This is a genomic window from Streptomyces sp. NBC_01669, assembly GCF_026339735.1.
Classification (GTDB): domain Bacteria; phylum Actinomycetota; class Actinomycetes; order Streptomycetales; family Streptomycetaceae; genus Streptomyces; species Streptomyces yanii.
This window is the reverse complement of record NZ_JAPEQG010000003.1, coordinates 1-229,689: the sequence shown is the minus strand read 5'-3', so window position 1 is coordinate 229,689 and position 229,689 is coordinate 1. Positions and strand designations below refer to the sequence as shown.

At 68.4% G+C, this 229,689-nt stretch carries 195 protein-coding genes, 40 pseudogenes and 1 CRISPR repeat array; of the genes and pseudogenes, 96 read left to right on the top strand and 139 right to left on the bottom strand.

From position 1 onward, the window contains the following. Window positions 1–152: 152 nt before the first annotated feature. Together OG972_RS48010 and OG972_RS48005 are read right to left on the bottom strand one after the other, a co-directional pair. Window positions 153–926: pseudogene (locus OG972_RS48010) on the bottom strand (IS5 family transposase); the annotation flags it as partial. A gap of 20 nt (window positions 927–946) precedes the next feature. Then, a pseudogene (locus OG972_RS48005) lies at window positions 947–1,618 on the bottom strand (IS110 family transposase); the annotation flags it as partial. A gap of 505 nt (window positions 1,619–2,123) precedes the next feature. On the opposite strand from OG972_RS48005, the gene OG972_RS48000 reads away from it, so the two are divergent. Both OG972_RS48000 and OG972_RS49490 read left to right on the top strand, forming a co-directional pair. Beyond that, entirely contained in the window at window positions 2,124–2,336 is a 213-nt protein-coding gene (locus tag OG972_RS48000; RefSeq protein ID WP_266993391.1) for a hypothetical protein, read from the top strand. 213 nt (window positions 2,337–2,549) lie between these two features. Then, complete coding sequence (locus tag OG972_RS49490) at window positions 2,550–2,684, top strand: helix-turn-helix domain-containing protein (protein ID WP_323136012.1); 135 nt, start codon at window positions 2,550–2,552, stop codon at window positions 2,682–2,684. A gap of 70 nt (window positions 2,685–2,754) precedes the next feature. Here the strand turns inward: OG972_RS49490 and OG972_RS47990 are convergent, their stop codons facing one another. The 7 genes from OG972_RS47990 to OG972_RS47960 all read right to left on the bottom strand — a co-directional run bounded on the left by OG972_RS47990 (window position 2,755) and on the right by OG972_RS47960 (window position 8,915). Beyond that, window positions 2,755–3,165, bottom strand: coding sequence for an HIT family protein (locus OG972_RS47990; protein ID WP_266993388.1), 411 nt, complete (start codon window positions 3,163–3,165; stop codon window positions 2,755–2,757). A 51-nt stretch (window positions 3,166–3,216) separates the two neighbouring features. Beyond that, complete coding sequence (locus OG972_RS47985; protein ID WP_323136004.1) at window positions 3,217–3,612, bottom strand: ATP-binding protein; 396 nt, start codon at window positions 3,610–3,612, stop codon at window positions 3,217–3,219. After that, window positions 3,612–4,265 carry a phosphonatase-like hydrolase gene (locus OG972_RS47980; protein ID WP_266993386.1) on the bottom strand — a complete coding sequence of 218 codons (654 nt, stop codon included), beginning with the start codon at window positions 4,263–4,265 and terminating at the stop codon, window positions 3,612–3,614. Before OG972_RS47980 ends, OG972_RS47985 begins: the two co-directional genes overlap by 1 nt. An 11-nt stretch (window positions 4,266–4,276) precedes the next feature. Then, complete coding sequence (phnE, locus tag OG972_RS47975; protein ID WP_266993384.1) at window positions 4,277–5,095, bottom strand: phosphonate ABC transporter, permease protein PhnE; 819 nt, start codon at window positions 5,093–5,095, stop codon at window positions 4,277–4,279. Beyond that, window positions 5,092–5,805 carry a phosphonate ABC transporter ATP-binding protein gene (locus OG972_RS47970; RefSeq protein ID WP_266993382.1) on the bottom strand — a complete coding sequence of 238 codons (714 nt, stop codon included), beginning with the start codon at window positions 5,803–5,805 and terminating at the stop codon, window positions 5,092–5,094. Before OG972_RS47970 ends, phnE begins: the two co-directional genes overlap by 4 nt. Next, the gene (locus tag OG972_RS47965; protein ID WP_266993380.1) at window positions 5,805–6,704 is read right to left on the bottom strand and encodes a phosphate/phosphite/phosphonate ABC transporter substrate-binding protein; all 900 of its coding nucleotides are present in this window, start codon (window positions 6,702–6,704) and stop codon (window positions 5,805–5,807) included. Before OG972_RS47965 ends, OG972_RS47970 begins: the two co-directional genes overlap by 1 nt. A 150-nt stretch (window positions 6,705–6,854) precedes the next feature. Further along, window positions 6,855–8,915, bottom strand: coding sequence for an alkaline phosphatase (locus OG972_RS47960; RefSeq protein ID WP_266993378.1), 2,061 nt, complete (start codon window positions 8,913–8,915; stop codon window positions 6,855–6,857). 149 nt (window positions 8,916–9,064) lie between these two features. On the opposite strand from OG972_RS47960, the gene OG972_RS47955 reads away from it, so the two are divergent. Then, on the top strand, window positions 9,065–9,793 hold the full coding sequence (locus OG972_RS47955) for a GntR family transcriptional regulator (RefSeq protein WP_266993375.1): 729 nt from the start codon (window positions 9,065–9,067) through the stop codon (window positions 9,791–9,793). Window positions 9,794–10,077: 284 nt separating this feature from the next. Here OG972_RS47955 and OG972_RS47950 read toward each other — a convergent pair whose 3' ends face one another. The 10 genes and pseudogenes from OG972_RS47950 to OG972_RS47905 all read right to left on the bottom strand — a co-directional run bounded on the left by OG972_RS47950 (window position 10,078) and on the right by OG972_RS47905 (window position 22,221). Further along, window positions 10,078–11,160, bottom strand: a complete 1,083-nt coding sequence (locus OG972_RS47950; RefSeq protein WP_266993373.1) for a zinc-binding dehydrogenase — start codon at window positions 11,158–11,160, stop codon at window positions 10,078–10,080. 291 nt (window positions 11,161–11,451) lie between these two features. After that, window positions 11,452–12,547, bottom strand: a pseudogene (locus OG972_RS47945) (integrase core domain-containing protein). A 109-nt stretch (window positions 12,548–12,656) separates the two neighbouring features. Continuing rightward, window positions 12,657–13,589 (bottom strand): ROK family protein, encoded by a 933-nt coding sequence (locus OG972_RS47940; RefSeq protein ID WP_266993371.1) that lies wholly within the window; start codon window positions 13,587–13,589, stop codon window positions 12,657–12,659. A gap of 126 nt (window positions 13,590–13,715) precedes the next feature. Further along, window positions 13,716–14,555 (bottom strand): heparin lyase I family protein, encoded by an 840-nt coding sequence (locus OG972_RS47935; RefSeq protein ID WP_266993369.1) that lies wholly within the window; start codon window positions 14,553–14,555, stop codon window positions 13,716–13,718. 14 nt (window positions 14,556–14,569) lie between these two features. Continuing rightward, on the bottom strand, window positions 14,570–16,585 hold the full coding sequence (locus tag OG972_RS47930; protein WP_266993367.1) for a PQQ-binding-like beta-propeller repeat protein: 2,016 nt from the start codon (window positions 16,583–16,585) through the stop codon (window positions 14,570–14,572). 118 nt (window positions 16,586–16,703) lie between these two features. Beyond that, window positions 16,704–17,717: a hydroxyacid dehydrogenase gene (locus OG972_RS47925; RefSeq protein ID WP_266993365.1), complete on the bottom strand. Its 1,014-nt coding sequence runs from the start codon at window positions 17,715–17,717 to the stop codon at window positions 16,704–16,706. Window positions 17,718–17,741: 24 nt separating this feature from the next. Beyond that, window positions 17,742–18,638, bottom strand: coding sequence for a carbohydrate ABC transporter permease (locus tag OG972_RS47920; protein ID WP_266993363.1), 897 nt, complete (start codon window positions 18,636–18,638; stop codon window positions 17,742–17,744). Window positions 18,639–18,688: 50 nt separating this feature from the next. Beyond that, on the bottom strand, window positions 18,689–19,585 hold the full coding sequence (locus OG972_RS47915; protein ID WP_266993361.1) for a carbohydrate ABC transporter permease: 897 nt from the start codon (window positions 19,583–19,585) through the stop codon (window positions 18,689–18,691). Window positions 19,586–19,688: 103 nt separating this feature from the next. Beyond that, complete coding sequence (locus OG972_RS47910; protein WP_266993359.1) at window positions 19,689–20,996, bottom strand: ABC transporter substrate-binding protein; 1,308 nt, start codon at window positions 20,994–20,996, stop codon at window positions 19,689–19,691. Window positions 20,997–21,129: 133 nt separating this feature from the next. Then, entirely contained in the window at window positions 21,130–22,221 is a 1,092-nt protein-coding gene (locus tag OG972_RS47905; RefSeq protein WP_266993357.1) for a substrate-binding domain-containing protein, read from the bottom strand. A 315-nt stretch (window positions 22,222–22,536) separates the two neighbouring features. Here OG972_RS47905 and OG972_RS47900 point away from each other — a divergent pair, with 315 nt between their 5' ends. Continuing rightward, a complete protein-coding gene (locus OG972_RS47900) occupies window positions 22,537–23,037 on the top strand; it encodes a ThuA domain-containing protein (RefSeq protein ID WP_266993355.1) in 501 nt (166 codons plus the stop codon). Between the two features lie 14 nt (window positions 23,038–23,051). Here OG972_RS47900 and OG972_RS47895 read toward each other — a convergent pair. Beyond that, window positions 23,052–23,624, bottom strand: a pseudogene (locus OG972_RS47895) (SDR family NAD(P)-dependent oxidoreductase); the annotation flags it as partial. 180 nt (window positions 23,625–23,804) lie between these two features. Here OG972_RS47895 and OG972_RS47890 point away from each other — a divergent pair. Then, window positions 23,805–25,769, top strand: a complete 1,965-nt coding sequence (locus OG972_RS47890; RefSeq protein WP_266993353.1) for a hypothetical protein — start codon at window positions 23,805–23,807, stop codon at window positions 25,767–25,769. A gap of 235 nt (window positions 25,770–26,004) precedes the next feature. Then, a complete protein-coding gene (locus OG972_RS47885; protein WP_266993351.1) occupies window positions 26,005–27,975 on the top strand; it encodes a right-handed parallel beta-helix repeat-containing protein in 1,971 nt (656 codons plus the stop codon). Between the two features lie 84 nt (window positions 27,976–28,059). On the opposite strand, the pseudogene OG972_RS47880 reads toward OG972_RS47885, so the two are convergent. The 4 genes and pseudogenes from OG972_RS47880 to OG972_RS47865 form a co-directional block, all read right to left on the bottom strand. Beyond that, window positions 28,060–28,418, bottom strand: a pseudogene (locus tag OG972_RS47880) (IS30 family transposase); the annotation flags it as partial. Between the two features lie 47 nt (window positions 28,419–28,465). Beyond that, the gene (locus tag OG972_RS47875) at window positions 28,466–28,642 is read right to left on the bottom strand and encodes a type IV toxin-antitoxin system AbiEi family antitoxin domain-containing protein (protein WP_266993349.1); all 177 of its coding nucleotides are present in this window, start codon (window positions 28,640–28,642) and stop codon (window positions 28,466–28,468) included. A 6-nt stretch (window positions 28,643–28,648) separates the two neighbouring features. Continuing rightward, window positions 28,649–28,864: a hypothetical protein gene (locus tag OG972_RS47870; protein ID WP_266993347.1), complete on the bottom strand. Its 216-nt coding sequence runs from the start codon at window positions 28,862–28,864 to the stop codon at window positions 28,649–28,651. Beyond that, window positions 28,861–29,447, bottom strand: a pseudogene (locus tag OG972_RS47865) (transposase). Before OG972_RS47865 ends, OG972_RS47870 begins: the two are co-directional and overlap by 4 nt. 9 nt (window positions 29,448–29,456) lie before the next feature. On the opposite strand from OG972_RS47865, the gene OG972_RS47860 reads away from it, so the two are divergent. Continuing rightward, entirely contained in the window at window positions 29,457–29,612 is a 156-nt protein-coding gene (locus OG972_RS47860; RefSeq protein WP_266993345.1) for a hypothetical protein, read from the top strand. Between the two features lie 32 nt (window positions 29,613–29,644). On the opposite strand, the gene OG972_RS47855 is transcribed toward OG972_RS47860, so the two are convergent. The 4 genes from OG972_RS47855 to OG972_RS47840 form a co-directional block, all read right to left on the bottom strand. After that, the gene (locus tag OG972_RS47855; RefSeq protein WP_266993343.1) at window positions 29,645–30,616 is read right to left on the bottom strand and encodes an SMP-30/gluconolactonase/LRE family protein; all 972 of its coding nucleotides are present in this window, start codon (window positions 30,614–30,616) and stop codon (window positions 29,645–29,647) included. A 16-nt stretch (window positions 30,617–30,632) separates the two neighbouring features. Continuing rightward, a complete protein-coding gene (locus tag OG972_RS47850; RefSeq protein ID WP_266993341.1) occupies window positions 30,633–31,598 on the bottom strand; it encodes a sugar kinase in 966 nt (321 codons plus the stop codon). Beyond that, window positions 31,595–32,215, bottom strand: coding sequence for a bifunctional 4-hydroxy-2-oxoglutarate aldolase/2-dehydro-3-deoxy-phosphogluconate aldolase (locus tag OG972_RS47845; protein ID WP_266993339.1), 621 nt, complete (start codon window positions 32,213–32,215; stop codon window positions 31,595–31,597). Before OG972_RS47845 ends, OG972_RS47850 begins: the two co-directional genes overlap by 4 nt. Before the next feature lie 132 nt (window positions 32,216–32,347). Then, window positions 32,348–33,079, bottom strand: coding sequence for a FadR/GntR family transcriptional regulator (locus tag OG972_RS47840; protein ID WP_266993337.1), 732 nt, complete (start codon window positions 33,077–33,079; stop codon window positions 32,348–32,350). Between the two features lie 332 nt (window positions 33,080–33,411). On the opposite strand from OG972_RS47840, the gene OG972_RS47835 reads away from it, so the two are divergent. The 4 genes from OG972_RS47835 to OG972_RS47820 all read left to right on the top strand — a co-directional run bounded on the left by OG972_RS47835 (window position 33,412) and on the right by OG972_RS47820 (window position 41,064). Next, a complete protein-coding gene (locus tag OG972_RS47835; protein WP_266993335.1) occupies window positions 33,412–34,452 on the top strand; it encodes a substrate-binding domain-containing protein in 1,041 nt (346 codons plus the stop codon). 133 nt (window positions 34,453–34,585) lie between these two features. Continuing rightward, window positions 34,586–36,175 carry a sugar ABC transporter ATP-binding protein gene (locus OG972_RS47830; protein ID WP_266993333.1) on the top strand — a complete coding sequence of 530 codons (1,590 nt, stop codon included), beginning with the start codon at window positions 34,586–34,588 and terminating at the stop codon, window positions 36,173–36,175. Then, on the top strand, window positions 36,172–37,203 hold the full coding sequence (locus OG972_RS47825; protein ID WP_266993331.1) for an ABC transporter permease: 1,032 nt from the start codon (window positions 36,172–36,174) through the stop codon (window positions 37,201–37,203). Before OG972_RS47830 ends, OG972_RS47825 begins: the two co-directional genes overlap by 4 nt. 132 nt (window positions 37,204–37,335) lie before the next feature. After that, the gene (locus OG972_RS47820) at window positions 37,336–41,064 is read left to right on the top strand and encodes a glycoside hydrolase family 2 TIM barrel-domain containing protein (RefSeq protein WP_266993329.1); all 3,729 of its coding nucleotides are present in this window, start codon (window positions 37,336–37,338) and stop codon (window positions 41,062–41,064) included. Between the two features lie 14 nt (window positions 41,065–41,078). Here OG972_RS47820 and OG972_RS47815 read toward each other — a convergent pair whose 3' ends face one another. Next, complete coding sequence (locus OG972_RS47815) at window positions 41,079–41,774, bottom strand: FadR/GntR family transcriptional regulator (RefSeq protein ID WP_266993327.1); 696 nt, start codon at window positions 41,772–41,774, stop codon at window positions 41,079–41,081. Between the two features lie 141 nt (window positions 41,775–41,915). Here OG972_RS47815 and OG972_RS47810 point away from each other — a divergent pair, with 141 nt between their 5' ends. The 4 genes from OG972_RS47810 to OG972_RS47795 all read left to right on the top strand — a co-directional run bounded on the left by OG972_RS47810 (window position 41,916) and on the right by OG972_RS47795 (window position 45,857). After that, window positions 41,916–43,631 (top strand): IlvD/Edd family dehydratase, encoded by a 1,716-nt coding sequence (locus OG972_RS47810; RefSeq protein WP_266993325.1) that lies wholly within the window; start codon window positions 41,916–41,918, stop codon window positions 43,629–43,631. Continuing rightward, window positions 43,631–44,584 carry a dihydrodipicolinate synthase family protein gene (locus OG972_RS47805; RefSeq protein WP_266993323.1) on the top strand — a complete coding sequence of 318 codons (954 nt, stop codon included), beginning with the start codon at window positions 43,631–43,633 and terminating at the stop codon, window positions 44,582–44,584. The genes OG972_RS47810 and OG972_RS47805 overlap by 1 nt, the downstream gene beginning before the upstream one ends. Continuing rightward, entirely contained in the window at window positions 44,581–45,336 is a 756-nt protein-coding gene (locus OG972_RS47800) for a glucose 1-dehydrogenase (RefSeq protein WP_266993321.1), read from the top strand. The genes OG972_RS47805 and OG972_RS47800 overlap by 4 nt, the downstream gene beginning before the upstream one ends. A gap of 170 nt (window positions 45,337–45,506) precedes the next feature. Continuing rightward, window positions 45,507–45,857 carry a tyrosine-type recombinase/integrase gene (locus OG972_RS47795; protein WP_266993319.1) on the top strand — a complete coding sequence of 117 codons (351 nt, stop codon included), beginning with the start codon at window positions 45,507–45,509 and terminating at the stop codon, window positions 45,855–45,857. A 367-nt stretch (window positions 45,858–46,224) separates the two neighbouring features. Here the strand turns inward: OG972_RS47795 and OG972_RS47790 are convergent. Then, window positions 46,225–46,524: pseudogene (locus tag OG972_RS47790) on the bottom strand (transposase); the annotation flags it as partial. A gap of 82 nt (window positions 46,525–46,606) precedes the next feature. Between OG972_RS47790 and OG972_RS47785 the strand changes: the two are divergent. Beyond that, complete coding sequence (locus OG972_RS47785; protein WP_266993317.1) at window positions 46,607–47,326, top strand: IS6 family transposase; 720 nt, start codon at window positions 46,607–46,609, stop codon at window positions 47,324–47,326. Between the two features lie 170 nt (window positions 47,327–47,496). Next, window positions 47,497–47,721, top strand: coding sequence for a hypothetical protein (locus OG972_RS47780; RefSeq protein ID WP_266993315.1), 225 nt, complete (start codon window positions 47,497–47,499; stop codon window positions 47,719–47,721). A gap of 98 nt (window positions 47,722–47,819) precedes the next feature. Here OG972_RS47780 and OG972_RS47775 read toward each other — a convergent pair whose 3' ends face one another. Then, window positions 47,820–48,146: a hypothetical protein gene (locus OG972_RS47775; protein ID WP_266993313.1), complete on the bottom strand. Its 327-nt coding sequence runs from the start codon at window positions 48,144–48,146 to the stop codon at window positions 47,820–47,822. 84 nt (window positions 48,147–48,230) lie between these two features. On the opposite strand from OG972_RS47775, the gene OG972_RS47770 reads away from it, so the two are divergent. Next, window positions 48,231–49,397: an IS630 family transposase gene (locus OG972_RS47770; protein WP_266993311.1), complete on the top strand. Its 1,167-nt coding sequence runs from the start codon at window positions 48,231–48,233 to the stop codon at window positions 49,395–49,397. Window positions 49,398–49,461: 64 nt separating this feature from the next. Here OG972_RS47770 and OG972_RS47765 read toward each other — a convergent pair whose 3' ends face one another. The 3 genes and pseudogenes from OG972_RS47765 to OG972_RS47755 form a co-directional block, all read right to left on the bottom strand. Beyond that, the gene (locus OG972_RS47765) at window positions 49,462–50,094 is read right to left on the bottom strand and encodes a LysE family translocator (RefSeq protein ID WP_266993694.1); all 633 of its coding nucleotides are present in this window, start codon (window positions 50,092–50,094) and stop codon (window positions 49,462–49,464) included. Window positions 50,095–50,154: 60 nt separating this feature from the next. Beyond that, complete coding sequence (locus tag OG972_RS47760; protein ID WP_266991537.1) at window positions 50,155–51,810, bottom strand: IS1182 family transposase; 1,656 nt, start codon at window positions 51,808–51,810, stop codon at window positions 50,155–50,157. A 107-nt stretch (window positions 51,811–51,917) separates the two neighbouring features. Then, window positions 51,918–53,116, bottom strand: a pseudogene (locus OG972_RS47755) (RNA-guided endonuclease InsQ/TnpB family protein). A gap of 51 nt (window positions 53,117–53,167) precedes the next feature. Here OG972_RS47755 and tnpA point away from each other — a divergent pair. Continuing rightward, the gene (gene tnpA / locus OG972_RS47750; protein ID WP_266988239.1) at window positions 53,168–53,596 is read left to right on the top strand and encodes an IS200/IS605 family transposase; all 429 of its coding nucleotides are present in this window, start codon (window positions 53,168–53,170) and stop codon (window positions 53,594–53,596) included. Between the two features lie 325 nt (window positions 53,597–53,921). Here the strand turns inward: tnpA and OG972_RS47745 are convergent. Together OG972_RS47745 and OG972_RS47740 are read right to left on the bottom strand one after the other, a co-directional pair. Beyond that, window positions 53,922–54,374: pseudogene (locus OG972_RS47745) on the bottom strand (transposase family protein); the annotation flags it as partial. A gap of 109 nt (window positions 54,375–54,483) precedes the next feature. After that, window positions 54,484–55,017, bottom strand: a complete 534-nt coding sequence (locus tag OG972_RS47740) for a GrpB family protein (RefSeq protein ID WP_266993309.1) — start codon at window positions 55,015–55,017, stop codon at window positions 54,484–54,486. A gap of 102 nt (window positions 55,018–55,119) precedes the next feature. Between OG972_RS47740 and OG972_RS47735 the strand changes: the two genes are divergently transcribed. Further along, window positions 55,120–55,311 (top strand): hypothetical protein, encoded by a 192-nt coding sequence (locus OG972_RS47735; protein WP_266993307.1) that lies wholly within the window; start codon window positions 55,120–55,122, stop codon window positions 55,309–55,311. A 462-nt stretch (window positions 55,312–55,773) separates the two neighbouring features. Further along, window positions 55,774–56,202: an organic hydroperoxide resistance protein gene (locus OG972_RS47730; protein ID WP_266993305.1), complete on the top strand. Its 429-nt coding sequence runs from the start codon at window positions 55,774–55,776 to the stop codon at window positions 56,200–56,202. Window positions 56,203–56,672: 470 nt separating this feature from the next. Here OG972_RS47730 and OG972_RS49485 read toward each other — a convergent pair whose 3' ends face one another. Together OG972_RS49485 and OG972_RS47725 are read right to left on the bottom strand one after the other, a co-directional pair. Then, window positions 56,673–56,849 carry a hypothetical protein gene (locus OG972_RS49485; protein ID WP_323136003.1) on the bottom strand — a complete coding sequence of 59 codons (177 nt, stop codon included), beginning with the start codon at window positions 56,847–56,849 and terminating at the stop codon, window positions 56,673–56,675. Next, window positions 56,797–57,585 (bottom strand): SGNH/GDSL hydrolase family protein, encoded by a 789-nt coding sequence (locus OG972_RS47725; protein ID WP_323136002.1) that lies wholly within the window; start codon window positions 57,583–57,585, stop codon window positions 56,797–56,799. Before OG972_RS47725 ends, OG972_RS49485 begins: the two co-directional genes overlap by 53 nt. 158 nt (window positions 57,586–57,743) lie before the next feature. Between OG972_RS47725 and OG972_RS47720 the strand changes: the two genes are divergently transcribed. The 3 genes from OG972_RS47720 (at window position 57,744) to OG972_RS47710 (ending at window position 61,348) form a co-directional block, all read left to right on the top strand. Beyond that, window positions 57,744–59,183: an NAD(P)/FAD-dependent oxidoreductase gene (locus OG972_RS47720; protein WP_266993303.1), complete on the top strand. Its 1,440-nt coding sequence runs from the start codon at window positions 57,744–57,746 to the stop codon at window positions 59,181–59,183. 118 nt (window positions 59,184–59,301) lie between these two features. After that, window positions 59,302–60,708 (top strand): IS4 family transposase, encoded by a 1,407-nt coding sequence (locus OG972_RS47715; protein WP_266993301.1) that lies wholly within the window; start codon window positions 59,302–59,304, stop codon window positions 60,706–60,708. A 16-nt stretch (window positions 60,709–60,724) separates the two neighbouring features. Next, a complete protein-coding gene (locus OG972_RS47710) occupies window positions 60,725–61,348 on the top strand; it encodes a GPP34 family phosphoprotein (protein ID WP_266993299.1) in 624 nt (207 codons plus the stop codon). A 28-nt stretch (window positions 61,349–61,376) separates the two neighbouring features. Here the strand turns inward: OG972_RS47710 and OG972_RS47705 are convergent, their stop codons facing one another. From OG972_RS47705 to OG972_RS47695, 3 genes are all read right to left on the bottom strand, one after another. After that, on the bottom strand, window positions 61,377–61,919 hold the full coding sequence (locus tag OG972_RS47705) for a hypothetical protein (protein ID WP_266993297.1): 543 nt from the start codon (window positions 61,917–61,919) through the stop codon (window positions 61,377–61,379). 348 nt (window positions 61,920–62,267) lie between these two features. Continuing rightward, window positions 62,268–62,426, bottom strand: coding sequence for a hypothetical protein (locus tag OG972_RS47700; RefSeq protein WP_266993295.1), 159 nt, complete (start codon window positions 62,424–62,426; stop codon window positions 62,268–62,270). A 368-nt stretch (window positions 62,427–62,794) separates the two neighbouring features. Continuing rightward, window positions 62,795–63,730: a LysR family transcriptional regulator gene (locus tag OG972_RS47695; RefSeq protein WP_266993293.1), complete on the bottom strand. Its 936-nt coding sequence runs from the start codon at window positions 63,728–63,730 to the stop codon at window positions 62,795–62,797. A 139-nt stretch (window positions 63,731–63,869) separates the two neighbouring features. On the opposite strand from OG972_RS47695, the gene OG972_RS47690 reads away from it, so the two are divergent. Continuing rightward, window positions 63,870–65,114 (top strand): MFS transporter, encoded by a 1,245-nt coding sequence (locus OG972_RS47690; RefSeq protein WP_266993291.1) that lies wholly within the window; start codon window positions 63,870–63,872, stop codon window positions 65,112–65,114. Window positions 65,115–65,213: 99 nt separating this feature from the next. Then, window positions 65,214–65,813: a cysteine hydrolase gene (locus OG972_RS47685; protein WP_266993289.1), complete on the top strand. Its 600-nt coding sequence runs from the start codon at window positions 65,214–65,216 to the stop codon at window positions 65,811–65,813. Between the two features lie 225 nt (window positions 65,814–66,038). On the opposite strand, the gene OG972_RS47680 is transcribed toward OG972_RS47685, so the two are convergent. The 3 genes from OG972_RS47680 to abc-f form a co-directional block, all read right to left on the bottom strand. Next, on the bottom strand, window positions 66,039–66,602 hold the full coding sequence (locus OG972_RS47680) for a CGNR zinc finger domain-containing protein (RefSeq protein ID WP_266993287.1): 564 nt from the start codon (window positions 66,600–66,602) through the stop codon (window positions 66,039–66,041). Between the two features lie 100 nt (window positions 66,603–66,702). Beyond that, window positions 66,703–68,367, bottom strand: a complete 1,665-nt coding sequence (locus tag OG972_RS47675; RefSeq protein WP_266993285.1) for an ABC-F family ATP-binding cassette domain-containing protein — start codon at window positions 68,365–68,367, stop codon at window positions 66,703–66,705. A gap of 79 nt (window positions 68,368–68,446) precedes the next feature. After that, window positions 68,447–70,081, bottom strand: coding sequence for a ribosomal protection-like ABC-F family protein (gene abc-f / locus OG972_RS47670; RefSeq protein ID WP_266993283.1), 1,635 nt, complete (start codon window positions 70,079–70,081; stop codon window positions 68,447–68,449). A gap of 449 nt (window positions 70,082–70,530) precedes the next feature. Here abc-f and OG972_RS47665 point away from each other — a divergent pair, with 449 nt between their 5' ends. From OG972_RS47665 to OG972_RS47650, 4 genes and pseudogenes are all read left to right on the top strand, one after another. Next, window positions 70,531–71,253 carry a molybdopterin-dependent oxidoreductase gene (locus OG972_RS47665; protein ID WP_266993281.1) on the top strand — a complete coding sequence of 241 codons (723 nt, stop codon included), beginning with the start codon at window positions 70,531–70,533 and terminating at the stop codon, window positions 71,251–71,253. Beyond that, entirely contained in the window at window positions 71,201–71,893 is a 693-nt protein-coding gene (locus OG972_RS47660; RefSeq protein WP_266993279.1) for a cytochrome b/b6 domain-containing protein, read from the top strand. The genes OG972_RS47665 and OG972_RS47660 overlap by 53 nt, the downstream gene beginning before the upstream one ends. A 442-nt stretch (window positions 71,894–72,335) precedes the next feature. Then, a pseudogene (locus tag OG972_RS47655) lies at window positions 72,336–72,458 on the top strand (ISAs1 family transposase); the annotation flags it as partial. 187 nt (window positions 72,459–72,645) lie between these two features. Beyond that, window positions 72,646–73,566, top strand: a pseudogene (locus OG972_RS47650) (ISAzo13 family transposase); the annotation flags it as partial. 96 nt (window positions 73,567–73,662) lie between these two features. Here the strand turns inward: OG972_RS47650 and ltrA are convergent. Then, complete coding sequence (ltrA, locus tag OG972_RS47645) at window positions 73,663–74,979, bottom strand: group II intron reverse transcriptase/maturase (protein ID WP_266990225.1); 1,317 nt, start codon at window positions 74,977–74,979, stop codon at window positions 73,663–73,665. A gap of 641 nt (window positions 74,980–75,620) precedes the next feature. On the opposite strand from ltrA, the pseudogene OG972_RS47640 reads away from it, so the two are divergent. Further along, a pseudogene (locus OG972_RS47640) lies at window positions 75,621–76,322 on the top strand (ISAzo13 family transposase); the annotation flags it as partial. Window positions 76,323–76,829: 507 nt separating this feature from the next. Here the strand turns inward: OG972_RS47640 and OG972_RS47635 are convergent. Both OG972_RS47635 and OG972_RS47630 read right to left on the bottom strand, forming a co-directional pair. Beyond that, window positions 76,830–78,530, bottom strand: coding sequence for a family 20 glycosylhydrolase (locus OG972_RS47635; RefSeq protein WP_266993278.1), 1,701 nt, complete (start codon window positions 78,528–78,530; stop codon window positions 76,830–76,832). Window positions 78,531–78,690: 160 nt separating this feature from the next. Further along, window positions 78,691–81,063 (bottom strand): discoidin domain-containing protein, encoded by a 2,373-nt coding sequence (locus OG972_RS47630; protein ID WP_266993277.1) that lies wholly within the window; start codon window positions 81,061–81,063, stop codon window positions 78,691–78,693. A 267-nt stretch (window positions 81,064–81,330) separates the two neighbouring features. Here OG972_RS47630 and OG972_RS47625 point away from each other — a divergent pair, with 267 nt between their 5' ends. Both OG972_RS47625 and OG972_RS47620 read left to right on the top strand, forming a co-directional pair. Beyond that, window positions 81,331–82,491, top strand: a complete 1,161-nt coding sequence (locus OG972_RS47625; RefSeq protein ID WP_323136001.1) for a universal stress protein — start codon at window positions 81,331–81,333, stop codon at window positions 82,489–82,491. A 47-nt stretch (window positions 82,492–82,538) separates the two neighbouring features. Beyond that, window positions 82,539–82,931 carry a hypothetical protein gene (locus OG972_RS47620; RefSeq protein WP_266993276.1) on the top strand — a complete coding sequence of 131 codons (393 nt, stop codon included), beginning with the start codon at window positions 82,539–82,541 and terminating at the stop codon, window positions 82,929–82,931. Here OG972_RS47620 and OG972_RS47615 read toward each other — a convergent pair. Further along, window positions 82,924–83,685, bottom strand: coding sequence for a MerR family transcriptional regulator (locus OG972_RS47615; RefSeq protein WP_266993275.1), 762 nt, complete (start codon window positions 83,683–83,685; stop codon window positions 82,924–82,926). The two genes, OG972_RS47620 and OG972_RS47615, sit on opposite strands and share 8 nt — an antisense overlap. Window positions 83,686–83,860: 175 nt before the next feature. Here OG972_RS47615 and OG972_RS47610 point away from each other — a divergent pair. After that, window positions 83,861–84,333 (top strand): annotated as a pseudogene (locus OG972_RS47610) (IS5 family transposase); the annotation flags it as partial. Between the two features lie 17 nt (window positions 84,334–84,350). On the opposite strand, the pseudogene OG972_RS47605 reads toward OG972_RS47610, so the two are convergent. From OG972_RS47605 to OG972_RS47575, 7 genes and pseudogenes are all read right to left on the bottom strand, one after another. After that, window positions 84,351–85,169: pseudogene (locus tag OG972_RS47605) on the bottom strand (APH(3'') family aminoglycoside O-phosphotransferase); the annotation flags it as partial. Window positions 85,170–85,328: 159 nt separating this feature from the next. Continuing rightward, a complete protein-coding gene (locus tag OG972_RS47600; protein ID WP_266993274.1) occupies window positions 85,329–85,493 on the bottom strand; it encodes a hypothetical protein in 165 nt (54 codons plus the stop codon). Between the two features lie 593 nt (window positions 85,494–86,086). After that, a complete protein-coding gene (locus OG972_RS47595; protein WP_323136000.1) occupies window positions 86,087–86,233 on the bottom strand; it encodes a DUF397 domain-containing protein in 147 nt (48 codons plus the stop codon). 213 nt (window positions 86,234–86,446) lie between these two features. Next, window positions 86,447–87,643, bottom strand: a complete 1,197-nt coding sequence (locus OG972_RS47590) for an IS110 family transposase (RefSeq protein WP_266993690.1) — start codon at window positions 87,641–87,643, stop codon at window positions 86,447–86,449. A gap of 318 nt (window positions 87,644–87,961) precedes the next feature. After that, window positions 87,962–89,401 (bottom strand): NF041680 family putative transposase, encoded by a 1,440-nt coding sequence (locus OG972_RS47585; protein ID WP_266993273.1) that lies wholly within the window; start codon window positions 89,399–89,401, stop codon window positions 87,962–87,964. A gap of 125 nt (window positions 89,402–89,526) precedes the next feature. Beyond that, complete coding sequence (locus OG972_RS47580) at window positions 89,527–91,785, bottom strand: M4 family metallopeptidase (RefSeq protein WP_266993272.1); 2,259 nt, start codon at window positions 91,783–91,785, stop codon at window positions 89,527–89,529. 277 nt (window positions 91,786–92,062) lie between these two features. Next, window positions 92,063–92,202, bottom strand: a pseudogene (locus OG972_RS47575) (IS5/IS1182 family transposase); the annotation flags it as partial. A 32-nt stretch (window positions 92,203–92,234) separates the two neighbouring features. Here OG972_RS47575 and OG972_RS47565 point away from each other — a divergent pair. Further along, window positions 92,235–92,882, top strand: coding sequence for a transposase (locus tag OG972_RS47565; RefSeq protein ID WP_323136011.1), 648 nt, complete (start codon window positions 92,235–92,237; stop codon window positions 92,880–92,882). Between the two features lie 4 nt (window positions 92,883–92,886). Here the strand turns inward: OG972_RS47565 and OG972_RS47560 are convergent, their stop codons facing one another. The 3 genes and pseudogenes from OG972_RS47560 to OG972_RS47550 all read right to left on the bottom strand — a co-directional run bounded on the left by OG972_RS47560 (window position 92,887) and on the right by OG972_RS47550 (window position 95,570). Next, window positions 92,887–93,348, bottom strand: coding sequence for a hypothetical protein (locus tag OG972_RS47560; RefSeq protein ID WP_266993271.1), 462 nt, complete (start codon window positions 93,346–93,348; stop codon window positions 92,887–92,889). Between the two features lie 390 nt (window positions 93,349–93,738). After that, entirely contained in the window at window positions 93,739–94,302 is a 564-nt protein-coding gene (locus tag OG972_RS47555; RefSeq protein WP_266993270.1) for a GNAT family N-acetyltransferase, read from the bottom strand. Window positions 94,303–94,356: 54 nt separating this feature from the next. Next, window positions 94,357–95,570: pseudogene (locus OG972_RS47550) on the bottom strand (RNA-guided endonuclease InsQ/TnpB family protein). Window positions 95,571–96,204: 634 nt separating this feature from the next. Between OG972_RS47550 and OG972_RS47545 the strand changes: the two are divergent. The 3 genes from OG972_RS47545 (at window position 96,205) to ggt (ending at window position 99,815) form a co-directional block, all read left to right on the top strand. Then, window positions 96,205–96,927 carry a VOC family protein gene (locus OG972_RS47545; protein WP_266993269.1) on the top strand — a complete coding sequence of 241 codons (723 nt, stop codon included), beginning with the start codon at window positions 96,205–96,207 and terminating at the stop codon, window positions 96,925–96,927. A 189-nt stretch (window positions 96,928–97,116) separates the two neighbouring features. After that, window positions 97,117–97,401: a hypothetical protein gene (locus OG972_RS47540; RefSeq protein ID WP_266993268.1), complete on the top strand. Its 285-nt coding sequence runs from the start codon at window positions 97,117–97,119 to the stop codon at window positions 97,399–97,401. A gap of 554 nt (window positions 97,402–97,955) precedes the next feature. Further along, on the top strand, window positions 97,956–99,815 hold the full coding sequence (gene ggt / locus OG972_RS47535; protein WP_266993267.1) for a gamma-glutamyltransferase: 1,860 nt from the start codon (window positions 97,956–97,958) through the stop codon (window positions 99,813–99,815). Between the two features lie 222 nt (window positions 99,816–100,037). Here the strand turns inward: ggt and OG972_RS47530 are convergent. Continuing rightward, a pseudogene (locus OG972_RS47530) lies at window positions 100,038–100,606 on the bottom strand (IS5 family transposase); the annotation flags it as partial. Here OG972_RS47530 and OG972_RS47525 point away from each other — a divergent pair. Beyond that, window positions 100,607–100,735 (top strand): annotated as a pseudogene (locus tag OG972_RS47525) (aromatic ring-hydroxylating dioxygenase subunit alpha); the annotation flags it as partial. Window positions 100,736–101,173: 438 nt separating this feature from the next. Then, complete coding sequence (locus OG972_RS47520; RefSeq protein ID WP_266993266.1) at window positions 101,174–101,950, top strand: trans-aconitate 2-methyltransferase; 777 nt, start codon at window positions 101,174–101,176, stop codon at window positions 101,948–101,950. A 725-nt stretch (window positions 101,951–102,675) separates the two neighbouring features. Here OG972_RS47520 and OG972_RS47515 read toward each other — a convergent pair. The 6 genes from OG972_RS47515 to OG972_RS47490 all read right to left on the bottom strand — a co-directional run bounded on the left by OG972_RS47515 (window position 102,676) and on the right by OG972_RS47490 (window position 108,201). After that, window positions 102,676–103,293, bottom strand: a complete 618-nt coding sequence (locus OG972_RS47515; RefSeq protein WP_266993264.1) for a hypothetical protein — start codon at window positions 103,291–103,293, stop codon at window positions 102,676–102,678. Next, window positions 103,272–103,826, bottom strand: coding sequence for a hypothetical protein (locus OG972_RS47510; RefSeq protein ID WP_266993262.1), 555 nt, complete (start codon window positions 103,824–103,826; stop codon window positions 103,272–103,274). Before OG972_RS47510 ends, OG972_RS47515 begins: the two co-directional genes overlap by 22 nt. Window positions 103,827–104,367: 541 nt before the next feature. Beyond that, window positions 104,368–105,510: an IS701 family transposase gene (locus OG972_RS47505; RefSeq protein WP_266993688.1), complete on the bottom strand. Its 1,143-nt coding sequence runs from the start codon at window positions 105,508–105,510 to the stop codon at window positions 104,368–104,370. Between the two features lie 509 nt (window positions 105,511–106,019). After that, window positions 106,020–106,223 (bottom strand): cold-shock protein, encoded by a 204-nt coding sequence (locus tag OG972_RS47500; protein WP_266993260.1) that lies wholly within the window; start codon window positions 106,221–106,223, stop codon window positions 106,020–106,022. 197 nt (window positions 106,224–106,420) lie between these two features. Further along, a complete protein-coding gene (locus OG972_RS47495; protein ID WP_266993258.1) occupies window positions 106,421–106,627 on the bottom strand; it encodes a hypothetical protein in 207 nt (68 codons plus the stop codon). Window positions 106,628–106,992: 365 nt separating this feature from the next. Next, a complete protein-coding gene (locus OG972_RS47490) occupies window positions 106,993–108,201 on the bottom strand; it encodes a globin domain-containing protein (RefSeq protein ID WP_266993256.1) in 1,209 nt (402 codons plus the stop codon). Between the two features lie 476 nt (window positions 108,202–108,677). Here OG972_RS47490 and OG972_RS47485 point away from each other — a divergent pair. Beyond that, window positions 108,678–108,785 (top strand): annotated as a pseudogene (locus OG972_RS47485) (SAM-dependent methyltransferase); the annotation flags it as partial. 93 nt (window positions 108,786–108,878) lie between these two features. On the opposite strand, the gene OG972_RS47480 reads toward OG972_RS47485, so the two are convergent. The 8 genes from OG972_RS47480 to OG972_RS47445 form a co-directional block, all read right to left on the bottom strand. Continuing rightward, window positions 108,879–111,620: a bifunctional YncE family protein/alkaline phosphatase family protein gene (locus OG972_RS47480; RefSeq protein ID WP_266993254.1), complete on the bottom strand. Its 2,742-nt coding sequence runs from the start codon at window positions 111,618–111,620 to the stop codon at window positions 108,879–108,881. 4 nt (window positions 111,621–111,624) lie between these two features. After that, the gene (locus OG972_RS47475; protein ID WP_266993252.1) at window positions 111,625–112,989 is read right to left on the bottom strand and encodes an ABC transporter permease; all 1,365 of its coding nucleotides are present in this window, start codon (window positions 112,987–112,989) and stop codon (window positions 111,625–111,627) included. Continuing rightward, entirely contained in the window at window positions 112,986–113,924 is a 939-nt protein-coding gene (locus OG972_RS47470; protein ID WP_266993250.1) for an ABC transporter ATP-binding protein, read from the bottom strand. The genes OG972_RS47475 and OG972_RS47470 overlap by 4 nt, the downstream gene beginning before the upstream one ends. 564 nt (window positions 113,925–114,488) lie before the next feature. Continuing rightward, on the bottom strand, window positions 114,489–115,286 hold the full coding sequence (locus tag OG972_RS47465; protein WP_266993248.1) for an NAD(P)-dependent oxidoreductase: 798 nt from the start codon (window positions 115,284–115,286) through the stop codon (window positions 114,489–114,491). A gap of 386 nt (window positions 115,287–115,672) precedes the next feature. Continuing rightward, window positions 115,673–116,359, bottom strand: coding sequence for a GntR family transcriptional regulator (locus OG972_RS47460; protein WP_266993246.1), 687 nt, complete (start codon window positions 116,357–116,359; stop codon window positions 115,673–115,675). Between the two features lie 113 nt (window positions 116,360–116,472). After that, window positions 116,473–117,879, bottom strand: coding sequence for an FAD-dependent oxidoreductase (locus tag OG972_RS47455; protein ID WP_266993244.1), 1,407 nt, complete (start codon window positions 117,877–117,879; stop codon window positions 116,473–116,475). Continuing rightward, complete coding sequence (locus tag OG972_RS47450; RefSeq protein WP_266993242.1) at window positions 117,869–118,180, bottom strand: (2Fe-2S)-binding protein; 312 nt, start codon at window positions 118,178–118,180, stop codon at window positions 117,869–117,871. The genes OG972_RS47455 and OG972_RS47450 overlap by 11 nt, the downstream gene beginning before the upstream one ends. Continuing rightward, window positions 118,177–119,346, bottom strand: a complete 1,170-nt coding sequence (locus OG972_RS47445) for an FAD-binding oxidoreductase (RefSeq protein ID WP_266993240.1) — start codon at window positions 119,344–119,346, stop codon at window positions 118,177–118,179. The genes OG972_RS47450 and OG972_RS47445 overlap by 4 nt, the downstream gene beginning before the upstream one ends. A gap of 262 nt (window positions 119,347–119,608) precedes the next feature. On the opposite strand from OG972_RS47445, the gene OG972_RS47440 reads away from it, so the two are divergent. The 6 genes from OG972_RS47440 to OG972_RS47415 all read left to right on the top strand — a co-directional run bounded on the left by OG972_RS47440 (window position 119,609) and on the right by OG972_RS47415 (window position 126,148). Continuing rightward, entirely contained in the window at window positions 119,609–121,507 is a 1,899-nt protein-coding gene (locus OG972_RS47440) for a glycoside hydrolase family 127 protein (protein ID WP_266993238.1), read from the top strand. A gap of 55 nt (window positions 121,508–121,562) precedes the next feature. Continuing rightward, on the top strand, window positions 121,563–121,817 hold the full coding sequence (locus OG972_RS47435) for a hypothetical protein (RefSeq protein WP_266993236.1): 255 nt from the start codon (window positions 121,563–121,565) through the stop codon (window positions 121,815–121,817). Beyond that, window positions 121,814–122,839 (top strand): proline iminopeptidase, encoded by a 1,026-nt coding sequence (locus OG972_RS47430; RefSeq protein ID WP_266993234.1) that lies wholly within the window; start codon window positions 121,814–121,816, stop codon window positions 122,837–122,839. Before OG972_RS47435 ends, OG972_RS47430 begins: the two co-directional genes overlap by 4 nt. After that, window positions 122,832–124,157, top strand: coding sequence for an aminopeptidase P family protein (locus OG972_RS47425; protein WP_266993232.1), 1,326 nt, complete (start codon window positions 122,832–122,834; stop codon window positions 124,155–124,157). Before OG972_RS47430 ends, OG972_RS47425 begins: the two co-directional genes overlap by 8 nt. An 87-nt stretch (window positions 124,158–124,244) precedes the next feature. Further along, entirely contained in the window at window positions 124,245–125,150 is a 906-nt protein-coding gene (locus OG972_RS47420; RefSeq protein ID WP_266993230.1) for a dihydrodipicolinate synthase family protein, read from the top strand. Further along, window positions 125,147–126,148 carry a proline racemase family protein gene (locus tag OG972_RS47415; protein WP_266993228.1) on the top strand — a complete coding sequence of 334 codons (1,002 nt, stop codon included), beginning with the start codon at window positions 125,147–125,149 and terminating at the stop codon, window positions 126,146–126,148. Before OG972_RS47420 ends, OG972_RS47415 begins: the two co-directional genes overlap by 4 nt. Window positions 126,149–126,416: 268 nt before the next feature. Here the strand turns inward: OG972_RS47415 and OG972_RS47410 are convergent. The 3 genes and pseudogenes from OG972_RS47410 to OG972_RS47400 form a co-directional block, all read right to left on the bottom strand. After that, window positions 126,417–126,605: pseudogene (locus OG972_RS47410) on the bottom strand (RNA-guided endonuclease TnpB family protein); the annotation flags it as partial. Between the two features lie 10 nt (window positions 126,606–126,615). Next, window positions 126,616–127,656 carry an alpha/beta fold hydrolase gene (locus OG972_RS47405; RefSeq protein WP_266993226.1) on the bottom strand — a complete coding sequence of 347 codons (1,041 nt, stop codon included), beginning with the start codon at window positions 127,654–127,656 and terminating at the stop codon, window positions 126,616–126,618. Then, a complete protein-coding gene (locus OG972_RS47400; protein ID WP_266993224.1) occupies window positions 127,589–128,254 on the bottom strand; it encodes a DUF4097 family beta strand repeat-containing protein in 666 nt (221 codons plus the stop codon). The genes OG972_RS47405 and OG972_RS47400 overlap by 68 nt, the downstream gene beginning before the upstream one ends. Window positions 128,255–128,492: 238 nt before the next feature. Here OG972_RS47400 and OG972_RS47395 point away from each other — a divergent pair. The 5 genes and pseudogenes from OG972_RS47395 to OG972_RS47375 form a co-directional block, all read left to right on the top strand. Next, window positions 128,493–128,699: pseudogene (locus OG972_RS47395) on the top strand (helix-turn-helix domain-containing protein); the annotation flags it as partial. A gap of 93 nt (window positions 128,700–128,792) precedes the next feature. Continuing rightward, a complete protein-coding gene (locus tag OG972_RS47390; RefSeq protein WP_323136010.1) occupies window positions 128,793–129,248 on the top strand; it encodes a MarR family transcriptional regulator in 456 nt (151 codons plus the stop codon). 530 nt (window positions 129,249–129,778) lie between these two features. Next, window positions 129,779–130,090: a transposase family protein gene (locus OG972_RS47385; RefSeq protein WP_323135999.1), complete on the top strand. Its 312-nt coding sequence runs from the start codon at window positions 129,779–129,781 to the stop codon at window positions 130,088–130,090. A 157-nt stretch (window positions 130,091–130,247) separates the two neighbouring features. After that, complete coding sequence (locus OG972_RS47380; protein ID WP_030976601.1) at window positions 130,248–130,628, top strand: FKBP-type peptidyl-prolyl cis-trans isomerase; 381 nt, start codon at window positions 130,248–130,250, stop codon at window positions 130,626–130,628. A 220-nt stretch (window positions 130,629–130,848) separates the two neighbouring features. Beyond that, window positions 130,849–131,163 carry a DUF4262 domain-containing protein gene (locus OG972_RS47375; protein WP_266993220.1) on the top strand — a complete coding sequence of 105 codons (315 nt, stop codon included), beginning with the start codon at window positions 130,849–130,851 and terminating at the stop codon, window positions 131,161–131,163. Window positions 131,164–131,208: 45 nt separating this feature from the next. Here the strand turns inward: OG972_RS47375 and OG972_RS47370 are convergent, their stop codons facing one another. The 7 genes from OG972_RS47370 to OG972_RS47340 form a co-directional block, all read right to left on the bottom strand. Then, on the bottom strand, window positions 131,209–132,801 hold the full coding sequence (locus OG972_RS47370) for an ISL3 family transposase (protein WP_266993218.1): 1,593 nt from the start codon (window positions 132,799–132,801) through the stop codon (window positions 131,209–131,211). 390 nt (window positions 132,802–133,191) lie between these two features. Continuing rightward, window positions 133,192–133,503, bottom strand: a complete 312-nt coding sequence (locus OG972_RS47365) for a hypothetical protein (protein WP_266993216.1) — start codon at window positions 133,501–133,503, stop codon at window positions 133,192–133,194. After that, window positions 133,500–134,024 (bottom strand): hypothetical protein, encoded by a 525-nt coding sequence (locus tag OG972_RS47360; RefSeq protein WP_266993214.1) that lies wholly within the window; start codon window positions 134,022–134,024, stop codon window positions 133,500–133,502. The genes OG972_RS47365 and OG972_RS47360 overlap by 4 nt, the downstream gene beginning before the upstream one ends. 29 nt (window positions 134,025–134,053) lie before the next feature. Beyond that, window positions 134,054–135,694: an IS200/IS605 family accessory protein TnpB-related protein gene (locus OG972_RS47355; protein WP_266993212.1), complete on the bottom strand. Its 1,641-nt coding sequence runs from the start codon at window positions 135,692–135,694 to the stop codon at window positions 134,054–134,056. Then, the gene (locus OG972_RS47350; RefSeq protein WP_266993210.1) at window positions 135,687–136,265 is read right to left on the bottom strand and encodes an IS607 family transposase; all 579 of its coding nucleotides are present in this window, start codon (window positions 136,263–136,265) and stop codon (window positions 135,687–135,689) included. The genes OG972_RS47355 and OG972_RS47350 overlap by 8 nt, the downstream gene beginning before the upstream one ends. A gap of 8 nt (window positions 136,266–136,273) precedes the next feature. Next, window positions 136,274–136,561, bottom strand: coding sequence for a MerR family transcriptional regulator (locus OG972_RS47345; protein ID WP_266993208.1), 288 nt, complete (start codon window positions 136,559–136,561; stop codon window positions 136,274–136,276). Window positions 136,562–137,073: 512 nt separating this feature from the next. After that, window positions 137,074–137,982 (bottom strand): MBL fold metallo-hydrolase, encoded by a 909-nt coding sequence (locus tag OG972_RS47340; RefSeq protein ID WP_266993206.1) that lies wholly within the window; start codon window positions 137,980–137,982, stop codon window positions 137,074–137,076. Window positions 137,983–138,518: 536 nt separating this feature from the next. On the opposite strand from OG972_RS47340, the gene OG972_RS47335 reads away from it, so the two are divergent. Together OG972_RS47335 and OG972_RS47330 are read left to right on the top strand one after the other, a co-directional pair. Next, the gene (locus tag OG972_RS47335) at window positions 138,519–138,734 is read left to right on the top strand and encodes a hypothetical protein (RefSeq protein WP_266993204.1); all 216 of its coding nucleotides are present in this window, start codon (window positions 138,519–138,521) and stop codon (window positions 138,732–138,734) included. A 444-nt stretch (window positions 138,735–139,178) separates the two neighbouring features. After that, window positions 139,179–139,727: a site-specific integrase gene (locus tag OG972_RS47330; protein WP_266993202.1), complete on the top strand. Its 549-nt coding sequence runs from the start codon at window positions 139,179–139,181 to the stop codon at window positions 139,725–139,727. A gap of 404 nt (window positions 139,728–140,131) precedes the next feature. Here OG972_RS47330 and istB (OG972_RS47325) read toward each other — a convergent pair whose 3' ends face one another. Together istB (OG972_RS47325) and istA (OG972_RS47320) are read right to left on the bottom strand one after the other, a co-directional pair. Further along, complete coding sequence (gene istB / locus OG972_RS47325) at window positions 140,132–140,971, bottom strand: IS21-like element helper ATPase IstB (protein WP_266981221.1); 840 nt, start codon at window positions 140,969–140,971, stop codon at window positions 140,132–140,134. After that, window positions 140,971–142,236: an IS21 family transposase gene (gene istA, locus OG972_RS47320; RefSeq protein WP_266993200.1), complete on the bottom strand. Its 1,266-nt coding sequence runs from the start codon at window positions 142,234–142,236 to the stop codon at window positions 140,971–140,973. The genes istB (OG972_RS47325) and istA (OG972_RS47320) overlap by 1 nt, the downstream gene beginning before the upstream one ends. A gap of 308 nt (window positions 142,237–142,544) precedes the next feature. Between istA (OG972_RS47320) and OG972_RS47315 the strand changes: the two genes are divergently transcribed. From OG972_RS47315 to OG972_RS47300, 4 genes and pseudogenes are all read left to right on the top strand, one after another. Further along, complete coding sequence (locus OG972_RS47315) at window positions 142,545–143,042, top strand: DUF6193 family natural product biosynthesis protein (protein ID WP_266993198.1); 498 nt, start codon at window positions 142,545–142,547, stop codon at window positions 143,040–143,042. 59 nt (window positions 143,043–143,101) lie between these two features. Beyond that, window positions 143,102–143,662 carry a recombinase family protein gene (locus tag OG972_RS47310; protein WP_266993196.1) on the top strand — a complete coding sequence of 187 codons (561 nt, stop codon included), beginning with the start codon at window positions 143,102–143,104 and terminating at the stop codon, window positions 143,660–143,662. Between the two features lie 145 nt (window positions 143,663–143,807). Next, a CRISPR array of direct repeats spans window positions 143,808–144,386; the repeat unit is 29 nt; unit sequence GGGACCATCCCCGCGGGTGCGGGGAGCAG. 28 nt (window positions 144,387–144,414) lie between these two features. Then, a pseudogene (locus OG972_RS49480) lies at window positions 144,415–144,714 on the top strand (transposase); the annotation flags it as partial. 223 nt (window positions 144,715–144,937) lie between these two features. Then, entirely contained in the window at window positions 144,938–146,833 is a 1,896-nt protein-coding gene (locus OG972_RS47300) for a LamG-like jellyroll fold domain-containing protein (protein ID WP_266993192.1), read from the top strand. 381 nt (window positions 146,834–147,214) lie between these two features. Here the strand turns inward: OG972_RS47300 and OG972_RS47295 are convergent, their stop codons facing one another. The 5 genes and pseudogenes from OG972_RS47295 to OG972_RS47275 all read right to left on the bottom strand — a co-directional run. Further along, complete coding sequence (locus tag OG972_RS47295; RefSeq protein ID WP_266993190.1) at window positions 147,215–147,592, bottom strand: toxin Doc; 378 nt, start codon at window positions 147,590–147,592, stop codon at window positions 147,215–147,217. 2 nt (window positions 147,593–147,594) lie between these two features. Next, entirely contained in the window at window positions 147,595–147,843 is a 249-nt protein-coding gene (locus OG972_RS47290; RefSeq protein WP_266993188.1) for an antitoxin MazE7, read from the bottom strand. A gap of 114 nt (window positions 147,844–147,957) precedes the next feature. Next, window positions 147,958–148,794 (bottom strand): annotated as a pseudogene (locus OG972_RS49475) (integrase); the annotation flags it as partial. Window positions 148,795–148,992: 198 nt separating this feature from the next. Further along, complete coding sequence (locus OG972_RS47280) at window positions 148,993–149,388, bottom strand: zf-HC2 domain-containing protein (protein WP_266993184.1); 396 nt, start codon at window positions 149,386–149,388, stop codon at window positions 148,993–148,995. 129 nt (window positions 149,389–149,517) lie between these two features. Next, window positions 149,518–149,739: pseudogene (locus OG972_RS47275) on the bottom strand (response regulator transcription factor); the annotation flags it as partial. A 26-nt stretch (window positions 149,740–149,765) separates the two neighbouring features. On the opposite strand from OG972_RS47275, the gene OG972_RS47270 reads away from it, so the two are divergent. Further along, complete coding sequence (locus tag OG972_RS47270; protein WP_266993182.1) at window positions 149,766–150,269, top strand: hypothetical protein; 504 nt, start codon at window positions 149,766–149,768, stop codon at window positions 150,267–150,269. Here OG972_RS47270 and OG972_RS47265 read toward each other — a convergent pair. Then, window positions 150,245–151,009 carry a hypothetical protein gene (locus OG972_RS47265; RefSeq protein ID WP_266993180.1) on the bottom strand — a complete coding sequence of 255 codons (765 nt, stop codon included), beginning with the start codon at window positions 151,007–151,009 and terminating at the stop codon, window positions 150,245–150,247. The genes OG972_RS47270 and OG972_RS47265 overlap by 25 nt on opposite strands. A gap of 435 nt (window positions 151,010–151,444) precedes the next feature. Between OG972_RS47265 and OG972_RS47260 the strand changes: the two genes are divergently transcribed. Further along, window positions 151,445–152,095 (top strand): hypothetical protein, encoded by a 651-nt coding sequence (locus OG972_RS47260; protein WP_266993178.1) that lies wholly within the window; start codon window positions 151,445–151,447, stop codon window positions 152,093–152,095. A gap of 49 nt (window positions 152,096–152,144) precedes the next feature. Here OG972_RS47260 and OG972_RS47255 read toward each other — a convergent pair whose 3' ends face one another. Continuing rightward, window positions 152,145–153,464: an ISL3 family transposase gene (locus tag OG972_RS47255; RefSeq protein WP_266983798.1), complete on the bottom strand. Its 1,320-nt coding sequence runs from the start codon at window positions 153,462–153,464 to the stop codon at window positions 152,145–152,147. Window positions 153,465–153,574: 110 nt separating this feature from the next. Here OG972_RS47255 and OG972_RS47250 point away from each other — a divergent pair, with 110 nt between their 5' ends. Then, complete coding sequence (locus OG972_RS47250; RefSeq protein ID WP_266983796.1) at window positions 153,575–154,168, top strand: YdeI family protein; 594 nt, start codon at window positions 153,575–153,577, stop codon at window positions 154,166–154,168. Window positions 154,169–154,986: 818 nt separating this feature from the next. Here OG972_RS47250 and OG972_RS47245 read toward each other — a convergent pair. The 3 genes and pseudogenes from OG972_RS47245 to OG972_RS47235 all read right to left on the bottom strand — a co-directional run. Next, window positions 154,987–155,169 (bottom strand): annotated as a pseudogene (locus OG972_RS47245) (hypothetical protein); the annotation flags it as partial. A 44-nt stretch (window positions 155,170–155,213) separates the two neighbouring features. Continuing rightward, window positions 155,214–155,513, bottom strand: coding sequence for an SHOCT domain-containing protein (locus OG972_RS47240; RefSeq protein WP_266993680.1), 300 nt, complete (start codon window positions 155,511–155,513; stop codon window positions 155,214–155,216). 311 nt (window positions 155,514–155,824) lie between these two features. Next, entirely contained in the window at window positions 155,825–156,196 is a 372-nt protein-coding gene (locus OG972_RS47235; protein WP_266991620.1) for a helix-turn-helix transcriptional regulator, read from the bottom strand. Between the two features lie 127 nt (window positions 156,197–156,323). Between OG972_RS47235 and OG972_RS47230 the strand changes: the two genes are divergently transcribed. The 3 genes from OG972_RS47230 (at window position 156,324) to OG972_RS47220 (ending at window position 158,995) form a co-directional block, all read left to right on the top strand. Continuing rightward, window positions 156,324–158,321: a heavy metal translocating P-type ATPase gene (locus OG972_RS47230; RefSeq protein WP_266993176.1), complete on the top strand. Its 1,998-nt coding sequence runs from the start codon at window positions 156,324–156,326 to the stop codon at window positions 158,319–158,321. Next, window positions 158,318–158,725, top strand: a complete 408-nt coding sequence (locus tag OG972_RS47225) for a (2Fe-2S) ferredoxin domain-containing protein (RefSeq protein WP_266993174.1) — start codon at window positions 158,318–158,320, stop codon at window positions 158,723–158,725. The genes OG972_RS47230 and OG972_RS47225 overlap by 4 nt, the downstream gene beginning before the upstream one ends. Window positions 158,726–158,803: 78 nt before the next feature. After that, window positions 158,804–158,995 (top strand): hypothetical protein, encoded by a 192-nt coding sequence (locus OG972_RS47220; protein ID WP_266993172.1) that lies wholly within the window; start codon window positions 158,804–158,806, stop codon window positions 158,993–158,995. 222 nt (window positions 158,996–159,217) lie between these two features. On the opposite strand, the gene OG972_RS47215 is transcribed toward OG972_RS47220, so the two are convergent. The 5 genes from OG972_RS47215 to OG972_RS47195 form a co-directional block, all read right to left on the bottom strand. Beyond that, on the bottom strand, window positions 159,218–159,979 hold the full coding sequence (locus OG972_RS47215; RefSeq protein ID WP_323135868.1) for an amino acid ABC transporter ATP-binding protein: 762 nt from the start codon (window positions 159,977–159,979) through the stop codon (window positions 159,218–159,220). Continuing rightward, window positions 159,976–160,926, bottom strand: a complete 951-nt coding sequence (locus OG972_RS47210) for an amino acid ABC transporter permease (protein ID WP_266981592.1) — start codon at window positions 160,924–160,926, stop codon at window positions 159,976–159,978. Before OG972_RS47210 ends, OG972_RS47215 begins: the two co-directional genes overlap by 4 nt. Before the next feature lie 28 nt (window positions 160,927–160,954). Continuing rightward, on the bottom strand, window positions 160,955–161,929 hold the full coding sequence (locus tag OG972_RS47205; protein ID WP_266993170.1) for an ABC transporter substrate-binding protein: 975 nt from the start codon (window positions 161,927–161,929) through the stop codon (window positions 160,955–160,957). A 551-nt stretch (window positions 161,930–162,480) separates the two neighbouring features. Next, the gene (locus OG972_RS47200; RefSeq protein ID WP_266993168.1) at window positions 162,481–163,707 is read right to left on the bottom strand and encodes an NAD(P)/FAD-dependent oxidoreductase; all 1,227 of its coding nucleotides are present in this window, start codon (window positions 163,705–163,707) and stop codon (window positions 162,481–162,483) included. Between the two features lies 1 nt (window position 163,708). After that, window positions 163,709–163,921, bottom strand: coding sequence for a ferredoxin (locus OG972_RS47195; protein WP_266993166.1), 213 nt, complete (start codon window positions 163,919–163,921; stop codon window positions 163,709–163,711). Between the two features lie 127 nt (window positions 163,922–164,048). Here OG972_RS47195 and OG972_RS47190 point away from each other — a divergent pair, with 127 nt between their 5' ends. Then, a complete protein-coding gene (locus tag OG972_RS47190) occupies window positions 164,049–164,837 on the top strand; it encodes an IclR family transcriptional regulator (protein ID WP_266993164.1) in 789 nt (262 codons plus the stop codon). Between the two features lie 213 nt (window positions 164,838–165,050). Here the strand turns inward: OG972_RS47190 and OG972_RS47185 are convergent, their stop codons facing one another. After that, window positions 165,051–165,323 (bottom strand): YrhB domain-containing protein, encoded by a 273-nt coding sequence (locus tag OG972_RS47185; protein WP_266993161.1) that lies wholly within the window; start codon window positions 165,321–165,323, stop codon window positions 165,051–165,053. 57 nt (window positions 165,324–165,380) lie between these two features. Here OG972_RS47185 and OG972_RS47180 point away from each other — a divergent pair. Next, a pseudogene (locus OG972_RS47180) lies at window positions 165,381–165,807 on the top strand (transposase family protein); the annotation flags it as partial. A gap of 109 nt (window positions 165,808–165,916) precedes the next feature. Here the strand turns inward: OG972_RS47180 and OG972_RS47175 are convergent. Beyond that, window positions 165,917–167,182, bottom strand: coding sequence for an IS701 family transposase (locus tag OG972_RS47175; RefSeq protein WP_266979962.1), 1,266 nt, complete (start codon window positions 167,180–167,182; stop codon window positions 165,917–165,919). A 65-nt stretch (window positions 167,183–167,247) separates the two neighbouring features. On the opposite strand from OG972_RS47175, the pseudogene OG972_RS47170 reads away from it, so the two are divergent. Then, window positions 167,248–167,688 (top strand): annotated as a pseudogene (locus OG972_RS47170) (transposase); the annotation flags it as partial. A gap of 69 nt (window positions 167,689–167,757) precedes the next feature. Here OG972_RS47170 and OG972_RS47165 read toward each other — a convergent pair. From OG972_RS47165 to OG972_RS47145, 5 genes are all read right to left on the bottom strand, one after another. Next, a complete protein-coding gene (locus OG972_RS47165) occupies window positions 167,758–168,192 on the bottom strand; it encodes a VOC family protein (protein WP_266993159.1) in 435 nt (144 codons plus the stop codon). 927 nt (window positions 168,193–169,119) lie between these two features. Further along, window positions 169,120–169,581 (bottom strand): hypothetical protein, encoded by a 462-nt coding sequence (locus OG972_RS47160; RefSeq protein ID WP_266993157.1) that lies wholly within the window; start codon window positions 169,579–169,581, stop codon window positions 169,120–169,122. Then, complete coding sequence (locus tag OG972_RS47155; RefSeq protein ID WP_266993155.1) at window positions 169,582–169,935, bottom strand: hypothetical protein; 354 nt, start codon at window positions 169,933–169,935, stop codon at window positions 169,582–169,584. Then, a complete protein-coding gene (locus OG972_RS47150) occupies window positions 169,932–171,134 on the bottom strand; it encodes a PepSY domain-containing protein (protein WP_266993153.1) in 1,203 nt (400 codons plus the stop codon). The genes OG972_RS47155 and OG972_RS47150 overlap by 4 nt, the downstream gene beginning before the upstream one ends. Before the next feature lie 245 nt (window positions 171,135–171,379). Continuing rightward, complete coding sequence (locus OG972_RS47145; RefSeq protein WP_266993717.1) at window positions 171,380–171,760, bottom strand: hypothetical protein; 381 nt, start codon at window positions 171,758–171,760, stop codon at window positions 171,380–171,382. A gap of 163 nt (window positions 171,761–171,923) precedes the next feature. Between OG972_RS47145 and istA (OG972_RS47140) the strand changes: the two genes are divergently transcribed. Further along, window positions 171,924–173,582 (top strand): IS21 family transposase, encoded by a 1,659-nt coding sequence (istA, locus tag OG972_RS47140; protein WP_266993152.1) that lies wholly within the window; start codon window positions 171,924–171,926, stop codon window positions 173,580–173,582. Beyond that, complete coding sequence (gene istB, locus OG972_RS47135) at window positions 173,579–174,388, top strand: IS21-like element helper ATPase IstB (RefSeq protein WP_323135998.1); 810 nt, start codon at window positions 173,579–173,581, stop codon at window positions 174,386–174,388. The genes istA (OG972_RS47140) and istB (OG972_RS47135) overlap by 4 nt, the downstream gene beginning before the upstream one ends. Window positions 174,389–174,517: 129 nt before the next feature. Here the strand turns inward: istB (OG972_RS47135) and OG972_RS47130 are convergent, their stop codons facing one another. The 6 genes and pseudogenes from OG972_RS47130 to OG972_RS47105 all read right to left on the bottom strand — a co-directional run bounded on the left by OG972_RS47130 (window position 174,518) and on the right by OG972_RS47105 (window position 178,655). Next, complete coding sequence (locus OG972_RS47130; RefSeq protein ID WP_266993151.1) at window positions 174,518–174,874, bottom strand: IS3 family transposase; 357 nt, start codon at window positions 174,872–174,874, stop codon at window positions 174,518–174,520. Then, a complete protein-coding gene (locus tag OG972_RS47125; RefSeq protein WP_266987379.1) occupies window positions 174,855–176,249 on the bottom strand; it encodes an IS30 family transposase in 1,395 nt (464 codons plus the stop codon). Before OG972_RS47125 ends, OG972_RS47130 begins: the two co-directional genes overlap by 20 nt. A 47-nt stretch (window positions 176,250–176,296) precedes the next feature. Further along, window positions 176,297–176,449: pseudogene (locus tag OG972_RS47120) on the bottom strand (IS3 family transposase); the annotation flags it as partial. A 28-nt stretch (window positions 176,450–176,477) separates the two neighbouring features. Beyond that, window positions 176,478–177,755 carry an ISL3 family transposase gene (locus OG972_RS47115; protein WP_266992250.1) on the bottom strand — a complete coding sequence of 426 codons (1,278 nt, stop codon included), beginning with the start codon at window positions 177,753–177,755 and terminating at the stop codon, window positions 176,478–176,480. A gap of 184 nt (window positions 177,756–177,939) precedes the next feature. Next, window positions 177,940–178,191, bottom strand: a complete 252-nt coding sequence (locus tag OG972_RS47110; protein WP_266993676.1) for an IS3 family transposase — start codon at window positions 178,189–178,191, stop codon at window positions 177,940–177,942. Window positions 178,192–178,337: 146 nt separating this feature from the next. Next, complete coding sequence (locus OG972_RS47105) at window positions 178,338–178,655, bottom strand: transposase (protein ID WP_266992256.1); 318 nt, start codon at window positions 178,653–178,655, stop codon at window positions 178,338–178,340. 89 nt (window positions 178,656–178,744) lie between these two features. Here OG972_RS47105 and OG972_RS47100 point away from each other — a divergent pair, with 89 nt between their 5' ends. Beyond that, window positions 178,745–179,005: a hypothetical protein gene (locus OG972_RS47100; protein ID WP_266993150.1), complete on the top strand. Its 261-nt coding sequence runs from the start codon at window positions 178,745–178,747 to the stop codon at window positions 179,003–179,005. Window positions 179,006–179,062: 57 nt separating this feature from the next. Here the strand turns inward: OG972_RS47100 and sigJ are convergent, their stop codons facing one another. Continuing rightward, entirely contained in the window at window positions 179,063–180,001 is a 939-nt protein-coding gene (gene sigJ / locus OG972_RS47095; RefSeq protein WP_266993148.1) for an RNA polymerase sigma factor SigJ, read from the bottom strand. A gap of 275 nt (window positions 180,002–180,276) precedes the next feature. Between sigJ and OG972_RS47090 the strand changes: the two genes are divergently transcribed. The 3 genes from OG972_RS47090 (at window position 180,277) to OG972_RS47080 (ending at window position 182,051) form a co-directional block, all read left to right on the top strand. Continuing rightward, complete coding sequence (locus OG972_RS47090) at window positions 180,277–180,813, top strand: hypothetical protein (protein WP_266993146.1); 537 nt, start codon at window positions 180,277–180,279, stop codon at window positions 180,811–180,813. Window positions 180,814–180,906: 93 nt separating this feature from the next. Beyond that, complete coding sequence (locus OG972_RS47085; RefSeq protein ID WP_266993144.1) at window positions 180,907–181,329, top strand: nuclear transport factor 2 family protein; 423 nt, start codon at window positions 180,907–180,909, stop codon at window positions 181,327–181,329. Between the two features lie 164 nt (window positions 181,330–181,493). Further along, window positions 181,494–182,051 carry a YceI family protein gene (locus OG972_RS47080; RefSeq protein ID WP_266993142.1) on the top strand — a complete coding sequence of 186 codons (558 nt, stop codon included), beginning with the start codon at window positions 181,494–181,496 and terminating at the stop codon, window positions 182,049–182,051. 383 nt (window positions 182,052–182,434) lie between these two features. Here OG972_RS47080 and OG972_RS47075 read toward each other — a convergent pair whose 3' ends face one another. Both OG972_RS47075 and OG972_RS47070 read right to left on the bottom strand, forming a co-directional pair. After that, entirely contained in the window at window positions 182,435–182,860 is a 426-nt protein-coding gene (locus OG972_RS47075) for a DUF4267 domain-containing protein (RefSeq protein WP_266993140.1), read from the bottom strand. Between the two features lie 232 nt (window positions 182,861–183,092). Further along, window positions 183,093–183,538, bottom strand: a pseudogene (locus OG972_RS47070) (anthrone oxygenase family protein). A 92-nt stretch (window positions 183,539–183,630) separates the two neighbouring features. On the opposite strand from OG972_RS47070, the gene OG972_RS47065 reads away from it, so the two are divergent. Next, entirely contained in the window at window positions 183,631–184,209 is a 579-nt protein-coding gene (locus OG972_RS47065; RefSeq protein WP_266993138.1) for a TetR/AcrR family transcriptional regulator, read from the top strand. Between the two features lie 640 nt (window positions 184,210–184,849). On the opposite strand, the gene OG972_RS47055 is transcribed toward OG972_RS47065, so the two are convergent. After that, entirely contained in the window at window positions 184,850–185,383 is a 534-nt protein-coding gene (locus OG972_RS47055; RefSeq protein WP_266993136.1) for an AAA family ATPase, read from the bottom strand. A 123-nt stretch (window positions 185,384–185,506) separates the two neighbouring features. Between OG972_RS47055 and OG972_RS47050 the strand changes: the two are divergent. Both OG972_RS47050 and OG972_RS47045 read left to right on the top strand, forming a co-directional pair. After that, window positions 185,507–185,937, top strand: a pseudogene (locus OG972_RS47050) (helicase associated domain-containing protein); the annotation flags it as partial. An 85-nt stretch (window positions 185,938–186,022) separates the two neighbouring features. Beyond that, window positions 186,023–186,220 carry a hypothetical protein gene (locus tag OG972_RS47045; RefSeq protein WP_266993715.1) on the top strand — a complete coding sequence of 66 codons (198 nt, stop codon included), beginning with the start codon at window positions 186,023–186,025 and terminating at the stop codon, window positions 186,218–186,220. 366 nt (window positions 186,221–186,586) lie between these two features. Here the strand turns inward: OG972_RS47045 and OG972_RS47040 are convergent, their stop codons facing one another. From OG972_RS47040 to OG972_RS47015, 6 genes and pseudogenes are all read right to left on the bottom strand, one after another. Next, window positions 186,587–187,105, bottom strand: a complete 519-nt coding sequence (locus tag OG972_RS47040; RefSeq protein ID WP_266993134.1) for an IS3 family transposase — start codon at window positions 187,103–187,105, stop codon at window positions 186,587–186,589. Continuing rightward, the gene (locus OG972_RS47035) at window positions 187,102–187,407 is read right to left on the bottom strand and encodes a transposase (protein WP_266993132.1); all 306 of its coding nucleotides are present in this window, start codon (window positions 187,405–187,407) and stop codon (window positions 187,102–187,104) included. The genes OG972_RS47040 and OG972_RS47035 overlap by 4 nt, the downstream gene beginning before the upstream one ends. Window positions 187,408–187,654: 247 nt before the next feature. Then, a complete protein-coding gene (locus OG972_RS47030; RefSeq protein ID WP_266993130.1) occupies window positions 187,655–188,413 on the bottom strand; it encodes a hypothetical protein in 759 nt (252 codons plus the stop codon). Between the two features lie 126 nt (window positions 188,414–188,539). Continuing rightward, window positions 188,540–189,292: pseudogene (locus OG972_RS47025) on the bottom strand (IS6 family transposase). 225 nt (window positions 189,293–189,517) lie between these two features. Beyond that, window positions 189,518–189,793, bottom strand: a complete 276-nt coding sequence (locus OG972_RS47020) for a hypothetical protein (protein ID WP_266993128.1) — start codon at window positions 189,791–189,793, stop codon at window positions 189,518–189,520. Between the two features lie 130 nt (window positions 189,794–189,923). Further along, window positions 189,924–196,121, bottom strand: a complete 6,198-nt coding sequence (locus OG972_RS47015) for an RHS repeat-associated core domain-containing protein (RefSeq protein WP_266993126.1) — start codon at window positions 196,119–196,121, stop codon at window positions 189,924–189,926. Window positions 196,122–196,397: 276 nt separating this feature from the next. Here OG972_RS47015 and OG972_RS47010 point away from each other — a divergent pair. The 3 genes and pseudogenes from OG972_RS47010 to OG972_RS47000 all read left to right on the top strand — a co-directional run. Next, window positions 196,398–197,675: pseudogene (locus OG972_RS47010) on the top strand (helicase associated domain-containing protein); the annotation flags it as partial. A gap of 184 nt (window positions 197,676–197,859) precedes the next feature. Continuing rightward, complete coding sequence (locus OG972_RS47005; protein ID WP_266993125.1) at window positions 197,860–198,864, top strand: hypothetical protein; 1,005 nt, start codon at window positions 197,860–197,862, stop codon at window positions 198,862–198,864. A gap of 95 nt (window positions 198,865–198,959) precedes the next feature. Then, a pseudogene (locus OG972_RS47000) lies at window positions 198,960–199,331 on the top strand (transposase); the annotation flags it as partial. Window positions 199,332–199,429: 98 nt separating this feature from the next. On the opposite strand, the pseudogene OG972_RS46995 reads toward OG972_RS47000, so the two are convergent. The 3 genes and pseudogenes from OG972_RS46995 to OG972_RS46985 form a co-directional block, all read right to left on the bottom strand. Beyond that, window positions 199,430–199,798, bottom strand: a pseudogene (locus OG972_RS46995) (HNH endonuclease family protein); the annotation flags it as partial. 34 nt (window positions 199,799–199,832) lie between these two features. Beyond that, window positions 199,833–200,918 (bottom strand): annotated as a pseudogene (locus OG972_RS46990) (integrase core domain-containing protein). A gap of 101 nt (window positions 200,919–201,019) precedes the next feature. Further along, a complete protein-coding gene (locus OG972_RS46985; RefSeq protein WP_266993124.1) occupies window positions 201,020–201,457 on the bottom strand; it encodes a hypothetical protein in 438 nt (145 codons plus the stop codon). Window positions 201,458–201,635: 178 nt separating this feature from the next. On the opposite strand from OG972_RS46985, the pseudogene OG972_RS46980 reads away from it, so the two are divergent. Further along, a pseudogene (locus OG972_RS46980) lies at window positions 201,636–201,803 on the top strand (IS701 family transposase); the annotation flags it as partial. Beyond that, complete coding sequence (locus OG972_RS46975; protein WP_323136009.1) at window positions 201,801–202,145, top strand: DUF6233 domain-containing protein; 345 nt, start codon at window positions 201,801–201,803, stop codon at window positions 202,143–202,145. The pseudogene OG972_RS46980 and the gene OG972_RS46975, both read left to right, overlap by 3 nt. A 303-nt stretch (window positions 202,146–202,448) precedes the next feature. On the opposite strand, the gene OG972_RS46970 is transcribed toward OG972_RS46975, so the two are convergent. From OG972_RS46970 to OG972_RS46960, 3 genes are all read right to left on the bottom strand, one after another. Further along, window positions 202,449–203,279: an alpha/beta fold hydrolase gene (locus tag OG972_RS46970; protein WP_266993123.1), complete on the bottom strand. Its 831-nt coding sequence runs from the start codon at window positions 203,277–203,279 to the stop codon at window positions 202,449–202,451. Between the two features lie 101 nt (window positions 203,280–203,380). Next, entirely contained in the window at window positions 203,381–204,079 is a 699-nt protein-coding gene (locus OG972_RS46965) for an alpha/beta fold hydrolase (RefSeq protein ID WP_266993122.1), read from the bottom strand. A 130-nt stretch (window positions 204,080–204,209) separates the two neighbouring features. Then, on the bottom strand, window positions 204,210–206,468 hold the full coding sequence (locus OG972_RS46960) for a tetratricopeptide repeat protein (protein ID WP_266993121.1): 2,259 nt from the start codon (window positions 206,466–206,468) through the stop codon (window positions 204,210–204,212). 291 nt (window positions 206,469–206,759) lie between these two features. Between OG972_RS46960 and OG972_RS46955 the strand changes: the two are divergent. Next, window positions 206,760–207,128, top strand: a pseudogene (locus tag OG972_RS46955) (transposase); the annotation flags it as partial. Here the strand turns inward: OG972_RS46955 and OG972_RS46950 are convergent. Beyond that, window positions 207,011–208,798 (bottom strand): annotated as a pseudogene (locus tag OG972_RS46950) (ISAzo13 family transposase). The pseudogenes OG972_RS46955 and OG972_RS46950 sit on opposite strands and share 118 nt — an antisense overlap. 65 nt (window positions 208,799–208,863) lie before the next feature. On the opposite strand from OG972_RS46950, the gene OG972_RS46945 reads away from it, so the two are divergent. Then, window positions 208,864–209,736: an IS701 family transposase gene (locus OG972_RS46945; RefSeq protein ID WP_266993120.1), complete on the top strand. Its 873-nt coding sequence runs from the start codon at window positions 208,864–208,866 to the stop codon at window positions 209,734–209,736. Between the two features lie 175 nt (window positions 209,737–209,911). Here OG972_RS46945 and OG972_RS46940 read toward each other — a convergent pair whose 3' ends face one another. From OG972_RS46940 to OG972_RS46925, 4 genes are all read right to left on the bottom strand, one after another. Continuing rightward, the gene (locus OG972_RS46940; protein WP_266993119.1) at window positions 209,912–210,895 is read right to left on the bottom strand and encodes an XdhC family protein; all 984 of its coding nucleotides are present in this window, start codon (window positions 210,893–210,895) and stop codon (window positions 209,912–209,914) included. A 71-nt stretch (window positions 210,896–210,966) separates the two neighbouring features. After that, a complete protein-coding gene (locus OG972_RS46935) occupies window positions 210,967–213,036 on the bottom strand; it encodes a xanthine dehydrogenase family protein molybdopterin-binding subunit (RefSeq protein ID WP_266993118.1) in 2,070 nt (689 codons plus the stop codon). Between the two features lie 161 nt (window positions 213,037–213,197). Beyond that, a complete protein-coding gene (locus OG972_RS46930; RefSeq protein ID WP_266993117.1) occupies window positions 213,198–214,184 on the bottom strand; it encodes a xanthine dehydrogenase family protein subunit M in 987 nt (328 codons plus the stop codon). Then, the gene (locus OG972_RS46925; RefSeq protein WP_266993116.1) at window positions 214,181–214,723 is read right to left on the bottom strand and encodes a (2Fe-2S)-binding protein; all 543 of its coding nucleotides are present in this window, start codon (window positions 214,721–214,723) and stop codon (window positions 214,181–214,183) included. The genes OG972_RS46930 and OG972_RS46925 overlap by 4 nt, the downstream gene beginning before the upstream one ends. 192 nt (window positions 214,724–214,915) lie before the next feature. Between OG972_RS46925 and OG972_RS46920 the strand changes: the two genes are divergently transcribed. After that, on the top strand, window positions 214,916–215,806 hold the full coding sequence (locus tag OG972_RS46920) for an AraC family transcriptional regulator (protein WP_266993115.1): 891 nt from the start codon (window positions 214,916–214,918) through the stop codon (window positions 215,804–215,806). Here OG972_RS46920 and OG972_RS46915 read toward each other — a convergent pair. Together OG972_RS46915 and OG972_RS46910 are read right to left on the bottom strand one after the other, a co-directional pair. Further along, entirely contained in the window at window positions 215,758–216,399 is a 642-nt protein-coding gene (locus OG972_RS46915) for a class I SAM-dependent methyltransferase (RefSeq protein WP_266993114.1), read from the bottom strand. The two genes, OG972_RS46920 and OG972_RS46915, sit on opposite strands and share 49 nt — an antisense overlap. Window positions 216,400–216,555: 156 nt before the next feature. Next, entirely contained in the window at window positions 216,556–217,461 is a 906-nt protein-coding gene (locus tag OG972_RS46910) for an AraC family transcriptional regulator (RefSeq protein ID WP_266993112.1), read from the bottom strand. Between the two features lie 143 nt (window positions 217,462–217,604). On the opposite strand from OG972_RS46910, the gene OG972_RS46905 reads away from it, so the two are divergent. From OG972_RS46905 to OG972_RS46875, 7 genes and pseudogenes are all read left to right on the top strand, one after another. Next, window positions 217,605–217,922, top strand: a complete 318-nt coding sequence (locus OG972_RS46905; protein ID WP_266993110.1) for a putative quinol monooxygenase — start codon at window positions 217,605–217,607, stop codon at window positions 217,920–217,922. 103 nt (window positions 217,923–218,025) lie between these two features. Further along, window positions 218,026–218,994, top strand: a complete 969-nt coding sequence (locus OG972_RS46900) for an alpha/beta hydrolase (protein ID WP_266993108.1) — start codon at window positions 218,026–218,028, stop codon at window positions 218,992–218,994. Window positions 218,995–219,048: 54 nt separating this feature from the next. Then, the gene (locus OG972_RS46895) at window positions 219,049–219,810 is read left to right on the top strand and encodes an SDR family NAD(P)-dependent oxidoreductase (RefSeq protein WP_266993106.1); all 762 of its coding nucleotides are present in this window, start codon (window positions 219,049–219,051) and stop codon (window positions 219,808–219,810) included. Window positions 219,811–219,873: 63 nt separating this feature from the next. Continuing rightward, window positions 219,874–220,398: pseudogene (locus OG972_RS46890) on the top strand (IS982 family transposase); the annotation flags it as partial. A gap of 195 nt (window positions 220,399–220,593) precedes the next feature. After that, window positions 220,594–221,130, top strand: a complete 537-nt coding sequence (locus OG972_RS46885) for a hypothetical protein (protein ID WP_266993104.1) — start codon at window positions 220,594–220,596, stop codon at window positions 221,128–221,130. A 142-nt stretch (window positions 221,131–221,272) separates the two neighbouring features. Beyond that, complete coding sequence (locus OG972_RS46880) at window positions 221,273–222,616, top strand: IS630 family transposase (protein ID WP_266993102.1); 1,344 nt, start codon at window positions 221,273–221,275, stop codon at window positions 222,614–222,616. A gap of 95 nt (window positions 222,617–222,711) precedes the next feature. Beyond that, complete coding sequence (locus OG972_RS46875; protein WP_266993100.1) at window positions 222,712–223,155, top strand: hypothetical protein; 444 nt, start codon at window positions 222,712–222,714, stop codon at window positions 223,153–223,155. A gap of 100 nt (window positions 223,156–223,255) precedes the next feature. Here the strand turns inward: OG972_RS46875 and OG972_RS46870 are convergent, their stop codons facing one another. Beyond that, window positions 223,256–223,720, bottom strand: a complete 465-nt coding sequence (locus OG972_RS46870; RefSeq protein WP_266993098.1) for a hypothetical protein — start codon at window positions 223,718–223,720, stop codon at window positions 223,256–223,258. 31 nt (window positions 223,721–223,751) lie between these two features. On the opposite strand from OG972_RS46870, the pseudogene OG972_RS46865 reads away from it, so the two are divergent. The 4 genes and pseudogenes from OG972_RS46865 to OG972_RS46850 all read left to right on the top strand — a co-directional run. Continuing rightward, window positions 223,752–224,116, top strand: a pseudogene (locus tag OG972_RS46865) (L-serine ammonia-lyase, iron-sulfur-dependent, subunit alpha); the annotation flags it as partial. A gap of 422 nt (window positions 224,117–224,538) precedes the next feature. Further along, window positions 224,539–225,741, top strand: coding sequence for a M14 family zinc carboxypeptidase (locus OG972_RS46860; RefSeq protein WP_266992166.1), 1,203 nt, complete (start codon window positions 224,539–224,541; stop codon window positions 225,739–225,741). 11 nt (window positions 225,742–225,752) lie between these two features. Then, on the top strand, window positions 225,753–226,784 hold the full coding sequence (locus OG972_RS46855; protein WP_266992168.1) for a M14 family zinc carboxypeptidase: 1,032 nt from the start codon (window positions 225,753–225,755) through the stop codon (window positions 226,782–226,784). A 134-nt stretch (window positions 226,785–226,918) separates the two neighbouring features. Beyond that, window positions 226,919–227,392, top strand: a complete 474-nt coding sequence (locus tag OG972_RS46850) for a hypothetical protein (protein WP_266993096.1) — start codon at window positions 226,919–226,921, stop codon at window positions 227,390–227,392. 61 nt (window positions 227,393–227,453) lie between these two features. Here OG972_RS46850 and OG972_RS46845 read toward each other — a convergent pair whose 3' ends face one another. Beyond that, on the bottom strand, window positions 227,454–227,798 hold the full coding sequence (locus tag OG972_RS46845) for a hypothetical protein (RefSeq protein ID WP_266993094.1): 345 nt from the start codon (window positions 227,796–227,798) through the stop codon (window positions 227,454–227,456). 460 nt (window positions 227,799–228,258) lie between these two features. Here OG972_RS46845 and OG972_RS46840 point away from each other — a divergent pair, with 460 nt between their 5' ends. Next, window positions 228,259–228,615 carry a DUF805 domain-containing protein gene (locus OG972_RS46840; protein ID WP_266993092.1) on the top strand — a complete coding sequence of 119 codons (357 nt, stop codon included), beginning with the start codon at window positions 228,259–228,261 and terminating at the stop codon, window positions 228,613–228,615. A gap of 491 nt (window positions 228,616–229,106) precedes the next feature. Here the strand turns inward: OG972_RS46840 and OG972_RS46835 are convergent, their stop codons facing one another. After that, a complete protein-coding gene (locus OG972_RS46835) occupies window positions 229,107–229,412 on the bottom strand; it encodes a hypothetical protein (protein ID WP_266993090.1) in 306 nt (101 codons plus the stop codon). Window positions 229,413–229,689: the final 277 nt, after the last annotated feature.

Here is a 229,689-nt window from a genome sequence, read left to right as displayed (position 1 = left end):
CCAGCCCTTTCAGGCTGCTCCCGACCGGACTCTGTGCGGTTTCGCTGTCCGCCGGGTGCGTGACCGCCGCGAAATTCTTCTCATGCCGATGTCGAAATCGCGGCCTCCCGTTCGAAGGATGGGTGTCACGGCTGCCAAGCCGATCACGTCTTCACGAGGGCGGCGGCGAGGTAGAGGTAGAAGTCCACGACCTCACCGCGTTTCTCGGTGCAGCGTCGCAGCTTGCCGTAGTCGTTCATCCAGGCGTGCGTGCGCTCGATCACCCAGCGTTTCCCGGCCTGGATCTGTGCCGGGACTCCCTTGCGGGCGATCTCGGCCGTGAAGCCCAACTCGGCTATCAGGACACGGGACTTGGCGCTGTCGTCGCCGCGGTCCAGGTTGACGTTGACGCCTTCGGGCATCGCGCCGGCCTGGGTGCGGGCCGCCTCCAAGGTCGGGCCGAGCATGGGCGAGTCATGCCGGTTGGCCCCGTCGGAGACGATGCCGAGCGGGACGCCGCAGGCGTCGGAGGCGACCGAGCGTTTCAGTCCCTGCTTGCCCCGGTCGACCGGTGACCGCCCCGCCTTCTCGCCACCGGACGGGGCCTTGGTGATGCAGCCGTCAACCGAGATCTCGGCCAGCCCCAGCCCGATCGTGCGGTCGTAGGCTTCCAGGGCGAGGGCATGAACCTTCTCGGATATCCCCAGCTCAGCCCACTCTTTGACATGCTGTCGGATAGTGCGGTCGGAGCATCCGGGACTGGAGATGCGCTCGTAGCCGGAGCCGTGGACCAGCGCAAGCACGATGTGCTCGAAGACGGTCCGGTCGGCGACCCGGCGGCGGTGACAGCCCAGCGGGTGGTCCGCAAGGAACGCCCCCCGCGCGGGCAGGAGCGCGGCGAACTGGTCCCACAGGGGTTCGAGCAGGCAAGATGGCACCGCAGGCACGGGTCCTCCGTGTGATCACTGAGCGTAGAGAACTGGGCCTCGGCGGCCTCCACGACGGTCCGGGCCAGGGCCGCGCTGTTGCGGACCTTGCGGTTCTTCAGCCACGTCGCGATCCGGGAGGCACCTGCGCGACGGATCGCGGCCGGGGCCTGGTAGCCGGTCAACAGCAGGACCGGCCCCTTCTTCGTCGGGTCCAACGAACGTTCCAACGCAGGGAAGATTTCCAAGAGTTGGGCGCGCAGTCGGTTGATCTGCCGGGTCCGGTCGCAGACCAGATCGGTGCGGCGAGTGACCAGCGTGCGCAGGTCGACCGATATCTCGTCGCCGGGCCGCAGGACACCGAGGTCGGTGCGCATGCGGGCCTGGTCAGCAATGACGAAGGCGTCCTTCGCGTCGGTCTTGGCCTGGCCCCGGTAGCCGGCCGATGCACGGTGGATGGCCAGGCCGGTGATGTAGGTGACGTGCTGGTCGTGGCTGACCAGCAGACCGAGCAGGAGCGCGGCCCCGCCGTGGTTGATGTCCACAGCCCACAGCACACCCCGCGACAGCTCCAGCACGTCAGCGATGAGCTGGAGCAGTTCAGCCTCGTCGTTCAGAATCCGACGCGACAGCAGTCGCTTGCCCTGGGTGTCGATCACCACGCAGTGGTGATGTTCCTTGCCGATGTCCACTCCGGCCCAGATCTCGGGCACAGCCACCTCCGTCAGCTCGTCGTACACCAACCCAGCAGACGACCTCGCCGACGTTGTCCTACAAAGCGATCGCGTCGCGTCTCCCAATTAGCGGTCGAGTCGTCGCGGGGTTCCGGGCGGCCAAGTTCTCTGAGCCATCCAGCGGCGACTCCATGACAGCCATACCCGGAACCCCTGGGCCCCGCCGATCTTACGAATGACCAGTTCAGACCCACATCAAGAAAGGTAGGACTCCATGATCACGCAAAGCCCGTGCCTGTCTCACATCCGGGCCCCTCAGTCGACGAGCGGCCAACCATTTGCCGGTCGGTCTCAGTGCCTCTGTCTGGGCGCTGCGACGGTGGTGCGCTTTCGCCAGCACACGCCGTGGCGCTTTGAGTGAGCGCTACTCGTTTGTCGGGTGATCGCTGAGAGGCTGGGCCGTCCGGTTGAGACGGTTCGTGGGTGGCTGCGCAGGTTCGCTTCCCGGGCGGAGTGGGTCCGGAGGTTCTTCACGGTGGTGCTGGTGGATGCCGGGGTTGACCCAGCTCCTCCGGGGCTGGCCCGCACGGTCTTCGCCGACGCGGTTAGCGCGGTCGTCGGAGCGTGGTGGTCGGTCGCGGCCCGGTGGCCGCGGGTCGGCAAGGTGTCGCCCTGGCTGGTGGCCTGCGCGGTCTCCGGCGGGATACTGCTGGCGCCGTCCTGGCCCTCGGAAACGATCAACACCAGTCGACTCTGACGCCACGCCGACACCAGCTGTCACCGTCACGCGTATGTGTTCACGCTGCGTGAGAGGGCTGGTGTCAGATGCCAGGTCAGGAAGACCAGACACGGCTGGAGCGGGCTCAGGCGATCGGCCTGTTCCGCTACATGCTGATCAGGGAGGCGGCCGACCCGACGCTGTCCCGACGCCAGCGCGGCACGCTGGTGCGGGAACTGGCGGCCATGACGCATATCGACCCGGACGGCCGGCCGGTCCAGGGTCACCCGGTGGACCCTGGACCGGTGGATCTGCGAGTGGCGCCGGGCCGGGTTCGAGGCCCTGGTGCCGTCGCCGCGCCAGTCCCGGCCCCGGAGGCGACCTTGATCTATCTCGCCGACCATATCGACCCGGACCGCGAGGCGACCCTGCCCACGGAGAAGCACTGAGCCCGACCTCACCGAACCGCGGCGATCCGTTCCAAGATCCGTTCGAGCACCTGGCCCGGGGCAGGCTGAGAACTCCACATCGGACGCAGGTCGTCGTCGTGCCAGCGCGGCACCACATGGGCATGGAAATGGAAAACCTCTTGCCCGGCGGCCTCGCCAGTGGAGTGGACGATGTTCACACCGTCGGGAGCAAGTGCCGCCGTCACCAAAGCAGCGATTCGATGCACCATCCGAGCAACATGCCCGTGAGCGGCTTCGGAGATCTCCCAGACGTCGCGGACGTGCTCGCGCGGGACGATCAGGGTGTGCCCTGGAGAGGCTGGCGCGATATCGAGGAACGCCACGGCGTGCTCGTCTTCCAGGACGCGATAGGACGGCAGCCGACCGGCAACGATCTGGCAGAAGATGCAGCTACTCACCCGCCCGATGATCGCATCCAGTACACCTCCGCAGCATCAACTCGTGCAACTTCAGCCGCCACCTTGCACGGGTTCGCCGGAACAAGTGCGCTTTGGCGAAGGGTGAGTTCGTGGCCACCGCGTGGCCTTGTACTCCTCACGTCCGGTGAAGATCTGGAACAGCAGCCGAGCGCCCTTCTTGTCCAGATTGAGGTAGCCGAACTCGTCCAGGCAGAGAAGATCGACCTTGCTGTAGCGGGCGATCACCGAGGACAGCCGACGGGCGGCGTCAGCTTCGGCGAGTTCGTTGACCAGAGCGGAGGTGGTCGTGTAGCGGACGGTCAGGCCTGCCTCGGCGATCGCGGTGCCCACCCCGATCAGCAGGTGCGACCTGCCGGTTCCCGAGTCACCGATCAGCACCAGTGGCCGTCCGTCGCGGACCCAGGACGGGCTCTTGAGGTCCCCCATCACATGCCGAGGAGTGCTGGGATCTGGTGGACGCCGTCGAGGATGTGGGTGGGGTTTTCGGCTGCGAGTTCGTCGCGGGTCTGGGCGCCGGTGAGGACGCCGATGACGGTTGTGGCGCGGGCGGCGTGGCCGGCGCGGATGTCGAGTGCGGTGTCGCCGGCGACCAGGACGGTTGTGGGGTCGGTGACGCCGGTGAGTTCCATGGCGCGGTGGATCATGTGGGGTTCGGGGCGGCCGGCAGGTACTTCGGAGGCGCAGACTACGGCGTCGAGGTGGTCGCCGATGCGCCAGCCGAGGGCTTCCAGCAGCGGGTCGGTGACCTGGCGGTCGAAGCCAGTGGTGAGAGCAACACGGACGCCTGCCGAGCGTAGTGCGGCGAGGGTTTCGGGGATGCCGGGCAGGGGGGTGGGGCGGGTGGTGGCGTAGGCGTGGTGCAGGCGCGTGACGAACTGTGCGTGCAGGTCTTCCACCGCGGCCGGGTCGCCAGTGAGGGCGGCGAGTGCTTCGCGTTTGTCGGCGCCCATCCAGCGGCGGATGTCGGTGTCGCGGGCTGGTGTGCCGTGGTCGGCCACGACGGCGGCGAGGACGCGGTACACGGCGTTTTGCTCGTCCACGGTGGTTCCGGCGATGTCGAATGCGGCCAGGGCGATCATGGTTTCTCTTTTCAGGACAGGCGGCGGCGGACGGCGGCGGACAGGCGGTCCACGGCCACGATGAGGACGACGACCACGAGGATGTGGGTGAGCATTTCGTCGAACTTGAACAGGCGGATGGACTGGTTGATCAGGAAGCCGATGCCGCCTGCGCCGACCAGGCCGAGGACGAGGGAGGAGCGTACGTTGACGTCGAAGCGGTACATCAGCAGGCCGACCAGCTGGGGTGTGACGGTGGGCAGCAGGGCGTGTGCGGCGGTCTGGATGCGGCCGGCGCCTGCGGAGCGCAGTGCCTGGGAGGGGCCGGGGTCGGCGTCTTCCAGTGCTTCGGCCCAGAGTTTGCCCATGACGCCGACGTTGTGGCACACCAGGGCGAGGACGCCGGGGAAGGGGCCGAGGCCTACGGCGGTGACGAAGATGAGGGCGAAGACCACGTCGGGTACGGCCCGCAGGAAGGACAGCACGGAGCGCGCCGTCTGGTAGGCCCATGGCGAGGGGGCGGTGCCACGTGCGGCGAGCAGGGCCAGTACGAGGGAGAACGGCACGGACAAGGTGGTGCCCAGCAGGCCGATCCACAAGGTGACCGCTGCGCCGGACAGGCTGGGCTCGAGCACGTCCCAGGTCAGGCTGGGCGGGATCGCTTCGGCGAGGAAGTCGGCCATGCCGCGCCAGCCTTCGGCGAGCGCGCCGAAGGAGACTTCAGTGGCGTTCCAGGCGATCACGTGCGCAGCCGCCACGGCGGTGGTGATAACCGTGCCCGCGATCAGGGTCCGCGGGCGGCGGGGTTTGGACGGCACGGGGAGTCGGCGGACGCCGTCGGCGATGGTCATGAGACGGCCTCCATGGCTGCCGGCTGGTACAGGGAATCGACGTTGGAGTGGGGTGGCCCGTCGAGGACGACGCGGCCGTCGCGCAGGCCGACGATGCGGTCGGCGTGCCGGGCGGCGAGCGAGGGCTGGTGCAGTACGGCGAGTACGGCGAGCTGTTCGACGTGGGCGAGTTCGGCGAGCAGGGCGAGCACCTGCTCGGATGCCGCGGGGTCCAGGGCGGACACCGGTTCGTCGGCGAGCACGACCCGTGGCCGCTGGCACAGGGCGCGGGCGACGGCGACGCGTTGCTGCTGTCCGCCCGACAGGCTGCCGGCGCGGTCGTGGGCGCGGTCGGCGAGGCCCACCCGGTCCAGGCAGGCCATCGCCTCCTCCCGCAGTTCGCGGGAAAACAGTGCGGGCACCAGCGAGGCTCGCAGCGGCAGGCGGCCGAGTGCGCCGGCGCACACGTTGTCCAGGACGGTGCGCCGGCGAACGAGGTGGATGTGCTGGAAGACCACGGCGATGTCGAGCGGGCCGCGGCCTTTCCCGTCGACGGTCACACTGCCCTCCTCCATCGGCTGCAGACCGGCGGCGGCGCGCAGCAGTGTCGACTTGCCGCAGCCGTTGGCGCCGAGCACGGCAAGCAGTTCGCCCCGGGCGACGGTGACATCCACACGGTGCAGTACCTGCCGTTCGCCGTACCGCACCGTGATGTCGGACAGCGTGAGCATCAGACGTCCTTTTCGGTGAGGTTGAGCGCGGAGGCGAGGTCGAACAGCGGCTGGTAGGTGGACTTCTCGACGGCCACCAGGGGTCCGGGCGGGCTGATGTCGAGCAGCTCGCCGATCTTGCCGACCTTGGCCGGCGGGAGCTTGAGCAGGGCGTCGCGTACGGCGGTCTTGAACTGTGCGGAGTGGTCGCCGCGGACGGTGATCGGGTCGTTGGGGATGGGGTCGGAGGACCAGATCCGGCGGTACTTCGCCTGGTCGAAGGTGCCCGCGGCGGTGGCGCTGGCCAGCTGCTGGGAGTTGATCTCGGCTGCGTCGACGGCGCCGTTGGTCAGGGCGAGCAGTGCTTCGGGGTGGCCGCCGGCGTAGTTGATGCGTACGTCGTTCTTGGCCATGCCCGCGTCAATGAGTGCCTTGCGGGGCAGAGCGTCACCGGAGGTGGAGCCGACGGAGGACAGCGCAAGGGTGTGATCGCGCAGCTGGTTGATGGAGGTGATGTCGGAGTTCTTGGGCACCCAGATGCCGGCGGTGTAGCTGGAGAGCTTTTCGGCTGCGTCGCCGAAGGAGGCGACGGCCTCGGCGTTGGCGCGCTTGCTGGCGAACACGTAGCCGAGGGGGCCGAAGATGCCTATGTCGAGCTTGCGGTTTTCCATGGCGAGTACTTCGGCGGAGTAGTCCTCGGTGACGATCAGTTCGACCGGGCAGTTCAGGCTTTCGCCGAGGGCGTCGGCGAGGACCTTGGCGGCAGGGGTGAGCCGGGCGGGGTCCTCGAACGGTTCGACGCCGAAGCGGATCTTGCCACCTGGGCAGGTGGCGGATTGCGGCTCGGTGGGGCCGGAGCAGGCGGTGAGGGCGAGGGCAGCCGCGAGGGTGCCGACGAGGGCGTGACGACGGACGGACACAGGGGCACTCCGGGAAAAGGGGGCGAGCAGGAAGGGAAAATAAAGAGGGAGGGGGTTTGCGCGGGCGGGCTCACGCTGGGCCGGCTACGGGAACGGTGTCAGCCGCACCCGGCCCGGGTCAAGAGCTTGTATCTACAAGTCACCCGTTGTTCATCCGGGGTGGTGGCCCATCTCGGCGGCCGTGCGCTGTACCTCGAACACGCGCCTGCCGTCACGGTTGATCCAGGTGGCAGTGAGCGTGGCCGGGCTCACGGTGGTGTCGGCCACCAGCTTCAGGAACACGTGTGGCTCGACGGCGCTGTGCACCAGGTGCGGGCTGGGCACGTTGAGGCTGGGGATGGTGCTGCCGTGCAGTGGACTGACGATGAACTGCCACAGGTCGTAGCCGACACGCGGGCCATAGTTCAGGGCGCGGGAGACGTGGATGTCGCCGCCGATCAGGAAGCAGCCGGGGATGCGCTCGGCGGCGATGAAGTCCAAGATCGCGTCCCGCTCGTGGGCGTAGGTGCCCCAGTCGTCGGACTCACCGTTCTGCTTGTCGTCCCAGATCATCCCGGTGGCCAGCGCCTTGAACGTGGCGGTGCTCTCCAGCAGCCGCTCGCGCAGCCAGTCCCACTGCACCCGGCCCAGGCAGGTCGGCTTGGCCGGGTCGGCCCAGCTGGGTTCGGTGCGGCTGAACCAGCGCGGGTCGAGCAGGAAGACCTCGATCGGGCCGCGGCGGAAAGAGGTGTAGACGCCCTGCCCATCCTCGCGTGCGGTCAGGCCCGTGCCGTCGGCGCCGTGGCCGAAGGTGGCGTTGGCGCGGTAGTCGACGAACGCGGTGCGGGTGTTCGTCTTGCCCTTGAAGTCGCCGTGCGTGTCGTTGCCGCCGAAGTCGTGGTCGTCCCACGTGCCCCAGACGGGCATCGAGCGGACCATCTCCGCGAGCTCGGGCTGCACCAGGAACTCGCGGTGCTTGCGGCGCGCCACGGCCAGGTCGGAGGAGTCCACGTAGGGGGTGTCGCCGAGCATGACGAAGCTGTCGCAGCCCTCGTCCATGATCTGTGTCCACACGCTGTTGGGTGTCGAGGGCGCGCACGAGCCCAGCCCCATCGTGACAACGGACGGCCGGCCCGGCGGGGGCGCGGTGGTGAACGACCCGGTCAGCGGGGTGAAGCCGAGCGCGGTGCGCGCCGGGGTGATCGAGTACTCGTAGGTGGCGCCGGGGCGCAGATCGGAAAGGTCGAACAAGAGGGTGTTGTCGTTGGCGGTGGACAGCTCGGCAGTGACCGTGCGCGCGGCTCCGTGCGTGGTGCGGAAGGTGCACAGCCAGCCGGCGAACTGGGTGGGATCCAGCCCGGGCCGCGCCCATATCCGTGCACTGGCGTGCTCGACATGGCCGACCAACGGGCCGGCCGCCCGCTCGGGCGGCATCGGGGTCGGCGTCACGGAGGGCGCGGCGCCGGTGCGTACCATCCGCACATACCGCGCCAGGGTGGCGAAGAACGCAGCACTGTCCTCCACGGCCGCGGCCGGCTGGACCGCGGCGCCGGTGCTGTCGAAGCACTTGTCGACGGTCAGGCTGGAGACGAGGAACCGGCCGACGCCGTGCCCTCCCTCCAGCAGGGCGGGCGGGAACCCGGTGGCGGCGCAGGCCATCAGCACCCGCATCGACCGCCATTGCCCGACCGTCTCCCAGCTGACCCGCGTAGCGGTGTTGCGTCCGGTGAACAGCAACCCGCCGCTGGTGCGCAGTCCGGCCACCAGCGGGTGGTCGGTGACGGTGGGGTGGATCGTGTCGTAGTCGGCGTCGGTGCGCACCGCGCCCAGGCTCGCCGGCAGGTAGGACACCGCCGCGCCGAACTGATCAGACTGCGCCAGGTCCAGCACCACCCGGCCCTCGGCGACGAACTGGCGCAGCGATTCGGCGTGGGCGGTGACGTAGTCGGTGTAGCGGGCGTCGTTGTTGGTGAAGCTGCCGAACGCGATCAGGTCCACCGGATCGCCCTGGTCAGTCGCGGCACGGGCAAGGTCCAGCGGGACAACCGTGACTCCGGCCCGGCGCAGCAGTTCGGCCAGGCCCGTGGCCTTGGTCCACGGGTCGGTGTACTCCAGCACGGCGGCACGCAGCGGAGTGTCGGCGGCGGCAGCAACCTGGGGCGCGGCAACCGCCAGCGCGGCAGCGGCGCCGCTGACCAGGAACAGTCGTCTGTCGAATCCGTCCTTGACCATGTTTCGTCCTCCTCGATTGGGGCGGTACGGGAGGAACGCTCGCAGCCGTCTGCACCCCAGATCAAGAGCTTGTATTTACAAGTCATTGTTTGTTCATGCTCTGGCTGCCATCAGCCGCCTCGTTGGCGCGGACCTGTAAAGTCAAGCGCATGGCAACACCCCTGCATCGGTCCATCGCGGCCGAACTGCGGCAGCGCATCCGCAGCGGAGCACTCCGCGTGGGCGAGGCGCTGCCCTCGGAAGCCCAGCTGTGCCAGGAGTTCTCCGCGTCGCGCGGCCCCGTCCGGCAAGCGCTCGCCGCGCTGCGGGACGAGGGCATGATCGGCGGCGGACAGGGCAAACGGCCGATGGTGCTCGACCTCGTGCCCGCCCAGCCGTTCGAGGCGTTCCTGTCGTTCACCCGGCGCGCCGAGATAACTGGATACGTACCTGGTCAGCGGCTCCAGGAGATCGCGCTACGCCGCCCAGAGCCCGAGATCGCCGCCGCCCTCCAGATCGACCCGGACGATGTCGCCGTCCAGTTGATCCGGCTGCGGCTGCTCGACGGCCGCCCGGCGATGCTGGAGCGCATGACCTATGTCGCCTCGGTCGGGCGTCCGCTGATCGACGCCAATCTTGACGCCGGGTCGATCTACGCGCTGCTCACCGAACAGGGTGTGGACCTGGATTCGGCCCGGCACACGTTCGATGCCGTCGCCGCCGACGCCACCGACTCCGCGCTGCTCGAGGTGCCCGAAGGGTTCCCGCTGCTACGCGAACGGCGGCTGACCACCGACTCCCAGGGCGTACCGATCGAATGGTCCGACGACCGCTACCGCTCCGACATCGCCACCGTGACAGTGACCAACACCCGCAGCTCCCGCACCGCCATGCTCTGAAAAGGCCCTCTCATGCATCGGGCCGTCGGCGGCATCCCGGCCCGCGGCCGTCCACCGGTACCGGCTGCGGACCTCAGTCAACACGCCTGCGGAGCCAGCTCGTTGGCCGCCGGAGGCGGCGGTGGCGGACAGCGGCCGCGAGCCGAGGCGATTTCCGGCCCACAACAGCGAGGAGTTTCTCCGGGATCCGCCACAACCCGCCTGGTCCTGCTCCCCGAAAGCCGTCGACCCGATACCGCAGCACCTTCGGGCTGCGCCCCAAGCCGACGCAAGCGGCACCGGCCCTAGGGAAGTTGAGGTATGACCGCCTGCCTGGGTGCGAGAGCCAGGCGCGCCGCCTCAACCGCCTCATCCAGCCGGTCCAACCCGTACGGTCCGGCGACCAGTTCGGCGAACGGGTGGGTGCGGTGGTGCGCGGCCAGGAAGTCCACCGCCGTCTGGAGGTCCGCGGCCCGGTAGTTGTGCACACCGACCACCGTGTGCAGTCCGCGCACCACCCACTCGGGGTCGAGCGCGACCGCCTCCCCCGGCGACACCGACCCGGCCAGCACCGCCGTGCCGCCTATCGCAAGCGCGGCCAGGCACGCGGTGACCGCGTCGGGCCGCCCGGACAGCTCCAGCGCCACATCGACCTCGCCCGGCACCTGTCCGGCATCGAGGGCCTCCGTGGCGCCGAACCGCACCGCCTGCGCTCGCCGCCCGGGTTCAGGGTCCACCGCCACCACGTGCGCTCCGGCCTGCGCGGCCATCGCCACCGCCGTCACGCCCAGCATGCCCGCGCCCGCCACCAGCACCCGACGCCCGCCCAGCGGCCCCGCCGCCGCGAGCGCTGCGGCCACCGTCGCCGTGGCGCAGGACGCCGGACTGGCCACGACATCCGGCACGCCGTCGGGCACCGCAACGATGGTCGTGCCGGGCAGCAGCACGCAGTGCGTGGCGAACCCACCCGTCAGCGGGGCGCTCTCATCCAGCGGTTCATGCCCGTACTTGCGCAGCCGCCGGCACTTCTGCGGCACCCCGCGCCGGCACCGGTCGCAGTCGCCGCACGACGCGGTGACCGACCACACCACCCGCATGCCGGCCACGACCGGCTCGCCATTGGCACAGCGCAGGTCGCCTTCTCCTATCGCCACAACAGTTCCGACCTGCTCGTGCCCCAGCACGGCCGGCACCGGGGACGGCCGCCGCCCGCCGACGGTGTGCAGATCACTGCCGCAGACGGTCGCAAGGTCGATCCGCACCAGGACCTCACCGGGGCCGGGCGCGCGCGGCGTCGTGGCCGACACGAGCGAGAACGGCCGCCCCACCCCCTCCCAGCGGGCATAGCGGACATCGACAGCGTCTTCCGGAATCGTCACAGACTTCACAACTGCCAACATGCCACGGAGCCCATCACGCAGGCAACAACTTATATTGACAAGTTCAACTCTGTGACGTGGAGCTTTGTGTGTTTTCTCACTGTTTGAACTCTATCGTAGATACATGTTTGCCTGGAGTACACCCGGTGAGGGCACACCGGTCATGCATCTCGCCGCCGGCGCCACCTCGCGTAACCGTGCGGCCATCCTCGGCCGCGTCGTAGCGGCGGCTGCCAGCAGGGGCCAGCACGCACGGGAACTCGGCGTCGCTGTGCGTGCCGAGAATTACGTCCGTGCAGGTCAAGCGGTGTGTTGGTACTCGTGGATCACTCCGCCGAGGCGGTCGTGTCGGCGTATGTCGAGGCGAGCGATCTGCTTGGGGTCGGTGATGGTTTCGGGGAGTGCGCGCAGCGGCGCGGCTGCCTGCAGGGAGCGGTGGGTGCGGTGCTCGTTGTAGAACTGCTCGTACTCGCTCAGGGCATGGCGCAGGTGGGGAGCGTTCCAGATGAGGGTACGGTCGAGGAGTTCGCGGCGGAGGCTGAGTACCCATCTCTCCATGATCGAGTTCATCCTTGGCATGCGGACGCCGGTGAACACGCTCTGGATGTGGGCGTCGGCGAGGATCTTGTCGATCAGGGCGGGGTACTTCGCGTCGCGGTCGCGGATCAGGTAGGCGGCGTGCGCGCCCACGTCCTCAAGGTCCATGACGAGGTTCTTGACCGCCTGGGTGACCCAGCCCGCGGTGGGGCGCGGTGGTGCCCAGGACGCGGATGCGGCGGGTTGCGTGCTCGATGACGGCCAGGATGTACTGCCGTTGCCCGGTCAGGGTGATGGTTTCGATGAAGTCCATGGCCGGCAGGGCGTCGGCCTGGGAGTGCAGGAAGCCGGCCCAGGTGGTGGCGGTCCGTTCCGGCGCCGGGTCGACGCCCTCGGCCTTGAGGATCTCCCAGACGGTGGACGGGGCGACCGTGATGCCGAGCACGGCCAGTTCCCCGTGGATACGGCGGTAGCCCCAGCCGCTGTTCTCGCGGGCCAGGCGCAGGACCAGCGCCCGGATCGAGCGGACGGTGCGCGGCCGTCCGGGCCGCTTGGGGCGGCGGATGCGGGCGTGCCGCCGCTTCACCAGGGTGTGGTGCCGCCGCAGCACCGTGTCCGGACGTGCCAGAAGCCGGAGACGACGCAGCACCTGGCGCGGCAGCGGTGCCAGGAGCGCGGCGAGGAAGGCCCGGTCCTCGGGGGCAAACCTCACCCTTTGGGGGCCGAGTTGCCGCTCAAGGACCGTGATCTGGTGGCGTAGGGCCAGGATCTCGACGTCCTTGGCGCGGTCGCTCATCGGGAGCAGCCAGAGCGCGGCGAAGGCATTCGACACGCTCAGATAAGCGAGACGCAGGAGCACGAGTGGTCATCATGCCGTGGCAACTGGCAACGGCCGCAAGCGGGATGACCTGCGCGGACGAGATTCTCGGCACGCACACTCCTCGTGAAGCGAACGGCTCCGACGGCCTTCAGACGGCTACCTCCACGGTGAGCAGGTCTCTGGCGAGCAGCCCTGCGCCCAGGCATCCGGCGGTGTCCCCGAGGGCCGCCGGAACGATCGCGGGGAGCTTGTGGAACGTGATGCGTTGCTCCACAGCCGCCCGTAGGGGTGTGAACAGGGTTTCTCCGGCCTCGGCGAGGCCGCCGCCGATGATCAGTGTGCGGGGATCCAGGAGTGTGAGCGCGGTGACCAGGCCGTCGGCGAGGGCGTCGACCGCCGCCTGCCACACCCCGGTCGCGGCCTCGTCGCCCGCCTCGACGGCGTTGGCGCAGTCGGCGGCGTCGGCGGCGGGGTCGCCGCTCGCGGCGGCCCAGGCGCGAGTGACCGCGGCGGCGGATGCCAGTGCCTCCAGACAGCCACGTCGGCCGCAGCCGCACGCGGGGCCGCCGGGGCGTACGACGATGTGGCCGATCTCTCCGGCGCAGCCATGGGCGCCGGACTCGATGCCGTCGTCGATGCCGATCGCACCGGCGATGCCGGTGCCGAGCGACACGAACAGGAACCGGCCGGTGCCGCGGCCCGCCCCGATGCGGCCCTCGGCGAGGCCGCCGGTGCGGACGTCGTGCCCGAGCGCGACGGGGATCCCGGCGAGCCTGCGGCTCAGCAGCTCCCGCATCGGGACGTCACGCCAGCCGAGGTTGGCCGCGTAGACGGCGACGCCCTGCTCTACGGCGACGATGCCGGGCACGGCGACGCCCGCGGCCTCCGCCGCCGTGCCGAAGTACTTCTCCCCGTAGGCACGCAGATCCTCCGCGAAGCCGAGGATCGACTCCACGACGGCATCGGGCCCGCGCTCGCGCCCGGTGGCCTGCCGCGCCTCGTACAACAGCGCCCCGTCCAGCCCTACCAGAGCCGCCTTCATTCCGGTACCGCCCACATCGAGGGCGATGACATGTCTCATGGGAACTCTCTCACGCGTGACATCACACAGGTTCAGCCCACTGGTACTTCCTCGGCGACAGCCGCCGGGCTGCGCCCCGGCCGCCGGACGACGACTGGCAGCGGGGCGCGGCTCGCTCAGGAGCTGTCAGGACTCGTCGCCGGCTGAGAGATCCAGGATCCGGATGTCGTCGTGGAAGATGATGCGCGTCGGAACGTCTCCCTTTTCGAGCGTCTCGCTGGGGCGGTAGAGGCCCCACTTGAGATAGCCGAAGTCCGTCGGATTCACGGGGTGGAACGTCTGCACGTTCTCGTACGTCTGCCGCAGTGTGTACTCCGATTCCCCGGGCATCCGGGCGGAGACCCTGTAGTAGCCGGTGCTGTCGTCCGTCCACTTCACGTCCACGCGGAAGCGCATCCACTCACCGAGGTACGGGCGGAAGTCGTCGACCACAGTGGACTGGAGGTTGAGGGTCGGCGACCGGAAGGCGATGCTGCTCCGCTTGGTCATGATGTAGAAGGACGGAAGGTTTCCGCCGGCGTGCTTCCCCTGGAAGATGATGTCGCCGGTTTCCGAGTCCCCCGGTTCGTAGGTCTCCCAGTCCTTCAGAAGGACGCTGAACTCGTACCGGTGCTCGTCACCAACATGGATCCTCCCCTCGGGGACATTGTTGGTGGCGCTCTCGCTGCGCGGGGCTCCGTCAGAGACGTAACCGGGATCGCCGAGTGTCACCTTGTGGGCGATGGCGTGGTCAGCCCCGGACTCGACGACGTACGACGCGTCCTCCGCCGTCGCATGCGTCGTGGTCAGGTCCGGAATGCCGGAATTCAGGCTGCCGTCCCGGTAGTCGATGTCCAGCAGGATCGAGGAGTTTCGGGACTGGCCCTTCGCAAATCGGCTTCTGCTGTCCTGCCCCGCCTCCGCGGTGGTCAGGCCGGCGACGGTCAGCGTCCCCGCGATCACCGCGGCGATGGCGGACCGTCTCATTGACTTCTTCATGGTCAGATCACCGGCCTGTCGTCGATGCGGACGAGGTTGTGGCCGCGCATCGTGTAGAGGCGGCCGTCTGCGTCGGCGTTCAGGTGCGCACCGCTGTACCAGGCGCCGTTGATCTGAGGCACCACGGTGCTGACGGCGAAGGTCTTGGGGTCGAAGCGGAAGAGGGTGGTGTCGGAGACGCCGTAGACGACGCCTCGGCTGGTGACCATGGCCGCGAAGCCGGGGCAGATGGCGCGGTGATCGGCGGTGTGGATCACCCGGCGGATCCGCAGGTCGACGACGAAGAAGCCGCCCTTCCTCGTGAGTCCGTACAGGTGACCGCCGTGGACCGCCAGCGCGGCCACGCCGGTGTCCAGGGGAAGATCGATGCGCCACAGCTCCCGCCCGGCGACCGGGTCGAAGGCGACGACCGTGCCACGCGGCCCCTGCGTGGTGGGGTTGTCGCCGCCGAGGTACGCGACGCCCTCCCGGGAGGCGACCGCACGCACCAGCTGGAGCTCGTCGACCGGATTGATGAAGGCGGACTTCTTGCCCGTCTTCGGCGAGTAGGTCCACAGGGAGCCGCCGCCCTCGGTGTCGGACTGCGCGCCGACGAGCAGGAGCCGGTTGACCGCGTCGTAGCAGACGTCGAGCGGACGGTTCTGTTCGCTCGGGAATTCCGCGAGCTGGTGGGGCTGCTCGTCGGCCGAGGGGTTGTACGTCCACATGCCCTGCGAGCTGTACTGGCCGGTGTAGAGCACCCCGTTCAGCACCTCGATGTCCTTCGCCTCGCCGGGCGCCCGGAGGTTGACCACCTTGCCGGTGCTCAGGTCGTGGCGTGCGATGACGTTGTTGCCGCCGACGTAGACGTACCGGTGGTCGGCGGCGATTCCCATGCTGGTCTGAGGACTGACGGGCGCGCCAGCCGGACCGAGTTCGGTGATGACCGACGTTGCGGCGGCTATGTCGATTTCGCCGACGAAGCCGTAGCCCGAGACGACGGTCAGTGCGCCGTCGGCGTAGTCCAGGCCCCATATCTCGCCGAGATCGGGCCCGTCGAACGCGAGCGGGGCGACAGCCTTGTTCGCCATCGAGTAGGAGTGCAGACCGGAATCGGTGGCGAAGTAGATCAGGTCGCCGTTCGCCGTCATGTTCTTGACCACCTTGCCGTCGCTGGGCGCCACGGTGTACGAGGCGAGGTCGGCCAGGTCCATCACCGCGAGCTTGGCGGGCTCGGTCGATCCCGAGGTGCTGACGACGAGGCGATCGCCGAAGACGGCGAGTTCGCGCAAGCTGGGGTCCTTCTCCATCTCCGTCGGCGTGACGTTGGTGAAGGTGCCCGCCGCCCGGTCGTACGCGTACAGCGATGCCTTGCTCGCCCCGTCTCCACCGGCCAGGATGCTGCCGGCTCCGAAGAAGACGGTCGTGTCCGTGGCGGCGACGGCCCTGGCCAGGGTGGCCTTCGGGTCGGGGATGCCGAGATTGGTCACCGCGCCGGTGCCCGGGTCGTACATCCACAGCGCGGGCGCCTTCCCCGGCACGCCGCCCACGGCGTACACGGTGCCGTCCGGGGCGACGGCGAGCTCGCGGATGTCGCGGTCCTCGGTCCGGCCGACGCCCACGGCGGGCTTGTCCGGAGTGGTCAGGTCCCAGCGGAAGAGGTTCGGCTTGCCCTCGTCGGCCTTGGTCAGGATGCCGGCGTACAGGTACCTGCCGGTGGGATCCGCGGCAAGGGCCTGAACCGAGTGTCCCGTGCCCAGGTCGGTCTGGGACACCACCTTGCGGGTCGGCAGGTGGAAGGCGATCAGCCGGGTCGGAGTGAGGTTGCGGGAGCCGATGTAGACGGTGTCGCCGACCCGGATCCCGCTCATGAGCGCGAACTGCTCGATGGCTGGGCCCAGGTCGGTGATGGTGGTGCCGGGCCGGGGCGTCTCGGCCTGCGCCGGTGCGGTGAGGAGCGGGGCCGCGGCTGCGGCGAGCCCGAGGGCGCCGCCGGCCTTGAGCAGCTGGCGCCTGCCCATCGATGGAGAGTGCTGCATGGGGGGACTCCTTGGGTCGTTGTGCGGGACACGGAGCGGGGAGGAGTAAGCGCCGTGGGCGGAGCGCACGGCAGGGGTCGACCGGGTGCCCGATCGGCGGAATCCGGGGCCGGACGCGTCAGGCCGACGTTGCGAGGGCGGCGTGATGGACGGCGTGTGCGAACGGTCTTCTGGAGCAGTAGCGCTCGACCTCGTCGAGGGCGCTGCTGGTGATCCGGTGGAGTTCTCCGCCCAGCGAGCCGGCGATGTGCGGGGTGAGAAGGACGTTCGGCAGGAAGTAGAGCGGTGACGTCGCGGGCAGCACCTCCGGTTCGGTGACGTCGATGACCGCGTGGATGCGTCCGGTCGCGGCTTCGGCGGTGAGGGCCTCGGTGTCGACGAGGGACCCCCGTGCCGTGTTGACGAGCGTGGCGCCGTCACGCATCAGTGACAGCCTGCGCGCGTCCAGCAGGTGGCGGGTCTCGGGCAGCGCCGGTGCGTGCAGCGAGACGACGTCCGAGCCGCCGACCAGCTCGTCGAGACCCACGTGCCGTGCGCCCAGCGCCGCGGCCTGCGCCGCGTCGATGTAGGGGTCGGCCAGCAGCAGGTCGAGATCGTAGGGCCGCAGAAGTTCGAGTACCTTGCGGCCGACGAGGGAGGCTCCGACCAGGCCCACGGTTCGCCGGTAGTTGCCGAACCCGGGGAAGTGCCGGGACCAGTCGAGAGGGGAACGGTGCTCGCGGTACAGGCCGCCGATGTCCAGGACCCGCTTGTTGGCGAAGAGGATCGCGGCGACGGTGTACTCGGCGACGGGGACGGCGTTGGCCGCGGCGGCGGAGGACACCATCAGGCCGCGGTCCCAGCACGCCTGTGTCACATGGTGCTTGACACTGCCCGCGGCGTGCACGATCGCCTTCAGGGCTGGTGCGCGCGCCAGCACGTCCTCGTCGATGACGGGACAGCCCCACGAGGTGATCAGGACTTCCACGTCCTCCAGGGCCGGCTCGTGGGCGAAGTCCTCCGCCACGTGGTCCGGGTCGATGTCTACGTACGCCGTCAGACACTGGATCTCTGCGGGTGGGAACAGCGCGTCCCGGTGCCGTCGGCCCATCGCGAACAGGGCACGGGGACGGTTGGTCGGGGTGGGGCGCATGGGAGAATTCCTCACGGTGACTGCCTACTTGACGGCGCCGGCGGTCATGCCGGACTTCCAGAACCGCTGCAGCATCAGGAAAACAGCGATCAGCGGGGCCACGGCCACCAGCGAGCCGACGACGGCCAGCAGGTAGTCCTCGGGGTGACCTTGGGAGAGCGCGGACGAGTACCACACGTACAGCCCGAGGTTGACCGGATAGAGGTCCTGGTCCGACAGCATCACCAGGGGCAGGAAGAAGCTGTTCCAGATCTGCGTGAACTGGAAGAGGAAGATGGTCACGAAACCGGGCGCGAGCATCGGGAACGCGACGCGGCAGAAGGCCCGGAACTCGCCGGCCCCGTCCATCCGGGCCGCTTCCAGGACCTCGTCCGGCACATAGGAAGCACTGAAGACACGCGCCAGGTACACGCCGAACGGGAAGACCAGTCCGGGGACGAACACGCCCCAGAACGTGTTCACCAGGCCAGCTTTCGCAGCGAGCAGATACAGCGGGATCGCCATCGCCGTGCCGGGCACCATCACGCCCAGCAGCACGAGCGAGAACAGCCGCTCCTTGCCCGGAAACGCGAGCTTGTCGAACGCGTAGCCGGCCGCGACGCTGAACACCGCCGCCAGGAGCGCCCCGACACCCGCGTACAGCACCGTGTTCATCACCCAGCGCAGGTAGACGCCGCCGTCGGCCGTGAACAGGTGCCCAAGGTTGTCGACGAGGTGGATCTCCTCGCCGAGCGCGAAGCCGTTCGTGCCGAACAGGTCCTCGCGGCTCTTGGTGGAGGACAACAGCAGCCAGGTCAGCGGTAGCAGGGTATAGAGAGTGGCGAGCGCCAGCAGTGCGGTGACCCCGGCCTTGGACAGCAGAACCGACGGCGGCTTCGCGACGCGCCGTTGTTGGCGGGGGCGCGGGGCAGGACTGGTCACAGGCGTCGCCTCGGGCGCGGAAGCAGCGGGGGAAAGTGTGGAGAAGGTGGTCACGGCTTGCTCCCGCGGCGTGAGAACCGGGTGACGGCAAACGACAGCACGGCGGCGAACAGGGCGATCAGCAGCGAAGCGGCTGCTGCCAGGCCGAAGTCGTTGTTCTGGAAGGCGGCCGTCTGGACGTACATGTTGGGGGTCCAGCTGCTGCCGATCGCACTGGACGCGTTGTAGATGACCTTCGGCTCGGTGAAGAGCTGGATCGATCCGATGACGGTGAACAGGACGGCGAGCGCCACCGCGGGGCGGATCATCGGAACCTTGATGGACAGCGCCGTCCGCACGGCGCCGGCGCCGTCGACCTTCGCCGCGTCCAGGGCCTCGCGGGGCACGGCCTGCAGGGCGGCGTAGAAGATGACCATGTTGTAGCCCATCCATTCCCACACGGCGATGTTGGCCGCGGAGAACACGGCGTTGTCGACCGACAGGAAGTTGACGCTGATGCCGCCGGACCGCAGTAGGTCGATCACGGGGCTCAGGCCGGGGGTGTAGAGGTACACCCAGATCAGCGCGGCGATCAGCCCCGGCACGGCGTGCGGCAGGAACAGCGCCAGCTGGAAGAAGGAACGCGCCTTGGCCAGACCCGAGTCGAGGAGCAGGGCGAGGACCAGCGCACCGCCGATCATCACAGGGATGTAGATCGCGCAGTACGCGGCGATGACGAGGAACCCGTCGCGGAACGCCTCGTCGGACAGCGCGCGGGCGTAGTTGCTCAGCCCTGCGAAGATGTTTTCGGTGCCGCCGAACCCGAGGCCGGAGGTGCGGGTGGTGAAAAGGCTCAGCCATGCCGCGTAGAGCAGTGGGGCGAGGGTGACGGCCGCGAACAGGCCGAAGAACGGTGACAGGAGCAGCGCGGCTGTCCGGCGCTGTCCTCGGGCGGATGGGCTTGCCATACCGGCCTTCCTTGGGAGGGACGTGGGTCGGGCAGGAGCGGAAGGGGTCCGGATACCAGCCCCGCCGTGCTCGGGCGGGGCCGGTTCCGCAGAGCGCCGACTCCTACGGCGCGGAGATCTGCAGACCGCGCTGCTTCATCTGTGCGACGGTGGCCTGCTGGGCGGTGGAGAGGACACCGGACAGGGTCACCGAACCGTCGGCGACCTTCGGAAGCTGGTCCACGATGGCCGTGTTGGTCGTGCCCATGACCGGGCCCCACTGCCATCCCTGCCGAATCGCGTCGTAGGACGCCGCACCGACCGCGTACACGTCCTGCCCACCGAAGTAGTCCGTCGGGAAGGCCGCCTTCGTGACGGGCACCAGCTGCGGATCGGCGGGGAACAGGCTGCTGGTGCCGGAGGACACCCACGCCTTCATGCCCTCGGGATCGGTGGTGATCCACTTGATGAACTCGGCGGCGGCCCCGCTGTTGTCGGCCCCCTTCGGGATCACGAAGGACGAGCCTCCGTACATGGCCGAGGCCGGCTTGCCGTCCCACGTGGGCACGGGGGCCACGGCCCACTTGCCCTTCTGGTCGGGGACGGTCGCCTGCTGCGCCCCGGCGCACCAGCTGGCACAGACGTAGGCCACGGTCTGGCCCTTCTGCACGCTCGTCCAGAACGGGTCCAGCGAGCCCAGCGAACGGACGAGGTCCTTGCGGGCGAGCTCGCCCCAGAACTCGGCGACCTTCTTGGACGGGCCGTCGTCGACGGTGACCTTCCAGGCGTCCTTCTCGGTCGAGAACCACTGTCCGCCGGCCTGCCAGGCGAGCGCGCTCAGGAGCCCGGGATTGTCGGTGTACAGGACGCCGCCGCGGGCGGCGGGGTCGGCCTTCTTCACCCGCTCGGTCATGTTCCGGTACGCGTCCCACGTCGTGGGCACATCGATCTTGTGCTGGGTGAAGAAGTCCTTCCGGTACATCAGCGTCAGGGGTGCCGCGTCACGGGGGACGGCCCAGGTCTTGCCGCCGAGGTCGACGAGTTGCCGTGCCGCCTCGGGGAACCGGTCCTTCACCAGCGGGCCGAGGGAGCCGCTCAGATCCTCGATCTTGCCCTGGGCAGCGAACTCCGGCAGTTGGGGGTATTCGACGACCGCGACATCGGGCGCGGTGCCGGCCTTCACGGCGTTGGTGAGCTTGGAGTAGTACTCCTGGCCCGACGGGACCGTCTCGAAGGTCACCTCGATGCCCGGGTGGCTGCGGTTGAAGGCCGCAGCCACCTGGTCGGAGCCCTTGACGAAGGACCAGAAGGTGACCTTTCCGGTCTTCTCCGCGGTCGCGGAGGCACCCTGATCCGTCCCACCGCATGCGGTGGCGAGCAGGGCGAGGGCTGTGACGGAGCCGGCCAGGGCGGCCGTGGTTCTGCGAAGCATGATGTGCACCGATCGTTCGCTGGGGCGTCGAACGAAATCATTCGTCAGCAAACCTGCTTCGTCAATGCCTTGTGTTTCATTTGATGAGAAACGAAAGCAAATGATGTCGCGGTGTCAGCGTCCCGATCGAGCCCTACGAAGGCACGCTGAGTGCCGCGGAGGACCCGCTGGAGGCCCGTACCCGCAGCTCAGGGCGGAGCAGCAGCTCGGCAAGGGGTGCGGCAGGATCGGCGAGCCGGCGCCTCATCAGGTCGACCGCCCACGCCCCCACGGCCCTCTTGGGCGGCGCCACAGCCGTGAGCGGCACATCACTCAGTTCGGCGACCTCGTCGTCGTACGTCACGATGGCCAGATCCTCCGGAACACGCAGGCCGCGCGCCTGAAGGAGGCCGACCAGGGTGACGGCATCGAGATCGTTGTGGACCAGGGCGGCCCCGACGTCACCCGCCTCGACCGCCCGCGCAAGCTCCTCGAACCACTCAGTGGACGCTGGTCCGTCGGTCGGGCCGATGCGGTATTCCGGGCCCGCCGTCAGCCCCAGGGCCTGGCAGGCCGTCGCATAACCCTCGCGGATCAAAGGCGTGTTGGGGCTCTCTGCCCTGGCGACCAGGGCGATCCGCTCGTGTCCCAACTCGGCAAGGTGCCGGACCGCCAAGCCCGCACCAAGGGCATGGTCGGACGCGACCTGCTCCAGCCGCCCGGCCTGCCCGCCGGCTCGGCGGTCCACGAGAACGACCGGAATGTCGAGGCCGGCCAGCCACTGCTCGGTCCGTTCCACGGGTTCGAGTCCGGCGCGCGGCATCAACAGCAGACCATCGGCGCCCGCCGCGACGAGCCGCCGTACCTGCTCCTGGTTGTCCGCCAGCGTCTCTCCGGAAACCGCGAGCACTATGCGCACTCCGTGCGTGCGCGCCGCATCCTGCACACCGCGGATGATCTCGGGGTAGTAGTAGTCCCCCGGCGGAACGACCAGCCCGAAGACATGCCCCTGCCGCACTGTGGGCCGGGGCGCGGCGGGGCCGGCGGTGCTGGCCCCCTGCGCTGCAGCCAGCGACATGGCGCCGCCGTGCACACGGACGACCAGCCCCCGGCCCGCCAGATCCCGCACGTCCTGGCGCAAGGTGACGGCGGAGACCTCCATCTCCTCCGCCACCTCCTTCACCTTGATCGCTCCCCGGCGCTCCACCATGCGCAGGAGCGCCTCACGCCGCTCTTCAGCCAGCACTCACGTGCCCCCTCTCATCGCGAGCGAAGCCATGTGCTTTCACTCGACAAGTGAAAGGTATCAACGAAGCCAAGGCACGTGCCGGTCCTGACGTCGACGGCCCGCCGAATCCGCCAGAGGGCGAGGCGGCATCCAACGCGCGCTCACCGTCAGGGGATCCGGCGCCTGCTGCCACACTTCCGACAACCGGAGCCCCCTAGGGCCCCGGGCCCACCCCGGCGCCCGTGGACGGTCTGGCTGACGGGAGGGCCTTGCGGCGCGGGAATTTCGGCAGCTATCGTCGACGGAAAGCGCTTACTAAAGGGAGCTTGTCGCGTGTCGACCTCGGACGTTCTCGTCTACACCCGTACCGCCGGCTACCGCCACGACTCCATCCCGGCGGGTTCCGACGCGCTCGTCGGGATGGCCAGGGAGGGCGGCTTCGGGGCCGAGGCGACGGACGATACGGCCGTGTTCACGCCAGAGCGGCTCGAGCGATGCGCAGCCGTGGTGCTGCTGTCCACCACCGGGCCGGTCCTCACCGGCCCGGGCCGCGCCACCCTGGAGGCGTACGTGCGGGCCGGCGGCGGGCTCCTCGCCGTGCACGCGGCGGCCAACGCCGAGCCCGGCTGGCCCTTCTACGGCGACCTCCTCGGCACCCGCTTCGCCGGCCACCCGCCGCTCCAGCCCGGCCTGGTCCACGTGGAGGACCCCGCCCACCCGGCGACCGCCCACCTGTCGGCGGAGTGGGCCTGGACCGACGAGTGGTACGACTTCACCTCGCACCCGCGCGACGCGGACGTCCGCGTCCTGCTGCGCGCCGACGAGTCCACGTAGTACTCGTCGACCAGGGCTGTCCTGATGTAGCCGGGGCTGACGGCGTTGACCCGCACGCCGTGCTGGGCAACATCCAGGGCCATTGAGCGAGTGAGACCGACGAGGCCGGCCTTGGCCGCAGCGTAGGGATACATCCCCGCGCAGGTGAGCTTCGCGTGCAGCGAGGCGATGTTGACGATCGATCCGCGCCCCTGCGTGATCATCGAGGGCAGGGCATGCTTCGCGCAGAGGAACGCCGCCTTGAGGTCGACGTCCAAGACCTTGTCCCACTCTTCCTCGGTCATCGCGACCGGGTCGGCATAGACGTTGCGGCCCGCGTTGTTGACCAGAACGTCGATCCGCCTGTGCACGGCGAGCACGTCGGCCACGGTCGCCTCGACGGCGCCGCTGTCGGTGACGTCCACCCGATGGAAGGTCACCCTCGCGGTGCCCTCCTCGAGACCGCCGGAGAGCGCGGTGCCTGCGCACTCGTCCAGGTCGAAGAAGGCGACCGCCGCACCCTCGCGTGCCGCGGTCTCCACGATCGCCCGGCCGATCCCGCGGGCGCCGCCCGTCACCAGGACCACCCGATCCGTCAACCGGCCCATGCCTGCTCCTCCACTGTCGAGCCCATCTCGAAGCCGCGGCCTCGGCCGTACGGCGTTGCGGACACAACTCGCCCCACCCGAGGGGAACTTGACAGCCTAGCTGCTATATCGACAGGCTGCTGATCGTGCCACTCCGCGCCCGCCTCCCGGCCGGCGCCCGAAGACCGAAGGTGCGAACAGGTGACCTCACGCTATGTCCTGCGCTTGCAGGTGGATCCCGCCGACGACCCGACCCTGGTGGGCGACCGGCTGCTGGCCATGGCGCGCGCTGCGCGCGCCGAGGAGATCTGCGTCTTCCTCTTCGGCATGGAGTACAACGACGGTCACGACAGCCTCGACCGGATCGACCACTGGCTGACCGCCACGCGTCCCTGGCGCACCCGGCTCCGCGCCGAGGGCATCGCGGTGAGCCTCAACCCCGGCCACACCGTCGGCCACAGCGACTGGGCCCGATCACTGAAGCCGGACCAGCCGTGGCAGCCGATGACCGACCAGTACGGGACGACCGCCGCCGCCCAGGTGTGCCCCCTGGCCCCGAAGTGGCGCGCGTACTACGCCGAGACGCTGCGCCGCTACGCGGCCGAGGACGTCGACGCGGTGTGGATCGAGGACGACATCCGGCTGCACAACCACCGGCCTCTGGACTGGGGCGGCTGCTTCTGCGAGCTGCACCTGTCCGAGTTCGCGCGCCGCACCGGCATCACCACCACGCGGGAGGAGCTGGTCGCGGCCTGTACCGCACCGGGCGAACCGCACCCCTGGCGTGGTCGGTGGCTGGACTTCTGGGACGCCACGCAGCGCGAGCTGCTCGAGTCCTGGCGCGGCATCCTCGGCGACCGGCTCGGTCTGATGTCCTCGCGCACCGATCAGCACGCCGCCGAGGGGCGCGACTGGTCGGCGTGGCTGGAGCTGCCCGGGCTGCACCGCCCGCACTTCTGGCCCTACTCCGACACGAACGGCGCCGAACTGCCGTACGCCTCGCTGCAGCTCGACATGCAGCGCTCGGTGCAGCCGGAAACGGTCCGTAGTCTGCCGGAGATCGAGTGCTGGCCGTACGGGCAGTGGAACAAGTCCTTCCGGCAGACCGCCGCGCAGATGTCGCTGGCCCATGTGCTCGGCTGCGACGGGCTGGCCATCAGCCTGTACGACTTCCTCGGCAACCACCCGGACGACGAACCGCGCCGAGCGACCTTCCTCGCCGAGTGGCGCGACACGTTCGACTGGCTCTCCGCGACGTTCCCCAAGTCCTTGCGGACTGTCGGTGTCGGCCTGCCCTGGTCACAGGCGACCGGCCGCCGGGTCCACACCAAGAAGGCGGGCTGGCAGTCGCTCGTCGTGGAGCACGGAGGATGGGCCGGTCTGCTCGGCGCCGCCGGCCACGCGGTGACCGGTCGCGGCGGCGCGAGGGTCAACGCCCTCTCCGGGGCCTCCGCCTGGGCCTTCGACGACGCCGAACTGCGCGACTGGCTGAGCAGCGGACTCCTGCTGGATTCCGTGGCCGCGCGCATCCTCTTCGAGCGGGGTTACGGCTCCCTGATTGGTGTGGCCTCTGCCCGCTCCGCGCCCGAGGGGTACGTCCGCGAGGTGTGCACGGACCCGGAGTTCGCGCTGCGGCCGGGCTGCGTGATCTCCCTCGACGTGGAGAGCTACGACCGGGCGGACCTGATGCACGGGGAACCCCTTCCGCGGGCACGCGTGGCGAGCGTCGCACACGATCAACTCGGGTGCGAGATAGGCCCAGGCCTGGTCCTCCATGACAACGATCTGGGCGGCCGCGTCGCGGTCGTTCCGTGGCCCGCACACACAGCGGACCGCGTACTGATGAACCCGCAACGCGCCGTCCAGCTCGGTGCCATCCTCGACTGGATCTCCGACGCGTCCCATGCACGCGCCACGGGCCACCCCTGGCTGGTGACTCAGGCACTGACGGACGGTCGCGCCTGGCGCGTGGTCGTCTGGAACGCGTCCCCGGACGAGGCCGACGACGTCCGGGTCCGGCTCCCCGCGGGCATGCCGGAGCCGGCCGCGGCCGTCCAGGTCACCGCGCGCGGCGCTCGCAGGACCGTGGGATGGAAGGACGGCCGGGTCATGCTCGAACAGCCCCTGGGCCAGTGGGAGTACGTGGTGCTGAGCACCCAGGAGTAACCGAACTGTCGTACGGTGACATCGGATGACTTGATACGGAGTCACCACTTCAGTCCCGCCTATTGCCGTAATGATCCCATCACTCCTAGGTTCGATCCCATCAGTCATCGGATCTTTAGGGGATGGATTCATGTCACGGAGATACACACGCAGAGCGATCCTGGGCGAACGCCGGCACCAGCGGCGTCTTCGTCGGCTGATTTCCGTTCCACGAGCACAAGAGAATCGAGACTTCATGAGACGCCCTCTGACGCATGGCCTGGCCTTCCTGTGTTCCATCGTGCTGGTGGCGGGGGCGTCGTCGGCCGCCGCCGCGGCGGACGGCGAGGGCCGCAGGGCTCATCACGTCGACTGCCGGGCGACCGGCGGACGTGCGAACGGGTCACCTACCCATCCGTGGCGCACTCTGGACCAGGTAAACTCCCTCGCCCTTGACGCCGGTGACCGACTCCTGTTCGCGCGCGGCTCACGCTGTACGGGCACGCTGACTCCGAAGGGCGCCGGGCGTCCCGGCCACCCGCTGGTCATCGGCGCGTACGGCGAGGGGGCCAAGCCGGTGATCGACGGTGCCGGCGCCCCGGACGCCGTCCTGCTCCACAACACCGAGTGGGTGGAGGTCTCCGGTCTGGAGATCACCAACGCGGGGAACCCCGGCCGCAACAAACGCGGTGTCCACGTGCTGCTCGACGACTACGGCACGGGCACCCACTACCGGCTGACGGATCTCGACATCCACGACGTGCTCGGCGACGACACGAAGCACATTGGCGGCTCCGCGGGCATCCTCTTCTCCGTCACCGGCTCCACGGTGGAGACGCGGTTCGACGACGTTCGCGTCGAGGGCAACACCCTGCGGACGGTGGACCGGGAAGGCATCTACTTCGCGTCCAGCTGGAACAACCGGCCCGTGATCACCGACTACGACCCCGCCGGTCCCCGGTGGCTGCCCGCCACCCGCGTCGTCGTACGGGGCAACACCCTGGAGGACCTGGGCGGCGACGGCATCGTCATGACCGCCACAGACGGCGCCCTGGTGGAGCGGAACGTGGTCCGCGGCTTCCAGCGCCGCTCCGCCGGTTACAACGCCGGGATCTGGCCGTGGAACGCCGACCGCACCGTCTTCCAGTACAACGATGTGTCCGGCGGCGAGACGACGCGTGACGGCATGGCGTACGACGTGGACGAGGGCTCCTTCGGCACGGTGTTCCAGTACAACTACAGCCACAACAACGCCGGCGGCTTCTTCCTGGTCTGCACCGCGGGCGGCACCCTGGGCGACGCGGTGATCCGCTACAACATCAGCCAGAACGACCGTTTCCGGGGCATCGAAACGTGTTCCGGATCCTTCGACGACGTGCGCTTCCTCAACAACACGATCTATGTCGCCCCCGGGGTCTCCCAGACCGTCGTGAACGAGAACACCGCCCAGCGGCACGAGATCGCGTTCCACAACAACCTGGTCGTGAAGGAAGGCGCGGGCAAGGCGACGTTCGCGTTGCGCTCCGGCGCGGTGACAGTGTCCGACAACGTGCTCCACAACGTCGCGGGCGCGCCCGCGAATCCGGATGGCAGCACGGCCGATCCGCTGCTGACGGGCCGTGGCACGGCGACCGGGCTCGGGGACGCGGGCGCAGCGTACGCCCTGCACGCGGACTCCCCCGCGCTGGGTGCCGGTGCGGCACTCCCCGACATCGGCGACCGCGACTTCTCCGGCAACCCGGTCCCTCCGGGCACGGCCCCCAGCATCGGTGCCTACAACGGCCCGGGGGTCGGAGGCCCGCGCCCCACTCCGGTCGAGGCTCCCCCGGTCACCCCCCTGCTCTCCAACGGCGGCTTCGACAACGGGCTGACGGGCTGGGCGACGCGTAACGCGGCGTCCGTGGCCGACGCCCACGAAGGAACGAAGGCGGCCAGGCTCACCGCGCCTGCCGGCGGCTTCGCCACGGTGGAACAGTCCGTGACGGGCCTGCGCCCCGCCACCCGGTACGTGCTCTCGGCCTGGATCAGGAGCGACGGCGGGTCCACAGCCCTCGGCGCCAAGGGCTTCGGAGGAGCCGCCACGGCCGCCTCGGTCTCGGACAGTGAGTGGACGCTCGCCTCGGAAGAGTTCACCACCGGCGCCACCAGCAGTACGGCGACGGTCTTCTGCTACCGGGAGCAGCCGGGCACGGCGGTCTGCGACGACATGACCCTGCGCGCGCTCTGACGGAGCTCGGCTGGAGATGAGAAGGAAGGGGCTCCGTCCACGATGGGCGAATTCGAGGGGTCGTTGCAACACGTGGTCGGTTGATCAGGCCGCGAGCAGTTTAGACAGGCGCTCGGCTGGGGTTTCCCAGCCGAGCGTTTTGCGTGGGCGGCTGTTGAGTTCGGCGGCGACGGCGTCGAGGTGCTCGCGGCTGTGGGTAGCGAGGTTGGTGCCCTTGGGGAAGTACTGGCGGAGCAGGCCGTTGGTGTTTTCGTTCGAGCCGCGCTGCCAGGGACTGCCAGGGTCGCAGAAGTAGACCGGGATGTCGGTGGCGATGCTGAAGGCGTGGTGGGCGGCCATCTCGGAGCCCTGGTCCCAGGTGAGGGACCGCACCAAGTGCGGTATTGGGTGCTGCGTTCGACGAGGGTGCCGATCGCCGATCCGCTGTTCTTGCCGATGATGAGTCGGGTAGCGGGGACGCATTACTGCGTCCCCGCCCCCTCAGAGGGCGTTAAGTCCGTTTCTGATAGCGGCCACGTCCGGGTTGGGTGAGGAGTCCCTGGCGAACGAGTCGTCCCAGGCGGGAGCGGGTGACGTTGATCGAGGGCTCGTCGGTGGGAAGGCCGAGGTGTTCGTGCAGATCGCGGACGCGGAACACCTTCCCGGGGTGCTCGTTGAACGTGGTCACGATGCGCTAGTAGATGGTGGCCGTCTCCGCGGTGGCCGGTTCATGGTCGGGCGGGGTGAGGCCGTCGATGACCTTGCGGGTGGCGGTGAGCTCGGCCAGGCGGGCTTCGGTCTCGGCGAGGGCGGTGGTGAGCCGCTCGATCTGCTTGCGAAGGCTGTCGGCTCGTGCGGCGGTCTCATCGTGTTCGGTCTGCAGCAGCCGCAGGAGTTCGCAGACGTTCACGCGGCCAGCTCCACGTCGTCCCGCCAGGTGGGGGTGGGGGTGGTGAGGCGGCAGAGCATGCCGGCGGTGGAGGCCCAGTAGACGCGGGAGGCCTCGTTGTCGGGCCGGTGGTCGTAGTCGCGGGCGAGGCGCCGGTGCAGCATGAGGGTGCCGTTGACCTGCTCGACCACCCACCGCTTCGGTTGCGGGACGAAGCCCTTGCCTTCGTCGTCGGGGTTGCGGCGGACCACCTCGACGGTGATGTCCTTCACCGCCCCGTGGATGACCACGGGGCGGTGAAGCCCTGGTCGACCAGGACCTTTTCCAGGCGCATCCCGCACCGCTCGGCCGCCTGGTCCAGCAGGACGATGCCGGCTTCGTTGTCGTGCGCGCTCGCGGCCAGGACCACCACGCCGATGATCAGGCCCAGCACGTCGACGGCGAGTCCCCGCTTCCTGCCGGGCGTCTTCTTGTTGACGAGATCGCCCGCACCTTCGCCTTCGCCGTCGGACCCGTGCTGCTCGCCGTCGACCCCGACGCCCTGGTCATCGGCGGCGGTGTCTCCCGCACCGGATGCGTCCTGCTCGACGCGGTCGGGCGCCACCTCCGGCCCATGCTCCTCGTCGAACCCGCCGTCGAACTCTCCACCCTGGCCGGCGACGCCGTGCTCACCGGCGCCGTCCGGCTGGCCGCCGACCAGGTCTGGGAGCGGGAACTCGGCGGCGACGTCGGTGACCACCTGCGCAGGAAGAACGGGAGCGGGACGTGAAGGAGCGGGCATGAGCGAGCGGGCGCGGGGGCTCAGGTGTCCTGCGCCCGGTCGTCGGCGGTGAACTGCCTGGCGTGCTGCGGGTGTTGACGGCGCTGTCCGGGCCCGGTCAGCGGGGCCGCCGCCCGGGGTGCGTAGGCGGCGGCGGGCGGAGCGGCGGCGTCCACCGGTACGGACAGGACGGCCCCGGACGGTCCGTGGTCGCCGGTGGGGCTCAGGCCGGACCACGCGGTGGTGATCAGCAGCAGCCCGCCCGCCGGAAGCAGACACACCGAGGTGGGTTGCGGCACGGGCAGACCGATGACAGTGACGAGGCTGGCGTCCGGGGCGTACCGATGAACGGCGGCACCGCCCCAGACCGCGACCCACAGGTGGCCTTCGGTGTCGACGGTCATTCCGTCGGGGCTGTGCCCCTCGGGCAGCCGGGCGAACTCCTCGGTGCCGACGATGTTCCCGGCACGGTCGAGCGCGCAGCGGAGGATGACCCCGGCGGCGCTTTCGGCGACGTAGAGGGTGCTGCCGTCCTCGGTGAACGCCGGGCCGTTGACGACGGTGAGGCCGTCGAGGACGCGGTGGACGCTGCCGTCGGTGTCGGTGCGGTAGAGGGAGCCCGCGCCGGGAGTGCAGTCGTAGGCGAGGCTGCCCGCCCAGAATCTGCCGTGCCGGTCACAGACACCGTCGTTCATCCGGGTGGGCACCGCCGCGCCGTCCTCGGGGCGGGCCAGCCAGTCTGCGCTGCCGTCGGGTGCGAGCAGGGCAATTCCCGTACCCGCGGCGGCGATCCAGTGTCCCGGGCGTCCCGCGACGGGGGCGACGGCGCCGAGCGGCACATCGAGCCGCAGCAGCTCCCGGGCCGGATGCAGTCCCGGCCCTGCGTCGGGGCCGCGGGTTTCCAGGAGGCGTCCGGCCAGGATGTCGACGTAGACCAGCCGCCCGTCGGTCCATCGGGCGCCCTCGCCGAGTTCGTGCTCGCCCTCGACCCAGATTCCGGTCCGGTTCCGCACAGTGGTTTCCTCCCGGTCAGCGCAGGGTCGTGCCCGCGGGGGCGTCGAGCAGGGCGAGTTCGGCGCGGGTCGGCAGGCCCTCCCAGTCACCGCGGGTGGCGACCCCGAACGCGCCCAGGGCCACCGCCCGCCGGATCCCTTCGGCAGCGGGTAGACCGTCGAGGCGGGCGGAGAGGTAACCGGCCACGAAGGCATCGCCCGCGCCGATGACGTCCTTTACAGGGACCTTGCGGGCGGCAGCGTCGAAGGTGCCCGAGGCGTCGGTGACGCTCGCGCCCTCGCCGCCCCGGGTGAGCACCACTTCGCTCAGGCCCTCGGCGAGCAGGGCCGCGACGGCGTCGGTCTCGCCGAGCGCGGGATCGGGGGCGACGAGGTGCAGTTCGTCGTCGCTGGCCACGAGGATGTCCGCGGCGCGGGCCAGCGGCCGGAGTGCGGCGCGGGCCTGGTCCGGGGACCACAGCCGGGCGCGGTAGTTGACGTCCAGACAGACCGTGACGCCCAGTTCGCGGGCGCGGTCGGCGGCGGCCTGGACAGTGCGGGCCGCGGACGGGCCGAGGGCGGGGGTGATGCCGGTCAGGTGCAGGATGCAGGTGCCGGGGCCGAGTGCGCGGAGCACGTCCTGGGGGCCGACCGCCGAACCTGCCGAACCCGCACGGTAGTAGCGGACCTTGGCGAGATCGCCCGCGCCGTCCTCCCGGATCAGGAGACCGGTGGGCCGCCCCTCGGAGTCGGTGCGGACGTGCCCGGTGTCCACTCCCTCGGCGCGCAGGGTACGCAGGACGAGGGCGCCGAATTCGTCGTCGCCGACACAGCCCGCCCAGGCGACCCGGTGGCCGAGCCGGGCGAGGCCGATGGCCACATTGGACTCGGCTCCGGCGACCGAGGTCTCCATCAGCGGGGCGAGCCGGATCGGGCCGGTGGCCCGCAGCGTGGCCATCGTCTCCCCGACGGTGACGACCTCGGGAGCGGTCGCGGCCGTCATGCCGCCGCCTCGGTCAGTGCCTCGCGCCAGCGGGCGGCCCGCGCGCGCAGCGCCGTCAGGTCGCCGCCGTCCGCGGCGTCCCCGACCAGCGGCGAGCCGACGCCCACGGCCACGGCACCGGCGGCGAGGTGGGCCGCCGCGACGGTGGCGTCGATGCCGCCGACCGGCACGAAGGGGACGTCGGGGAATGGGGCGCGCAGTGCGGCCAGGTACTCCGGACCGCCGACGGAGGCGGGGAACAGCTTCACCGCGAGCGCGCCGCTGCGGTCGGCCGCCATGATCTCGCTCGGTGTCAACGCCCCCATCAGCACCGGAAGTTCATCCGGTCCGCAGCGCAGGTCCGGTACGAATCCGGGGGTGACGAGGAATCCGGCCCCGGCATCGGCGGCGCGGGCGGCGTCCTCGGCGCTGAGGACGGTGCCGGCCCCGAGCAGGGCGTCGGCGCCGAGTTCACGGCGCGCCTGCTCCAGCACCGACAGGGCGCCGGACGTGGTCAGCGAGACCTCGATGCCGGTGATGCCCTCCTCGCAGAGGGTGAGCACGCAGCGCAGTGCGGCGCTGGGATTGGAGCCGCGCACAATGGCCATGGTACGGAAGGGCAGTTCGGTCAGGCGCATGGTGAACTTCCGGGAGAGGGGATGGTGTTGCCGGGGCGGCTGCGGGTGGCACCGCGGGCCGCGGGCCACGGCGGGCCGGTCGCGCGAAGGGCCGTACGACACGAAGGGCCGTACGTAAGGTCGTCCGCAGGGTCAGCGGGGCGACCGACAGGAGGCGCCGCTGCGGTGCGGGCTCTGTAGGAGGTCGTCGAGATCGGCGGCGGCCTCGACGAGGAGGTACTGAACGGCGCGTTCGGCTGCGTCCGAGTCACGGGCGCGCACCGCGTCCAGGACGGCCTGGTGCTGCGGCAGGGGGTCGGCCCATTCGCCGCCGCCGTGAATGAGCGGGTCACGGACTCGCAAACCGGCCTCGATGACCATCGCCATTCGCGTCAGCAGCTCGTTGTGCGCGGCGGCGAGCAGGGCGCAGTGGAAGGCCACGTCCGCCTCCACGGAGGCATCGCTGTCCGTTCCGGCCTCCGCCATCGCGGTAAGCGCGCCTTCCAGGGCGTCGAGATCGCTCGCCTCCCGGCGCTGGGCCGCCAGGCGGGCGGCGGGCGGCTCCACAATCAGGCGCACCTCGCCGACGTTGGCCAGGAAGTCGTTGTCGGCGGCCCGGTCGCGCTGCCAGCGCAGCAGGTCGGTGTCCAGCAGGTTCCAGTCCGCGCGGGGCCTGACGAAGGTCCCGCGTTTCTGCCGGGATTCGATCAGCCCCTTCGCGGCCAGCACGCGCAGCGCTTCGCGCAGCGCCGTCTTGCTGACCTCGAGTTCCTGTTCCAGCGCGTCGGGATGGAGCGACTCGCCCGGTGCGTACGTACCCGCGACGATGCGCTGCCCGAGGTCGTCGACCAGGTGCTGGTGCAGGCCTCGTGGTGGCCGGCTCATAAGGAAACCCCCTCGCCGCGCCCGGACGCTGCTGAACCGCTCCGGACTCTTCTGCCGCACACCGTAGCGCTAACCATTAATTATGGAAACATCTTGACAGGAGTCGGACCTCCTTCACAGGATGTGCGGCAACGGAACGGGCGGTACACCCCAGCCGCCCCTCCCGCTCTTCGCCCTGGTCCCCGGTACGGGAAGCAGCCCCGCTGCGTGAACCCCCGTACTCGGCGCGTGTCCTGGCCACCGAGCGCTCGTCGTGCCGCAACGGCACCGGCGTCCCACCTCGGCCGTACGACACCTTCTGCCTTACCTTCGCCGTACCCCTGGAGCCGACAATGCCCGCCTTGCCGTACCGCCGTACCTCCGCCGCCCTTGGCCTGCTGCTGACCCTGAGTGCGGCCATGGCCTGCTCGTCCGGGAAGGACGACGTCAAGGGCGACGACGTCGCCAAGGTCGACGGCAAGATCAGCCTCACGTATCTGCAGAAGCAGGGCGACCAGGAGTACTTCATCGGCGAGGCCGCCGGGGCCAAGGCCAAGGCCAAGGAGCTGGGCATCGACCTCAAGGTGGTCAATCTCGGCAATGACGCCAACAAGACGGTCAGCGAGGTGCAGTCGGCCATCGCCCAGAAGACCAACGGCGTCATCATCGTGGTTCCGGACCCGGCCGTCGGACCCCAGGTCGTGCAGGCCGCCAGGAATGCCAATGTCGCCCTGCTGACCTCCGACGACCAGATCTGCGCCATCGGCCCCGACCCCGCCTCCTGTGCCGCCAAGGACCTGATCCCGCGGGCCGGCTTCAGCGGTCAGCAGATGGGCACCGAGGTCGGCAAGCGGGCCGCCGAGGGGTTCAAGAAGGCGGGCTACGCGGCGGCAGACACCCGGGTGATCTCCGCCTGGAAGCAGGACGTCACGGTCTGCGGTGACCGCGTGAAGAGCGCCCAGAAGGCGTTCGACTCGGCCGTCCCCGGTGTGAAGACGATCAACGTCGCCACCGACAACACCTCGACCGGCGCCCAGGACAAGGTGGCCGCGACCGTCACCGCCAACCCGAAGGTCAAGCACTGGGTGGTCTGGGGCTGCAACGACGAGAACGTGATGGGCGGCGTCACCGCGCTGCAGAACGCCGGCATCAAGCCCGCGGACATCGACGGCGTCGGCCTCGGCGCCTACCTGGCGTGCAAGGAATGGCAGACCGACAAGCCGTCCGGGATGAAGGCGGCCCTGTTCATCAACGGCAAGGACGTCGGCGCGCTGGCCGTCCAGCAGATGTACGACAAGCTCAAGAACGGCAAGGACTTCCCCAAGGAGTCCTTCGCCCCCACCACGATGGTCGACCACACGTCCTGGAAGTCCGCGGGCCTGACCTGCAGCTGACGGGGGCCGCGCACTGCGGCGGGCACCTCGCCCGCCGCAGCCTCCGCCGGACACCGGCCCTCTGCCCCGGCCCTCCGGCTCCGTGATCCCTTGCAGCCGCCGACCCGCACAACGCCTTCGAGGTGAGCCCGTCATGAAACCAGTCCCACCGTCCCGCACCGGTGCGGGGCCGTCCAGCCCGAGCAGTCCGGCCGGCGCCGAAGCCGTCGCCGTCGAGGGCCTGACCAAACGCTTCGGGGCCGTGCAGGCGCTGCACGGTGTCGGCCTCGCCTTTCCCGCGGGCCAGGTCACCGCGCTGATGGGGGAGAACGGCGCCGGCAAGTCCACGCTGCTGAAGATCCTCACCGGCGACCACCAGCCCACCGAGGGCGGCGTACGGATCGGCGGCGAACCCGTCTCGTTCGCCTCCCCCGCCGACGCCCGCGCCGCCGGCATCAGGATCATCCCGCAGGAACCGGAGATCATCCCGCACATCTCGGTCGCCGAGAACGTCTACGCGGGCGCACTCCCCCGTACCCGCGGCCGCCTCCTGGACCGGGCCGGACTGCGCCGCCGGGTCGAGGCGGACCTGGAGCGGCTCGGCTTCGCCGACGTCCTCGACCCCGGGCTTCTCGGCTCACGGCTCACCCCCGCACAGCGGCAGCTGGTCGAGATCATGCGCGCGCTGACCGGCGCCCCCGACGCCCGGCTGATCGCCTTCGACGAACCCACCTCGTCGCTCTCCGACGGAGAGGTGGAGGCGCTGTTCACCCTCATCCGCAGGCTGCGCGACCAGGGCATCGCCGTCGTCTACGTGTCCCACCGGATGCAAGAGATCTTCCGCCTTGCCGACCGCATCGCGGTGCTGCGCGACGGCGAACTCGTCGGTGTGCAGCAGTCGAGCAGCACGACCGAGGGCGACCTGGTGCGGATGATGGTCGGCCGCGACCTGTCGGCCATGTTCGTGCGGCAGCGGGTCGCCACCGACCGTCTCGTACTCGACGTCAAGAACCTCACCACGGACGACGTACGGGGCGTCAGCCTCCAGGTCCACGCGGGCGAGGTCGTCGGGCTGGCCGGGCTGATCGGCGCGGGCCGCTCCGAACTCGCCCTTGCCCTCGCCGGTGATCTGCCGGTACGCGGCGGCAGTGTCACCCTGGACGGCGCCCCGCTGCCCTCGGGCAACCCGTCCGCCGTCATCCGGGCCGGCCTCGGACTGGCCCCGGAGGAACGTAAGGCCCAGGCCCTGTTCCTGCAGCAGTCCATACGGGAGAACATCTCCCTCGTCGTCCTCGGACGGCTGCGCCGCTTCCGCTTCGTCCGGCGGGCCGCGGAGCGCGACCTGGCCCGGGAGTACATGCAACGGCTGCGCGTCCGGGCGCCCTCGTTCGACCACGAGGTCCGCAAGCTCTCCGGCGGCAACCAGCAGAAGGTGGTCCTCGCGCGCTGGCTCGCGCGCAAGCCGAAGGTGCTGATCCTCGACGAGCCCACCCGCGGTATAGACGTCGGAGCGAAGGCGGAGATCTACCGGATCATCGCCGGGCTGGCCGCGGACGGGGTCGCGGTCCTGGTGATCTCCTCCGAACTCCCCGAACTCCTCGGCCTCGCCGACCGGGTGGTGGTCATGCAGAGCGGCCGTATCACCGGCGAACTGAGCCACCACGAAGCCACCGAAGAATCCGTCCTCGCCCTTGCCATGGCCGACGACATCGCCGGACCCAGCGCCTCTGGAGCCTCCTCATGACCAGCACCACCACTCCCCCGAGCACCGACGTGAAGGCCGGGGAACCGCAGCCGCCCCGTCGCGGCCGGATCGCCCTCCTCGGCGGCCAGAACCTCAGCCTCATCGGCGCCCTCGCCGCCGTCCTGGTGCTGTTCGGCCTCCTCAACGACAACTACCTCAGCTGGTCCAACCTGCAGGTGATCGCCGAGGCAGCCACGCTCACCGGCCTTCTCGCCATCGTGCAGACCGTGGTGATCATCTGTGCCGGACTGGACATCTCCGTCGGTTCGCAGGCGGGTGTCGCCTCCGTCGTCAGCGCCATGGTGTTCACCAGCACCGGCTCGAACGCCTTCCTCGGCCTGGCCGCGGCCATCGGCGTCGGCCTGCTGATCGGTCTCCTCAACGGCGCCGTCATCGTCTACGGCCGGGTCAACCCGACCATCGCCACCCTGGCCGGCCTGGCCGCGTACAAGGGTCTCGCGCAGTTGCTCTCCGACGGCCGCGCCCAGGGCTACGTCCTCAACAACGACCTGTTCGTCTTCCTCGGCCGCGGCAAGATCGCCGGGCTGCCGGTGATGGTCTGGATCCTGATCGCCGTCGCGCTCGCCGTGCATCTGCTGCTCCAGTACACCGACATCGGCCGCAATCTGTACGCGGTCGGCGGCAACGACACCGCCGCCCGGCTCGCGGGCATCAAGATCAACAAGTATTTGATCGCCGTGTACGCCCTGATCGGTGTGGTCGCCGCGGTCGCCGGCATTCTGCTGACCGCCCGTACCGGATCCGGCCAGCCGGTCTCCGGCAGCGAAGGCCTGGAGCTGAAGGCCATCACCGCCGCCGCCCTCGGTGGCGCGGCACTCAAGGGCGGCAAGGGCAGCATCGGCGGGACCCTGCTGGCCGTCGCCCTCCTTGGCTGCCTGGAGAACGGGCTCACCGTCCAGGGCATCAACACCTTCTGGCAGAACGTCGCCCAGGGCGCCCTGCTGGTCGCCGCCGTCGTCATCCAGCAGCGCCGCAGCGGCGAGCGCGCCGTCGGCCTGCCGCACTGACACCGAGAACGCCCGTCCGCACCCCGCCGAACGGCGAGGGCGCAGGCCCGAACCGCACCGTGCACAGGGCTTGCCCCGCCCCACGACCGTCCCATATATCTGCTTAGCAGCCTAGTTGCCAAGGAGTGCTCAGTGATCTTCCCCCGCCCCCGGACCTCCCCCAGCACCTCCCCCGACACCTCAGCAGTGCCCGACGGCCTGTCCCGTCGCAGTGCCCTGAAAAGCCTGGTCGCCGCCGGCGTCCTTGTCGCCGCGGGCAATGTCTTCCTCGCCGCCCCGGCCGGCGCCGCCACCGCCCCGCCGGTGATCCCGCCGCTGCCCGACGGCGTCACCGGTGTCGGCCGCCCGCAGATCCCGGTCACCACCGGCTGGCGCTGGACCGCCCAGCCGCCCGCCGAGTTCTGGAAGCCCGGCACCGACACGGCAGGCTGGAACGCGGTCGAGGTGCCGGCCGAACCGGCGATGCAGGGGCACGACGTCCCCTCGAACACCGAGTGCGCCTACGTGACCACGGTCGCGGTGCCCGCGGACTTCAAGGGGCGGCGCGTGATGCTCCGCTTCGACGGCGTCTACAGCTACGCCCGCCTCTGGGTCAACGGCACCGCAGTGCGCACCCACGACGGCGGATTCACCACCTGGTACGCCGACATCACCGACCTGGTCACCCCTGGCAAAGACGCCCTGGTGGCCGTCGGGGTCACCGACCGCCCTGACACCATCGCCGGTCAGTCCAACTACGCGCACCACCTCATCGGCGGCATTCTGCGTGACGTCACCCTGGTCGCCCTGCCCGCCTCGCACCTGACCCGGCTGCACACGGACACCACCTTCGACGCCGCCTACCGCAACGCCACCTTGACGGTGACCGCTGCGGCGGCCTTCAACGGCAGCGACAGCGGCACGGTGCGGCTCACTCTCGCCGACCCGGACGGCAAGAGCGTGCCGCTCCAGCCCTCCACCGTGTCGCTCTCCCCCACCACGCCGCAGGACCAGGCGGTCATCGCGGTCAAGAACCCGCGCAAGTGGGACGCCGAGCACCCGAACCTCTACACCCTGACCGCGACGTTCACTGCTGGCGGCGTCACCCAGACCGTCACCCGCCGGGTCGGCTTCCGCGAGGTGAAGCACGTCGGCAACCAGCTGATGGTGAACGGCGCCCCGGTGCACCTCCTCGGCGTCTGCCACCACAGCATCAGCCCCACCGCGGGCCGCAGCACCACCCCGGCTCTGGAGGAGCAGGCCCTGCGGCTCTACAAAGAGGCCAACTGCAACTTCATCCGTACCTCGCACTACCCGCCGACCCCGGCGATGCTCGACCTGGCCGACCGCATCGGCCTGTACGTCGAAGTCGAGGCGCCCGTCTGCTTCCAGCAGAAGACCGTCGACAACCCGGCCTACACCGACCAGTACATGTCGCAGTTCGCCGAGATGATCGAGCGGGACCGCAGCCACTCCTGCGTGATCGAGTGGTCCGTGGGCAACGAGAGCGGAATGGGACGCAACTTCGCCTCGGAGAATGTCTACGCCCACGAGAACGAGCCCTCCCGGCCCACGGTCTTCGAGGACCAGGGGCAGAGCAACGGCGGCAACCAGACCGACATCTACAGCGGGCACTACCCGAACCTCTCCACCGCCAACGGCAACGCCTCCCAGCCCATCCAGTACGGCGAGTTCGCCCATGTCCCCTGCTACAACACTGGCACTCTGAAGGCCGACCCGGGCGCCCGGGACTTCTGGGGCCTGAGCATCGCCAAGCTGGCCGAGAAGTTCCGCACCACCTCGGGCGTCGTCGGCGGTGCCATCTGGGCGGCCATCGACGAGGTCTTCCCGCTCACCGGCGGCCCCGTCGGCTACGGGGAGTGGGGGGTCATCGATCTGTGGCGCCGCCCCAAGCCGGAGCACTGGCTGACCAAGAAGGCGTACTCACCGGTCCGGATCGCGGACGGGGTGCTCACCGGCCTCACGCCCGGCACCGCGGTCAAGGTGCCGGTGAAGAACTGGTACGACCACACCAACCTCCGCGAACTCACCATCACCTGGGAGATCAACGGCAGGTTCGGCACGCTCAGCGGCGTCCACGTCCCGCCCCGGAGCAGCGGCACCCTCACGGTCCCGGCGGGCGCCTGGGCGGCCGGAGACACCCTGCGGCTGACCTTCAAGCACGGCACGGCCCTGGTCGACGACTACCGGCTCTGGCTCAACACCCGTAAGGCACCCGCCGTCCCGGCACCCGGCGGCACCACGCCGAAGATCGAGGAGACGTCCGACCGCATCGTGGTCACCGGCGTCGACAGCAAGTTCAGTGTGGTCTTCGACAAGCGGACCGCGCGGCTGGTGGAAGCGGTGGCGAACGGCACCCAGGTCCTCACCGGCGGACCCGACCTCGTCCTGTCCCGTGCGGTACCCGGCGCCTGGACCGGCACCGAGGCAAAGGCGGAGACCAAGGGCAGCCAGGCCGTGGTCACCCTCACCGGACGCTTCGGCGCCGTCAACACCACACTGGAAATCGCCGTGGACGGACGGGGGTTGCTCACCACCACGTACACGCTGAGCAATCCGCCGTCCGGCCAGCTCAGCGACGTCGGCGTCCGGTACACGGTCGCCGCGGACACCGACACCCTCGACTGGGACCGGGACGGCCAGTGGACCGTCTACCCCGACGACCACATCGGACGCACGGCCGGCACCGCCGGACGCGGCCGGGCCTCCGGCACCGACGGCTACCGCAAGCGCCCCGAGTGGCCGTGGGCGCAGGACACCCACAGCTACTTCCTGTTCGGCAAGGACTCGGCCGCGCACTGGACCAACGACTTCCGCAGCACCAAGCTGCACGTACGGCTCGCCTCGGCCACCGCCGGCAAGGACGGCCCCGGTGTGCGCGCCGAGTCGGACGGCAGCCACTCGGTGCGGATGGCCCCCGTCGAGCCCGACCTGATCGACGACGCCTCCGGCCGGATCATCTACACCGGTGACTGGACCCACGCCGACGCCGACGACGGATACACCGCGGGCGACCTGTTCGGCACCGAGTCCTTCTCCAAGGCCGCCGGCGCCAAGGCCGAACTGACCTTCACCGGCACTGGGGTCGGGCTCTACTCCGCCAAGGGCGACAACCTCGGTATCGTCAAGATCTCCATCGACGGCACCCAGGCCGCGCTGGTCGACCTGTACGGACCGGGCAAGACCCCCGCCCAGCTGGTCTTCCGGAGCGACTCCCTGGCCTACGGCGAGCACAAGGTCACCGTCGAGTACACCGGAACGAAGAACAGCGCCGCGTCCGACACGTACGCGCTCATCGACGGCTTCCGGGTGGTGAGTTCGGTCGTCGACGACGCCTCGTCCCGGTTCGTGTACTCCGGTTCCTGGACGCATGCGGACGCGTCCGCGGGGCGGACCAGCGGCGACATCGGCCGTACCGAGTCCTTCAGCAAGACCGCGGGCGACACCGCGACGCTCACCTTCCGGGGCACCGGGGTGCGGGTGATCTGCCCGAAGGGTCTCAACGAGGGCATCGCCGAGATCTCCGTCGACGGCGGGCAGGCCACCGAGATCGATCTGTACGCCGAGCAGAAGCAGTTCCAGCAGAAGGTGTTCGAGCGCACCGGCCTCAGCGACGGACTGCACACCGTGACGGTACGTGTCACCGGCCGCAAGAACGCGTCCGCCACTGACGCCTACGTTCCGGTCGACGCCGTTGAGGTGATCGCCGACGACCCGTACGCCAACAGCGAGACCGGAGTGGGCATGATCGTCAGTGCCCGCGTCAACTACCCCGATCTCGCCTGGGGCAACTACGTCGACCCCGCGATCACCCTCCAGCCCGGCTGGAGCGGTACCGCCCGGATCCGGCTGCTGCCCTGACGATGCCGAACGGTTCACAGGCCGAGGTCAAGACCGGTCTCCGCAAGGTGCTCGGTCATGGCCTCGGCCGCCCGCCCCGGATCGCCCTTGGCGATGGCGTCCAGAATGCGCTGATGCGCCTCCACAGTCGCCTCCTGGGCGGCGCCACGGCGGGCACGGCCGCGGTAGCTGGCCCGGCGCTCCTCGAGCAGCACACCATGCATCGCGGTGAGGAGGAAGGTCAGCAGCCCGGAACCCGCCAGGTCCGCGATCGCCTGATGGAAGGAGAGGTCGGCGGTGATGAACGCCTCCGGTTCGCCGTTCGCGGCACGCATCGCCGCCAGCGCCTCTTGCGTCGCGGCGACGCTGCCGAGCCCGTCGGCAACGCGCCGGGCGGCCCGCCGGGCCAGCTCCGTCTCGATCATGCTCCGGGTCTCCAGCAGGTCCTGGCGGTCCAACGAGGCCTGGCTGAGCCGGAAGGTGAGGATCTGTTCAAGAACCACGGGCGAGGGAGTGGCGACCCGGGCGCGCTTGCCCTGGCTGGAGATCAGGACGCCACGGGCCATCAGCGTGCGGATCGCCTCGCGGACGACCAGCCGGTTGACGCCGTAGCGCTCGGCCATCTCCCCTTCGGCCGGGATCTCGTCCCCGGCCCGCAGCCCGCGCTCCGCGATCTCCTCGATGATTGCCTGAGCCACCTGGTGACTCAGCGTCGTACGCCCGATTGTCATGTTGTCACTGTCTCATTCGCCGACCACGACCTGATCTTGTCCCTGCACAACCACGGGAACATGCTTGTCAGCATAGCTGCCAAGCATCAACCACTGGATGCGGGCCGGACGGAAGTGGCCGCATATACCAAGGAGAACGTCATGGACAAGCTGCGGAGCGCCACCTGGTGGGAAGCACCCGGCAAGTCAGGGTTCATCGCCCGCCATCACATGCGCCAACTGGGCCTCACCGCAGAGCAGTTGCGCGACCGGCCGGTGGTGGGCATCTGTAACAGCTGGTCCGAACTGACGCCCTGCAACGCCCACTTGCGCACCCTCGCCGAGTCCGTGCGCCGCGGAATCACCGCGGCCGGAGGGCTGGCGCTGGAGTTCCCCACCATGTCCATCGGGGAACCGCTGATGCGGCCGACGTCCATGCTGTTCCGCAATCTGATGAGCATGGACGTCGAGGAGACGATACGGGCGAACCCGCTGGACGCCGTCGTACTGCTGGGCGGCTGCGACAAGACCCTGCCCGCCCAGATCATGGGCGCCGTCAGCGTCGACCTGCCGGCCATCGCCCTCTCCGGCGGCCCGATGCTCTCCGGCCGTTTCCGCGGCCATACCGTCGGCTCCGGCACCGACATCTGGCGGATGAGCGAGGACCTACGCGCGGGCCGCGTCAGCCAGGAGGACTTCGACGAGTTCGAGGGCTGCCTGGCCCGTTCCGCCGGCCACTGCATGACCATGGGCACCGCCTCCACCATGTCCGGACTCGCCGAAGCGCTGGGCCTGTCCCTGCCCGGCGCCGCCGCCCTCCCCGCGGTGGACGCGCGGCGCGCGCAGCTCGCCGAGCAGACCGGCGCCCGCGCGGTGGAGCTGGCGCGCGAGGGCCTGCGCCCCTCGGACCTGCTCACCGAAGCGGCCTTCGGCAACGCTGTCGTCACCAACGCCGCCATCGGCGGTTCCACCAACGCCGTACTGCACCTGCTTGCCATAGCCGGCCGCGCCGGACTGCCCATCGCCCTCGCCGACTTCGACGAGATAGGGAGCCAAGTCCCGCTGCTCGCCGACCTGATGCCGAGCGGGCGGTTCCTGATGGAGGACTTCGCCTACGCGGGCGGCATGCCGGCCCTGATGGCAGAACTCGGCGACCTGCTGGACACCGAAGTGCTGACCGTCACCGGACGCACCCTCGGCGAGAACCTCAAGGGCGCGCAGGTGTGGAACCGCGAAGTGATCCGCCCGCTGACCGACCCGGTCCAGCCCGCGGGCAGCGGCACCGCCGTACTGCGCGGCAATCTGGCCCCGGACGGAGCGGTCGTCAAGCAGTCCGCGGCCTCGCCCGAACTGCTGCGCCACCGGGGCCCGGCCCTGGTCTTCGACTCCATCGAGGAGTACGTACGCGCCGCCGACGACCCGGACCTCGCGGTCACCGCCGACAGCGTGCTCGTCGTACGCAACCTCGGCCCGCGCGGCTACCCCGGCATGCCGGAACTCGGCAACCTCCCCCTCCCGGCCAAGCTGCTCGCCGAGGGCGTCACCGACATGGTCCGCGTCTCCGACGCCCGGATGAGCGGCACCGCCTACGGCACCGTAGTCCTGCACGTGGCCCCCGAAGCGGCCGCGGGCGGCCCACTCGCCCTGGTCCGCACCGGTGACACCGTGGAACTCGACGTCCCCGCACGCACCCTCCGGCTCGACGTGCCCGACGAGGAACTGGCCGCCCGCCGGAACGCCTGGACCCCACCGTCCCCGCCCCAGGAGCGCGGCTGGGTCCGCCTCTACACCGACCATGTGCAGCAGGCCGACCGGGGCGCGGATCTCGACTTCCTCGTCGGCGGCTCCGGCGACCGCCCCGCGAAGGCGCCGTTCTGATGGGCAGGCCGAACCCTCCGGCACGGGACCGGCTGCGCGGGGTCGTCCCCGTACTGGAAGTCCCGTTCACCGCCGACGGCGCCCTGGACCTGGACGGCTTCGACCGTGTCGTGACGCATGTGGCGGGGACGGGCGTCAGCGCGGTGATGTTCCCCGGCTTCGCCAGCGAATTCCACAAGCTCAGCGACTACGAGCGGGAAACACTGACGTACCGCCTGCTCGACCGGTCCGCCGACTTCCCCGACCTGGACGTCGTGGTCTCCGTACCCGACCACGCCACCCGACTCGCCGTCACCCGGTCCGTCGCCGCGGTGAGGGCGGGAGCGGGCGCGATCAACCTACTGCCGCCGCACTTCCTCGGACCGAGCGCCGAGCAGGTCCACCGCCATGTGACCGCCGTCCTCGAAGCGGTGGCTCCCACCCCCGTGATCCTCCAGTACGCCCCCGCCCAGACCGGTTCATCCTTCTCACCGGACGGTCTGCGCGCCCTGGCAGCCGCCCACCCCAACCTGGCCGCGGTCAAGATCGAGACCCCGCTTCCGGGCCGCCTCGCCGAGTCGCTCGCCGCCGGGACCCCCGCCCTGCGATCCTTCATCGGCTACGCCGGACTGCAACTCGCCGACGCACTGCGCCGGGGAGTCGCCGGTGTCCAGCCGGGCTGCTCGTTCACGGAGATCTACCAGCGCACCTGGCACCTGTGGCACAGCGGCGAGCAGGAGGCCGCGCTGGCTCTGCACCACCGCCTGGTCCCCTACCTCGCCTACTGGATGCAGGAGGTGGAACTGATCATCGCCGTGGAGAAGCTGATCTCCGTCCGCCGCGGCATCATCGACCACCCCCACTGCCGCTACCCGGCCCGTCTCCTCGACCCCGCGGAAACCGCCATGGTCGACCGGTTCCTGACCGAATTCGGCGACATCCTCAACCCCACCCTGAACGGAGAAACTCCATGATCGACCTGTCCCTGGACGTAGTCCTGGTCACGGGGGCCGCCCGCGGCATCGGCGCCGCGGTGGCCGAACAGGTGGCGGCCGCCGGGGCGCGCGTCGGCCTGCTCGACATCGACGCCGACGGCGTCCGGGACGAAGCCTCCCACATCGGCCCCGCCGCAGCCTGGGCCGTCTGCGACATCACCGACGAAGAGCAGGTCGCCACCGCCGTCTCCGCACTCGCCGACCAACTCGGCCCCGCCACCGGACTGGTCAACAACGCCGGCCGCAACGCCTACGCCGACCCGGTCGCCATGACCACCGACGAGTGGAACATGGTCTTCGACGTCGACCTCAAGGGCGCCTGGCTGATGGCCCGCGCGACGCTCCCCGCGATGAAAGCCGCCGGCCGCGGCTCCATCGTGAACATCGCCTCCATGCACGCCGCCCTCACCTGCCCCAACATGTTCCCCTACGCCGCCGCCAAGTCCGGCCTGGTAGGCCTCACCCGAAGCCTCGCCCTGGAAACCGGCCCCCACCAGATCCGCGTCAACGCCGTAAGCCCCGGCTACATCGAAACCGCACTACTCGCCGAGTACTTCGACCACGAACCCCCTGCCACCCGCCGCCAAGCCCTGGACAAGCACATCCTGGGCCGCCTCGGCACCCCCGGACAGGTCGCCACGGTCGTCACTTTCCTGCTCTCCGACGCCGCAGCCTTCGTCACCGGCGCGGACTGGGCAGTAGACGGTGGAGTCTCCGCCCGCTTCGCCTGACCACCCCAGCCCGCCTCAACGGCCCCACTCCAGGCCATGCTCCTTCACGTACGTCGATCTTCCGGTTGTAGGCGCATGAAGGCAGGGCCTCCTGGTAGCTCGGTGGGTGCGACCCCATTCCGAGCGGTTCCCGGAGGCCCTGTTGCCGTTGTGGTACGCGCCCGAGCCGGTTGCCTTCATCTCCCCCGCCGTGTCGTGCGATTGCCGCGAAGCACGACCGGCTGTTCGTGGTGTTGCGCGGGCCGACCCGGGGCTGGCCACTGTCCGCCGACGGCCTGGACGAGATCCTCGACGGTGTCCGAAGACGAACCGGACTGCCGAAGTTGAAGTGCCATCAGCTACGGCACACCTGCCGGACCCGGCTGCGGGAGGCGGGCATGGCCCTGGAAGCGGTACAGGCCCAGGCCGGACACCGCTCCGTCGAATCGACCCGGATCTACATCCACCTGGCCAACACCTGGCTCGTCGAGCAGTACCTGCAGGCGAGTGCCGCCATCGACGCCGACCGCGCGGAGTCCTGATGACGCCGGGCCCGCGCCGCGGCTCTGCCGATCGTGCGCCCGGGCTTGGTCGAGTTCTACCTCGCCCACCGGGCCGCGCAGGGCATGAACACCGACCACAAGGTCCGCTGGGGAGCCCGCACTCTGCTCGCCGCAGGCCCGACCTGACCGACTTCTGCCGCCTGCCGCTGAAACGCCAGCTCGCCTTCAACCACGAAACCCACCGGTTCATCAGCTGGCTCTCGGTCACCGGCCGTCTGCAACCCTGTACGATCTTGGTGGCTAATTCCAACGATTCTGCCGCGAGGCGGAGTTGGAGTCTGGCTAGGTGGCTGTGGCTGCCGCGGTCGAGGGGGCGGCCGTTCCACCAGGCTGCGAGTCGGATGAGGTTGAGGGCGGTGGCGCTGGTGGTGTGGTCGAGGTGGGTCTTCGCGAGGCCGCGGTAGCGGGCTCGGCGTAGGCCGGTGGTGTGGGTGGCCTGGCGGATGGCGCCCTCGACCCCGGCGCGGAGGGCATAGTCACGCTGCCAGGTTCCGTTCTGTTGCTGGGCGCGGGCGGTGTGGATGGCCTCGGTGAGCTCACGGGGGTAGAGGCTGAGTCGGCGGCCCTTTCGTGAGCTGGTGCACTGCTCCTTGGTCGGACAGGGGATGCAGTCCAGGGCGGCGAAGGCGACGACGGTCTTGGCCACGCCTTCCTGGACGAGGCACTGTCACGTTGGCTGACCGGGTGGGATGATCTTCGTGTTGATCACGCTGGGGAGGGGATCGCTGGTGTCGTCTGTGCTGCCGTCGTACAGGGGTCACCGGTACCTGGTCGAGGTGATCTCGCACTGCGTGTGGCTGTACTTCCGTTTCCCTCTGTCCTACCGCGAGGTCGAAGAGCTGATGCTCCAGCGCGGCGTCATCATCTCCTACGAGACGGTGCGGCGGTGGTGTCTGAAGTTCGGACAGGCCTACGCCGCCGGACTGCGCCGCCGACAGCCACGGCCCGGCGACAAGTGGCATCTGGACGAGGTCTTCATCAAGATCAACGGGGTGCAGAAGTACCTGTGGCGGGCCGTCGACCAGGACGGCAACGTCCTCGACATCCTCGTCCAGAACCGCCGCGACAAGGCCGCGGCCAGGCGGTTCTTCCGCCGTCTGATGAAGAAGACCCGGGCGGTGCCGAGGGTGATCGTCACCGACAAGCTGCGTTCCTACGGCGCGGCCCACCGCGAAATCATGCCCTCGGTGGAGCACCGCTCCCACAAGGGACTGAACAACCGGACCGAGAACCCCCACCAGCCGACGAGGCAACGCGAACGCGCGATGAAGGGCTTCCGCTCCGTCGGTGGAGCGCAGCGGTTCCTGTCCGCGTTCAGCGGCATCTCACCCCACTTCCGCACCCGGCGACATCTCCGCACCGCCGCCGAACACCGCTTCGAAATGACCTTCCGCTTCACCCTCTGGGACCACGTCACCGAGAACATCGGCCTGACTACCGCGGCTTAAACGGGCACCGAAACCACACCTCAGCACGCCCCGAAGCTCCATCGACCGGTCACCGCGCCATCAACGTGACAACGCCCAACACCGAGTTCCTGCTGCAGTGTTGACTTACCGGGCAAAGGTGATCACCATACGCTTGGACCAGCATCATCCTGCGATGACACAGGGCCATCATGGCAGTTGAACCACGACACGATGTGCGTCGGCTGCGTGTACGTCTGCGCGGCTACCTCCTCGCCGTGCTGATCAGCGCCGGGTGGGCGGTCATAGGTCACTGGTGGGTGGCTGAACCGTGGTCAGCGAGCATAGAGACCATGCTCTTCTTACTTGCGGCAGCCGTGCTCTACAGCGAGATCCGCGCCTGGCGACTCCGTCGCATCCACCGTATGCCCGATTGAGCGGAAATCAACGGGTAGCAGCAGTGAGTGTCTAAGTGGTCGGCTCCGGAAGTCCTTCGGGGGTTGACTGCGGAGTCGGTGTCGTGTCCGGGGTTTGGTCAGATGTCCGGGGTGGAGAGGTAGAGGCCGCAGGCGCAGTCCAGGGCGTCCTCGGGGGTGCCGACGAAGCTGCCGGTGGGCAGGATGGTGTCCTCGTACCTGTCGGTGCTGGCGAGGTAGAGGGCGAAACCCCAGGTGGTGGCGTATCCGCCGTAGCGCAGGCGCATGAGCTTGATGCTTTCGCCGCCTGTCAGTTCGCCGTCCACGTAGGCGAACTGGCCGCGGTGGCGGACGTGCACGGCGGCCAGCTGGGGCCAGGCCGTGCGGGCTCGCGCGGTGAGCTTCTGGGCGAGGGAGGACTTGGTCGACTCCGGCGGGGTGGGCATGGGGTCATCCTGCCTGGTCGCTGTCTCAGGTGTTGCGGCAGGATCCAGCCGGAAGATCCACTTCTGCTGATCGGCCTGCCTGCCTTGCCCGTTGCCGCCGCCTGCCCGATATCGCTGACCGCGTCGCAAAGGCGCCGGCTGAAGAAGATGGCCTACGGCCACAAGACTCCCCACCAGGCCCGGATGCGCGCGCACGTTGTGCTTCACGCCGCGCGGGGCCGCTCCAACGCGCGCATTGCCCGGGAGACGGGCCTGCACCTGGACACCGTGCGCACCTGGCGGGGCCGGTTCGCCGGGGAAGGCCTGCCCGGGCTGGCCGACCGCAAACGGTCCGGCCGGCCGCAGGCGTTCACCGCCCTGCAGGCCGTCCAGGTCAAGGCGCTGGCCTGCCAGTTACCCGCCGAGACCGGCACCCCGCTGTCACGCTGGTCGTGCCCGGCACTGGCCCGCGAGGCCGTCGAGCGGGGCATCGCCGAAACGGTGTCCGCGTCCACCGTGCGCCGCTGGCTCGCCCAGGACACGCTCAAGCCCTGGCAGCACCGCTCCTGGATCTTCATCACCGACCCCGACTTCCGGCCCAAGGCCGCCCGCGTGCTGGACCTGTACGCCCACACCTGGCAGGGCGTCCCGCTCGGCAAAGACGAATACGTCATCTCCGCCGACGAGAAGACCTCCATCCAGGCCCGCTGTCGCTGCCATCCCACCCTGGCCCCCGGACAGGCCCGCGCCATGCGCGTCAACCACACCTACGGCCGCGGCGGCGCCCTGGCCTACCTGGCCGCCTACGACGTCCACCACGCGAAGGTGTTCGGCCGCACCGAACCGCGCACCGGCATCGACCCCTTCATGAACCTGGTCACCCAGGTCATGAGCCAAGAACCCTACGCCAGCGCCAAGCGGGTGTTCTGGATCGTGGACAACGGATCCTCCCACCGCGGCCACAAAGCGGCCGACCGGCTGACCGCCGCGTTTCCAAACGCCGTGCTGGTGCACACCCCGGTCCACGCCTCCTGGTTGAACCAGGTGGAGATCTACTTCTCCGTGGTCCAGCGCAAGGTCGTCGCGCCCAACGACTTCACCACCCTGACCCAGGTCGGAGACCGGCTCCGAGCCTTCGAAGACCGCTACAACGCCACAGCACAGCCGTTCCAGTGGAAGTTCACCACCTCCGACCTGGACGATCTACTGGCCAGACTCGACCGGCACACCACCGATCACCAGGAAGAATCCTCCGCCCGACCAACAGCATGATCAACCCCCGAAGGACTTCCGGAGCCGACCGCTAAGCGGGTCGCTGACCCTGCCAGTCGGAGCGTCAGTTACTGAGGGCCAATCTGATACCGAAGATACCGATGACGGTGCCGGTGATTCGGTCAAGCAGGCGGCGAGCCTGGGGCGTGCGGAGCCAGCCGTGCAGGATGCGAGCGAAGCCGATGAGGACGGCGGACCAGAGCAGACCGATGAGGATGTGCACGGTGGTGAGCAGGAGGCCCATGGTGAAGTGGCCGGTGCCTGGGGGGATGAACTGGGGCAGGACAGCGACGTAGAAGGCGCCCATTTTCGGGTTCAGGAGGTTGGTGAGCGTTCCCTGCCGCCAGCCGCCGCCGACCGAGTCCGCGCCGGCGGCCAGAACGGAATCGTCCATGTCTGGCGCAGGCAGACCTCGGAAGGTGTCCCGGAGCATGCGCGCCCCCATCCAGATCAGGTAGGCGGCGCCGATCCAGCGCAACGCGGTGTAGGCGAGGTGAGAGGCCGTGAGAAGCGCGGTCACTCCGAGGGAGGTGAACGCACCCCACACCAGGGTGCCGGTCTGGATTCCGAGGACGACGCCCCAGGCTCTCCTACGCCGGCCAAGGGCCGACGTGCGCAAGATCAGCGCCGTGTCGAGGCCAGGAGTCAGAGTGAGGAGCCCTACAACTAGGGCGAAGGACCACAGGGCTGTGCTTATTGCCGTGACTCCTCCCCCTCGTGAACGACTCCGTTGGGAAATCCGCGAATCGGCTGACGGTCAGGCGGTCAGGTCAAGTGCGGCGAGATGTGTGGTTCTGGTCTTGCCGATGGGTGTGTCGTCGAGCCAGGCGTCGAGGCGGATGATGTTGATCGCCGTGGCGGCGAGGACGTTGCCGAGGTGAGTCTTGGGCAGGCCGGTGTAGCGGGTCCGGCGGATGCCGGTGCGCCGCACTGCCTGGGAGATCGTGCCCTCCACGCCGGCGCGGATGTTGTAACGCTGCTGCCACTCGTCGGTCAGCTGCTCGCGGCGCCGCGCTTCCAGCGCCTCCTGCTGGTCTTGGGGGAGCAGGGTCAGGCTGCGGCCCCATTTGCCGTTCGCTGCCTTGGTGCACTTCTCGCGCACGGGGCAGTTCCCGCAGTCCTGGGCGGTGAAGTGCACCCGCGCGATGGGAGTTCCGCTGCTTTTTCGCTGGTCGGACCAGCTGGCGCTGATCTTGCCCTGGGGGCAGGTGACCTTCTTGGTCTGCCAGTCGATCGTGAAGGCGCTCTGCGTGAAGTGCTCGCCTTCGTGGTTCTCGTGGCAGGTGTCCAGTCCGACCGGCCCCACCAGCTCGATCCCGTACTCGTCCCGGGCGGTGACGATGTGCGCGGCGGTGACATAGCCGGCGTCCACGTCGTGCTCGCCTGGAAGTAACTTCCGTGCGGCCAGGCCTTGGTGGACCACGTCGGTCAGCTCGGTGTCGGCGACCGTCGCATCCGTGGTCACCACGTGGGTGATCAGATGTGGGACATCGGGTTCGCAGGTCTCGCTCAGGTGCGTCTTGTAGCCGCACCAGCCCGATCCCCGCTTCACGCCGTAGCGGGCGTCCGGGTCGTAGGGCGAGGACAGTCGGCGTCTGCCCGGCGGGAGGTCCTTGCCCTCCCGCCAGTGCACCCCCTCGCCATCACGGTGGTACTGCTCGACCCAGGCCCGGCGCAGGACCTGGACGGCGGGGATCTCCCGCAGCCAGTCCGGAGAGCCGGGAGCGAAGGCGGCCTCAAGGATCGTGAAGCCGTCACGGCCTACCTGTTCGGCCCACTCCTGGCGCACGTTCTCCCCCTTGGGGAAGCGGTAGGAGTCGATCCGGGCGCCGTATCGTCTGACCCAGTTTTCGGTGACCAGCGCGGACAGCCACTGCGGGGCCGCCGCTGACAGGGCCTCCAGCGCAGCCCGCAGGGTCTCGCCCACGAACTCCATCCGGTTCAACGTCCGCACCGCCGCGAGCACGTGGGTGGAGTCGGTCCGCTGACGGCCCCCCGCGCGCAGCAGCCCGAGCCCGGAGATGCGCTCAAGGATCAGGTCCAGGACCTTCTCCTCCAGACCGTGCTCGAGCAGCCGGGCACGGAAGTCGCAAAGGACGGAGAAGTCGAACCCCGGGTCGTCCAGCTCAAGACCGAGGAGGAACTTCCAGTCCATCCGGGCCCGGACCTGGTCAGCGGCCTGCCGGTCGGTGAGCCCCTCGGCATACTGCAGCACCGACACCAGCGCCAATGCCCCAGGCGAGACCGCCGGCCGCCCCCGTCCGGGGAACGCCTCGGCGAAGGACTCGTCCTCGAACAGCGGACCGAGCGCCTCACGAACACGGACCGCAAGCGTCCCCTTCGGGAACGAAGCCCGCACCACCCGCGCAGTCAGCTCCGGCACTCCACGATCAGCCCGCGGCTCCAGCGACATCCAGCCCCACCCTCGATCGGCGAACAGGCCGATCATGGCAGCCCGGCACACTCGGCATCACCGGTTTACGGATTTCCCAACGGAGTCGTGAACGAGGGGGCTTCTCGCTATGCCGGTGCGGCTTCGCGACGGACCAGCCCGGCCCGTAGAACGTTCAGGGCGCCCACCGTGTCCGCGTGCGCGCTGTGGTCGCACGAGACGCAGTGGAACTTCTCCTGTGTGGGCCGGTTCTCCGCTGCGACGTGCCCGCATTCGGGGCAGGTCCGGGAGGTGTTGCGGGGGTCCACAGCGATCACGTCTCGTCCGGCACTTTCAGCCTTGGCGTGCAGGATCGTCAGGAACACCCCCCATCCGGCATCCGAGATCGAGTGGTTGAGTCCGGCCTTTGCGGCGGCCCTGTTGGGCAGGAAGCTGCCCGGCCGGTCGGGGTCGGGCCTCGGTGCGGGGGCCTTGACCATGTTGCGGATCTTAAGGTCTTCGTGCGCGATGAAGTCGTGTTCGCGGACCAGGCCCCACGCGGTCTTGTGTGCATGATCGAGGCGCTGACGGCGGACCTTTCGGTGCAGGTCCGCAACCTTCTGGACGGCCTTCTTACGCCGGTTGCTGCGGCGCTTGCACCGAGCGACAGCCTGCTGTGCCGCTTCGAGCTTCGCGGCGGCCTTCCGCCCGTGCCGGGGTTCTCGATGAACTCGCCGCCCGAGTCGGCAAGGAAGTTGGCTATGCCCATGTCGATGCCGACCACAGAGCCGGTCGCGGGAAGCGGCTTAGGCGCGGTCTGCTCGGCGGTCAGGATCACGTACCAGCGCTTGCCCTCACGCTTGAGGGACACGGTCTTGACCTTGCCGACCACCGGCCGGTGCTGGTTGACCTTGACGTGCCCGACACCTTGGAAGCGGACGCGGGTGACCGGGTCGTGCAAAGTGGAGTCCCAGCGGCAGCCGTCCCCGTCCTTGGGGAAGTCGACCGTGTCGAACCAGTTCACGCCACGGAAGCGCGGGTAGCCCGGCGTTTCCCCCGCCTTGACGCGGCGGAAGAACGCGGCGAATGCCTTGCCGAGACGGCGAAGCGTCGCCTGCTGGGAGGAGAAGGACCACCGGCCCTGACGCTCCGGGTCGTGCACCCGGATCTCCTTGAGCTGCGCGGACTGCATCCCGTACTTGATGCTCGTCTTCGATACGTGCCGGTACGCGTCACGGCGTTCCTGCAAGGCACCGTTGTAGAGGGAGCAGTGATCGCGCAGCATCTCGCCCAGTGCGATCGTCTGGCCCACGGTGGGCCGCATAAGGAACTTGTACGCACGCATCATCCGACCCACCCCCTTCCACGTTGGCTCGCTTGATCATACTACGCTTGGCGTATGTCACCACGCTGGAAACCAAACCCCGATATCCGCACCGGACGGCACGTCACCTACACCCTCCACGCACACTTGGTGTTCGTCACCAAGTACCGGCGTGACATCTTCGATGACGCCATGCTCAAACGGTGCGAGGAGATCATGCGAGAGGTCTGCGCCAGCTTCGAGACAGAGCTACGCGAGTTCAACGGCGAGGCGGATCACGTGCACCTGTTGGTGCACTACCCGCCGAAAGTCGCCCTGTCTAAACTGATCAACTCCCTCAAGGGCGTAAGCTCCCGGTACCTGCGGGCCGAGTACACCGGCCGCATCAACCGGATCGGCATGGGGTCAGTGTTCTGGTCCCGCTCCTACTTCGCAGGATCATGCGGCGGTGCACCGCTGACCGTGATCCGCCAGTACATCGAAGGCCAGAAGCGGCCTATCTGACCGCAACGACAGAGGCGGAGCGAACTCCGGCGCTTCGCGCCTCCGGGCTTAGGACGCGTTTCCCTCCCCGGCCGAAGCCGGGGATACCCACGCAAGAACAGGGATGGAATGCCAGCCTACCCCGGCAGATCGCCTGCCTTCTTGGCGGGTCCGGTGGATCTTGCGCCGTTCAGCTTCTACTCCTAAGAGCCGGCCGACCAGGCCAGAATCCGCAAGCGGCGCGGGAAGGCTGCTGGGCGGCCGCCGACCTTACGACTTGGTACGCGATCGAGGTCGGGGCGTGCCGGCGTGCCTCACGCCAGGCATAACGCCCCGAGCCGTCGTCGATGGTCGTGGTCTTGGCGGTGTTCTGCTTCTTCTTGCCGGAGACGAACGCCTTGCGGCCGGGGTGCCCAGCCTTGGGGCGGCGGACCTGGGTCTCGGTGCCGTCGATTCTCAGTTCGACGCCTTCGGCTTCGGCATAGGCGAAGACATCGGCCAGGCTGCGCAGGCGGATGCCGGGTCGGCCGGGAACGGCGAAGCCGCGGGCGGCGAGCAGCGGGCGGATCTCGTGGATGGCGCGCGTGATGGTGGGACGGGTCACGCCGTACAGCTCGGCGAGCGCCGCGTGCGGCAGCTGCAGGCGCAGACGCAGGTAGACCACGGTGACCAGGACCCGGTCGGTGAAGACCAGTTCGTGGTCCGGCCCCGCGCCGGCTGCCCGCTTGCGTTCTCCGCCGCGGCGCTCGCGCAGTGCAGACTCGCACCGGGCCGTCCACGGAACGGCCAACTCCTCGATCGAACCCCCGAGATGTGCATCATCAAGGCCGCAGAAGGCAGGACGAGACAAGGCCGCACGGGCTCGGTAATGCGTCACAACATCACCAACCCGTGCGGTCCGCCTCGCGTCACGATGCGCCGGCGGCCCGAGCAGCGTAGGACTTCGCGGCCAGTTCCTCGGCCAGCGCGCTCTTCGCTGCTGAGTAGGCCGCCCTGCCCTCGCTGTCGGCAGGGAACCGCTGCGCCAGGTCCACCTTCAACGCGCTGTAGCGCCGGACTTCATCGGGCCGCTGACGCAGGTAATCACGGAGTAGGACGTGATCAAGGTGGGGCTTTGAGCCCGCGGCCACCCTGTACAGATGATGTTCGGGAGCCGCAGGAGGGGCCTGGAATGCCTCCCGTCCTCGAATCCCCGGATCGCCTTCGTGTCGGTAGCCCTGCGCGGCGAGCCGGGAGATCAACTCGGGTATGACTGCCTCCTCGGACACCAGGATGTCGAGGTCGATGATTGGCTTGGCGGCGCACCCGGGCACGGCCGTACTGCCGACATGCTCGATGGACACAGCCAGATCCGCGACGTGAGGTGCCAGTCGCTGCCGCAGATCCTCGAACCGCTCGGCCCATCGGGGGTTGTAGTCACTGACCACGATCATGGCAGTCATGTCGGCAGTCTCGCAGGATCGCCAGGGCCATCGCATCCCTCGGAGTCTCTGGCTATCGCGTACCGAGTCGTTATCTACGACCCGTCCGAGGACGCGCTGTTCATGATGATCAGCGACCTCAACTACTCCGACAACACCTTCGTGGTCGTCAAGTCGACGAGGACGACCCCGTCTGGTTCGCCGGTAGCCGTCCTGGACGAAGGCGGCTACGAGATCGTCCGCGCGACGCCACTGTGGCCGGGACAGCGTGAAGTGGTGGCGACCCAAGCTGCAGCCGGGCCGGAGTCCGCATAGGGGAGGACGAGCGAGGGCCGGGCATTCTGCCGCTCGGAACGTGCCGTGGTTCCGGTCGCGGACGGCTGTCGCACGCCAGGTGCGGCAGCCGTCGTACGTAATCTGCACAGGGACCCTCGTGCCTCGGGCAGCCCCTCCCGGTGCGCTGTGTGCGGTTCATCCGCGCGGTGGAATCCGAGGCGGTGCGGCACATGTGACTCGCTGCCGGCGGCAAGGCTCGGGCATGTCGCAGAAGGAGTGCGGGGGCGTGTGCGGCACGCAGGCGCGTGTGCCACGGAGGCGCTTGCGGCACGGAGCGCGCGCGACACGTGTCGGAGGCGGCCGCAAGCAGACATTAGTCACCGCCTTGACGGGTGACGTGAAAACCTGCCATGCTTACGTCACCTCCTCAGCCAGTGACGAGAAAGCGTCCTGGTCAGGGAATGACCCAAGACCTCCAGACCCAGATGGGGAGCACCAGTCATGGCAGTCACCTACACCGCCGTTGTCGACGTCGACGGAGAGGGCCGGAACGGTGGTCATGTCCGCTCCTCCGACGGCCTGCTGGACACCAGCCTCGCTCTCCCCAAGGAACTCGGCGGCTCCGGCACCGCGACCAACCCCGAGCAGCTCCTGGCCGCCGGCTGGGCCGCCTGCTTCCTCGGTGCCCTGCGTCGCGCCGCCAGCCTGCGCAAGGTCCGGCTGACCAGCACCACCATCACGGCCGAGATCACTCTCACCCACGGCGACGACGGCGAGTTCTCCCTCTCCGCGGTCCTCACCCCCGTCCTCGGCGGTGTGGACCAGGCCACGGCCGAGGAACTCGCACACGCCGCCCACCAGATCTGCCCGTACTCCAAGGCCACGCGCGACAACGTTCCCGTCACCATCAACGCCAGCGCCGCCGCCTGACCCGTTCCTCCCTCTGACCGCGGGTCCCGTGCCCCCTTCCCCCCGGCACGGGACCCGCTTCCCCTCTCCCACACACCCACACCGGCTACCGAAGAGCGAGGACGGGACATGGCTCTCACGACCCACACACACGTAGGGCGCGCCAGGCTTCCTCGGCCCGCTCCCGGCAGTGTCACCACCGTCCCCGGCGAGCCGCCGTCCAGGAGCGCGTCAGGCTCCGAAGAGCCTGCCTGGCCCACCACACAGGTGTGGAGCTGGGCGCAGAGCGTGACACTCATGGGATACGGTCCACCGCCGTCCAGTTTCCTGTGACTCACAGAACCGCGTGGGGCCACGGGCCAGGGCGGGCCCGGCACGGAATCGTGCCGGGCCCGCCCTGGGAACCCACAAGCCGGCAGCGCCCTGGTGGGACGGGCGGGCAGAGGGCCCGAGCCGCCGTCCGGTCGGGCGACCGCGCTACGACACGAACGTCAGTGGTGCCGGCCGTGATGTGCGAGGGCGCCCTCGACGGCGGTGGCCATCGCGCTCTCACCCGCGGCGTTGGGGTGCACCGGCGCCGCCGGTGTCTCGGGGGCGAAGGTCTCGATCCACCGCTCACCGGTCGGCTTGCAGAGGTCGTGCCCGACGGTCGCCGTGTACGTGTTCACGTACCGTGCCCCGCTGTGCCGCGCCTGGCGGGCCAGCATGGCGTTGAGCTCCTTCTCCTTGTCGCGAAGCCAGGCGAAGTCGCCCTGCGGCCAGCGGCACGCTCCTGCTGGTGCAGCCCACCCCGTCGTCGGGGAAGAGATCGGGATAGCCGACCACCACGACACGGGCGCGCGGCGCGCGGCGGTGGATGCCACGCAGCACCTGTGCGACCTTCGGCCCGGTCTCGGTGATCGCGTCCGTGATCCGGTCCGTTCCGGTACCCGAGTAGTGGGTCTGGCACGGGGTGCCCCCCGGGTTGCCGGACATGAGCTGGACGCAGGTGCCCAGCACCGTCGAGAAGCCGATGTCGTTGCCGCCGATGGTGACGGTGACCAGGTCGGTACCCCGGCCGAGGACGTCGAGCTGCGCCGGCACACCGTCGCTCTGCGGGGCCGTCATGTCGGCGGTGGTGGCCCCGGAGCAGGTGACGTCCGTCAGCGTCGCGGCCTTCGACCGTGTCACCAGCGACGCGTAGTTTTGGTCGGAGCGCAGGCAGGTCGTATCGAGCTGGATGGGTACAAGGGGCGCGGAGGCGTACGAGTCGCCGAGAGCGACGTAGTCCACCGTGTGCCGGCTCTCCGTGGCCGTGCTCGCCGCGGCCGTTCCGGCCGGTGCGAGGGCAGCCCCCGCGGAGAGCAGTGCGGCACCCACCGTGAGCGCGCGTCCCGCGCGGGAGGTGGGGAGGAATCTTCTCAACGAGTGGTTCCTCCAGGAGGTCACCCGGCGCGCCCCCGGCCGCTGAGACCCGGTCCCGACGCGGCTGACCTCTCCCGCCGCACCGGGGCCGCCATCCCCGGCGCCAGGACATCCACCCGGCCCCATCCCCCCGGCCCCGTCCATCCACCGGAGGACACATGTCGACCGAGAACATCCGCACCTACGACGTCATCGTGATCGGCGCAGGGCCGGTAGGTGAGAACGTCGCGGACCGCACCGCCGCCGCGGGCCTGAGCACCGTCATCGTGGAGAGCGAACTGGCCGGCGGCGAGTGCTCGTACTGGGCCTGTGAGCCCAGCAAGGCATTGCTGCGCCCGGTGCTGCTTCGCGCCGACGCCGTACACGTTCCCGGCATCCACCCCGCCGTCAACGAACCGTTGGACATCGAGGCCGTCCTCGCGCATCGCGATCGCATGTCCGCCGACTGGAAGGACGACGGCCAGACCGAGTGGATCAAGTCAGTCGGCATCGACCTTCTGCGCGGTCACGGACGCCTGGCGGGAGAGCGCGAGGTGTCGGTGGAGACCCCGGACGGCGGCACCGTCCGGCTGCGTGCCCGGCACGCCGTCGCCGTATGCACCGGCAGTCGCGCGGCTCTGCCCCCGCTGCCCGGGATCGAGAGCCTCAGACCCTGGACCAGTCGGGAGGCGACCAGCGCCCGGAAACCGCCCGGGCGCCTGGTGGTTGTCGGCGCGGGTGTGGTGGGCGTCGAGATGGCCACCGCCTGGCAGGCACTGGGCAGCCGGGTCACCCTGCTCGCCCGTGGGGACGGGCTGCTGCCCCGCATGGAGCCCCTCGCCGGGAAGCTGGTCACCGAGCGGCTGCGGGAAGCCGGCGCGGACGTCCGGTTCAACGTCTCGGTGGCCGCAGCGGAGCGGACGCAGGACGGGGAGGTCCGGATCACTCTGACGGACGACGGTGAACTGACCGCCGACGAGATCCTGTTCGCCACCGGCCGCGCTCCGCGCTCGGAGGACATCGGGCTCGACACCGTGGGACTGGTCCCGGGCGACTGGCTCGCCACCGACGACAGCCTGACGGTCACCGCCGTCCCCGGGAACTGGCTGTACGCCGTCGGAGACGTCAACCACCGGGCACTCTTCACCCACCAGGGCAAGTACCAGGCCCGCATCGCGGGTGCCGTGATCGGTGCCCGGGCCCGTGGTGAGCAGTTGGACACCGGCCGCTGGGCACCGCACAGCGGGACGGCCGACACCGAGGCGGTCCCGGGCGTCGTCTTCACCGACCCCGAGGTCGCCTCCGTGGGCCTGACCGTCCGCGAGGCCGAGCTCACCGGTCGCGCCGTAGAGGTCGTCGACCACGAGATCGGCCACCTCGCCGGAGCCCTCCAGTACCGCCCCGACTACCGGGGCAAGGCCCGCATTCTCATCGATCGCGACCGTCAGGTCGTGGTCGGCGCCACCTTTGCCGGACCGGGCGTCGGTGAACTGCTGTACTCGGCCACCGTCGCCATCACCGCAGAGGTGCCCGTCGACCGCCTCTGGCACGCCGTACCCGCCTTCCCCACGATCAGCGAGGTGTGGCTGCGCCTGCTGGAGACCAGGAGGGACTCTTGACCACAACACCGTTGCGTTTGGCCCCTGAGCTGTACGTCAAGCCCTGCTGAACAGCGCAACGGGACCACCTGATAGATCAACGATCGGCGAAGAAAATCGATCAAGGTCAGGGGTCCCGTTGCAGGAGAAGTCTGTCATCACGTCCACGATCGAGACAGCCCGGGGTGTGTTCGCGCCGGGTCATCTGGGGGAGTTGACCCAGGTCGTGGACTTTGCGCTGGTGGACGCGGTGCTGGAGGAGACCGGCCGGCGCGAGAAGCGCCTGCGGCTGCTGCCTTCGCGGGTGGTGGTGTACTTCGTGCTCGCTCTCGCGCTGTTCGAGCACCGCTCGTACCGTACGGTGTGGTCCAAACTGACCGCCGCCCTGACCCCGCTGGCCCTGGTGCGTCCCGCGGTCTCCTCGCTGACGCGGGCCAGGCGCAGGGTGGGGGCCGCACCTCTGCGGCGTCTGTTCGAGACGCTGGCCGGGCCCGTCGCCCGGCCCGGGCAGGACGGGTCCTTCTACCGGGGTCTGCGCACGGTGGCCGTCGACGGGACCCTGCTGCACACCCCCGACGACGCGACGCTCACCTGGCGCTACCCCAAACGGGCCGGGGAGGGGCTGGAGTTCGGCTATCCGCTCCTGCGGCTGCTGACCCTGGTCGAGTGCGGCACCCGCGCGCTCATAGCCGCCGCCTTCGGACCGGAGTCCGAGGGTGAACTCCCCTATGCCAAGCGGCTTCTGGCCGCCCTGGACAAGACGATGCTCCTGCTGGCCGACGCGGCCTTCGACGGCAACGAGTTCCTCGATGCCGTCCATCAGAGCGGGGCGCGGTTCCTGGTGCGCTCCGGGGCCCGCCGTGTCCCCACCCCCGCCGGGCACCTGGGCGACGGCTCCTACATCGCCCGCATCGGCTACGGCGTCCTGCGAGTACTGCTGCCGGTACGCGTGATCGAGGCGACCCTCACCGTCACCTTGGCCGATGGCACCGTCCGCTCCGAGCAGTGGCGGCTGATCACCAACCTGCTGGACCCCGTCCGGTATCCGGCCGCCGAGCTCGTTGATCTCTATCACCGCAGGTGGCAGGCGGAAACTACGTATTTTTCTATCAAGGCCACGATGCTCGACGGCCGCGTCCTGCGCTCCCGCAGCATCGATGGCCTCGACCAGGAGGTCTACGCCCTGCTCACCGCCTACCAGGCTCTGATCCGCGCCGGCGACGATGCCCTGACCGGTCGGCCGGAAGTACCCATGGAACGGATCAGTTTCACCGTCCTGCTGGCCGCCGCAACCGACACCGTCACCGCCGGTCATGGAATCTTCCCCAACGCCCTCGTCGACCTGGTCGGCACGATCGGCCACGCGGCCCTGGACGCCCTCCTGCCCGCCCACCGACGGCAACGAGTGAAGGCCCGCACCCGCAAGAACCCCACCAGCAAGTACGGACCGAACGCCGGACAGCACCCTCAGAAGGCCCAGAACTACACCGTCCACACCACCGTCGCGTTCTTCGACCACGGCCTCAATAGCCGCTCACGGCGCTAACGCAACGGTGTTGCTCTTGACCACCGCACGCGATCTAGCGCTCGTCACCCTGGGTCTGCCGCCGGACCGGTCCGTGGAACAGGGCGACCTCTCCCTGGTCCTGGCGGGGGCCGAGGCGATCGACCTGCTGGAGAGCGGGGCGCTGACCCTCGACGGCGACCGTATGGTGCCCGGACCGCGGGTGACGACGGGCGACCGCCTGCTGGGCCAGGCGCTCGCCTCGCTCGTCCGCCGGGAACCGTACGAGACCGTCGGGGACTGGCTGTGGCGCCGCGGCGCCCGACTCGCCGCGGCCTACGCCGAGGACCTGGAACGGGCCGGACTCGTCGTCCCCCCGCGGGGTATCGGGCTCAGGGCAAGCAGGGCCGAGCCTACGTCCACGGTCACCACCCGCCGGCCGGACCGGACGGTGCGCGGGCGGGAGCCGCCGAGGTGCGTGGGGAGCGGAGGCCGTACGGGCGAGGGTCAGGGCTTTCCACGACCTCGGCGGCGACGGACTCGTGCTCGACCCGGCCGTCGACGAGGTCGATCAGGTGCGACGGCTGGCGGATACCGTCCTGCAGGAGGACCCCCGGTCATGCCCGGAGCCCCGCAGCGGGACAACGTCGCACGGAGCGCACACATGCGTCCGGCTCCGTGAGCCACCGCGCGCGGGACACACGAACATGTCAGTCGTGCTCCACGAGGGTGTACATGACGGAACGCTGCTGCTTGTGACGCTGGATGCGTCCCTTGGCGACCAGCGATTCGAGCGTGTTCCGTACCACCTGCGGAGTCGGGTTCCGGTCCGGGTGCTTCTCCAGAAGCTCGTCCCGCAGTTCCTTCGCCAGGCGAGGCCCGTCGTGCTTGCCGAGCAGGTCCATCAGCAGGTCACCGAGCAGCGGCTGGCGCGACTTCCCCTTCGCGCCGACCGCTGTGTCACCTGCCCCACGGCTGGTCCCGGCCGAGCGTCGCGCAGCGGCTGCGGCGGGTGCTCGCTTCGCCTTTGCGACGGCGGGCTCGTTCTGCAACTGCTCAGGCAGACGCGACGGATCGGCGAAACCCACGTACCGCTCGGCGAGCTTCAGAATGTCTGTCAGGAGGGCCTCCTCCTGCTTCAAGACCATGATCCTCTCCGTCAGCTCCTGCTGTCGGCGGTGGTTCTCCTCCAGGTCCGACGCGGCTTGTTCTACCAACCGCGATCGGAACGTAGCGGCTGACTGGCTGGTCACAACCGTTTCACTCCCTCGCTATGAATGATGTTGCGCATGGTACCCACGCCGAGGGCCCCGTGCAGATAAGTGTCGGTGCCAGGCGATACGCTGGGCATTTTCACCCTTCACGATAGGCGCCGATGTACTCGCTCATATAGTTGGCGCCGGCATTTCTTCGACCGCCAAGGGCGCGTGGCAGCCACCCACATCAGGCTCACTCCGTACAGAGTGCTCGGCAGGTGTGTCGTCGAACGCCCGCGGAGACCCTTTGTGGACCGCTGTGTGTTGCGGCCGTGGCCCACCTGTGGGCCCACGGTCCGGGAGCGCGGCAGAGTACCTCGGTGCACGCCACGGGGCCGGGAACCGTCACCTGATCGCATGTTCGCGGGCCGCCAGAGCGGCTTCCTCGGCTGAACCATGGCTGTCGCCTTCCTTGACGATCACCCAGTTGGTGTTGCTGCCGGACACCGAGTAGACATCGCTCCGGACCTGGACGGTGTCTTCGTCCCGCAGAACCTTCGGCATGGTCGATCTGATCCTCTCGTCGCGCGGCCGGATACCCAGGGCCCCTGCCGCTGTGGCTCATCGGCCCGCCCGGGGGACGGCCGGCAGCGCGCTCATGACGCTGCACACCGGGTACCCGGTGGCATCACCTCATGGTGTCATGTGTGTGAGGAGAGATGATACGTGTGAGGGACGGATCTGGTCCTCGTGTCGCGTCCGGCCACTCCGGCGCACCTTTGCGGCCGCACGTCGAGGGCCGGCTGGTGTCACCGACGACATCGCACCCTCCATCCCCCAGCGTGGGGAGAGCGGGAGTGTGCCGATGGCCACGTCTGCCCCCGAGCTACCGTCCGGCGATCCGGCCACGGTGACCGCGGACGCGGAGGCGTTCAGCGGGGAAAGACCCAGTCCGGCGTCCAGGTCCCGGTGGCGTCGTGGCCGGTCGCTGTGGCGGCGAGGTGGGCGCGGAGGGTGGCCAGCGCCGGGTGGGGGTTGTCGCGGTGCCAGAGGAGGGAGTGCGGGTAGACGGGCGTCGGGTCGGTCACCGGGATGCGGCGCAGGCCGTGGCCGGCGGGCCAGACGAGGCGGGTCTGCCCGCCCATGAAGGTGGCCAGGGCCGGGGTGTCGGCGACGGTGTCGAGGAGCGCGTCGGAGCCGAAGTTGGGGCCGGTCGCCTCGATGGTGAGGCCGAACTCGGCGACGAGGTCGTCGTAGTAGGCGGCCCACTCGGTGCCGGGGACGATGCCGGGCATCCAGATCCGGTGCCCGGCGAGCTGCGCGAGGGGCACCGACCGGGCGCCCGCCAGCGCGTGGGCGGGGCCGGTCAGGAGCTGGAGCGGCTCGTCGAGCACCCGGACGGACTCGATGTCCTCGGGGAGGGGCCGGCCGGGCGCGGCGACGGCGCGGAAGGACGCGTCGATCGTGCCGGAGCGGATGGCGGCGACGGCTGTCTCGATGTCGAAGAGCATCACCACGCCGAGGTCGATCTCGGGGTGCGCGCGGTGGAATCCGCGCATCAGGCCCGACGCCGCGCCGCGCGAGGCGATGATGTCGACGCGCAGTGGACGGCGGCCGGTGCGCACGGACGCGACCGCGCGTTCGGCGACGCGCAGCAGCTCGCGCGCGTGGGGCAGGAACGCCTGCCCGTCGATGGTGAGCGCGGCGCCGCGCGGGGTGCGGGTGAACAACCGCACGCCGAGCTTGCGCTCCAGCGCGGCGATGCGCTTGGAGACGGCCTGCTGGGTGACCGCCAGCTCGGCGGCGGCCTCCTGGAACTGCCCCGCGTCGGCGGCAGCGACGAAGGTACGTACTGCTTCGAGATCCACGGCGATCCACCTTAGAGAACAACGGATGGTTGTGAACAGCCGGCATGGCAGTTGTTTGACCTGTTGTTGTGCTGCTCGCTTAGCTCTCACCGGTCAACGTCAGTTTGTTCGGGTGGGGCATTGAGGGGGCGCGCTGAGCATGGTGGGCAGGAGACGGTTGGGCCGGCAGTTCGGCTGGCTGTGGGCGGCATACGCTGTCAGCGCCTATGGGTCCGGGCTGGGGTTCGGGGCATTCCCGCTGATCGCCGTGCTGGTGTTGCATGCCGGCCCCGCCGAGGTGTCCGTGCTGTCCGCGGTGGGGCCTGCGGTGGGCGCGCTGATCGCGGTGCCACTCGCGCCGTGGGTGGAGTTCCGGCGCAAACGCCCGGTCATGATCGCGATGGACCTGACCCGGTTTGCGGTCATGGCGACGATCCCGGTCGCCTACGCCTTCGGTTGGCTCAGTTTCGTCCACTTGCTCGTGGTCTCGGCTGTGGTCGCCGCAGCCAAGATCGCCTTCAACGCGGCCGGCGGCGCCTACCTCAAGGCCCTCGTCCAGCCGGATGACCTGCTGGTGGCCAACGCGCGGTTCGAGTCAACGAACTGGAGCTCCATCGCGGTGGCGCCACCGCTGGGCGGGGCGGTGACCGGCCTGTTCGGGCCGGTCACCGTCGTGGTGGCCGACGCGCTCAGCTACCTGTTCTCCGCGCTGGGCATCACCGCGATCCACGGCCGAGAGGAAGCGCCGCGGACAACCGACAAAAGCCCAGTCCGGGCACGCGCATTGTTCGACGGCTGGCGACACATCATGGGCCATCCCGGTCTGCGGGCGCTCTACCTCAACAACATGCTCGTCGCCGGTCTGATCATGGCCACCGAGCCGCTGCTGGCCGTGCTTCTCCTTCGCGAGCTCGGGTTCCCGCCCTGGCAGTACGGGCTCGCCTTCGCCGCCCCCTGCGTCGGCGGACTCATCGGCTCCCGGCTGGCCCGCCGTGTCGTGGCCCGCTACGGCCGGCACAGGGTCTTCCGGACCGTCGGCACCCTGCGCGCCATCTGGCTGATCGGCCTGGCCTTCGTCCGCCCCGGTGTCGTCGGCCTCGTCACCGTGATGGCTGTCGAGCTGGCGATCATCATCAATATGAGCCTGTACACCCCGGTGCTCGCCACCTACCGGCTCGAACACACCCCCAAGCAGCTCGTCGCCCGCACCCTGTCGGCCTGGTCGATCGGCCAGCAGGCGTCCATCGCCATTCTCACCGCGCTCGGCGGGCTGCTCGCCGACGTGACCAGCCCACGCACCGCTCTCACGGTCGCGGGACTGCTCATCCTGACCACTCCGCTCCTGCTTCCCCGACACGACCAGACGTCGCAGCACGAGCCGGGACTGTCCCGTAGCCACTCATGACGCACCGCAATTCGCCGCTGCAGTCCGCAGGCCGCAGCTGGTCCGCCGATACGCGTCCGCGTCGACCAGGTGCACACCACAAGCAAGGAGAACACTCGCGTGAGCACTGCCCCCGCACTTGACCCCGCGCGCACCGCTCTTCTCGTCATGGACTACCAACCCGCGATCCTGGCCCTTCTGCCCGAAAGCGGGGACTGCGAAGCCCTGCTCGGTCGCGTGGAAGGGGCCATCGCCGACGTTCGCACAAACGGCGGCACCATCGCCTACGTACGCGTCGGCTTCACCGAGACCGACTGGGACGCCATCCCGGCGGTCAACAAGTCTTTCGCCCCGGTGGCCCGACACCGCGTCATGCACCACGAGGACCCTGCCACCGCCATCCACGAGCGCCTGGCTCCCCAGGACAGCGACATCATCGTGCGCAAGATCCGCTACGGCGGCATGTCCACCACCGACCTCGACCAGCAGCTGCGCGAACGCGGCATCACCACTCTGGTCGTCTCCGGCATCAGTACCGGCGGCGTCGTCCTGTCCACCGTCATCGACGCGGCCGACCGCGACTACCAGCTCTACGTCCTGTCCGACGGCGTCGCCGACCCGGACACCGAAGTCCACGACGTCCTGCTCCACCGAGTCTTCCCCTCACGGGCCCACATCATCGACACCGCCGAGCTGCACGCACTGCTCCGGGCCGACTGACCCGAACCACGAGCCGATCCTGCGTCGGGTACCGACGGCATGAGGAGAGAGGTTGCTGCTGACAGCAAGGGTGTTCCTTTGACAGGAGACATGTGTACCGGCAGGAGCCGTGGGCATCCGTCACCGGAAGCGGCGGGCCTCTCCTGACACATGTCTCCTCGGAGCGCCCCTGGACCGTGAGTCCCGCGTCCGCCGGGACCGCGCGCCGCCGCCCAGGTCAGGGCGTCATCCCACGGGCGCGGAGGAAGCGGTCTTCTTGCGCGCCCGGTAGGCGGCGGCCTTGTACTTGTTGCCGCAGGACTCCATGCCGCACCACTGGCGCCGCATGCCCCGGGACCGGTCGATGTAGACGCGCGTGCACTCCGGGTTGCCGCACTCCTTCATCAGGGGTACGTCCGGGCCGCTGAGCAGTTCGACCGCCTGCCGGGCGACGGTGGCCAGGGCCTGCGCGGGGGTCGCCTCGGTGTGCCGGCCCTTCACGGTGAGCTGCGGCGTCACGGGGGTCTCGCGCGCGGCGCCGTTGACCACGGCAAGCGCCGCGCGGTCGAACTCCTCACCGAGACGACGATCGGTGACGAGCCGGTAGATGGCCTCGCGCACCAGTGTCGCCGCACGGACGTCGTCGTCCTCGCCGGGACTGATCGTGTCCACGAGTCCGGACTCCAGGTACCAGGCATTCAGCCGCTCCGGGGTCACGAACATCTCGAACCGGGTCGAGCGCCGGGCTCGGAGGGTGGCCGCGAAGTCGAGGGCCGGATGCCCGCAGACGAAGACATGGTTAAGGTTCACATCACCATCTTGACAGGTGACTCCCGTCGGACGCAAGGTACGCCGACGTCGCGGTCCGCGCCCCTCGCGACCGTACGATACCCCGTGCGATGCCTGCAGGTCAGGCCCGGAAACCGGCCGGTTCCGCCTCCTTCCGCGGGCCGCGCCCCGGCTCCAGCCGGATCTCCCGGCCCTGCCACCGCCGCCGCAGCCACCGGTCGTGGCTGGCTACCACGATGGCACCGGGTCCGGTGCCCAGCGCCTCCTCCAGCTCGTCGCACAGACGCGGTGAGAGGTGGTTCGTGGGCTCGTCGAGCAGCAGCAGCTGCGGTGGACGCGCCACCAGGAGGGCCAGCGCGAGACGCCGGCGCTGTCCCACGGACAGCTGCCCGACCGGCTTGTCCAGGTCCGCCTCGTGCATCAGGCCGAGCGAGCCCAGCGGCACCTTCTCGGCCCGCGGCGAACCCACCGACAGCTCGTAGGTGTCGCGGACCGTGCGCCCGGGCCGTTCGAAGACGGTGTCCTGGGTGAGCAGTCCCACCGTCAGCCGGCGCCGGCTATGCACCTCGCCGTCGGCCGCGAGACGTCCGGCGAGCACAGCGAGCAGCGTCGACTTGCCCGCCCCGTTGCCGCCGGTGACCAGCAGCCGGTCGGTCGTCGTCACCTCCAGGCCGTCCAGCGCGAGCCGGCCGGGTACCCGAACATCCCGCAGGGACACCAGCGGCTGCGGGCCCTCCTCCGCCTGTGCGGCCAGATCCCCGGCCGCGAACCGCAGCGGCCGGGACGGTTCGGCGACCTGGGTGCGCTCCAGTTCCTCCAGCCGCCGGGTGGCGTTGCGCACCCGGCGGGAGATCTGGCTCTGCACCCGGCCCGCCCTGTGGCCGTAGCCCATCTTCTCGTTGTCGCGCCGCCCCCGGTCCGGGGCGACCAGGTGCGCGGTCACCCCCGCCGAGTACCGCAGCCCCGCCAGTTCCTCCTGCTCCTCGGCGTACCGCCGCTCCCAGCGCTCCCGCTCGGCACGCTTCTCCGACAGGTAGGCGCTGTAGTTGCCGCCGTAGCGCACCGGGCCGTCCACCGCCGGATCGAGGTCGATCAGGTCGGTGCACACGGCGTCGAGGAACGCCCGGTCGTGACTGGCGAGCACCACGGTCCCGGGCAGGCCGCGGATCTGCTCCTCCAGGAAGGCGGCGGCGCCGTCGTCGAGGTGGTTGGTCGGCTCGTCCAGCAGCAGCGCCGACGGCCGCCTCACCAGCAGCGCGGCCAGGGCCAGCCGGCCGCGCTGCCCTCCGGACAGCGAGCCGAGCGTCCGGTCGTGCCCGACCGCGCCGAGGCCCAGGCCGTCCAGCACCAGGGCGGCACGGCGGTCGGCGTCCCAGGACTCGCGGTCCTGGGCCTGCTCCAGCCGCCTGCCGTAGGCGTCGAGGAGTTCCCGGTGGCCGGGGTGGTCCTCCGGGGCGCGGGCCAGCTCCTCGCCGAGCCGGTCGAGCTCCGCGAGGTCCTCGCGGGCCTCGCGGAGCGCCTCGTCCAGCACCGAGGCCAGGGGCGAGGCGGCGTCGAACGGCATCTCCTGGTGGAGGAAGCCGAGGTCACCGGGGCGGGTGACGCTTCCGGCGTCGGGTTCGTCCACGCCTGCGAGTACCCGCAGCAGGGTGGACTTGCCGACGCCGTTCTCTCCGATCAGACCGATGCGGTGGCCGGGGGAGGCGGTCAGGCTGACGCCGTCGAGAACGCGTCGGCCGCCCAGGGAGCGGACGACGTCGTGGGCAAGCAGAGCGGGCTGGGGCACGGCTGTCCCTCCGATGCGGTCGGTGGTCGGCCCGCCGGGCACTCGGCCTCGGACGCGGGCCACTGCACGCGCCGGCGGGTCACACCGCGGGGGCTCCCGTCTCCTTGAGCGCTCCGTCGGCCAGCCGCAGCCAGCGGCTGACCCCGATCGCGGCGAGGAACCGCTCGTCGTGGCTGACCACCATGAAAGCGCCCTGGTAGGAGTTGAGCGCGCTCTCCAGCTGGCCCGCGCTGACCAGGTCGAGGTTGTTCGTCGGCTCGTCGAGCAGCAGCAGATGGGGGGCGGGCTCGGCGCACAGCACGCAGGCCAGGGTGGCACGCAGCCGCTCGCCGCCGGAGAGCACTCCGACGGGCAGGTGCGCCCGCGCGCCCCGGAAGAGGAAGCGGGCGAGCAGGTTCATCCGCTCCGCCTCGGGCCGCTCGGGGGCGAACTCGGCGAAGTTCTCCGCCACCGTGCGGTCCAGGTCCAGCAGGTCCAGGCGCTGCGAGAGATAGGCGATCCGGCCGTCGTTGCGCTTGATCTCCCCGCCGTCCGGGGCGAGGTCGCCCGTGATGAGACGCATCAGGGTGGTCTTGCCGACGCCGTTGGGGCCGGTCAGTGCGATGCGCTCCGGGCCCCGGACGGTCAGGTCGACACCGCTCGGGGCGAACACGGCCTTGTCCCCGAGACGTGCCTGCATCCCCTCGCCGAGGAAGAGGTTGCGCCCGGCGGGTACCCGGGTGTCGGGCAGTTCCAGGGTGAGGCGCTGCTCCTCGCGCAGCGCCCGCCCGGCCTCGTCGAGGCGGGACTTGGCCTCGCTGACCCGGGAGGCGTGCATCTGCCCGGACCGGCCCGCGGACTCCTGGGCGCCCCGCTTCATGTTGCCGGCGAAGATGCGCGGCAGGCCGGCGTTCTTGAGGTTGCGGGCGGCGTTGCTCGCGCGGCGCTCGGCGCGCTCGCGGGCCTGCTGCAACTCCCGCTTCTCCCGCTTGAGTTCCTGCTCGGCGTTGCGGACGTTCTTCTCGGCGACCTCCTGCTCGGCGCGGACGGCCTCCTCGTACTCCGTGAAGTTCCCGCCGTACAGGCGCAGTTCGTCGCTGCCGAGTTCGGCGATGCGTTCCATACGGTCGAGCAGCGCGCGGTCGTGGCTGACCAGAAGCAGACAGCCGTCGAAGTCCGACAGGACGTCGTACAGCTTGTGCCGGGCCTCCAGGTCGAGGTTGTTGGTGGGCTCGTCGAGCAGGAGCACGTCGGGGCGCTTGAGCAGCTGGGCGGCGAGGCCGAGCGAGACGACCTGGCCGCCGCTGAGCGTGCTGAGGCTGCGGTCCAGTGTGAGGTCGGCGAGGCCCAGACGGTCGAGCTGGGCGCGGGTGCGCTCCTCGATGTCCCAGTCGTCGCCGATGACGGCGAAGTGCTCCTCGCCGACGTCCCCGGACTCCACGGCGTCCAGGGCGCGGATCACCTCGGCGACACCGAGCACCTCGGCGACCGTGAGGTTCCCGGTCAGGGGAAGGCTCTGCGGGAGGTAGCCGAGGGTGCCCCTGGCGGACACCGTGCCGGTGGCGGGCTTCAGTTCACCGGCGATCAGCTTGAGCAGAGTGCTCTTGCCGGAGCCGTTGGGGGCGACCAGGCCGGTACGGCCGGGGGGCACGCTGAAGGACAGGTCGTGGAAGACGGGGGTGTCGTCGGGCCAGGAGAAGGAAAGGTTCGAGCAGACGATGGCGGCGTCGGACATGGAAGTGACCTCGGAGGTACTGAGGGCAGAACATGGATCTCTGCCCTGGGCAGACATGGGAAAGGGGTACGACAAGACGGACCACGGCGGCAGCGCTCGTGCGCGCGGGCCGGTGGCCGTCAGATCCGGATCTCATCCGGAGATGTCGTCTTCACCCACCATGTCTGCGACTCCTCGATAGACGGTCTACGTCATCAGCGAGCCTAGCAGCTCGCGTATGCCCGCCGCGGCGACTGCGACGCGGCGGGCCCTCAAGTCCCTCGTAGGTGTGTGTCGCCGGCGCGTCGTTGACAGCCGGAGAAACACGTGTCACGATCGTCACCAGTTGAAAGGGTGACGGCGATGGCTCGACAGCGTACACACGTGTGCATCCGCCCGGCCGGTGCCGTCGTCTCCCGCACGACCGCACACCTCCGGGGTCGTGATCACTGCGAAGGAGCACACTGACCATGGCAGGACAGCCGAAGCCGAGGGCCGAGGGCGCACCGGTGGGACGACGGGCGGTGCTGGGCATGCTCGGCGCCGGCGCCGCGGGGCTCGCCGCGGCGCCCTACCTCCAGCGCGGCTGGGAGGGGTTCCTCGGCGCCGCCTCCCAGGTCGACGCGACCGGACTGACCGGTCTGCTGCCCAATCCGGGCGGCTTCCGCTACTACAGCGTCGTCGGCTCGGTGCCGCGCAAGGACGAGACGAACTACGCACTCACGGTCGGCGGGCTGGTGACGAAGCCGAAGACCTACACACTGGCCGACCTGCGCGCGATGCCGCAGACCCGGGTCGTCCACGACGTGCTGTGCACGGACGGATGGCGCGTGGACAAGACACCCTTCGACGGGGTGAAGCTGGCGGACATCCTCGACGCCTCCGGAGTGCGCTCCCCGGGCGCGGCGGTCCGCTTCACCTGCTTCGACGGCGCCTACACCGAGAGCCTCACCCTGGAACAGGCCCGCCGCTCGGACATCCTCGTGGCACTGAACATGCAGGACAAACCCATCACCCACGAGCACGGCGGACCGGTCCGCCTCTACGTGGCAACCATGTACTTCTACAAGTCGGCCAAGTGGCTGTCCGGTATCTCGGTCACCGACAAGGTCGTTCCCGGTTTCTGGGAGGAGCGCGGATATGCGATCGACGGCTGGCTCGACGACGCCGACCGGCACGGCGAAGCAGCCTGATCCCACGGGACGGGTCCGCCGCTTCGGCACCGCCGAGCGCATGGTCCACCGGTTCACCGGCTACCTGATGCTCGTGTGCCTGGTCTCCGCCGCCTGCCTGTACCTCGGGCCGCTCGCCCAGCTCGTCGGCCGACGGCATGTGATGGTCACCGTGCACGAGTGGTCGGGCATCTCGCTGCCGCTGCCCTTCCTGCTGGGACTCCTCTCGGCCGACTTCCGTGCGGACCTGCGCAGGTTGAACCGGTTCGCGGTGTACGACCGGCAGTGGCTGCGGGCCGCCCGCCGGCGCCTGACCTCGCCCGAGGCGCGCCCGGCCGGAGAGTTCAACGCGGGGCAGAAACTCTATGCGGGCTGGATCGTCGGCGCCGTCCTGGTCATGATGTTCACCGGCCTGCTCATGTGGTTCATGGGCTTGCTGCCCTTCATCTCCCGCACCAGTGCGATCTTCATCCACGACCTGCTGGCCTGGGCGATCACCTTCGTCGTCCTCGGGCACATGCGCAAGGCGTTCGAGGACCCGGAGGCGAGACTCGGCATGCGTACCGGGTACGTCAGCCGGTCCTGGGCGCAGCGATACCACTCCCGGTGGTTGCGGGAGGAGCGCGACGGCGACGTGGCCGATCGAGCGGACGAGGTGTGACGTGTCCCCGCTAGAGGGCTTATTCCGGGGCGCTCCCGCCCAGCGGGAGGGAAACATCGACGTCCTGGGCCGACCTTCCGCACCGCAGGCAACCGGTTCCCGGGCTTCGCAACCTGCCGGGAACCGGCACAGCTCCGGAGCTGCGAGAGGTCGGCGCCCAGAGGCTGGAGCCGGTACGGGGAATGATCCTGACTGATTGAACGTTCATCCACTTGGCGCTACGGACGGGCCAGTGTCCCCGGGCCTCACCTATAACCCATGGGGAAGATCGTTCGGCTGAAGCCCCATGGAGCCCTCCGCCGAGAGGCGACCACCCTCCGTACCGCACACAGACTGCCCCGACCGGCCTCCCCCGACCAGCCGGGGCAGTCCTGTCTGCAGCCCGCACTGAGGTGTGCGGGTCGTGAAGCGGTGCTCCTTACGCTCGGAGTGGAAGCCCTGCCACCACGTCCGCGACACAACGTTCGCCGAGGACGCCTCCGGCAACGCACCACGCGCGATGGCCGCCTGCCGCAACCCGGCCTTCGGCGCCCTGAAACTTGCCGGCACCACGAACATCGCCGCCTGCCCCCGCGGCAACGTAGGCGCGACCCGCACCGCGGCGGTCGCACTGCTCGGGCTCACACGATCACGAACCAGACATCACGCGACTACGCCGAAGCCCTGGGAGCTGGCGATCAATAACTCATCGGTTTGGGTGGGCTGTTGGCCGGTAGGGTGCGGGTGTGTCGGAGGGGATCAAGTCGGGGCTGGTGGATGTGTTCGGTCTGCTGCTGCCGCATCTGGATGAGCGGCAGCAGCGCCTGGTGCTGGGGGCCGCGTCCCGTGTCCTGGGCCATGGCGGGATCCGTACGGTGGCCGGTGCGGCCGGGGTGGCGGAGTCCACGGTGTCGCGCGGGAAGCGGGAGCTGGAGCGTGGGGAGGAGCCCGAGGGTCGGGTCCGGGCGCCGGGTGCGGGTCGGAAGTCTTTACGGGAGGCTGATCCCGAGTTGGTGCCCGCGCTGTTGGCGCTGGTTGAGCCGGATCAGCGTGGTGATCCGGAGTCTCCGCTGCTCTGGACGGTGAAGTCCACCCGGAATCTGGCGGCGGAGCTGACGCGCCAGGGGCACCGGATCGGTCCGGACACGGTGGCCGCGCTGTTGAAGGCGGAGGGCTTCTCGCTGCAGGGCACCTCGCGGACCACCGAGGGGGCCCGCCACCCGGACAGGGACGCCCAGTTCCACTACATCAACGACCAGGTCAAGGCGTATCTCGCCGACGGGCAGCCGGTCATCAGTGTGGATGCCAAGAAGAAGGAGACCCTGGGTAACTACGCGGTCATCGGAAGCGAGTGGCACCGTGCCGGACAGCCGGTCGAGGTCCGCGCGCACGACTTCCCGGAGAAGGGCGCCCAGAAGGCGGTGCCGTACGGGATCTACGACATCGGCGCGGACGCGGGCTGGGTGTCGGTGGGCTGCGACGGGGACACCTCCGCCTTCGCGGTGGCCACCTTGCGCCGCTGGTGGGACGGCGAGGGGCAACGCCGCTACCCCGCGGCATCCCGCCTGCTGATCACCGCTGACGCCGGGGGCTCCAACGGCTACCGCGTCCGTGCCTGGAAGAGCCAACTCGCCGATTTCGCCCACGAGACCGGGCTGGAGGTGACGGTCTGTCACTTCCCGCCGGGGACGTCGAATAGGGTCGGGGACTGGCGCGGTGACACAGCACGTGCGTTCCGTTTCCAGCCCCCGCCACCTCGATTCCGTGCATGCGGTTCTCCCGCACACGGCTCACCGACGCCGTTCACCACCGGCATTCGGCTTCCCCCGCCAGTCCCGGAAGGGCCTGGGGGCGACGACGTTCCCAGAGAGGCTGACCAGGCCCAGATGGTCCGGGGAGGCATACGACACCACGTACCGTCCAAAGCCACGGGAGCGTTTGTGGCGTTTGCCGATGAACAGCGCCATCCGCATCCGCACGTACTCCCTGATCACCCCGAAGCGGTGTGCTGAGTTGCCGTACTTGAAGTATGCGGCCCAGCCGGTCAGGAACCGGTTGAGGTCCTGAACCACCACCTCGGTGGGCAGCAGCAGCCGGGAGCGGTCCGTCAGTTCCCGGATTCGCTCCCGTGCGTGCCGCACCGCCTTGTCCGCGGGCCAGCGGGCGAGGAAGGGGAACGGCCGTCTCCCTTTGAGAGCGGGCGCGTTCACCATCCGATGATGAAAGCCGAGGAAGTCCACTCCCTCGCCTCCCACCTTCAGCTGCACGATCCTGGTTTTGGCTTCCTTCGGCTCCAGGCCGAGCTCGGCCAGCAGTTCCCGAAGCCGCGCCAGCGCGGCTTCGGCCTGCTTCCGGGATCTGCACATCACCACGGCATCGTCGGCGTAACGCACCAGAACCCCGTGCTCCCGCTCGTCCCATGCCCGGTCAATCCGGTGCAGGTAGACATTGCAGAGCAAGGCGGATGCAACCCCGCCTTGTGGGGTTCCGGTTACCGGCCGACGGACCTGCCCCTCCTCCATGACCCCCGCGCGCAGCATCACACGCAGCAGCTTCAGGAACGACTGGTCACAGACGCGTTCCTCGACCGCCTGTATCAACTTCTCGATCGGAATCGCCTCGAAGCAGTTGGCGATGTCCGTCTCCACCACCCAGTTGCGCCCCCGCCAGGACTCATCAATGAGTACCTGGAGCGCATCATGGGCACCGCGCCGGGGACGGAACCCGAACGAGCACGGAAGGAAATCCGCCTCGAACACCGGCTCCGCCACCAGTTTCCACGCGGCCTGGACGATCCGGTCGCGCACCGAAGGGATCGACAGCGGCCTTTGCTCCAGCGTGCCGGGCTTGGGTATGAACACCCGACGCGCCGGAAGCGGACGATAGCTGCCCGTCTTCAGCTCCACGGCCAGTTCATCGAGGAGCCGGGCCACCCCGTACTCCTCAACCTCCTCCACGGTGATCCGGTCGATACCCGGAGCGCCGTTGTTCCGGCGCACCGCCACCCACCCACGCCATAGGACGTCCCTGCGCGAGACTTTGTCCATCAGCGCGTGAAACCGCCGTCCGGGATCAGCCTTGGCCGCCCGGTAGAGCGCATGCTGCAAGGCACGGACCGGATCCGAGGGAGAACGTCCCCCGTCGGCGGGACTAGCCACCTGGGCACTCACCGGGCCCCTCCTCCACATCTCTACGCATCGACGAAGCAGCGGCCCTTCCCTCACCGGCGGTTATGTTGTCCGCTCGGCTCCAGCAGTACTACGGCCGCCTCTGACGCCCACCCGACCAGCACCCACTTCCCGAGGTCATCGGTTATAGGGCACCCAGCTTCCGGCGGCATCTGCGCGCAGGCCACCGGGCCGGGGAGGGCCTCTCCAGTTCCCGCCGTCACTATCCGAACGTTCCGCGCCCCTTACGCCGGGGAGTTCCTCACGGCTGCGATTCCAGGATCTTCGCCGTTTCCATGGCCTTCGCCCTGACACTCCGGGCTCGGCTCTCCCTTGTCCCACCTCACGATGGGGATTTTCACGACGCGGCAGGCTTCGCTTGATGCTACGGACCGTACGGTTGCTCCCCCTGAAGGGCTTTTGACGCTGGGCTTCGACACCGGGCGTTTCCCCCCGATGCCGCCAGCCTGCTACCGGGCCTCCTGGCAGCTACCCGGACCGGACTCGCACCGGCAAGCGACGACGAGCTTACGACTGGCGATCAACCGCCTACATGATCAACCTCCAGCCTTCTGGACGCACAATGGAACAAAATAGAACACAGACTGTTCTCTCAGATCAGCATCAACTGGCGAGGAAGGCCGCTGACCAGCCATGAAATCGTGGTCAACACCATCGGCGCCACCACGACGCGCACCGGACTTGCGATCCATGCCGAGTTCGACCCCGGCTCCTACCCCACCGGCCTGACCGTGCCCGACGCGGTGATGGACTCCTTGCCGCTGACCGAGCACGAGTGGCACGGGAAGTGGAACTACACCCTGCGGCCCGAACCGCCCGCCGCGGTCGCGGCGCCGCGCAGCGAGGATCGGACCCAGCCGGAGGACCGGGCCCCGAACTGGCTGCACCACCCGGTGATCTGCGGCATGGAAACACACGAGTTCGCCGCGCTCCTGGCCGACGTCGAGCAGTACATCCTCGACCACCCACCCATCAGCCTGCACCACAAGCGGGCCCGGCACCGCACCTTGCGGCGCGGCCCGCTCTCGCTGTCCGATCGGCTGCTGGCCACCGTGATCCGACACCGCTGGAAGACACAAGTCAGGACACTGACCGCACTGTTGGGCTCACCCAGGGAGGCGGTCGGCGACGCGGTCCACGAGATCACCCCGGTCCTGGAAGGACTCAGCCACCCCATCAAGCCCGCCCCGATCACCGCAGCCACCGCCCAGGACCTCGCGAACCTCATCGGACAGCACGGCACCAAACCGATGAGTTATTGATCGCCAGCTCCCTGCCCTACCCCATCACCTTCACGACCGCGCCCCCCAACCGCACAATGGCAAGTAGCGGCCTGTCAGCCGGGGCGAACGCGAGGCGTGGACATGAATTGGACAAGGTGACTCCTCCCCCTCATAAATTGAGGCACCCGGTGGACCCAGCACAAGCTGGCCCAGTGGCGGGGCGAGGCGGGGACAACAACGCGCCGTCGTTGACGCGGCCGACGGCATCGCACCATCGGCCAGCTCCCCGACGGACTCGTCCTCGATCGTCGTCCCGCTCACTTGGCGTCTCTCCTTGATCAGCAGATCCGCCGTTGATGAGACACTCCCGCCGGGGAACACCGGATTGTCCCTGGGGCGCTACTGATGGCCTGTCATCAGGCCTTCTGTCACCGAATTTTCTTGATGACCTCATGGGTGACGGCCAAGCCGCCCGCGCGCTTCAGGACCGTGCCGTTCTCTGGAGCATCGGCGAGATCCATGCGACCAACGTCATTACCGCCGCCATCACTCTGGGAGAGCCGACCTGGCCGTCGGAACGCGCCTCTTGACACGGAGACGCTGACCGGCCGCCGTGGCCGCCATCGGGGCGGTCCCCAACCGTTCCAGGACCTCGGCCCGCAGCTCTTCGAGCGTTGCGGTTGGTTTCGGTGAGCCCCATGTCTGCTGCGAAAACACCTGGAGCCACTCCTGGAGCAACCGGGCCACCTCGTCCTGCGACATCGACTGCGGTGAGTCGCACCACACGGACAGGTGAGCGCCGAGGACCGGCTTGTCCTCCGGCAGGTGGAAATCGCCCGCGTTGCCGGCGGCACCCATGAACGTCCGCGGGGTCCAGCGCTCGTAGATCCCCTCCGGGTTCTTGTTGGGGCCGAGCCCGAGGCCGTTCGACGTGAGGATGAAGTACAGGTAGTCACCGTTGGAGTTGATGACTTCATGCCCGGCATCGACGAACTGCTCAGCGTTCGGCTTGCTCGAGTTCCACCGTATCCACACGTCGGCCTGCGTCCGTGGGTCGACGGGGTTCACCCCAGTGCCGGGGTAGATGTCGTCGTTGAACATGCGCGCCACCTTGCCCTTTGCGCGGACCAGGCCGGCGAGCTCGTTCAGGTAGAAGTTGTAGCCGTCGTGAGCGGTGGCCGATGTGTTACCGGTCATATCGCGTGCGTAGTGCACCAGTTGGGGTGCGGTGAGGTCCGAGACGGTGTCCGGTCCGGTTCCCTGCCACGGTGCCGGGAAGAATTCGTCGCCGCCGAGGTGGAAGACCGGTCCGTCGAACAGGTCGCACATCTCGCCGACGATCTCGCGGACGAGACGCCTCGCATCCGGATTGCTGAAGTCCAGATACCCGCCTTGACGCGTGCCGTTGGCGAGCACGAGCTGGTACTCGGGGTGGGTGGACAGGATGTGGTCCATATGACCGGGCGTGTCCACGTCAGCATTGACATGAACGTGGTATCTCTTCGCGAACGCGAGGATCTCGCGCACCTCTGCCTTCGTGAGGTGCTCCTCCGACACGATCTCAGGGTGAGTCTCACACTCCACCCGGAATCCGAGCCCCTCGGACAGGTGGAGCTGGAGGGCGTTCATCTTCAGGAACGACATCTCGCGGATGAGAGCCTTGATCCAGTCCGGCGTGAAGTACTTCCGGCCGATGTCGAGCATCAGCGCCCGCTCGGTCAGGGTCGGCCAGTCGGTGATCCTGCCGACGGGCAGGCTGCCACGCAGCACCTGCACGAGCGTCCTGGTGCCCCAGAAGGCTCCGTCGGCGGTCGGGGAAGTGATCGTGATCCCCTCGTCGGCCACGATCGAGTAGGCCTCCCGGCTGTCGGCGTGCTCGACCGTTCCAAGCCGCAGGACGATGTCGTGGGGCTTGGACTCCCGTGACACCACCACCGGTGGGGTCCGCGACAGATGACCTTCGGCCACCAACTCCTCTGCCAGCACCTCGGCCTCAGCCTGCAGAGACCGCGCCGAGGCGGGATTCAGCACGATGCGGGTTGCCGGTGTGAGGCGCATCTCCACCTCACCCGCCTCGAACTGCTGCACCGCCGGCAAGACCGCCGGGAGACCCCCCTCGGTGGCAACCGACGGTGTGGCGGCGTTGGCAGCCAAGCCTCCGAAGGCGCTCGCCGGGGCGCCGGCCAGGATCGGGAGGGACAGGCCGACGGCCAGGAAGCTGCGACGATTGGCGTTCAGTGAACCCATCGTGCATGCGCTCCTCTCATGAGAATCACGCCTGGAATGTTCCAGATTCTGAGCGGGAGCATGGAAGCCTCGACTCGAGGGATCCGCACCAGTCGCACGGGCGACGCCACGACCGGTGCGGATCCCTCGTGATCTCAAAGCCTCGGTGCCCACTCGCGGGTTACGCGGGGTCGGGCTCCGGGCTCATGGAACGAACTTCCAGGCGCCACAGCGAGTAGCCCCAGCCGGTTGTCCGCTTGATGCCTTGCATCCGCACGTACCGGGCGGTTACCGGATCGAAGGTGAGCTCGTCCACGCGGGCGCCGGACGGCTTGCCCCGAACCGAGGCCACAGTCTTCCAGTTGGCGGCGTCGCCGGAGACCTGGATGTCGTAGTCACGACCGGAGGCGTTCTCCCAGTCGAGCAGGACACGCTGGACGGTCTGCGGGGAGCCGAGGTCGACCTGGATCCATTCATCGTCCCGGTAGGCACTGGCCCATCGGGTCTTGCCGTCGCCGTCGGTGGCGTTCTCCGGTCCCAGGCTCGCCACTTCGGTCGAGGACGCGGTGGTCGGCCGGTGCAGTGCCAGGTCCGGCACCTCGAAGACGCGCATGCTCCACAGGGCGTACCCGTTCTGCTTCTTGCCGGCCTGCGTGCCGACGAGCCGTACGTGCCGTGCCGTGACCGGATCGAACGTCAGAGTGTCTGATCCCGCGGCTTCGCGGCCGGTACGGCTCGCGACGGTGGTCCATTTCTCGCCGTCACGTGACACCTGGAACTCGTAGTCCCGCCCGTAGTCCGGTGCCCAGTCCAGTTCGACCTTGCTGATCGCGACCGGCTTGCCGAGGTTGACCTGCAGCCATGCCTCATCTCCTGGACCGCTGGCCCAGTTGGTGGTGCGCACCCCGTCGAAGGCCGCAGCCGCCTCACCGGCGGAGGCGGTCGCCTCCTTCCCCAGGCTCACCTCTCCCGACGCCGACGCGGCGAGTGTCGTGGAGACCTTCGTCAGCCCGGTGCCCACGCCAAGCTTGCGGACCGTGTCGAGGAAGGCGCTGTACGGCATATCGGCCTTGGCCCCGCTCCACATCTTCTGAGCCAGCGTGCCGAACGTGGGCTCGACCAGCCCGTGCACGTCCAGCTCCGAGTAGGTGGCCTCGGTCAGGTCGTTCCACACCGCCGACATGGCTCCGAGCAACTGCGGGTCACGAGGGGCCACGCTCTGCCCGCCGGGGAAGACATTCGGCTCCCACTGGTCATAGAGGTACTTACCGTCCAGCCCGTGGCCGTGGTAGTAGCCCGCGAACGGGACGATGTAGAGCAGGGCGTCGTTGGTGTTGATGAAGGAGTAGCCGTCTCGCTTCAGCGCCTGCGGTCCGTACCAGCCGTTGTTCCAGCTGTTCATGGTCACGTCGCGGTCGTAACCGTCGCTGTTGGCCGCCATGACCGACAGGCTGCCCCAGGCCCGCGGCTGCTTGCCGAGCGCGCGGATGTGGGCGGCCATCTCGTTGAAGTAGACCTTGTAGCGGGGCTTGTCCACCGTGTACTCGTCGGCGCCGAAGTGCACATCGGGACTACGGAACCAGGGCACGAACTCGTCGAACACCGACTTCATGAACGCGGTGGTCTCAGGCTTGGACAGATCGAGGTGGTCGGACTGGCCGTTGTTGAGGCCGAGCGACGGGCGGAACCGGATGAACGCCAGCGAGTGGGCGGGCGCGTCGATCTCGGGGATGATCGTGACGCCGTTCGCGGCGGCGGTGTCCTCGAAGGAGTCCCAGTCGGCGCGGTCATAGGACCCGTCCTGGGAAGCCAGCCCGCCCAGCTCGGGGTTGTCGGTCTTGAGCCGGAAGCCGGCCTGCACCTCGCTCCAGGGCTTGTCGCCCTTGAAACCGTTGTCGTTGAGGTGCAACTGCAGCTGGTTTAGCTTGAACCAGCCCATCACCCGCAGGTAGTCGCGGATGTAGTCGGCGGTGAAGAACCGCCGCCCGACGTCCAGCATGAAGCCGCGGACTTTGTAGTTGGGCCAGTCCACGGCCGTGCCCACGGGGACGGAATCGCGGCCGTCGTCGAGCAGAAGGATCTGCAGAAGGCTGCGGGTGCCGTAGTAGACACCCTTCGCGGTCGGCGCGGTGATCGTCACGTTGCGATCGGTGGCCGTAAGGGTGTAGCCCTCCTCGGCGAACCGGGCGCCACCCGTCGCGTCGGCGAGGGAGGGATCGATCGACAGGACGATGTCGCCGTCCTGCGGGACCCGGGGGGACACGGCCGGCTTGTGCCCTGTCGCCTCTTCGATCTCGGCCGAAAGTTGCGCGCCCTGGTCGTCGAGTTCGTCGGCCTGCTTCTTGGCCAGCACGATCCGGCTGTGCTTGCGCAACTCGAACGAACCCGTGCCACCCTCCCACTGCTGAAGAGCGGGCACCACGGCGGGTCGGGGGTTGACGTCGGTGTTCGCGGGGACGGGTTCGGCGCCTGCTGACGGCACCGCCAGGAGGGGCACGAACAATCCGAGCGCTATCGCTCCGACCAGTCGAGCAGCATGTCTGTTTATGCGCACTGCAACCTCCGTTCGAGCGGAATTGAAGAAGGTATACCGGAGTTTCCAGTTGAGGTCTAGACCACTTGGTCTAGACCTCCGAGCCGCGGCGCCCGAGTCGTCGAGGGTCAGGTCCCCGCTCGGGTCGGCCAACTCGTGGCGTCGTCGAACTCGCTGTGCGCAGATGTGCGGTTGATGAAATCCGGCACCGCCGCTGCGGCTTCGCCAGATGGCAGCAACGCCTCGCCGGGGTAAAGGTTGGAAGCTGAAGCGAGTGGTGGAGGAGCGGTGGGAAATCTGGTTGTCGTGGGAGTGGACGGCTCGTCGTCGAGTCTTTCCGCGGTGGAAGCGGCTGTGGGGGAAGCCCAGCGGCGTCGTGCTGAGCTGCGCGTGGTGCACGCCTTCAGTTGGCCTGTCAGGCCCATGTATGCGCAGCTGGACCCGTCGCCGCTCAATCGCCTGGTGCACGAGGCTGCGCAGCATGCCCAGAGCGTGGCGCCTGAGGTGGAGGTCACCGAGGCCGTGGTGACCGGCCACGCAGTGGCCGTGCTGGAGGCTGAGTCGCGAGCCGCGGACCTGGTGGTCGTCGGCTCCCGGGGTATGGGTGGCTTCATCGGCATGCTGCTGGGATCAACGGCGGTGTCCCTGGCCGCCCACGGCCAGTGTCCGGTGATGGTGGTCCGTGAGGAACAGGCCGGCGCCGGACCGATCGTGCTGGGTGTCGACGGCTCCCCGGTCGGTGAGAAGGCGGTCGACTTCGCCTTCGCTGAGGCGGCGCTGCGCGGGGCTGAGATCGTGGCTGTGCACGCGTGGCTGCCGGACTACGCGCCGCTTGGTACGGGCCCCGAGAGCCCGGAGCGTCTGCTGGCTCAGGCACTCGCCGGCCGTACGGAGAGGTATCCGGACGTCAGGGTCAGACACGACGTGGTGGGCGGCGAAACCCGCGAGGTACTGATCGCTGCGAGCAAGACTGCCCAGCTCGTTTGGGGACTACGGCTGCACCTGGTGTGCACCCTGCACGGCCTGCCCGTCACCTTCGCCCTGACCGGCGCCAAGGCCGACGAACGCGAGACCCTGCTGGACCTGCTCACCGTCGAGCCGCAGCTCATCGACGAGCGTCCCGGCCAGACACTGATCGGCGACAAGAACTACTTCGGCCGCGAGTTCGAGCAGCAGCTGGCCGAGCTGGACATCCGGCTGCTGCGGCCAGCCCGCAAGGGCGAAGCCGAGCGGGCCGGATCACAGCTGTTCAAGCCGCTGCGGCAAGTCATCGAGTCGATCAACGAGACCTTCAAGGGGCAACTCGACCTCGAACGCCACCGCGGTCGCACACCCGCAGGCGTGGCCGTCCGCGTCCTGCAGCGCATACTCGCGCTCACCGCCGCCATCTGGCACAACGACCACACAGGCCAGCCGATCATGCGCGCACTGACCGCATACGACCACTAAAGCCCTTGGAATCGATCATCTAGGGACGAGCCTGGCCGGAAGGGCTCATGGACGACCGCGACGCCCCGGACGCCATGGCTTCCCAACCGGACGGTCAGGGGCACGAGTCCGCCGGCGTCCTCGGCGAGGAACTGACGGCGGTACTGCACCGCGCCATGGAACAAGCCGCCCACCGTCTCCAGGCCGTCGCGGCGGCCGTCTACCTGCTGACCCCCGGCGGCGACGAACTGCTCGCCGCCATGATCGGCGGCAGCCCGCCGTCCGTCCTCACCCTTCCCGGCCGTCCCCGGATGCAAGAACCCGAGAATGGACAGCGGCTGCGGGGATGCCGCCGGTGGGAGGCGGGAGGAACCTCCGCGATGCTTCGGGTTCCTGCGTTGGCGAACCGTGGAGGGCCGCCGCTGGGTCGTCCCTGCGGCGGCCCCGTTGGGGTCAGCTGAGCCTGGCCGTGGCATACGCCTCGATGGCGTTCCGCTGGTACGCGGCCAGGCCCGGCGCGATCGCCTCGTATGCGGCGCGCCACTGCTCGTTGTCCACGCAGGAGCGTCCCATGGCGCGGTACTCCTCGGCGGACACGGCCCGCAGCGAGGTCAGTGTCCGGTACTGGGCGTCGATCTCGGCCTGCACGGGTTCGGCGTCGGCCGGGTGGCCGGCGGCCATCAGCTCGGCCAGCCGGATCATCTGCGCCGTACGCTCGCGCTGTCCGGCCTCGACGTCCTGCGGGGTCATCGCGGCGACCCTGCGGGCGACCTCATCGGCATGCTCGGGGAAGTCGCGCAGGCTCTCCTCGTACTGGGAGGGCCGCACGCCCTCGAACAGGTTCTCCGGTCGGTTGATGGCGGTCATGGTTCTGCCGTCCTTCCTGAACTGCTCCAGTTCGGCGATCGTGCGGGAGACGGTGCCGGCCAGGGCGTCGAGCCGGTCCCGCTCGGCGAGCAGCCGCCCGTGGTGGCCGCGCAGGGCCTCCACCTCGTCGATCTGCTCGGCCAGGATCCGGCCGATCTCGGGAAGTCCTACACCCAGTGCCCGCAGTACGAGAATCTGCTGCAGTTGCAGCAGCTGGCGCTCCTCGTAGTAGCGGTGGCCGTTGGCCCCGATCCGGGCAGGCGGCAGCAGGCCGATCTCGTCGTAGTGCCGCAGGGTCCGGGCGGTCACGCCCGACATCCGAGCAACCTCCGCGATCGGCCAGTCCATCGCTGCCTCCCTCACAAACGCGTCACCGGGCCGGTCTCTCCGGCCCTGCTCAGGACGGTAGAAGCTGCCGCAACGACAACTTCAACCCCGGAACCCAGGCTCACCCGATTCTCGGCTTCGCGACCGTACGGACGACGCCCACGGCGGACCCAAATGGAGGCCGACTGCTGTCGCCATCGGCCGGTCCCACTGCGGACTGACCGCGAAGATCTACCTTGCCGCCGACGACCGCTGCCGGCCCCTGGCCTTCCGTCTCACCGCCGGCCAGGCCGGCGACGCGCCCGCCTTCACCGATGTCATGGCACGCCTGCGCATCCCCCGCCGCCGTGAACGGCCCCGCACCAGGTCCGACATGGTCCTTGCCGACAAGGTGTGCTCCTCCCGCGCCATCCGCAATCACCTGCGCCAGCGCGGTATCCGTGCCGTGATCCCCGTCCCGGCGGACCAGCAACGTCACCGACTACGCCGGGGAAGCCGGGGCGGCAGGCCACCTTCGACCGCGAGACCTGCAAGCAGCGCAACACCGTCGAGCGATGCATCAACCGACTCAAGCAGTGGCGCGGCATCGCCACCCGCTACAAGAAGACCAACACCATCTACCTGGCCGGACTCCACATCGCATGCGTCTTCCTCTGGTCCGCCCGGTGATCCATACGAACCGACCAGCCCCAAGTAAGCGGGTCGAGATGGCGGTAGAAGCGCAGGCGCTCGTCGTCAAGGGCGATGCCGTACCTCTTGGCGAACGCCACGTCCGCGGTCCGCGCCCGTTCCTCGTCCGCCCAGGTCTCTCGCGCATTGGCGAGCAGCAGCGCCAAGTCGGCGTGGCGGTCGGCCAGCCCGAGGCGGCCCAGGTCGATGAAGCCCGACACCTCCAGGGTCCGCGGATCGAGGACGATGTTGGGCAGGCACAGATCTCCGTGGCAGACAACCGTGTCGGCGACCTCCTGATCCCGTCGCCGAGGGACCTCCCGGGCGAGGCGGGCCAGCAGCTCCGCGGCGGGCGTGTGCTGCTGCTCGACGGGAAGAAACTCTGGGTTCACCGCATCACGGGCCACGACGTCACGTGCCACGGCGACCATGGAGTCCAGACCCTGGCGGAATGGGCACTCCGGCACGGGCACCTCGTGCAGCCGTCGGACCGCGTCCGCGATGTGTTCCCAGGAGGCACGCAGGTCTTCCGCAGGCACCTGATCAGCAGGTATGCCGGAGACGGCACTGGTCACCAAGCAGGCGCCGGCGTCACCGGAGTACCAGTCAAGAACCTGGGGCCCTGGTACGCACTGACGGCCTAGCCATGCGATCCGGTCGCGCTCGGCCCTCAGGTCGACTGCATCCGCGGCAGGCACGCACTTGGCATACCGGGTGGCATCCGCACTGCGAAAGACGCAGGCGCCCGACTCGCCCGCGGTGACACGCAGCCAGTCGCCACCACCTACGCCGAGCAGCTCCGGCGACACGGTCCGAGGTCCGGAGTGATCGCTCATAGCGGCCACTCTAGCCAGCCCGGAATCCAACTCAGGGCCAGATGTTCCCCGCCCCTGCCATGGTCCCGGCGTGCGGCAAGGCATGATCCAACCGAAACGCCCTGGGCGGTTTCGTTCGGAGCAGGGGAAAGCAGGCCACGTGCCCCTCGCTGCTGGCGGCTAGGGCAGACCCACCAGCCCCCAACCGCGGCGGGCAGCCTCCGTGGTCACGTCGCCCCATTCACACAGAAGCGCGGTGAAGTCCTCGAAGGTGTCCGGGCGGCCTGCCCAGCCTTCGCACTCGGCGGCGAACGGCTCGCGCAACTCCTCGAGGTGGGACTCCACTCGCCCCCAAGCACGGGCCTTGCCGGGTACTGCCTCAGGCGGGCACACCAGAAGGACACGCAGGAGCCCGCGGTCGGTGGACGGCGGGAAGACCGAGGGGCCTGGGTGTGGCTAACTACCTGTTTCTCAACCTCCGCCCAGGTGACGGCATCGGTGGAGTGAGGACTAGACTCGCGCGCACCGTGATCGTGTGGGCCCAGCGCAGGGGTAGGCGAGTATGCAGAATCCGTTCCGGGGTGGCGGTCCGGTCGACATCGCGATGGATTGGCTCGCCGTGGTGGTCTCGACCATGCTGCTGATAAAGGGTATAGAGCTGGCTCGGCACGGAGCTTCGCTGTGGTGGCCCGTGATAGCCGGTGCGATAGTCGTCCTCAGTCTCCACAGGTTGTATCGCCGCCGCCGCGACAGTCGCCAGAGCGAGTGTGAGCACGGCTGACTTCCAGGTCTTGCCGTTGCGGTACGACACCGGGGTCGCTGACGCCTCGGCCTGAACACACCGTCCGACAGCTGCCAGAAGCGCGACGTCGACGTACGACGGACCGTCAGCTCCTGGACACGGACCGGCTTCTGGTCTTCCCCCTTGGGAGACACGCTCATTCCTGGGCACCGCGTCTGTCGCGGACGGGGACGACGGCAGCGAAGCCGTCGGCCGCTTCGAGGCACTCGCCGCCCTCCGAGTTGCTGTGGCTGGACTTGCGCCACTGCAGTGCGGTCAGATCAGGAGCGAGGGTGGTGCGCATCGTGCGAGGTCCTCCGTCGCCGAGCGGATCAACGCCGCGTAATCCCAAAGCGGTCGGGGACGTGCGGGTTGTGGCAGCCCAGCGGCTAGGTGTCCAAGTGCTCAGGCAGGAGCGCGGAGTATTGGTACCGCAGGGGTTCGAGCAGGCGTGATGGCAGGACAGGCACGAGCCCTGCGGTGATCGCTGAGTGTAGAGAACTTCCCAATGACGTTGTCAAGCCGTTGCCGTGACTGGTGGTGTGGCTTGGTAGCACGCTCCGTCGCGGATCATGGCCCACAGGACGTTGGCCCGGCGACGGGCGAGTGCCAGCAGCGCCTGCTTGTGCCCCTTGCCCTCGGCCCGCTTGCGCTCATAGAACTGTTTCGAGGCGGGGCAGTTCCGCAGGCTGGCGAAGGCCGAGAGGTAGAAGGCGCGGAGCAGGCCGCGGTGGTAGCGGCGTGGGCGGCGGAGGTTGCCGCTGACGCGTCCGGAGTCGCGGGGGACGGGTGCGAGGCCGGCGTAGCCGGCCAGGCGGTCGGCGGTGCCGAAGGTGTCCATGTCGCCGCCGGTCGCAGCGAGGAACTCCGCGCTCAGCATGGTGCCCATACCGGGCAGGCTCTGGATCACCTCGGCGTGTGGGTGCTCGCGAAACCGAGCCTCGATAAGGGCTTCGAGCTCGGTGATCTCCTCATCGAGGGCCATCACCCCCTTGGCGAGCCGGGCTACCATGGTGGCCGCGAGTTTCTCGCCGGGCAGTGCGGTGAACTGGGCCTCGGCGGCCTCCACGACGGTCCGGGCCAGGGCCGCGCTGTTGCGGACCTTGCGGTTCTTCAGCCACGTCGCGATCCGGGAGGCACCTGCGCGACGGATCGCGGCCGGGGCCTGGTAGCCGGTCAACAGCAGGACCGGCCCCTTCTTCGTCGGGTCCAACGAACGTTCCAACGCAGGGAAGATTTCCAAGAGTTGGGCGCGCAGTCGGTTGATCTGCCGGGTCCGGTCGCAGACCAGATCGGTGCGGCGAGTGACCAGCGTGCGCAGGTCGACCGATATCTCGTCGCCGGGCCGCAGGACACCGAGGTCGGTGCGCATGCGGGCCTGGTCAGCAATGACGAAGGCGTCCTTCGCGTCGGTCTTGGCCTGGCCCCGGTAGCCGGCCGATGCACGGTGGATGGCCAGGCCGGTGATGTAGGTGACGTGCTGGTCGTGGCTGACCAGCAGACCGAGCAGGAGCGCGGCCCCGCCGTGGTTGATGTCCACAGCCCACAGCACACCCCGCGACAGCTCCAGCACGTCAGCGATGAGCTGGAGCAGTTCAGCCTCGTCGTTCAGAATCCGACGCGACAGCAGTCGCTTGCCCTGGGTGTCGATCACCACGCAGTGGTGATGTTCCTTGCCGATGTCCACTCCGGCCCAGATCTCGGGCACAGCCACCTCCGTCAGCTCGTCGTACACCAACCCAGCAGACGACCTCGCCGACGTTGTCCTACAAAGCGATCGCGTCGCGTCTCCCAATTAGCGGTCGAGTCGTCGCGGGGTTCCGGGCGGCCAAGTTCTCTGAGCCATCCAGCGGCGACTCCATGACAGCCATACCCGGAACCCCTGGGCCCCGCCGATCTTACGAATGACCAGTTCAGACCCACATCAAGAAAGGTAGGACTCCGTGATCACCGCGGCTCGTGCCTGCTCTTCATCCGGGGCACGTTCCGACCGCCGGTGCGCTCCTACTGCCGGACGCTCTTAGCTTGATCTTTAAGCCTCCTCCTCGGCTCCGCCGCATCGGGGTGTGTCCGCTTTACGTTGTTTCTTGCCGACTGGGTGGCGGGGTGCGGGGGTGGAGGTGCGGCCCTTGGGGCGGCCGGGCCCGGGGTGGGTGGCTTTCGGCGTGCTGGCCGGGGTGCCCACGGTCCGCCGGATGCGTGGATAGCCTCGCCGGACCCGGCCGGGGGTCAGCTGATCCGGCGGCAGCGGCTTCTCCCGGGGTCGGCGCAGGTCCTCGGCCAGGGGGCGGGCGAGGCGGAGCTGGGCGTAGGCGGAGAGGATCAGCCACACCCACCGGTCGGCCTGCTCGGGAGTGCGTAGGCGGGGGCGGGTGAGGCCGAGGGTCTGCTTGAAGAAGCGGAATGTGTGCTCGATGTCGAATCTCCTGAGGAAGATCCGCCAGAGGCGGTCGACGTCGTGCGCGGTGGCGTCGGGGTCGCTGTGCCACAGCCATAGCGGCTTGGGGTCGCGGTTTCCGGGTAAGTGCTCGATGGCCAGATGGACCAACGTGCCCTCGACGAGGGGTAGTTCGCCTTCATGGTCGGCCCAGGAGCCGCGCCGGTCCGGCTTGGGGTGCATCCGGCCCCAGCAGCGGGCGAGGACCTGGCCGAAGCGGTCGTGGACGCCGGCCGACTCCTGGACCGGGGCCGGGTGGGTGGCGGGGTCGGCGAGGCGGAACTGTGCTCCGTGGCGGGGCGGGCGTCCGGGGTTGGTTCCGCGGCGCTTGCCAGCCGGTGCATACATCACCCGGTCCGCGCGGATGCGGCCCAGCAGCCGCACCGGTTCATCGCGCAGCAGCCAGGTCAGGCGCACGAGGTCGTAGCCGGAGTCCAGGACGAACAGGACCGGCGGGTCGCCCGGTCGCCATTGCCCGGCCCGCTGCAGGCGGGCGCGCAGGTCACGGATCTGAGTCGCGGTGACCTCGGTGGGATCGTCCTCGGGCCCCGGCCGCACTGCGTCCAGCGGCCCTGTCCACGAGGAGCGGCCACCGCCCAGGGCCGCGGCCACCTGGTAGGGCCAGCCCGGGATGGTCTGGCGAACCCCGTCGCAGCGACACGGACGGTGGCAGTGCAGGCGCTCCGGCGAGCACTCGGCGTCCGGACGCGGCCACGGAGTGACGTCCAGCGCGATCGACAGCTGCCGGTCCGCCCCGCGCGGCAGCTCAAGGCCTGCCAGCGCCATCCGCAGGCGGGACACGGCGATGTGGCCCTGGGCCAGCGCGTCGTACATCGCCCCGTGCCCACGCCGGTGCACTGCCTCCAGCGACAACTCCGGCAGCGAGACCACCGGCCCGCCGGCACACAGCACCGCGTCCGCCAGCTCGAACAGAGCATCCGCCCGCAGGGTCAGGCACTCGTAGAACTCGCGGCGAAACCGGGATAACCCGGTCAATGCCTCGACGCGCGCAGCGTCGTCTTGCAGACTGTCCATCACGGCCTTTGGGTTGATCGACTGTCGACTTCAGCGAGAAGACACGATCACGCAAAGGCCGCCCAGCTGTCAGGCGAACGACGAACCCCACCAAGACATGATCTTGGTGGGGTTTAAAGCCAAGCTTAGAAGATGAGCTTCCAGCTGTCGATGTAGCCCGTGTCGCCGCGGTACATGTCCTGGACCTGGAGCCTCCAGGTGCCGTTGGCGACCTGGCTGGAGGCGTCCACCGTGTAGGTTTCGATCACGTTGTCGGCCGAGTCGGACAAGTTGCTCTTCTTCAGCGGGTACAGCGTGCCGTCGGGGGCGACCAGGTTGATGACCAGGTCACCGCGCCAGGTGTGCTTGATGTCCACGCCCACCTTGAGGTCGCTCGGCGCCTGGCCCGAGAGCCCGGTGACGTCGATGTCCGAGAAGACCGCGGCGCCCCCGTCCGGGATCGGCACGTTGGTGGTGTTCTCGACGATGCCCCTGGCGACCTTCCAGGTGAAGGTCGCCGTGGTGGTGGAGTTCATGGAGCTTCTGACGGTGACGGTGACGTTGCTGGTGCCCGGCGTGGTGGGGGTGCCGGTGATGAGGCCGGTGACGGGGTGGAGGCTCAGGCCGTCGGGGAGGCCCTCGGCGAAGTAGACGGGGGTACCGGGGTTGAAGCTGGTGGCCTGGATCTGGAGGCTGGCGGGGGTGTCGACCGCGCTGGTCTGGGCGCCGGGGTTGGTCAGCAGGATGCCGTCGACGATGCGGGGGCCGACGTTGATGGCGGCCCAGGCGTTGGCGGCGTTGATGTAGGTGTCGCTGCCCAGCCCGTACAGGTCGGCGGCGGCCTGGAGGGTGGCGGTGCGGGCACCGGCGTAGTCCGTGGACGAGGTCATGTAGGTGGTGAGGGCCTTGTACCAGATCTTGGCGGCGGCGTCCCGGCCGATCCCGGTCACCGGCAGGCCGTCGGAGGTCGGGGAGTCGTAGTTCACGCCGTTGACGGTCTTGGCGCCGCTGCCCTCGGAGGCCAGGTAGAACCAGTGGTTGGCCGGGCCGGAGGAGTAGTGGACGTCGATGGAGCCGAGGCCGGAGTACCAGGCGTCGGCGGACTTCCCGTCCTTGGAGGGCTTGTCCATGTAGCGCAGCGGGGTGCCGTTGCCGCGGATGTCGATCTTCTCGCCGACGAGGTAGTCGCCGGGGTCGTCGGCGTTGTCGGCGTAGAACTCGACGGCGGCGGCAAAGATGTCGGAGGTGGCCTCGTTCAGGCCGCCGGACTCGCCGCGGTAGATCAGGCCCGCGGTGTTGGAGGTGACGCCGTGGGTCATCTCGTGGGCGCCGACGTCGATGGAGGTGAGCGGCTTGTTGTTGCCCGTGCCGTCGCCGTAGGTCATGCAGAAGCAGGCGTCGGACCAGAACGCGTTGACGTAGGCGTTGCCGTAGTGGACGCGTGAGTAGGCGCCGACGCCGTCGTTCTTGATGCCGTTGCGGCCGTGGACGTCCTTGTAGTAGTCCCAGGTGAGCTGGGCGCCGAAGGCGGCGTCCACGCCGGCGGTCTGCCGGTTGCTGGTGGTGCCGTCGCCCCAGGTGTCGTCCGGGTCGGTGAACAGCGTGCCGGTGCCTGAGCTGCCGCCGTTGAGGTCGTAGGTCTTGTGGCCGCCGCGGGTGGCGTCGGTCATCGAGTAACTGCCGTCGGCCGACGTGGTGCCGATGGTGACCTGGCCGGAGTACATGCTGTCGCCGACGCCGGTCTCGATGCCCTGGTACTCGAAGATCTTCTTGCCGGTGGTGGCGTCGGTGATGACGTGCAGTTCGGAGGGGGTGCCGTCGGCCTGGGTGCCGCCGACCACCGTCTCCCAGGCCAGGGTCGGGGTGCCGGACGCGGCCCAGACGACCTTGCGGGCGGTGCCGGCCGTCGCCTTCGCGACGTGCTTGGCCTTGGCGCGGCCCAGCGCGAAGGTCTTCGCGGAGCCGGCGCTCTTGGCCGCGGTGGTGGAGGCGACGGTGATGGTCGCGTTGGTGGCCTTGGTGACGCCCTTGGCGGAGCCGTTCGCGGCGGTGTGGACGACCAGGTCGCCGCCCAGGACCGGCAGCCCGGCGAAGGTCCGCTCGTAGCGGGTGTGGAGGCTGCCGTCCGCGTCCTTCAGGACGGACTTGACGATCAGCGCCTCCTTCGATCTCAGGTGCAGCGACCTGGCGGTCGCCGCCCGGGACGCGTTCGCCGCGGCCAGCAACTCGCCACGCTGCGACGGCGACAACTGCACCGGCAGTGCGCCAGCGCGGGCCTGGACCTTGGCCGGGGCCTGGCTCGTGGTGCTGGCGGTGGCGACACCGGACGGCAGCGCGGCCGCGATCATCGCGGCGCCGGCTATCAACGCGCTCGCGGCGACGGTCTTTCGGGGGGATCGAGTCACACGGAACTCCTTCTGCGGCGGCCAGGTGTGTACGGCCGGAGTCAGCCGGGCAGGCGGGGGTGTTGCCGCCCGGTAGAGCTGGAGGTGCGAGTGGGTCGGACGGTGTCCGACGTGATCGCCGCATCGCGTGGTGCGCGTGCGTTTGTAGGGTGCTCTGCGACGACTGGATGGAAGCGTGCCAGCTTTGATGGGGACCCGTCATGTACGCGTCGCCAACTTGACCGAAATCCGTCCTTGATCGATCTGTGGTGTTCGTTGGAATTCGCTGCAGTATGCGTCACTTGAGCCTTTTGGTGGTCGGGCGCCGTCCCAGCGGTAGAGACGGGTGGCGCGCCGGATGACCATACGGAGCGTGACGATCGTGGCGGACAGGTAGAAGGAGAAGTCGACGACCTGGCTGCGCTTCTCGGTGCAGCGTCACGGGGCTCAGTCCGCGTCAGTTCGACAAGCTGGTCACCGCGTTGCGGCGTGAGGGCGCGGATCCGGTCCGCAAGGGGCGCCCCTGGAGCCTGCCGCTGGATTTTGACGAGTCCGGCCCACTCGGCATCCGCCCTACCGCCGGCTCCTGTTGGGCCGAAAAAGGCCATCCCGACCGGCTGCCCGCCACCTACCGGCGCACCCATGAATTCACCTACTTCCGCGGCTGCTATCCGATCGGGGATGACCAGCTATGGGGCGTCAACCGACGCCGCAAGGGCATCGACCACACCTGGGCCGCCCTTCGGTCGATCCGCGCGGCCAGGCCGGACGGCGCCCCGGTCTACGTGCGCCTCGACAACCTCTCCACCCACCTGAACTGGCGAATCCGCAGGTGGGCGACACGGAACAGAGTCGAGCTGTGCTTCACCCCGACCTACGCATCCTGGGCCAACTTCATCGAGGCCCACTTCGGGCCGCTGCGGCAGTTCACCCTGGCCAACTCTCACCACCCCAACCACACTGTCCAGGCCCAGGCCCTGCACGCCTACCTGCGCTGGCGCAACCAGAACGCCCGCCACCCCGACGTCCTGACCGCCCCACGACGCGAGCGTGCCCGCATCCGCTGCGAGAAAGGCATCCGCTGGGGAGAGCGTCATCCCACCACGATGGCGGCCTGAGCGACTACACCTGCTCCTGGTAGACCCGGATCTCGGCCGGCCGAAATGCACCGATCGCCGTCCAGGCTGCGCGCCCGGTCAGGGCCTGGGCCCACTCTTCGAGGTCGTCTCCGGCATTGTGGAAGAACCACGAGTCGAAGCTTCCCAGGGCCTCCAGGGCGGGAGCGAGTCCGTATCGAAGCTCGCAGTGGACCTGCACGTAATGGTCGTGCTCTCCGTCGGAGACCTCGAACTGCCGGGTGAGGTCCAGCGTGAACGACGGAGGACCGTCGAACGAGTAGGTCCCGTACTGGAACAGAAGGCCATCAGCGTCGGGCATCTCCGGAACATCGAACAGCCGTCGGCCGAAACGGAGGAAGGCAAGCCAGGCGTCTTCTGTGTCCAGATCGGTAAGCGCCCGCCCCTTGGCCCCCAACTCACCATCAGGCAGTCCAACGGCCTCGTCCACCAACGGTCTCCGTGTCATGCCCGCCCTCCACCGCCGTCGGCCTCAGCGTACTCACCCCGGCGAACCTTCCCGGTCACAGCACTAATTGATCCCGGTCGTTTGAGAACCGTGCGGACCACGCTGTGGGCAGGAGGGCTCGACATCAACATGGCTACGAGGAAAAAGCACACGCCGGACCAGGTCGTGCGCAAGCTGGCGACCGCTGGAGCCTGGAACCAGTCGGTCGTCTTCCACACTCCTGAACTAGGTCGGGGTCCCGGCCGCCGCTGCCCGCGGCGCCGCCATCCGGGAGCAACTCGTCGAACTGCCCGCCCCCATCGTCGCGGACGCTCTCGGCTACCACGACAAGACCACCACCCGACTCCTCAACGAGACCGGCGGGACCTGGAGCCGATACGCCTCCGGAAGTCACGGAAAGTCACTGCCAGGCTCAGCGGCACCGACCACGGGCGTCGACGACCGTTGAATGCACGTTCCCCACCAGTAGGGGGCCTGGATATTGAGCTGATACCAGGCCCCTGGTTTACCGCCGAGGTCGGCCGGGTCGGCCGGGCCGAACCCGGCTTTGGTCAGCACCTTCTGGGACGCGGCATTCTCGCGGGCGGCGGCCGCCCTGAGTGTGCACAGCCCGTGCCGCTCCGTCGCCAGTTGGCACAGCTCCCGGACGGTCGCGGTCGCCACACCGCGGCCGGCGACGTGCTGCGCGACCCGGTAGCCGAGTTCCGCAGTGCGATCCTCGATGTTGACCAGGTTGAACCTGCCGAGTACCGAGCCATCCTCGGCGACGAGCACATAGAAGGCACAGAGGCCGGTCTCCTGCTCAGCCAGCAGGGCGTTGAGCCGGTCGGTGAACTGGCCGAAGAAGTCGTCACCGCGGTCGGAGACCGAGGCAGCGAAGTAGGTGCGGTTCGCCAGCTCGAAGGCTAGGACCGCCGGGGCATGGCCAGCATGGAGCCGCTGCAGCTCGGGCATTGCCCGACTCTACGCAGGTGACTCCTCCCCGCCCTGAAGGGACGGGGCTTCTCGCTATGCCGTGTGGGCGTTGCGACGGACCAGCCCGGCCCGTAGAACATTGAGTGCTCCCACTGTGTCGGCGTGTGCCGTGTGTCCGCACGACTGGCAGAGGAAGGTCTCCTGTGTGGGCCGGTTCTCCTTGGAGACGTGCCCGCATTCGGGGCAGGTCCGGGAGGTGTTGCGGGGGTCCACGGCGATCACTTCCCGTCCGGCGCTTTCAGCCTTGGCGTGCAGGATCGTCAGGAACACCCCCATCCGGCGTCGGCAATGCTGCGGTTGAGTCCAGCCTTCGCCGCTGCCCCATTGGGCAGGAATGCGCCCGCCTGCTCGGGGTCGGGCTTCGGTGCGGGGGCCCTGCTCATGTTGCGGATCTCGAGGTCTTCGTGCGCGATGACATCGTGCGCCCGGACCAGGTCGAGCGCGGTCTTGTGCGCGTGGTCGAGCCGCCGGCGGCGGACCTTGCCGTGCAACCGGGCGACCTGGTCCACTGCGCGCTGGTGGTTCCTGGTGCGGTCCTTGGCCTTGCGGCGCGGGAACCTGGACAGGGCCTGCTGTGCGGCTTGGAGTTTCGCAGCAGCGCGGCGGCCGTGGCGCGGGTTGGAGACGAACTCGCCGCCCGAGCCGGCAAGGAAGTTGGCTATGCCCAGGTCGATACCGACCACGCTGCCGGTCGTCGGGAGCGGTTCGGGCTGCTCCTGTTCGGCGGTCAGCACGACGAACCACTGGCGGCCCTCACGCTTGACCGAGACGGTCTTGACCCTGCCGACCACCGCACGGTGCTGGTTAACCTTGACATGCCCGACCCCTTGCAGCCGCACGCGGGTGACAGGGTCGTGCGGGGTGGAGTCCCACCGGCAGCCGTCCCCGTCCTTCGGGAACTCCACCGTGTCGAACCAGCTCACCGAACGAAAGCGCGGATAGCCCGGCGTCTGACCGGACTTGATCCGGCGGAAGAACGCGGCGAACGCTTTGTCCAGCCGGCGCAGCGTCGCCTGCTGCGAGGAGAACGACCAGCGCCCCTGACGCTCAGGATCGAACGCCCTAATGTCCTTCAACTGCCCGGACTGCATCCCGTACCGGACGGTGGTCCTCGATACATGCCGGTAGGCATCCCGTCGTTCCTGTAACGCCCCGTTGTAGAGCGAGCAGTGATCCCGCAGCATCTCGCCAAGCGCGATCTGCTGGCCCGTGGTGGGCCGCATCAGGAACTTGTACGCACGAATCATCCAGCCCACCCCCTTTTGGGTCAGTCCGGTCAACATAGCTGGCACCACTGACAACGCAGAGAACTCCGGCGCTCCGCGCCTCCGGGCCAGGGATCGCATTCCCGCCCGGCCCGAAGGCCGGGATTCCCCGCGAAGATCAGGGATGGCGCGCTGGGACCACCTGAATTTCCGCCGGACCGGGCTTGCCCTGGCGCTCAGCGACGTTACGTAGGCACAACCCGGCGGTCTGGCGTGCACACGAGTTCACGCATCCGTGCAGGCACCTTCGGAAGCCGACACGGGGATCACGCATGGTCACCAGCGACCTGGTTCCCTCGGGGCACTGGCGACGGTTGAATACGAGAGCCCACCAGTATCACCCCCCGAGTAGTAGCGGTACAGCGGCTAACGGTGAGATTGACCTTGGGTGCTGACGGCAGGGTGGGTCTCTCTGCGTCCTGGTTCCGTCATGCCGTCGGATTCCTGCCCGTCCTCGTCGGGTCAGGTGCTGAAAGGCCCCGGCAGGCCCGGCGCGTGACCGCGCTCCCCCGCGACGGAAACTCGGCTGCGGGTGCCGCACGACCACCACTAGGCTGCACTCGCGGGGCGGACGAGGCGCCGTATCGACCGTCAGTGGATCGGAGATGCACGGGGTATGACCAGTCAACTGTTCGCGATCTGCTTCAATGCGACCCGGCCGTCGGGCCTGGCGCGGTTCTGGTCCGGGGTCCTGGGCTGGGAGTTGGCCGACGGTCCGGACGACGACGTCGCGATCCTTCCCCCTGATACCGCCGGGTTCCGCATCCGTTTCCTGCCCAGCCAGGAGCCGAAGATCGGACAGAACCGGGCGCACTTCGACCTGACGAGCACTTCCCCGGAGGATCAGCAGCAGACGGTGGCCAGGGCGCTGGAACTCGGCGGGAACCACATCGACGTGGGCCAACTCCCGGAAGAAGGGCATGTGGTGCTCGCCGATCCAGACGGCAACGAGTTCTGCGTCATCGAGGCGGGCAACAAGTTCCTCGCCGACACCGGCTCCGTCGGAGCACTGGCCTGCGACGGTACGCAGGAAGTCGGCTATTTCTGGAGCGAGGCGCTGCGGTGGCCGCTGGTCTGGGACCAGGACCAGGAGACCGCAATCCAATCGCCGAACGGCGGTACGAAGATCACGTGGGGTGGTCCTCCGGTGGCGCCGAAGACGGGCACGAACAGGCTGTACTTCGAGCTGGCGCTCCCCGCCGACGCTGACTGGGAGGCGGAGGTCGACCGCCTGATCTCGCTCGGCGCGACGCGCACCGACACCGGCGAGGGCGACGGCGGCCGGGTGCTGATGCTCGACCCCGACGGCAACGAGTTCTCCGTGCAGAGGCCCCAGTAGCACGGCTGTTATCGGGTGGGCTGCGTTTCATAGGCGAACACTCATGAAACACAGCCCCCGCCGCCGATCATGCAGGGCTTTTCATGTTTCATGGGTTGTTGCAAACCACTGAACGTCTGAAACACTCTCATAAAACGCTTCCGGATCACGAGTGACGACTTCAAGCGCGTGGAAGTGCACGCCTGTCCGATGTCGACCTGCGCCGTCCCGCCGGGCTCGCCCTGCCGCACCGGCAAGGGCAAGGTCGCGATCCACTACCACACCGCCCGCTTCCGCCTCGTGCCCCAGCTCGCCAAGGCGCTCAACGTCCCGACCCCCGCGGTGCGCAAGCCCGGCGCGGTGTGGACCGAGCTGCCGCGGCCGGTGAACACCGGCGCCGGGCCGGTCGGCCATGTGCGCCCGGGGTACTGCCGTACGTCGACCGCCAGGCCGTCTCTGGACGCGCGCTCGACGCCATGGCGGAAGCGGAGGTGATCCGCGTCTTCGCGGAGAAGATCTCCACCCGCGCCACGAAGCGGCCCGAGCTGGTGGCCGCCGTCGAGCTCGCCGGAGAGGTGGCAATTCACCGCAGGCTGCAAAAAAGCATGACCATTTGGTTCCCACATGCGTGTGCTGCGAGAAACGAACCGCCAGGTCACCACAACCTCACGGTTCCAAGTACCTCGTCCCGACGCAGGTCATGCCCGTGGTGCCGAGGGCTTGCAGCTGCCAGCCGCGTCAGCGTGCCGCCGTGGCGGCACGCTGACCTGTCAGCAGCACCCGGCCGCCGGATGGGGCAAAAGCGTTCGTGACAGTCAGACAGGCCAGACGGAGTAGCGCACGGTCATCATGCCGCCCCCACCGACGCAGCTGTCACTGGGATGACCTGGGCGGACGGGGATGCAGGCAGGCGCAGGGTCGTTGAACCGCACTGGTTACTGCCGAGGAACCTCAGATGTTCCGCAAAGATCTCCAAGATCCATTGCTGATGAGGCCGACTGTTGCCAAAGTGCCAGCAATCACCCTCGCCCGAGGCCCTCGGAGGCTCGATGATCGCCCGCCGTACCCTGGTGTCTGCCGTGTCAGCGGCAGCCCTCGCTCTCCCTCTGCTCCTCCCCACCGCAGCCGCCGGCTCATCCCCGGCAGGCGCTGCCGCAGCACCCTCCGGCTCACGTCTCCAGCCGCCGCCCAAACAGGCCGTCGCCACCGGCAGCGGGGGCGCGGTCTCCAGTGTGAACCCATACGCCTCGCAGGCCGGCATCGAGGTGCTGCGGCGCGGCGGCAACGCGGTCGATGCGGCGGTGGCGACCGCGGCCGCGCTCGGAGTGGTCGAGCCGTACTCGGCAGGCATAGGAGGCGGCGGCTACTTCGTGTACTACGACGCCGCCAAAAAGAAGGTGCACACCATCGACGGCCGAGAGACGGCCCCGGCCCGGATGCGCTCCGACTCCTTCGTCGACCCGTCCACGGGCAAAGCCATCCCGTTCCAGGAAGCGGTCAACTCCGGCCTGTCCGTGGGAGTTCCGGGCACCCCGGCGACCTGGCAGAAGGCCCTGGACGACTGGGGCACCGTCTCGCTCGGGCGCGCACTGCGCCCGGCCACCCGGATCGCCGACGACGGCTTCGTGGTCAACAACGAATTCCGCGCCCAGACGGCGATGAACGAAGCCCGCTTCCGGGACATCACCTCGACCTCCGAGCTGTTCCTGCCGAACGGTGAACTCCCCGTGGTCGGCAGCCGTTTCCGGAACCCCGACCTGGCCCGTACGTACCGAGAACTGTCCCGCGAGGGCATAGATGCGCTCTACCACGGCGACATCGGGCGTGATGTGGTGCGTACCGCGCAGAACCCACCGGTGATCGAGGGCTCCGACCGTACGTTCTGGCCCGGACTCATGGAACGGCGCGACCTCGCGAACTACGCGGTGGTGCGCCGGGACCCGACCCGCACCACGTACCACGGGCTGGACGTCTACTCCATGGCCCCGTCCTCCTCAGGCGGCACCACCGTCGGCGAAGCGCTCAACATCCTGGAGAACTTCCCGCTGTCGTCCGCCGACCGGGTCCAGGCGCTGCACCACTACCTGGAAGCCAGCCGGATCGCCTTCGCCGACCGCAACCGCTGGGTGGGCGACCCCGCCTTCTCGGACGTGCCCACGAAGGCACTGCTGTCCAAGACGTTCGCGAAGGACCGGGCCTGCCTGATCCGGCCCGACGCGACGCTGACCAGCCCGTTGGCCCCGGCGGACCCGCGCGACGCGACAACCGGCTGTGCCCGGGGGAAGGGCACTCAGGAGCCTTACGAGGGGCCCTCGACGACCCATCTGGTGACCGCCGACCGTTGGGGCAACGTGGTCTCGTACACCCTGACGATCGAGCAGACCGGAGGCTCGGCCATCACCGTGCCCGGACGTGGCTTCCTGCTCAACAATGAGCTCACCGACTTCGACTTCACCCCGCTCACCCCCGGGGTACCCGACCCGAATCTGCCCGCGCCGGGCAAGCGCCCGCGCAGCAGCATGTCGCCGACGATCGTGCTGCGGAACGGAAAGCCGGTGATCGCGGTCGGTTCGCCGGGTGGCGCGACCATCATCACCACGGTGCTCCAGACCCTCGTCAACCGTCTCGACCTGGGCATGTCGCTGCCCGACGCGGTCGCCGCTCCGCGGATCTCGCAGCGGAACCGGACCACGACCGACGCCGAACCCGCCTTCCTCGACTCACCCGAGCGCACCGCGCTCGAAGGCCTCGGCCAACACTTCGTCCTGGCCCCACAGACCTTCACCCCCTCCCCTGAGATCGGAGCGGTGGCCGCACTGGAGTTCCAGCGCGACGGGAAGGTCACGGCGGTCGCCGAACCCAAGCGGCGAGGTGGCGGCTCGGCCATGGTGGTGAACGAGAGCCGTTGACACGGCGAACGTTGCATCACTCGGGCCCCGCGCAACGCCTCGGTGCTTACGACGAAATCGCAGACTCCATCGCCAGTCTCCTCGCCCCCACGCCAGAAGGGTTGGCCTGACAGCCCACCATCGCAACGCGTCTTTGCCTCGCGATGAGCGCTGTAGTTGGCGAAACCTGTCAACTACAGCGCTCAGTGTGCGACACGAAGTCGCTACACGTAAGTAAGACCGCTAACACAATGCCTGAACGCGTCGATAGGTGATGATGCAGCAGGCCAGCTTCAAGAAGGCTTCGTGTATGTCGTCACGGATGTCCCAGGATCGCAGGCGGCGAAAGCCGTGGATCCAGGCGTTCGTGCGCTCCACCACCCAGCGGACGGTGCCGAGTCCGGATCCGTGGGGTACTCCGCGTCGCGCGATGACCGGTTTGATCCCGCGCTTCCACAGCAGGCGGCGGCACTTGTCGTAGTCGTAGCCCCGGTCGGCGAACAGCTGCCGTGGCCTGTGGCGGGGCCTGCCTCTGCGGCCCTTGATGTGCGGTATCGCGTCCAGCAGGGGCAGTAGCTGGGTGCTGTCGTGCCGGTTGCCGCCTGTGAGCGTAACGGCCAGCGGGGTGCCGTTCGCGTCGGTGATCACATGGTGTTTCGAGCCCGGTCTTGCACGGTCGACCGGGCTCGGACCTGTTTGGGGCCGCCCCGACGCGCCTGCCGGTGCGAGCCGTCGATCACCGCCCGCGACCAGTCCAGCTTCCCCGCCTGGTGCAGCTCGGTCAGGAGTACCTGGTCCAGCCGGTCCCACACGTCGACGCGCTCAACCTGCTGCAGCGCTGCCTGGACAGTGAGCCCGCCGGCTACCAGGAACTCAGCATCAACATCGACACCGGCGGCCTCGCCGCCCACCGCATCCTGGCCAAGCTGGCCGCGCGATGAGGTCCGACGCGGTGCTCCGCGTCCACTGGGTGCCCGGCACCGACCACCTCCTCGGCACCTGCCACTGCGGCGCGCAGCACCGCGTCCAGGACCCCGCCGAGGGCGCGCTGCCCGGTGCCGACGTGGCCCGCGCCGAAGACAGAGAGCGGGTTGTGGCCGCCCGGCTTGCCGATCAGCAGCACAGCGAAGACCACGAAGACCGCGATCTCGAAGGAGCCCAGGACGGTGCCGAGCCGTGCCGAGGCGCGGGCCCCGTAGAGCCCGGCCAGACCGATGATCAGCGCCCCGAGCAGCGCCGCGCCCAAGGACACCGCAGGTCCGCGGGGCGGCCCGGGCACTCCTGGCGGAGGGTCCAGACGGTGGTGAAGCCTCGCCCGTGATCGGGCGGCCCGGTCGTGCGAAATCAATCCAAGCGTTGACGGCGCAGATCGTGCCAGGATGCTCGACATGTCTGGACGCGCACTGAGCTTCGGGGTGATGGCGGAAGCGTACGAACGGTTCCGGCCGGGGTATCCCGTGGAACTTTTCGACATGGTGATGGCCTATGCGGGTCACCCGGTTCTGACTGCCCTCGAGATTGGCGCTGGGACAGGCAAAGCAACCCGACTGCTCGCTCAACGGGGGGTCAGGGTCACCGCGACTGAGCCTGACGGGGCCATGCTTGCCGAGCTGCGCAAGCACGTGCCGGCAAACGTCAGGACGGTGCAAGCCGCGTTCGAGGACCTTCGACCGGGCGAGAGGTACGGGCTGGTCTATGCGGCAGCAGCGCTGCATTGGACGAACCCGGAGGGTCGGTGGTCACGCATGGCCGAGCTGCTGGAGCCGGGGGGCGTGTTTGCCTCTTTCGGCGGGCCAGTCCGGCTGGCTGACCCGGCTGTGGCGGAAGCTGTTCGCGCGGCACGGGCACCGTTCTTGGAGAGCGACGAGGTTCCGTCCCCGGACGGGATCCCTGAAGGGCATGACATGCAGTGGCCGGGTACAGAACTCCAGCGCTCGGAGTGGTTCACCGGTGTTCAACAGTCAGTGGTGGAACGGCGCTTGACGATGAGTGCTCGCGACTATGTCGGCCATCTCTCGACCATCTCGGCCTATCTCGTATTGCCGGCCTTGGAGCAAGAGCAGGTACTCAGCCGGATCATGCAGCTCCTGCCCGAGACGGTCGAGATTGTCGCCGACATCACCGTCCATCTCGCGCGTCGGCGCTACGAGCAGTAGCACTTCGACGGACGGATGTCCGCCTCTGCGAACGGTCATCCGGAACCGCCGCAGACGACGTGCGGCCATCGGCGCACAACATCTCCACGTCAGGGCGCCAAGGCGCGGAGCGTGCAAGTGGTGACGTGGGGGAATCGTGGACCGCTTGTCATCGCCCGGGTGGAGTCGGCTTCGACCGTCACGGCCGGAATGAAGCCCCACCTCCTGGTCAGGCTTCCCTCTGGAGGCCGCACCCAACCGCATGCGGCGGGGACGACCGGCGGTCACCCCTTTCGTCGGATGGAGGGGGACGACGTTGTCCGGAGTCCCTTCCGAGTGCCTCTCCTTGCCCTGAAAGGTGCGGACGGCGTTCGCGAGCGCGAGTTGAGTGACTTGGTGTCGGAGCGCTGTGATCTCGGCTTTCTGTACGACAACAGTTTCTTTCAGGTCGGAGACGGTTTTCCGAAGTCGCCGTTCCGATTCGGGGAGTTACTTCGTCTCGGTGCGGACACGCTCGTAGAACTCGTTCTTCAGGTCGGCGGGGCGCTTACAGACGGTCCTCCGCTGCGAACCGGACCCTGCTCGGACCCAGTTGCCGCTCAAGGACGGTGATCTGGTACCGCAGAACGAGGATCTCCACGTGCTTGTCCCGGTCGCTCATCGGCAGCACCCGCAGCTCCGCAACAGCGTTCGTGACAGTCAGACAGGCCAGACGGAGTAGCACGCGCGGGGTGCGCAGCCCCGCGTTACTCGCTCAGTCCTACGACGCCCCAGCCCCGCCGGGTGGCCTCGGTCAACACGCGCCCCCAGTCCTCCAGCAGGTCGGTGAACGCGTCGAAGTGCCCGACCCACGCACCAGGTACGGCTGCTTGCTCGGTGAAGGCCCTGCGCAGCCCGCCGAGCCGGGGCCGTACCTGTTCCCAGGTCGCGGCCAGCTCCCGCACGCTGTCGGGCGACCGCGCGAGCAGCACGCCGTAGAAGAGGGCAGGGTCGTCGGGGAAGAAGCCCGGGTCCATGTGCGGTGCCTCATCGTCCGGCCCATCCCAGATCAGCCCGCACAGCAAGGTGTCCAGCCCGGTCCGTACCTCCGGGTCGGCATGGTCGCGGATCCGTTCCCAGCGGTGTCCTGCCCAGAAGTGCGCCTTGAACGAGCCGCAGGTGCCACGGAACTCATAGACGTCGAAGAACGCGCCGGCGGGTCCTCCCGGTCGCTCCCATTCGCCCTCTACGGCGGACTCTTCGCGGCACCACAGGCCCGTCTCTTCGGCATACCAGGCATCCCTCAGCCGTGCCAGCCGCTCGCGGGGAGCAACCTCGCCCAGCCATGACCAGTCGGCGATCATCACGCTGATGTCCAGTCCCATGAGGGGTGAGCGTACTGAACGCCGGAGGCTGCTTCCCCGGCCTCCCAGGGGGCTGCGTCCTGGCGGCTCTTGGGGGTGGCGCGGCCACATGTGCGGCATCGCCTGCCTGCGCTTGGTGCTCCCCTTTCGCTCTGCGTGTAGCCGTTGGACTTCAGCGATTTAGTGATCGCCGGTGCGTCGAACGAGCCCTCCCAGTGGCCTGCCTCGGCCGTGTCGACTGCGGTGTCGATCTGGGTCACCTTCAGGTGCTGCCCCCATGGCCCGGGCTGGTACGAGTTCAGCAGGGAGCTGACCGGCTGCGCGACGGAGCTGAACCGCTTCGAGTCGCCCTTGCTCAGCTTCCGTACCCTGGCCGCGTCGAGAAAGGTCACCTGCTTCGCGCCGTTGTCGCCGGCCAGGGTTTCGAGCCCTCCGAGCAGCTTGGAACCGCTGTCACCCTTGTCGGAGTCGGACGAGCAACCGGTGACCGCGGCCAGAAGGACAGTGGTGAGAGCGACGGGGCCGACGATCGATCCGCGCGTTGTTATGTGCATGATCAAGAAGCCTACCGGTGTCCGTCGGAGGGGATGGTGGCGAAGGCGGCCGCACGCGGTCGTTCAGTCCAAGATGATCGGCGCGCCCCTTGCGGTGCGGCGGCTGTCCCGCTGGGGTCTCCCCGCTGGTCCGGGTGAAATCGAGCGGATCGGTCACGCCCCGTCGGGCGGCGCAGCTCGAAGCCGAGCTGGAGCCGTTGGCAGCGAACGAAGCGGGCAGGGAGGCTGGCTGACGGGCAGGCAGGAAGGGGCGGCAAGGCCGATCACGGACAGCCAGAGGAAGGTTTTTGGCTAGTCTCACGGGGACACGGGCCCGTTGTCCGTCCTGACCCGATATGTTGACCAGGTGGCCGGGCTCGGCCCCTCCCCCCGTGGGCGCCGAGCCCGGCTCATGGCTAGTACTGCAACCGCATCTGGAGAATGTGGCCTCGGCGTTTGTAGTGGGAGCGGCGGGCTCGGGCCTGGCTGCGCCGTCGGAAGCGTGACCAGTGCAGATGGTGCTCGTTGCTGTGGCAGTGGCGCGTGACGACGACGTGGCCCATCAACCGGCGGATCTCCGGGACGCTGAGGGGTATGAGGTCCTGCTCGTCGTCGAGAGTGCCCCTTTTGTGGCTTCTGCGGCGCGGATGGCGGTCAGGTAGGCGAGGGCGGCCATGGCCAGGGTGATGTGGCGGTACCAGGCCCGGTAGAGCCGCACCTGGTAGTGGTCCAGACCGCACTCTCCCTTCGCGGTCTGGAAGCACTCCTCCACCGCCCACCTCGCGGCAGCCACTTTGACCAGGTCTTTCAGTCGGGAGGTGACCGGGCCGTAGCAGACGTAGTGGGCGATCTCGCTCGGGTCGCTGACGCTGCGTCGGGCCAGTACCCAGTGCCCGAAGCCGTTCTCCCAGTACGGGCGGATCGCGACACGCGCCCAGTCGTAAATCCGCTCACCGTGCGCGCCGGCCCCGCCGGAGATCCGTTTCCACCGCTGGCGGGGCAGCGCGGCGACCAACTGGTCCACCCGCGCGTCCGCCCCGCGCGCGGCGATCACGGTGTCGTTGACCTTCGTGGCCAGCACATGCGCGACCCGACGTTTCTCCAGCCACACTCGCAGGTGCTTGACCTGCCCGTATGCCTCGTCAGCGGTGACCCACGCGAACGGGACACCCGCGTCGATGGCGCGTTGCAGCATCCACTTGAAGTGCTCGTTCTTGGTCGCGAAGGGGACTTTGTCGTCGATCCCGGCCGCGCGGCAGCGGTCACGGTCATCCGTCCAGGAGACAGGGATGTAGAGCTCGCGGTCGATCAACGCCCGCCCCCTGGCGGAGGCGTAGGCCAGGAATGTTCCGATCTGGCTGTTCTCCGTGCGGCCGGCTGTGCCGGTGTACTGACGCTGGACGCCGGCGGACTTGGTGCCCTTCTTCAGGAAGCCGGTGTCGTCGCCGATCAGCACCGCATCCTTGGCACCGATGGTCTCCACGACGAAGTCCCGCACATCGTCGCGGACCGCGTTCTCGTCCCAGTCGGAGTGGTTGAGCAGGCGCTGGACGCCGTCGGGGCGCAACTGCCCGACCTGCTCCGACAGCGTCCACCCGTTCTTTTTCTCAAGCGGCGCGAGCAACCCGTTCAGGTAGTCCGACGCCCGCTCGCGGGGCTCCGACCTGCCGAAACGATGGGCGAACCGGGCATGGAACCCGGCTATCCCCTCGGACCACGACTCGACCTGCTCAACCGTCAACGATTCATCGCACAGTCGGAACAACGAGCCAATCCGCCACCCGTCACGGCAGATGCGGTTGCAGTACTAGGGCTGCCACAGGTTGTGGAGGAGGAGAAGCCTGGCGGCGGCATCCGCTTCGGCTGATGGGACACCGCCAAGCGTGCCGTCCTGTCTCATCCGACTTCGCCTGCACCCGCATCACGCCGAGGGCATTGCGGCCACTGGCGCCTGCTGCTCGGTCATGCTCTGGTCACGGAGCCAGGAGCGCTTCTTGTCCGAGGGGTGCCACTCGGGGTGTTTCCTGCTGTGCGCACCGCCCGTTCGCTCATGCCGGTGGCTCAGGCAACAACGGCGAACCGTGGTCCGACTCGCCGACGGGACAACGCGGTCGTGAAACTACGGCGCAGCCGCCGCTCGTGCAGCTGCACTTACCCTCCGCTTCGGGCGCCAGGTCCCCCAGAGCCTGCTCCGGGGGACCTGATCGTGCCGGATCAGGCGACTGTGATGTTCTCCGCCTGCGGACCCTTCTGGCCTTGGGTGATGTCGAAGGTCACGGCCTGGCCTTCCTGGAGCTCGCGGAAACCCGAAGCGTTGATGTTGGAGTAGTGCGCGAAGACGTCCGGACCGCCGCCGTCCTGCTGGATGAAACCGAAGCCCTTCTCGGCGTTGAACCACTTCACGGTTCCGCTGGCCATGCTTGTGCCTCTCAGTCGATATCGGACCCGCACCGCGCGGACCCGGAGGTGATCGCCCTGGTCCTGCACTGCACAGCAAAACGCCCACGCCAGGGCGCGGGCAGGTACTGCGAACCACGACATCTGCCACTGACGCTACACGGCGGAACGGCCGGTCACCAGAGAGCAACGATGACTCTTGGAATTTCAGATGCACATCAGGGCCTTCTTCGTTCGGTGGGCGGTGATGAACGGGCGTACCGCTCGGTGAATGCGCTCGTGGTGCCGTCCCGGTCGGCCAGGGCGGCCAGATCGTCCAGGAGCCGGACGACCTCTTGGTGGTGGCGGGGCCCCCGGACGGCGAGCAGCTCTCCTACGGGCTTCCAGTCGGCCTCGGGGTCTTGCTGCAGCTCCGCCAGGCGCAAGTCCCGAACCTGGCGCGCCTCCTGATGGCGGGTTCGGGCGCACCACCCGGCGCTCCATCGTCCGCACCAGCACATCCGGCACCCTCGAACTCCCCCTTCCCCGGCACGGTGCCCAGCCGCCGCTTCGGAGCCCAGGGGTGCGGCTACCTGACGCGTCGCCGGTTCCGGGAACCTGCGGGCGACCCGGCGAACGATCACCTCGAAGCGATCAGTCGCCGACCGGCCCGAGCACCCCACCCGCCGCTCACACCAGGGAACCGCGATCTGGGACTTCAAGATGAAATCAACTCAGTGGTTCGCACCGGTCGGCGACAGCGTTCCCTTCCGGCCGGACAATCGTGACCATCGAGGTACGGGGAACCGGGTCAGTCCAGGTCGGCCTGCCACAGGTCGGGGCCGAACACCTCGTACTGGATGTCGCGGGGTGCGACGCCCTGCTCGATGAGCCGGCTCCGTACAGCCTGCATGAACGGCAGCGGGCCGCACAGGTAGTACAGGGCGTCCTCGGGCAGGTCGACCGCTGCGGGGTCCATCTGCCCCTGGAAGACCCCGTTCACCGGCTCGTGGCTTCGGGCGTCCTGTTCGTACCAGACGTAGAGCTGCGCGTTCTGCAGGGCCAGGACGTCGCTGACCACCTGGCGGCGCAGGGCGAAGGACGCCTCGTCGAGATCGGCGTGCAGGAGGATGACCTGCAGGCCCGACTGAGCTGCGACGAGGTGGGAGAGCATCCCGGCCATGGGGGCGATCCCGATGCCTGCGCTGGCGAACACGACCGGCCGCCCGGAGTCGTCGAGCACAACGTCGCCGTAGGGTACCGACAGCGTGAGCGTGTCGCCCAGGCCCACCGAGTCGTGCAGGAGCGTGGACATCTCGCCGTCGGGCTCGCCGTCGCCGCCAACCCGCTTGACCGAGAACTGGCGGTGCTCACCGTCGTCGGCCCGCGTCAGGCTGTACTGACGCGGCTGGAGCACCCCGTCGGGCATCCGCATCCGCACCGTGACGTACTGGCCGGGCAGCGAGCTCTTCACCAGGCGGTCGTCGGTCCGCTTGACCACGAAGGTGAGGACGTCGGCGGTCTCGCGGACCTTCCGCACCACCTGCCAGTTCCGCCACACCGTCTCCGGCCTGACGCCCCGCGCGCTGTAGAGGCCGCGTTCCTGGTTGATCAGGGCGTTGGCCATCAGCCAGTAGACCTCGTCCCAGGCCGCGGCGACCTCCGGGGTGACCGCATCGCCCAGGACGTCGCCGATCGCCCACATCAGGTTGTCGTGGACGACCTGGTATTGGTCGGGGCGGATGCCGAGGGACGCGTGCTTGTGCGCGATCCGGGAGAGCAAGTGCTCGGGTACCCGCTCCGGGGTCTCCACCAGGGTTGTCGCAAACCCCGCCACCGAACCGGCCAGCGCCTGCTGCTGGTCCCCGTGGACCTGGTTGCCGCGGTTGAACACACCGTCCAGAAGCTCCGGATGTTCGCTGAACATGTGCCGGTAGAAACGCTGGGCGATCTCACCAATGTGCTCGGCGACGACCGGGAGCGTGGCAGTAACGACTGGCCGGGACTTGTCCGAGAGCACGAAGCATCCTCCAGACGTCGGGCGCGAGATGGATGACGTCATCCAGTTTTGTCCATACTTTCATGTCGCGCTCGTCGGCACATCGGCACGGCCTGAGATCCCGCCCCGGCCAAGAGCCCCGGCGGTCAGCCTGCGCTGCGGAGGCCAAGGGTCTGCAGTTCGAGGTCGACCAGGGTCTGCGCCACGTCCGTGCGGCACCGGAGCAGGGGCATCTGGGAGTGGAAACGGACCAGTGTGAGCACGCAGTGGACGGCGGCTTGGGCCTCGGCCTGCTCCAGGTCGGGGCGGTCGGCGCGCGCCGGGCCCGTCCACTCGGTCGCGTACTCGACCAGGGAGCGGTGCAGTGTCTCCCGGTCGGCGGTCGGGAGGCAGCGGGGTCAGCCGCTGACGGACGATCACCTGCTACTGGTCACACCACGACCAGCACGCCCACACCAGCCCCGACCCACACCAGCCCAGCGACCAGCGACTTCAAGATGACGCTGTTCGCCAACCTGGTGCAGACCGCCGGCGGGGGGCCAGTTGCAGATGTGGGATGCGGGCCAGGGAGGATTACGGCCTACCTGTGTGAACTGGACATCGACGGTCCACAGTCTGTATGTGCCACACAGGGGACAGAAGAGGCCCCCGGCCGGCGGTGAAACCGGCCAGGGGCCTCTTGACGCGATCAGGCTATTTCAGCCGTCGTTCTCCGCCGACGGGATGTAGGCGCCCGGCACGTCAGCCGGCGCGTAGATCTTCTTCTCGCCCGGGTACGGCTTCTTCCAGTCGTGCGACTCGTACCAGGTGAGGTGGTTCATCTGCGCGGGGTTCGCGTAGTCGGGCACGGCGTTCGAGCCGGTCAGCCGCTGGTGCGACTTCCAGTCCGTCCACTTCGTCGCGACTGCCTTCTGGCTCTCCGGCACCACCCCGGACGGCGCGGGCGCCGCAGCGGGGTTCTGCGCCGCGGGGACGTCCAGGCCGCAGGAAGGCGCGGTCGACAGACCGTTGGTCAGCGCGGTCCGGTTGGGAAGCGCGGTGAACGGCGTGTTGTCGGGCGTGCGGGTGAAGGCCGCGGTCATCGGGGTGGCCGCGGTGTCCTTCTGGTTCATCGGCTGGACCCCGAGGATCTGCTCGATGGTCCGGACCATGTTGATCTGGCTGTAGTAGTGGCTGTCGACGGTGCCGTGCTGGGCCCAGGGGCTGATGATCTGGACCGGGGCACGGTGGCCGTCGACGTGGTCGCTGCCGGCCTGGGAGTCGTCCTCGACGACGAAGATCGCCGAGTCCTTCCAGTACTTGCTGTGCGAGATCTCGTCAACGATCTGGCCGACCGCGAGGTCGTTGTCCGCGACCTGAGCGGCCGAGTTCGCCGGACCACCGGTGTGGTCGCTGGAGAGCCAGAACATGTTCAGGTTGGCGGGACCGTTCTGCTCGAAGTCCTGCTTCCAGATCTGGGCGCGGTAGACGTCCGGGACGCTGGTGTCGAACTTCGGGAAGCCGGGCACCGACACGTTGTTGAGCGACGGGATCGGCGAGGACGAGGCCAGCTTGTAGGCCGTGCCCTGGCCGGTCGCCTGCATGTTCTTGGCGTCGCAGTACAGGTTCTGCCAGGACGCGCCCGACGGCTTGGACAGGAACTGGTGGAACTCACCGAAGTCCCGCACGGTCTTGCCGGCTGCCTGGGTACCGCTCCACAGGGTGCCGCTCGCCTGGTGACCGAGGGAGTCGTCCTCGGTGTCGTAGCTGCGCTTGTACTCACCGGCCGAGGACTCGGTGTACTCCGGGTTGTCGGCCTGCATCAGCCAGTTGTGGCCCTCGGCGGAGTTGGTGCCGATGTCGTACGTGTTGTCGTACAGGCCGAACTGCCTGGCCAGCGCGTGCTGGTTCGGCGTGACGTTCTCGCCGAACTGCGTCAGCGACGGGTCGCCGTTGCCCTGCGGCATGTCACCGTAGACCTGGTCGTAGGTCCGGTTCTCCTTGACGATCATGAAGACGTGCTTGATCGTCGAGGGGTCGCCGAGCTTCGCCGGGACCGGCACGGCGCTGGCCCGCTCGCCCGTGGCACGCTGGGCCGCGTTGTTGGTCCAGTTGTTCTGCGCGAAGACCTTGGCGGTCTGCTCCTTGATGACCTTGTCGCTCGGCAGGGTGAACCGCACCACGCTCGAGGTCGTGTCGTGGGTACCGTGGCTGGCCCCGGTGGAACGGCGCGCGTCGATGCCGCGGGTGTTGGAGACCAGGATCTCGTTGCCGGAGCTGGCGATCTCCGCGGGGAAGTAGTCCGTCGGGAGCAGACCGACGTAGCTGGCCGGCTCCTGCGGGCTGGTGTACTTGTAGACGGCGACCGCGTTGGCCCGGCCGAGGGTCACCAGCAGGTGGCCGTCGTCGGTGAGGGTCACGGCGTTGGGCTCGTAACCGATCGACGCCTGCGACCACGGCTGGGTGGCAATGGTCTGGACGACCTTGTCGTTCTTGGTGTTGATCACCGACACGCTGTTGGTGCCGGTGTTGGTGACGAACACCGCGCCGTTCTTGGCGTACACGGCGGTCGGGTGCAGACCGACTTCGACGCTGCTCGGGGCGGCGGTCGGGTTGGCCAGGTCGATCACGCTGACCGTACCGGAGGTGGTGGCACCGGTGTTCGCGTCGGACGGCACCTGGGTGCCGTACGAGTTGATGGTGGTGTCGCCGGGCTTCGCGGGGCGGCCGCCCTCGTTGCTGACGTACAGCTTGTCGCCGACCTGGACCATGCCACGCGGGGCGTTGCCCACGTTCCAGCTCTGCGTGAGGGCACCGGTCGCCGCGTCGAGCGCGACCACCCGGTTCTGGCCGTTGACCGCCGAGTACACGGTGGAGCCGTCGGCCGAGAAGACCGCCGCGGACGCCAGCGCGTGCTTGGAGCCGTCCGCCGGGATCTTGATGTCGACCGGGTTGGTGACGCTGCCGTCCGCGTTCACGTCGAACCGGGTGTAGCCGTCGGTCCGGCCCAGCCACAGGTGCTTGCCGTCGGGCGAGTACGTGGGGCCTTCCTGGCCCACGTCGTTGCCGCTGATGCGCGGGATGGACGACGCAGCGTTGCTGACGAGCTGCTGCACCTTCCAGTTCTTCACGTCCACGATGGCGAGCGCGGCGCCACCGTCGGTCACCGCGGCGGCGACGTGGGCGCCGTCCGGACTCACCGTGGACGACATGATCTTGCCGTTGTTGATGACCAGACGCTCGCCGTAAGGGTCGATGTACTGGTTGCTGGAGACCAGCTCACCCTTGTCGTAGGACTGGCCCACCTGGTTGGTGCCGAACGGGTCCACCTGGGCGAAACCGACGCCGGTACCGGCGGCGACGACGACAGCGGTGGCGGCTGCCGTGATGAGGGCCCGCCGGCTGCCGAAGCGCCGACCGGAGCCGTTCTCGCCATTCACACGACGACGTGTGACCTGCATGGAGCTATCCCTTCAAGGGGGTTGGAAGCAGTGCGACGTTGCCGTCGAACTGCCAGAGAGGGTTCGGTGCGTCCCCCGTCGGGGTGCGCACCAGGAAGTAGCCGTTCACTTCCTTCGGTCCGTCGCCGTCGGCGACGAACCGCCCGTCAGGGGTGACGTCGAGCTGGTAGATGGCCGTCCCTGCGGCCTCGACGCCAGGGAGATGCCAGGTCACGACGCAACGCCAGTCGTTACCCGGCCCCTCGGCAGCGACCCTGTCGCTGCCCTTGTCGCACGCCGCCGTGGCCTTCACCTGCGCCTCGGTGACGTCGGGACGGTTGAGCTCTTTGGTCTGAATGCGGTAGAGGTGCGCGAACGCCGTCGCGACCGAACGCTGCACCTTGTCCTGCTCGATCCCGGAACCCGTGGCCCCGGTCGCCCCGGTGACAACTGCGACCGTCACGGCGAGCAGGCCGACGAGCGGCAGGACTCCGACAGTGACCGCGCGGCGCCCCGAACCGTCGTACGTCAGGTTGGTGAAGTCACGCCGCAGGAACAGCAGGTAGGCAAGGGCTGTCGCGGTCACGGCCCACACCAGGCTGACCACGACGCCGATCAGCAGCGGGCCGAGCTGCGCCGGGCCGGTGAACAGACCATTCCAGGAGATGAACGCGTATCCGGGCAGGGCAAGGCGTACAACGACCGGAAGCGGCATCATCTGGGCGATCTGCATCGCGATCGCGACAAGCGCCGGCAGCAGCAGCCCCATCGGGGACCGCCCCAACGCGACCGACCCGAGCAGTCCGATCCCAGCGAGAGCCAGGGTCGGAGCGAGCGCGCAGGCCCAGGCGAGCAGCACCTTCCCGGCGGCGTCCCCCGGTGCCAGCAGGTGACCGTCGAGGCCGACCAGCGGATGGTTGCCGACCGCCAGGACCCCGCCGACCACGCTGGAACAGGCCAGCCCGACCACGAGCAGCAGCAGGACGGTGAGGCTCGCCAGTGCCTTCGCTGCGAAGATCCGCCTGGGTGACCGGACCGCCACAAGCAGGTGCCGCCAGGTGCCCAGCCGGTCCTCGGAGGCGAACACGTCGCCGGCGACCAGCGAGGTCAGCAGCGGGAGCGCCCAGATGCCCGCGAAACCGAGCAGCACCAGCGGTCCGGCCCAGCCCGTGGCGTGCATCCAGCGGCCGAAGAGGGTGTCCGTGGGGAGCGTGCTCTGCTGGCTCACCCCGGCGACGAAAAGCGCGGGCGCGATCCAGCAGGCGAGAACCACTAGACGGATACGCCATTGCGAGAACAGTTTGACCAGCTCGAAGCGGTAGCTGCGGGCCACCGAAACGGGGTGGACCCCGGCAACAGCCACGTTGTCGTCAGTAAGGGTCGCGGTCATCGGCCGGCCTCCTGCTGCTCGGTGAGGGCAAGGAACGCGGCCTCGAGCGGCGACACCACGGGGGCGAGCTCGCGCACCGCGATGCCCGCGTGCACCAGCCCCGCCACCAGTTCGTCGAGGGCGGGCACCTGCGCGCGCACGACGAGCATCTGGGCGTCGTGCCGTATGCCGGCGTCGTCGACGGCCTGGATCCCGGCCGTGTCGACAGCCAGCCGACGGGCGGCCTCCGGGTCGGAGGTGAGCAGCCGGTAGTCGAGTTCGCGGTTCTCGGCGGCCAGCTTGCTCAGCGGACCGGAGAAGACGACCCGGCCGGTGGCGACGAGGGTGACCTCGGAGCACAGTGCCTCAAGGTCGTCCATGCGGTGGCTCGAGAGCACGACACTGGTTCCCTCGGCCGCAAGCCGGTTGAGGACACCGTAAACGTGCTTCTTGCCGGCCGGGTCGAGGCCGTTGGAAGGCTCGTCGAGCACCAGCAGCCGGGGCTTGGTGACCAGGGCGGCGGCCAGCCCGAGCCGCTGACGCATGCCCAGGGAGAAGCCCCGGGCCCGGTCGTCGGCGACATCGGTGAGCCCGACCTGGTCGAGCGCGTCGTCGATCCCCGTTGTCTGCGCGTCGCCGCGGAGAGCGGCCAGCGCGGCGAGGTTCTGCTTGGCAGTGAGCGAAGGGTAGAGACCGGGACCGTCCACGAAGCCGGCGACACCGTAGGGAGCGGCAAGCGCCCGCCCGACCGGCGTACCCAGGATCTCGAGGCTACCGCGGTCGGCGACGGCCAGGCCCAACAGGAGTCCGAGCAAGGTCGTCTTGCCGGCGCCGTTCGGTCCGACCAAGCCGTGAATCTGACCCTGCGCCACGTCCAGATCGATGCCGTCGAGTGCGACGACGTCGCCGAAACGTTTCGTGATCCCGCGAGCCCGGATGGCGATACGTGTGTCCATGAACCCCTTCTTTCGAAACCTCCAGTGACCTTAGGGACGGCGCAGAGCGCAGGCAGGGACAGCCAGTTGAATATTCGTGTAATGGGAAACGACCGGCAGACGCTGCACCGATGCCTCGCCGGTAGCCGTCACCGGCACCTTTTCGATGCCGGATCGCAGAGCTCACCGGGCCACCGGACACTTGCGGACGCAAGCATCGCCGCCAGTTGGATCGTGATCACGACAGGGCATCGGCAAGTCCCGTGTGCACGAAGTAACCAGTATCGAGCCGGACTTGGACAACACCTGGACGCACCGAGTCCGTACGAAGAACCGTGGCCCGCGATTCGGTGCGCCGCGCCATCTGCCCGGGGCCGGCGGAAGACGTCGACCACTGCCGTCAATCCGGGCTCGTGCGCGGGGTGAGGCATGAGCGATGTCGAGGCCGCCACGCTGCCGATGAACGGCCTGACGGCCCGCACGGCGATAGACCTGCTGGAGCTCCCCGCAGGCGCCACCGTGGCGGTGGCGCGGCGGGCGGCGGGTGCTGCAGCTGAGATGCCTCACTGCAGCGGTTGGCCTCTTTCAGATGTGTCGGAGCGTGTATTCCGCGTTGGCGTATGCGCCGCCCTGCAGATCGTGCTCCGTCGCGTCCCCTTCCGGCGGCATACGCGGTGCGAAGGCTTCCGCGTCGTCCACGGGTGTGTATCCCAGAGCCGACCCGGCCTCGACGTCCCAGAACCGGCGCGTATTGGCGGAAACGGCATAGACCGTCGCGAAGTTGATGTCGGAGGTGGTGAGAGCCGCGCGGACGAAGCCGAGGCAGTCGCGCGGGCTCAGCCAGGTGGCAAGATGACGTCGCTCGGTCGGCGCGTCTTCAAAGCTCCCGATGCGCAGGCACACCACGGAAAGACCGAACTTGTCCGCATACAGACGTCCCAGAGCCTCGACCGCTACCTTGCTCACCCCATAGAGACCGTCCGGACGCGGCGGCATCTCGGGCGTGACGGTCGTCGAGACCGGATAGAAGCCGGTGAGCCGGTTACTGCTGGCGAGTACGACCCGCCCTACTCCTTGCCGACGTGCACCCTCCAGCACGTTATGCGTTCCGTGAACATTGCCGTCCAGCAGTTCCGGCAGCGGCGCCTCATCCGGGACTCCGCCCAGATGCACCACCGCGTCCGCACCTTCCAGGGCCGCTGTCACCGCCTCAGCGTCGCGCAGATCAAGCTGCCGCACCTCCTCGGCCGGCGACTGCGCGGCGAGGCCGACACGATCGACGAGCACCAAGCGTTCCGCTTCACCGCGCAGACCGATCCGCACCATCGACCCGATTCGCCCGGCTGCACCAGTGACTACCACAGTCCCAAGACTCGTTCCCATGACGGCAACTCTGCCTCACACCACCGACAACCCCGCCCGCAGGAGGTCTCGTCGAGACGGAACAGGAACTCCAACACCTGGTGTCCACATCACCTCGACTGTCCGGGAATCGCGACACGGCTCGCAGCCGTCGAAGCGAAACCGGTCTCGGCAAACGTTCTGCTCAATCGCCACATCGACCTGAAGCGGGAGGTGTGCGGCAAGATCCCGAGCGCGTATCCGACCTGGGTGACGGTCACCAGCGTCGCGGCACTCGATGACGAGACGCCGAGGGCCGTGGCGATGACCTCGATCAGGGGCGGGGCCCAGTAGAGACTGCCGATATCGAAGATCTCCAGGTACTCGAAGAGGTCGGTGGACAGCTCGAGTCGGATCCGTGGCGGCAGCTATTCGGCCCACAAGCCGCGGATGTGCCCGATGTGGCGGGTCATGACCGCGCGGACGGCCTCCTCGTCACGGGAAAGCAGCGCGTCGAGGATTTCGAGGTGCTCTTCGGCGGAGGCAGGCAGCTTCCCCTCCTCAACAAGAGCGGTGAGGCCGTACAGCCGGGACCGCCTGCGCAGATCGCTCACGACCTCGACGAGGTGTGCGTTACCCGCGAGGGCGAGCAGCCCGAGATGGAAACGCAGGTCTGCTTCGACGTACGCGATGAGGTCGCCGGCGGCCGCGGCGGTCACGATCTCGTCGGCGATGGGGCGCAGCGCCTCCAGTGCGACGGGATCCGCGGTGGACGCGAGTCCCGCGGTGGTGGGGATCTCGATCAGTGAGCGGATGTGGGTGTACTCGTCCAACTGCTGGTCGGAGACCGCGGTGACCCGGAAGCCCTTGTTGGGCACTGTGTCGACCAGGCCTTCCTTGGCGAGGTCGAGCATGGCCTCGCGCACGGGCGTCGCGGAGACCCCGAAGCGGGCGGCGAGGGCGGGTGCGGAGTAGACCTCGCCCGGGCGCAGCTCGCCGGCGATCAGCGCGGCGCGCAGCGCGTCGACGACGCGCTCGCGGTAGCTGCTCCGCGTGCCCCCGAGGGTGGGCAGAGCGGGGCCGGCGGTCTTGGCGCTGGTGCGCTGGGCGGCCATCGGGTGTCCTTCCGTGCTATGCCATGTCATGTGCCACCAGTATCCAGGCAGCGGGGGAAGCTTTGTGCGGTAGGTGTCCGGGAGTGGGGAGGGGCGGGGTCGGCCCCGCGTGCTCAGCCTTGCGTGGTCTCCCCCGGTGCCCCTGCCCGCGCAAGCACGCCCAGCGGGACCGGACAGGCGAACGGCCGCTTCGCAGGCGGCTGTTCGCCTCCAGTGAGACCGGCCACGGCGGGGCCGCACATCCGGCCCTGGCACCAGCCCATTCCGGCCCGGGTCAGCAGCTTCACGGTGCGTACGTCGCCGGCGCCGAGCTCGTCCACCGCCTCGCGGATCGCCGCGGCCGGGACTTCCTCGCAGCGGCAGACGACCGTGTCGTCGGTGATCTGTTCGGTCCAATGCGCGGGCAGGGCGTAGCCGGTGTCGAGCGCGGAGAAGAACCGCCGCAGTCGGGAACGTGCCCGAGCGGCCGCCGTCCAGGCGCCCGGGTCGGGTTGTGTGTTCCGCAGCCGGGCGGCCGCGGAGCGTCCGGCGATGTGCCCCTCGGCGAGAGAGAGCGCCGAGCCTCCGATGCCGGTGGTCTCACCGGCGGCCCAGACGCCGGGCACGTCGGTGCGCTGTTCCTCGTCGACGGCGACTCCTCCCCTGTCGATTCGGCAGCCGAGCGCCTCGGCGAGATCCGTGTGCGGTAGCAGGCCATTGCCGACGGCGAGGGTGTCGCAGGATATGCGCCGCTCGGAGTCCCGTCGGACCCGGCCGTCGGCGTCGAGCGCGGCGACGGTGACGGCTTCCAGTCTTTCCGTGCCATGTGCCGCGACAACGGTGTGGTGCGCCCGGATGGGAATCCGGTGGGCCAGCAGTGCCGTCGCGTACTGGGCCGCCTCGGCCAGTTTGCCCGGGTGAGCGGTCAGCGTCGTTGTGTGCGCGACGAACGCCTTCGGGTCGGCGGACTCCACGAGCGCGGCGACCTTCGCACCCGCCGCGGCGAGTCCGACGGCGACGGGCAGCAGCAGAGGTCCGGTTCCGGCCACCACAGCCGTACGTCCGGGCAGCACCAGGCCGCCCTTGAGCATGGCCTGGGCGCCACCTGCGGTGATCACGCCGGGCAGGGTCCAGCCGGGAAACGGCAGCACCTTCTCGTAGCCGCCGGTCGCGAGGAGCACGGCGTCGGCCCGCACCGCGGCCGGCTCCTGCTGCTCGGGACCGAGAAGCGCATGCATGATGAATGCGTGCGGCTTCCGCTCCACGCACCACACGTGATGGCCCTTCAGATGCGTAATGCGTCCGGCTTCGATGTGTGCGGCGAGCCCGTCGCGCAGTTTCTCCCAGGTACGCCACTGATGGTGCAGCGCCTGCGGGCGGCGCGCGCCGAGCCCCTGTGCGGGCTGCCGGTAGAACTGCCCGCCCGCCTCGGCCGCGGAGTCGATCACGGTGACGCGGAGTCCCCGGGCGGCAGCGGCCAACGCGGCGGCGAGGCCCGCGGGGCCCGCTCCGACCACGGCGAGATGCGGGTCAGCGCTCATCGTGTCCGGTCCCTTCCTGCGTACGGATCACCTGGCCCGGCTCGGCCGGCAGCAGACAGGCCCGCTGGTTGGGGCGCCCGTCGACGGTGACCAGACAGTCGAAACAGACACCGATGCCACAGAAGACCCCGCGCGGTCCGCCCTCGCCCCGGGTCGAACGCCAGGAGGTGACACCCGCCGACCAGAGCACGGCGGCGATGCTCTGGCCGGGCATGGCATCGATCTCCCGGCCGTCGAAAGTCACGGTGAAGGACGGGCCCGGCCGGGCCTCGACCAGGTCCAGCGGGGTACGGGATCTCACTCTGCCTCCTTCTCGGGAAAGCGGTCGGGACGGAACGGCGCAAGGTCCAGATCGGGAGTCTTGTCGCTCAGTACCTGGGCGATCAGCTGACCGGTGCCGGGGGCGAGGCCGATGCCCGCGCCCTCGTGACCACAGGCATGGAACAGCCCCGGCACGCGCGGATCGGGGCCGACGGCGGGCAGATGGTCCGGCATGTACGGGCGGAAACCCAGGTAGGAGCGCATCGCGCGGACACGCTCCAGGAAGGGGAAGAGCCGGGTCGCGCCGGCCGCGAGGGACCGCACGACGGGGAGGGAGAAGGAACGGTCGAAGCCGACCCGCTCGCGGCTCGCGCCGATCAGGATCGGTCCCGCGGCTGTGCCCTCGACCACCGGCGAGGTCTGCAGAGCGGCGGAGTCGCTGGCCACGTCGGCCACATAGTCGGCTGCGTATACCTTGTGGTGGATCATGCGCGGCAGCGGCTCGGTGACCAGGACGAAGCCGCGCCGGGGCAGTACGGGGAGACGGACCCCCGCGAGCGCGGCCACTTCGCCACCCCAGGTCCCGGCGGCGTTGACGACCGCCGGGGCGTGGATGTCCCCGTGGTCGGTGCGGACTCCGCGCACAGCCCCGCCTGCGGTCCGCAGCACGTCGGTGACGGTCCACCCGGTGTGCAGTCCGGCACCGGCCGCCCGTGCCGCGCGCACCAGATGGGCGGCGGCCAGGGACGGCATCACCTGCGCGTCCTGCGGGTAGTGGACGGCGCCGGCGAGACCCGGCGCGATGTGCGGTTCGAGGTCGTGGAGTTCGTCGGCCGCGACGGGGACCGCCTCGACCCCGGCGGCGCACTGCTCGACCGCAAGTCCCGCGAGGGCGGCGAGCCCTTGTGGCGCTGCGGCCACGACGACCCCGCCCTTGCGCTCGTACTCGACAGCGGCACCCATCCCCGGCTCGGCGGCCAGCTCAGCCCACAACCGGACGGAGTGCAGCGCCAGTTCGAGCTCGGGCCCCGGCTCCTTGTCGGAGACCAGCAGATTCCCCTCGCCCGCGCCGGTCGTGCCCCCGGCCACCGGGCCGCGGTCCACCAGAGTGACACGCAGGCCGGCCCGGGCCGCGTACAGGGCACACGCAGCGCCCGTCATCCCAGCCCCGATGACCACAACATCGCAGGTCAGTCGCTTAGTCACCGCAGTACTATGTCACATTCCTCTCTGGCGGCCAAGGGGCTCGAGGCCCTGCGCGTGATCCGCTCCCGGCAACGCCCGCGACCCTTCCCCCGCTTCTGGGGCCGACTTCGGAGTCCACGTAAATTCCACGGACCATCCATTGCCGTTCGCCTGGCCATGAGCCTAAGGTCGGCGCAACATCGCAGTGCCATTGCACAGTGCAATACCACATATCACTGGAGATCCCATGATATCGGACCAGGTCAGAGCACACTCAGGCGATATGGCAGGAGCTGTGCGGACCGAATCGGGCGCCGTTGTCCCGGTCACTTCCGCGCGCCTTACGGGCGGTCTGCTCCGGCAGTGGCAGGACCGGAACCGGCGGTCGACGATTCCGCACACCATCGAGCAGCTGCGCGCCGCCGGAAATCTCGACAACCTGAGCCGTCTCCTGGCCGAGGAGCCCCCGGCCTATCGCGGGCGCTACCCGTTCCTCGACACCGACCTGTACAAGACGCTCGAGGGTCTGGCGTACGAGATCGGCGCGGGCGGCGCGGACGAGGGCGTGCGGGAGTTCTTCGACGAGGTGGTCGACCTCCTCGAACGCGTGCAGGCCGAGGACGGCTATCTGAACTCCTTCTTCCAGGACCCGGCGGCGGCCAAGAAGCCGTGGGAGGACCTGGCCTGGGGGCATGAGCTCTACAACCTCGGCCATCTGATCCAGGCCGCCGTCGCAGCCCACCGCAGGATGGGTGACAACCGGCTCCTCGCCGTGGCCGTGAACTTCGCCGACCTGGCCGTGCGCCGCTTCGGCGAGGGCCGCGAAGAGGCCACCTGTGGGCACCCCGAGGTGGAGATGGCTCTGGTCGAGCTGTACCGGGAGACGGGCAACCGCAACTACCTGACCCAGGCACGCCTGTTCGTGGACCGCCGAGGGTGCGGGAACCTGCGGCACAGCATCTTCCCTCCCCAGTACTTCCAGGACCACCTGCCCTTCCGCGACCTCCCCACCGTCACCGGGCACGCGGTCCGCATGGCGTACCTGGCCGCCGGCGCGACCGATCTTTATTTGGAGACAGGTGACCGAACCTTGTTCGAAACTCTGGACAGGCTCTGGGACGACATGGCCACCACCAAGCTCTACTTCACGGGCGGGCTCGGCAGCCGGCACTCCGACGAGGCCATCGGCGACCGGTACGAGCTGCCGTCCGAGCGCTCCTACAGCGAAACCTGCGCGGCCATCGCCCTCATGCAGTGGGCCTGGCGCATGTTCCTCGCCACCGGTGGCGCCAAGTACCTCGATGTCTTCGAGCGCGTGCTCTTCAACGCCTACGCCGTGGGCCTGTCCGCCGACGGGAAGGCCTTCTTCTACGACAACCCGCTCCAGCGTCGCCCTGACCACGACCAGCGCAGCGGGGCCGAGACCGGTGGCGAGGCGCTGCGCCGGTCATGGTTCGGCTGTCCCTGCTGCCCGCCCAACATCGTCCGATGGATGGCCCAGCTCGGTGACTATGTGGCCGCCGAGCGCCCGAACACTCTGATCATCACTCTGTACGCCGAGGGGCGGATCGCGACGGACGCCCTCACAGTGAGCGTCGGGACGGACTATCCGTGGGACGGGGATGTGCGTCTCACGGTCGAGCGCGCCCCCGGCCGGCCGTACGCGATCAGCATGCGGATCCCCGCCTGGGCCCGCGGCGTCACGCTCGACGGCGAGCCCGCCACGGCCGAGGACGGCTGGCTGACCGTCGAACGGGAGTGGGCCGAGGGCGACACGCTGCGTCTGCACCTGCCAATGCCGGTACGCGGTCACGCCTCGCACCCCTACCTGGACGCGACCCGTGGCGCGGTCGCCGTCGCCCGCGGCCCGCTCGTCCACTGCGTCGAGCAGCAGGACTCCCCCGCCCCGGTGGACGATCTCGTCCTCCCGGCCGAGCGTCTGGCCACCGCCGATCTCTCCACCCCGCCGGACGGACTGCCCGGGCAGGTCGTCATCCGGGTGACGGCGGATGTCGCGCCCGCCCCGCCGCCGGAGCTCTACCCGGAGATCACCGCCGAACACTCCAACCCCGAATCCCCTGTCACCGAACCGGCCGTGACGGTTCCCGTGACCCTCGTCCCCTACTTCCTGTGGGGCAACCGCAGGCCCGAGGCCATGCGCGTATGGCTCAGGACCCGTTGACGGCATCCGCCGAGATGACCGCATCCATCGAGCTCGTCGACCGAAGGAATGCCCCATGAGGAGATCCACCGCCCTCACCGGCGTGACCGTACTCAGCACGCTGATGCTCACTGCCTGCAGCGGCGGGCCGAACGCCTCGTCCGACGGCGCCGGAGCCGGAGCCGGATCCGCGACACCGGCCACCGGCGGTACCGTCCGCTTCCTGGCCACCGCGGACTTCTCCCACCTGGACCCCGGGCTCGGCTGGGACGGCGGGGTCAACAACTTCTACCGGCTCATCTACCGCGGCCTGACCACCTTCGGTGGATGAGCGCTTTCGCGACCGCGCAGGAGGGCGCGGACTTCCTGACCTGCTTCCGCGCCGACTCGATCGTAGCGAACCACGAGCACCTGCGGCGGACCGTCTTCGGCGGGCGGCGCTGGTCCACGCTCGGGCAGTCGTACGGCGGGTTCCTGACCATAACGTATCTGTCGCAGGCGCCCGAGGGGCTCAGCGCCTGCTACGTCACGGGCGGCCTGCCCGCTCTCGAACCGTCGGCCGCCGAGGTGTACCGGCGTACGTACCCACGGGTGCAGGCGAAGAACAAGACGTTCTACCGGCGCTATCCGCAGCACGTCGCGCACGTCGCCCGGATCGCGGACCGACTGTCCGAAGGTGACGTGCGGCTGCCCGACGGCGATGTGCTGACGGTCCGTCGGCTCCAGTCGCTCGGTATCGACCTCGGCATGAAGCCGGGCCATGAGCGCCTGCACTGGCTGCTCGACGAAGCGTTCACCGAGGCTTCCGACGGGACTTCCGGCCAGGCGTCCGACAGGCACGAACTGTCGGCGACGTTCCTGCACCAGGTCCTCGCCCGAACGTCCTACAGCGACAACCCACTCTTCGCGGCGCTCCAGGAGAGCATCTACGGGTACGGCGCCGGCCCCACCGCCTGGGCGGCGCAGGGCGAGCGGGCCGGGCATCCGCAGTTCGCCGAGGACGCCAGGCCCTTGCTGTTCACCGGGGAGATGATCTACCCCTGGATGTTCGAGGAGATCGCGGAACTCCGTCCGTTCCGCGGGGCCGTCGAGCTCCTGGCCGCCCGCGAACAATGGCCGCCGCTCTACGACCCGGACCGGCTGGCCGCCAACGACGTTCCGGTCGCCGCCGCCGTCTACCACGACGACATGTACGTGGACGCGGGACTGCAACTGGACACGGCCTCCCGGGTCGGGGCCGTCCAGACCTGGGTCACCAACGAGTACGAACACGACGGCATCCGCGACGAACGGGTATTCACCCGCCTCACCGAGCTGGTGCGCGACACAGGAGGAGGAATCACCGATGCGTGACGGCAAGCCCCCGAAGCTGACCGAGATCCCCGCATTCAACACGTACATGGGCACAGGCTGGGGCACCCCCGACCGCACGCCGACCGTCGTCCCCGGCGCGGCCGAGGCAGCCGCCGACCACCGGGTTCGGCTCGCCGAAGCCCTCCCCGGCACCACCGTCGTACTGGCCGCCGGGGAGGCGCCCGTCCGCAGCAACGACACGGCGTACGACTTCCGCCCCGACAGCGACTTCTACTGGGTGACGGGGTGCGCGATCGAGAACGCGGTCGTGGTGCTGCGCTCCGGCGACGCCACGCTGTACATGCCGCCGCCCGCCCACCCCGGCGAGCAGGGCTTCTGGCGGGACGCCCGGTACGGCGAGCTGTGGGTCGGTGCCGCACCCGGCCTCGACGACTGGTCGCGGGCGCTGGGCGGCATCGACGTACGGCCCCTCTCGGAACTCCGCGAGGAGGTGACCGTCGACGAGGAGATCAGCCGGACCCTGGCCGAACTGCGCATGTACAAGGACGCATGGGAGATCGGACAGCTCCGGCGGGCCGTGGACCGCACCGTCGAGGGGTTCGCCGCGGTCGTCCGGGAGATCCCGGCCGCGATCGAGGGGCCGGGGGAACGCTGGCTGCAGGGCACCTTCGACCGGTACGCCCGCGCGTACGGGAACGGTCCCGGCTACGCGTCGATCGTCGGCAGCGGCAAGCATGCCCCGACGCTGCACTGGGTGCGCTGCGACGGGCCGGTGCTCGCTGACGAACTGCTCCTGCTCGACATGGGAGTTGAGGTCGACAGCCACTACACCGCCGACATCACGCGTACGTTCCCCGCCTCGGGGCGGTTCTCCGCCACCCAGCGACAGGTGCACGACCTCGTGGAGAAGGCTCATCGGGCCGGACTCGCCGCGGTGGGCCCCGGACGCCGGTTCACCGACTTCCACCACGCCTGTATGGAGGTGATCGCGCACGGCCTCGCCGACTGGGGGCTGCTGCCGGTCTCCGTGGACGAGGCGTTGTCCGACACCGGCCAGCACCACCGCCGCTACCTGGTGTGCGGCATCGGCCACCACCTGGGCCTGGATGTGCACGACTGCGCGCGGGCCGGCGACGAGGCGTACCAGGGCGCCGCGATGGCCCCGGGGATGGTGCTCACGGTCGAGCCCGGCCTGTACTTCCATGCGCACGACCTGACCGTTCCGCCGGAGCTGCGCGGGATCGGCGTGCGGATCGAGGACGACATCCTGGTCACCCCCGGCGGCTCCGAGGTGCTGTCCGACGCGCTGCCCTTGGACGCCTCAGGGCTTGAGAAATGGATGGCGCCCCAGGGATGACTCCCCGTGGATGACGACCAATTGAGCTCTGTGACCTTGTACTGAACCGCCCCACCACCCGCTCACGTACTGCAAGGAGACTTCAGCATGTTCAACCCCGCTACGCCCTGGCACGGTGTCCATGTCGCGACGGCTCTTCCCTTCCACGACGACCTCTCGGTCGACTACGACACGTTCGCTGAGCACGTACGGTTCCTCGCCGCGGGCGGCTGCGACGGCGTGGCGCCCAATGGTTCGCTGGGCGAGTACCAGACGCTGACCCCACAGGAGCGGGCCCGCGTCGTGGAGACTGCGGTGCAGGCAGCGCCGGCCGGGTTCGGCGTCATGCCGGGTGTCGCCGCGTACGGCGCGCCGGAGGCCTGCCGCTGGGCGGAGCAGGCCGCCGAGGCCGGCGCCACGTCCCTTCTCCTGCTGCCGCCGAACTCCTTCCGCGCCGAGCGGGCGGCCGTTCTCGGGCACTACCGCGAGGTCGCCAAGGTCGGGCTGCCGGTCGTCGCGTACAACAACCCGATCGACACCAAGGTCGACCTGACCCCCGACCTGCTCGCCGAGCTGTACCACGAGGGCACGATCGTGGGCGTCAAGGAGTTCACCGGGGACGTCCGAAGGGCTTACCAGATCGGCGAGTTGGCGGCGGGCCTGGACATTCTGGTCGGCGCCGACGACGTACTGCTCGAACTGGGTCTGGCGGGGGCGACCGGGTGGATCGCCGGGTACCCGAACCTGATCCCCGAGAGCACGGTCGAGCTCTACCGCCTGGCCACCTCCGGAGATCCCGCCGATCTGGCCAGGGCGCTTCCGGTCTACCGCGACCTGCACCCGCTTCTGCGCTGGGACTCCCAGATCGAGTTTGTCCAGTCGATCAAGCTGTCGATGGACATCGCGGGCCGCCGGGGCGGACCGTGCCGTCCGCCGCGGCTGCCGCTCGCCGCAGACCTGGTCACGCGGATCACCGCCGACACCGAGGCCGTCCTCGCGAAGGGCTACAAGTGAGGTCCCGGCGCACGTTCCACACCGTCGACTCGCACACCGAGGGCATGCCCACGCGGGTGGTCGTCGGCGGGGTGGGGACGATCCCCGGCGCGACCATGGCCGAGCGCCGCCTCCACTTCATGGAGCACAGCGACGACATCCGCACCCTGCTGATGTACGAGCCGCGCGGCCACAGCGCGATGAGCGGCGCGATCCTGCAGCCGCCGACCCGCCCCGACGCCGACTACGGCGTGCTGTTCATCGAGGTGTCCGGCCTGCTGCCGATGTGCGGCCACGGCACGATCGGGGTCGCGACCGTGCTCGTCGAGACCGGCATGGTGCCCGTCGTCGAGCCGGTGACGACGATCCGGCTCGACACGCCCGCCGGGCTGGTCGTCGCGTCCGTTGCGGTCGAGGACGGCTCGGCCACGGCGGTCACGATCGAGAACGTCCCGTCGTTCGCCTGCGCGCTCGACCAGAAGGTCGAGGTCCCCGGCCTCGGCGAGGTGGGCTACGACCTGGCGTTCGGCGGCAACTTCTACGCGATCGTCGAACTGGCCGATCTGGGGCTGCCCTTCAACCGGTCGCGCGCCGACGACCTGCTCACCGCGGGCCTCGCGATCATGGAGGCGGTGAACGAGCACGCCCCGCCCGTACATCCGGAGCGGGCCGACATCACCGGCTGCCATCACGTCTACTTGAAAGCTCCCGGATCGACCGCCGAACTGTCACGGCACGCCATGGCGATCCACCCCGGCTGGTTCGATCGCTCCCCCTGCGGTACGGGCACCAGTGCGCGGATGGCGCAGCTGCACGCACGCGGGGAACTGGAGATCGGCCGCGACTTCGTGAACGAGTCGTTCATCGGCACTCGCTTCACGGGCCGGCTCCTCGGCGAGACGACAGTCGGGACGCTCCCCGCGGTGCTGCCGTCGATCACCGGTCGGGCCTGGGTCACCGGAACCTCCCAGTTCCAGCTCGACCCGACCGACCCGTTCCCGGCCGGCTTCCTGCTCTGAACACCGGCACTGCCCAGCAGGTCCGGGTGTCAGACGGCCCCCGGGCCTGCTGGGAGCGTTGGGGCGGGGAGCCCGGGCCGGAGCCGACGGCGGGCCTGTGTCCGAGGCCAGTCCGCAGTCGCATCGGTGAGGGCCGAACCAACTGGGCGGGTGGGCTTGCGACTTCGCTGGAAGAAATGTCAAGCCGGGCGTTCCAAGGCCTCGACGATCTCGTCGTCGCCTTCGCGAGGGCGTCGGCCACGTCCACGGTGCCGAACCGCTTGCCCGAACGAAAGCGCGGATAGCCCGACGCCTCTGCGGCCTTGACCCGACGGAAGAACGCGGCGAACGCCTTGTCCAGCCGCCGCGACGTCGCCTGCTGCGAAGAGAATGACCAACGTCCCTGGCGTTCCGGGTCGAAGGCCCGGATGTCCTTGAGTTGCGCGGACTGCTGCCCGTACCGGACCGTCGTCCTGCTGGTCATGTCTTCAGCGCCCCACGCGGTCGAGGGCGGCGACCTCGCGTACGGCCTCGGCGATGGCCGGGAACTCCTTACGCAGGATCGCACCGTGGTTGCTCGCGACCTTCGCGCCGATCCGGATGTTCGGGTTGCGGGCGGTCACCGCATCGAGGCTGGTGCGTATCCGTTCCTGCTCATCGCCGCGGCTTCCGAAGGACGTCCCCGAAGCAACTACGTACCGCACCGGGACGGTGATGTTGTCCAGCACGGGGCCGAGCTCGCGCTCGCGGGAGAGTCTGCCGAGCTCGATGTTGCTGTTCGCCTGCTGTTCGGCGGTCATCCGCGGGGCCAGGCCCGTCGGGCGCAGCAGCGGCAGGAACCAGCTCATCCGCCGGAACAGCTTCCGGATCCGCTGCTCCATGGCCTCGTCGAGCCAGTCGTACGGGAACGCGCCGTCGACCAGGACCGCGCCCAAGGCACGCTCCGGATTCCGGCCGGCCCAGTGCGCCCCGACGAACGCCCCGTAGGACCAGCCCACCACCAGCGCCCGGTCCACACCCCTGGCCGCGAGAACGGCATCGACATCCCGGACGGCGGCCTCGAAGGAATAGTCCGCCGAACGCTTCGATTTCTTGCCGCGAGCCCGCTCGTCGTAGGTGATGTGCCGCCACCCCGTCCCCAATTCAGCGACAACCCGCCGCCAGTAACCCTGAGTGGCGAACTGGCCGTTGAGGTAGACCACGGGGATACCGGGACCGCCGGTGTCGGTGACGGCCAGGGCCGTATCGTCAACCGGCACCATGCCGGTCCACGTCGAATTGGTCGAGGAAGTGCTGTTCTTCGTCATGTGTTCCACCTGGTCGCGTGAGTGCGCCTTGTACGACTTCTCCAGGCCCTGCACGTGGATCGCAGGCCCCTGGGGACGGACGGCCGCGTCGTCGGCGACGACCGGCAGGATCTCGATCGCGGTGGGCTCGGACAGATAGTCCTGGTTCTGCCCTTTAGAGGCTGCGGGCGGTGATGTCGCCGTGGGAGGTAGTGGCGCGGATGTCGAGATCGGCGGTGCCATCGTTCTTGAGGGCGTTGCTGATGCGGCCGTAGCCGGTGCCGGCGTCCAGGGCGGCCGAGACGCCGGCGGCGGCAGCGACCGAAATGTCGCCGGACTGGGTCCGGAGCACGACCGTGCCGCGCACGGCCTCGGTGATCCGGATGTTGCCCCTTGCGGTGCTGATCTCCGCGGGGCCGCCCAGCCTGCCGACCTCGACGTCGCCGTCGATCGCAGTGAGGCGGACACTCGCGGCCTCATCGATCTTGATCCGGCGATACGCGCCTTCGAAGGCGACGTCGCCAAGGCGGCCGACGCCGCGGAGCTCGGAGCTGGCGGCCTTGGCCTCGATGCGGGAGCCGGCGGGCAGTTGGACGGTGACCTCCAGGGATCCGGAGGGACCGAAGAGCTGGCTCTTGGGCTCGGGGGTGTGGATCCGCAGGACGCCGTCGGCGTAGGCGACGGTGGTCTGCTCGGCGGTCTGGACGTCGCGGCTCTTGGAGGGGTTGGCGGGCAGGACCTCGACGGTGGTGTCGGCGCGGTCGGCGGCGATGAACTGGATGCGTCCGGCGGGGATGTCCAGGACGGCAGAGATCGGGGCGGGGGTGTCGAACTTCTGCATCGTGCTCTCCCGTGCTCGTTCGTTGTTTCTGACATTGGAAACGCTACGTTGCTTTCCAGACTGCCACAACACACTCGTTGCACAGAATTGACATCTATGCAGGCAGAGTCCAGGAAACCGTTGCAACGATCTCACCAGTAACGCAACGACGACCGCTCCGGTCATTGCAATGGATGAGAAGTGAACGCTATAGTGAGGGGATCAGGAACCACCACGAAGGATCACCAAGGAGATCGCGATGCCGGGAGGCAGGCTCACCCAGCAGGAACGCCAGCAGATCGCGCTGGGGCTGGCCGACAGCCTCCCCTACGCCGAGATCGCCCGACGCCTCGACCGTCCGACCTCGACGATCACGCGTGAGGTGATGCGCAACGGCGGCCCCACCGCCTACCGCGCCGACCTGGCCCACCGCGCCACCGAACGCCGCGCCCACCGGCGCAAGCCCGCCTCCTCCCGAGGGCCGGAAGCAGTCCCCCAGCCACACGGACGCAACGCCGAGGCCGTGGCCGAGTACGAGGAGACGCTCACCACCGTCCTCATGGCTTCGGGCCTGCCCAAGATGACGGCCCGGGTGCTGACCTGCCTGTTCACCACCGACGCGGGCAGCCTCACCGCGTCCCAACTCGCCCAGCGCCTCCAGGTCAGCCCGGCGTCCATCTCCAAAGCGATCGCCTTCCTGGAGAGCCAGAGCCTTGTCCGCCGAGAACGCGACGAACGCCGCCGCGACCGCTACGTCGTCGACGACGAACTCTTCTACCAGGCGACGATCGCCAGCGCCCGATCCAACGACCAGCTCGTCGAAACCGCACGCCAAGGCGTCGCCATCCTGGGCCCCCACACCCCCGCCGCCACCCGCATGGAGAACATCGCCCGCTTCCTCGACTTCATCAGCGAAAGCATCACCCGCGCCGCCGAACAGGCCCGCGAAGTCCTCCACACCAAACCCGAAACAACCTCGAACGACCCCGCCCAACCACGTCCCGACCACGGATAGACAACCGTCTCGATCATCACAGCCACGAGACGTCCAGACAGTCGATGCGAGTGGGCACAGAGCGGCCTGGCCGCCGCGCTGCGCCGCGCGGCGGAGTTGCTGAAGTCCCCCCGACCGTGCGTCCGGGCCGAGGAAGCGCAGCGTGCTGCGGCTTTGCTGCGACTTGTCCCATCCGGGACTGGTGTAGGTATGCGTGAACGAGACAAGGTCGCCCTGCACCGGCGCGTCGACCTCGCACACGCAGTGCACGACGGCGCCCGTAGAGTCCACCACCTCGCTGAGGGTCGCAGGCGGCTTCTGACTCCCGTTCTCGTGAACATCGCCTACTCGCGCGAGCGTGCGACTCCCGATCTCACGTCGAAACAACGTCGCAACTCGGTTCTGGCACAGATCTTGGGGAGCCGTTGCGGAGCGTTACCCCGACGTTCGATTGCGAGGGACTGGCTCGTGTGAGGCGGCGTACGCCTTGTCCGTTGACGTTCGGAAGTGACGCTCCCTCTGGTCTCTGCTGCGGCCGGTTGTGAGCGGTGATGGTGCTGGTCATGCAGACCGGTGCACCGTTCTGGGACTCGCTGGTGTTCGAGGGGATCGACGATGTGGACGTCGAGGCGGTTACGGCTGCGTTCGGCACGGTCGAGGTGGTGGCGAGAGGCCGCGCGGCCCGGGCGGCGTGTCCGGGCTGCGGGCGCTTCTCGGACCGAGTCCACGACCGTTATCAGCGCAGGCTGAAGGACCTTCCGTGCAGCGGGCCACGCGCCACCAGGCGACGCCCAGGGGCCATACCCGCGGACGCGGGGAGCAGGGCCCCGCCATCATCGAGTACGGGCGCAGCGTACCGATGACGTAGCACGCCCAGTCACACTGAGCATCGTGCTCCGTTGGGCTTGATGCACTCCAGGAGATCAGCGTTCACGGCAGCATGATGATCTACTGCATAGAGTGACCATGCGCCTGGCTGGTCTGTATGAGGGCTTCCGGCGGCGAGCGAATGAGGCTGCAATGAGTGAACTGACGAAGCCCGAGATCGACCTTCCGGAGGGTGACGCTCCCACCGAGCTGACAATCCGCGACCTCGTCGTCGGGGACGGGCTTGAGGCGAAGCCGGGCAGGGTTGTCCAGGTTCACTACGTCGGGGTCACCTTCGAGTCCGGAAAGGAATTTGACACCTCCTGGGACCGGGGCCAGACGTTCAAGTTCGCCGTGGGCGGTGGCAAGGTCATCAAGGGCTGGGACCGCGGGGTCAGAGGGATGAAGGTCGGCGGCCGGCGCGAGATCATCGTTCCCCCGCGCCTCGGCTACGGCAACCAGTCACCCTCGCCGTTGATCCCGGCGGGCTCGACACTCGTCTTCGTGGTGGACCTGCTCTCCGTCGCAGTCTGAGGCCTTCTGCTACCGGCCTCTCCGCCCGGAACCAAGGCCGGGCAACACCTGCAGGCCGACCGCGACACCACACCCGTGCACCCTTCACCCGCAGCCACGGACAGAGGCACGCGCCGGCAAAACACGCATCGGCTCCCGTGATCCACAAACGGCAGACACCCCGGTTGCGGGCCTGAACCTGAGCCCGGACCGCTGGCCGACGGCCGGGGTGCCGGCGGCCATGAACCCCGCGAAACGAATCATCCGCGCGGCGACCTCACGCTGCCACTTCTCGTGGTCGCCGGGTCCCGCCCCTCGATCGCCTCACCAAGTCGCGCTCAGGCAGGTCGATCTCCGCTGGTACCGGACGTTCTTCGGCCGGGCTATCGAGTTCTACCGGCTGCCTCCTTTCCCCGTGCTGCAAGTTGCGTGGCCCGACGTGGATGACCGCTTTCATTGGGAGGAACAGGCTGAAGAGAGGCATCGTGAGTCACAGCCTCAGTTGTGGCTGCCACCGAGTGAGCACCCTGTCGGGATCTGGACGACCGAACTCTGACCTCGAACGTGCCGACGAGCGGCAGAGCAACACCGCCGCGAGCAGCTACTGGAGCAGGATCATTTTGCGGAGCAGTTCGAATCCGGCTCGACCGTAGAGCTGTCTCTTGATCTTCTTGATGCGGTTCACGGCGCCCTCGATGCTGCCCGAGTTCCAGTCCAGGGTGAGCCCGGCTGTCACAGCGTCGAGGTCCCGGAGTAGGTGGAGTGCGAAGCCGGTGAGACCGGGTAGCTGGCTGGCATCGACTGCGTCGATCCAGGCAGGGAGCGTGCTGCCGAGGCGGCCGCCGAGCATCTCGCCAAAATCGTGGACGTGTGCGGCGGCCGCTTCCAGTTCGGGGCAGCGTGTCAGAACGTCTTTCAGGGCTACGCGGTCCTCCTCGTTCAGGGCGGTGGGGCGACGGGTGAGCCAGCCAGTCACCTGCCGCGCTGTCGGCGGCCGCGGCGGTGCGGCGGACGGAGCCCCGCGCAAGGTGGCGATGTGCACGCGGACCATGGCATAGGTGACGGGAGCGTGCTCGGCAACCAGCTCGCTGTGCAGTCGGGTGATGCTGGTGCATCCCTCGGCGAATCGCCGCTCCAGGTAGGGCTTGTAGGGGTCCAGCCTGCTGGACCGGGGCCGGTTCTCGCGGAAGGTCTCCTGCCAGCGTGCAGCGGCCGCGTATCGGAGCACGGTGTTGAGGCCCCAGCCCAGATGCCGGGCGATCATACGGCGTGAGTGGCCTTGGGCAAGCAGCTCGTGGACCAGGGCGTGTGCCGCCTTCTTCCGCTCGGCCCGCCGGCCGACGGGCTCCGAGTCGTCCTGCGGCCGACCGGAAGCCAGTCGGGTGGCCTCCGGCAACATGCCGCTGGGCGACGGGTTGCGCAGGCAGTCGCGGTGGTCGGCGACGCAGGTCTCCACGGCCCGGCCGAGTCCCTGCCACAGATGGAACCGGTCAGCGACCTGCAGAGCGTCCGGGGCACCGCGCCGGGCGCCCTCGGCGTAGGCGCCCGCCCGGTCACGGCAGATGATCTCCACGCCGGGGTGGCGGATCAGCCAGGCGGCCAGCGGCCCGGCTTCACGCGTCGGGAGCACATCGACCACGCGATGGTCTTCGACACTGGTCAAGACGGTGGAGTAGGTCTGGCCGCGACGAATCGCGAAGTCGTCCACACCCAGCACACGCGGAGTACTGAACCCCGGATCGGGCAACGCCATGACCCTGCGTAACAAGGTCATCCTTCCCGCACCGAAGCCCAACTGGGCAGCCAGCCGAGCGCCGGCCCGCCCCGCCAGGGCGAGCCCCACTCGCTCCAGGGCGTGGTTGAGCCGATTGGTGAACCGTGCGTGCGGGGCGGCCAGCCGGGAGAACGGCTCGGCAAACGTCCGGCGCCGCCAGTCCGCCGACCCGCAGACGAAGCGGCGGACCGTCAGCCGGATCACAAAGCCCTGATCAACGAGCGGAAGGTCCTTCAGCCTGCGCTGGTAACGGTCGTGGACTCGGTCCGAAAATCGGCCGCAGTCCGGACATGCAGCCCCGGCCGCGCGGCCTCTCGCCACCACCTCGATCGTGCCGAACGCGGCCGTGACCGCCTCGACATCCACCTCGTCGATCCCGTCGAACACCAGCGAGTCCCAGAACGATGTATCGGCCTGCATGAACAGCACCATCACCGTCCACAGCCGACCACGGCATCGACCGACAAGCGCCTGAGGGAGCGTCAATTCCGGATGTGAGGCGACAAGGCGTACGCCGTCTCACAGGAGCCAGTCCCTCGCAATCGAACATCGAGGTGACGCACTGCAATGGCTCCCCAAGATCTGTGCCAGAACCCGCAACTCACGTACATAGCCTCCCAGCCGAGCAACGCACCGGCGGCCATCGCCGCCAGGTAGAGCACGACCTGGTGGTGTTCCATCCGCTCGACCAGGCTCTGCGGTTCCTGCTGCGACACCCGAACTGTTCCTTCGTACCGTGCTGGCCGCCCCGTGGCTGCCGCGCGTTCCATCTCACAGGCCACCGTGCTCGGCCTGACCTGCGGCTCCAGCTCACCGAGCTGCCTTGCTGCCGTCCGCATCCGGGGGTGCGCCGACAGTCGGCATGCCGAGGTCGGCCCGTGCCGCGACCGTACGGCAGGCCGCCGCCCGGCGCCGCCGTCGCACCACCAGAACGCCGAGCCCGGCGGCCACGGCCAGCACCGCCAGGACGGGCATCCACAACGCACCGATCGCGGAGGTGACGCCGATACCGCCGAGGACGGCCAGGAGCGGGCCCGCGCAACACACCGCGCAGGCGGCGACCGCGGCCGCGCCGGCGCCGAGGGTCCCCCAAGGCCGAGAAGGGCGGGACGAGATGGTCATGCGGTCGCTCCGAAGAGGTCGGCCAGCATCGCGGCGGCGGACTCGGGCGCTCGCACATCCAGCTGGAGAGCGGTCGGGGTCAGATGCAGGGTGAAGTCGAAGAACGCACAGCAGCCCTGCTCCGCTGCGGCGAGGGCAGCGACCTCGCCGGCGAGCTCGGCGCCAGCGTGGAAGGAGAGGCGTACGCCATCGGGGATCTCCTCGCGTCTCTCGGCCTTGCCGACCAGCGTCCGCCACATCTCGGTGCGCTCGCCGAGTTCGGCACCGCCGAGAGTGCAGGCCACCGGGACGTCCCGCCACGACCCGGCGCCCTCGTCGAGGCGGGTCGGCGACAGCGTCACCGGCACGGGCCCGGCCGCCGGAGTGCTGGTCGCGGTACAGCCGCAGTCCGGGCCGCAGGCCCCTGCGGGCGCCGGACCCGACAGCTCTGCGTGGACTCCGGCCAGGTGGTCGGAGAACGCCCGCAGCTCGGCGATCCGGCCGTCGGTCTGCATGATCCGGTCCGCGACCAGCGGCAGCATGCACGCCCGTACAGACGCGCACACCGTTCCTAAACAGTGTCCAGGAGTGAGCCTTGTACCCACGTCCCGGAACTGCGCGCATCCCGAACGGTTTTGGATGCGCTGGTCCCCCGCGTTCTCGTTGTCTCTGTCCGGCGACGCGCATCGTGTGCACGCTCCGCGACAGGGCGGCGGGTTTCCTCACGCCCTCGGTCACCATGATCGGCCTGGACGGTCCGATGCCCAGCACCATCACTCTGGTGATGCTGGGGCGGTGCCGTCCGTCGCCGGATCGGGTGCCCGAGGGCGCGTCTGCCAATGGCCACCGAGGCGGCGTCATGGCGAGTCATGGTGCGAGTCTTGCTGATCAGGGGCTTGCGCCAGTGCTGGTCGCCCCACATCGAGGTGTATGCCGGGTCGACGGCGACGATCGCGATGCCGTGTTCGGCGGCCATGGAGACGATGCGGGCCTTGAGCTTGCCGGTGGGCATACCGGAGATGAGTTGCCGGAACCGCTTCTTGCGGCCGTGCTTCTCGCGGGTCTTCTCGGCGGCGAAGTCCAGGTTTTCGATGCCGATCGCCTGCGCGCCGGTCTGCTTGGTCCAGTGCAGGAGGCGAGTGAGGGCGTGCCGGATCTGGGCGTCGCGGTGGTCGGCGGTGCCGGACAGGTCGTAGTGGAAGCGGCGCGGGTCGCCGACCGGGTTGCCGTGCCGGTCGAGCCGGTAGGCGGCGAAGTGGTCGGCGTTCGTGTCGACGCCGACCATGCCCTCGGCGCGGGCGGTGGCCGGCGGCATCGTCTGCACGGCGGGCCTGGTCCACGAAGCGGTCAGGTACCAGCGGCCCCGCTCAACGTGGTAGTGGATGCGGTAGGCGACGGCACGGTTGGCCTCGGTGCGGTCGCGCCACTCGTCCCCACGGTGCGCGAACGCGACCTTGGAGGCAAGAACGTACCGGCCATGCTTACTGTTGGCCAGGTGGGCGAGCGGGGCGGGCATCTTGATCGACACTTCGCCGTCAGGGGTGACGCGGATCGTCTCGTTCCCGAAGCGTTTTCCGGACTCGCCGTCTGCGGCGAGGAACCAGCGCTCAGCCTCCCAACGCTGACGCCACTCGCGCTCGGTGAGCTGCGCGGCCTGAAGGTTGTGCCGGTTCTTGAACAGCCGCCGGCCGCCGCGAACGACACGGACATGTCCGGTCTTCCAGTCGTCGCGGGCCACGTCGAGGCGGTGTTCCAGGGTGGCCAGGCGGCGGGACTTGTGGAACCACTCGCCCTTGGACCGGTACCCGCCCGGCGCCCGCTTGCTGCCTTTCTCCCCGATCGGGAGGGACAGGCGGTGTCGCAGCGTGCGGATACCGGCCTCAAGGTTGTGGACATGGGCGAGCAGGCAGCGTCGGGCCAGGCCGTACTGGTCATGCGTAGCCTTCGTGATCGCACCCGCGATGCGCGACGACGACTGCTCGGTCAGGTCACGCTTGCGGGACGCCCACGCGTCGTTGTCGTGCTTGTGCCCGGCTTCGCAACGGGCCTTGAGATCGAGAGAGGCCAGGCGGCCCTGGTGCTCGCCGACCAGACGCAACACCTTCTCGTCCTTTGGCGTGAGGTGCTTGAGGCGGTCGCGTAACGCCACACCGGACGGGCCGACAGCAACGAACGGCAAGTCGATGGTACGGAGCTGCTTCTTGTCAGCCATCGGCAGCCGCCGCTTCCAGTGCCTTCCTGGCACGGTTCTTCGCACCGCGGCGGCCGTACAGGCGAGCACAGAACGAGGTCAGAACCTCCACCATGTCGCGCACCAGGTCGTCTTCGACCTCGCCGTCATCCAGCACAACGAGTCGACGGCCGGTTGCAGCCAGAGCGGCCTCAACGAGTTCGACGTTCATACGGCCCAACCGGTCTTTGTGCTCCACCACCACGGTGGTCACCGCCGGGTCGGCCAGCAGGCGACAGGCCTTGGCACGGGCGCCGTTCATGCCCGAAGCGATCTCGGATTCGACGCGCACGACCTTATGCCCGGCCTTCGCGGCCCATGCCGACAAGCGTGCGGTCTGCCGCTCCAGGTCGGCCTTCTGGTCATGGGAGGAGACGCGGGCGTACAGGCCCACGCCACCGGTCACGGACGGTGAGGTGTTCGCGTCGATGTTCACCAGGATCGTGCGCGGCCCCACTCGCTCCGCAGGGACCGGCAGCGTGCCCTCACGGAACCAGCGGTACGCAGTACGCGGGGCGACCCCCTGCGCGCGCGCCCATTCCGTCAGGTTCATACACCAGATCATACGACACTCGTGACACCTGAAGGACACTCATGGACACTTAGTCGAGAGCAGTTCCTGACCCCTTCCTCACGGATGTCCAGCAGCTCGCGGATCTCCTCCAGGGCCAGGCCCAGCAGCTTGGCCGAGGAGATGAACGCCAGGCGCTCCACCGCGTCCTCGCCGTACACCCGATACCCGGCCGGCGTGCGGTCGGCGGGCAGCAGACCGGCGTCCTCGTAGAAGCGCAGCGTCGTGGCCGGAACGCCGGAACGATCGGCCAGCTGCGAGATCCGGTAGGTCGTCATGCCACCGACGTTAAACCTTCAACTCGACTCGAAGGTCAAGCCGGAACCCGCACCGGATCAGCAATGAACCCCTCACCCGCGTACGTGTTCACCCCAGGACGCGGGGCGAACGGTCTTGATGAGATGGCCTGTTAGACGGCGCCCTATGCGGTGACTGTGCATTGTTTGCGCATGGGGCGGGATTGTCAGATGGCTTGTGGAAGATCTCCAGGTCACCGATTTCATAGAGGTAGATGCGCCCGCAGGGTGGCGGAGCCTGGAACATGTCTGACGAGACGCGCTGGGTGGGCTCTGCCGCCGTATTGCGGCCTGTCGAAGGCGACCGCACACTGCCGGTTCCTGATCTGAACTGCGGGTGCGGAGCAGGGCTGGCTGTAGGAAGCGGCCGCGCCAGCTCGACGACTCTGACCTCGATGCCTCCCGGGAAGCCCTTGGATCCGCCCATGTGAGGGCCAGGAGGGGCATACAAGGTCGACCTCCAACCACCTCGAAGATCATTTCGTTAGGAGTTCTTAATCGATGAAGACGCTCCATGCGACGGCGTTGAGGTTGTCGGCGAGGAAGATGTCGGTGCCTCCCAGGCGCTTGTCCCAGGGAGGCATCAGCTCTGCGGCGCGAGCGACAACCGCGTCCATCCAGACCTTGAGCTCCGCCTGCTTGTTGTTCTCCGGCACCTTGGCGGCGGCCGCGGCTTCCTTCAGGTCGACCGTCCGCAGCGCTTCGGAAGCAGCGGTGCGCAGGTCGCGGATGTATTCGCGGTTCATCGCGACGTCCTCGGGAGTACCGTGCAGGGCCATGTGACCAGTCACGATGGTCTCGAAGTCATACTCCAGCATCTGGTCCATGGCATCGAAGTACGCGGGCAGGTGCGCGGAGAAGTACAGGCGGAAGAACGGCGCGTTCTTCGGCGTGAAACTGTCCATCGCCGCCATGATCTTCTGCTCCGGCAGGTGGATGAACAGGTTGCCGGCCTGGTGCCAGTCTCCCGTGTAGTCGAGGACGAACCTGACGCCGTCGATGTCCATCTCCTTGCGCCGGCCGCTGAAGGTCTCGGTGGGCAGGGGGCGCCGGTCGTCGTTCTTGGCCTCCTTGATGAACTCGCCGGTGACCTCGTGGGAGATGATCTTCAGGCCGTCCCGGTTCAGCAGGTGAGCTGCCCCGATGTGGTCGGCGTGCGCGTGGCTGTAGATAAGGTGAGTCACCGGCTTCGGGGTGACCTCCGCGATCGCCGCCAGCAGTTTGTCCCCAAGGAACGGTGAGGCGTCCACGAGGACGACACCCTTCTTGGTCACCAGGAACATCGTGTTGATCATCCCCTGGGTGACGAAGTAGGCACCGCCGCCCAGGTCTGTGACGACATACCCGGACTCCGGGATGTCCGGACCCAGGGCGAAGGCGGGTACAGGCGCGAACTCAGTCATGGTGATCTCCTTTGTGTGGCCCGTCCGGCGGACGGGTGGAACGGTGTGGCGGTGGCGCAAGGCGATCGAGGGCCTCGAGACCTTGAATGGCGGGACTTGCTCCTGACGGCTATCCGCGAAGGAAATTCCCAGACGAGGTGAGTAATCCCGCCTCTGGTCCATGTATGACCCAATCCGGATATCACCTGACTCACCATTTTGATCCACTTATTCAGTGTTTCCGCGGTAGGGCTCCGATGATTGCGGCGAAGGTGGACCACCTGGGCCTAGGTTCAGCAAGGCGCGCGCACAGCGTCCGAAAGGGCAGGAAGGACGCGGGGCTGGATGCGAACCGGGATGACAGCGCCGCCCTCACTGGTGCTCTACGACTGCAAGCGGAGCCCTCACCCGCGTGTGGTGGCCGTAGGAAGCCCGGGTTCTGGGCCGTAGCCTCGGTCGCGGCGGTCGGCGGGCAGGTCCAGGACCACGGCGAACCGTTGACTGAACTAACTCGATCATTTTCGCAGGTCAGACGGCCTTTCTGCTAGCTTCCGTGGATGCTTGGACGTGATCCCGAGAGGGAGTTAGCGAGCTTCGTGCTGCCCGAGGCCGGACAGCTGGCAGAGACGAGAGATCGATGGAGGCCGTTTGTCCTCCTGGACGCGGACGGGGTCGAGATCGAACCCGTGGCCGCCTTCTTCGCGGAGCTGCTGGCTTGTGACAAGTCAGCAGCCACGATCCGGTCGTACGGAATGGATCTGCTGCGTTGGTAGCGCTTCCTGTGGGGCTGGGGGATCGCTTGGGATCGTGCAGTCCGGTCGGACGCTCGGGACTTCGCCTGCTGGATGAAGATCGCGAACAAGCCCGCACCGCTGCACTGGCGCCACCGACGGGACATCAAGACGGAGACAGCACCAAAGCCAGCACCAGAGAAGCTGCCGCCCGGAGCCCCCAATCCGATCACGGGAAAGTCGTCACCAGGGCTGAGATACGCGCCGACAACGCGAGCGCACTGCGAGACCGTCCTACGGGTCTTCTACGACTTCCACCTCTCCGAGGGAACCGGGCCGATCCTGAACCCGTTTCCACTGGATCGCTCCCGGCGCCATGGCAGAGCACACGCTCACCACAACCCTGACGAGCGGTTTCGCCACGAACGGCAAGGCCGCTACCGGCCGGCCATCCCCAAGCGAGCCCCTCGGCGGATCCCCGACGCCATGTTCAACGCGCTCTTCGCCGCGCTGAAGCACGACCGTGATCGAGCTCTGCTGGCCTTCTGGGTTTCCAACGGGGCTCGCGCCGAGGAACTGCTCACCAGTCGGCAACGCGACGCGCTGCCCGGCCAACAGGTCCTGGGGGTGGTCCGCAAGGGGAGCCGGGCCTACCAACAACTCCCCTGCGCAGCGGACGCTTTCGTCTGGCTACGGCTCTATCAGGAGAGCGCCTGGCGGGCTGGGGTCCCCCGCGGACAGAACGAGGGGCTGTGGTGGACGTTACGCCGCCCGTGGCGTCCCCTGAACTATCCGGCGGCCCGTGCGATGTTCAACCGGGCCAACAGCTTGCTCGGTACGAACTGGACTCTCCACGATCTTCGACACACCGCCGCCTATCGGCTGGCGAGGGATCCGAAGATGCCGCTGACCGACGTGCAGTGGGTGCTCGGCCATGCACACCTGTCGACGACACAGCTCTATCTTCCGGCCGACCGGGACGAGGTGATCGAACACGTTCGGGCACACCATGCCCGACGGGCCAAGTCCGCCTAGCGGACTCCCGCGCATCCGGCTACAACCCTGAATCCCTCAACAACCTCTTCGGGACTGCCTGGTGACACCTACGGAGACCGTGTCCATCGCGACGCATGTCGCACCTCCCGCATCCCTGAGCCTGGCCGGGGAGGCATTGAAAGCCGTCGCTTTGCGCTTCCCGCCCAGACCTGCGGAGGATCACTGGGCGGCCACTGCATGCGCGCGAGCCGACATCCTGGCTCGTCTGGAGCAACCTCCTCTGCGGCCGACGGACGTGAGACAGCACCGAGCCAGGATCCGCGGAGCTCGCCAGACCTTGCAGTGGCTGGAGACCTTCCCGGGGGCCACCTGTCGGCGGCGGCTGAACTTGGACCCACTCTGGCCGGTTGAAATCTGACCCAGGTGTCTTCGGTTTGGTTGGTTCAGTCGTTGTCGGTGGTGGCGCTGGGGACCCGTCCCAGTTCACGTCCTCGCATGCGGAACGAGTCGCCCTTGAGGGAGTGGACCTCGGCGTGGTGGACGAGGCGGTCGATCATGGCGGCGGCCACGGTCTCGTCTCCGAAGACTTCTCCCCAGCGTCCGAAGGGTTTGTTGCTGGTGACGATCACGGACGCGCGTTCGTATCTGTTCGAGATCAGCTGGAAGAACAGGTTCGCTGCCTCGGCTTCGAAGGGGATGTAGCCGACCTCGTCCACCACGATCAGCGGGTAGCGGCTGAGCTTGGTGAGCTCGGCCTGGAGGCGGCCGGTGTGGTGGGCGGCGGCCAGGCGGTCAACCCATTCGGCGGCGGTGGCGAACGCGACGCGGTGTCCGGCCTGGCAGGCGCGGACCGCGAGCCCGATCGCCAGGTGTGTCTTCCCGGTGCCCGGCGGTCCCAGGAAAACGGCGTTCTCTTTCCCGGCGATGAAGTCCAACGTTCCCAGATGTGCGAGCTGTTGGCGCGTCATCCCGCGCAGGTGGGTGACGTCCAGCTCCTCGATGGTCTTGATCGCGGGGAAGCGGGCAGACCGCACCCGTGCTTCACCGCCGTGTGACTCACGGGCGGACACTTCGCGCTGCAGGCAGGCGACGAGGTACTCGGCATGGGTCCAGGACTCCTTGCGGGCCCGCTCGGCGAGACGGTCAGCGGCATCCAGCAAGGCCGGAGCCTTCATCGCCCGCGCAAGGAAGGCGAGGTCCGCTGCGGTCTGGGAGCCGGTCCTGCGGCCGGTGGCCGATGTGGTGGCGGTGGCGTCGTCGAGGACGGCGGTGGTGCGGGGCATCAGCCGGCCTCCCTGCCCTTGCCGCCTTCGATGACCGTGAACAGCCGGTCATAGGTGCCCAGTTCGCGTTGCTCGACCTCGATAAGCGGGCCTGGGTCGGTCTGGGCTGTTCGGGCGGCTTTGGCGCGGGCGGCCTGCTGGTGGTGCACCTCACCTCGCATCACCTTGCCCGCGGCAGCGTGGTCGGGGTCGGTGATGGTCTGGTGGCGGGCCCAGCAGCGCGGGTGCTGGGCGACGATCTCGCCGCTGGGGGCGAGGACGGTGATCTCGTCTTTGTCACACAGCACGGTGACGGTGCGTCCGATCGCGGCGGGGTGCACGGAGTAGTCGCACGTGTCGACGCGGACGTAGTGGTCGCGGCCGATCCGTGTCTGCAGCCGCCACCAGGCGGGCGGGTCGACGGGCGGCAGGGCGAGCATTCCGGCCCGGTCGGCCTCCCACCGCTCGACGGGGCGGGTCTGCAGAGTGCGGTGGACACGCCGGTTGGCGATGGTCAGCCAGGCGGTCAGCTGGGTGTTGAAGTCGCCGGGGCCACTGAAGGTGCGGCCGGGGAGGAAACTCGTCTCCAGATAGCCGTTGGCCCGCTCGACCAGCCCTTTCGCTTCTGGATCACGGGGCCGGCACAGATGGATCTTCGTGGCGAGCAGGCCCGCGAACGCGGCGAACTCGGCAGTGAGCTTTCCGCGACCGACCCCGGATTCGTTGTCCCAGACGAGCGTCTTGGGCACCGCGCCCCAGGCGGACAGCAGCCGCCAGTGCCCATCGATCAGATCGCCGGTCGTGCGCGAGGGCAGCATCCGCGCGGCGATCACCCGCGAATACCCGGACACCATCACCAGCACCGGCGGCCGTCCGCTCTGGCCGTAGCCGAGCGGGATGTCCGCCTCGGGAAACCACAGGTCGCACTGGGCCAGCTCGCCGGGCCGATACGTCGTGCGCGAGACCGGATCGACTGGCACATAGGCAGGCCGCAGGTCCCGCACCCGGTCCTTGAGGACCGTCATCCCGCGTTCCCACCCGATCCGCTCGGCAATCACGGCGGCCGGCATCGTCGGAGTCTCCCGCAAAAGCTCACGGATCTGGACCTCGACCGCGTCCACGACCGACCCCTGAGACGGGCGCTCGTACTTCGGCGGCCGGTCCGTGGCCAGGGCTCGTTTGACCGTGTTCTTCGAGATGCCCAGATGCCGCGCGATTGCCCGGATCGGCATCTGCTCAGCCCGGTGCAGCCTACGGATCTCTGCCCAGTCCTCCACGAGGATCACCCTCTCCCTCCTGACCTTCCATCAAGATCAGGTTCAGGCGAAGATCACCAAGTGGGTCACTTTTGATCCGCCGTCAGAGGGTCAGAATTCAAGCGACGCCGAGACCACCTGGCAGCAGCGCTGGAATACCAGTCCCGCGAGCACGCGTCCTGGCAATGACTGGGCCCGGTTGGCACCCGGTTGGATCGGAACGGCTGCTGGTCCCTCGCAACGGCAGGCCCTGTCGGGAGGGCACCAGTGTCGTCCCGCATCGCCACTCGTCCTACATCGCGGCGTGGCATCACGAGCGAAACTGGACCATCTGGGGCTTGTCTAACGACAGGCTCATGATCTGCGGCAACACCAAGGACATACGTGAACTTCCCCAAGTGATCCGCGGTTGGGCGGAGGGGGCCAGCCTCGACGAGATCAGGCAGGCCGCGACCTTTGACCTCCTGACCGGACGTTTCGAGGTCCCCGACAACAACCCCGCCGACGTCATCGCCTCAGAGTGGCAGTGGCTGCTGAAGGATGCTGATGACGCCGACTGGCCGCAGTACCAGGCGCTCATCGAGTCCGCCCACGCCGAACCGAAGCTCCGCAGGCTCTACCCCTTCACGAGCCACTGGGCACTGAGCTTCTCCAATACGCCCGACTACCCGTTCTCCCCGTCCTTCGTCTCGATCGACTCACCCCGGGGAACCGGCGACTACACCATCAGAGAGTGGTGGAACGGCCCCGCCCTGCACCACGTCACCACAGCCGCCGAAGCGATCGCCATCGCCGTCGGCCCGGATCCCTGCCGACCTGCTCCAGACGTCTTCTGAGAACCCTGCACAAGACTCCTGAGAGCGACACCGGCGACCCGGAAGGGAAACGATCGGGCATGGCCGACCGCATCTACCTTCGGCATTCCACCGACAAGCAGACCGACGCCCGCCAACGGCATGCCCTGGCCGCGCTGCTGGCCGCCGGCGCCCCCGTCTACGAGGACCCCGCCACCTCCACCCGCCAACTCTCCCTTGACCGCGTCGGCTTCACTCGGCTCCTGCACGAGGCCGCCGTCGGCGACACCATCCGCATCGCCGACGCCGCCCGCCTCTTCCCCTCCGTCGCCGACATCCTCGCCCTGCGGCCGGTGCTCATCCGCCGCGGCCTGCACCTGCGAGTCGAGTCCGGGCTGTTGTCCGGCATCGACCTCGCCTCCGACGACCCCGGTACCAAGATGATGGTCTCCGTCCTCGCCGCCGTGCTGGAGTTCCAGCGCGACATGATCAGCGAGAACACCCGCGAAGGCGTCGCCGCCGCCGAAGCCGCAGGCAAGACGCTCGGCCGCCCCGCCGCGCTCTCGGTGGCGGCGGGCCAGGCTGGGCCGCGCGCCGATAGGGCATGGCTCAGGAGCGCCTGCCGGGTGAATGGAGGGCCAGGGGGTGCGGTGTGTGCGTGAGGAGAACGCCGTCGCCGAGGAATCCACGGATCCGGTACCGGCAGTTGCGGGTGCACCACGGCGCTGGAGTTGTCCGTGCTGAGGGGCACGTACTGGCCTCCGGCGGTGGCGCCGATCAGTTGGTCGAGGTGCATTCCGAGAACGGGGGACCATCCCCGCGGGTGCGGGGAGCAGTCGGCGTTTCTGGGATTAGCCGGTCATGGGAAGGGACCATCCCCTGCGGGTGCGGGGAGCAGGACAACGAGGCCAACACCGATGGCAACGCCCGGGGACCATCCCCGCGGGTGCGGGGAGCAGGGGCTGCAGCAGAAGCTGGCCAAGCTGAAGACGGGACCATCCCCGCGGGTGCGGGGAGCAGAGCGAATCGCGCAGTTCCGGTCGCACGGCGGGGGGACCATCCCCGCGGGTGCGGGGAGCAGAGCGAATCGCGCAGTTCCGGTCGCACGGCGGGGGGACCATCCCCGCGGGTGCGGGGAGCAGAGCGAATCGCGCAGTTCCGGTCGCACGGCGGGGGGACCATCCCCGCGGGTGCGGGGAGCAGATGACGGTCCGCCCCTTGTCCACTCCCGTGAAGGGACCATCCCCGCGGGTGCGGGGAGCAGCACTGCTCAGTCTGGCTCACAGACCGCGGCTGGGGACCATCCCCGCGGGTGCGGGGAGCAGCAGCTGAACAAGGCGACGACGACCGACGCCACGGGACCATCCTCGCGGGTGCGGGGAGCAGTCCTACACGGACGTAGTGACGGCGCTTCTACGTGATCATGGACAACTTGTCCGCCCACAAGGGCACCGACATCCGGCGCTGGGCGAAGAAACACAGGGTCGAATTGTGCTTCACCCCGACCTACGCCTCGTGGGCCAACCCGATCGAGGCGCACTTCGGCCCGCTGAGGCAGTTCACCATCGCCAATTCCAACCACCCCGACCACACCGTCCAGACCCGCGCCCTGCACGCCTACCTGCGGTGGCGAAATGCCAACGCCCGCCACCGCGACGTCCTGGCCGCCGAACGCAAGGAACGCGCCCGCATCCGAAGTGAGAAGGGCATCCGGGCGGACGCCCGCTTACGACGGCGTGGAATCACCGATTCCGCGCACGACGCCACCACCACCGCCTACGCCGAGGTCGCGCCAGGATTCGGTGCCGCGACCGGAAGCCGCTCCTCCCGTTCATGTACTCGCCGCGCAGTTGTTGCCGTTGAGGCCCAGCTTCTCCCCAATTGCCGCAGCTAGCTTGCAGTTGGTCCCCCGACGCTCGTCCTCCGCGGAGAATTTCATGTGTAGCCCGTTCCACCAGCCCGACGGACCGCTCCTGCCTGCCGCCGCGCGCCGTACGTTTCTGCGCGCCACCGCGCTCAGCGGCGCCGCGATCGCCACCGCAGGTCTCGCGGGCGCCGACCCCGCTGCAGCCCTGCCGCACCAGAACACCGCTGCCGGCGGCAGGTGGCGCCCCGATCCGGACGACGCGAGATTCACCGTCGCCGTCATGCCGGACACCCAGTACCTCTTCGACGGGGCCAGTATCAACAGGGCCCCGGTCGAGGCGTCGTTGCGTTACATCCTCGATCACGGGCGCGACGAGAACATCGTATTTCTGTCCCATCTGGGCGACTTGACCGAAAGTGGCCACCCGGACGAATTCGGGCCCATCGGCGAGGCGTTCGCCCTTCTCGACCGGCAGCACGTGGGTTATAGCGTCGTCGCGGGCAACCATGACATCAAGTCCTCCACCGACGACCGACGCGGCCGCACCCCGTACCTGGACACCTTCGGCCCCCAACGCATGCGACGCCTACCGACGTTCGGCGGCGCAACGCCGGACGGCTACAACACGTACCACCTGTTCCGCGCCGCGGGGCGCGAGTGGCTAGTGCTGGCGCTCGACTGGCGGCCGTCGGCAGCCGGGCTCGCCTGGGCGAGGGACGTCATCGCGGGACATCCGAACACGCCGGTCATCCTCACTACGCATGAACTGGTGTACGCGAACGCGGACGGCGACGAGGCCGAATTCTCCGGTCACGGAAAGCATCTGTGGGACGAGCTGATAGCAGGGCACGACCAGATCTTCCTCACCCTCAACGGCCACTACTGGCCCGCCGGGCGCACCACTCGCAAGAACACCGCGGGCAACGACGTCCATCTGCACATCACCAACTACCAGAACCGCTACTACGGCGGCAGCGCGATGATCCGTCTCTACCGCTTCGACCTCGCCAGGAACACCATCGACGTAGAGACGATCTCCCCGTGGATCCTCGGTCGTGCCGGAGAAAAGCTCAACGACCTGGAACGCGCCGAGATCGAACTGACCGGCCCGCAGGACCGCTTCAGCATCCCCCTCGACTTCGAGCGCAGATTCGCTGGCTTCGCACCCGTCCCCGCACGTCAACCCCGCCCCGCCGAGCAACTACTGATACCCGGCACTGTCGCATACTGGCGCTTCGATTCCCCGACGCACCCGGACGGCTCCGCCGCCGACGCCGCCCTGCGCGTCCCCGACCTGTCCGGAGGCCGCAACGACCTGCTGCGCCGGACCGTCGCCGGCAGCGAGCCGGACACACTGCGCTGGTCGGACGACCACCACCCGGACCAACCGGGTCACGGCAGCCTCTACTTCGGCGGAGAGAAGGGACCACTCCGCGGCTCATACCTGTCCACGGAGAACAACGCCCCCCTCAACACCAAGACATTCCGCTCCGGATACACCATTGAGGCCTTCCTCCGGCTGCCTGCTGACTGGGATGCCGGACGCCACGCCTGGGGCGGCGTCCTGGGTCGACGGGGCACGCTCGGCTCCGCAGGCAAGACGACCGGCGACCCGGACGAGCCTGTGGCCACTCTGTCCCTGTCGGACGGGCCCGGGATGCAATGGGCAGCCGCGCCGCTGAACCAGCCGGGGGGCGTCACCAACTGGAGCCATGAACTGCAGCGTGAACGGTGGTGGCACGTCGCCGTCGTCAACGACGGATCGCACACCACGATGTACATCGACGGGTGCGTCGTCGCTCGTAACCCCGACACCCGGACCGTTGGGCTGGCCACGGCCGGCTTGCCGTGGTTGCTCGGCGCGTACGAGTACGGCGGCGCTCTCGATCAGCTGATGCACGGCTGGATCGGCGACGTACGGATCGTCGAACGCGCACTACGGGTCAAGGAGTTCATGATCGCTTGACCCGTCAGGAACGCCGTGAGGACCGGGGTGAGGGCTGCTGTGTCCCCGCCCCGGTCTTCGTGGTGCTCTTCCCCGTTCCGCGGCCGTGCCCGCAAATCGGTGTCCGGACCTACCCGCCTTGGGAGGCAATGGGCGGCAGAAGCCGGCCAGGCGAATACAGGCATACGCCAGGCCATGTCTGCCTTCCTATATCCGGTCGTGCCGGCCTGAGCAACCTGAGAGAGCTTCGGATGACGACATACGCCGCGCAGCGAGTAACGAGAAGTGGAGGTCCCACGCGCAGTACCGGATCGACTGCCTTCGCGGTCGATCCGGTCCGCGACCGTGGTCATGGAAGGGAATTCTCTGACAATCACTCCCTGTTCCCTGATCGGCGGATGGTCAGGGAGCCCGCCAGGACCGCAGGCGATCGGCGATGTCGAAGGTGTCCAGCCGCAGGGCCTTGACGTCCTCGATCAGTTGAATCCACTGGGTTTGACTCGCGTCGACGGTCTCGCCGGAGGCCTCGATGTATGCCACGGCGACCGCGTACCCGTACAGCTCGTTCCTTCCGGGCAGCGGCCGCTGCAGCACAATCGTGTCGAGCAGGGCCGCGGCCCGCCAGTAGGCATCAGGGTCGGCCATGTCCAGGTGGGGCGTGTTTACCCGATGCCGGGCGACGGCCGCGACAAGCCCCGAGTAGTCGCGGACCTGCAGGTTCTTGCCGAGCACGCGCTCTTGCCGGTCGAGGAGCCACCGGACGTCGATGAACAGTTCCAAGATCAGGCTGCCCGGCGGCTACTGGCGGGCGCCTCGGGGAGGCCGCCGAACGCCTTGTCGAAGGCGTCGACGAAGCCCTCACGGTCGAGCGCGGCGTCGTACGCGACGGTCGCTCGTCCGAGCAGCGCCTGGTGCTCCTCTTGATGGGAGAGGTCGTCGAGGTAGGCGGCGAGGCTCATGCCGCGCGCCTTGGCGAGAGCCGCGAGGCGGTCCCTCGTCGACGTGGTGATTCGTACGCTGGTATCGGCCATGCCGCCAGTATGCACCCACGCATGCGTCTGCGCATGTGTTCACGCATACACTCGTCTTGACCTGCATCTTTAATGCTCTGCGGTGTCCTCCTTGAACCTGCCAAAGAGCGGCGGGTCCAGCAGCTCGCGTCGGCAGGTCTGCACCCATCTCCTCCATGATTGAGTTCATGCGGGGCATGCGGACTCCGGTGAGCACGACTTCAATGCCCGCACCGTTGAGGATCGCGTCGAACAGGGCGGGGAATTTCCCGTCCCGGTCCCTGATCATGTAGCGCGCGTGGCGTCCCGCGTCCTCGAGGTCCATGACGAGGTTCTTCGCCGCCTGCGCTACCCAGGACGCGCTGGGATGCGCCGTGGCGCCCAGGATCCGGATCCGCCGACTGGAGTGCTCGATCACCGCGAACACGTACAGCCGCGCCCCGGACAAGGTGACCGTCTCGAAGAAATCGCATGCCAGCAGGGCGTCTGCTTGCGAGCGTAGGAAACCTTCCCACGTGCTTGAGGCCCGTTGGGACGCCGGGTCGATCCCGGCCTCCCGGAGGATTTCCCAGACCGTGGAGGCGGCCACCTTGATCCCGAGAACGAGCAGTTCGCCGTGGATGCGGCGCTACCCCCAGCTCGGGTTCTCCCGCGCAAGCCGCAACACCAGGAGCCGGATTGAGCGCACGGTCTGCGGCCGTCCTGAGCGCTTGGGCCGAGGCCGGGCCGCGTGGCGGCGGGCGACCAGATCACGGTGCCAGCGCAGCAGCGTGTCCGGATGTACCACCAACCGCACCCCGCGAAGCACCCGGGATGGCAGACGGTGCAGTAACGCCGCCAGGAACGCCCGGTCGCTCGCCGTGAACCGCACTCGCTGCCCGCCCAGCTGCCGTTCCAGCACCGTGATCTGATGGCGTAGAGCCAGGATTTCCACGTCCTTGTCCCGGTCGCTCTCGGCAGCGGTCGCAGCATCGCTCACGCGTTTGTCACGCCCAGGTACGCCAGTCTCAGTAGCACGACCGATCATGATGCCGGGTGGTCATCATCCCTGCCAGAGCGCGCCGACGCACGGCCCCGCGCCCGACATCCCAAAGATCACTGCACACCGGCTCCCACCAGGGCGGATGAGGTTATCGGCAGGGGCAACGTCGTCGCTTCCACGAGATCCGCTCACCCGAAGTACGTCGTGGTCTTGCTGACCCATTGGGACAGTGTGATCTGCATGGGCAGGGCCGCCCGGTCCTGGCTGCGGCGACGGGGCGAGGCGTGGCTGCATTCGGCCCGGGTGACCGCGCACATCCGCCGATTTTGGCCTCTGCCGCAGGCCAGGGCGTCGCGGAGAAGGGACAGATGTGCCGCCACGGCTGCGAGGCAGTCATGCTCGTCCCGGCATGTGTCGCAGGTTGCCAGGTGAGACCCCACCGCGCTCGCCTCATCGGGTGCGAGAGTCTTGAGCGCGTATCCGGCCAGCAGTTCACAGAACCTGCGGCATTCCTCGACGGCTGCCTCGTCGCCGTACTCCGTGGTCAGGCAGTGGGCTCCGATCATGGCGAAACCTCCGTTCATGGTCTCACCATCTCCCAGGAACGGCCCCCCGCGCGTCGTCCCCGCGCAGCGATTTACGGCTACCACGGCCGCAGTATCCACCGCGTCGGCCTACGGCCGGGGCGGAACACGGAACACCGTGCCGGCGATTTATGCGGGCGCCTGCGCGCGACCCGGTTCGGTCGCCGGACTGACCAGCCCGCACTCGTAGGCGATGACGACGAGCTGGGCACGGTCACGAGCCGCCAGCTTGGTCATGGCCCGGTTGACGTGGGTCTTGGCGGTCAGCAGGCTGACGAACAGGCGATCGGCGATCTCTTCGTTGGACAGGCCCAGTGCGACCAGGCCCGTGACGTCGCGTTCCCGCGGCGTCTCAGGAAGCTGCGGCAGAGGCCTGCGTGCTGCACCAGCAAGCCCGCGAGGCACACCGGGCGGCGGCAACAGATCTGGAGAAATTCGTTCCGGTCGTCGAGCCGCTCACCTTCGCCGACTCCCGTGAAGCGGCCCAAAAGCTTGATGCCGCAAGACAGGCTCTTCACCAGGCCAAGAAGACAGAACGCGCCCGGTGCCTGGAGGAAGCGGCCATCGGCCGGAAGGCGGACAGGGCCGAGAGCGATGCCGCGCTGCAGGCCCGGACTGCGAACATCCTCAGCGCGGCCGCAGCCCGCCACGAGGAAGCATCCAGCGGGGCCGGCCCAACCGAGGAGTCGGCCCGTGACCTCACCGACGCGATCCTGCCGGAAACCCACGGCGTGACCGCCACGACCGCGTGCAGCCTGCTGCCCAAGGACGCGGAACGAATCTGCGGCGGGGTCGCCGGAGATCTGGAGCGGCTGACCACGCGGGTTAGCGCGCTGGAGCGACAGCCAGGAAGCCCTCAGAAGGGGGGATCGGTGTCGTAGCCGCCCTGCGTCTCGACAGCCCATGGCTGAGGCTGGTGCTCGGCGTCACAGAACGCGAACCGCTCCTGCCGGACCTCCAACCCGGTGGTGTCCTGGCCCCAGTTCGCTAGCGTATCGATCGCCCTTTCCCGGTACTGCCAAAGCGCACTCGCAGCCAAGACGTCACGCAGCAGTGGGGCCAAGGCGTCTCGGTGGTGAATCAAGCGGGGGTCGTCCAGCAGCGGGATGCAGGCGGAGATAGCCGCTGCACGTACGTCGGTGTCGGGATCGTTGAGGAACGCGGAGACGGCGTGGAAGAGCTGCGGCCGAATCCGGCAGATCTCTACGAACGGCGGGTAGTCCTCTGGCGGGAACCCGAAACGTCGACTGACGGCCGCGGCCTCGTCGTCTGCTTCATTGGCGACGGAGCCGAGCCACCCCAGCAACTCGGCACGCATCGGTCCAGGGAAGCCGTGAGGTCCTTTCTCGACGGCCTGAAGGGTTCGGGCATCGCCGAGGATGGCCGCCACGTAGACGGCGGCCGGCGCCGTGGCTGTGTAGAGGGTGTTCTGGTGGTGTACCACCTGATGCAGGTGGCTCAACGCCTTTGATCGCACGCGCAGATCGGTGTCCATGAGACCTAGCAGCATCTGCGGCACATCCTCCGCCGTTCCATAGGCATGCCCCAAAGCGCTCCATGCTGTTTTAGACAGCACCTCTGCGGGATCTCTGGGCTCCGCTATCTCCTGGGGGAGGATCACGCCGCGAGTATGACAGGGCCGACAGGTAGGAGTCGTCGGCCCTGCGCCTTCTGTTCCGTAGCTATAGCCGGATCGGTCAGCAGTGGCCATTCCGGCCGCTACGGGGCCTCAGAGGGACGCTACTGGACGGGAGCGGTTACTGGGGTTGCGGTACGGCGCTGCTGTACCGACATGGAGACCTTGCCAATCGCGTATGTGGGTCGGGGCGTGCTGCACCGTCTTGAGCACGACAGCATACGTGCGAGAGACCCCGGTGCCCTTGAGGTGTCGGGGACGACCAGGCACCACCGAAAGGTTTTGACGCCTGGGGGCTTCTGGCCTTAGATCTTCGCTTGTCGAACGTCTGGGCGCCCCACCGCCGGAGGCTCAACACATCCTGCCCACCTTCGCCTTGCCTCTTGCTGGAGGCGACGTTCAGAGAACCGAGCACTCTTTATGCGCCTTCGCCGTACCGCTGCCGTTGCTGCCCTTTCGATCGCTCTGCTCCTTACTGCCTGCAGCAGCTCCGAGTACAGCGGCCCGGCAGACGGGCCCGCGGCCAGGCCCTCCCTCGACGCCACCCTTGAGAAGCTCACCATGGTGGGGACCGTCGCCGGCCTCCGGGTGACCGAGCCGGCCGAGGACCCGCTTCCGGAGGGGTCGTACCGGGCCGACAAGGACGAGTGCCTACCCATTGCGCAGCTGGCCTTCACCGATACGCCGCGCCCCGCGACCGCCCGGGCCGTCCGCGAATTCTCGGGCCCTGGCGAGCTGAACTCCACCGTCGGGGAGCTGTGGGTGACTGTCCATCAGGGAGACGATGCCCGCTCGGCGCTCGACGATGTCCGCAAGGCGCTCACGGAGTGCTCGGGCAGCTTCAAGGTTCCCGGCGCCCCCATGATCTACCGCGACCTCGAACCGGCCCAGGCCCCGGATCTCGGGGACGAATCCATCGGCTTCCGGTTCACCACCAGCCTCTCCGGCGTAAGCAGTCCCGCGACCTACGCCGTCGTCCGCACCGACCACATCCTCACCACGATGATGGTGATCACGGACACGCTCCCGCGGCCCCTGCTGGAGGCGCAGCTGGCGAAGCTCCCCGGCTGAGGAGGGCACACAAAGGGCGCACAACGCATCAGGGCCGGTTCCTGGGTCTTCAAAGTTGAGCGGTGCGGAGGTGTCCGCGGGCTCGGCGGGTGGTGACACAGCGTGTCCGTAGTCGTTGGTTCTCGGCGTTGCGGAAGCCGAACGCGTTGCGGGCGACGAGCTTGATCACGCGGTTGATCCCTTCGCTCTTGGCGTTGCTGTGTCCGGTGTCGATGAACGCGGCGATCTCGGGCCACCAGCGGTCGACGGTGGTGGCGAGCCGGCGGACTTCGGGGATGTCGGAGTCCGCGCACCAGGTGAGGAACTTCCAGCGGGCGTGGCCGACTTGGTGGCGGTCGGCGCCGGTGCGGGCCAGGGCGAGGAGGCTGCGCAGGTTCTCCTTGGCGATCCAGGCTGTCAGCAGCGTCTGCCCGATCTTCCCCTCGCCCAGGAGCGTGTTCCACATGGTGGCGAACTGGTCGTCGGTGAGGTCCTCGCGGTTGCGCAGCAGTCGCCGTCTGGCCTTCCACTCCGGGTCGCTCGCTCGTCCGCGTCGGCCGCGGGTCTCGACGGTGGTGCGGCGGCGGACCATGGACAGCATCTTGTTGGCGAGTTGGACCACGTGGAAGTGGTCGACCACGACGGTGGCGTGCGGCAGGCCGATGCGGATCGCGGCGCGGTAGGTGGCGGACATGTCGATCGCGACGTAGCCGATGCCCTTTCTCCAGTCCAGGTCGGTGGTGGCCAGCCAGGCCAGGACGTCGGCGACGGTGCGGCCCTCGACCTGTCCGAGCAGCCCGCCGTGGCCGGCTGCGTCGACGAAGCCGGTGTGCCACCGGTCCCGGGTCAGGCGCCACTTGCCGGTATCCGCATCCTGTTCCCAGCGGGGCCGTCCGCGGCGGGTCTCGTCGATGCCCAGGACCGCGACCTGCGGCAGAGGTGCCTCGGTGACGTCGCGGGCCTGCGCGCGGAAGGCTTCCATCACGGTCGGCCAGGACAGATGCAGATCCCGCGCGGCCTGGATGACCGTGGAGCCGGCGTCTCTTATGCGGCGCCCGGCCGCACCCCGCAGCCGGGCGGTCAGCCTGGCACCGGCCGGGATCTGCGGGATCTGCTCGGTGAAGGACCGGCGAGGGCAGCCGGCCTCGCGGCACCACCAGCGGCGCTTGTGCCAGCGGAACTCCAATCCGCTCTCGCCGTACGGGAGATCGCGCGGCCGGGTCACCGCCGAGCCCTTCACCCGGGTGGCGAACACCCCGCAGGCCGGGCAGGCCCTGGCTGTCTCGTCGGCCGTGACCAGGTGAACTCGGCGCCTTCCGTCGGCCAGCCGCTCAACCCGCGCGACGGACACCCCGTCGAGGTCGAGCAGCAACGTCGTATCGTTGAGCAAGCCCGTGGCTCCTGCATGATCGTTCTGCGTCGAGAACAGAAATGATCACGCAGGTCCACGGGCATCCTGCATCCGGGACCGTGCCCGAATGCGTCACGCCAATCGGCCGGGTGTGGTTCGCTGCAGGGGTGACTCAGGACTTGGAGATCGTCGCATTCGAATCCGCCGAGGCATTCCAGGCATGGCTCGGCGAGAACCATGCCGCCTCGTCCGGCATCTGGCTCAAGCTTCGCAAGAAGGGCCCCGGAATCGTCGCGCTGGACTACGCCCAGGCGCTCGACGTGGCACTCTGCTACGGCTGGATCGACGGCCAGAAGGCCAAGTTCGACGACCAGTGGTGGCTCCAGCGGTTCACCCCGCGCAAGCCGCGCAGCAAGTGGTCCAAGGTCAACCGGGACAAGGTGGCCGCCCTGATCGAGCAGGGCCGGATGCATCCCCCGGGGCAGGCCGAGGTCGACCGCGCCAAGGCAGACGGCCGCTGGGAGGCGGCCTACGACGGCGCGAAGACCGCCACGGTGCCGGACGACCTCACGGCGGCCCTGACCGCCGACCCGGCCGCGGCGGAGTTCTTCGAGACGCTGGACCGGCAGAACCGCTACGCGATCCTGTACAGGGTCCAAGACGCCAAGAAGCCCGAGACCCGGGCGCGCCGGATAGAGAAGTACGTAGCGATGCTGGCGAAGGGCGAGAAGCTCTACCCGTAGTCACGGAGAGGGACAGCAGCCGTGTAGTGCCCCAGGCCCCGGCGCGCCTGCGGCCCCGGCAACAGCCACCAGGTGCCCTCACCGAGCGTAACGAAACGTCAGAGGCCCTGAGTAGGCGCACCGCTCAAGATCGAAGACCCCTTCTGACCATCTGGAAGTCTTTATGCCTCGCCGTTCACCAGGCGAGATCAGGGCCGAACAGTCCTCGCGCAGGGCAGCCGGCACCAAGCAAGTCATCACGGGCTTGTCCGCTGCGACAAATCGACAGATCGCACAGTTCGAGGCGCGACACCGGCTGCCCCCGGGGTCCGTCGCCCACGCTTTCCGGGCATGGGCCTTGGCGCTTCATGAGTGGCCAAACCATGGATCCAACCGTGGACACGGAACCACGTGCTGGAGAGACATGCACGCTCGAACGCTCCTGGAAGGGGCGGCCGCATCCATGCGACGGAAGGCGCGTCGCGAGCTCCTCACGACGGTCGCGCCTCTGGACGACCACTTCCTGGCGCGGACACTGCAAGATCCATTCGCGCCTGCCTTCGAGCCATGGTGGAAGCGCCGGCTCAGATGACGACGTACGTCCAGACGCCACCCGACAGCGCCGGTGACCTCAGATGCTGCTACTTCTCATCAACATTTCCAGCCTCTCAGAACCGGGACCGCTGCTGAGATTCATCAACGTCTGCTCTTCCATCTGACCTACGAAGCCAGGCAGGCCGGGAGCGAGGTCTACACGCGGGTGGAGACGGAGCTGGTCGTGGAGGTACTGGCCGGGTCCGGCCGGCACGGGACTCTCACCGTGACCCTGATGCGGTGACCTACGGAACGTCCCGCTGCCAGTCGCACAGGCCCGGCGCACCGGGCCTGGGTTCGTACCCGGCGCGACCGCCCGGACTGTAGGCGCCGGTCTCTGTGATCAGCATGGCCCCGGTTTCGCGTTCCTCGTCCGTACAGCCGGTCACGTCCAGGAGTGGCCCGTCGAGGGGGCCGCCGACCAGCTCGATCGTGGGTGCGGTCATGGCGGTCTCCGAAGGTGCCGGGCTGTTCAGGATTGCGTCGGGCCTGGTGGTGAGCCTCGGAGGGTGGCCAGGCGCCGCCGGTATTCCTCTTCGTCGATCTCGCCGCGGGCGTACCGCTCGCCGAGGATCTGCTCAGCGCTGGGCCCGTGGCCGGGGGCGCCGGGCGAGGGCGGGGTGCCCCAGCCGTGGTGTCCGCTGCCGTGTGGGCCAGGGCGCTGAGAGAAGGCGCGGAAGATCAGGACAGCGACGACGATGATCACTATCCAGAAGAGGAGGTGGCTGACCACCATCCACGGCCACATCCACCCGCCGTTCCAGTACATCATCACGGTTCACTTCCCCAGGTCAGCGGTCACTCAGGCGGGCGCCCGCAGGTGACCTCCCTTCATGCTCCCTCCCGAGGGCGGAGGTCGACGAGGTCCGGACGGCCCCTGCGGGGGGCCGGTGGGCACGTCTTCCCGGACCGGGGCACGCTGGGAAGGTGAAGATGGGCGGCGCTGGCCGCTACCGGGTTCGCCTGCGCGGGACTCGTCAGGCAACTGCACCGTGCCGGGTATCTGGCGCCGAAGCCGGTCCCCGTGCCGGGATGAGGCGACGTGCCGGGGGCGCCTGGCCACGAGGGCTCGGCCCCGGTACCTCAGCCGACCGCGGGCGCGGGGATGTCGCGCAGCCCCAGCCGTAGGTGCTCGACGTGGTAGAGGGCCTGCTCCAGGAGTTCGGCGACGTGGTTGTCGTAGAGCGCGTAGATGACCGACCGGCCCTGACGCTCACCCGTGACCAGGCCGAGGTTGCGCAGCAGGCGCAGCTGGTGGGAACAGGCGGACTGTTCCATGCCCACGGCGTCGGCCAGTTCGGTGGCTGCGCACGGGCCCTCCTGCAGGCGGGCCAGGATCCTCAGCCGCGAAGGTGTGGCCAGGGCCTGGAGGGTGGCGGCCACGTCGGCGGCACCAACCGATTCCAGGCGCTCGCGTGCGGTGGCGGTGGTGTTGGCGTCAGCTCCGTGGCCCATGCCCGTTATCCTATGGACATGAAGACATGAATGTGTCTTCATGTGTTCCTGTACGGTGGAGGGGTGGCATGGGCTTGTCCCGGCTGCTGCCATCTCGTCATGCCGTCGTAAAGGACCCTCGTCTCCCATGCCCTCTACCTTGACCGCGCCCTCAACAGACCGGGCCGCGGCCCCGCGCGAAGGCGGTGCACCCCGCCGCCGCACCCGGGTCTTCGCCCTGCCCGAGGCGCGCTGGGCCGCTGCGGCCACCATCCTCTTCCTGATCGCGCTCCCGCTGCAGCTGACCGGTGCCCCTGCGTGGGCGTGGGGACCGCTGTACGCGCTGTCGTACGCGACCGGTGGCTGGGAGCCGGGGTGGGCGGGCTTGCAGGCGCTGAAGGACAAGACCCTCGACGTCGACCTGTTGATGATCGTGGCCGCGATCGGTGCGGCGTCGATCGGTCAGGTGATGGACGGCGCGCTGCTGATCGTCATCTTCGCGACCTCCGGTGCGCTGGAAGCGTTGGCCACCGCGCGTACCCAGGATGCAGTCCGCAGCCTGCTCGACTTCGCCCCCACCACCGCAACGCGCCTGTCCGACGACGGCGCCGAGGAGACGGTCACCACCTCCGAACTCTCGGTCGGTGACACGATCCTGGTGCGCCCTGGCGAGCGGGTCGGCGCGGACGGCCGGGTACTGAATGGAGTCAGCGAGGTCGACCAGGCCACGATCACCGGAGAGCCACTGCCGGTGGCGAAGGAGACCGGGGACGAGGTCTTCGCCGGCACCCTGAACGGCACCGGCGCTCTACGCGTCAAGGTCGAACGCGACGCGTCGGATTCCGTGATCGCCCGGATCGTGGCCATGGTCGGGGAAGCCTCCGAGACCAAAGCCCCGACCCAGCTGTTCATCGAGAAGGTCGAGCAGCGCTACAGCCTGGGGATGGTCTTCGCGACCCTGGCCGTGTTCCTGATTCCCCTGGGCTTCGGCGCGGACCTGACGGGCTCGCTGCTGCGGGCGATGACCTTCATGATCGTCGCCTCGCCGTGCGCGGTGGTTCTGGCCACCATGCCGCCGCTGCTGTCCGCGATCGCGAATGCCGGACGCCATGGCGTACTGGTGAAGTCCGCTGTCGTCATGGAGCGGGTGGGGCAGGTCGACGCGGTCGCCCTAGACAAGACCGGCACCCTCACGGAGGGGACCCCCCGTGTCACCAACATCCACCCGTTGGCCGACAGCGGTTTTGACGAGGCGGCTGTGCTGGTCCTGGCGGCTGCGGCCGAGCGCCCCAGCGAGCACCCGCTGGCCCGCGCTGTGGTCGACGCCGCGCATACCCGCGGCCTGATCATCCCGGACATGCGGGACTTCACCTCCGCCCCCGGCATCGGGGTCACCGCAACGGTCCAGGGAGCCTCCATCGCGGTCGGTGCCCCGGCCCGCCTGCTCTTCGACGCCGATGACATGGCCTCGGCCCGTGCCGCCGTGGTGGCGGCCGAGCTGGAGGACGGCGGGCGCACCGCGGTCCTCGTCCAGCGCGACGGCCTGTCGGTCGGTGTGCTGGGCATCTCCGACCGCCTGCGCCCCGACGCCGCCGCCACCGTCGCCTCCCTCGCAACGTTGACCGGCAGCGAGCCGATGCTGCTGACTGGCGACAATCCGCGCGCCGCTTCCCGGCTGGCCGAAGGGGTCGGCATCACCGACGTCCGCGCCGGGCTGCTGCCCCAGGACAAGGTCACCGCCGTCCAGGAGCAGGAGAAGGCAGGGCGCAGGGTGCTGGTCGTCGGCGACGGCGTCAACGACGCCCCCGCCCTGGCGGCCGCCCACACCGGCATCGCCATGGGCCGGGCCGGATCTGACCTCGCTCTGGAAACCGCGGACGCGGTCATCGTCCGCGACGAACTCGCCACCATCCCCACAGTCGTGAGCCTGTCGCGGGCTGCCCGCCGTCTGGTGGTGCAGAACCTGGTCATCGCCGCGGTGTTCATCTCCGGCCTGGTCATCTGGGACCTGGCCGGGAATCTGCCGCTGCCGCTCGGCGTCCTGGGGCACGAGGGATCGACCGTCATCGTCGGCCTCAACGGCCTGCGCCTGCTGCGCGACGCCGCCTGGGACCGCGCCGCCGCACCCGCCCGGGACGCACGGTGAGCCGCCGCAGCCGGAAGGCCACCCCCGAAACGGCGGCGGCGCGGCCCACGGTCACCATTTGCCGCGGCTGCTGTTGCGGAACGGCAGCGAAGGTCCCGCGGCTGGACCACGAAGCCCAACTCACTGACCTGCGCACCTCGCTGGCCGGGGTGGCGATGGTGCGGCGTACCGACTGCCTGGATGCGTGCGAGCGTGCCAACGTCATCGTCATCCAGCCGTCCACCGAAGGCCGCAGGGCCGGCGGAAGGCCTGTCTGGCTCGGCCAGGTCAACGACCCCGGCGCCGCAGCCGACATCACCACATGGGTAAGGGACGGCGGACCGGGCCTGGCCGAGGCGCCCGACATCCTCGACCTCTACACCTTCACCCCCTCGCGCCGCGTCCGGCACGAACTCGAAGACTGACCCGCCCCAGCACTTCCCAGGCCAAAGTCACATCATGATGAGCCGACCCGCCGCAATGTGACTTTGAGGGCTCGCTCAATGATCGATGCGACGTCGTTCTCCGCGGCGCATCGCCGCATGTGGAATCGCAGCGTGCTCGTCGTACCCCTCTGGTGGCCCTCCATCGCCTGGGCTGCCGGTCAGCTGAAGCCCCTCCGAGCGGGCCCGGTCGACCAGCATCCCGATCAACTGGTCATCCGACACCGCTTCCGCCACGGGCTCTACGGCTAACTCCTAGACGCCTTCGTGTTCGGTGATGGTCTCGCTCATCAGGCGTCTCCTTGATCATCGGATCCGTCGTTGATTAGACGCTTCCCCTGGTCGCACGGCTTCGCCCCCTCGAACCTCTGCAGGAACGAGTGGCGAAAGCTGATGGTGCGGCGCAGTGCAAGGCCGTAGGCCTCCGGATGTCCGACCGACCGGCGGACATCCGGAGACGTACTTCGGCACGGGTTACAGCACCTTCGACAGGAACGACTTTGTCCGGTCGTGCTGCGGGTTCGTCAGTACGTCGCGCGGGTGGCCCGACTCGACCACCACCCCGTCGTCCATGAAGACCAGCGCGTCGCCGACCTCCCGGGCGAAGCCCATCTCATGGGTCACGACGACCATCGTCATGCCGTCCTCCGCGAGCCCGCGCATGACGTCGAGGACGTCGCCCACCAGCTCCGGGTCGAGCGCCGACGTCGGCTCGTCGAAGAGCATCAGCTTCGGCTCCATGGCCAGGGCTCGGGCGATCGCCACCCGCTGCTGCTGGCCGCCGGAGAGCTGCGACGGGTAGTTCTTCGCCTTGTCGCCCAGGCCGACCCGGTCCAGCAACCGCTCCGCGCGGGCCCGGGCGACGGCCTTCGCCTCGCCCTTGACCTGGACGGGTGCCTCCATGACGTTCTCGATGGCCGTCATGTGCGGGAAGAGGTTGAAGCGCTGGAAGACCATGCCGATGTCCCGGCGCTTCAGGGCGACCTCGCTGTCCTTGAGCTCGTAGAGCTTGTCGCCCTTCTGGCGGTAGCCCACCAGCTGCCCGTCGACATAGAGCCGGCCGGCGTTGATCTGCTCCAGGTGGTTGATGCACCGCAGGAACGTCGACTTGCCGGAACCGGACGGGCCGATCAGGCAGAAGACCTCCCGCGGGGCGACCTCCAGGTCGATGCCCTTGAGAATGTGCGCGGCGCCGAAGGACTTGTGGACGCCCTCGGCCTTCACCATGGCGGTCATGCCATACCTCCCGACGGGCGTCCCAGGGACAGCAGGTTGGCCCGGATCTTCTGCATGGGGGTCGGCGGCAGGCTGCGGCTCGAACCGCGCGCGTAGTACCGCTCCAGGTAGAACTGGCCCACGGTCAGCACCGACGTCATGATCAGGTACCAGGCCGCGGCGAGGAAGTACATCTCCACCGGGGCTCCGGACGACGATCCGATGTCCTGGGCGTACCGGAACAGTTCGGTGAACTGCACCGCGGACACGAGCGACGTCGTCTTCAGCATGTTGATGACTTCGTTGCCCGTCGGCGGCACGATCACCCGCATCGCCTGCGGGATCACGATGCGCCGCAGCGTCTTGCCATGGCTCATGCCCAGCGCGTGCGACGCCTCCGTCTGGCCCTCGTCGACCGAGAGCAGACCGGCGCGGCAGATCTCCGCCATGTAGGCGGCCTCGTTGAGGCCCAGGCCGAGCAGCGCCGTCAGCAGCGGCGTCATGAAGCTCGACCAGTAGTCCTTGTAGATCGGCCCGAGGTTGATGTACTCGAAGACCAGACCCAGGTTGAACCAGACGAACAGCTGTACCAGGACCGGGGTGCCGCGGAAGAACCAGATGTAGAACCACGCGATGGACGAGGTCACCGGGTTCTTGGAGAGCCGCATCACCGCGAGCAGGATGCCGCCCACGATGCCGATGACCATCGACAGTGCGGTCAGCAGCAGGGTCTGGCCGACGCCCTTGATGATCCGGTTGTCGAAGAAGTAGTCGGGGATGGCGCCCCAGTTGATCTTGCCCTGGGAGAAGGCGTAGATGATCGCGACCAGCGCGGCGATGGCGATGACCGCCGAGACGTACCGGCCGTAGTGCCGGACCGGGATGGCCTTGATCGCCTCCGGTCCGGCCGACGGGGTGGGGGGGACGGGCGGCTCATCGGCCGGGCCCGTCTTCTCGATGTCAGTCACAGGTGAAGCCTTTCAGCACGGTGCCCGGTCAGGATCCGCCGTTGATCTTGGCCTCGGTGACCGCGCCGGCCTCCACGCCCCACTTCGCGATGATCTTTCCGTACTCGCCGTTCTTGATGAGCGCGTCCAGGGCCGCCTGGACGGCCTTGGTGAGCTGGTCGTTGCCCTTGGCGATGGCGATGCCGTACGGAGCGGCTTCGACCTGCTCGCCGACGATCTGGAAGTCCTTGCCGCCACCCGAGGTCTTCACCGCGTACGCGGCCACCGGGAAGTCGGAGGAGACGGCGTCGACGCCACCGCTGCGCAGCCGGGTCTGGGCCTCCAGGTCCGTGTCGTACGACTCGATCGCGATCGTCTTGCCGCCCGTGCACTTCTTGGACTCGGCCTTGGCGAGGTCGTGCGAGACGGTGCCGCGCTGCACGGCGATCTTCTTGCCGCAGAGGTCGGACCAGGTCTTGATGCCCTTGTCGTCACCCTTCTTGGTGTAGATCGAGACACCGGCGGCGAAGTAGTCGACGAAGTCGACGCCCTCGCCGACCTTCTTCTTCGTCTCGGAGTCGATGCCTTCCTGGCGGTCCTTGGTGTCGGTCATGGCCGACATCGCCAGCTGGTAGCGCTTGGCGCGCAGGCCCGAGATCAGCGTGTCGAACGTGCCGTTCTCGAACTCGAAGCGCACACCGAGCTCCTTGCCCAGCGCGGCACCGAGGTCGGGGTCGATGCCGACGACCTTGCCGGACTTGTCCTTGAACTCGACCGGCGGGTACGCGATGTCCGAGCCGACCGTGATGACGCCCTTGGCCTTGATGTCCTGCGGCAGGAGGTCGGCGGGGGAGGACGCCCCGGAAGAGCTCTTCGTCGACTCGGAGGCCTTCGTTCCGCCCTTGGTCTGGTCGCCACAAGCGGTCAGCAGCATGGTGCCGGCGACCGCGATGGCGCAGACCGCTGCAATCCGGGACTTCGCGGACTTCGCAGCGGTCGAAAGACGGGTGGTGCTTGCAGTCATGGTTGCGTCCTCCTGCGGACGAGGCCGTAGCTGATTGGGGTAGCACCGACTTCTCGAGGAGTCGACGTGCCACATGGATGCGTTTACGCGGTGCGGCCGGTGAAGAGTCACTCGCCAAGGCCCGGGCGCGAGGCCAACGAGGAGCTGGCAAGGGACTCGTCGCCGGATTTCGGCTCCGGAGCGCGTGCTCTCTCGGAATGGTGGTGCGAGGAGGTCAGGCTATGCATGGAATGCAGTCATGCATAGTGCTCTTTCATGAATATTTTCCTGCATCGGGGTTCTCTCCAACTTCACGCTGACGCGTACTTGTCAGGGCCGCGAGGGGTTGTCTTCAAAGGGGCAATTCACCGTCGTTACCAACGCCCCTTCAACACCACCAGGTCACCACGACGCGCTCGCCTCCGAATCCGGAGAACCTGTAGCCGAGGCGCACACGGTCCAGGCAGGATGGATTCCCGGAGAAATGGCGACAGTTGAATGGGCGAGCCCACCAGTACCGAGGCCGGTGCAGACCCCAGTCCCGCTGAGTCCTGGCAGCGGGACTGGGGAAGTTACGCGTGAAGGCTGGGGCCTTGTTCCTGCTGCTCGGTTGCTGCTGCGACGAGTGACCGGTAGTGCGCGTGGCGGGCGGTCAGGTCGAGCATGACGACACCGACCAGGGCGCCGTCGCGGTGGTATCCGAGAGCGGCTTCGTTGGCGAGGTCGCCCTCGAGGAGGCGGATGTCCTTGGCGCCGAGTGCGGGTAGCCCGAAGGATTGGATCCGCCAGTCGTACTGGTCACTCCAGAATGAGGGCAGCGGGCGGAATGGTGCCGGGTCGTTGGCTGTCCCGGTCAGGTAGGCGCCGAGTGTTCGACCAGCGCGTCGCGCGGTGTCAACCGCCATGTTCCAGTGCTCGACCCGCCGCGGGATCAGGTCGAAGAGCGGGTTGGGGAAGCGGGCGACGTCACCACAGGCCACCACGGCCGGGTGTCCCTCGACGTTCATCTGACCGTCGCACAGAACTCCGTCGGACATGTCGAGGCCGTTTCCCCCGAACGGGTCGGTGTTGGGCGTGGTGCCGACCGCTTCCACCACGACGTTGGCAGCGAGCTTGGTGCCGTCGGAGAGCTCGACCTTGCGGACCCTGCCTGGGCCGCTGAACGCGGTGGGAAAGACACCGAGATGAAACTGCACTCCGTGGCGATGGTGCCTGCGCCACAGCTCTTGCCCGAGCAGGTGGCCCAACGGGTTGTGCATCGGCGCCGCCTCGGGTGCCACGACTTGCACGTCGGCACCCAGGACGCTGCAGGTCGCGGCCACCTCGCAGCCGATGAACCCGGCGCCCAGCACGACCACGCGAGCTCCGGGGTAGACCTGCTGGCGCAGCTGGATGGCGTCCTCGGCCGTCCGCACCACATGCCGGCCCACGGTCGGTCCGGGGAGGTCGAGGCGGCGCGGGCGGGCGCCGGTGGCGATCACCAGACCATCCCAGCCAACGCTGGTGCCATCGGCGAGCGTGAGAGAACGCTGCTGGAGATCGACGGAGCGCACGGTTGTTCCGATGCGCCAGGACACGTCCGTCGCAGCGCGGGACAGGCGAAAGGTCAAGGTGTCCAGGTAGGGGTCGTCTTCCAGCGCGCCCTTGGACAGCGGCGGCCTGTTGTAGGGCATGTGGGGCTCGGCACCGAAGACCAGGATCTCTCCGGTGAAGCCGGAGCGGCGCACGGCCTCGGCGGCGCGCAGGCCGGCGAGGGATCCGCCCACGATGACGCACCGCTGCGCAGTCTGACTGGTCAAGTCAGTCTCGAATCTCAATGGCCTGGACGGGGCAGGCGTCCGCGGCCTCCTCGACGTCGTCGCGCTCGGCATCGCTGACATCGGCCGATTCATAGACATTGGCGCTCTGCTGGCGGAAGGCAAGCCTTCCGTCCTCAGTGAGGGAGAACGCTCGCGCGGCGTACGCGCACTGTCCGTGGTCCTGGCACACCTTGAGATCAACAACAAAACGCATGAGGCACCTTCTACGAGGAAGAACCGGTCACACAGGGGGACGGCTTCACGCTATGAGTTCCGCGACGGGCAAGCGCCTGTTAGCATCCCGAAACAGTCCAGCATCCCAGACAAGTTGAGGGGATCGCATGCCGTTGGTCCCCTCGGTCACACAGGCCATCGCCGTGCTGCAATACCTCGGGAGTCGGCCGGCACCGACTCGGGCGAGCGTGGTCATCACGGAGCTGGGGTTGCCGCGATCAACCGTCTACCAGCTGCTGGCCACGCTGCAGCAGTCCGGGTTCGTGGCGCATTACCCCGAGGACCGCACCTACGGCCTGGGGTTCGGCGCCTACGAGCTCAGTGCCGGCTACTCCCGGCAGGCGCCGCTGCAGCGGCTCGCGCGGATACCGATGGCCGCTTTGAAAGATCGGACGCACAACAGCACGCACCTCGGCGTCCTGCACGGGCGAGAAGTGCTGTACGTGCTGGAGGAACGGGCCCCGCGACGCCCGCTGCTGGTGACCGCAGTCGGGGTGAGACTGCCCGCGCACATCACCGCCAGTGGCCGAGCCCTGCTGGCGACGCTGCCACCCGAGCAGGTCCGGGCCTTGTACCCCGATCCGGAGTCCTTCGCGCACCGGTATCCAGTCGGGCCACACACCCTGTCTGAGTTGCGTTCCATGCTCCTCGACGTGCGCCGTCGGGGGTATGCCACCGAGCACGGTGAAGTCACCCGCGGCTTGTGCTCGGTGGCAACCGCTGTCCTGGATCGCACTGGCTACCCACTGGCCAGCGTCGCGGTGACCTATCCGGAGGAGCACGCCACACCGGAGCTCACGGCCTCGGTCGTTCGGGAAGTGGTGCGCACCGCGGCCGAGCTGGGTCGTCGAGTCGGTGGTTCGGTCGGGCTGTGCGGCGACACCATAGATCTTTGATGGCCGGGGTTACGGCAGTTGGCGGTCGAGTCCGCTCTTGGCGATGAGACCCTCGATGAAGCTGGGGCGGTACTGCATCCGCTTGAGCCGCGCCTTCACCAAAGCGGTGAGCAGGTCGAGACACTATTTGGTGAGGGTCCATCGACCTTTTCACGTGCGACCACACGCCCTAAGGGTTGTCCCGTAACTGTGGTTGCGAAGGCCATAGCCTCGTCAGGTGCTTGGGTTCCTCCACAGATGCCGCTCGTCCAAGGTCCCGAACCGCACGTCTCCGCGTTCAAGGTCGACGAGGATGGGCCAGCAGTCCAACAGCTGCTCTCTCGCATCACGCGAGGCAAGATACTGCACGGAGTTGTATGGCACGATCAGGAGCCCGTTGCTCTCGCGGACTCGCTCTGTGTCGATGGCAAGAGGCGGCTCGTCATCACGCTGGCTGTTCGCGAGAAATGCCACCGCGAGCTGCAGGGCTTCGTCCTGCTCCATCATTCGTCTCCAGTCCGTCGGCTCGACGAAGCACCCTAACCACCCTGAGATGATCTTGGTGTGGCTGGTGTGATCACGGCGTCGGAGCCGTCCTGGATAGCCCCGTTCACTGGGCTGAGCCCGCGGCAGTTCGGCAAGCTGGTCACTGCGATGCGGAGCGAAGGTACGGACCAGGTGCGCAAGGGTCGACCGTGGAGCCTGAGTCTGGGGGACCGGATCCTGCTGGTAGCGGCTTACTGGCGTACGAACTTGACGCTGCGGCAGCTCGCCCCGCTGTTCGGGGTGTCGAAGTCGGCCGCTACTGATGATCTTTGCGTGATGTCGCGTCGCGGTTGCCCTTCGCTGCAGGTCAGGGCACGCGCTCCAGCGACATCACGCGGCGAAACTCAGTAACCGCATCATCGGCCACCTCGGACCGTCGCTTGCGCTTCAGCCCCGTCAGCGGTTCCGTAAGGACGCCGTGCTGATCGTCGACGGCACCCTAGTAGGGCCTGGTCAGGTTCGTATTGGGATGGGTATGTCGCGGTGGCAGGTCGGGCAGGCGCCGGTCCAGACCGCGAGTAGGGTCTGTAGCTCGCGGATGACCTGGTAGAGGCTCAGGCCGACGCCGCGTCTTTTGGGGCTTGGGCCAGTCGTTGCAGGGTGCAGAAGGCATGCGCGACAGAGACAAGGGTGACGTGGTGGTGCCAGCCGCCCCAGGTTCGGCCCTCGAAGTGGGCCAGGCCCAGGGCCTGCTTCATCTCCCGGTAGTCGTGCTCGATGCGCCAGCGGAGCTTGGCGAGCCGGACCAGCGTGGTCACAGGCATGCCGGAGGGCAGGTCGGACAGCCAGAACTGCACTGGCTCGGGCTCGCCGGCAGGCCATTCGGCCAGCAGCCAGCACGCGGGCAGCTCCGGGCCGTCGGTGGCCTGCCGGACCTCGCGTCCGGCAGGCCGGACCCGCAAGGCCACGAAGCGGGAGTACATCCGCTTGCGGCCGGTGCGGCCGGTGCCGGGCCGGGAGCCTTCCCGCCACTGCACCCCTCGTGCGGCCTTCCGCCCCGCCGCGATGACCAGCTCCTTGACCGACCGCGGCTTGTCGGGATACTTGGCCACCGGTGGGCGTCCGGTCCCGGAGTACGGCTCGGTCACCGGCACCGCGTCGCCGGGCTGGGCCGACAGCGTGCTGGAGATTCCCACCACGTAGTTCAGGCCGCGGGCCTGCACCCCGTGCCGGAACGCGGCGGCGTCGCCGTATCCGGCGTCCGCGATGGCCAGCGGCACCTCGATGCCCCACGAGCGGGTCTCATCGAGCATGTCCAGGGCCAGCTGCCACTTCTCCACATGCCCGACGTCGTCCGGGATCTGGCAGGCGGCACGTCGGGCGACCTTGCCCGCATCGGCCTTCGCAGAGGCGGGATCCCATGTCTGGGGCAGGAACAGTCGCCAGTTGATGGCCGCGGAAGCGTGGTCGGAGGCGAGGTGGAGCGAGACGCCGACCTGGCAATTGGTGACCTTGCCAGCGGTGCCGGTGTACTGCCGCGACACACACGCCGAGGCGGTCCCGTCCTTCAGGAACCCGGTGTCGTCGAAGACCAGAGCCTCCGGCCCGATCACCTCCTCCATCCGCCAGGCCAGTTTCGCCCGGATGTGAGCCGGATCCCACGGGCTGGTGGTGATGAAATGGGCCAGTGCCTGCCGGTTCCCGTCTTCACCGAGCCGCGCGGCCATCGGCTCGACCGACTTACGCTGCCCGTCGGTAAGCAGCCCTCGCAGGTAGACCTGCCCCCAGCGGCGCTGGTCATTGCGCGCGAACGGCTCGAACACTTCCGCCGCGAACGCCTCCAACTCACCACGCACCACAGCAATCTCGTCCGGAGTCACACACTCCCAACGCCACACCGGGCCAAGAGGACACGCACCACCACAGCCGACCTGACCAGGCCCTACTAGTGCCCACGCGGGATCATACGGTTGCCGAGCAGTCGAAGAACTACCGGTACTCGACCAACCACCAGGTCGTCATCGACGCCGACTCCCGACTCGTCGTCGCCGTCGGCCGACCGGTCACGGGCAACCGCAACGATTGCAAGGCGTGGGAACTTTCTGGTGCGAAGGCTGCCGTCGGCCGGGCCACGGTCATCGCGGACGGCGGCTATCGGGGCACCGGCCTGCTCATCCCGCACCGCCGTGAACGCGGCCAGACCGAACTGCCAGCTTGGAAAGAAGAGCACAACACCTCCCACCGCAAGGTCCAGGCCCGCGTCGAGCACGTCTTCGCGCGGATGAAGGCATGGAAGATCCTTCGTGACTGCCGTCTGAAAGGCGACGGCGTTCACACCGCCATTCTCGGCATCGCCCGGCTGCACAACCTCGCCCTCGCGGGGTAACTCCCGCCCCATACGAGACCCGAGAGGCCCAAGGGAGGCGGCTCCCCACCTCCCCGGCTCGGAGAATGCTCAGTCGATACAGAACTCGTTGCCCTCGATGTCCAGCATCGGGATGCACGACTCGTTTTCCTCATCGGCGTACAGCGTTCGCACGTGGGTCGCACCGAGCGCGACCAGCCGTGCGCACTCAGCTTCGAGCGTGGCGAGGCGCTCGTCCCCCACGAGCCCGGTGCCGGCCCGGACGTCGAGATGCACCCGATTCTTAACGATCTTGCCTTCGGGGACACGCTGGAAGTACAGGCGCGGGCCCACGCCTGAGGGATCACTGCAGGCGAACCATGATCCCTGCTCCACAGGAGGCAGGGTGCGGTTGAAATCGTCCCAGGTGGTGAACCCCTCCGGTGGCGGGGGTATGACGTACCCCAACACCTCGCACCAGAAGCGAGCGAGGCGCTCAGGTTCTGCGCAGTCAAAGGTGACTTGGAACTTCTTGATCGCTGACATCGGCGCACCGTACCGCGTACCAGGGGGACCCTGCCGCTCATTTCCCCAGGATCCGCCCGTCACCCGTCGCATCCTGGGCCGCCTTGGACACTAAGTAATCAAACCGGACAGTCCACGAGAACGACGCGACCGTGGCGGCGGAGCGCCCCAGTGGTCCCCAGGATCCAGTCCTGACCAACCACCTTCAGGCCAAGATCAGTTGCGGGACAACCCTTAGACCGGATTGAGCTCGGGTGCATATGGCGGCAGCTGATAGACGGTCAGCCAAAGCCGGACGGCGATCAGCTCGTGCATGGCACGGCTGACGTGTGTTCAAGTTGCCCCACACCAGGACAACGGGGCCGCCAAGCTGCTTGTGGGCGGCATCCAGCAGGCGGGCATATCGGATTCGGTGAAGCCCTTGCGCCAGCCCTTCGCGGGGCCATCGTCGAGGCGGATCCGGTAGATCAGCCGTGGCCTGCGGCAGGCCTTGGTGAAGATCAGGGGGGCCATCTAAACCCGCTTGGTGCCCGCTGCAGTGACCCGCACCACCGGAGTGTGACCCGATCCGGGCGAGAGTCCAGCACTGGTCGGTCCGGCCGCACGCGGCCGGACCGTCCTCCAACACCGCCTCCAGTGCGCGCAGCTGGCTGGCATCGAGCTTGCAGCGGGCGCCACCAGGGCCCTTGGAGATCAGGGCTTGCCGACCGCCCGATGCCAGCCCGGCGGCTAGCGGTTCGCCAGCACCCGAGTCACACGGAACCTCCAGGCCACCTCTCGGCCACTGACCCCGTCTTTGATCAAGTCAGCGGCCGCGAGCCGCACTTGCTCGCACCGATCCCGTTCCTCGGCCGTCAACCCACCGCTATCGAGATACCTCATCCCTCCGGCGTAGCGCCGCCGACGGCAACCGCTGCGACCGGACGCAACCCATACCCTTAAAGATCTCTAGATCCGGGGCGTATCCCTTGCACTCACCCGAGCACCCGGCGCAACCTTTACTGAGTCCGCGTGGTGGTCGGTCCGAAGCCAGAGCAGCGCCAGTACCGGAAGGACGGCGGGCACAAAGCCGTACCCGCTGCCGAACCGAGACCATATCGTGTCGTCAGGAAACGCACGCGGGTCCAGCAGGCTCGCGGCCCCCACACCCACGACGCCCACCAGCTCCACCATGCACACCACAGCCGCAACCCGGTGCGCGCGCGGCCCGGACCCGGCCCGCAACAACGCGATGAGGCCGGCAAGGTAGACGAGCGCGGCCAGGGCCGACAGCGTGTAGGCCAGCGGGGCTCGCGAGGCGTGCGTCGCCAGCTGGACCGTGCTACGGCCCCCGGCAGCGAGAGCAAACACCGCATAGGTGGCCGGCAGTACTCGCGCCACATCCAGCCGGCCCGTCCACGTAGCAGCCATCTATGCCGCCCCAGTCATCTGCATCCTCAGCACGACGACCGCGGCCGCCGCGCACCCGACCGCACCGGTTATCCCCACACTCTTTCGCCCGGCCCCGCCGATCAACACTGTGAGCGGCACCACCAGCACCGCGGCGCCGACGTAGGCAAGGTGCACGGACAGGTCGCGCGGTCGGTGGCCAGTGGCGACGGTCGCCACGTCGAGCGCGGCCAGCAGTACCAGGGCCACCTCGAGCACGCCCAGGGCCGCCGCCACTATCCGAGGTTGGGGTGTCTCACGAAGGGACTGGATCACGATCCATCCGGCGAGTCCGCATGCGTACAGGACTGTGGTGAGCGCGAGGGACTGACTCATGTGGCCGGCACCGCTTGCCGACGTGCCTGCCGGGCGCGACGTTTGCGGGTACGCACCAGCCAGGTCGAGGCGCCGGTCACCGCCAGCAGGAGCGGACTCAGCCCGAACGCGGCCCAGATGAGACGCCACCCCCCGTTGACGTACCACCCAAAGTGGCTGGGATAGATCACCTGCTCGTAGAACGTGTTCGCAGTCGTCGAGCCGTGACCGCCCCAGACCACCTTTACGTGCTTGGCGTCGTACCTGTCCACGTAGACCCAGCCATTCCCGGCCAGCATGGTCTGGCTGTACGGGTCTCCGGAAGGCTGGGAGATCTCAAAAAGGTAGGCCGAGGTGGGGTCGACGGGGTCGGGCAGGGTGGTGTTGTGGATCGTCCCGGCAACGGTGGCTAGAGCTGCCTTCGAAGCCGCGTCGATGCCGATGTCTGCGCCCGTCGGTGAGTTTGTTCTATCGCTGGAGAATGCCCAGTTCAAGCTCTTCACGTCGGCGTGGTCGGTATGGCCACCGGTGACGACCAGGAAGGCCTGCTGGATGAACGGGAACTGGGCGGCCGCCCCGGTCAGGCCCCACATCAGCAGGAAGGGAATCGCTACGATCCCCACGACCTTGTGCAGATCCCGGTCACGTACGTAGCCGCTCTTACCGGCGCGGACCCGGAAGCCGCTGGCAAGCCGCTTGATCCCCGGCCACCACAGCACAATCCCGGACAGTGCCAACAGCATCAGCACCACCCCGAGAATCCCGATCAGCGCCGACCCAAACGTGACCCCCTCCAGCTGAGCGACCCCAAACGATGGGATCGTGTGGGCCATGAACGGCACGTATCCTGGATAGTTTGGGCTGGACAGGCCGAAGGCGTGAATGTTCTCCATCAGCCCCTGGAAGCCGCCATAGAAGTGGCCAGACCCCGTGATGCGGCCCGAACCCGGATCGACTCCGTAGATGAGGTTCAGGTGTGCATCGGCAACCAGCCACATCCCCTCGTCCTTCGTCACGCTGCCCGGCGCGAAACCTGGGTAGGCTTTGTGGACCACCGAGACCGCTTGGCCTGCCGTCAACGAGACATCGGTGTAGGTGGGGCGATAGAGGTCCGCGTTGCGCGTCCGGAACAGCTCGGCACCCCACAGGAGCGGAACGCCGCACGTCATTTGAACCAGCAGCAACGAACCGACCACCAGCGCCACCCAGCGGTGGATCATGGCAAGCGTCCGACGCACCGGCTCCGGTCGGCCACGCCGGACCGGTTTGGATCGCGCGGGCTCCGGCGAAGACATCCCGGTCTGTACCGGCGCTTCCGTCCGTGCAACGCGGCCAGCGTTCACACCGTGGTCTCCAGGCTCCGCAGCAGATTGATTCATGGCCACACCCCACACCCCACCGCGTCGCAGATCGATCCCTGCAGCGCCGATTTAGTCTGGGATTCTGGACAAACGGCCATGGCTGCTCAGGCTGCTCTGAGGTTCTCGCCGGGCCAGGCCGGGCGGCAGTGGGGCGAGGGCTTGTCCGCACCGACAGCGCCGGATCCGCGAAAGTCTTCCTCGCCCACGTCCGGGCTCTGGGTGAGCACGGCCTCAACCTGCGGTTCTCGGTCGGATACGCGGTCACCGAGCCGGTCCGCCGTGCTGTCCGAGCCATACCCGACGCTCTCTGGCACCCCGCCCTGGACCAGAACGGAACCCTGCGTGACGGCGCCGAGGTCGCCGAGCTCACCGGCATGGTCGACCTGACCGGCTATCCGGCCGGCACCCGCATCATCGTGCGCCGAGAACGCCCGCACCCCGGAGCACAGCTGTCCCTGTTCGATCAGGACGAGGGCCTGCGTCATCAGGTGTTCCTCACCTGGCTTTGTAGGTCAGTTTTGAGGCCAGTGGTGGGTGGGTTTTGACTCCAGTGGTGTCGGTGGAGAGTTGATGTCGGTGAGTTTTGACTCCATCTTGGGGCTTGTGGTGGGAGTATCGGGGTGCATCGGCTAGCGCTGGGTGGACCAAGTGCCCGTTTCGAAGGTCGAGTTGTACGCGGCGATACGCCATGACGCTCGGGTCGAAGGGCTGTCCAGCAGGGCTTTGTCGGCCAAGTACGGGGTGGGCCGCAGGACGGTGGCGCTGGCACTGGAGTCGGTGTGGCCGGCGCCGCGCAAGCAGCTTCCGCCGCGGATCTCGCGCCTGGATCCGTTCAAGGCGACGATCGACGAGATCCTGCGGGAGGACCTGGACGCGCCGCGCAAGCAGCGTCACACCGTCAAGCGAGTCTTCGACCGGCTGATCGACGAGCACGACGCCCGGGGCGTGACCTACTCGATGGTCCGCGCCTACATCGCCGGACGCCGCCCGGAGATCCGGGTGGAGGAGGGCCGGGGGCCGCCGCAGGCGTTCGTGCCGCAGACCCACCGGCCCGGTGACGAGGCGGAGGTCGACTTCGGGGACGTGTGGATCCACCTGGACGGCGTGTCCACCAAGGTGTTCCTGTTCTCGCTGCGGCTGTCGTTCAGCGGGAAGGCCGTGCACAAGATCTTCGCTTCGTGCGGGCAGGAAGCGTTCCTGGAAGGCCATGTCCACGCGCTGGAGGTGCTGGGCGGCGTGCCGCGCGGCAAGGTCCGCTACGACAACTTGCGCGCCGCGGTCAGCCAGTTGCTGGGCCGCACCCGGGGCCGGGTGGAAAGTGACCGCTGGACGGCGTTCCGGTCCCATTTCTCGATCAACAGTTTCTACTGCAACCCTGGCATCGAGGGCGCCCATGAAAAGGGCGGCGTCGAGGGGCAGATCGGCTGGTTCCGCAGAAACCACCTGGTCCCCGTCCCGAAGGTCGCCTCGCTGGCGGAGCTGAACGCCATGGTGGAGCGCTGGGACGAGGAGGACGACGCCCGCCGGATCATGCAGCGGGCCCTGACGATCGGTGAGATGTTCGCCGTCGAGCGCCCGCTGCTGGTGGCGCTGCCGGAGGAGGAGTTCGAGACCGGGCTGGTGTCCTCGCTGCGGGTGGACCGCTACAGCCAGGTCAGCGTGCGCACCAACCACTACTCGGTGCCGGTGCGGCTGATCGGCCGGATGGTGCGGGTCGTGCTGCACGCCTCCGAGCTGGTGGTCTACGACGCGCACAAGGAGGTCGCCCGCCACGAGCGGCTGATCGCCAAGGGCGGCTCCCGGCTGGAGCTGGACCACTACCTGGAGGCGCTGGTCCGCAAACCCGGCGCACTGCCCGGGGCGACCGCGCTGGACCAGGCGCGGTCGGCGGGCAAGTTCACCCCGGTCCACGACGCCTGGTGGCAGGCGGCCTGCACCGCCCACGGCGACGCGGAGGGCACCCGGGCGCTGATCGCGGTCCTGCTGCTGCACCGGCACATATTCCACGAGCACGTGGTGGCCGGGATCGCGACCGCGCTGCGGGCCGGCGCGCTGACCGCCGACGCGGTCGCCCTGGAGGCCCGCAAGTGGGGCGAGGCCGACCAGGGCGCCGAACAGCCGGCCGACCAGGACATCCCACGCCGCCGGGTGGACGGCGGGGCGACGGTGACCTCGCTGACCGAGCGGCGCCTGGCCGCGCTGCCGCCCGACCCCAGGCCGCTGCCGTCGGTGGCCGTCTACGACCAGCTGCTGCGATTCCGTCGGCGTCCCGCCGACGGCCAGGCATACCAGGAAGAGGCACCGTGACCGCCAAGCGCAACCGCGGACTGACCGAACAGGCTGCCGACACCGCCGTGGACCAGGCGTGCCGGATGCTCCGGCTGCCCACTATTCGCTCCCAGTACCCCGAACTGGCCGAAGCCGCCGTCCGCGACCAGATGACGTATCGCGGGTTCCTGGCCGAACTGCTGCTGTCCGAATGCGACGACCGGGCACGCCGCCGCTCGGAGCGCCGGATCAAGGCGGCCGGCTTCCCACGCGAGAAGTCGATCCGGCAGTTCGACTTCGACGCCAACTCCGTCATCGACGCGGCGGCCATCCACACCCTCGCCAAGTGCGACTGGGTCAAGAAGGGCCTGCCGCTGTGTCTGATCGGCGACAGCGGAACCGGCAAGTCACACCTGCTCATCGCGCTGGGCACCGAGGCGGCGATGCACGAGTACCGGGTGAAGTACGTGCTGGCCACCAAGCTCGTCAACGAGCTGGTGGAGGCCGCCGACGAGAAGCTGCTGGCCAAGACCATCGCCCGCTACGGCCGCGTCGATCTTCTCTGTATTGACGAACTAGGGTATATGGAGCTTGATCGTCGCGGGGCGGAGCTGCTGTTCCAGGTTTTGACGGAGCGTGAGGAAAAGAATTCTGTGGCGATCGCCTCCAACGAATCCTTTGGAGGATGGACCAAAACCTTTACGGATCCAAGGCTCTGCGCGGCCATCGTGGACCGATTGACGTTCGGCGGCAACATCATCGAGACCGGCACCGACTCCTACCGCCTGGCCGCCACCCGCACCCGCGCCGAACAGCAGGCCGCCGCCGCGGTCGCCGGGGGCTGACGAAGACGGCGCACTCCGAAACTCACCTGACCTGGGCATTCATCATCCTCATGACCAGACGACTCACTCGCAAAGGCCCTCGCTCCGACTGGTCGAAGTGAGGTTCCCCCGGCCTGCGGGAGATACTGATCAGCTGGTCAGGAGGGGTTGACGGGGTTTCAGGTTCGTTCGTTCGGCCGTTGCCTGGTCGGCGTAGTACTTCTCCTCGAACTCGATCGGACTGAGGTAGCCGAGCCGCTTCTGGATGCGCCGGGAGTTATAGAACCCATCGATGTACTCGAACAGCGCCAGGTTCGCCTCGGCCCGGGTGGCGAAGACGCGGCCGCGGATGCACTCCGTCTTGGTGATCATCCACAGGTTCTCCGCGAGGGCGTTATCGTACGAGTCCCCGACCGAGCCCATGGACGCCTGAACCCCCGCTCGTAGTAGGCGAGTTGTGAGCTTGATCGACGTATATTGCCCGGGTTCAAGGAGTCGTCGCAACACTTCCGTTTTGTGTTGATAGTAGATGACTGTTGAGAGTCTCGGAGGGTGTCCTCCAGCCCAGGGTTTTGCGGGGGCGGCCGTTGAGGGCAGCTGCGACGGCAGCGAGATCCTCGCGGGTGTGTCTGCTGAGGTCGGTGCCCTTCGGGAAGTACTGCCGTAGCAGCCCGTTGGTGTTCTCGTTCGTGCCGCGCTGCCAGGGGCTGTGCGGGTCGGCGAAGTAGATCTCCAGGCCGGTGTCGATGCGGAGTTCGGCGTGCTGCGCCATTTCCGAACCCTGGTCCCAGGTAAGGGACTTGCGTAGTTGGGCGGGTAGGCGGGTGATCGCTTCCGTCAGGGCGTCGCGTACGGCTGCGGCTCCGTGGCCGGCCAGTGGGGGGCCGTTCTTGGCCCGTGTGCCGTCGTGGCCGGGCATGGGCGGTAGGTGCAGCAGCATCGTGAACCTGCTGGTGCGTTCGACCAGGGTGCCGATCGCGGAGCTGTTGAGGCCGATGATGAGGTCGCCCTCCCAGTGGCCGGGGACCGCCCGGTCCTCCGCCTCGGCCGGCCGCTGACTGATCAGCACGTCCTCGGTGACGAACTTCTTTCCCCGGCCGGAGGTGCGAGCCCGGGGCACCCGCAGCGCACGGCCGGTGCGCAGGCAGGCGACCAGCTCGCGCTTGAGTGCTCCGCGGCCCTGGATGTAGAGGGCCTGGTAGATCGCCTCGTGAGAGATGCGCATGGACTCATCATCGGGGAAGTCGACCTTGAGCCGGTGGGAGATCTGCTGCGGACTCCACGAGTTGACCCAACGGCGGTCCTGGCGCCTCGGCTTGTTCCGTCCCTTCCACGGCGGTGCCGCAGGTCCCGGCGCCGGCATGCCGTCCGGGCGGTGGATCTCTCCGGCCAGGCGGTCCTGGACGTACTCGTGCAGCCGCTCGCTGCAGGCAAGTTTGGACGGCTTCGGCCGCCGCGCGGCCAGCTCGGCCTTCCACTGCGCGATCGACGCCCGGTAGGCGAGTTGTCCGCTGCGGGTGGCCGCATTGCGCCGCAGTTCCCGCGAAACAGTGGACGGGTGCCTGCCCAGCCGACGGGCGATCTCTCGGACCCCGGTGTTCTGAGCCTTCAGCACAGCGATCTCCTCGCGCTCTGCAAAGGAGAGATACCTGCCCGACACCGGGCCCAGCTCGATCGACGGCATACCGCCACGTTCCCGGAACCATCGCGAGCCGACCGGCCCCGACACGCCGCACGCGATCGCCGCGTCCTCGCTGGTCAGCCCGTCAGCGATCTTCTTCCAGAAGGCACGCTCCACATCCCGGCGGACCGGTGGCCTGCCCGGAGACCGCATCGCCGGGCGCCCCGTCACCGCCGTCGTCCACCCTGCCGGTCGCCCCATCGGACACCTCCATGATCGAGGTGTTGCGACGACCGGTTGAATCCACCCTGCGAGCCGGCATCGGAGTGATGAATCAACTCCCGTGGAATTACTGGGGTATTGGCGCGGTCGCGTTGCCATAGGCCCATTTCGAGTGCGGACAGCACGAGCGGTGTCTGCTTGTTCGTCGCGGCGGACCAGCCGACGATCCGGCGGGAAAAAGGGCTCTCCTGTCGCTTCCGTGGGTGGTCAGTTCGTGAGTTGACGGCCTGGTAGCTGGGGTCGGTGGCCGCCGAGGCTGAGCATCGCGAGGGCGATGAGGGACTTGGGGTCCTTGAAGCCGAAGGCGATGCGGGTGATCAGTCGGATTTTGGTGTTCATGGACTCGACCAGGCCGTTGCTCAGCCCGTGCTCGGCGGCGGCGGTGATGGCGTCGAAGTGTCTGACGATGCTGCGCTGCAGCTCGACGAAGGCGGCTATTCGTGAGCGGCGGGCCCAGAGCACCCAGTCCCACAGCGCCTCGGTGGTGTCGGGGCCCTGTTTGAGGGCGGTGCGCAGACCTTCCTTGAGCAAGTACGCCCGGTGGAGCAGCGGGTGAGCCTTGGCGATGAAGAGCAGTTGGGCCCGCTGCCCGGCCGTGAGGTCCTCGGGGTTCTTCCACAGCGCGAAGCGGGCCTTCTTCAGGGACTTCGAGCCTCGGGTGGATCTGCCCTTGCCTCCGCGCTCGGCGTTCCACACCTGACGGCGCACGACGTCCAGGGCGTCGGTGGTCCACTGAACGACGTGAAACGGGTCCATCACCCGTACCGCCTGCGGGCAGCGCTCGGCGACCACCGTGGAGATCCAGTCGGCCGCATCCGCGGACACGTGGGTGAGCTTCGTGGCGCGCTCGTTCCCCAGGGCGTCGAAGAACTTACGCAGGGTGGCCTTGTCCCGGCCGGCCTCAGCCCAGACCAGACGCCCGGAGTCGTGATCCACCACGACGGTCAGGTACTTGTGGCGCTTCTTGTAGCTGATCTCGTCAATACCGATCCGTCGTAGCCCGGCGAACAGGTCCACCGACTTCTCGACGTCCGCCCAGACCCGGGCGACGATGTTGCCCACCGTGCGCCAACCGGTCCGCATGAGCTGGGTGACGGACGTCTTGGAACAGCAGGTCGCCAGCCAGGCCACCTGCGCGTCGAACGCCAGGGTATGTCCGGCGCCGTGCCTCGCCCAGGGAACCGAGGCGACGACTATGCCGTGCTCGGGGCAGGAGACCCGGGGCGCGTCGGCCTCGAGGAATGCCTGGATGACGCCCAGGTCCAGGGCCCGCCAGCGGCGGCGTCCCTCACCAGCGTCGTACTTCGCCACCTTGCGCCGACAGATCCCGCACCGCTCCCTGTGGCCCTTCGCCGGTCGGACATGCGCCACGATCACCAGCTCACCCCGGACACCGCCCTCGGGGTCTGCCTCCTCGGCCTCGACCTGCTCGATCAGCGTCTTTTCGACACCGAGCAACCGAACCCATATCCTCTTACTTTGCACGCCGTATCCAGGTTTATTCGTTTCGTACCTTCAGCAGTCGAAACGTACCCCGGGTACGGCGTGTTCTGCGTATCAGCCCTGGTCAACGACCCACGGAAGCGACAGGAGAGCCGGAAAAAGTGTCCACGACGAACGCGACATAGACGGTGCCAGACCAGGTGGCCACGTAGGTGAAGTCAGCGACTCACACGCGGTTCGGGGCGGTCGCCACGAACTGCCGGCCCAGCCGGTCCGGGGCCCGCTCGGCTTCCTTGTCCGCCACTGTGGTGACGATTTTCTTGCCGCGCACCGCTCCCGTGAGGCCCTCGGCTCTCATCAGGCGCTCCACGGTGCACCGGGCCACCTGATGACCTTGTCTTTTGAGTTCGGCCCAGATCTTGCGGGCTCCGTAGACGCTGTAGTTGTCCCGGTAGATCTTGATGATCAGCGGTGCCAGTTCCGCGTCCCGCAGGGCACGGGCCGATGGCAGACGCTTCTTGTGCGCGTAGTAGGTGGACGGGTGGATGCTGCAGTCGTGCTCGGTGAGCGTCCTGCAGATCGGCTCGACTCCGCCGAAGCGGTCCCGGTGCTCGTCGATGAACGCTACGAGCGTGTGTGTGGCCGGTCGAGCTCGGCCGCGAAGAAACTGGCCGCAGCCTTCAAGATCTCGTTCGCCCGCTTCAGCTCGGCGACCTCCTTCTTGAGGGCCTTGAGCTGGGCGGATTCCTCCGTCGTGGTCCCGGTCCGAGCACCGGCGTCGACCTCGGCCTGACGCACCCAGTTCCGCAGGGACTCCGGCCCGATGTCGAGCTTCGCCCCGATCGATCGGATCGCCGCGGACTCGGTCTTGTACTGCTCACGAGTCTCCAGGACCAGACGCACGGCCCGCTCCTTGAGCTCCTTCGGGTATTGCTTTGCCATAACGGACTCGATCCTTCCAAAAGGTCGAGTCTCGATCAAACCCGGAACGGTTCAAAGCCAGATGGCTCGGCAAGGTGGAAGGGCTACAGGTGAGCGTTGCCGCAGCGCAGGAGAAACTCACCCAACTCGACCGACCCCCCGCCAACCGCAATGTTGTCGGCCTTGGCGGCGAAGCCGACCAGGGCGAGACCGGCTGCGATCTGGCGAGTCGGATCCTTGTGTGCACAGAGGGCGTAGACCCGACGGTGCCTCGGAACGCTCTGGCGGCGACGGCCAAGAAGTTCGTGGGCGAGGCGAGGACGGGCGTGACCATGATCGGTATCGCCCCCGGCCTCGTTCCCGCTCCTTGAAGGTGTTCCGCTGCCCGGCGGCGGCTGTGAGCGGACCGGACGGTAGGTAAACGCGCCTCAACCCGTCGTCCAGCGATGGAGCTTCTCGGGGTTGCGTACGACCCAGATGTGCTTGATCCGGTCGTCCGCGACCTCGAACGCGTACACCGACACGATGACGCCGTCCTGCTGAGCCACCAGACCGGGCTGACCGTTGACCGTACGCTCCAGGAACGTCATGGTGTCGGGCTTGCGGCGGGCGATCTCTCGCCAGACGTGCGCGATCTTCTCAGCGCCTTCGATGGGGTGCGGGAAGGTGATGGCAAGGCCACCGCCGTCGGCGATCGCTGTGGCATCGGGGTCGAGCAGGTCGATCAGGCCGTCGATGTCCTTGGCCTCCCAGGCTTGCTTGAAGTCCCTGACGACGGCGGTGCGTTGGGCTGCCGAAGTCGTGGAAGATTGCGCGGCCCGGATGCGGCGGCGGGCCGAGGAGGCCAGCTGGCGGCATGCCGCCGGGGTCCGGCCGACGATCTCGGCCACTTCGGCAAACGAGTGGCAGAAGACGTCGTGCAGGATGAACGCGACGCGTTCGGCCGGGGTCATCGATTCGAGCACGACCAGGAAGGCCAGGTTGACCGACTCGTCCAGGGTGACCCGGTCGGCCGGGTCGGCCGTCGCACCGTCCGCCCGCCCACTGATCCACTCCGAATGCTCGGGCAGTGGCTCTGGGATCCATTCGCCCACGTAGGTCTCTCGCCTGGCCCGTGCCGAGCCGAGCAGGTTGAGGCAGATGCGGACGGCAACTGTCGTCAGCCATGCGCCGGGGTTCTCGATGGCGTCCTGCTGCTGCCGTGACATGGCGTACCAGCGGGTGTAGGTCTCCTGGACGGCGTCCTCGGCCTCGGTCAGGGAGCCCAGAAGCCGGTACGCGCGATTGATCAGTTGGCGCCGCTCGCTCATGAGCGCGTCCAGGCCCGGATCGGGCCGGCCGTGTCCTGGCTCGGATCGGGTGCTCATGGTGCCGACGGCTCCCTTCGTCGTATCTGCCCTTACCGGTTCGACAACACAGCCCCGCGGAATGTGAGGCGACGCACCGGCCTCACATTCCGCGGGGCTGTGTTGTCGAACCGCTGAGACGAACACATCACCCCAGCCAGCACGTTGGCGCTCAGCTCGTCGGCGTACCTACCGGGCGCTCCAGGGTCGGCGGCGAGGTCGACCCTCCGGCGCCCGCCTGACCGGCAACGCCCACCAGGGGCAGAAACTGCTTGAGCGAATGAGGAGGTTCCATCATGGTCACCAGGAGGCTGGGATCCGTCGGCGTGCATGACAGGGAAAGGAGGAACAACAACACACGAGCGTCGCTCACAAAACTTTTCGCTATTTCGCTGGTCACCGCTTTGGTGGGCGTCTTTGCCGTAAACAGCGCAGACGCTGATGCCCCGGAAAGGCGACAAGTCGAGGTCCTCGAACTCAAGGTTCAGAACGATCAGAACGCGTATACCGATCTCGACCCGAAAGGGTCGAGCCTGGGTGATACGTACGTCTACTCCGGCACCGCGATAAAGGACGGACGCAGTGTCGGACGTGGGGGTGGGTCGTGCCAGGTCATTCACATCAATGGCGAAGCACTCACGACACAGTGCCTGATCACGATGGAACTCAAGCGTGGCTCTCTGACGATGCAGTCGCTCTGGGTGAGCGGAACAAGCCAGCTCGACATGGCCATCACCGGCGGTACAGGCGACTTCAGTAATGCGCGGGGCACCGTTCGCTACTGGGACATCGCAACGCCGAAAGAGAGGGTGCGGGCCGAAATTCTGCGCTGATAGGTGCAGCACAATCCGCAGAGCGGAGCGTGTGAGAAGCCAAGGTTCCACCACGAAAGGGAAGGTGGGGTCGCGATGCCTACGCAACGCGAGATGGACGAAGCCGAGATTCGCCGGCAAGTCGACATGATCGCCGAGAGACTCCAGGCCAAGGATCCCGGGGGCCTGAAGAAGCTGTACGCAACGGACATCGTGTCCTTCGACATCGAGCCGCCGCTCCAGAATATGGGGGTGGAGGAGAAACTCGAGAACTGGGCGCCCGTGTTCGCGTTCTTCGAGAGCGTGACCTACGAGGTTCGCGAGCTGACCCTCACCGTGGGCGATGACGTGGCCTTCGGGCACGCCTTTGCTCGTCTCAGCGGCACGCTGAAGGACGGGACGGCGATGGGCGGTATGTGGGTCAGGGTCACGTACTGCTTCCGGAAGATCGACGACACGTGGTTGATCACGCACGACCACGTCTCGGTGCCGCTCGACATCGCGAGCGGCAAAGGAGCGGTCGACCTCGAGCCCTGACAGATCACAGGAGTTCGAGCAACACCAGGCAACTGTCCGCGACGACCGACGTCTTGGGCCCCCAGGCGCCGGCGGGCGCGCCGCTCGCGATGGATCACGGGCGCCGACCCCGACCACCATCCCCCTCGCCGTGCGGCCGCGGCCGCACAACCATGGAGGAAGCCATGAACGAAACGATGAACACCGGTCCCGCGACCGCCGCGATTCCGGGCTATCTGGCCGGCACGTGGAAGGCCGACCCGGCGCACTCCGAGATCGCCTTCTCCGTCCGCCTCCTCGGGATCAGCAAGACGCGGGGCCGGTTCACCACCCACGACGTCACGCTCGTCACGGACAAGAACCCACTGCGCTCGTCGGTCACCGCGACGATCGACCTCGCATCCATCGACACCGGCAACGAAAAGCGCGACAACCACCTCCACGCCGCCGAATACCTCGACGTCGACACGTACCCGATGATGAGCTACCGCTCGACCGGCATCCGCCAGACCGTCGACGGTTGGGCCGTCGACGGTGAGCTGACGTTGCACGGCATCACACGGCAGGTGCTGCTGACCCTCAAGGTGAATGCCTTCAGCTCGGACCAGCGGGATGGACAGCGGGCCAGCTTCTCCGCGACCGCGGAGATCAACCGGCGCGACTTCGGCATCGACGCCGGTGGCGTCGCGCTCAGCAACAAGGTGTCGATCAGCCTCGAAATCCAGGCCGTTCTCCACAAGTGACCCGCCCAGGACGGGCGGCCAGGCCCCCATCCACCGATCGTGCGATGTCCCGATTCCGCAGTTCGACCGAGCGGGATCGGGACACCCCCCGCCACCCTTCACACCGTGGACACGTGGAATCACCATGCCCACCTGGACCAGGTCGCCGTCGCCCTCGACCAGCAGTAATGGCAGCACACGAACCCGGCCGGAGGCGAGTCCTGCACGCGCTCGGAACGCCAACCCCCTCTCACAAACGACCGTTTATGAGAATCGGGGCAGGGGGCCGCGCTGCGCCATCCCGGAGAAACGGGACCAGGCCGCCGCCCACTGGAAGAAGATCGTGCGCCTCGCCGTTCCCGGCAGGCGCTGACAGGCGAATACCGACACGCGCCAAGGTGGCGTTAGGCGGGCTGCGGGGCGGGCGTCGCCGGAGCGGCCGCGACCTTGCGGGTCTCGCGCATTATCAGCAGGCCGTTGACCACCATCAGTGTCGCGGTCAGGCAGTGGACGCCGAGCGCGGTGGCCACGGAGCCGTGGTGGGCCAGCACGGTGGTCATGTCGCCGTACGCGGCGAGGGCCTCCATCAGCAGCGCCCAGCCCAGCGCCCGGCGGTGGCCCGTCACCAGCAGGATGCCCAGGACCAGGGCCAAGACGACGTCGCGGATTCCCTTGATGATCAAGAAGCCGTCGCCGTCGCCGGACGGCCAGCTCGGCAGGCCGAAGCCCGGCGCCGTCGTCTCCGGGCTCAGGATGAACTCCGACCCGAACCAGAGGATGAAGAGGATGAAGGCGGCGGCCAGGACGGTGTTGATCTTCTTCAGCGACATTGTTCTTCTCCTTGCGAGTCTTCGTCAGCTTGGTGAGCTTCGTGGAGCTTGCTGAGTCGTGTGGAGCCTGATCAGGCCGCGCGGACGTGGCTGATCGAGGGGCGTAGTTTGTCGGGATCGCCGTTGTGGGATCTGAGCGGCAGCTGCATTCCCGGATGTCGGGATTTCGGTGGCCAGCTGCCCGCCCGGGGAGTGGGATTGTGCGCCACCGGCGCGGTGTTGGCCCGCGGGCTCAGGTGAGGGCGGCGACGAGCAGGGCGAAGGCGGCGATGATGACGGCGACGCGGACGTAGTGGTAGCGGTCCCAGCGGTTCATCTGCTCCTTCCAGTCGGCGGGCCGGTTGTCAGGGGTCCACGTCTTGCCCCGGTTGTTGATCGGGACGAGCAGCAGGATCGACATGATCACGCTGAGATCAGCAGCGCGCCGGCGGTGACGACGAGGCCGGTGCCGTGGTGGTGCCATCCCGCGACAGCCCAGACCGCGACGAGGACGAGTGAGCCGATGTACCAGACCGGCATCACGGCGCCGAGCATCCGGCCCCCGTGGGAGTGGGCCAGCTGGTTACTGTCCTCCGGGAGGGTGTTGAAGATCGGGTTCATGACGAAGGCGACGGAGAACTCCACCCCCACCATCAGGCCGACGACCACGGTGGTGATGACCTCGAGTGCGCTGAGCATGTTGCCCCTCCCGAGATCTAGCGCTGCTAGCAGATGTGGGCAACGCTAGTACTACTGCCGCTTGATTGTCTAGCGGTGCTAGGCTTTGAGTTATGTCGGTACAGGAACGCAAGCAGCGCGAACGGGCGGAGCGCGAACGCCTCATCGTGGCGACGGCCCGCGAACTCGCCGAGCAGCAGGGCTGGGACGCGGTCACCACCCGCCGGCTCGCCGAGCGCATCGAATACAGCCAGCCCGTCCTCTACAGCCACTTCCGCGGCAAGCGCGAGATCATCGGCGCCGTCGCCCTCGAAGGCGCCGCCGAGATGGCCGTGGCGGTGCGTGCCGCGACCTCCGCCGCGAACAGCCCGCGCGAGCGGGTCGCCGCCCTCGCCCGCGCCTACCTCGACTTCGCCGCACGCAACCCGGCGGTCTACGACGCCTTGTTCCAGCTCGACGGCGGCCTGGCGTACGCGCAGGAGGACACCCCGGAGCCTCTGAAGGACGCCTTCGCCGCGCTGCTGGAGAGCCTGGGCGAGGTCGCCGGGGACGGCGTCCACCCGGGACTGTTCACCGAGGTGTTCTGGGCGTCCCTGCACGGCCTTGCGACCCTGACCCGGACAGGACGGCTGCTGCCGGAGGACGCCGCGCAGAGGGTGGAGCTGCTGGTGGACCGGCTCGCCGTGGTCTGACACACCGTCCCGGCGGGCACGCGGCCGGGGCCCTCGGGCCCCCGCCGCTGCCTGCCTGCGGCAACGCTTCCGGTCACTGGGGTGTTTGCGGATCCGGGTTATCCACAGGCTCCGACGCCTTCGCCGGGTTCGCTCTACGGTGCTGCCGAGTCGATTACCGGGGGTGCGGGGTGCAGTACGGCGTTGTCGTGGAGGAACTGGCGGGGGAGGTCATGGCTGAGCTGCCGAGCGACCAGGCCCGCAAGGAGGTACTGGCGCGTGGGAGGAGATCCGGGAAGCATTCGGGCGCAGGTGCTGGATCCAGTACATTCCGCATGCCGGGGCGATCGAGATCCGTGAGATCGGCTGGGTCGGCTGACCGGCCTCACAACGTATCCGGACCTCATCTTGCAGGCAGCTCGTCCCGGTGGAGCCAGATCAACTTCGTACGTCCGTGGAGCCAGATACGGCCGGTACACCGGGGACGCGGTGACGCGAGAACGTCGAGGGCCGTTCCGCCCGCGGGCCGGGCTGTGGGCGGCATGCCGCACCGGGCAAGACTCATGCAAGACGGCTTGCCCGGGTCAGGTTCGCCGGCGGAACAGGCTGCGGCACTTGCCCGGCTCCTGGCGGCGGTCTTCCTCCGGCTACTGCCAAAGGGTCAGCGCTCCAGGGCGGGAAGGCCGGCCAGGCCGGTGTCGAGCATGATGCGGTCGACCGTCTCAGTCAGAGTGCTGTCGGCGCCGATGACGGTCTCGATGCCGCCAGGCAGGAGATCGAGGGACCGGTACCAGTCACGCAGCTGCGGCTCGCCGACCTCGTTCGCGATCGGCTTGGTGGCGTGCCGGGCGAGGGTCTGCTCGAACGGCACGTGCAGGTAGTAGGCGTGGGTCGGGCCCCGGTGGTCGGCTCGCAGCTGGGCGAGCATCTCGCCGTAGCGGTCGGCGTACAGGATCTCTTCCACGACGACGTGGTACCCGGCGTCCAGGGCGTAGCGGGCCGTCAGGTCGATCAGCCCGATGTTCGCCGCGCCGGGCCGGTCCCGCTCGCGGAGCACGATCCGGCGCAGGTTGTCCTGGCCAACGAGGGCCAGGCCGCGGCCGAAGCGGTCGCGGACGCCCGTCGCAACGGACGACTTACCCGAGGCGCTGTTCCCCCGCAGGACCACCAGCCTCGTGTCTTCGGTACCCACCATCACCCGCGCGAGGCTACCGGCGGCCACCGACACCGCCGGGGAGTCGACAGGGGCTGCATCGACATGGCCGTTCGCGCCCTGAGCGGCGACGTACCCGAACCGCGCAGCGGCGGCGAAGCGCGGCAGCACCTGGCGAACCTGCGGCGCAAGGGCGGCCTCGGGAAGGACCAGGAGCGGGCCACGGTGCGCGCGAAGCAGCTGGCCGCGATCGACCAGGACTGGAACTACCCCTGGCCCCTGGACTGGCAGCGGCACTACCGCGTCCCGCGGACCTGGTCGACGCCGACGGCAGCCTGCTCGACATCCAGCCCGGCGTGCTGATGGACGGCGACGACACCGGCAAGTGGCTCCAGCGGCAGAAGCAGCCACGCACCTGGGCACAGCTGTCCACTGAGCAGCAGGAGCGGCTGACAAAGCTGGGCGTGCAGCCCGCTGAGGCACCGTCTCGCGCCCCGGCGGCCAAGCGTGCGGCAAAGGGGTCCGTCCAGCGCAGCCTGGCAGCCCTCACCCAGTGGGTAGAGCGGGAAGGGCAGCGGCCGGTGCCAAGAGGTCATGTTCGACGAGTCGTGACGCCCACCGTGGTGGTGCCGGCGTCGGCCGGTCCGGTCGCGGGGACCGCCGAGGCGTTCAGCCCCCGATGTGCTCGCCAAGCTCCAGGAGCTGGAGGAGCGATCCGCCCAGCACGAGAAGAACCTCCGGCCGAAGAACACGTCCGACAGGTACGCCGCCGACTGCAAGCAGTGGGAGCAGTTCTGTGTGCTGCTCGAACTGCCCGTCACCGCCATCACCCCGGGCAGCCTCACTGCGCTGGTTGCCTCGCTCGGCGAAATTCTCTGACGGCGAAGGCCCCCGCAGCCACTGCCGCCCCGAGCGGCAAAACGGGCATCAATACCGCGATCCCCCATGAAACGAAGCCTGTGTCCACCGCTTCGTAGCTTCCCCAGGGCTTCTGTGCAGCTCGGATGGTCTCGCCCTGGTGGCCGTTGTACCTGACCTTTATGGTGCGCGCGTTCGTGGTGTTCTGTGATGGGCCACTGCATGCGGTGTGGGTTGTGTTCCGTGCTCCGTCCTCGCGGTGGCACTCTGCGAGTCGAACCTCCACAGCGTTCCCCAACAGGTTCAGCCGCGCGATGCCGGTGAACACTGTCCATGCTGCCGCTGCCGCGCACAGCAGTGTGAGCGCGGCATAGCCGCCGACTGCGATTACCCGCCTCTTTGGCATGAGCCAATCATGCCGTCCCCTGAGCACTGCAGGTAGCCAGGGCTCTCCCTGCCATCACCAGTCGTACGGGGCATCAGCGGCACTTCCCAGCACACACGTACAAGATCAGGTCGTCGAGCGCTGGCGAAGTCGCGGCCGATCAGGTCCGCGGCGGGCACCGCCCTCTTCGCCGGACGGGTCAGCGACCGGCGCTTGCACCGCGTGACCCCGGCGATGCCGCGCTCACGCATGATCCGCTCCACTCGCTTGCGGTTGACCCGCCGGTCCAGCCTGCGCAGCTCCGCATGAATACGTGGCACCCCATAGGTGCACCGGGAGGCGATGTGCAACACGGTGATCTCGTGCGCCAGGGCGTCGTCGGCGGCCCGGCGGTCGGCGCGGGCCTGCTCGCCGGCCAACCAGGCGTAGAAGGAGGACCGGGCCACCTTCAGCAGCCGACACAACAGAGCGACTCCGTGGGTGGTCTTCTCCACCTCGATGAACGCGTACACCTCGCTCATCGATCGCTCTCCTTCGCAAAGAAGACCGCCGCTTTTCGCAGCACCTCGATCGTCTCGGCCTGCTCACGGTTCTGCCGCCGCAGCCGACGCAGCTCCTCCCGCTCCGCGCTCGTCAGCTCGCCCGGCGCCCCCTGCCCGCGGTCGATCGTGTCCTGCTTGACCCAGTTCCGCAGTCCCTCGGCGCTGACCCCGATCTCCCGGGCCACCTCGGTGACGGTCTTGCCGGAAGACCGGACCAGCGCGACCGCGTCGCGCTTGAACTCCTCCGTATACCGCCTACTGCGATTGCTCTTACTTCCCACCTGGCACTACTTCCTCTGGAACCTCACGTCGCAGTCTCCAGGTGTCCAACATGAAGGGGAAGCTTCAAGCCGGCCCTCCCCCGAGGGGGAGAACAACGCCTGCCGTCTGGTATCCGGCAGGTGAATGAGAGCGCGGCCGACCCGCTCGGCAAGCCTGCTCCACGGGGAACTTCACCTGCGCGACTCCGCGTGGTGGTCGACACCGAGGACGGGCGCGTGGACGCTCGCCGCCGTCCCTTGGCTCGGATCACGATGCGAGGACGCGGCCGGCGGCTATGGCTGATGCGAAGGTGCCGCCGATGACGACGGCCCAGGCGGCGACGACCGGGATGCGGGTGCTCCAGGTGCGCAGCGCGGGTGAGGTCGTCGCTCGGGCGAGGAACGCGTCGCGACCGCGTAGTACCGCAAGGCCGACGCCGGTCAGGGTCAGCGCCATGCCGGCACCGAACGCCGCCACCATCGCGATGGCCGGGCCGACCCGGCCGGTCAGCAGTCCGCTGAGGAGGACGAGGAACGCAGACGGGGAGGGGAGCAGGCCGCCGGATGTGCCGAGCAGCAGGATGCCGCGCCAGGTGAGCAGAGACGTGGACGTCGGGATGTGGTGGCTGTGGCCGTGGTGGTGATCGTGGTCATGCCCGTGGTGGTGACCATGGTGGTGACTATGGCTGTGGCCGTGCTTCCGGTTGGCCAGGTGGCGCCGGAGCAGGTTGATCCCCACGGCAACCACGACCAGGGCTGCGATCAGCTGCAGCCAGTTCGTCACCGCTGCGACGTCCGGTGCCTGATTGGCGGCGAGCCACCAGCCCAGGGCGAGAATGGTGACCGATGCGGTGTGCATGACGGCCACGACGGCGCCGAGCCACACCGCGTCCCGTGCCCTGCCTCCGGCGCCTACGAGGTACCCGGCGGCGAGCGTCTTGCCGTGACCGGGGGCGCAGGCGTGGAAGGCGCCCACCGCCGCGGAGATGAGAAGGGCCAGGGGCAGGACGACCCCGGGCGCTGTCACGTTGTTGGGCGCGCGTACATCTGACGGTGTGTCGGGGTGTGGTGGGGCGGGGCGTTGTCAGGTTGAGTGAGTGCTTGGGGATGCGCGCGGTTTCGGGACGGGCCTGGCCGTGATGGTGACAGTCGGTCAGACCGCGGCGGGTCGGCATGTGGTTCCGGTGATCTGGTCCCAGATGGCGAAGCGGATGATCATTTCGGTGCGGTAGTCGGGTGCGGTCATGAGGTGGCGCCGGGGCCGGAAGTGGGGTGAGATGCCGCTGAACGCAGCCAGGAACCGCTGGGCTCCCGCGACGCCGCGGAAGCCCTTCATCGCCCGTTCACGCTCACGGGTCGGTTGATGGCTGTTCTCGGCCCGGTTGTTGAGGCCCTTGTGCGAGCGGTGCTCCACCGAGGGCATCTCATGGCGGTGGGCGGCGCCGTAGGAGCGGAGCTTGTCGGTGACGATCACCCGGGCCACCGACCGGGTCTTCTTCATCAGCTTCCGGAGGAAGCGCCTGGCAGCAGCCTCGCCGCGGCGATTCTACAGCAGGATGTCGAGGACGTTCCCGTCCTGGTCCACGGCCCGCCACAGGTACCGCTGCCGACCCTGGATCTTGACGAAAACCTCGTCCAGGTGCCACTTGTCGCCCGGCTTCGGGCGACACCGGCGCAGCGCGTTGGCGTAGACGGGACCGAACCGGCGCGTCCACTGGTGGATCGTCTCGTGGGAGACCTCGGTGCCGCGCTCCAGCATCAGCTCCTCGACGTCGCGCAGGCTCAGGGCGAAGCGGTGGTACAGCCACACGCAGTGCGCGATGACCTCCGCGGGAAGCGGAAACCCCGGTGCGACGGCGCGTCCACGAGCAGCCCCTCCAGACGATCCGACCGTACAGATGATCATGCCACCGGAGAAGGGCCCCGCTCAACCTGACAACACCCCCTGGAGCGGTACGCCCGCCCCGGCGTCGACGCGGTCGCCCGGCACGTCGCCGAACGCGACCCCGCCGCCCGCCGTCGTCGATGAACTTCAGAACCTATCGGCGGGTTGCTTGCTCCCTGGTGTCCGAGCCGGGACTGCCGGGCCTATGGGGCGGATCCGTCCCGTGCCCGAAGCGTTTTGGGTTTTCTACGGCGTGGCCGTTGGTGTGCGCCGGTTGCTCTCGGCCCGTACTTCCATCAGAGACACTGCGATCGCGGCCAGGAGCAGGGGGAAGGCGACAGCGTTCGCAACCTGGGGAATGTCGGCGGCTCGCAGCAGGCTGGCTGCGATGGACAGCACAAGAAGGCTGAGGGGGAGGAACCTGCGCCACGCGGGCAGGTCGCGCATTTTGGCGACGCGCACCGAGTACCACAGGGTGAAGCCGAGTATTGAGATTCCGATGATGGCGATGACGAACAGCATAAGTGTCTCCCGTGCGGGTCTGCGGGGGTGGGCCAGCCTTCACCAGCTTGTCGAAGGCTGTAAGCGGATGCGGCGCTCCGCAGAGGGATCCGCGGAGCGCCACACTACTCAGGGTCGGTCAGTGTCCGGGTCAGCCTCTGGTGTAGACGATGCGGTAGTAGGAGACGTAGGTCCGTGATGTTCGGGTCCAGCTCCAGCCGCCGGTGCGGGTCCACTTGTAGCCCGACCACGCGACGCGGTACGTGGTGCGGTCGCGGTAGGAGTACTGGTAGCGAGTTTCGAAGGACGCGAGGATCTTCTGCCGGCCCCAGCCGTACCAGGCCACGACCTTGCACTTGAAGACGTACTGCTTGCGGTACTTGTACTGGCGCTTCCAGGACGTGATGGGCAGCGGGCCCCAGTCGCCGCTGACGACGTCCCAGAACCAGTGGTAGTTGTAGCTCTGCCAGCTGCCGTAGCTCCAGCCGGTGGTACTCAGGACGGTCGTGTAGCTGCGGCCGGTCCAGGCGTGCTTGGGGACCCGGCAGGTTGCGCAGCCGGTCACGTCCTCGTTGTTAATCGGGTCGGCGCAGGCGTAGTCGTAGGCGTTGCAGCTGCCTCCGGGTACCGGGTCGGCGGACAGGAAGCGCCCCAGGGTGGGGCTGTAGAGGCGCACGCCCATGAGGGTGAGGTCCGTGAGGGTCTCACTGGAGCGGTGCATGCCGCCGTGCCAGCCGTAGCGGGTGGCGGCCTGGTCCGCGGTGCGGTTGCCGTACTCGTCGGTGTTGAGGACCCTCGCGGCCTGCCCTGCGGTGGTGGGCAGCTGGATCGCTACGTCACCGTGCAGGTTGACCAGCTGCAGGACGATTCCGCCAGTTTTGGCGGTGGTCGCGGCGAGCTGGCCGTCGAAGCCGTTGACGCTGCGGGTCAGGGCGCCGGTGGCGGTGTCTTCGACGATCCAGCGCGGGGTGTCGGCGTCGGAGCTGTAGTGGTTGAGTTTGGACTGGGTCTTGGTCCAGGTGCCCGAGGCGTTGTTCTCGACCGTCCAGGCGCGGGAGCGCAGCTGGGAGTCGAGGGTCCAGGTCTGGCGCTGGTTTCCGGTGGTCTGCTGGCGGACCAGGTCGTTGGTGTAGTACGCCAGCGTGGTGGCGGGGGCTGCGGTGGTGCGGCCGAAGGCGTCGTAGGTGTAGCCCGGGTCGACCAGGCGGTCGGCACTGTCGTAGGTGTGGCTGGTGGTCGTCGCGCCTGTGGTGGTGCACTCCAGCCCGGGGGCCGCGGCCGCGGTGGCCAGGGTCTTGCGGTTGGAGTTCTTGTCGAAGGTGTAGCTGCGGGTGACGCATGTGCCGTCGACGGCGTCGTCCGCTGCCCGGGCGAGTCTGCCGATCTTGTCGTAGGTGTAGGTCTCTCCGGCGGTCTGGCCGGCGGAGCCGGTGTAGGAGGAGCGCTGTCCGTGGACGGTGGGCACGATGGTTTCGGAGAAGAGGATTTCCCCGTCGCTGTCGCGGCTGTAGCTGCGGTCGGTGGGCATGCCCGCCGGGTTGGTGGTCTGGCGCATGGTGAAGCCGCCGGGCAGTTTCCGGGTCAGGACCTGACCGTCGGCGTCGTAGGTGACGGTGAACTTACCCGCTACCGAGTCGGTGATGGAGGTGGGAAGTCCCCGGGGGTCGGCCGTGGTGTCGTAGCCGTATGCGGTGCTGGAGGGGATGTTGTCGCTCACCAGGAGCGGCTGCCCTTCGGCGTCGTACTGGCTGGTGGTCACTCCGCCGTCGGCGTCGGTGTAGGAGATCAGCCGTCCGAGCTGGTCGTAGCTCTTCTTGACCGTTCCACCGTCGGTGGATGTGATCGTGGCGACCTTGCCGCTGTCGGGGTCGTACGTCGTGGTCACGGCCGGGACGGCAGTGCCGGTCCCTCCGCTGGTGGTGACCTTGGATGCGCGGCCTGCGGCGTCGTAGGTGGTGGTCTTGATGCGGGTGCTGCCGTTGGCGGTTTCGGTCAGCTTGGCGGTCTCGCCCCACCGGTCGTACTCGGCGGTCGTGGTCACCAGCTCGGAGGGGTTGGATCCGCCGCCGGTGACCGTGGCGGCCGGGCGGGTGCGGCACTCCTCGTCGGCCCATTCGGGCTTTCCGCCGCAGACGCCGGTGCCGTCACCGGTGTAGTAGTCGGTGATCTGGGTGCCTGCGTCGGTTCCGCTGGAAGCGGGCAGGCTGCGGCTGATCAGGCGCCCGGAGCTGTCGTAGGTGGCCTTCTCTGTGATGGCCAGACCGCCCGGGTCCTGGATGGTGCTGGTGAGCTGGCCCTTGACCCAGTCGTAGACCGTCTGGGTGACCCGCGGGTCGGCCGTGAGGGCTGGCCAGTTGCGCAGTTGCGCGCTCACCGTGCTCTTGGTGACCTTGTCGGAGACGGAGGCCGTGCCGTCGGTGGGGCGCCCGTTGTCGTATTCGCTGATTGTGCGGTGCCGGGCGATGGCCTGCTCGCCCGAGGCCGCCACCGCGGTCGTGCCCTCCTTCAGGTCCGCTTCAAGCACGACGCGGTGCAGGGGACCGAGCGTCTCGACCTCACGGGAACCGTCGGCGTTGTAGATGCCGCGGTTGGAGAGCAGCTCCGCTCGCTCCGCCGCGGGCAGGGCCGCGATACCGAGATCGGCGAGCTGCGCCTTGGCCGTGTCGGTGCCCCCCAGCGCCAGGGCGCGGTTGGCTGCCGACAGTTCCCTGACCGCGTTACCGAACTGGTCGTACTCGGTGGTAGTGATGTTCTTGCCGGCGTCAGCGGTGTTGACCTCTCGGCCGGAGCCATCGAGGTAATGCACCATGGCGCGGCGATAGTCGCCCGCGGTCAGGGCCTGGCCGTCATTCGAGGAGGGCACCGCGTCGGTGGGGAAGACGGCGGTGGCGTCGGTGGGGGCCTCAAGCTGCCCCCACGCCTTGACGTCACTGGCGCCCAGCAGGTGGGGTGCCTTCGTTCCGGTCAGCGGAACGCCGTAGACGATGGATGTCTGCGCGGTGTTGCCGTCCGTCTCACCGGCGGATCCGGCCTTGAGGGTCGGGCGGGTGACCTTGAGGAGCATCCCCTCACCGGAGAGCGGGTCGCTGCCCACCTTGCCGTAGGTGAAGCTCCACGGCAGCTGCCCCGGGGGCTTCATCTGGGTCACGCGCCCCGCGCTGTCGTAGGTGTAGGACACCTTCAGCGCAGGGCTGATCCTGGGGTCCCAGGTCTCGCGCAGACGCCCGGCGTCGTCGTAGGTGTACGACGCCACGGCGGTCGCGGTGGCTGCCGAAGCGCCGGGGGACGTCGCCCAAATACGGATCTCGGAGACCTGGTCCTTGAAGTCGCCCAGGGACGAGCCGGTCGCGGTGGTGGAGGCGGCGTAAATGAACTCCAGAACCCGGCAGCCCCGGGTCGACGGGGCGGCCTCGCAGGTGCCGAGCGTCACCGCGCTGGTCGCGGCGATGACCCGCTTGGGCCGAGCCAGGACCTTGCCGTCCACAGTGACGGCTTCGGAGACAACCTCGGTGGTGGAGTTGGCCTGCCCGTCGATCAGAGAGCGGGAGACGGGCCATGCGGTACTCGAACCCGCCACGGGACTGAAGGTGGTGACGCTTCCGTCGCTGTTCGACAGAGTGAAGTCACCGGATGCGAGAGAACCCTTCAGGGTCAGCTCCTCGCTGCCGGGCTCGGGGACCCATCCTGTCTTGGCCGCATTGGCGGTGAAGGAGAAGGTCTCACCGTCGGCCGTGACGACGTCCAGGGAGGTTGCCGAGGTCTTGCGCAGCTCGGAGTAGTCCGACTGGACTGCCTGGGCGACTGTTCCCGCCACCCACTCCTTGCCGAAGATCGGCGCCTGGCCGTCCTGCTTGGCGCCGGCGTTCGGCGAGCGGGAAGAGACACTGCGGGTGACGGTCATGTCCAGCACCGACACATCGGTACCTGACAGGGTGTAGTCGCCTGTGAGGAGGTTGAGCGAGCCGGGGCCGGCCTCGGCTGCTGCGGCGCCATCAGCGTTGCGGTCGACCACGACCGCCAGCGGCTGGGTCTCGCCACTGGCGCTGGACGGGCCGGTGAAGTCGGCCTTGATCTGAACCGAACCGTCTGGGTCGACCGTATCAGTGGCGTTCCACACCAGAGCGGCGTTCTTGCCGTTCGTCAGCGGCACCGGCCACGCGGTCAGGGGCGTTCCCCCAGCCGTGACGTGACCGGCGGGGATCTTCGTCCACGCGTCGGCCTCCGAGCGACGCCACGAGAAGGACACCGTGTCGTACTTGCCGGCTTCGGCCTCGGCGACCAAGGGCACCCGGCGTGCGGTGCGCGCACCGTCGGCCGGCTGGACGAATCCGCCAGGTCCGGCGTGGAAGGTGTACTCGACGGGTTCGGACTTGTTGTCCGCCTTGTCCACGGACCGGACCTGAAGGGTGTGGGTGCCGTTCTTCGGCGGGGTAACGGAGATGCTCTTGTCCGCGCTCGCGCCGCCGGTGGTGACCTTGGACCAGGTCACTCCGTCCAGTGACCATTCCAGCCAGTTATGGTCGGCCGCGGGCGGGGTGACGGCAAAAATACCTGCCTGCCCCGCGCCCTTGACCCACTTGTCCGATGGGTACTCCGTCGAAGTGATCTTCGTCGGGGCCGAGGGAGAGCTGGTGTCGACGGTGAACGTCTTCCACGCCGACCAGCCCACGTTGTAGTGGCTGCCGTCATACGGCGAGGTGCGGAACTTGTAGGTCTTGCCGTTACTCAGCACGCCTGAGGGCACCGTGACCGAGGCGACCTCCCCGGAGTGGACATACGGGGAGACGATGACGTTGCCGACCTGCGTGTTGGTGGCGTTGTCGAAGATCTGGAAGGTGCCGTTGACCTTGTCACCGTTGGCGTCGACGAACGTGTCGCGCAGCGTGGGCGTGACGGTGTTGACGGTGTAGGCGCCGGCGTAGGAGAAGTACGGGGGTCCGGCTTCCTGCTTGGTGCCTGTTCGCGGCCGGTAGTTGTAGGTGACGACAAGCTTGGGCGGGTTGGATGCCGCGTTGGCGGAGTTAACCCGCTTCCACTGCGCCAGCACGCTCTCGTCGGTGGCTCGCAGTCCCATGTGGCCGCGGGTGGTCTTGGCCGAGGCCCATTCCTGTACCAGCGTCGTGACGTTGGCGTTGATCCACCCGTCGGGCTGGCTGGTACACGAGGTGTTGCCGCGCGTCTCGGTGGAGGTGGCCTTCTTAACCGTCATGGTCGGCCGGTTCGTCCACCGGCTGGACGTAGAGGCTGCGCCCGACGACCAAACCTCCCACGGGTATGCCTTGCAGTCCACGTTGTTGCCCGAGTGGAAGTTCCACAGGGACAGCTTCGCATCGGATACGAGCGCGTCCTGGATCGGCGAGGTGTTCCAGGAGATGAAGGACTGCGCGGTGCGGAAGGTGCCGTCGGCGTTCTTCGTTCCCGGGTTGCCCAAGTCCAGCTCTACATCGTTCGACCAGTCGACGGTCTCGCCCTGCTGGACGTAGGTGTCGAAGACGCTGGAGAGGGAGGAGGTGGAGGGGTCCACCGTCACCGGATACTTCGTCTTGGGGTCGGCGAGGAACTTAGCATCCGGTGTGATCACCAGGTCGACCGAGGACCCCTTGGCCACGACCTTCATCGCGACGGGAACGCGGCGGGTGTGCTCACCGGATCGCTTGTCGACGGTGGAGTCCCACATCACCGGCGCCGGCATCACTGCCTGCTTTTTGTTCTTTCTATCGGTGAACAGCACGCTGCCATCGGCCTGCTGCTTGGCTTTGAGGCCCTTGGCCCTCAGCGGCAGGGTGTAGGAGAAGCTGGCAGTGGTGGGCTTCTGCTTGACCTCAACGAACTGTTCGAAACCCGTGCGGGTCGCCTCCACCACTACGTCCGCGCCGGGCACGGCATTGACGTACTCGGCGCGCGTGCCGTCCAGTTTCGGCGCGGGCAGGCCGCCCTTCCACTGCAGAGTGATCTGCTGATCCCCCTCGCCAAGCGTGACCAGGTCCGTGGCTTTGGAGGCTTGCGCCTCCTTCAGCGAGGCGGCGGGAGCGCCGCTCTTACCCGCGATCTTCAGCCCGCGGGGGTGCGCCCTCGGCTCCACGGAGCCGTCCGCGCCGTGGACCAGATCCAGGTCGACATCCCGCCACGCACCGGAAATCTCGTCCTCGAAGCGGATCGGACCCGCCGTCAGCTCAGTGGTGAGCGAACCGTTCTTGTTGGCCCACGTCGTGGACGTTTCCGTCCGCTCCGACAGAGCCTCAACGCGCTTGCCGGACAGCCGCGCGGTCACCCGCGCGGACGCAATGTCAGCTGCCTGGGTGGCCGCGGGCTTCTCCGGCGCTGAGGCCGCCTGCGGAGGCGCAGACATGGCCGAACTCGTGCTGTCGAGCAACGTGATGGCCAGGGCCAGGGTCAGACTCCCCGCTATGAAGCGAAGATTCCCCCCGGACCAAGGCCGCCCGCGCCCATGAAGCGCTGGTCTGTGAACCGTCATCATTCCTCAGTCTCTTCTTCAGCTGTGCACCATTCATGTGGTGCACAGCTGAAGATACCGAAGAGTAAAAGACGCGTAAAATACGCCAAGTGAAAGCAAAATTGAACATAGCGTTCCGCCTGCGAGGCGGTTCAAGACGCCGCAGGGCATGTGACGGCACTCCGCGCACACGACACCCGCATCGTGGAAACTCTTGCCGAGCAGCAGGCCCCCAGCCGTGCACCCAAAGGGCGCGAGGCAAGTGGCGAGAGCGAGGAGCAGGACGCGGCATGGGCAGGCGTCAGCGGCTCTGCCAGGGCCCTGCTGAAGTTCAGCACGCCGCGTGACCCTGCAGCATTGGCCGCGTTCATCAACCTCCGCGTCCTCAACCCCGAACACGCCCACTGGCGACGCGGCATCGAAGCCGCCACCCTCTACCACCGGCTCCACGGCGACCTGCGCGTGCCGTTCACCTACCGAGTCCCCGCCGAAGGGAAAGCAGACGCTGAGAACGAAGCTCCAGGCGGCGCGGCAGGGGAAGGGGCTGGGGCAGGGGAAGGGGAGCTCGTGTGGCCGCCCTCCCTCACGGGCTTCCCGCTCGGGCAATGGACCGCCGACGCACGCCGCTTCCACGCCCGCGGGAACATGGACGCCGACCGCATCATCCAGCTGGAGAAGCTCGGCATGATCTGGTCCCACTACGACGTCGCCTGGGAAGAAGGCCTCACCGCCGCCCGCGCATGGGCCGCCAAGGCGGGCCACCTCCTGGCCCCACTCGACGCCACCCACCAGGGCTACAAGGTCGGCATCTGGCTAAAGAACGCCCGCGCCGCCACCCGACGTGCCCTGGAGCTCGAGCAGTACCAGGCCGAAGGGCTGCCGGTGGAATCGTGGTCCGGGGCGCTGTCCCCCGAGCGGCGCGAGCAGCTGGAAGAGATCGATCCGTCCTGGTGCCCGGCATGGCCCGTCACCTGGCAGCGGTGCTTCCACCTCACCCGGCTCCACCTGGACGCCGGCGGAACACTGCCCACCACTCCGGGCGACGTCGTGCGCCAAGGCGAAGATCTGGGGCGCTGGGTGACGGCACAGCAGGTCGGGTGGGACAAACTCACCGGGGTGCAGCAATGGATGCTGGAACACATCCTCGGGATCCAACCCGCCAGCGAGGACGAGAAGCCGAAGCCACGCACCAGCCAGGCACAGAAATGGGCGATGCACCTCGCCGCGGCCCGGCAGTTCTTCGACCGCGAGGGACACCTACGGGTTCCCCGCAAACACGCCGAAACGATCACTATCGGCGGCGGGGACGGGAGGGGCGGCGAGGACCAGAAGCAGCGGGACATACAGCTGAAACTCGGTGCGTGGGTCAGCAACCAGCGGTCCCGGGCCGCGTCGCTGACGCCCGAACGGATCGAGCAACTCTCCGCGGTTGGGATGCGGTGGTCCTGACGATGGGCTGGAACGCCTTGGGGTGGTCGTCGCGGCGGCGCTCACGGTGGGTTACCTGGTGGGCAATGTGCGGCCGTAGCTGCGGTTGAGCGATTGGGCTGCCCAGGTCGCACGGAAATCTTGGTGCGGCAGGGCTCCGCACGCCGTCACAATCTCAAGCACATGACGATCCCCTGGAGTTGTAATGGCGCAGCCTCTTGATCCGCTGACAGTTCAGCGGCTCGCGTATGTCCGGTACCTGTACCGCGAGGGGGTCGAGCAGAGTGGGCAACCCTCGCCACTGCGCTCTCGGGCGATCACGTCCTTCCACGACGCGGTGGAGAACTTCATCGGCCTCGCCGCGCAGCATCTGGGCGTGGAGCTGAAGAAGAACGCGGAGTTCCTCAGCTATTGGGAAGCGATCAAACCGGTCTATGAACTCCCTAAAAAAGATCAGATGAAGCGCCTCAACGACGCCCGCGTCGCTCTCAAGCACAACGGAACCTTCCCCTCTGCGCACCAGATCGAGCAGGCCCGCGAGACCGTTGTCGACTTCTTCACCACAGTCACCCCCAAGATCTTCGGCATCGAGCTCGACACCATCGACATGGTCGACCTGCTGACTCAGCACGAGGTCAAGGAACTGCTGCGCGACGCGCAAACGCATGCCGACATCGGCGACTACGTCCAGGCCATGGCCGGCCTCAGCCTGGCATTCCAGGCACTGCTCACCAACTACCAGCGCGGCGAAGGGTCAACCACATGGTCAGCCTTCAACTTCGGCGAGAAGCCCTCCCCTTTCGATGAGCCTCGCGGGGAGTATCGGGACCCTCGTCTCAAGCGACTCGAGAAGCTCGACAACTTCATGGTAATCACCCAGGACACTCTGTTGGCCATCACTCTCGGCATCGACTACCCGAGCATGGCCCGCTTCCACATCCTGACCCCCAAGGTCCGCACCTACGGAAACGGCGACAAGCGCTACTACATCGACAAGGCCCTGGAGGAGGTAACGTCCGACGACTACGACTGGGCGCGGCACTTCGTCATCGAATCGGGCCTGCGCGCGGCAAAGGCGGATGATCTCCAGGCCATGGAGAAGAAGAGGTGGGAACCCAACAGGAAGACCAAGATACCCGTGCCTCATCGTTTCTGGACCGGGCCCGTCGACCCCGAGGACAGGAGCGTAACCGTCTTCGATGTCCTGTGACACCGGCGACCTGAGCGCGCTGCACGATGATAAAGGCCGCCCGGGGCGGGACTGTAAATCGTTCGGTGTAACTCCTGATCAAGGAAGATGCGTCGATGACCAGTGACAACGTGACTGAGACCGAGTCCGTCGAGGCAGCTGAGCCGCAGCCGGCGAAAGGGTTGGACGACCAACTGATCGACGAGTTGGTGGGTCGTGCCCAGGCCGAGGGTCTGTAGCTGACCGGTGAGGGCGGGCTGCTGCAACAGCTGACGAAACGGCTGCTGGAGTCGGCTCTCGAGGGCGCGATCACCGACCACCTCGGCTATGACAAGCACGACCCGGCCGGGAAGAACGGCGGGAACTCCCGCAACGGCACCCGTGGCAAAACCGTGCTCACGGACGTCGGCCCGGTGGAGATATCCGTGCCCCGTGACCGTGACGGAACGTTCGAGCCGAAGATCGTCCGCAAGCGGCAGAAGCGCCTGCGCCCGGCCACGTCCCACGGAGGTGCTGGCCGGGTCGGGCCGACACGGGACCCTCACCGTGGTCCGACTGCGGTGAGGGTGCCACGCCCGACTGCCAACTAGGGAGCGGCCTCGTACTTCACAACCGTGTCGGAGCAGCCCTTGGCAAGCTTCTCGAGCGCGGCCCGCTCCTTGTCGTCCGCGGTGAGCTTCCAGCGGAGCTTCGTCCCGACCCAGTCGGCGCCGTAGATGCACTGCGCGGAGGCGGCCGGCGGCAACCACTCGGCCGGATCCCGGTCGGCTTTGGACCGGTTCGTCTTCGCAGTGACGGCAACCAAGGAGCGCTCAGCGTCGAGATCGTTGGCGTATTGCTCGCGGCGGTCGGCATCCCACTTCGAAGCACCGGAGTCCCACGCTTCAGCGAGCGGTACAACGTGGTCAATATCGAGCTTCGTGGCCGCGTTGACGGTGACTTCGTCGTAGTAGCTGAGCCTGTGCCGTTCGGAAACTCATCGCTGCTGGTCAAGCCGCGTATCTGTACTCGTTGATGACGCCGCCCAGTACTCGGGTGCGGAGGAGTCGGTGCGCGGTCGAGTCGGTCGAGGGCGCCGGGTGCTCCTGGGCGAGGGGAGGAAGTTGTCCCCGGGCCTGGTGGGGGCGATGGCCGTTGTAGTGGCAGGCGTAGACGTCGAGCACGCGTTGAGCGTGGGCTTCGTTCAGGATCAGCAGGTGGTCAAGGGCCTCGCGACGGAGTGTCCCGATGACCCTTTCGCAGTGCGCGTTCATCCGTGGGGCCCGCGGCGCCGTCTTCAGGGTCTCGATGCCCTCGGACGCGAAGACCGCGTTGAAGGACTCGGTGTACTTGCGGTCCCGGTCGCGGACCAAGAAGCGCAGCGACTCCAAGCGCAGGCCCAGGTCGACGGCGAGGCTGCGGGCTTGCTGGACCGTCCACTGCGCGGTCGGATGCGCGGTCACACCAGCGATGTGCAGACGGCGCGTGCCGTGCTCGAGGAAGACCAGCGCGCAGACCCGGCGAAGATCGACCAGGTCGATGTGCAGGGAGTCGCAGGCGATGACGCCGTCGGCCTGCGCCGTCAGGAACTCTCGCCACGTCGGCCCACCCCTACGGGGAGCAGGGCCTACCCCGGCAACAGTCAAGATCTCCCAGACCGTAAAGGCTCCGACCCGATGCCCGAGCCACGCGAGCTCGCCCTGGATCCTGCCACACCCCCCACGCGGATTCTCCGCGGCAGCCGCAGCACCAGCTCTTTGATCGCCCTCGTGGTCGCAGGCCGGCCGGGCCTGCCCCGGCACTTGCTGAAGTCCCACCGGGGCGCCACGAGCCTTCGATGCCACGCCGGCACGGTGCCCGCAGTCACCGGGAACACCTGCGCCCAACGATGCCGGGGTACCAGCGAGGACAGCGCCCGCGAACCACAGCCGGTCCGCCGGCTCGTAGCGCACCGGACCTGCAAGTTGCCTGCGCAGCACCGCGTTCTCGTGCCGCAGGACAAGAAGTTCGGCGTCCTTGGCCATCTGCCGACGCAGCAGCGACGCCGGGACCGACAACAGCTTTCTCGTCACCCGATAGACCAGCGAGACAATCACCCGCGGCATCGTCCCACGCGACCTTGAGCGCCGCCAGACCCCCTACGACCTGCAGCGACGCATTTCTGAACGGCACACGTTCAGCAGCAGGAAACGGATGTTCAACAGACCCGCAGTCGGATACATCTGAGGGACAGGTTGCCCTTGATCGTGTAGTAGGGCTCCACCACGACGCCCGGCGCATGCTGCGACTGGTAGCCAAGGATGCCCTGCTTGCCGGTGATGTCATCCAAATGCCTGCCCAGTCGCCAAGGTTCCTCGCCGGTGCACGGGTCGATGTACAGGTCCCAGATCCACTGCTGCGCCGTGCAGGCGGTGGCCAAGGCGTCCATCTGAAGGTGTACCTGGAAGCGGCCCTCGGCGGAGTCGGCGGGCAGGCGCATCTCGCGGTGGCCGGCGCCCCGAGCCTTAAGGACGAGAACGGCCTTCTCGGTGTCCGTGCCGGAATGGGACCACAGCAGCAGGATCTGTCCGTCGCGCAGCCGGACTTCGTCCACTTCCGCGCTGCGGAGCGGGGAGTCGCAAGGTAGTTCGACCATAGCTGATCCCCTCACTCTCGCCTCTCGCGCCCGGGGCGTCCCGCTGCTGGTTGCCCCCGGCCCGCCTACGCCCGCATCTGGACCTGGGTGCAGCGGGAAGGGCTGCGCATCTACCTCGCCCCGGCTGTGACGGGGATGCCGGATCGTCTTCTACCTCGCCTGTGCCCCGCTGGAGGCCACCGTCGCCGACCTGGTCCGCGTCGCCGGATGCCGCTGGAAGATCGAGGAGTGCTTCCAAAGCGCGAAGAACGAGTGCGGCCTGGACCAGTACGAGGTCCGCCCCTACGTGGGCTGGTACCGGCACATCACGCTCGCCATGCTCGCCCACGCCTTCCTTGCGGTGATGGTCATGAGGAGCACCAAAAGGGGTGTCGAGGCCGACACACCCGACCTCGTGGCCCTCACACCAGCCGAAATCCGTCGTCTGCTGGCAGCTGAACTGAACTGGTCCCGATGGCGACCGGTCGAGAAACGAGAGAGCGAGAATCTGCACCCGCGTACCTTCCCGGACTGGGGCATCACCGACATCAGTATCGGCACCTCACAGTCCGAGGTCCACCGCGGCGACTGTTTCGCCGCCGGAAAGCAGCTGCGGGCCATCAGCCGGGAGCAGGCCCTCGCCGCCCTCGGTGACGGAATTCAGGCCTGCGAGGTGTGCCGGCCGGACCTGGTGCTCGGCGCGCTGTGATCGGTGCGTGGTCGCAGCATGAAAGTTGTGGAACTCCCGATCAACGTGGCACTGGCCCGTGCCGTTCTGGTGCTGCCGCAGGGGCCGGGCTGGTGGTACGAGCCGAAGTTATGGACCGGGTTGGATGCTGTCCATTGTCCAATGGTGTGGCACTGAGATCTCAGGCCCGCCTGCCTGGACACTGGAGAGGGTGGATTCGGCTGGCGAGTGTACTTGCCTGGGCACCCTGCTGGGCGTACGTGGTGGCTCCCTGGCGCTGCCGCGGGGGTCGGCGGTGCCAGGGAGCCGGTTTCGGTGGGTTGTTCAGTCGGTGTCATTGGCTGCGTTGGTGATCAGGCGGGTGACCGCGTCGGGGTGGCTGACCATCGCGCAGTGGGAGGCGGCGACCTCCATGGTGCGGGAGCCGGCGCGCTGGTAGAAGAAGCGCTGCAGCGCCGGGGGAATCGCCTTGTCCTGGGTAGCGATCAGGCCCCAGGAGGGGGTGGTGTGCCAGGCGGCGGCCTGGGTGACATCGGTGAAGCAGGCTGCGCTGAACGGTCGCTGGGTGGCGGCCATGATCCGGGTGGTGGAGGCGGGCAGGTCGGCGGCGAAGACCTGGCGGAGCTTCTCGGGCTGGAGGTAAAGGTCGGTGCCCGTGGTGCCGTCCGGGTTCGGGTACGGGACGGGGGTGAGGGCGGCCTGGATCTCGCTGCCGGGGTAGCGGCCGATGAGTTCGCCCAGCACTTCGCCGGTGTCGGGGACGAACGCCGCCACGTAGACCAGGGCCTTGACGTTGGCGTGCCCGGCGGCGGCGTTGGTGATGACCGCCCCGCCGTAGGAGTGGCCGGCCAGGACGACCGGGCCGTCGATGCTGTCCAGCAGGCTGGACAGGTACGCGGCGTCGGTGGGGATGCTGCGCAGCGGGTTGGCCGGGGCGATCACCGGGAAACCGCGCTTCTGCAGCTCGGCGGTGACGTCGCTCCAGCTGGCGGTCGCGTCGGCGAAGCCGCCGTGCACCAGCACCACGGTCGGCCTGGCGTGGGCCGTGGAGCCGGCGGTCGCGTGGGCAGGCTGGGCAAGTGGTCCAAGTGCAGCCGAAACCGTGGCGGCGGCGCCGGTGGCGAGCGCGGTGCGGCGGGTTGGTGCAGGGCCCATGCGGGGTTCCTCCGAGAAGGGTGCGGACGGGACGGGCTCTCGCCCGGCGGCAGGCCGGGCGAGAGAGGGAAGATCGCGCGGCGCGGTGCGCCGGCGTGCCGCTAGGACTGGCCGTTGTCGCCCTGGGCGGCCTGGCGGATGACGGCGACGACCGCGGCGGGCTGCGAGACGTACACGGCGTGGCTGCCGATTGCCTCGATGACCGTGGCACCGGCGCGCTCGGCCATGGCGCGCTGGGCCGGCGGCGGGATCATGTGGTCCTCGGTGGCCACCAGGTACCAGCTGGGCTTGTGCTGCCAGGCCGGCTCGGTCACCGCGCCGTCCAGGGCGTTGATGCCCCAGGGGACCTGAGAGTCGGCCATGAACGCGGCCTGCGGGGCGGGTAGGTCGGCGGCGAAGGAAGCGTGGAACTTGTCCCGGTCCAGGAAGAGGAAGCCGTTGTTCGGAGGCAGGATGGGCGGCACCGGGGCGCCGGGCGGCGGGTCGGCGATCAGGGTGCTGACCGACTCACCCTTGTCCGGGGCGAAGGCGGCGATGTAGGCCAGCGCGCCGACGTTGGGGTGGGTGCCGGCTTCGCTGATGACGACGCCGCCGTAGGAGTGGCCGACCAGGACGGCCGGGCCATCGAGGGTGTCCAGGACCTGGCGGGTCGCGGCGACGTCGCCGTCCAGGGACAGGGTGGGGTTTTGCACGATCCGGATGGTGAAGCCGTCCCTGGCGAGGTCGTCGTAGACGCCCTGCCAGCCGGATCCGTCCACGAAGCCACCGTGCACCAGCACGATGTTCTTGATGGTCGTCATGGTTTTCTCCCGGACTCGGGGGGACGGGACCCACGCCCGTCCGATGCCCTCCATCCAAGAACCGTGGCCCGGGGCAGACCATGCAGAACAGCATGCAGAAGTTGCCGGACGCCACCGGCCCTTCGACGGCTCAGGAGCCTGCGGTCGCCAGGTTGCGGCAGCGGCCGGCGGCGTCGGTGTCGCCGATCGCCTCGTGCACCTCAGCCGCGCGGACATAGGCTCGCCGGCTCTCCTCGGCCTGGTGTTCATCGGCCAGGAAGGCGGCGAGCACCTCCAGGGCGGCGGCTTGAGCATAAGTGGTGTCGAATGCCTCCATCAGGCCGATCGCCTCGGTGATCATGTCGATCGCCTCGCGGCGCCGACCCAGGAGCCCCAGGCAGCGGCCGATGTGGGCCAGGGTGTCGGCGCGCAGGTGGGCGGCGATGCTCGGGGTCATCCCGGAGTGGGGGTCGTCGGCCAGGGCGAGCGCCTTTCGGTAGTGCTCGACGGCTTGGTTGTAGCGTCCGGTGTCACGCAGGCAGTGGCCGATGTTGGCGAGGCACGCGAAGTAGGCGTCGGCGTCGCCGAGCGGCTCGAACAGCTCCGCTGCGCGGATCGCGGAGGCCACGGCCTCGTCGAAGTGTCCCAGCCGGCGCTGCGCGATGGCGGTGTAGCCGTGTGCCCAGGCGATCTGGGCGGTGGCGCCCGAGCGGGTGGCCAGGTCCATCGCCGTGGTGGCGTGCCGCAGTGCGGTCTGCGGGTCGTTGAGCGGGATCGCGTGTACCCAGGCCAGGTAGTTCAGCTGGGTCGCCTGCTGGGCGAGGTCGCCCAGGGCGGCCGCGGCCTCGGCGCCGAGGGTGAAGACCTCCTGCCAGTGCGGACCGTGGACCCACTGGTCGGAGAACCAGTGCATGGCTTCCGCACAGTCCAGGACCAGGGAATGGCGCCCGCTGGATGCCGCGGCCCGCAGCGCGCCGAGCCAGTTGTCCACGCTCACCCGCAGCCAGCCGTCGGCCTCCTGCGCGGAGGACGGGACGGCGAGGTCGGGGTCGGTCCGGTCGGGATGTCCGTAGCCGGGCTCGAACCACCGCCCGGCCAGCGTGGCCATCCGCAGCAGCCACGACACCGTCCGCCCGGTCAGCGCGTCGCGCTCCGCGGCGGGCTCCTCCTGGTGCAGGCGGTCGCGGGCGAACAGGCGGACCAGGTCGTGGAAGCGATAGCGGCCCGTGGCGCTGTCGTGGAGCAGTCCGAGGTCGACGAGGTCGTCCAGGGCTTCCCAGGCGTCCTCGTGCGGCATCCTGCCGGCGATAGCGGCCAGGGCGGCGTCGAAGTCTGCTCCCGGTATCGCAGCGAGGCGCCGGAACATCCGCCGTGCGGGATCGGCGAGTTGCTCGTACGACATCCCGAACGCGTTGGCGATCTTGAGGTCGCCCGCTTTGAACTGATCCAGCCTGCGCTCCTCGTCAGCCAGCCGGGCGGCGAGTTCGGCGGCGTCCCAACCGGGCCGGCTGGCCAGCCGGTTCCCGATGATCCGCAACGCCAGCGGCAGACCGCCGCACAACTCGGCGAGCCGGGTGAGGGCCGCTTCCCCGTCCGATGCCGACCGCTCGCCCAGGATACCGGTCAGCAGTTGTATGGACTCCGGCAGCGGCAAGGGCCCGAGGACCAGCCGGCGCACGCCCTCCACACCCGACAGCAGACGCCGGGTAGTGATCAGCGCCCGCCCGGCGCCGCCTCCCGGGAGCAGCGGGCGCACCTGCTTCTCCGAGGCGGCATTGTCCAAGACGACCAGGACCTGCCTGTCCGTCAGTAGCGACCGGTACACGGAGGCCCGTTCCCGGCTGTCGCTCGGGATCTGCTGGTCCGCGACCCCGAGCGCGCGCAGCAGCAGGTGCAGGGCGTCAGCGGTGGCCAGCGGCTGCGGGGACATGCCGAGCAAGTCGAGGAAGATCACCCCGTCGGGAAAGCTCGACCGTACGGTATGAGCGGCGCGGACGGCGAACGTGGTCTTGCCCAGGCCCGCGGAGCCGGTGATGAGCCCGACCGCACCGACACCGGGCGCGCTCTCGGCGGACACCAGCTCACGCACCCAGGACAGCTCCGCCGTGCGTCCGGTGAAGTCATCCACCGACCGGGGCAGTTCGCCCAGGCCGGCCGGGCGCTGCCAGTGATCCCGCAGCCGGCCATCACGCGCCAGCTCGATTAACAGTTTGCGGTCGACGTCATCGAGCGCCAGCGCGTCCGCGACAGCCGCCACGGTACGGTGCTGGGGTCCCCTGCTGCGCCCGCGCTCCATGTCGGACAAGGTGCGCGCGCTGACCCCCGAGGCGTCAGCGAGCTGCTCCAGCGTCAGCCGCGCCGCGCGCCGATGATGACGCAACAGCTCCGCGAAGCCAGGTGAAGCGGTCATCGTGCCCCCTTTCTTCGCGGCAGGCCCCGGTGCCTGCTGGAAAGTGGCGTTAGCCTAATCGGGGGAATCCACCTGGCTCCAGCCGTTACGCGAAGAATGTACGTGCAGGCGTTACCGCCACCGGCAACGGATCGACGTTACTCCAGCCGGACTTCTTCATTAGCGCTGGTCAACGGCTTGGGCGTGGAGAGTGTAGCGGGCTGGAATGGGGTGGGGCGGTCTTTGCCGGGCCGTCCCACGAACGTGTGGCCGCGCTGCTTGTAGGGGCGACGTTCCGGGCAGTGCGCCCGCATGAACGATGCACCAACGAATCTGTGGGAAGAGGGACTTGGCGAACTGCTCTTGCGGATCGGGGGCCGTTTCGCCCGGGTGGAGCCCCGGCGCCGGATGCGCGACTACGTCCGTGGGATCCTTGGTCCGGTGGGCCGCAAGAACGGGTGGCAGCTCGCCGAATACGCCGGCCACGCTACCCCTGATGGGCTGCAGCACCTCCTGTCCCGGAGCCGCTGGGAGGCCGACGAGGTCCGCGACGACCTGCACGCCTACATCGCCGAGCATCTTGGGGCGGACAACGGCGTGCTGATCATCGACGACACCGGCTTCGTGAAGAAGGGCACCACCTCCGCCGGTGTCCAGCGCCAGTATTCCGGCACCGCAGGGGCTTGTAATTGAATAACTGTCAGATTTGATCTGCGGGGGGTCTTTCGATAGGCGTCCCACGGGCCTTCAGCTGCTCCAGGGTGCGGGCGGGCGCTCCGGGCAATGGCATGACGTTGATTTTGTGCAGGTCCAGGATACGGTGCCCGTCCTGGAACTGATTGGACAGGTTGGTGCGGGTGACGCCCAGCAAGTGGGCCAGGAGCGTACTGGTCGCTGATCTGCGGCGGCGTAACAACGCTGTCAGCAGTCGGTGGTAGTGGTCCAGGCTGCTGGTCTGCGGGTGGAGATAGCTGCGCGGACGGTGAAAGCGTCGTTGGAATGCGGCCTCGGCCAAGGCGTCCCAGTACGGCTCCGAGACCGCCACCAAGTGGTCGAAGTCGGAGCGGACCATGCCCGTCAGGGCCGGGTCGGTGAGCAGTTCGGTCAGGGCCGGGTCGATCCGGCGACGAGTCCGTGGCGCCTCGGGAGGCTTGGGCGGGGCAGGTGCGAGGGTGTAGTTCCAGTCGCCGTGGAACGTGCTCGGTGTGATCGGCAGAGCGTGGAACTCGGCGGGCGTGACGGTCGTGCCAAGGTGGTAGCTACCGGTGTCGAGTTCGGCCCCGATCGAAAGCCCGGTCGTGGTGGTCGTTGCGGCGATGGTCTCGAGGGCGACCTCGTAGCTGGTCAGCGGCCGTCCTCGCCAGTTCGCGGTGATGTGGCAGAACATCCGATGTGCCAGGTGGGAAGTGGCAGACCGTGATCTCGAGCCCACTCTCCTGCGCGAAGGCGTGCAGGCGCTTCTTCCATGTCCAGCGGCGGGGATCGTTGGAGCCGCCGGAGTCGGCGGTGATCAGCAGCCGGGTGGCGTCCGGGTGGTCAGCTTGTCCGCGGTGCTGCCACCAGCGGCGGATGGACTCCACCGCGAACTCGGAGGTGTCATGGTCGGTTCCGACGTTGACCCAGCCGCTGTTGTGGGCGATGTCGTAGATCCCGAAGGGGATGACTACCGGCTGGTCGCTGGTGATGAAGGTGTGGCAGTCCACTTTGATCGGGTTTCCGCTCGGTCGCCAGGTGCGGCCGGGCCGGTCGCGGTCGCCGAGCCACTCTTTGGCCTTGGTGTCGATACTGATCACCGGCTGGTTGTCGTTGAGGAAGGCGGCGGCGGTGCGGTTCAGGTGGGCGAACTGGGCGTCGCGGTCCGGATGGCCGACGCCCTCGTGGGTCTTCGCGGTGCCCTGCAGGCTGTAGCCCAGGGTGTGCAGCAGGTGCCCGACGGTCGTGGCGCTGACCGGGTGGCCCTGGTCGGTCAAGGACGATGCCAAGGCGCGAAGCGACAGCGTGGTCCAGCGCAGCGGGGAGACGGGATCGCCGCGAGTGTGCGGCTCGATCAACGCCTCGAGTGCCGGCCGTAGACCGGAATCGGTGGCCGTCAAAGGCTTGCGGCTGCCTCCCGGGACCCGGATCCGACGGGTCGGTGCAGGCTGCCCGGCCAGCTCTGCGATGCCGCGTGCGATGGTGGCGGTGCTGGCACCGGAGGCCGCCGCCACCAGAGTGATGCCGCCGTGGGCGATCGCGGTGGCCTCGCTGGCCAGATAGAGCCGACGTCGGCGCTCATCAAGGTGCGGCAGGATCTGGTCGAACTTTGTCTGCAGGGCTTCGGCCGCTGTACGGGGTTGCGGATGCGTAGCCATGCCACAGCCTCCCACCGGCATCCTGACGATGACGATGCTTCAGATCAAATCTGACAGTTATTCAATTGCAAGCCCCAGGCCGCACCGAGAACTGCCAGATCGGGGTCTTCGCCGCCTACGCCACCACCCGCGGTCACACCCTGGTCGACCGCGAGCTCTACCTGCCCAAGTCCTGGACCGACGACCGCGAACGCTGCCGGGCCGCCCGGGTCCCCGACGACCGCGCCTTCGCCACCAAGGGCGAACTGGCGAGGGCCATAATCCTGCGGGCCCTCACCTCACCCCTGCCCATCGGCTGGATCACCGCGGACTCCGCCTACGGCCAGGACTCCCACTTCCGCCGCTTCCTCGAAGGCCACCAGCTTTCCTACGTCGTGGCCGTCCCGAAGTCCCAGCAGGTCCACGGCCCGCGCATCGACCACCTCATCGGCCAGGCCCCGCCCGAAGCCTGGCAGCGGCTGTCCGCAGGAAGTGGCGCGAAGGGCGAGCGTTTCTACGACTGGGCCGCAGCCCGCCTGCCGGCCGTGTGGGAGTTCGACGGCGACGAGCCCACCCGGCAGCGCTGGATGCTGGCCCGCCGCAGCATCGCCAGACCCGACGAGATCGCCTACTACCTCGCCAGCGCACCCCTGGAAGCCACCGTCGCCGACCTTGTACGCATCGCCGGCTGCCGCTGGAAGGTCGAGGAATGCTTCCAGAGCGCGAAGAACGAATGCGGCCTGGACCAGTACGAAGTCCGCCGCTACGTGGGCTGGTACCGGCACATCACACTCGCCATGCTCGCGCATGCTTTCCTCGCCGTCCTGGCCGCCCAGGAACGACAAAAGGGGGCAGCGAGCGGGACACACCCGACCTCGTGGACCTCACACCGGCTGAGATTCGACGTCTGCTGGCAGTTGGACCCCACCGCCGTGCTCCAGACCGCGACCACGCGATGACGTGGTCCAACTGGCGTCGCCGCCACCAAGCACGCGCCCGCCGCTGCCACTACAAGCAGCGCGGCCACACGTTCGTGGGACGGCCCGGCAAAGACCGCCCCACCCCATTCCAGCCCGCTACACTCTCCACGCCCAAGCCGTTGACCAGCGCTAATGAAGAAGTCCGGCTGGAGTACTAGGTGTGCGCTGCTGCCGTCGTGGCCCGGATGGGCAGATCGCCGTTGCGCAGGCGACGCCCGCCGCGGCCATTGTCCACCGCGACGAGCTCGGCGAGGATCGACAGGGCGCTCTCGGCAAGCGACGCTCCGCCGAGATCGAGGCCCGCCGGGCCGGTCAGCCGGTCCAGTCCGGGCGTGTCGGCCAAGCGCCGCAGGCGTTGCTCGTGGGTGGCCCTGCTGCCGAGCGCGGCGACGTACCCGGCGGGGCCTGCCAGAGCGGCGCGAAGAGCGCGGTCGTCGATGCGCGGGTCATGGCTGAGTGTGACGACCGCGTCGCGTACGCCGAGCGGATGCCGGGCGATCCACTCGTCGGGCCAGGCACGGACGACGTCGGCGGTGCCTGTGAAGGCCCCGGAGGCGACATGCCCGGGCCGGGGGTCGAGGACGACAATCTTGCGGTGCAAGGTCCCGGCCAGGGTGGCCAGGACTGCGGCGAGATCTGTCGCGCCTACCAGGAGCAGCCGCGGCCGAGCCGTCAGTTCCTCGGTGAACGCGGGTCCCATGTCGGGCAGTTGGCCGGAAGTGGCTGCCGTCGACCAGCGGTGGGGTGGCCTCAGCCCGACCCGCACGGTGAGCGGACGGTCCTCGGCCAGGGCCGTGGTGATGGCGGTGTGCACCTGCTTGGGCGGCGCGGGCGTGATGAGGACGCGCAGCTCGCCGGCGCAGACGGGAATGTTCTCCCAGGGCAGGAGGTCTTCCCCGGGCGATACCGCGGTCACATGCGGCGCGGCCCCTGCGAGCACGGCGCGGGCCGTGTCCAGGACGATGCCCTCGACGCAGCCGCCTGACAGTGAGCCGCGCCACGTGCCGTCCTCGGCGGCGGCCATGGTGGCGCCGAGCGGTCGTGATCCGGGGCCGTCCCGGCCCACCAGCCGGGCCAGCACGACGGGTCGGCCCGCCCGACGGTGGGCGTCGACGAAGGGCCATACTTCGCGTAGCACGCGTTCCTCCTGTTCAGGCCTCGTGCCGGGGCGGTGACGGCAGCGGTCCGGGAGCCCGTTCTTGCGGACGCTCACTGCGGAGGCGGTTCCTCAAGCACTCGGTCCGGACGGATGGGCAGGGTCCGGTGGCGGCGGCCGGTGGCGTGCCAGACGGCGTTCGCGATCGCGGCGGCGGTGCCGACGGTGCCGATTTCGCCGACTCCCTTGATGCCGGAGGGGTCGCCCGGTTCGTAGTCGGGTACGAAGTCGGCTTCGATGTCGGGGATGTCGGCGTGTGCGGCGATGTGGTAGTCGGCGAAGTCCCCGTTGACGTGGCGGCCGGTGGCCGGATCCCGGACGCCTTCTTCGTGCAGGGCCATCGACAACCCCATGATCATGCCCCCGACGAGCTGACTGCGTGCGAGCAGCGGGTTGATCACGCGGCCCACGGCGAACGTGCCCAACAGCCGCCGTACACGCACCTCGCCGGTCGCCGGATCGACGGCTACTTCGCAGAACACGGCACTGTAGGAATGCCGTTCCATGGGGGGCAGCGCACCGAGCGACTCGGTGGTGTCGAACGAGACGGTCAGCGGCAGCGTGGCGCCTGCCGGCTGCGAGCGCAGCTTTGCCGCAGCCCCGGTGATCGCCCAGGACCAGGACGTCGTGCCCCGGGATCCGCCGGCGCTCCATGCGGGACCGAGGTCGCTGTCCGCGATCAGCAGCCGTATCCGTTCGGGATCTACCCGCAGCGCCTCGGCCGCCACCGCGGTCAACGCGGTGCGTGCGCCCGTGCCGATGTCGCTGGCGCCGATGGCCACGGTGAAGTCCCCGCCCGCCTCGGCGGTGATCGACGCCGTCGAGGGCAGTGCCCCCGCGGAGAAGGACGTAGCCGCCATCCCGGTTCCGACGAGCAGGTGTCCGTCGCTGCGCGTCCGCGGCTGGCAGTCGCGTGTGGCCCAGCCGAACCGGCGAGCGCCCTCTCTCAGGCAGGTGACGAGGTTACGGCGGCTGAACGGCAGGCCGGACACAGGGCCGACGCGGGGCTCGTTGCGCAGCCGAAGCTCGAGGGGGTCCATGCGCAACCGCTCCGCCACCTCGTCCATGGCGGATTCAAGCGCGAACGAGCCGGGTGTCGCGCCGGGCCCGCGCACCGAGTACGGCGGCAGGATGTCGACAGGCACTGCGGTGCGCCGGGTGCGGATCGCCTGTGCCGCATAGAGCGTGTTGGAGAGCTCGGTGCAGTTCTCGAGGTAATCCGCGAGATTCGAGACTTCGAAGGCCGCTGTGTGATCGATGGCGCGCAGCCGGCCGTAGGCATCGGCCCCGATCCGCACGCGCTGGTCGGTCGCCGGCCGCATCGAGACTGTCTGAAACACCTGACTCCGGGTCAGGGTGACGCGCACGGCGCGGTTGAACATCGTCGCGGCCATCACCGCCAGGACCAGTTGAGGGCCGCAGCCCCCCGATTTGGACCCGAAGCCGCCTCCGACGTGCGGAGACCTGACGCGCACCTGCTTCGGGTCGAGGCGGAACAGCGTGGCCACCGTCATGGCGACCAGGAAGGGCCCCTGGTTGGAGTCGATGACCTGCAGGCGCTCGTCTTCCCACCAGACGGTCGCGGAGTGCGGCTCCATGGCGGCGCCGTGCGCCTCGGGGGTGACGTAGCGCTCGTCGACGACCACCGTACTCGCGGCCATCTCCATCTCCACGTCACCGACGGTGGCGTCTTCGCCGAAGAACGCCGTCGCCGGCCGGGCGGCCGGGTGCTCGAGTGAGAAGTCCACATCGTACGGTTCCTTGTCATATGTCACCCGCAGCGCCATGGCCGCCGACCGGGCCTGCTCCGCCGTCTCCGCTACCACCAGCGCAATCGGCCGACCGGAGTGAGGGATCTCATCATTCTGCAGTAGGTGCATGCCGCCGTCGGGCCCGAAGAACGATCCTGCATCCAGGTTGAGCCGGGGTGCGTTGCTGTGGTCGAGCACGCCCAGCACGCCCGGCATGGCAAGCGTGGCGGAGGTGTCGATGTCGCGGATACGTCCGCGGGTCACCGTGGACGTGACGACCCAGCCGTGCGCCAGCTCGCTCATCGGCTCGTCTGCGGCGTAGCGCACCGCGCCGGTGACCTTGGCCGTACCTTCCACCCGGGGCCGTGCCATGCCGATGGCTCCCAGTGGCGGTTCACTCATGCGGGCCGACGGCGCGGTGGTCCCGGCAGTGTTCGGCCGGGGGGCGTGGTGTCCGGCTGTGGCCGGGGATGGACTGGTCGAGGAGGCGGCCATGGGTTGATCTCCTTCAGGGGCGTGACGGGAGCGATTCTTCACTCGGCCGGGTGGGCGAGCTCGGTCAGGACGGCCACGATGAGGTTGCGGGCCAGCGTCACCTTGTAGGCGTTGTCGCGCAGCGGCCGCGCGGCGGACAGCTCCGCATCGGCGGCGACACCGAAGCGGTCGGCTGTGGCGGGGGCGCCCCGCAGAGCGGACTCGGCGGCGTGAGCGCGCAACGGCCGTGAGGCGAGCCCGCCGAGAGCGATCCGGGCACCTTGCACGACACCCTCGTTGACGTCCAGCGCGGCTGCGACGGACACGTTCGCGAAGGCGTAGGACGCGCGCTCGCGGACCTTCCGGTAGCGCGATCGCGGGCTTGCAGCGGCGCCCGGCAGGGTGACCGCGGTGATCAGGGCACCCGAGGGGAGCATGGTTTCCCGTTGCGGGGTCTCGCCGACCGGCGGATAGAACTCGGACAGCGGGATCTCGTGGGTCCCGTCCAGAGTCTCGTAGTGCACGACCGCGTCGAACGCGATCAGGGCCACGGTCATGTCCGAGGGATGGGTAGCCACACAGTGGTCGGACCAGCCGAGAATCGCGTGGTTGTGGTGCTCTCCGGCGATCGCGGAACAGCCGCTGCCGGGGCTGCGCTTGTTGCACGGCTGGGAGCGGTCTGCGAAGTAGCCACACCGGGTCCGCTGCAGCAGGTTGCCGCCCACCGTGGCCATGTTGCGCAGCTGCCCCGACGCGCCCGCCAGCACGGCCTGGCTGAGCGCCGGGTACCGGCGGCGCACCTCGGGGTGGGCGGCCGCGTCGCTGTTGGTCGTCGTCGCGCCGATGACGAGTCCTCCGTCGGGTGCGTCGCGGACTCCGTCCAGCGGCAGGCCGCGCACATCCACCAGCCGGGTGGGCGTCTCGATGCCATCCTTCATCAGATCGACGAGATTGGTTCCACCGCCGAGAAACCGGGCGCCGTCGTCGGCGGCCAGGGCGAGCGCTTCACGGACCTGCCCGGGCCGCTGGTAGCTGAACTCCTTCACCCTGTCACCTCCGCGCGGGACGCCGTCTCCAGCACGGCGCGCACGATCGACGGGTAGGCGCCGCAGCGGCACAGGTTGCCGCTCAGGCGCTCGCGCACCTCCTCGGCGTCCAACTCTGGCGCCGGTCCCTCGGCTGAGACGTCGGTGGTGACTGCGCTGGGCCAGCCCGCCGCGTGTTCGGCCAGCATCCCGACCGCGGAGCACAGCTGCCCGGGTGTGCAGTACCCGCACTGGAAACCGTCGAGCTGCACGAACGCCTGCTGCAGCGGGTGCAGTTCACCATCGGGTGCGAGGCCCTCGATCGTCGTGACGTCCGAGCCGTCGGCGGCGACCGCCAGCGTCAAGCAGGACACCACGCGCCGGCCGTCCAGCAGCACTGTGCAGGCGCCGCACTGACCCCGATCGCAGCCCTTTTTCGGCCCTGTGCGGCCCGTGTCCTCACGGAGCGCGTCGAGCAGTGTCCTGCGATTGTCGACGTTCAAACGGTGCGACTGACCGTTGACGCAAAGGTGTATCTCGCTGCGGGTGTAGTCCGTCATGCCGCTCCTCCTTCCTCAATTCGGAGAACCCCCGAAAAGCTACAGCTTCAGGGATTTCTGACATTCAACCAGCCCACCTGGGGAGTTGCTTTGCCTGAAAGTGGCGAAGCCTTGCACAATCCTCTCCGCGACCTCTTATGGCCCGGAAAGCACTGCTGGACCTCTCCTCGCCCGCGGTGTATCAATCGGTGCATGCTGCTGGACGAACTCCGGACCCTGTTGGTGCGTCACGCTCGAGGTGACGCAACGACCGCCATCGAGCATGTGCTGATCGGCCGCGAGGAGTCGCAAGCACCCCATGCGTCCATGACGGGGACGGTCATGGCCCTGATCGCCCAAGGCGCCAAACGTCTCGCCCTGGGCGACAGGGTGTTCGAGTACGGCCCCGGGCAGTACCTGGTCGCGTCCGTCGACCTACCCGTCACTGGTCATTTCGTCGGGGCCACCCCGGAGCAGCCGGCGCTGGGGCTCGGCCTGCTCCTGCAATCCTCGGACGTCGCCGAGATGATGCTGCAGGCCGCTCACGGCTGTTTTCGGCCGAACGGCACCGCACCCTCCGCTATCGCCGTCAGTGACGCGTCCGAGGAGCTCCTCGATGCCGCCGTGCGATTGCTGCGCCTGCTCGACCAGCCGCGCGACAGGGACATGCTCGCCCCCCTCGTCAAAAGGGAGATCCTGTGGCGACTGATCACCGGCGAGCAGGGCTCGACGGTTCGCCAGATCGGTCTCGCCGACAGCAAACTGTCCCATATCGCCAGGGCGGTGCACTGGATCAGGGAAAACTACCGACATCCGTTCCGGGTGGACGACGTGGCGGAGCTGATCGGGATGAGCACTTCCGCCTTCTACCGGAATTTCCAGGCCGTCACCGGAATGAGCCCCATCCAGTTCCAGAAGAAGATCAGACTCCATGAGGCCCGGCTTCTCCTGGCAACACATCCAAAAGACATCGCACACATCGGATACCGTGTTGGATACGACAGCCCGTCCCAGTTCAGCCGAGAATACCGACGCCTCTTCGGCGCGCCACCCAGTCAGGACGCGGTTCGATTTGCGGCACGCACGGCCGGCGAAAGGGATTGACCGGCCGGACCGCGCGGTCTGCGGGCGGAATACACCAAGGCGGGAGGCAGGTTGCGATACACCGTCCTGCTGGCGACCACTTCTTCGAACGCCTGCCGCAACTGCGCGAGCCGGTGACGGCTCGGAGGCGCCCAGTGGGCGAAGGTGTAGGTGAATTGCGTGTACACGCCGCTCTCGGACAGAAGCGAGGCGATCTTCGGTACGAGGGTGCCGCCGTGCGGGCCGGTGAACGCCGACCAGGGCAGGCTGCTCACCACCACGTCCGCTGTGCGCACGCCCCGGTCAGCGAGGACGCTGGGGAGGTCCCAGGCGGAGGCGGTGACTATCTCGGCGCGAGGGAATCGCTGAACCAGATGCGTGGCGAGCCGCTCGTTCAGTTCGACCGCGATGTGACGGCCGCGGCCTGCCAGTTTGCGTTGGATCGCCTCGGTGGCCGGCCCGGTGCCCGGACCGAGTTCCACCACCACGGGCTCGCCCCGCTCCGGCACGGCGGCGATGAGCCGCTCGACCAGGCGGGCCGAACTCGGGATCAGGGAGGCCGTCCGGAGCGGGCTGCGCAGGAACTCGCGGGCGAAGAGCGCTGTTTCACTCATGCTGTGACCCTTGCGGTGTGGTGGGATCCAGGGACGGGCAGGCATTTTCCTGCTCCGTAGGAGAACCGGTGATCCCATTGAACCGCTGTGACCTGCGGAAACCGTAGACTGATTCTCGCTCGCCCTTGCACGATCCTCCTGCGTGGCGCGGCCTGCTCAAGGAAGGACACCTGCCGGGGTGCGCACGGCCTGACGCAGGCGGGCGGCGTCCCGGCTGGGCGGCGCGCCGAACTGGCGGCGATACTCCCGGCTGAACTGTGACGGGTTGTCATAGCCGACGCGGTGGCCGACCCCGGTGACGTCGCCCGGGTGCGTGGCGAGCAGCAGCCGGGCCTCCTGGAGCCGGATCTGCTTCTGGAACTGGATGGGGCTCATCGCGGTCACCGCCTGGAAGTTGCGGTAGAAGGCGGAGACGCTCATGCCGGACATGCGTGCCACCTCGTCGACCCGGAAGGGCTCGACGTAGTGCTCGCGGATCCAGCGCACTGCCCGGGAGACGTGGCTGAGGTTGCTGTCGGCCAGGCCGAGCTGACGAACCGTCATACCTTGCTCGCCGGTGATCACGCGCCACAGGATCTCGCGTTTGACCAGCGGGGCCAATACGGCGCGGTCGCGGGGCTCGTCGAGCAGGCGCAGCAGCCGCACCACCGCGTCGAGCAGCGCGGCCGGAGCGTCGCTGACGGCGATCCCCGACGGAACGCCTCCGCCGGCGCGGGGGATGTCTCCGGGACCGGTCTGCAACAGCAGTTCGGCAACGGCGGACGGTTCCAGCGTGAGACCGAAACCGAGGGCCGGCTGCTCGGGGTCGGCCCGGGCGAACTGCCCCGTGACAGGCAGGTCGACGGATGCAACCAGGTACTGCCCGGGGCCGTACTCGTAGACCCGGTCGCCCAGCGCGAGGCGCTTGGCCCCCTGGGCGATGACCGCGAGCACCATGCCGGACATGGAGGGCGCCGGCGGATCCGGCCGGTCGACCTTCGAGATGAGGACGCCGTCGATGGCGGTGGTCCAGTCAGGCCGGGCATGCCGGGCCAGCAGGGCGCGGAGCTCTTCGAGGTACATGTATCCATTGCAGCACCACTCCGCGCTACAACTCTCGCGTACGCGAGGATCGTGCAAGTACGAGCGAGCATCGTTCTAACGTTTCCGCAGGTCATGCCGGTTGAATGGAATCACCTCACTCCATCACCGAAAAGAGGGCATCCATGATCGCCAACTACGGCTTCAACGCCACCCTGACCGCCAAGCCCGGAATGGGCGACCGACTGGTCGACCTGCTACTGACCGGCCTGAACGAGGGCAGCCCCGGCGCGGGCGAACACTGCGTCGTCTACCTCGTCTCCCGTTCCGCGTCCGACCCCGACATCGTCCACGTCACCGAGGGCTGGACCAGCGAGGAGGACCACCACCGGATCTTCGCCGGTGAGGCCGCCCAGGCCATCGTCGCGCAGATCGACGGACTGCTGGCCAAGGAGTCCGAGTACACCGACTACGTCCCGGTCCGCGGCAAGGCCGCCTTCTGACTCACCGATCGCCCCATACCCCGGCCCCTGCCGTCTCGGCGCCTGCCGAGCCGGCCCTCTCCTCGCCCGACCGTCCGCCACCACCCCACGAAAGGCCGCGACCATGACCACGGCACGACCCACCTTGGACCCCGAACTGCGTGAGCTGCTCGCCGACATGCCCCTCATGTCCCAGCTCAGCCCGGAAGTACTCGCGCAACTGCGCCAGCTCCCCTCGACGCCCGTCGAGCCCCTCCTCGCCCACCGGCAGGTCGACCGGCGCGAAGTCACCGTGCCCGCCAAGGACGGTGCCCCGATCCCCCTGTCGGTCTTCAGCCCCGCGAACACCGATCGCACCACCGCCGCACCCTGCGTCTACTGGATGCACGGCGGCGGGATGGTCATGGGTGACCGCTTCTCGCAGATCGACATCCCCCTGGAGTGGCTCGACGAGTTCGGCGCGGTCGTGGTCTCCGTCGACTACCGGCTCGCACCCGAGGCCACCGGCACCACCCTGGTCGACGACTGCTACCAGGGACTGCTCTGGGTCGCCGAACACTCCGCCGAACTGGGCATCGACCCCGCCCGGATCGTCGTCGCGGGCGCCAGCGCGGGAGGCGGCCTCGCGGCCGGTGTCACCCTGCTGGCCCGCGACCTCTGCACCCCGGCGATCGCCGCACAGATGCTGATCTGCCCCATGCTCGACCACCGCAACACCACCACCTCCAGCCACCAGTACTCCGGCGGGGCCGGCGTCTGGACCCGCGAGATGAACGAGTTCGGATGGCGCTGTGTCCTCGGCGACCTCACCGACCACGAGGTACCCGAGTACGTCTCGCCCGCGCTGGCCGACGACCTCTCCGGCCTGCCGACCACCTACATCGACACCGGCTCCGCCGAAGTCTTCCGCGACGAGGACACCGACTACGCCACCCGCATCTGGGCGGCCGGCGGCCAGGCCGAACTCCACGTCTGGGCGGGCGGCTTCCACGGGTTCGACGCGCTGTACCCGCAGGCGCGCATCTCGGCCGCAGCCCGCCAGACCCGCACCGCCTGGGTCGCCCGGCTCCTGCTGCCGGACTCCGCCGCATAGCGCCACCGGCGCACTCACACAACACACGCACGACCGCACACCAGGAGGAACACCATGAAGGTCGCCATCGTCACGGGCGCCAGCTCCGGCATCGGACGAAGCGCCGCGATCGAGATCGCCAAAAGCGGAAACGGAGTCATCCTCACATACGGCACCAACCCACAAGGAGGGCTGGAGACGGCCGCCACCATCGAGAAGGAGGGCGGCACGGCCGTCGCACTCCCGCTGGACGTCAGCGAAGCGGGCACCTTCGCGCCCTTCCGCGACACGGTGGCTCACGTGCTGCGCGACACCTGGCAGCGCGGCACCTTCGACTACCTGGTCAACAACGCCGGTTTCGCGCAGACGTCGTTGATCGAGGACACGACCGAGGAGACGTTCGACAGGCTCATGCGGGTACTGCTCAAGGGCCCGTACTTCCTGACGCAGAAGTTGCTGCCCCTGATGGCGGACGGCGGGGCCATCGTCAATACGAGCAGCAACTCGGCGACGGCGGCGACCGGCCTGGAGCCTGGCTACTCTGCCTACGCCTCGATGAAGGGCGGACTGGACGTGCTGACCCGGTACATGGCCAAGGAATTCAGCACGCGTGGCATCCGCGTCAACGCCGTCTCGCCGGGGTCGACCCGCACTCGGATCGCCGACGACGCCTTCACCCGGTTCCCCGAGGTCGTCCCGGCCCTCGCTGCGAAGACCGCGCTCGGCCGGGTCGGCGAACCCGACGACATCGGCGCGATGATCGCCACACTGGTCTCCGACGAGAGCCGCTGGGTCACCGCTCAGAGCATCGAGGTGTCGGGCGGCTACAACCTCTAGACGAATCATTCCGAATGCTGACGGTGTGTCCGGGAACGCAGACAGGGCGTCCAAGATCGTTGTGTGACGAACAACCTGGACGCCCTGCTGACCGCACTGTACGTGAAGATCGACGACGAGATCGGAGGTACCCGATGGCTTGGCCGACCGCCGCAGCTGACGGATTCCGAGCTGGTCACCCTTGCCGTGGCGCAGGCTCTGCCGGGCTTCACCTCGGAGTCGCGCTGGCTGCGGTTCGTGGACTCCCGGCTGGGAGCGATGTTCCCGTACGTGCCCTAGCAGCCAGGCTGGAACAAGCGGCTGCGGGCAGCGTTGCCGCTGGTCAAGAAGGCAATACGGCTACTGGCCGTCGATACGGACTTCTGGTTCGACAACCACTGGATCATCGACTCCACGCCGGTGGAGTGCGGCCGCTCGCGTCCGACGGTGAAGCGGTCGGACATGGCCGGCTGGGCCGGATACGGGTACTGCGCCTCGCACTCCCGATTCTTCTGGGGCCTGCGCCTGTTCCTGGTGTGCACCCCGACCGGGATGCCCATCCTGTGGGCACTGGCGAACCCGAAGCTGGACGAGCGGGAGGTGCTGTCGGCGACGCTGGACCGCGAACCGCACCTGGGGCTTCCACTTTGCTCCGGCCACGCCAAAGGGCCCCGCTCACGCGGCCCTGGCTCAGCAACAGGCTGGGGATGGCACGCGACCGTCCGAGCCGAGCGGCACGGTGCAGTTGCCGTGCGAGCATGAGTGGCCATTGATCAACATGCAGACGGTTGCCGAGGAGCCAGCGTGCGACACAATGTCGGATTAGCAGTACCTCTGGCGGCTCTGACGCTGCTGACCGGGTGCGGGGTTTTCGCGGGAGACACCCATCTCTGCACCCTGATAGACGCGCCCGCCGGGATCCGGGTCGAGGTTCACCCGGAACTGGCGAACAGGGTGGCCGACGCAGCCCTCACCGTGTGCTGGGACGGCACCTGCCACAAGCGCACGCTGCAGCTGCGTAGGACCTCGCCGGACGAACCGGCAACCCCAGGGAACCCCGTGATGACCACTGAATCCGCTACCGCCGCAGAAAGCCCGGCAGCCAGGACCCCCCAAACCCCCGAGCCCTCCATCCGGCCTAGCTTCGCGATCATAAGTGACCTGCCAGGAAAGCCGATACACGTCACGCTGGTACTCAAGAACCAGCGCGGCGCCACCGTGCTCAACCGACAGATCAGCACCACCCCGCAGCCCACCTATCCCAACGGCCGCAACTGCTCGCCGGCCGGCCACCAGGCACGCCTGATGGTCACGGAAGAGGGCTCGCTGATCCCACGCTGACCGTACGCTCCACCACGGATCTGCGCCGGCGAGGTGCTGTGTGCGGATAGAAAACAAGAACGTAAATGGAGGTGGCTGTTGAGTATCGAATCCCTAGTGTCATGCGCCACAAATGCCGACTCTAAGTATGTAGAGTGTTTACATGTCGCCTTCTGGTCCGCGTGCTGTGGAGATTGTTCTGTCCGGTGAGGAGCGCGCCGAGTTGTCTCGGTGGGCTGCCGGGGCGGTGTCGTCCAAGCTGGCGGAGCGGGCGCGGATCATTCTGGTCTGCGCGGAGGGTGCGTCAAATGCGGCCGTGGCGGCGGAGTTCGAGGTGACGTCGGCGACGGTGGCGAAGTGGCGTGGCCGGTTCGCGGTCCGGCGGCTGGCCGGTCTTACGGACGAGCCGCGGGCCGGGCGGCCCAAGGCCGGACTCGTGCTCACCTCGGCCGAGCGGGCGGAGTTGACCCGGTGGGCCCGGCGGGCGAAGACGGCCCAGTTCCTCGCGCTGCGGGCGAAGATCGTGCTGCGCTGCGCGGAGGGCGGGACGAACAAGCAGGTGGCGGCCGAACTCGGTATCGCCCAGGCGACAGTGAACCGCTGGCGTGCCCGGTTCGTCGAGGACCGGCTCGACGGGCTGGCTGATGAGCCGCGTCCGGGCCGGCCGCCGTCGGTCCTGCTCGACCGGGTCGAGGACATCGTGGTGGCGACCCTGGAATCCACACCGAAGAACGACACCCACTGGTCGCGTGCGTCGATGGCCGAGCACAGCGGTCTGTCGAAGTCCACCATCGGGCGGATCTGGAAGAAGTTCGACCTCAAGCCGCATCTGCAGGACTCCTTCAAGCTGTCCACCGACCCGCAGTTCGTGGAGAAGGTCGTCGATGTCGTCGGGCTGTACCACAACCCGCCCGAGCGGGCCGTGGTGCTCTGCGTGGATGAAAAGTCGCAGGTGCAGGCACTGGACCGGTCCCAGCCCGTCCTGCCGATGATGCCGGGCATGCCCGAGCGCCGCACCCACGACTACCTGCGGCATGGCATTACCAGCCTGTTCGCCGCGTTCAACATCACCGACGGAACCGTCATCAGCGCCCTGCACCGGCGCCACCGAGCCACCGAGTTCAAGAAGTTCCTGATCACGATAGACAAAGCCGTGCCCGCGGAGCTCGACGTGCACCTGGTCTGTGACAACTACGCCACCCACAAGACCGACGAGATCCGCAAGTGGCTGGCCCGGCACCCCCGCTTCCACGTCCACTTCACCCCGACCGGCTCCTCATGGATGAACCAGGTAGAGCGCTGGTTCGGCCTGCTGACAGACAAACTCATCCGCCGCAGCGTCCACACCTCCATCCAGGCACTGGAGCACGACATCCGCGCCTGGATCCAGACCTGGAACGAAAACCCGCGCCCCTTCACCTGGACCAAAAGCGCCGACGAAATCCTCAACTCACTCGCCGACTACCTCGAAAAGATCAACCCGACGGCCAAGAAATCACGACACTAATTTAGAGTCGACATTTGTGGCGCGGGACACTAGAAGCCGCGCTACCGGGGCTGATGGCGCAGCGTCTCGAGGTTCCACGGCGCATCAACTGGCAGATGGTCTTCGACGGGTTGGGGACTGGGCTGCCAGACGACTACATCGCTTTAGTGGAGTCGTACCCTCGGCTGAAGATCGGGAAGTTCCTCTTTGTGACGTCGCCGGCCCCAGGAGGCGAATCGGGATTCGTCGAGGGGGCGAGAGAGGATCTCGCCGGTGCCGAGGGTATGGCGCAGAAGGGAATGCTCGGTGGCTACCCTGTGTTCCCGGAATCGGGAGGGTTGCTGATGTGGGGCAGCTCGGTAGACGGGGACGAGTTCCACTGGCGTACAGAAGGGCAGCCCAACGAATGGACAGTCGTTGTGGCTGGGCGGAATGACGACTGGTTCCACTACGAGGGCAGCCTCTCGAGCTATCTCGCCTGGCTGTGCTCTGGGACGGCCGTACCGCATGGGCTCCCTCCGAACTTTCCGGGGCCTGAACCCGTAGTCTCCGTCGGCTAAAGGGGCTCAAAATACTGAGGGTGCCTTGAGCGCAAGGGTCGACCCGTAGTGGGTGATGGCGTCGGGGCCTGCTTCCTTCAGGGGGCGGGCCCCGACGGCGTCAGGCTGGTCCGCTCCACTTCCGATGACGCGGACAACGAGAAGAAGAACCGGTACCGATGGCAAGACCACGGACTACGACTACCTCGGAATGTCGAGTGAGGTACTGGACGAGAAGGTCGGCAGTGAGCTGACCAAGTCCTACCAGTACAGCGCATGGGGTGAGCGCCTGTCGCAGATCAAGCACAACAGCGACGGGACGACGGAGGACGGCGTGGAGTGCAGCGGCAAGGTCACGGGCTCGTTCTTCGCTCCGCACGCCGTGCAGCATGAAGTAGATCGGTCCCGTGTAGGCGTCCAGGTCGACCTCGTGGCTTTGGATCAGGCGGGCGATCACAGCCCGGATTGCATCGCTGACGGCGTCGGCGACAGCGTGGCCGGAGCCCGCGGTGAGCGTGTCCGCCTTCACGGTCCACCGTTGGCGGGCTTCGGATTCGGTGGCGACGAATACGGCGCTGTGCGCCATGGCGTTCCGGTAGACGTCGTGGAAGGCGTCGGTGCCGGGGGCGGACGAGGACGGCGTCGTCCGCTTCCTGCTCGCGGCCGGGGCCATCGGCCTGCTGTTCAAGGAGAACGCCTCGATCTCCGGGGTCGAGGTGGGCTGTCAGGGCGAGATCGGGTCGGCCTGCTCGATGGCCGCGGGCGGCCTGGCCGAGGTCCTGGGCGGCTCGCCTGAACAGGTGGAGAACGCCGCCAAGATCGGCATGGAGCACAACCTGGGACTGACCTGCGACCCGGTCGGCGGCCTGGTGCAGATCCCGTGCATCGAACGCAACGGCATGGCGGCGGTCAAGGAGCTGACCACGGCCGCATGACGCTGCGCGGCGACGACCGGCACCACGTCTCCCTCGACAAGGTCATCACGGAGTCGGCGTATCCGCCGTCGGCCCACACCAGACTGATCGTGCGGAACCCCTTCGCGAGGCGGGCAAGGACGGTGCGGCCTCCGGCTCCCGGACCTGGCGGCGGAGCTCGTCGTGAATGCGGCGTCGCGTCGGCATCGGCCGACGCGGCGCCAGCGGCCGCCGCCACCGACGGCAACGAGCCCGACGGCCGAGCGACCACCCCGGGCCGTCCCGCCCCGATTGGCGCCCCAGCGCCTCGATGACCGGCCGGGCCGATGCCTGGTCCTGCCCCGGTACAGCAGTGAAGACAGAGGATGCTGATGTCTTGTCATGCGCGCTGCCGGGGATCAGACTGGGCCGACAGACCGTGATCGCTGCAATCGTTCTTGTCGGAGGGGACCGGGGGGGATCCCTCCCATCGACCGGAAAGCGAGAGCACATGCGTCGACGCACGATCCTGGCCGGGATGGCAGGCCTCGGGGTGGGGACGGTTCTCCAGCCGTCGGCCTACGCGGAACCGCAGTCGCGGCCCAACGGGCCGTGGATCCAGCCGGAACAAACAGTCCAGAAGGCCGCGTTGACGGCGAACTCCGAACTCGGCCCCAAACTCCAGAGCATCGCGGCCCGTTCGAAGGGCAGGATGGCCGTGGAGGTGGCCGGTCACTCGGCCGGCGGTTGGCCCATCCATCTCATACGGTTCGGCGAGCCCGCCGCCGGCAAGCTCCCCGTACTGATCCAGACCCAGATCCACGGCGGTGAACCTCTCGGCACCGAGGTCGCGCTGCATCTGATGCAGACGCTCGCCACCAGCTCGCATCCGACCGTCAAGGCGGTCCTCGACCGGCTCGCGGTCTGGTTCATCCCGCGGCTCAACATGGACGGTGCCGACTTCCGGGACGCCGACGGCTTCCTCGTACAGCGGCGGCAGAACACCCAGCGCTGGACACCGCAGGAATGGGGACTCGCGGCGGGCACACCGGCGCCGTGGTATCTGCCGCGTACGCTGCTGGAGCCCGGCCGGGTCTCCGGCTACGACATCAACCGCGACTTCCACCCGGATCTGACGTTCCGGCTGAAGCCTGGCGGCGAAGGCCTGTTGCCCGGACGCTCCGAGCTGCCGGGCTTCTTCGTAACGCCCGAGGCGCGCACCTCCGCAGCGGTCTTCCAGCGGATGCGGCCGAAGGTCTTCATCGACCACCACCACCGCGGCAGCAACACGCAGTCCGACACGGACAACCAGCTCACCACGCTCCAACTGGTCGGCATCGTCACCAAGGGCACTGCCGGATATCCGCTCGACCCGGCCGCCCGCGACCTGGGCTATCGGGTCAATGTGCTCGTCTGGGACACCCTGCGCGCCCTGGGCCAGTCGGGCTTCGGAGGCATCACCCGCTACCCCGACGTCGAACTGCCGGGCACCGCGCTCGGATCCTACGCACTCAACGGCGCCGGAATCATGCTCTACGAGACGCGCTCGGTGGCCCAGAAGTCCATGGGCATGCTGATCCGCCAGTCGCTCATCGGGATGGGCACCACGCTCGAGAGCCTCGCCACCGGTGACATCCAGAACGTCGACCCGGCCCGCTACTACGACATTCCGCCGGCCGGCCCGTCCATCGGCAATCCGCGCGACGACCTGTGAGGGAGGCACCCATGATCGGACGACGCACACTGCTCGGGGCCGCCGGCGCGCTGGCTGCCGGACTGGCCGGCGTCTCGACCGCCTCGGCGGACCCGGCGCATCTGCCGGGCGGGCCCTGCATCCAGCCGGACCAGAACGTCAGCCTGGCCAGCGTCGCGGGATACGACGACGTGGTCCGGCAGCTCGACCGTATCGCCCGGACCTCGCACGGACTCGTCAATGTCGGAACGGCCGGTCTGTCGGGCGAGGGACGCAAGCTGCTGTACGCCACCGTCGGCACTGGGCCGACCGTCTTCTGGCTGCAGGCCCGTATCCACGGCAACGAACTGCACAGCACCGAGGCCGTCCTCCAGATCCTCGGGCACCTGGCGAGCGGCGACCCGGCCGCCCGCCTCATCCGCGAGAAACTCACCGTCGTCGTCCTCCCCATGTACAACCCGGACGGCGCTGAGGCCAACATCCGCCAGAGCACCACCCCGACCCGTACCGACCTCAACCGTGACTGGGAGAACTTCGTCCAGCCGGAGTCGGTCGCCTACTGGAAGCTGTGGCGCCGGACCGCCCCGCAATTGAGCCTCGACCTGCACCACATGGGACAGGCCCCGGTGGTCGCGGGAACGAACGACCTCAACCAGTTCCAGATCGGAGCCCGTTCCATCGCCCCGTCCCGGATGACAGCCGAACAGTGGCTCACCAACCGGCAGATGGCCATGGCCAGCGTCGACGCGCTGGACCACTACGGCCTGGCCAATGTCGCCCACTACCCGCTCATCGACATCACCAACGCCGTCTTCAGCCGCATGCTCATGGGTGGCACGGCCCCCGCCGGCGAACAGCCTGTGCTGCACACGCCGACCAAGGGCGCGATCTTCTACGAGGTCCGCTCGGTCGGCCAGAAGAGCAACGGCCAGCTGGAACGGCTCTTCACCATCCCCACGATGGCGGTTCTCACGGCAGCCGCCGACGGCTCCCTCGGCTCGTACGACGTCTCAGGCTACGGAAGCCTTCCGTTCGCCGTGCAGGAGCAGTGCGGCGGCAGCTGACGACTGCCGGACGCGGGTGGGCCTCGCCCCACGGCGCGGGGCCCACATCCGGCAACGTTCGCCCTGTCGTGCTCGACTTACCCACCCCGCCACGACCCCGAAAGTAGCGAGCGGGGACACGTAGGCTGCAGACGGTGACCTACGACATCATGTTCTTGCGGGTTCTTCCGGGCCGCGCCTTCGACGAGACCCTGGAGGAGATCAACTCCGCCTACGATCCGGATGCCGAGCTCAAGCCCATGAACTTGACTGGTGAGCAACGTGCCGATTGGGACAGGCTCATGCAGCGGATATTGCGGGAGGTCGGTCCAGTCACCACCGAGGAGTTCCCCTACAGCCTGACTCTGTGGCGTGACGGGCCTGCTGGTCATCTGCAGCTGGACTACGACGGGGACTCGGCCAATATCGAGATTCCTTACCGCTACCCGGGAAGCGAAGCGTTGCCGATCATGGCGGAGGCGTACCGCATCGGACGGATGGTTGAGGAGGAGTGCGGCCTCGAAGGCTACGACTACGAAGTCGAGCAGCCTGTCCGAACCGGCGATATCGACGTAGCGGCAGCCAGGCTCGGTGGCATTGCCCGCTGGGCGCAGGAGACTCTCACCTGACCGGTGAGAGACCCTAGCCATGGCGGCACGAAAGGGCCAACGTTGCCTGATGCGGCACTAGCTAGGGCTTGTGGTCCGGCATTGACTCGGGCAGTCCTGTGTACCAGCCCTGGACGGCCAGCCAGAATCCGGCCAGCACTATGGCAACAAGCACGACGCGGCCTGCGTAACTGGCAACGGACGACCTGATCATCCATCGCCGAGGCAGCAACCACGCTGACAACGCGGCTAGCACTCCGACGAGAACGGTCAGCGGAAGCTCCGCGTACAGCACACTCCAGTCCGGTCCTGCCTCGAATCCGGCACGCGCCCGGAGTTCGGCATCCGCGGCCCATCCCAGCAGCCCGACGAATCCACCGGCCAGGGCCACCCCGGTACCACTCAGTGCTTCAACGCGTTCCCTCATGATCATTAAAGACGCTGGCTACTCCGTGAGAGTTCCCGGAGCTGTCCAACCACACCTTCAAGTGCCCGAACGGGCACGGCTGGACAAACAGCACCGACGGAGGCTGACACGCCGCCGCATCTCATCCCCACTGGCCTTCGCCGCGGACCCGCAGCCGCATCGGCTGCTGACGGTTCCCCGTGCGGAGCGCGGGCGGTACGCGCTCGCGGTCGAGGCGGCATAGACGCTTCGGACGTAGTTGGGGCGCCTCGCCATTGCGGCGGGGCGCCCTTGCTCACGCTCAGGCGTCCAGGACGGCGGCAGTACGGCGGCCAACAAGTAGGCCGAATCACCCCTGCGCCGTCCCACGGCCGCGGTCACCGAGATGTGTCTTGACCTGCACGGGACAGGACAGGACCATACGTACTGCCTGCTTGATCCCTTCAGGACGGCATCCAACGATGGCCGTGGGGGGCATCACATGCACTGGTACATAGACGTGCTCAAGAAGTACGCGGTGTTCAGCGGGCGCGCGCGTCGGACCGAATACTGGGTGTTCAATCTGTTCAACCTGGCGATCAGCATCGTGCTGTTCGTGGCCGGACGCGCAATCGACTTCACTCCGCTTCAAGTGCTCTACGCGCTAGCGATGCTCCTCCCCTCGCTCGCCGTGGGCGTCCGCCGCCTGCATGATGACGGGCGCTCCGGCTTGTGGCTCCTGATTGGACTGATCCCGCTGGTCGGCGACATCGTCCTGCTCTACTTCTTCTCCAGCGACAGCCAACCCGGAGACAACAAGTACGGGTCGGTTCCGAAGTACATCGGCGCGCACATCTGACCTTCCGGCGGCACTGAGAGACGCTTGAACTGTCCGCCGCACCTTGAGCCCTCCCAGAAGGCGGGCAACGAGTTCGTCTGGCGTCCCAGCGGGCGGGCTCCGGCTTGCTTCCGTGCCCGCCCCGGTCGGCGTCGAGCGCGACGGCACCAACACCGACCCGTCCCGGTAGTTCCCCGCATTGCAGACCTCACTCATCGGCCGGTGGTTGTTCCCGTCGGGCCCCAGTCGATGGGGGCGCCCGATCTGATCCTGCGGACGATGATCTCGGTGAGCGTCACGGTCCCGGGGCGGTTCGGCCGGGGACGTCATGGCCGACTCTCGGAGTCCGACAACAAAGGGAAGCGACACCTGCTCAGACTGGAAAAATCGGCCGCGCCTGGAGTGAACCTGGCGAGGTGCAGCGTGAGGGAAGCTTTGATCAGGTCTGTGATCTGGTTGGTGCTGCATTGCGCGGGAGGCGCCAAGACGCACGGTCGTGGGAAGTGCCATCCTCAGCGTGTCTTCAGGCCACGGTCTTCGAGTTCGTCCGCGCACTCCTCTGGTACCCAGACAGCCTTCGCGGTGGCTCTGCCCTTCAAGGGCTCTTCCTGCCGCTCGCGCTCTGCCTCGGCGCGGGCTTGTTCGATGTCGTCGGCACGGGCCTTGCAGTCGACGACGTACGTGTCCGTCGGTACCGGCTCCTCGGGCGGAGATTCCGGCTTGTCCGTGTACGTCCCGGCGTTGAGGGCGGAGGTGGCGGCGATGCCGGCCAGACACAGCCCCGCCCAGACGGCGATAATCCGCCGGCGGGCGCTCAAGAGCCGACCATTCCAACGGCGAGGCCGACGACAGTGAGCACAGCGAAGGTGAGCATCGCAGTACGCGAGACCCTCATCGAAGCTCCTTCCTCAAAATGATCGGTACAGCGAGCTTTTGCTTCTGCCAACCTGCCCACTATTTATTGGTCCTGGTCACGCTCAACAGCAGAGCTCCTGATAGACGGGGTCACGGCCACGATCCCCCATGCTCACCAGGAGCTTCGCCTGCTTGTCTACCCGTCGGCGATCGGTCTGTCCAACACGCACCTGCGCGGTT

Coding starts and splice junctions, on each gene's coding strand:
- OG972_RS47985 (WP_323136004.1), bottom strand. CDS start 3,612: ATGGGGGACCTCAAGAGCCCGTCCTGGGTCCGCGACGGACGGCCACTG.
- OG972_RS47980 (WP_266993386.1), bottom strand. CDS start 4,265: ATGATCGCCCTGGCCGCATTCGACATCGCCGGAACCACCGTGGACGAG.
- phnE (WP_266993384.1), bottom strand. CDS start 5,095: ATGACCATCGCCGACGGCGTCCGCCGACTCCCCGTGCCGTCCAAACCC.
- OG972_RS47970 (WP_266993382.1), bottom strand. CDS start 5,805: ATGCTCACGCTGTCCGACATCACGGTGCGGTACGGCGAACGGCAGGTA.
- OG972_RS47960 (WP_266993378.1), bottom strand. CDS start 8,915: ATGGTCAAGGACGGATTCGACAGACGACTGTTCCTGGTCAGCGGCGCC.
- OG972_RS47955 (WP_266993375.1), top strand. CDS start 9,065: ATGGCAACACCCCTGCATCGGTCCATCGCGGCCGAACTGCGGCAGCGC.
- OG972_RS47940 (WP_266993371.1), bottom strand. CDS start 13,589: ATGAGACATGTCATCGCCCTCGATGTGGGCGGTACCGGAATGAAGGCG.
- OG972_RS47935 (WP_266993369.1), bottom strand. CDS start 14,555: ATGAGACGGTCCGCCATCGCCGCGGTGATCGCGGGGACGCTGACCGTC.
- OG972_RS47930 (WP_266993367.1), bottom strand. CDS start 16,585: ATGCAGCACTCTCCATCGATGGGCAGGCGCCAGCTGCTCAAGGCCGGC.
- OG972_RS47925 (WP_266993365.1), bottom strand. CDS start 17,717: ATGCGCCCCACCCCGACCAACCGTCCCCGTGCCCTGTTCGCGATGGGC.
- OG972_RS47915 (WP_266993361.1), bottom strand. CDS start 19,585: ATGGCAAGCCCATCCGCCCGAGGACAGCGCCGGACAGCCGCGCTGCTC.
- OG972_RS47910 (WP_266993359.1), bottom strand. CDS start 20,996: ATGCTTCGCAGAACCACGGCCGCCCTGGCCGGCTCCGTCACAGCCCTC.
- OG972_RS47885 (WP_266993351.1), top strand. CDS start 26,005: ATGAGACGCCCTCTGACGCATGGCCTGGCCTTCCTGTGTTCCATCGTG.
- OG972_RS47860 (WP_266993345.1), top strand. CDS start 29,457: ATGCTCCTCGTCGAACCCGCCGTCGAACTCTCCACCCTGGCCGGCGAC.
- OG972_RS47850 (WP_266993341.1), bottom strand. CDS start 31,598: ATGACGGCCGCGACCGCTCCCGAGGTCGTCACCGTCGGGGAGACGATG.
- OG972_RS47845 (WP_266993339.1), bottom strand. CDS start 32,215: ATGCGCCTGACCGAACTGCCCTTCCGTACCATGGCCATTGTGCGCGGC.
- OG972_RS47840 (WP_266993337.1), bottom strand. CDS start 33,079: ATGAGCCGGCCACCACGAGGCCTGCACCAGCACCTGGTCGACGACCTC.
- OG972_RS47835 (WP_266993335.1), top strand. CDS start 33,412: ATGCCCGCCTTGCCGTACCGCCGTACCTCCGCCGCCCTTGGCCTGCTG.
- OG972_RS47830 (WP_266993333.1), top strand. CDS start 34,586: ATGAAACCAGTCCCACCGTCCCGCACCGGTGCGGGGCCGTCCAGCCCG.
- OG972_RS47825 (WP_266993331.1), top strand. CDS start 36,172: ATGACCAGCACCACCACTCCCCCGAGCACCGACGTGAAGGCCGGGGAA.
- OG972_RS47815 (WP_266993327.1), bottom strand. CDS start 41,774: ATGACAATCGGGCGTACGACGCTGAGTCACCAGGTGGCTCAGGCAATC.
- OG972_RS47810 (WP_266993325.1), top strand. CDS start 41,916: ATGGACAAGCTGCGGAGCGCCACCTGGTGGGAAGCACCCGGCAAGTCA.
- OG972_RS47805 (WP_266993323.1), top strand. CDS start 43,631: ATGGGCAGGCCGAACCCTCCGGCACGGGACCGGCTGCGCGGGGTCGTC.
- OG972_RS47800 (WP_266993321.1), top strand. CDS start 44,581: ATGATCGACCTGTCCCTGGACGTAGTCCTGGTCACGGGGGCCGCCCGC.
- OG972_RS47780 (WP_266993315.1), top strand. CDS start 47,497: ATGGCAGTTGAACCACGACACGATGTGCGTCGGCTGCGTGTACGTCTG.
- OG972_RS47775 (WP_266993313.1), bottom strand. CDS start 48,146: ATGCCCACCCCGCCGGAGTCGACCAAGTCCTCCCTCGCCCAGAAGCTC.
- OG972_RS47760 (WP_266991537.1), bottom strand. CDS start 51,810: ATGTCGCTGGAGCCGCGGGCTGATCGTGGAGTGCCGGAGCTGACTGCG.
- tnpA (WP_266988239.1), top strand. CDS start 53,168: ATGTCACCACGCTGGAAACCAAACCCCGATATCCGCACCGGACGGCAC.
- OG972_RS47740 (WP_266993309.1), bottom strand. CDS start 55,017: ATGACTGCCATGATCGTGGTCAGTGACTACAACCCCCGATGGGCCGAG.
- OG972_RS47735 (WP_266993307.1), top strand. CDS start 55,120: ATGATGATCAGCGACCTCAACTACTCCGACAACACCTTCGTGGTCGTC.
- OG972_RS47730 (WP_266993305.1), top strand. CDS start 55,774: ATGGCAGTCACCTACACCGCCGTTGTCGACGTCGACGGAGAGGGCCGG.
- OG972_RS47720 (WP_266993303.1), top strand. CDS start 57,744: ATGTCGACCGAGAACATCCGCACCTACGACGTCATCGTGATCGGCGCA.
- OG972_RS47700 (WP_266993295.1), bottom strand. CDS start 62,426: ATGCCGAAGGTTCTGCGGGACGAAGACACCGTCCAGGTCCGGAGCGAT.
- OG972_RS47690 (WP_266993291.1), top strand. CDS start 63,870: ATGGTGGGCAGGAGACGGTTGGGCCGGCAGTTCGGCTGGCTGTGGGCG.
- abc-f (WP_266993283.1), bottom strand. CDS start 70,081: ATGTCCGACGCCGCCATCGTCTGCTCGAACCTTTCCTTCTCCTGGCCC.
- OG972_RS47665 (WP_266993281.1), top strand. CDS start 70,531: ATGGCAGGACAGCCGAAGCCGAGGGCCGAGGGCGCACCGGTGGGACGA.
- OG972_RS47660 (WP_266993279.1), top strand. CDS start 71,201: ATGCGATCGACGGCTGGCTCGACGACGCCGACCGGCACGGCGAAGCAG.
- OG972_RS47635 (WP_266993278.1), bottom strand. CDS start 78,530: ATGGGTTCACTGAACGCCAATCGTCGCAGCTTCCTGGCCGTCGGCCTG.
- OG972_RS47620 (WP_266993276.1), top strand. CDS start 82,539: ATGGACGACCGCGACGCCCCGGACGCCATGGCTTCCCAACCGGACGGT.
- OG972_RS47615 (WP_266993275.1), bottom strand. CDS start 83,685: ATGGACTGGCCGATCGCGGAGGTTGCTCGGATGTCGGGCGTGACCGCC.
- OG972_RS47595 (WP_323136000.1), bottom strand. CDS start 86,233: ATGCGCACCACCCTCGCTCCTGATCTGACCGCACTGCAGTGGCGCAAG.
- OG972_RS47585 (WP_266993273.1), bottom strand. CDS start 89,401: ATGGACAGTCTGCAAGACGACGCTGCGCGCGTCGAGGCATTGACCGGG.
- OG972_RS47560 (WP_266993271.1), bottom strand. CDS start 93,348: ATGACACGGAGACCGTTGGTGGACGAGGCCGTTGGACTGCCTGATGGT.
- OG972_RS47555 (WP_266993270.1), bottom strand. CDS start 94,302: ATGCCCGAGCTGCAGCGGCTCCATGCTGGCCATGCCCCGGCGGTCCTA.
- OG972_RS47545 (WP_266993269.1), top strand. CDS start 96,205: ATGACCAGTCAACTGTTCGCGATCTGCTTCAATGCGACCCGGCCGTCG.
- OG972_RS47540 (WP_266993268.1), top strand. CDS start 97,117: ATGTCGACCTGCGCCGTCCCGCCGGGCTCGCCCTGCCGCACCGGCAAG.
- ggt (WP_266993267.1), top strand. CDS start 97,956: ATGATCGCCCGCCGTACCCTGGTGTCTGCCGTGTCAGCGGCAGCCCTC.
- OG972_RS47520 (WP_266993266.1), top strand. CDS start 101,174: ATGCTCGACATGTCTGGACGCGCACTGAGCTTCGGGGTGATGGCGGAA.
- OG972_RS47515 (WP_266993264.1), bottom strand. CDS start 103,293: ATGGGACTGGACATCAGCGTGATGATCGCCGACTGGTCATGGCTGGGC.
- OG972_RS47510 (WP_266993262.1), bottom strand. CDS start 103,826: ATGCACATAACAACGCGCGGATCGATCGTCGGCCCCGTCGCTCTCACC.
- OG972_RS47500 (WP_266993260.1), bottom strand. CDS start 106,223: ATGGCCAGCGGAACCGTGAAGTGGTTCAACGCCGAGAAGGGCTTCGGT.
- OG972_RS47480 (WP_266993254.1), bottom strand. CDS start 111,620: ATGCAGGTCACACGTCGTCGTGTGAATGGCGAGAACGGCTCCGGTCGG.
- OG972_RS47475 (WP_266993252.1), bottom strand. CDS start 112,989: ATGACCGCGACCCTTACTGACGACAACGTGGCTGTTGCCGGGGTCCAC.
- OG972_RS47470 (WP_266993250.1), bottom strand. CDS start 113,924: ATGGACACACGTATCGCCATCCGGGCTCGCGGGATCACGAAACGTTTC.
- OG972_RS47465 (WP_266993248.1), bottom strand. CDS start 115,286: ATGGGAACGAGTCTTGGGACTGTGGTAGTCACTGGTGCAGCCGGGCGA.
- OG972_RS47460 (WP_266993246.1), bottom strand. CDS start 116,359: ATGGCCGCCCAGCGCACCAGCGCCAAGACCGCCGGCCCCGCTCTGCCC.
- OG972_RS47455 (WP_266993244.1), bottom strand. CDS start 117,879: ATGAGCGCTGACCCGCATCTCGCCGTGGTCGGAGCGGGCCCCGCGGGC.
- OG972_RS47440 (WP_266993238.1), top strand. CDS start 119,609: ATGGCAGGAGCTGTGCGGACCGAATCGGGCGCCGTTGTCCCGGTCACT.
- OG972_RS47435 (WP_266993236.1), top strand. CDS start 121,563: ATGAGGAGATCCACCGCCCTCACCGGCGTGACCGTACTCAGCACGCTG.
- OG972_RS47430 (WP_266993234.1), top strand. CDS start 121,814: ATGAGCGCTTTCGCGACCGCGCAGGAGGGCGCGGACTTCCTGACCTGC.
- OG972_RS47425 (WP_266993232.1), top strand. CDS start 122,832: ATGCGTGACGGCAAGCCCCCGAAGCTGACCGAGATCCCCGCATTCAAC.
- OG972_RS47420 (WP_266993230.1), top strand. CDS start 124,245: ATGTTCAACCCCGCTACGCCCTGGCACGGTGTCCATGTCGCGACGGCT.
- OG972_RS47405 (WP_266993226.1), bottom strand. CDS start 127,656: ATGGCACCGCCGATCTCGACATCCGCGCCACTACCTCCCACGGCGACA.
- OG972_RS47400 (WP_266993224.1), bottom strand. CDS start 128,254: ATGCAGAAGTTCGACACCCCCGCCCCGATCTCTGCCGTCCTGGACATC.
- OG972_RS47390 (WP_323136010.1), top strand. CDS start 128,793: ATGGCTTCGGGCCTGCCCAAGATGACGGCCCGGGTGCTGACCTGCCTG.
- OG972_RS47385 (WP_323135999.1), top strand. CDS start 129,779: ATGGTGCTGGTCATGCAGACCGGTGCACCGTTCTGGGACTCGCTGGTG.
- OG972_RS47380 (WP_030976601.1), top strand. CDS start 130,248: ATGAGTGAACTGACGAAGCCCGAGATCGACCTTCCGGAGGGTGACGCT.
- OG972_RS47375 (WP_266993220.1), top strand. CDS start 130,849: ATGAACCCCGCGAAACGAATCATCCGCGCGGCGACCTCACGCTGCCAC.
- OG972_RS47370 (WP_266993218.1), bottom strand. CDS start 132,801: ATGCAGGCCGATACATCGTTCTGGGACTCGCTGGTGTTCGACGGGATC.
- OG972_RS47365 (WP_266993216.1), bottom strand. CDS start 133,503: ATGACCATCTCGTCCCGCCCTTCTCGGCCTTGGGGGACCCTCGGCGCC.
- OG972_RS47360 (WP_266993214.1), bottom strand. CDS start 134,024: ATGCTGCCGCTGGTCGCGGACCGGATCATGCAGACCGACGGCCGGATC.
- OG972_RS47355 (WP_266993212.1), bottom strand. CDS start 135,694: ATGGCTGACAAGAAGCAGCTCCGTACCATCGACTTGCCGTTCGTTGCT.
- OG972_RS47350 (WP_266993210.1), bottom strand. CDS start 136,265: ATGAACCTGACGGAATGGGCGCGCGCGCAGGGGGTCGCCCCGCGTACT.
- OG972_RS47345 (WP_266993208.1), bottom strand. CDS start 136,561: ATGACGACCTACCGGATCTCGCAGCTGGCCGATCGTTCCGGCGTTCCG.
- OG972_RS47340 (WP_266993206.1), bottom strand. CDS start 137,982: ATGACTGAGTTCGCGCCTGTACCCGCCTTCGCCCTGGGTCCGGACATC.
- OG972_RS47335 (WP_266993204.1), top strand. CDS start 138,519: ATGCTTGGACGTGATCCCGAGAGGGAGTTAGCGAGCTTCGTGCTGCCC.
- OG972_RS47330 (WP_266993202.1), top strand. CDS start 139,179: ATGTTCAACGCGCTCTTCGCCGCGCTGAAGCACGACCGTGATCGAGCT.
- istB (WP_266981221.1), bottom strand. CDS start 140,971: ATGCCCCGCACCACCGCCGTCCTCGACGACGCCACCGCCACCACATCG.
- OG972_RS47310 (WP_266993196.1), top strand. CDS start 143,102: ATGGCCGACCGCATCTACCTTCGGCATTCCACCGACAAGCAGACCGAC.
- OG972_RS47300 (WP_266993192.1), top strand. CDS start 144,938: ATGTGTAGCCCGTTCCACCAGCCCGACGGACCGCTCCTGCCTGCCGCC.
- OG972_RS47290 (WP_266993188.1), bottom strand. CDS start 147,843: ATGGCCGATACCAGCGTACGAATCACCACGTCGACGAGGGACCGCCTC.
- OG972_RS47280 (WP_266993184.1), bottom strand. CDS start 149,388: ATGAACGGAGGTTTCGCCATGATCGGAGCCCACTGCCTGACCACGGAG.
- OG972_RS47260 (WP_266993178.1), top strand. CDS start 151,445: ATGCGCCTTCGCCGTACCGCTGCCGTTGCTGCCCTTTCGATCGCTCTG.
- OG972_RS47240 (WP_266993680.1), bottom strand. CDS start 155,513: ATGATGTACTGGAACGGCGGGTGGATGTGGCCGTGGATGGTGGTCAGC.
- OG972_RS47235 (WP_266991620.1), bottom strand. CDS start 156,196: ATGGGCCACGGAGCTGACGCCAACACCACCGCCACCGCACGCGAGCGC.
- OG972_RS47230 (WP_266993176.1), top strand. CDS start 156,324: ATGCCCTCTACCTTGACCGCGCCCTCAACAGACCGGGCCGCGGCCCCG.
- OG972_RS47220 (WP_266993172.1), top strand. CDS start 158,804: ATGATCGATGCGACGTCGTTCTCCGCGGCGCATCGCCGCATGTGGAAT.
- OG972_RS47215 (WP_323135868.1), bottom strand. CDS start 159,979: ATGACCGCCATGGTGAAGGCCGAGGGCGTCCACAAGTCCTTCGGCGCC.
- OG972_RS47205 (WP_266993170.1), bottom strand. CDS start 161,929: ATGACTGCAAGCACCACCCGTCTTTCGACCGCTGCGAAGTCCGCGAAG.
- OG972_RS47195 (WP_266993166.1), bottom strand. CDS start 163,921: ATGCGTTTTGTTGTTGATCTCAAGGTGTGCCAGGACCACGGACAGTGC.
- OG972_RS47190 (WP_266993164.1), top strand. CDS start 164,049: ATGCCGTTGGTCCCCTCGGTCACACAGGCCATCGCCGTGCTGCAATAC.
- OG972_RS47185 (WP_266993161.1), bottom strand. CDS start 165,323: ATGATGGAGCAGGACGAAGCCCTGCAGCTCGCGGTGGCATTTCTCGCG.
- OG972_RS47165 (WP_266993159.1), bottom strand. CDS start 168,192: ATGTCAGCGATCAAGAAGTTCCAAGTCACCTTTGACTGCGCAGAACCT.
- OG972_RS47160 (WP_266993157.1), bottom strand. CDS start 169,581: ATGGCTGCTACGTGGACGGGCCGGCTGGATGTGGCGCGAGTACTGCCG.
- OG972_RS47155 (WP_266993155.1), bottom strand. CDS start 169,935: ATGAGTCAGTCCCTCGCGCTCACCACAGTCCTGTACGCATGCGGACTC.
- OG972_RS47150 (WP_266993153.1), bottom strand. CDS start 171,134: ATGATCCACCGCTGGGTGGCGCTGGTGGTCGGTTCGTTGCTGCTGGTT.
- OG972_RS47145 (WP_266993717.1), bottom strand. CDS start 171,760: ATGACGCAGGCCCTCGTCCTGATCGAACAGGGACAGCTGTGCTCCGGG.
- OG972_RS47125 (WP_266987379.1), bottom strand. CDS start 176,249: ATGGGGCGACCGGCAGGGTGGACGACGGCGGTGACGGGGCGCCCGGCG.
- OG972_RS47105 (WP_266992256.1), bottom strand. CDS start 178,655: ATGGCAAAGCAATACCCGAAGGAGCTCAAGGAGCGGGCCGTGCGTCTG.
- sigJ (WP_266993148.1), bottom strand. CDS start 180,001: ATGAGCACCCGATCCGAGCCAGGACACGGCCGGCCCGATCCGGGCCTG.
- OG972_RS47090 (WP_266993146.1), top strand. CDS start 180,277: ATGGTCACCAGGAGGCTGGGATCCGTCGGCGTGCATGACAGGGAAAGG.
- OG972_RS47085 (WP_266993144.1), top strand. CDS start 180,907: ATGGACGAAGCCGAGATTCGCCGGCAAGTCGACATGATCGCCGAGAGA.
- OG972_RS47080 (WP_266993142.1), top strand. CDS start 181,494: ATGAACGAAACGATGAACACCGGTCCCGCGACCGCCGCGATTCCGGGC.
- OG972_RS47075 (WP_266993140.1), bottom strand. CDS start 182,860: ATGTCGCTGAAGAAGATCAACACCGTCCTGGCCGCCGCCTTCATCCTC.
- OG972_RS47065 (WP_266993138.1), top strand. CDS start 183,631: ATGTCGGTACAGGAACGCAAGCAGCGCGAACGGGCGGAGCGCGAACGC.
- OG972_RS47055 (WP_266993136.1), bottom strand. CDS start 185,383: ATGGTGGGTACCGAAGACACGAGGCTGGTGGTCCTGCGGGGGAACAGC.
- OG972_RS47040 (WP_266993134.1), bottom strand. CDS start 187,105: ATGAGCGAGGTGTACGCGTTCATCGAGGTGGAGAAGACCACCCACGGA.
- OG972_RS47020 (WP_266993128.1), bottom strand. CDS start 189,793: ATGCTGTTCGTCATCGCCATCATCGGAATCTCAATACTCGGCTTCACC.
- OG972_RS47015 (WP_266993126.1), bottom strand. CDS start 196,121: ATGTCTGCGCCTCCGCAGGCGGCCTCAGCGCCGGAGAAGCCCGCGGCC.
- OG972_RS47005 (WP_266993125.1), top strand. CDS start 197,860: ATGGCGCAGCCTCTTGATCCGCTGACAGTTCAGCGGCTCGCGTATGTC.
- OG972_RS46985 (WP_266993124.1), bottom strand. CDS start 201,457: ATGGTCGAACTACCTTGCGACTCCCCGCTCCGCAGCGCGGAAGTGGAC.
- OG972_RS46975 (WP_323136009.1), top strand. CDS start 201,801: ATGGTCATGAGGAGCACCAAAAGGGGTGTCGAGGCCGACACACCCGAC.
- OG972_RS46970 (WP_266993123.1), bottom strand. CDS start 203,279: ATGGGCCCTGCACCAACCCGCCGCACCGCGCTCGCCACCGGCGCCGCC.
- OG972_RS46965 (WP_266993122.1), bottom strand. CDS start 204,079: ATGACGACCATCAAGAACATCGTGCTGGTGCACGGTGGCTTCGTGGAC.
- OG972_RS46960 (WP_266993121.1), bottom strand. CDS start 206,468: ATGACCGCTTCACCTGGCTTCGCGGAGCTGTTGCGTCATCATCGGCGC.
- OG972_RS46935 (WP_266993118.1), bottom strand. CDS start 213,036: ATGGCACGGCCCCGGGTGGAAGGTACGGCCAAGGTCACCGGCGCGGTG.
- OG972_RS46925 (WP_266993116.1), bottom strand. CDS start 214,723: ATGACGGACTACACCCGCAGCGAGATACACCTTTGCGTCAACGGTCAG.
- OG972_RS46920 (WP_266993115.1), top strand. CDS start 214,916: ATGCTGCTGGACGAACTCCGGACCCTGTTGGTGCGTCACGCTCGAGGT.
- OG972_RS46915 (WP_266993114.1), bottom strand. CDS start 216,399: ATGAGTGAAACAGCGCTCTTCGCCCGCGAGTTCCTGCGCAGCCCGCTC.
- OG972_RS46910 (WP_266993112.1), bottom strand. CDS start 217,461: ATGTACCTCGAAGAGCTCCGCGCCCTGCTGGCCCGGCATGCCCGGCCT.
- OG972_RS46905 (WP_266993110.1), top strand. CDS start 217,605: ATGATCGCCAACTACGGCTTCAACGCCACCCTGACCGCCAAGCCCGGA.
- OG972_RS46900 (WP_266993108.1), top strand. CDS start 218,026: ATGACCACGGCACGACCCACCTTGGACCCCGAACTGCGTGAGCTGCTC.
- OG972_RS46895 (WP_266993106.1), top strand. CDS start 219,049: ATGAAGGTCGCCATCGTCACGGGCGCCAGCTCCGGCATCGGACGAAGC.
- OG972_RS46880 (WP_266993102.1), top strand. CDS start 221,273: ATGTCGCCTTCTGGTCCGCGTGCTGTGGAGATTGTTCTGTCCGGTGAG.
- OG972_RS46875 (WP_266993100.1), top strand. CDS start 222,712: ATGGTCTTCGACGGGTTGGGGACTGGGCTGCCAGACGACTACATCGCT.
- OG972_RS46870 (WP_266993098.1), bottom strand. CDS start 223,720: ATGGCGCACAGCGCCGTATTCGTCGCCACCGAATCCGAAGCCCGCCAA.
- OG972_RS46860 (WP_266992166.1), top strand. CDS start 224,539: ATGCGTCGACGCACGATCCTGGCCGGGATGGCAGGCCTCGGGGTGGGG.
- OG972_RS46855 (WP_266992168.1), top strand. CDS start 225,753: ATGATCGGACGACGCACACTGCTCGGGGCCGCCGGCGCGCTGGCTGCC.
- OG972_RS46845 (WP_266993094.1), bottom strand. CDS start 227,798: ATGAGGGAACGCGTTGAAGCACTGAGTGGTACCGGGGTGGCCCTGGCC.
- OG972_RS46840 (WP_266993092.1), top strand. CDS start 228,259: ATGCACTGGTACATAGACGTGCTCAAGAAGTACGCGGTGTTCAGCGGG.